The organism is Corynebacterium glaucum, assembly GCF_030408855.1.
In the GTDB taxonomy this organism is placed as follows: Bacteria; Actinomycetota; Actinomycetes; order Mycobacteriales; family Mycobacteriaceae; genus Corynebacterium; species Corynebacterium glaucum.
Genome location: NZ_CP047358.1, coordinates 965001 through 1195686, shown reverse-complemented (window position 1 = coordinate 1195686; position 230686 = coordinate 965001). Strand labels below are relative to the sequence as shown.

207 protein-coding genes and 5 tRNA genes (2 of these 212 only partly in view) are annotated in these 230686 nt (G+C 63.0%); 76 read left to right on the top strand and 136 right to left on the bottom strand.

What is annotated here, in order from left to right; translation table 11 throughout:
* The 5 genes in view from argB to pheS are tightly spaced (at most 54 nt apart) and all read right to left on the bottom strand, a layout consistent with a single transcriptional unit that may run on beyond the window.
* A protein-coding gene (argB, locus tag CGLAUT_RS05825) for an acetylglutamate kinase (protein ID WP_290187049.1) crosses the window boundary here: on the bottom strand, positions 1–392 show its 5' end (the start). The gene continues 556 nt to the left of window position 1, outside the view; the window shows 392 of its 948 coding nt (coding positions 1–392); the start codon lies at positions 390–392; its stop codon lies beyond the left edge, outside the window.
* Between the two features lie 28 nt (positions 393–420).
* The gene (gene argJ / locus CGLAUT_RS05820) at positions 421–1590 is read right to left on the bottom strand and encodes a bifunctional glutamate N-acetyltransferase/amino-acid acetyltransferase ArgJ (protein WP_290186903.1); all 1170 of its coding nucleotides are present in this window, start codon (positions 1588–1590) and stop codon (positions 421–423) included.
* 45 nt (positions 1591–1635) lie between these two features.
* On the bottom strand, positions 1636–2679 hold the full coding sequence (gene argC / locus CGLAUT_RS05815; RefSeq protein WP_290186901.1) for an N-acetyl-gamma-glutamyl-phosphate reductase: 1044 nt from the start codon (positions 2677–2679) through the stop codon (positions 1636–1638).
* 54 nt (positions 2680–2733) lie between these two features.
* Positions 2734–5274, bottom strand: a complete 2541-nt coding sequence (gene pheT / locus CGLAUT_RS05810) for a phenylalanine--tRNA ligase subunit beta (RefSeq protein WP_290186900.1) — start codon at positions 5272–5274, stop codon at positions 2734–2736.
* Between the two features lie 10 nt (positions 5275–5284).
* Positions 5285–6319, bottom strand: coding sequence for a phenylalanine--tRNA ligase subunit alpha (gene pheS, locus CGLAUT_RS05805; protein WP_290187047.1), 1035 nt, complete (start codon positions 6317–6319; stop codon positions 5285–5287).
* Positions 6320–6642: 323 nt separating this feature from the next.
* Here pheS and CGLAUT_RS05800 point away from each other — a divergent pair, with 323 nt between their 5' ends.
* Positions 6643–7695, top strand: a complete 1053-nt coding sequence (locus CGLAUT_RS05800) for a dioxygenase family protein (protein ID WP_290186898.1) — start codon at positions 6643–6645, stop codon at positions 7693–7695.
* A 6-nt stretch (positions 7696–7701) separates the two neighbouring features.
* Here the strand turns inward: CGLAUT_RS05800 and CGLAUT_RS05795 are convergent, their stop codons facing one another.
* The 3 genes from CGLAUT_RS05795 to CGLAUT_RS05785 all read right to left on the bottom strand — a co-directional run bounded on the left by CGLAUT_RS05795 (position 7702) and on the right by CGLAUT_RS05785 (position 10393).
* Positions 7702–8151 carry a MarR family winged helix-turn-helix transcriptional regulator gene (locus CGLAUT_RS05795; protein ID WP_290186896.1) on the bottom strand — a complete coding sequence of 150 codons (450 nt, stop codon included), beginning with the start codon at positions 8149–8151 and terminating at the stop codon, positions 7702–7704.
* A complete protein-coding gene (locus tag CGLAUT_RS05790) occupies positions 8132–8755 on the bottom strand; it encodes a DJ-1/PfpI family protein (protein ID WP_290186894.1) in 624 nt (207 codons plus the stop codon). The genes CGLAUT_RS05795 and CGLAUT_RS05790 overlap by 20 nt, the downstream gene beginning before the upstream one ends.
* Before the next feature lie 120 nt (positions 8756–8875).
* Entirely contained in the window at positions 8876–10393 is a 1518-nt protein-coding gene (locus tag CGLAUT_RS05785; RefSeq protein WP_290186892.1) for a S8 family peptidase, read from the bottom strand.
* A gap of 648 nt (positions 10394–11041) precedes the next feature.
* Here CGLAUT_RS05785 and CGLAUT_RS05780 point away from each other — a divergent pair.
* The gene (locus tag CGLAUT_RS05780; RefSeq protein WP_157731281.1) at positions 11042–11692 is read left to right on the top strand and encodes a hypothetical protein; all 651 of its coding nucleotides are present in this window, start codon (positions 11042–11044) and stop codon (positions 11690–11692) included.
* Here CGLAUT_RS05780 and CGLAUT_RS05775 read toward each other — a convergent pair.
* The 6 genes from CGLAUT_RS05775 to infC all read right to left on the bottom strand — a co-directional run bounded on the left by CGLAUT_RS05775 (position 11689) and on the right by infC (position 15562).
* Positions 11689–12501 (bottom strand): TrmH family RNA methyltransferase, encoded by an 813-nt coding sequence (locus tag CGLAUT_RS05775; RefSeq protein WP_290186889.1) that lies wholly within the window; start codon positions 12499–12501, stop codon positions 11689–11691. The two genes, CGLAUT_RS05780 and CGLAUT_RS05775, sit on opposite strands and share 4 nt — an antisense overlap.
* Before the next feature lie 11 nt (positions 12502–12512).
* Positions 12513–13565, bottom strand: coding sequence for a hypothetical protein (locus CGLAUT_RS05770; protein WP_290186888.1), 1053 nt, complete (start codon positions 13563–13565; stop codon positions 12513–12515).
* 78 nt (positions 13566–13643) lie between these two features.
* Positions 13644–14300 (bottom strand): M23 family metallopeptidase, encoded by a 657-nt coding sequence (locus CGLAUT_RS05765; RefSeq protein ID WP_198305045.1) that lies wholly within the window; start codon positions 14298–14300, stop codon positions 13644–13646.
* A gap of 81 nt (positions 14301–14381) precedes the next feature.
* Positions 14382–14768, bottom strand: a complete 387-nt coding sequence (gene rplT / locus CGLAUT_RS05760) for a 50S ribosomal protein L20 (protein ID WP_095659889.1) — start codon at positions 14766–14768, stop codon at positions 14382–14384.
* Positions 14769–14817: 49 nt separating this feature from the next.
* Positions 14818–15012, bottom strand: coding sequence for a 50S ribosomal protein L35 (gene rpmI / locus CGLAUT_RS05755; protein ID WP_290186887.1), 195 nt, complete (start codon positions 15010–15012; stop codon positions 14818–14820).
* A gap of 28 nt (positions 15013–15040) precedes the next feature.
* Positions 15041–15562 carry a translation initiation factor IF-3 gene (infC, locus tag CGLAUT_RS05750; protein ID WP_095659887.1) on the bottom strand — a complete coding sequence of 174 codons (522 nt, stop codon included), beginning with the start codon at positions 15560–15562 and terminating at the stop codon, positions 15041–15043.
* Between the two features lie 335 nt (positions 15563–15897).
* Here infC and CGLAUT_RS05745 point away from each other — a divergent pair, with 335 nt between their 5' ends.
* Entirely contained in the window at positions 15898–17781 is a 1884-nt protein-coding gene (locus tag CGLAUT_RS05745; protein ID WP_290186886.1) for a DUF2339 domain-containing protein, read from the top strand.
* Here the strand turns inward: CGLAUT_RS05745 and uvrA are convergent.
* Entirely contained in the window at positions 17744–20599 is a 2856-nt protein-coding gene (uvrA, locus tag CGLAUT_RS05740; protein ID WP_290186884.1) for an excinuclease ABC subunit UvrA, read from the bottom strand. The genes CGLAUT_RS05745 and uvrA overlap by 38 nt on opposite strands.
* A gap of 103 nt (positions 20600–20702) precedes the next feature.
* Here uvrA and CGLAUT_RS05735 point away from each other — a divergent pair, with 103 nt between their 5' ends.
* The 3 genes from CGLAUT_RS05735 to CGLAUT_RS05725 all read left to right on the top strand — a co-directional run bounded on the left by CGLAUT_RS05735 (position 20703) and on the right by CGLAUT_RS05725 (position 24859).
* Positions 20703–21314, top strand: coding sequence for an MBL fold metallo-hydrolase (locus tag CGLAUT_RS05735; RefSeq protein WP_290186882.1), 612 nt, complete (start codon positions 20703–20705; stop codon positions 21312–21314).
* Positions 21315–21422: 108 nt separating this feature from the next.
* Positions 21423–22547 (top strand): DoxX family protein, encoded by a 1125-nt coding sequence (locus tag CGLAUT_RS05730; RefSeq protein WP_290186881.1) that lies wholly within the window; start codon positions 21423–21425, stop codon positions 22545–22547.
* A gap of 116 nt (positions 22548–22663) precedes the next feature.
* The gene (locus CGLAUT_RS05725) at positions 22664–24859 is read left to right on the top strand and encodes a HelD family protein (protein ID WP_290186880.1); all 2196 of its coding nucleotides are present in this window, start codon (positions 22664–22666) and stop codon (positions 24857–24859) included.
* Here CGLAUT_RS05725 and CGLAUT_RS05720 read toward each other — a convergent pair.
* The 6 genes from CGLAUT_RS05720 to rpsA all read right to left on the bottom strand — a co-directional run bounded on the left by CGLAUT_RS05720 (position 24849) and on the right by rpsA (position 30599).
* The gene (locus tag CGLAUT_RS05720; protein ID WP_290186878.1) at positions 24849–25295 is read right to left on the bottom strand and encodes a universal stress protein; all 447 of its coding nucleotides are present in this window, start codon (positions 25293–25295) and stop codon (positions 24849–24851) included. The two genes, CGLAUT_RS05725 and CGLAUT_RS05720, sit on opposite strands and share 11 nt — an antisense overlap.
* A 66-nt stretch (positions 25296–25361) precedes the next feature.
* Positions 25362–25820 carry a universal stress protein gene (locus CGLAUT_RS05715; protein WP_095659881.1) on the bottom strand — a complete coding sequence of 153 codons (459 nt, stop codon included), beginning with the start codon at positions 25818–25820 and terminating at the stop codon, positions 25362–25364.
* A gap of 23 nt (positions 25821–25843) precedes the next feature.
* Positions 25844–27949, bottom strand: coding sequence for an excinuclease ABC subunit UvrB (gene uvrB, locus CGLAUT_RS05710; RefSeq protein WP_290186876.1), 2106 nt, complete (start codon positions 27947–27949; stop codon positions 25844–25846).
* A 36-nt stretch (positions 27950–27985) separates the two neighbouring features.
* Positions 27986–28339: a DUF4259 domain-containing protein gene (locus CGLAUT_RS05705; protein ID WP_290186874.1), complete on the bottom strand. Its 354-nt coding sequence runs from the start codon at positions 28337–28339 to the stop codon at positions 27986–27988.
* Between the two features lie 112 nt (positions 28340–28451).
* Positions 28452–29048 carry a dephospho-CoA kinase gene (coaE, locus tag CGLAUT_RS05700; protein ID WP_290186872.1) on the bottom strand — a complete coding sequence of 199 codons (597 nt, stop codon included), beginning with the start codon at positions 29046–29048 and terminating at the stop codon, positions 28452–28454.
* 72 nt (positions 29049–29120) lie between these two features.
* Positions 29121–30599: a 30S ribosomal protein S1 gene (gene rpsA / locus CGLAUT_RS05695; RefSeq protein WP_290186870.1), complete on the bottom strand. Its 1479-nt coding sequence runs from the start codon at positions 30597–30599 to the stop codon at positions 29121–29123.
* Between the two features lie 211 nt (positions 30600–30810).
* On the opposite strand from rpsA, the gene CGLAUT_RS05690 reads away from it, so the two are divergent.
* A complete protein-coding gene (locus tag CGLAUT_RS05690) occupies positions 30811–31566 on the top strand; it encodes a class I SAM-dependent methyltransferase (RefSeq protein ID WP_290186868.1) in 756 nt (251 codons plus the stop codon).
* Between the two features lie 318 nt (positions 31567–31884).
* Here the strand turns inward: CGLAUT_RS05690 and polA are convergent, their stop codons facing one another.
* The 3 genes from polA to CGLAUT_RS05675 form a co-directional block, all read right to left on the bottom strand.
* Positions 31885–34530 (bottom strand): DNA polymerase I, encoded by a 2646-nt coding sequence (gene polA / locus CGLAUT_RS05685; protein ID WP_290186866.1) that lies wholly within the window; start codon positions 34528–34530, stop codon positions 31885–31887.
* Positions 34531–34545: 15 nt separating this feature from the next.
* Complete coding sequence (gene trhA / locus CGLAUT_RS05680; protein ID WP_290186864.1) at positions 34546–35271, bottom strand: PAQR family membrane homeostasis protein TrhA; 726 nt, start codon at positions 35269–35271, stop codon at positions 34546–34548.
* Positions 35272–35361: 90 nt separating this feature from the next.
* Positions 35362–35438: transfer RNA gene (locus CGLAUT_RS05675), tRNA-Leu, on the bottom strand.
* Between the two features lie 209 nt (positions 35439–35647).
* On the opposite strand from CGLAUT_RS05675, the gene CGLAUT_RS05670 reads away from it, so the two are divergent.
* Positions 35648–36127 carry a hypothetical protein gene (locus CGLAUT_RS05670; RefSeq protein ID WP_290186862.1) on the top strand — a complete coding sequence of 160 codons (480 nt, stop codon included), beginning with the start codon at positions 35648–35650 and terminating at the stop codon, positions 36125–36127.
* A gap of 73 nt (positions 36128–36200) precedes the next feature.
* Here the strand turns inward: CGLAUT_RS05670 and CGLAUT_RS05665 are convergent, their stop codons facing one another.
* Positions 36201–37643, bottom strand: a complete 1443-nt coding sequence (locus CGLAUT_RS05665) for an HNH endonuclease signature motif containing protein (RefSeq protein WP_290186860.1) — start codon at positions 37641–37643, stop codon at positions 36201–36203.
* Between the two features lie 243 nt (positions 37644–37886).
* Here CGLAUT_RS05665 and CGLAUT_RS05660 point away from each other — a divergent pair, with 243 nt between their 5' ends.
* From CGLAUT_RS05660 to CGLAUT_RS05650, 3 genes are read left to right on the top strand one after another with little or no spacing between them, the layout of a single operon-like run.
* Positions 37887–38804 (top strand): ABC transporter substrate-binding protein, encoded by a 918-nt coding sequence (locus CGLAUT_RS05660; RefSeq protein ID WP_290186858.1) that lies wholly within the window; start codon positions 37887–37889, stop codon positions 38802–38804.
* Positions 38801–39730: an amino acid ABC transporter permease gene (locus tag CGLAUT_RS05655; protein ID WP_290186856.1), complete on the top strand. Its 930-nt coding sequence runs from the start codon at positions 38801–38803 to the stop codon at positions 39728–39730. Before CGLAUT_RS05660 ends, CGLAUT_RS05655 begins: the two co-directional genes overlap by 4 nt.
* 4 nt (positions 39731–39734) lie before the next feature.
* Positions 39735–40508, top strand: a complete 774-nt coding sequence (locus CGLAUT_RS05650; protein WP_290186854.1) for an amino acid ABC transporter ATP-binding protein — start codon at positions 39735–39737, stop codon at positions 40506–40508.
* Here CGLAUT_RS05650 and CGLAUT_RS05645 read toward each other — a convergent pair whose 3' ends face one another.
* From CGLAUT_RS05645 to CGLAUT_RS05615, 7 genes are read right to left on the bottom strand one after another with little or no spacing between them, the layout of a single operon-like run.
* Positions 40509–41258 (bottom strand): sulfite exporter TauE/SafE family protein, encoded by a 750-nt coding sequence (locus CGLAUT_RS05645; RefSeq protein ID WP_343898697.1) that lies wholly within the window; start codon positions 41256–41258, stop codon positions 40509–40511.
* Entirely contained in the window at positions 41255–41731 is a 477-nt protein-coding gene (coaD, locus tag CGLAUT_RS05640; protein WP_095659867.1) for a pantetheine-phosphate adenylyltransferase, read from the bottom strand. Before coaD ends, CGLAUT_RS05645 begins: the two co-directional genes overlap by 4 nt.
* Positions 41732–42313: a 16S rRNA (guanine(966)-N(2))-methyltransferase RsmD gene (gene rsmD / locus CGLAUT_RS05635; RefSeq protein WP_290187042.1), complete on the bottom strand. Its 582-nt coding sequence runs from the start codon at positions 42311–42313 to the stop codon at positions 41732–41734. It lies immediately after the preceding gene.
* Positions 42314–42336: 23 nt separating this feature from the next.
* A complete protein-coding gene (locus CGLAUT_RS05630) occupies positions 42337–44439 on the bottom strand; it encodes an ATP-dependent DNA helicase RecG (protein ID WP_290186852.1) in 2103 nt (700 codons plus the stop codon).
* Between the two features lie 4 nt (positions 44440–44443).
* A complete protein-coding gene (locus tag CGLAUT_RS05625; protein WP_290186850.1) occupies positions 44444–45997 on the bottom strand; it encodes a DAK2 domain-containing protein in 1554 nt (517 codons plus the stop codon).
* Between the two features lie 11 nt (positions 45998–46008).
* Positions 46009–46653: a uracil-DNA glycosylase gene (locus tag CGLAUT_RS05620; RefSeq protein ID WP_290186849.1), complete on the bottom strand. Its 645-nt coding sequence runs from the start codon at positions 46651–46653 to the stop codon at positions 46009–46011.
* A complete protein-coding gene (locus tag CGLAUT_RS05615; protein WP_290186848.1) occupies positions 46650–47615 on the bottom strand; it encodes a thiamine-phosphate kinase in 966 nt (321 codons plus the stop codon). The genes CGLAUT_RS05620 and CGLAUT_RS05615 overlap by 4 nt, the downstream gene beginning before the upstream one ends.
* A gap of 35 nt (positions 47616–47650) precedes the next feature.
* On the opposite strand from CGLAUT_RS05615, the gene CGLAUT_RS05610 reads away from it, so the two are divergent.
* Entirely contained in the window at positions 47651–48565 is a 915-nt protein-coding gene (locus CGLAUT_RS05610) for a DUF3515 domain-containing protein (protein ID WP_290186846.1), read from the top strand.
* Here the strand turns inward: CGLAUT_RS05610 and CGLAUT_RS05605 are convergent.
* Both CGLAUT_RS05605 and CGLAUT_RS05600 read right to left on the bottom strand, forming a co-directional pair.
* Positions 48537–49601 (bottom strand): D-alanine--D-alanine ligase family protein, encoded by a 1065-nt coding sequence (locus tag CGLAUT_RS05605; RefSeq protein WP_290186845.1) that lies wholly within the window; start codon positions 49599–49601, stop codon positions 48537–48539. The two genes, CGLAUT_RS05610 and CGLAUT_RS05605, sit on opposite strands and share 29 nt — an antisense overlap.
* Positions 49602–49620: 19 nt before the next feature.
* On the bottom strand, positions 49621–50619 hold the full coding sequence (locus CGLAUT_RS05600; protein ID WP_290186844.1) for an NAD(P)H-dependent glycerol-3-phosphate dehydrogenase: 999 nt from the start codon (positions 50617–50619) through the stop codon (positions 49621–49623).
* A gap of 77 nt (positions 50620–50696) precedes the next feature.
* Here CGLAUT_RS05600 and CGLAUT_RS05595 point away from each other — a divergent pair, with 77 nt between their 5' ends.
* The 3 genes from CGLAUT_RS05595 to CGLAUT_RS05585 are packed head-to-tail and all read left to right on the top strand — an operon-like array spanning position 50697 to position 52644.
* Entirely contained in the window at positions 50697–51701 is a 1005-nt protein-coding gene (locus CGLAUT_RS05595) for an NUDIX hydrolase (protein ID WP_290186843.1), read from the top strand.
* A 43-nt stretch (positions 51702–51744) separates the two neighbouring features.
* Positions 51745–52182, top strand: coding sequence for a hypothetical protein (locus tag CGLAUT_RS05590; RefSeq protein ID WP_290186841.1), 438 nt, complete (start codon positions 51745–51747; stop codon positions 52180–52182).
* A 3-nt stretch (positions 52183–52185) separates the two neighbouring features.
* Entirely contained in the window at positions 52186–52644 is a 459-nt protein-coding gene (locus CGLAUT_RS05585) for a hypothetical protein (RefSeq protein WP_290186839.1), read from the top strand.
* Here the strand turns inward: CGLAUT_RS05585 and CGLAUT_RS05580 are convergent.
* The 3 genes from CGLAUT_RS05580 to leuC are packed head-to-tail and all read right to left on the bottom strand — an operon-like array spanning position 52641 to position 55721.
* Positions 52641–53672, bottom strand: coding sequence for a hypothetical protein (locus CGLAUT_RS05580; protein ID WP_290186837.1), 1032 nt, complete (start codon positions 53670–53672; stop codon positions 52641–52643). The genes CGLAUT_RS05585 and CGLAUT_RS05580 overlap by 4 nt on opposite strands.
* A gap of 17 nt (positions 53673–53689) precedes the next feature.
* On the bottom strand, positions 53690–54280 hold the full coding sequence (gene leuD / locus CGLAUT_RS05575) for a 3-isopropylmalate dehydratase small subunit (protein WP_290186836.1): 591 nt from the start codon (positions 54278–54280) through the stop codon (positions 53690–53692).
* A gap of 10 nt (positions 54281–54290) precedes the next feature.
* Positions 54291–55721: a 3-isopropylmalate dehydratase large subunit gene (leuC, locus tag CGLAUT_RS05570; protein ID WP_290186834.1), complete on the bottom strand. Its 1431-nt coding sequence runs from the start codon at positions 55719–55721 to the stop codon at positions 54291–54293.
* 23 nt (positions 55722–55744) lie between these two features.
* On the opposite strand from leuC, the gene CGLAUT_RS05565 reads away from it, so the two are divergent.
* On the top strand, positions 55745–56461 hold the full coding sequence (locus tag CGLAUT_RS05565; protein WP_425551715.1) for an IclR family transcriptional regulator: 717 nt from the start codon (positions 55745–55747) through the stop codon (positions 56459–56461).
* Positions 56462–56479: 18 nt separating this feature from the next.
* On the opposite strand, the gene CGLAUT_RS05560 is transcribed toward CGLAUT_RS05565, so the two are convergent.
* From CGLAUT_RS05560 to CGLAUT_RS05505, 12 genes are all read right to left on the bottom strand, one after another.
* On the bottom strand, positions 56480–59239 hold the full coding sequence (locus tag CGLAUT_RS05560; protein WP_290186830.1) for an FAD/NAD(P)-binding protein: 2760 nt from the start codon (positions 59237–59239) through the stop codon (positions 56480–56482).
* On the bottom strand, positions 59230–60213 hold the full coding sequence (locus CGLAUT_RS05555; protein WP_290186828.1) for a pyridoxal-phosphate dependent enzyme: 984 nt from the start codon (positions 60211–60213) through the stop codon (positions 59230–59232). Before CGLAUT_RS05555 ends, CGLAUT_RS05560 begins: the two co-directional genes overlap by 10 nt.
* Positions 60214–60262: 49 nt before the next feature.
* A tRNA-Glu gene (locus CGLAUT_RS05550) sits at positions 60263–60335 on the bottom strand.
* A gap of 76 nt (positions 60336–60411) precedes the next feature.
* The gene (locus CGLAUT_RS05545) at positions 60412–61455 is read right to left on the bottom strand and encodes an ABC transporter ATP-binding protein (RefSeq protein ID WP_290186827.1); all 1044 of its coding nucleotides are present in this window, start codon (positions 61453–61455) and stop codon (positions 60412–60414) included.
* Entirely contained in the window at positions 61456–63075 is a 1620-nt protein-coding gene (locus CGLAUT_RS05540; RefSeq protein ID WP_290186825.1) for an ABC transporter permease, read from the bottom strand.
* 11 nt (positions 63076–63086) lie between these two features.
* Positions 63087–64172 carry an ABC transporter substrate-binding protein gene (locus CGLAUT_RS05535; RefSeq protein WP_290186823.1) on the bottom strand — a complete coding sequence of 362 codons (1086 nt, stop codon included), beginning with the start codon at positions 64170–64172 and terminating at the stop codon, positions 63087–63089.
* Positions 64173–64299: 127 nt separating this feature from the next.
* Positions 64300–65430, bottom strand: coding sequence for an alpha/beta hydrolase (locus tag CGLAUT_RS05530; protein ID WP_290186821.1), 1131 nt, complete (start codon positions 65428–65430; stop codon positions 64300–64302).
* A gap of 68 nt (positions 65431–65498) precedes the next feature.
* Positions 65499–66857: an alpha/beta hydrolase gene (locus CGLAUT_RS05525; protein WP_290186819.1), complete on the bottom strand. Its 1359-nt coding sequence runs from the start codon at positions 66855–66857 to the stop codon at positions 65499–65501.
* 86 nt (positions 66858–66943) lie between these two features.
* Positions 66944–67016: transfer RNA gene (locus CGLAUT_RS05520), tRNA-Glu, on the bottom strand.
* 34 nt (positions 67017–67050) lie between these two features.
* Positions 67051–67122: transfer RNA gene (locus tag CGLAUT_RS05515), tRNA-Gln, on the bottom strand.
* 133 nt (positions 67123–67255) lie between these two features.
* Positions 67256–68758: a glutamate--tRNA ligase gene (gene gltX / locus CGLAUT_RS05510; RefSeq protein ID WP_290186818.1), complete on the bottom strand. Its 1503-nt coding sequence runs from the start codon at positions 68756–68758 to the stop codon at positions 67256–67258.
* A gap of 58 nt (positions 68759–68816) precedes the next feature.
* Positions 68817–69800 carry a CE1 family esterase gene (locus tag CGLAUT_RS05505; RefSeq protein WP_290186817.1) on the bottom strand — a complete coding sequence of 328 codons (984 nt, stop codon included), beginning with the start codon at positions 69798–69800 and terminating at the stop codon, positions 68817–68819.
* A 144-nt stretch (positions 69801–69944) separates the two neighbouring features.
* Between CGLAUT_RS05505 and CGLAUT_RS05500 the strand changes: the two genes are divergently transcribed.
* Positions 69945–71084 carry an isochorismate synthase gene (locus CGLAUT_RS05500; protein WP_290186815.1) on the top strand — a complete coding sequence of 380 codons (1140 nt, stop codon included), beginning with the start codon at positions 69945–69947 and terminating at the stop codon, positions 71082–71084.
* Positions 71085–71095: 11 nt separating this feature from the next.
* On the opposite strand, the gene CGLAUT_RS05495 is transcribed toward CGLAUT_RS05500, so the two are convergent.
* From CGLAUT_RS05495 to CGLAUT_RS05455, 9 genes are all read right to left on the bottom strand, one after another.
* Positions 71096–71887 carry a fumarylacetoacetate hydrolase family protein gene (locus CGLAUT_RS05495; RefSeq protein ID WP_095661066.1) on the bottom strand — a complete coding sequence of 264 codons (792 nt, stop codon included), beginning with the start codon at positions 71885–71887 and terminating at the stop codon, positions 71096–71098.
* Between the two features lie 45 nt (positions 71888–71932).
* Entirely contained in the window at positions 71933–72514 is a 582-nt protein-coding gene (locus tag CGLAUT_RS05490) for a 3'-5' exonuclease (RefSeq protein WP_290186813.1), read from the bottom strand.
* 1 nt (position 72515) lies between these two features.
* Positions 72516–74375 carry a DUF294 nucleotidyltransferase-like domain-containing protein gene (locus CGLAUT_RS05485; protein WP_290186811.1) on the bottom strand — a complete coding sequence of 620 codons (1860 nt, stop codon included), beginning with the start codon at positions 74373–74375 and terminating at the stop codon, positions 72516–72518.
* 54 nt (positions 74376–74429) lie between these two features.
* Positions 74430–75950, bottom strand: coding sequence for a cell wall-binding repeat-containing protein (locus CGLAUT_RS05480; protein WP_290186809.1), 1521 nt, complete (start codon positions 75948–75950; stop codon positions 74430–74432).
* 44 nt (positions 75951–75994) lie between these two features.
* Positions 75995–77011, bottom strand: a complete 1017-nt coding sequence (locus CGLAUT_RS05475; RefSeq protein ID WP_290186808.1) for a 3-isopropylmalate dehydrogenase — start codon at positions 77009–77011, stop codon at positions 75995–75997.
* A gap of 118 nt (positions 77012–77129) precedes the next feature.
* Positions 77130–78713 carry a phosphoglycerate dehydrogenase gene (gene serA / locus CGLAUT_RS05470; protein WP_290186806.1) on the bottom strand — a complete coding sequence of 528 codons (1584 nt, stop codon included), beginning with the start codon at positions 78711–78713 and terminating at the stop codon, positions 77130–77132.
* Between the two features lie 56 nt (positions 78714–78769).
* The gene (locus tag CGLAUT_RS05465; RefSeq protein WP_290186804.1) at positions 78770–79663 is read right to left on the bottom strand and encodes a hypothetical protein; all 894 of its coding nucleotides are present in this window, start codon (positions 79661–79663) and stop codon (positions 78770–78772) included.
* A 7-nt stretch (positions 79664–79670) separates the two neighbouring features.
* Positions 79671–81551, bottom strand: coding sequence for a DUF262 domain-containing protein (locus CGLAUT_RS05460; RefSeq protein WP_290186802.1), 1881 nt, complete (start codon positions 81549–81551; stop codon positions 79671–79673).
* 16 nt (positions 81552–81567) lie between these two features.
* Positions 81568–82509, bottom strand: a complete 942-nt coding sequence (locus tag CGLAUT_RS05455; RefSeq protein ID WP_425551718.1) for a cation diffusion facilitator family transporter — start codon at positions 82507–82509, stop codon at positions 81568–81570.
* Between the two features lie 228 nt (positions 82510–82737).
* On the opposite strand from CGLAUT_RS05455, the gene CGLAUT_RS05450 reads away from it, so the two are divergent.
* Positions 82738–83223: a hypothetical protein gene (locus tag CGLAUT_RS05450; protein WP_290186799.1), complete on the top strand. Its 486-nt coding sequence runs from the start codon at positions 82738–82740 to the stop codon at positions 83221–83223.
* Positions 83224–83385: 162 nt separating this feature from the next.
* Here CGLAUT_RS05450 and ilvC read toward each other — a convergent pair whose 3' ends face one another.
* The 3 genes from ilvC to CGLAUT_RS05435 form a co-directional block, all read right to left on the bottom strand.
* A complete protein-coding gene (gene ilvC / locus CGLAUT_RS05445) occupies positions 83386–84399 on the bottom strand; it encodes a ketol-acid reductoisomerase (protein WP_290186797.1) in 1014 nt (337 codons plus the stop codon).
* Between the two features lie 80 nt (positions 84400–84479).
* Entirely contained in the window at positions 84480–85007 is a 528-nt protein-coding gene (gene ilvN / locus CGLAUT_RS05440; RefSeq protein WP_290186795.1) for an acetolactate synthase small subunit, read from the bottom strand.
* A gap of 2 nt (positions 85008–85009) precedes the next feature.
* Positions 85010–86896, bottom strand: a complete 1887-nt coding sequence (locus CGLAUT_RS05435; protein ID WP_095659833.1) for an acetolactate synthase large subunit — start codon at positions 86894–86896, stop codon at positions 85010–85012.
* A gap of 265 nt (positions 86897–87161) precedes the next feature.
* On the opposite strand from CGLAUT_RS05435, the gene CGLAUT_RS05430 reads away from it, so the two are divergent.
* Genes CGLAUT_RS05430 through ilvD form a run of 3 tightly spaced genes read left to right on the top strand, consistent with a single transcriptional unit; the run spans position 87162 to position 91115 of the window.
* Positions 87162–88685 (top strand): mechanosensitive ion channel family protein, encoded by a 1524-nt coding sequence (locus CGLAUT_RS05430; RefSeq protein WP_095659832.1) that lies wholly within the window; start codon positions 87162–87164, stop codon positions 88683–88685.
* Between the two features lie 46 nt (positions 88686–88731).
* Entirely contained in the window at positions 88732–89280 is a 549-nt protein-coding gene (locus CGLAUT_RS05425; protein ID WP_095661064.1) for a PH domain-containing protein, read from the top strand.
* Complete coding sequence (ilvD, locus tag CGLAUT_RS05420; RefSeq protein ID WP_095659831.1) at positions 89277–91115, top strand: dihydroxy-acid dehydratase; 1839 nt, start codon at positions 89277–89279, stop codon at positions 91113–91115. Before CGLAUT_RS05425 ends, ilvD begins: the two co-directional genes overlap by 4 nt.
* 51 nt (positions 91116–91166) lie before the next feature.
* Here the strand turns inward: ilvD and CGLAUT_RS05415 are convergent, their stop codons facing one another.
* Positions 91167–92099, bottom strand: coding sequence for a DoxX family protein (locus CGLAUT_RS05415; RefSeq protein WP_095659830.1), 933 nt, complete (start codon positions 92097–92099; stop codon positions 91167–91169).
* A gap of 96 nt (positions 92100–92195) precedes the next feature.
* Positions 92196–92669, bottom strand: coding sequence for a GNAT family N-acetyltransferase (locus CGLAUT_RS05410; protein WP_290186791.1), 474 nt, complete (start codon positions 92667–92669; stop codon positions 92196–92198).
* 45 nt (positions 92670–92714) lie between these two features.
* Between CGLAUT_RS05410 and CGLAUT_RS05405 the strand changes: the two genes are divergently transcribed.
* Positions 92715–93182, top strand: a complete 468-nt coding sequence (locus tag CGLAUT_RS05405) for a MarR family winged helix-turn-helix transcriptional regulator (RefSeq protein ID WP_095659829.1) — start codon at positions 92715–92717, stop codon at positions 93180–93182.
* Between the two features lie 74 nt (positions 93183–93256).
* Positions 93257–94663: a YkvI family membrane protein gene (locus tag CGLAUT_RS05400; RefSeq protein WP_290186789.1), complete on the top strand. Its 1407-nt coding sequence runs from the start codon at positions 93257–93259 to the stop codon at positions 94661–94663.
* 12 nt (positions 94664–94675) lie between these two features.
* Here CGLAUT_RS05400 and gatB read toward each other — a convergent pair whose 3' ends face one another.
* On the bottom strand, positions 94676–96178 hold the full coding sequence (gene gatB / locus CGLAUT_RS05395) for an Asp-tRNA(Asn)/Glu-tRNA(Gln) amidotransferase subunit GatB (protein ID WP_095659827.1): 1503 nt from the start codon (positions 96176–96178) through the stop codon (positions 94676–94678).
* Positions 96179–96183: 5 nt separating this feature from the next.
* Positions 96184–96768 carry a GNAT family N-acetyltransferase gene (locus tag CGLAUT_RS05390; protein WP_095659826.1) on the bottom strand — a complete coding sequence of 195 codons (585 nt, stop codon included), beginning with the start codon at positions 96766–96768 and terminating at the stop codon, positions 96184–96186.
* Positions 96769–96851: 83 nt separating this feature from the next.
* Between CGLAUT_RS05390 and CGLAUT_RS05385 the strand changes: the two genes are divergently transcribed.
* The 5 genes from CGLAUT_RS05385 (at position 96852) to CGLAUT_RS05365 (ending at position 101052) form a co-directional block, all read left to right on the top strand.
* Positions 96852–97373 (top strand): hypothetical protein, encoded by a 522-nt coding sequence (locus CGLAUT_RS05385; protein ID WP_095659825.1) that lies wholly within the window; start codon positions 96852–96854, stop codon positions 97371–97373.
* Positions 97373–98197, top strand: a complete 825-nt coding sequence (locus CGLAUT_RS05380) for a PrsW family intramembrane metalloprotease (RefSeq protein ID WP_157731279.1) — start codon at positions 97373–97375, stop codon at positions 98195–98197. Before CGLAUT_RS05385 ends, CGLAUT_RS05380 begins: the two co-directional genes overlap by 1 nt.
* A gap of 66 nt (positions 98198–98263) precedes the next feature.
* Complete coding sequence (locus CGLAUT_RS05375; RefSeq protein WP_157731278.1) at positions 98264–98845, top strand: hypothetical protein; 582 nt, start codon at positions 98264–98266, stop codon at positions 98843–98845.
* Positions 98835–99671 carry a PrsW family intramembrane metalloprotease gene (locus CGLAUT_RS05370; RefSeq protein ID WP_157731277.1) on the top strand — a complete coding sequence of 279 codons (837 nt, stop codon included), beginning with the start codon at positions 98835–98837 and terminating at the stop codon, positions 99669–99671. Before CGLAUT_RS05375 ends, CGLAUT_RS05370 begins: the two co-directional genes overlap by 11 nt.
* A 319-nt stretch (positions 99672–99990) precedes the next feature.
* Positions 99991–101052: a glycosyltransferase family 4 protein gene (locus CGLAUT_RS05365; protein WP_290186786.1), complete on the top strand. Its 1062-nt coding sequence runs from the start codon at positions 99991–99993 to the stop codon at positions 101050–101052.
* A gap of 5 nt (positions 101053–101057) precedes the next feature.
* Here CGLAUT_RS05365 and CGLAUT_RS05360 read toward each other — a convergent pair whose 3' ends face one another.
* The 9 genes from CGLAUT_RS05360 to gatC all read right to left on the bottom strand — a co-directional run bounded on the left by CGLAUT_RS05360 (position 101058) and on the right by gatC (position 112171).
* Positions 101058–102440 carry a polysaccharide biosynthesis protein gene (locus tag CGLAUT_RS05360; protein WP_157731276.1) on the bottom strand — a complete coding sequence of 461 codons (1383 nt, stop codon included), beginning with the start codon at positions 102438–102440 and terminating at the stop codon, positions 101058–101060.
* 74 nt (positions 102441–102514) lie between these two features.
* Complete coding sequence (locus tag CGLAUT_RS05355) at positions 102515–104455, bottom strand: prolipoprotein diacylglyceryl transferase (protein WP_095659819.1); 1941 nt, start codon at positions 104453–104455, stop codon at positions 102515–102517.
* On the bottom strand, positions 104455–105525 hold the full coding sequence (locus tag CGLAUT_RS05350) for a glycosyltransferase (RefSeq protein WP_095659818.1): 1071 nt from the start codon (positions 105523–105525) through the stop codon (positions 104455–104457). The genes CGLAUT_RS05355 and CGLAUT_RS05350 overlap by 1 nt, the downstream gene beginning before the upstream one ends.
* Positions 105526–105529: 4 nt before the next feature.
* Complete coding sequence (locus CGLAUT_RS05345; protein ID WP_290186782.1) at positions 105530–107122, bottom strand: sugar transferase; 1593 nt, start codon at positions 107120–107122, stop codon at positions 105530–105532.
* A gap of 352 nt (positions 107123–107474) precedes the next feature.
* Positions 107475–107996, bottom strand: a complete 522-nt coding sequence (locus tag CGLAUT_RS05340; protein ID WP_290186780.1) for a mismatch-specific DNA-glycosylase — start codon at positions 107994–107996, stop codon at positions 107475–107477.
* A complete protein-coding gene (locus CGLAUT_RS05335; protein WP_290186778.1) occupies positions 107997–109028 on the bottom strand; it encodes a 6-phosphofructokinase in 1032 nt (343 codons plus the stop codon).
* A 10-nt stretch (positions 109029–109038) separates the two neighbouring features.
* On the bottom strand, positions 109039–110379 hold the full coding sequence (locus tag CGLAUT_RS05330) for an MFS transporter (protein WP_290186776.1): 1341 nt from the start codon (positions 110377–110379) through the stop codon (positions 109039–109041).
* Entirely contained in the window at positions 110369–111865 is a 1497-nt protein-coding gene (gene gatA / locus CGLAUT_RS05325; RefSeq protein ID WP_290186774.1) for an Asp-tRNA(Asn)/Glu-tRNA(Gln) amidotransferase subunit GatA, read from the bottom strand. The genes CGLAUT_RS05330 and gatA overlap by 11 nt, the downstream gene beginning before the upstream one ends.
* 6 nt (positions 111866–111871) lie before the next feature.
* Positions 111872–112171, bottom strand: a complete 300-nt coding sequence (gene gatC / locus CGLAUT_RS05320; RefSeq protein ID WP_290186772.1) for an Asp-tRNA(Asn)/Glu-tRNA(Gln) amidotransferase subunit GatC — start codon at positions 112169–112171, stop codon at positions 111872–111874.
* Positions 112172–112294: 123 nt separating this feature from the next.
* Here gatC and CGLAUT_RS05315 point away from each other — a divergent pair, with 123 nt between their 5' ends.
* Positions 112295–112960 (top strand): ACT domain-containing protein, encoded by a 666-nt coding sequence (locus CGLAUT_RS05315; protein WP_290186770.1) that lies wholly within the window; start codon positions 112295–112297, stop codon positions 112958–112960.
* 17 nt (positions 112961–112977) lie between these two features.
* On the opposite strand, the gene CGLAUT_RS05310 is transcribed toward CGLAUT_RS05315, so the two are convergent.
* A complete protein-coding gene (locus CGLAUT_RS05310; RefSeq protein ID WP_290186768.1) occupies positions 112978–113631 on the bottom strand; it encodes an ABC transporter ATP-binding protein in 654 nt (217 codons plus the stop codon).
* Positions 113631–114611, bottom strand: coding sequence for an ABC transporter permease (locus CGLAUT_RS05305; protein WP_290186767.1), 981 nt, complete (start codon positions 114609–114611; stop codon positions 113631–113633). Before CGLAUT_RS05305 ends, CGLAUT_RS05310 begins: the two co-directional genes overlap by 1 nt.
* Positions 114612–114733: 122 nt before the next feature.
* Between CGLAUT_RS05305 and CGLAUT_RS05300 the strand changes: the two genes are divergently transcribed.
* The 5 genes from CGLAUT_RS05300 to CGLAUT_RS05280 all read left to right on the top strand — a co-directional run bounded on the left by CGLAUT_RS05300 (position 114734) and on the right by CGLAUT_RS05280 (position 119129).
* Positions 114734–115879 (top strand): sensor histidine kinase, encoded by a 1146-nt coding sequence (locus tag CGLAUT_RS05300; protein WP_290186765.1) that lies wholly within the window; start codon positions 114734–114736, stop codon positions 115877–115879.
* A gap of 29 nt (positions 115880–115908) precedes the next feature.
* Positions 115909–116496 carry a response regulator gene (locus CGLAUT_RS05295; RefSeq protein ID WP_290187040.1) on the top strand — a complete coding sequence of 196 codons (588 nt, stop codon included), beginning with the start codon at positions 115909–115911 and terminating at the stop codon, positions 116494–116496.
* 154 nt (positions 116497–116650) lie between these two features.
* Positions 116651–117127 (top strand): ArsR/SmtB family transcription factor, encoded by a 477-nt coding sequence (locus CGLAUT_RS05290; RefSeq protein ID WP_290186763.1) that lies wholly within the window; start codon positions 116651–116653, stop codon positions 117125–117127.
* On the top strand, positions 117127–118098 hold the full coding sequence (locus CGLAUT_RS05285; protein ID WP_290186762.1) for a serine hydrolase domain-containing protein: 972 nt from the start codon (positions 117127–117129) through the stop codon (positions 118096–118098). The genes CGLAUT_RS05290 and CGLAUT_RS05285 overlap by 1 nt, the downstream gene beginning before the upstream one ends.
* Positions 118098–119129 carry a serine hydrolase domain-containing protein gene (locus tag CGLAUT_RS05280; protein ID WP_290186761.1) on the top strand — a complete coding sequence of 344 codons (1032 nt, stop codon included), beginning with the start codon at positions 118098–118100 and terminating at the stop codon, positions 119127–119129. The genes CGLAUT_RS05285 and CGLAUT_RS05280 overlap by 1 nt, the downstream gene beginning before the upstream one ends.
* 243 nt (positions 119130–119372) lie before the next feature.
* On the opposite strand, the gene ligA is transcribed toward CGLAUT_RS05280, so the two are convergent.
* Positions 119373–121412 (bottom strand): NAD-dependent DNA ligase LigA, encoded by a 2040-nt coding sequence (gene ligA / locus CGLAUT_RS05275; RefSeq protein ID WP_290186760.1) that lies wholly within the window; start codon positions 121410–121412, stop codon positions 119373–119375.
* A gap of 23 nt (positions 121413–121435) precedes the next feature.
* Positions 121436–122173: a cyclase family protein gene (locus CGLAUT_RS05270; protein WP_290186758.1), complete on the bottom strand. Its 738-nt coding sequence runs from the start codon at positions 122171–122173 to the stop codon at positions 121436–121438.
* A 134-nt stretch (positions 122174–122307) separates the two neighbouring features.
* Here CGLAUT_RS05270 and CGLAUT_RS05265 point away from each other — a divergent pair, with 134 nt between their 5' ends.
* A complete protein-coding gene (locus CGLAUT_RS05265; protein WP_290186757.1) occupies positions 122308–122991 on the top strand; it encodes a 3'-5' exonuclease in 684 nt (227 codons plus the stop codon).
* A gap of 10 nt (positions 122992–123001) precedes the next feature.
* Here the strand turns inward: CGLAUT_RS05265 and CGLAUT_RS05260 are convergent, their stop codons facing one another.
* Genes CGLAUT_RS05260 through mnmA form a run of 4 tightly spaced genes read right to left on the bottom strand, consistent with a single transcriptional unit; the run spans position 123002 to position 126227 of the window.
* Complete coding sequence (locus tag CGLAUT_RS05260) at positions 123002–123694, bottom strand: excalibur calcium-binding domain-containing protein (RefSeq protein ID WP_425551714.1); 693 nt, start codon at positions 123692–123694, stop codon at positions 123002–123004.
* A 58-nt stretch (positions 123695–123752) separates the two neighbouring features.
* Complete coding sequence (locus CGLAUT_RS05255) at positions 123753–124631, bottom strand: uroporphyrinogen decarboxylase/cobalamine-independent methonine synthase family protein (protein WP_290186754.1); 879 nt, start codon at positions 124629–124631, stop codon at positions 123753–123755.
* A complete protein-coding gene (locus CGLAUT_RS05250; protein WP_290186752.1) occupies positions 124624–125127 on the bottom strand; it encodes a hypothetical protein in 504 nt (167 codons plus the stop codon). Before CGLAUT_RS05250 ends, CGLAUT_RS05255 begins: the two co-directional genes overlap by 8 nt.
* Before the next feature lie 20 nt (positions 125128–125147).
* Complete coding sequence (gene mnmA, locus CGLAUT_RS05245; RefSeq protein WP_290186751.1) at positions 125148–126227, bottom strand: tRNA 2-thiouridine(34) synthase MnmA; 1080 nt, start codon at positions 126225–126227, stop codon at positions 125148–125150.
* Positions 126228–126389: 162 nt separating this feature from the next.
* On the opposite strand from mnmA, the gene CGLAUT_RS05240 reads away from it, so the two are divergent.
* The 8 genes from CGLAUT_RS05240 to CGLAUT_RS05205 all read left to right on the top strand — a co-directional run bounded on the left by CGLAUT_RS05240 (position 126390) and on the right by CGLAUT_RS05205 (position 132441).
* Complete coding sequence (locus CGLAUT_RS05240) at positions 126390–126854, top strand: hypothetical protein (RefSeq protein WP_290186750.1); 465 nt, start codon at positions 126390–126392, stop codon at positions 126852–126854.
* 111 nt (positions 126855–126965) lie between these two features.
* Complete coding sequence (locus tag CGLAUT_RS05235; RefSeq protein ID WP_290186749.1) at positions 126966–127133, top strand: hypothetical protein; 168 nt, start codon at positions 126966–126968, stop codon at positions 127131–127133.
* Between the two features lie 72 nt (positions 127134–127205).
* Positions 127206–128387: a sensor histidine kinase gene (locus CGLAUT_RS05230; RefSeq protein ID WP_290186748.1), complete on the top strand. Its 1182-nt coding sequence runs from the start codon at positions 127206–127208 to the stop codon at positions 128385–128387.
* Positions 128384–129070 (top strand): response regulator transcription factor, encoded by a 687-nt coding sequence (locus tag CGLAUT_RS05225; RefSeq protein WP_290186746.1) that lies wholly within the window; start codon positions 128384–128386, stop codon positions 129068–129070. Before CGLAUT_RS05230 ends, CGLAUT_RS05225 begins: the two co-directional genes overlap by 4 nt.
* An 88-nt stretch (positions 129071–129158) precedes the next feature.
* The gene (locus tag CGLAUT_RS05220; protein ID WP_290186744.1) at positions 129159–130076 is read left to right on the top strand and encodes an ABC transporter ATP-binding protein; all 918 of its coding nucleotides are present in this window, start codon (positions 129159–129161) and stop codon (positions 130074–130076) included.
* Entirely contained in the window at positions 130073–130819 is a 747-nt protein-coding gene (locus CGLAUT_RS05215) for an ABC transporter permease (RefSeq protein WP_290186742.1), read from the top strand. Before CGLAUT_RS05220 ends, CGLAUT_RS05215 begins: the two co-directional genes overlap by 4 nt.
* Positions 130820–130822: 3 nt before the next feature.
* Positions 130823–131572, top strand: coding sequence for an ABC transporter permease (locus CGLAUT_RS05210; protein ID WP_290186740.1), 750 nt, complete (start codon positions 130823–130825; stop codon positions 131570–131572).
* 35 nt (positions 131573–131607) lie between these two features.
* Positions 131608–132441, top strand: coding sequence for a spermidine synthase (locus tag CGLAUT_RS05205; RefSeq protein ID WP_290186738.1), 834 nt, complete (start codon positions 131608–131610; stop codon positions 132439–132441).
* A gap of 32 nt (positions 132442–132473) precedes the next feature.
* On the opposite strand, the gene CGLAUT_RS05200 is transcribed toward CGLAUT_RS05205, so the two are convergent.
* The 5 genes from CGLAUT_RS05200 to CGLAUT_RS05180 form a co-directional block, all read right to left on the bottom strand.
* Entirely contained in the window at positions 132474–133523 is a 1050-nt protein-coding gene (locus CGLAUT_RS05200; RefSeq protein ID WP_290186736.1) for a glycoside hydrolase family 25 protein, read from the bottom strand.
* Between the two features lie 51 nt (positions 133524–133574).
* Positions 133575–134717 carry a cysteine desulfurase family protein gene (locus CGLAUT_RS05195; protein WP_290186734.1) on the bottom strand — a complete coding sequence of 381 codons (1143 nt, stop codon included), beginning with the start codon at positions 134715–134717 and terminating at the stop codon, positions 133575–133577.
* 166 nt (positions 134718–134883) lie between these two features.
* Positions 134884–136068, bottom strand: coding sequence for a THUMP-like domain-containing protein (locus tag CGLAUT_RS05190; protein WP_290187038.1), 1185 nt, complete (start codon positions 136066–136068; stop codon positions 134884–134886).
* A complete protein-coding gene (locus CGLAUT_RS05185; protein WP_290186732.1) occupies positions 136058–136936 on the bottom strand; it encodes an NUDIX hydrolase in 879 nt (292 codons plus the stop codon). Before CGLAUT_RS05185 ends, CGLAUT_RS05190 begins: the two co-directional genes overlap by 11 nt.
* Before the next feature lie 106 nt (positions 136937–137042).
* Positions 137043–137903 (bottom strand): ABC transporter ATP-binding protein, encoded by an 861-nt coding sequence (locus CGLAUT_RS05180; protein WP_290186731.1) that lies wholly within the window; start codon positions 137901–137903, stop codon positions 137043–137045.
* Positions 137904–138048: 145 nt separating this feature from the next.
* On the opposite strand from CGLAUT_RS05180, the gene CGLAUT_RS05175 reads away from it, so the two are divergent.
* The gene (locus CGLAUT_RS05175) at positions 138049–140073 is read left to right on the top strand and encodes a maltotransferase domain-containing protein (protein ID WP_290186730.1); all 2025 of its coding nucleotides are present in this window, start codon (positions 138049–138051) and stop codon (positions 140071–140073) included.
* 59 nt (positions 140074–140132) lie between these two features.
* On the top strand, positions 140133–142337 hold the full coding sequence (glgB, locus tag CGLAUT_RS05170) for a 1,4-alpha-glucan branching protein GlgB (protein WP_290186729.1): 2205 nt from the start codon (positions 140133–140135) through the stop codon (positions 142335–142337).
* A gap of 21 nt (positions 142338–142358) precedes the next feature.
* Here the strand turns inward: glgB and CGLAUT_RS05165 are convergent, their stop codons facing one another.
* The 19 genes from CGLAUT_RS05165 to rho all read right to left on the bottom strand — a co-directional run bounded on the left by CGLAUT_RS05165 (position 142359) and on the right by rho (position 159033).
* On the bottom strand, positions 142359–143243 hold the full coding sequence (locus CGLAUT_RS05165; protein ID WP_290186728.1) for a tetratricopeptide repeat protein: 885 nt from the start codon (positions 143241–143243) through the stop codon (positions 142359–142361).
* Positions 143243–143554, bottom strand: coding sequence for a thiamine-binding protein (locus CGLAUT_RS05160; RefSeq protein WP_290186727.1), 312 nt, complete (start codon positions 143552–143554; stop codon positions 143243–143245). The genes CGLAUT_RS05165 and CGLAUT_RS05160 overlap by 1 nt, the downstream gene beginning before the upstream one ends.
* Positions 143555–143599: 45 nt before the next feature.
* Positions 143600–143887, bottom strand: coding sequence for an Rv1322 family protein (locus CGLAUT_RS05155; RefSeq protein ID WP_290186726.1), 288 nt, complete (start codon positions 143885–143887; stop codon positions 143600–143602).
* 19 nt (positions 143888–143906) lie between these two features.
* Positions 143907–144599: an endonuclease NucS gene (nucS, locus tag CGLAUT_RS05150; RefSeq protein WP_095659781.1), complete on the bottom strand. Its 693-nt coding sequence runs from the start codon at positions 144597–144599 to the stop codon at positions 143907–143909.
* Between the two features lie 62 nt (positions 144600–144661).
* Positions 144662–145120 (bottom strand): DUF2550 domain-containing protein, encoded by a 459-nt coding sequence (locus CGLAUT_RS05145; protein WP_232507250.1) that lies wholly within the window; start codon positions 145118–145120, stop codon positions 144662–144664.
* A 197-nt stretch (positions 145121–145317) separates the two neighbouring features.
* Positions 145318–145686, bottom strand: coding sequence for a F0F1 ATP synthase subunit epsilon (locus tag CGLAUT_RS05140; protein ID WP_095659779.1), 369 nt, complete (start codon positions 145684–145686; stop codon positions 145318–145320).
* A 10-nt stretch (positions 145687–145696) separates the two neighbouring features.
* On the bottom strand, positions 145697–147175 hold the full coding sequence (atpD, locus tag CGLAUT_RS05135; RefSeq protein ID WP_290187036.1) for a F0F1 ATP synthase subunit beta: 1479 nt from the start codon (positions 147173–147175) through the stop codon (positions 145697–145699).
* Between the two features lie 57 nt (positions 147176–147232).
* Entirely contained in the window at positions 147233–148207 is a 975-nt protein-coding gene (locus CGLAUT_RS05130; RefSeq protein WP_290186724.1) for a F0F1 ATP synthase subunit gamma, read from the bottom strand.
* Between the two features lie 52 nt (positions 148208–148259).
* The gene (gene atpA / locus CGLAUT_RS05125; protein WP_290186723.1) at positions 148260–149927 is read right to left on the bottom strand and encodes a F0F1 ATP synthase subunit alpha; all 1668 of its coding nucleotides are present in this window, start codon (positions 149925–149927) and stop codon (positions 148260–148262) included.
* A 6-nt stretch (positions 149928–149933) separates the two neighbouring features.
* Complete coding sequence (locus CGLAUT_RS05120) at positions 149934–150770, bottom strand: F0F1 ATP synthase subunit delta (RefSeq protein ID WP_095659776.1); 837 nt, start codon at positions 150768–150770, stop codon at positions 149934–149936.
* Between the two features lie 5 nt (positions 150771–150775).
* Entirely contained in the window at positions 150776–151357 is a 582-nt protein-coding gene (locus tag CGLAUT_RS05115) for a F0F1 ATP synthase subunit B (protein WP_095659775.1), read from the bottom strand.
* A 51-nt stretch (positions 151358–151408) separates the two neighbouring features.
* Positions 151409–151651 carry an ATP synthase F0 subunit C gene (locus CGLAUT_RS05110; protein ID WP_095659774.1) on the bottom strand — a complete coding sequence of 81 codons (243 nt, stop codon included), beginning with the start codon at positions 151649–151651 and terminating at the stop codon, positions 151409–151411.
* A gap of 107 nt (positions 151652–151758) precedes the next feature.
* Entirely contained in the window at positions 151759–152553 is a 795-nt protein-coding gene (gene atpB, locus CGLAUT_RS05105; RefSeq protein ID WP_095659773.1) for a F0F1 ATP synthase subunit A, read from the bottom strand.
* 344 nt (positions 152554–152897) lie between these two features.
* The gene (locus CGLAUT_RS05100; protein ID WP_232507216.1) at positions 152898–153353 is read right to left on the bottom strand and encodes a Cg1360 family ATP-synthase-associated protein; all 456 of its coding nucleotides are present in this window, start codon (positions 153351–153353) and stop codon (positions 152898–152900) included.
* An 11-nt stretch (positions 153354–153364) separates the two neighbouring features.
* Complete coding sequence (locus CGLAUT_RS05095; protein ID WP_290186721.1) at positions 153365–154531, bottom strand: MraY family glycosyltransferase; 1167 nt, start codon at positions 154529–154531, stop codon at positions 153365–153367.
* Positions 154532–155191, bottom strand: a complete 660-nt coding sequence (locus CGLAUT_RS05090) for an L-threonylcarbamoyladenylate synthase (RefSeq protein WP_095659771.1) — start codon at positions 155189–155191, stop codon at positions 154532–154534.
* Positions 155164–156069 (bottom strand): peptide chain release factor N(5)-glutamine methyltransferase, encoded by a 906-nt coding sequence (gene prmC / locus CGLAUT_RS05085; RefSeq protein WP_232507215.1) that lies wholly within the window; start codon positions 156067–156069, stop codon positions 155164–155166. The genes CGLAUT_RS05090 and prmC overlap by 28 nt, the downstream gene beginning before the upstream one ends.
* A complete protein-coding gene (gene prfA / locus CGLAUT_RS05080) occupies positions 156056–157135 on the bottom strand; it encodes a peptide chain release factor 1 (RefSeq protein ID WP_095659770.1) in 1080 nt (359 codons plus the stop codon). The genes prmC and prfA overlap by 14 nt, the downstream gene beginning before the upstream one ends.
* Positions 157135–159033: a transcription termination factor Rho gene (gene rho, locus CGLAUT_RS05075; RefSeq protein WP_290186719.1), complete on the bottom strand. Its 1899-nt coding sequence runs from the start codon at positions 159031–159033 to the stop codon at positions 157135–157137. The genes prfA and rho overlap by 1 nt, the downstream gene beginning before the upstream one ends.
* 367 nt (positions 159034–159400) lie before the next feature.
* On the opposite strand from rho, the gene CGLAUT_RS05070 reads away from it, so the two are divergent.
* Entirely contained in the window at positions 159401–161131 is a 1731-nt protein-coding gene (locus CGLAUT_RS05070) for a long-chain fatty-acid--CoA ligase (RefSeq protein WP_290186718.1), read from the top strand.
* Here CGLAUT_RS05070 and CGLAUT_RS05065 read toward each other — a convergent pair.
* The 6 genes from CGLAUT_RS05065 to argS form a co-directional block, all read right to left on the bottom strand.
* Positions 161085–162362, bottom strand: a complete 1278-nt coding sequence (locus CGLAUT_RS05065) for a DUF418 domain-containing protein (protein ID WP_290186717.1) — start codon at positions 162360–162362, stop codon at positions 161085–161087. The genes CGLAUT_RS05070 and CGLAUT_RS05065 overlap by 47 nt on opposite strands.
* Positions 162363–162490: 128 nt before the next feature.
* Positions 162491–163813 (bottom strand): DUF418 domain-containing protein, encoded by a 1323-nt coding sequence (locus CGLAUT_RS05060; RefSeq protein ID WP_290186716.1) that lies wholly within the window; start codon positions 163811–163813, stop codon positions 162491–162493.
* Positions 163814–163878: 65 nt separating this feature from the next.
* The gene (thrB, locus tag CGLAUT_RS05055; RefSeq protein ID WP_290186715.1) at positions 163879–164832 is read right to left on the bottom strand and encodes a homoserine kinase; all 954 of its coding nucleotides are present in this window, start codon (positions 164830–164832) and stop codon (positions 163879–163881) included.
* A gap of 10 nt (positions 164833–164842) precedes the next feature.
* Positions 164843–166192, bottom strand: coding sequence for a homoserine dehydrogenase (locus CGLAUT_RS05050; RefSeq protein WP_290186714.1), 1350 nt, complete (start codon positions 166190–166192; stop codon positions 164843–164845).
* A gap of 86 nt (positions 166193–166278) precedes the next feature.
* Complete coding sequence (gene lysA, locus CGLAUT_RS05045) at positions 166279–167637, bottom strand: diaminopimelate decarboxylase (RefSeq protein WP_290186713.1); 1359 nt, start codon at positions 167635–167637, stop codon at positions 166279–166281.
* Between the two features lie 13 nt (positions 167638–167650).
* A complete protein-coding gene (argS, locus tag CGLAUT_RS05040) occupies positions 167651–169303 on the bottom strand; it encodes an arginine--tRNA ligase (protein WP_290186711.1) in 1653 nt (550 codons plus the stop codon).
* A 248-nt stretch (positions 169304–169551) separates the two neighbouring features.
* Here argS and CGLAUT_RS05035 point away from each other — a divergent pair, with 248 nt between their 5' ends.
* The 5 genes from CGLAUT_RS05035 (at position 169552) to CGLAUT_RS05015 (ending at position 174676) form a co-directional block, all read left to right on the top strand.
* Positions 169552–171234: an L-lactate permease gene (locus CGLAUT_RS05035; protein ID WP_290186709.1), complete on the top strand. Its 1683-nt coding sequence runs from the start codon at positions 169552–169554 to the stop codon at positions 171232–171234.
* Positions 171235–171290: 56 nt separating this feature from the next.
* Complete coding sequence (locus CGLAUT_RS05030; protein WP_290186707.1) at positions 171291–172076, top strand: (Fe-S)-binding protein; 786 nt, start codon at positions 171291–171293, stop codon at positions 172074–172076.
* 23 nt (positions 172077–172099) lie between these two features.
* A complete protein-coding gene (locus CGLAUT_RS05025) occupies positions 172100–173641 on the top strand; it encodes a lactate utilization protein B (RefSeq protein ID WP_290187034.1) in 1542 nt (513 codons plus the stop codon).
* A gap of 83 nt (positions 173642–173724) precedes the next feature.
* On the top strand, positions 173725–174330 hold the full coding sequence (locus tag CGLAUT_RS05020) for a LutC/YkgG family protein (protein ID WP_290187032.1): 606 nt from the start codon (positions 173725–173727) through the stop codon (positions 174328–174330).
* Between the two features lie 269 nt (positions 174331–174599).
* A tRNA-Arg gene (locus CGLAUT_RS05015) sits at positions 174600–174676 on the top strand.
* A 557-nt stretch (positions 174677–175233) separates the two neighbouring features.
* Here CGLAUT_RS05015 and CGLAUT_RS05010 read toward each other — a convergent pair.
* Positions 175234–175836, bottom strand: a complete 603-nt coding sequence (locus CGLAUT_RS05010; protein ID WP_290186706.1) for a cadmium resistance transporter — start codon at positions 175834–175836, stop codon at positions 175234–175236.
* Positions 175833–176192 carry a Cd(II)/Pb(II)-sensing metalloregulatory transcriptional regulator CmtR gene (cmtR, locus tag CGLAUT_RS05005; RefSeq protein WP_084082624.1) on the bottom strand — a complete coding sequence of 120 codons (360 nt, stop codon included), beginning with the start codon at positions 176190–176192 and terminating at the stop codon, positions 175833–175835. The genes CGLAUT_RS05010 and cmtR overlap by 4 nt, the downstream gene beginning before the upstream one ends.
* A 707-nt stretch (positions 176193–176899) precedes the next feature.
* Between cmtR and CGLAUT_RS05000 the strand changes: the two genes are divergently transcribed.
* Positions 176900–177304 carry an alpha/beta hydrolase gene (locus tag CGLAUT_RS05000; RefSeq protein ID WP_232507214.1) on the top strand — a complete coding sequence of 135 codons (405 nt, stop codon included), beginning with the start codon at positions 176900–176902 and terminating at the stop codon, positions 177302–177304.
* Positions 177282–177731, top strand: coding sequence for an alpha/beta fold hydrolase (locus CGLAUT_RS04995; RefSeq protein WP_290186702.1), 450 nt, complete (start codon positions 177282–177284; stop codon positions 177729–177731). Before CGLAUT_RS05000 ends, CGLAUT_RS04995 begins: the two co-directional genes overlap by 23 nt.
* Before the next feature lie 22 nt (positions 177732–177753).
* Here the strand turns inward: CGLAUT_RS04995 and CGLAUT_RS04990 are convergent, their stop codons facing one another.
* Positions 177754–178434, bottom strand: coding sequence for a type 1 glutamine amidotransferase domain-containing protein (locus CGLAUT_RS04990; RefSeq protein WP_290186701.1), 681 nt, complete (start codon positions 178432–178434; stop codon positions 177754–177756).
* 9 nt (positions 178435–178443) lie between these two features.
* The gene (locus tag CGLAUT_RS04985) at positions 178444–179277 is read right to left on the bottom strand and encodes an EamA family transporter (protein ID WP_290186699.1); all 834 of its coding nucleotides are present in this window, start codon (positions 179275–179277) and stop codon (positions 178444–178446) included.
* A gap of 130 nt (positions 179278–179407) precedes the next feature.
* Between CGLAUT_RS04985 and CGLAUT_RS04980 the strand changes: the two genes are divergently transcribed.
* On the top strand, positions 179408–181024 hold the full coding sequence (locus CGLAUT_RS04980; protein ID WP_290186697.1) for an alpha/beta fold hydrolase: 1617 nt from the start codon (positions 179408–179410) through the stop codon (positions 181022–181024).
* 58 nt (positions 181025–181082) lie between these two features.
* Here the strand turns inward: CGLAUT_RS04980 and CGLAUT_RS04975 are convergent, their stop codons facing one another.
* Together CGLAUT_RS04975 and CGLAUT_RS04970 are read right to left on the bottom strand one after the other, a co-directional pair.
* Positions 181083–181313 (bottom strand): PspC domain-containing protein, encoded by a 231-nt coding sequence (locus tag CGLAUT_RS04975; RefSeq protein ID WP_198305033.1) that lies wholly within the window; start codon positions 181311–181313, stop codon positions 181083–181085.
* A gap of 107 nt (positions 181314–181420) precedes the next feature.
* Complete coding sequence (locus CGLAUT_RS04970; RefSeq protein ID WP_290186695.1) at positions 181421–181915, bottom strand: MarR family winged helix-turn-helix transcriptional regulator; 495 nt, start codon at positions 181913–181915, stop codon at positions 181421–181423.
* A 284-nt stretch (positions 181916–182199) separates the two neighbouring features.
* Between CGLAUT_RS04970 and CGLAUT_RS04965 the strand changes: the two genes are divergently transcribed.
* A complete protein-coding gene (locus CGLAUT_RS04965; protein WP_290186694.1) occupies positions 182200–182754 on the top strand; it encodes a YceI family protein in 555 nt (184 codons plus the stop codon).
* A 127-nt stretch (positions 182755–182881) separates the two neighbouring features.
* Positions 182882–183418 (top strand): YceI family protein, encoded by a 537-nt coding sequence (locus tag CGLAUT_RS04960; protein ID WP_290186692.1) that lies wholly within the window; start codon positions 182882–182884, stop codon positions 183416–183418.
* On the opposite strand, the gene CGLAUT_RS04955 is transcribed toward CGLAUT_RS04960, so the two are convergent.
* Genes CGLAUT_RS04955 through CGLAUT_RS04940 form a run of 4 tightly spaced genes read right to left on the bottom strand, consistent with a single transcriptional unit; the run spans position 183415 to position 191212 of the window.
* Positions 183415–186066: an AAA family ATPase gene (locus CGLAUT_RS04955; RefSeq protein WP_290186690.1), complete on the bottom strand. Its 2652-nt coding sequence runs from the start codon at positions 186064–186066 to the stop codon at positions 183415–183417. The genes CGLAUT_RS04960 and CGLAUT_RS04955 overlap by 4 nt on opposite strands.
* Positions 186067–186069: 3 nt before the next feature.
* Positions 186070–187230 carry a metallophosphoesterase family protein gene (locus CGLAUT_RS04950; protein WP_290186688.1) on the bottom strand — a complete coding sequence of 387 codons (1161 nt, stop codon included), beginning with the start codon at positions 187228–187230 and terminating at the stop codon, positions 186070–186072.
* A 15-nt stretch (positions 187231–187245) separates the two neighbouring features.
* Positions 187246–188070 carry an SWIM zinc finger family protein gene (locus CGLAUT_RS04945; protein WP_095659741.1) on the bottom strand — a complete coding sequence of 275 codons (825 nt, stop codon included), beginning with the start codon at positions 188068–188070 and terminating at the stop codon, positions 187246–187248.
* Positions 188063–191212: a DEAD/DEAH box helicase gene (locus tag CGLAUT_RS04940; protein WP_290186686.1), complete on the bottom strand. Its 3150-nt coding sequence runs from the start codon at positions 191210–191212 to the stop codon at positions 188063–188065. Before CGLAUT_RS04940 ends, CGLAUT_RS04945 begins: the two co-directional genes overlap by 8 nt.
* 122 nt (positions 191213–191334) lie before the next feature.
* Between CGLAUT_RS04940 and putP the strand changes: the two genes are divergently transcribed.
* The 3 genes from putP to CGLAUT_RS04925 are packed head-to-tail and all read left to right on the top strand — an operon-like array spanning position 191335 to position 194143.
* Positions 191335–192888 (top strand): sodium/proline symporter PutP, encoded by a 1554-nt coding sequence (putP, locus tag CGLAUT_RS04935; protein ID WP_290186685.1) that lies wholly within the window; start codon positions 191335–191337, stop codon positions 192886–192888.
* Between the two features lie 43 nt (positions 192889–192931).
* Entirely contained in the window at positions 192932–193543 is a 612-nt protein-coding gene (locus CGLAUT_RS04930) for an HNH endonuclease family protein (protein ID WP_290186683.1), read from the top strand.
* 33 nt (positions 193544–193576) lie between these two features.
* The gene (locus tag CGLAUT_RS04925) at positions 193577–194143 is read left to right on the top strand and encodes a DUF2269 domain-containing protein (protein ID WP_290186682.1); all 567 of its coding nucleotides are present in this window, start codon (positions 193577–193579) and stop codon (positions 194141–194143) included.
* A 317-nt stretch (positions 194144–194460) separates the two neighbouring features.
* Here CGLAUT_RS04925 and CGLAUT_RS04920 read toward each other — a convergent pair whose 3' ends face one another.
* Positions 194461–196533, bottom strand: a complete 2073-nt coding sequence (locus tag CGLAUT_RS04920; protein ID WP_290186681.1) for a DEAD/DEAH box helicase — start codon at positions 196531–196533, stop codon at positions 194461–194463.
* Positions 196534–197003: 470 nt separating this feature from the next.
* Here CGLAUT_RS04920 and CGLAUT_RS04915 point away from each other — a divergent pair, with 470 nt between their 5' ends.
* The 8 genes from CGLAUT_RS04915 (at position 197004) to CGLAUT_RS04880 (ending at position 205458) form a co-directional block, all read left to right on the top strand.
* Positions 197004–197525, top strand: coding sequence for a hypothetical protein (locus tag CGLAUT_RS04915; RefSeq protein ID WP_290186680.1), 522 nt, complete (start codon positions 197004–197006; stop codon positions 197523–197525).
* A gap of 397 nt (positions 197526–197922) precedes the next feature.
* Positions 197923–198723 (top strand): DUF6414 family protein, encoded by an 801-nt coding sequence (locus CGLAUT_RS04910; protein WP_290186679.1) that lies wholly within the window; start codon positions 197923–197925, stop codon positions 198721–198723.
* 311 nt (positions 198724–199034) lie between these two features.
* Entirely contained in the window at positions 199035–200477 is a 1443-nt protein-coding gene (locus CGLAUT_RS04905) for an amino acid permease (RefSeq protein WP_290186677.1), read from the top strand.
* Positions 200478–200585: 108 nt separating this feature from the next.
* On the top strand, positions 200586–201581 hold the full coding sequence (locus CGLAUT_RS04900; RefSeq protein ID WP_290186676.1) for an L-lactate dehydrogenase: 996 nt from the start codon (positions 200586–200588) through the stop codon (positions 201579–201581).
* A gap of 140 nt (positions 201582–201721) precedes the next feature.
* Positions 201722–201883: a hypothetical protein gene (locus CGLAUT_RS04895; RefSeq protein WP_290186675.1), complete on the top strand. Its 162-nt coding sequence runs from the start codon at positions 201722–201724 to the stop codon at positions 201881–201883.
* Positions 201884–202060: 177 nt separating this feature from the next.
* Positions 202061–203086 (top strand): DNA cytosine methyltransferase, encoded by a 1026-nt coding sequence (locus tag CGLAUT_RS04890; protein ID WP_290186674.1) that lies wholly within the window; start codon positions 202061–202063, stop codon positions 203084–203086.
* A 9-nt stretch (positions 203087–203095) separates the two neighbouring features.
* Positions 203096–203998 (top strand): NaeI family type II restriction endonuclease, encoded by a 903-nt coding sequence (locus CGLAUT_RS04885; RefSeq protein ID WP_290186672.1) that lies wholly within the window; start codon positions 203096–203098, stop codon positions 203996–203998.
* Between the two features lie 74 nt (positions 203999–204072).
* A complete protein-coding gene (locus tag CGLAUT_RS04880; protein WP_290186670.1) occupies positions 204073–205458 on the top strand; it encodes an SIR2 family protein in 1386 nt (461 codons plus the stop codon).
* Here CGLAUT_RS04880 and CGLAUT_RS04875 read toward each other — a convergent pair.
* The 5 genes from CGLAUT_RS04875 to CGLAUT_RS04855 all read right to left on the bottom strand — a co-directional run bounded on the left by CGLAUT_RS04875 (position 205455) and on the right by CGLAUT_RS04855 (position 210541).
* Positions 205455–206654, bottom strand: a complete 1200-nt coding sequence (locus CGLAUT_RS04875) for an ATP-binding cassette domain-containing protein (RefSeq protein WP_290186669.1) — start codon at positions 206652–206654, stop codon at positions 205455–205457. The genes CGLAUT_RS04880 and CGLAUT_RS04875 overlap by 4 nt on opposite strands.
* Positions 206645–207325, bottom strand: coding sequence for an energy-coupling factor transporter transmembrane component T family protein (locus CGLAUT_RS04870; RefSeq protein WP_290186667.1), 681 nt, complete (start codon positions 207323–207325; stop codon positions 206645–206647). Before CGLAUT_RS04870 ends, CGLAUT_RS04875 begins: the two co-directional genes overlap by 10 nt.
* 18 nt (positions 207326–207343) lie before the next feature.
* Positions 207344–208135 (bottom strand): ECF transporter S component, encoded by a 792-nt coding sequence (locus CGLAUT_RS04865; protein ID WP_290187030.1) that lies wholly within the window; start codon positions 208133–208135, stop codon positions 207344–207346.
* A 196-nt stretch (positions 208136–208331) separates the two neighbouring features.
* Positions 208332–209330: a nucleoside hydrolase gene (locus tag CGLAUT_RS04860; RefSeq protein ID WP_290186665.1), complete on the bottom strand. Its 999-nt coding sequence runs from the start codon at positions 209328–209330 to the stop codon at positions 208332–208334.
* On the bottom strand, positions 209327–210541 hold the full coding sequence (locus CGLAUT_RS04855; protein ID WP_290186663.1) for an MFS transporter: 1215 nt from the start codon (positions 210539–210541) through the stop codon (positions 209327–209329). Before CGLAUT_RS04855 ends, CGLAUT_RS04860 begins: the two co-directional genes overlap by 4 nt.
* A 112-nt stretch (positions 210542–210653) precedes the next feature.
* Here CGLAUT_RS04855 and CGLAUT_RS04850 point away from each other — a divergent pair, with 112 nt between their 5' ends.
* Entirely contained in the window at positions 210654–211142 is a 489-nt protein-coding gene (locus CGLAUT_RS04850) for a hypothetical protein (RefSeq protein WP_290186661.1), read from the top strand.
* A 51-nt stretch (positions 211143–211193) separates the two neighbouring features.
* On the opposite strand, the gene CGLAUT_RS04845 is transcribed toward CGLAUT_RS04850, so the two are convergent.
* On the bottom strand, positions 211194–212132 hold the full coding sequence (locus CGLAUT_RS04845) for a hypothetical protein (RefSeq protein ID WP_290186659.1): 939 nt from the start codon (positions 212130–212132) through the stop codon (positions 211194–211196).
* A gap of 113 nt (positions 212133–212245) precedes the next feature.
* Positions 212246–213844, bottom strand: a complete 1599-nt coding sequence (locus CGLAUT_RS04840; RefSeq protein WP_095659728.1) for a carboxylesterase/lipase family protein — start codon at positions 213842–213844, stop codon at positions 212246–212248.
* 125 nt (positions 213845–213969) lie between these two features.
* Here CGLAUT_RS04840 and CGLAUT_RS04835 point away from each other — a divergent pair, with 125 nt between their 5' ends.
* The 4 genes from CGLAUT_RS04835 (at position 213970) to CGLAUT_RS04820 (ending at position 222833) form a co-directional block, all read left to right on the top strand.
* Positions 213970–215010 (top strand): hypothetical protein, encoded by a 1041-nt coding sequence (locus tag CGLAUT_RS04835; RefSeq protein WP_290186658.1) that lies wholly within the window; start codon positions 213970–213972, stop codon positions 215008–215010.
* 20 nt (positions 215011–215030) lie between these two features.
* On the top strand, positions 215031–215219 hold the full coding sequence (locus tag CGLAUT_RS04830; protein WP_290186657.1) for a hypothetical protein: 189 nt from the start codon (positions 215031–215033) through the stop codon (positions 215217–215219).
* 28 nt (positions 215220–215247) lie between these two features.
* The gene (locus tag CGLAUT_RS04825; RefSeq protein ID WP_343898700.1) at positions 215248–218937 is read left to right on the top strand and encodes an ABC transporter ATP-binding protein; all 3690 of its coding nucleotides are present in this window, start codon (positions 215248–215250) and stop codon (positions 218935–218937) included.
* Between the two features lie 128 nt (positions 218938–219065).
* Positions 219066–222833: a multifunctional oxoglutarate decarboxylase/oxoglutarate dehydrogenase thiamine pyrophosphate-binding subunit/dihydrolipoyllysine-residue succinyltransferase subunit gene (locus CGLAUT_RS04820; protein WP_290186655.1), complete on the top strand. Its 3768-nt coding sequence runs from the start codon at positions 219066–219068 to the stop codon at positions 222831–222833.
* Between the two features lie 160 nt (positions 222834–222993).
* Here CGLAUT_RS04820 and CGLAUT_RS04815 read toward each other — a convergent pair whose 3' ends face one another.
* Positions 222994–223752 (bottom strand): type 2 periplasmic-binding domain-containing protein, encoded by a 759-nt coding sequence (locus CGLAUT_RS04815; protein ID WP_290186653.1) that lies wholly within the window; start codon positions 223750–223752, stop codon positions 222994–222996.
* A 71-nt stretch (positions 223753–223823) separates the two neighbouring features.
* Positions 223824–224414 carry a general stress protein gene (locus CGLAUT_RS04810; RefSeq protein WP_290186652.1) on the bottom strand — a complete coding sequence of 197 codons (591 nt, stop codon included), beginning with the start codon at positions 224412–224414 and terminating at the stop codon, positions 223824–223826.
* Between the two features lie 58 nt (positions 224415–224472).
* On the opposite strand from CGLAUT_RS04810, the gene CGLAUT_RS04805 reads away from it, so the two are divergent.
* On the top strand, positions 224473–225621 hold the full coding sequence (locus tag CGLAUT_RS04805) for an Mrp/NBP35 family ATP-binding protein (protein ID WP_290186651.1): 1149 nt from the start codon (positions 224473–224475) through the stop codon (positions 225619–225621).
* A gap of 1 nt (position 225622) precedes the next feature.
* Here CGLAUT_RS04805 and CGLAUT_RS04800 read toward each other — a convergent pair whose 3' ends face one another.
* Genes CGLAUT_RS04800 through sigE form a run of 3 tightly spaced genes read right to left on the bottom strand, consistent with a single transcriptional unit; the run spans position 225623 to position 227223 of the window.
* A complete protein-coding gene (locus tag CGLAUT_RS04800) occupies positions 225623–226102 on the bottom strand; it encodes a twin-arginine translocase TatA/TatE family subunit (RefSeq protein ID WP_290186650.1) in 480 nt (159 codons plus the stop codon).
* 44 nt (positions 226103–226146) lie between these two features.
* Positions 226147–226521 carry an anti-sigma factor gene (locus CGLAUT_RS04795; protein ID WP_290186649.1) on the bottom strand — a complete coding sequence of 125 codons (375 nt, stop codon included), beginning with the start codon at positions 226519–226521 and terminating at the stop codon, positions 226147–226149.
* Between the two features lie 60 nt (positions 226522–226581).
* Positions 226582–227223 carry an RNA polymerase sigma factor SigE gene (gene sigE / locus CGLAUT_RS04790; RefSeq protein ID WP_425551713.1) on the bottom strand — a complete coding sequence of 214 codons (642 nt, stop codon included), beginning with the start codon at positions 227221–227223 and terminating at the stop codon, positions 226582–226584.
* 159 nt (positions 227224–227382) lie between these two features.
* Between sigE and CGLAUT_RS04785 the strand changes: the two genes are divergently transcribed.
* Complete coding sequence (locus CGLAUT_RS04785) at positions 227383–228051, top strand: O-methyltransferase (protein ID WP_425551717.1); 669 nt, start codon at positions 227383–227385, stop codon at positions 228049–228051.
* Positions 228052–228064: 13 nt separating this feature from the next.
* Here CGLAUT_RS04785 and glgC read toward each other — a convergent pair whose 3' ends face one another.
* On the bottom strand, positions 228065–229282 hold the full coding sequence (gene glgC / locus CGLAUT_RS04780) for a glucose-1-phosphate adenylyltransferase (RefSeq protein ID WP_095659719.1): 1218 nt from the start codon (positions 229280–229282) through the stop codon (positions 228065–228067).
* Between the two features lie 179 nt (positions 229283–229461).
* On the opposite strand from glgC, the gene glgA reads away from it, so the two are divergent.
* A complete protein-coding gene (gene glgA, locus CGLAUT_RS04775; RefSeq protein ID WP_095659718.1) occupies positions 229462–230628 on the top strand; it encodes a glycogen synthase in 1167 nt (388 codons plus the stop codon).
* 15 nt (positions 230629–230643) lie between these two features.
* Positions 230644–230686: the start of a GH32 C-terminal domain-containing protein gene (locus tag CGLAUT_RS04770; protein WP_290186647.1), read on the top strand. The gene runs 1373 nt beyond the window's last position; the window shows 43 of its 1416 coding nt (coding positions 1–43); it begins with the start codon at positions 230644–230646; its stop codon lies off the right edge, out of view.

Sequence of the window (230686 nt, the reverse complement as noted above, 5' to 3'; positions counted from 1 at the left end):
GCATCCTCGCCGGAGGTGCCCACCGCGTACGGGCCGTGGGAGTTGATCTTGCCCAGCAGATCCCGGCCCACCTGACCGAAGAGCACCATGCGCACTACGTCGAGGATCTCCGGCGTGGTCACGCGGAAGCCGCCGACGAACTCCCCGCCGTCCAGGTTCAGCCGCTGCATCATCGCCGTGATCTGCGGACCGCCGCCGTGCACCACGACGGGCTTCGCCCCGACGGTGCGCAAGAACACCATGTCGGCGGCGAAAGCTGCCTTCAGGTCCTCATCGACCATGGCGTTGCCGCCGTACTTCACCACCACGATCTTGTCGCGGAAATGTTGCAGCCACGGCAGCGCCTCTGCGAGGACGTGGGCGCGCGCCTCATTGCTCAAGTCCGCACTCATTGCTTCGAAATCCATTGCAAGGCCCTTCCTAGCTGCTGTATGCGGAGTTGATCTCCACGTACGCGTGGCTCAGGTCGGTCGTGCGCACGGTGGCCACACCCGGCCCGCCCGCGCCGAGATCTACGTCGACGTCAATGTCCACACCCGACAGATCCACCTCGCGCGCACCGGGCGCACCGGCGGAATCCACGCACACCGGCTGGCCGTTGAAGCGCACCGAGATCTTCTCCGGGTTCATCTCGGCGTCCGCCATACCGACGGCGGCCAGCACGCGGCCCCAGTTGGGGTCGGAACCGAACATGGCGCACTTGAACAAGTTGTCGCGCCCGATCGTGCGCGCCGCCTCCAGCGCCTGGGCATCATCGGCGGTGCCGCGCACGGAAATGGTCACCCGCTTGGTCACGCCTTCTGCATCAGCCTGCATCTGCTTCGCCAGCGATTCGCAGATGGAAAGCAACGCCTCGTCGACCTCATCCTGGCTCGGGGTGATACCACTCGCCCCGTTCGCCATCACGATCACAGTGTCGTTCGTCGAGGTCGCACCGTCAATATCCAGGGTGTTGAACGTCACCGCGGTCGCCTTGCCCAAGGCTTCCTCCAGGGCTTCATTGCTTATCGACGCATCCGTGGTCACCGCAACCAGCATCGTCGCCAAGCTCGGCGCCATCATGCCCACGCCTTTGCCGATGGCGCCAACTGCCCAGCCGTCGCGCTCCACGAGCGCTTCCTTTGCGACCGTGTCGGTGGTCATGATGGCTTCCGCCGCCGCGGATCCGTGCGCTGCGTCCGAGCCAAGGCCCCGTGCAAGAGTGTCGATGCCCGCGCGCACCTTGTCCATCGGCAGCAGTTCACCGATCAAACCCGTGGAACACACCGCGACATCGTTCGCGTCGAGACCCAGCCGCTCTGCCGCGAGCTCCTGCGCCTCGCGCGCGTCAGCGTCTCCCTGCGCTCCGTTGCAGGCGTTCGCGTTTCCGGAGTTGAACAGCACCGCTTTGCACTGGCCGTCTGCGAGCACTTCGCGGCTAATTTTCACCGGCGAAGCGAACACTTTGTTGCGGGTGAACACCGCGGCAGCGGTGAACTCCGGACCTTCATTGACCACGAGCGCCATGTCCGGGTTGCCCGAAGGCTTGATGCCTGCCGTCGTCGCGGCGGCGCTGAACCCCTTGGGTGTGGTCACTGCTCCTGCAGTCATCGGTTCTCCTTCGATCAGTGGTGTGTGGATGGTTGGGATGTGCATCTAGGGTGCAACGCCCTGGCGCGGAAGCCCTGCGGCTTCTTCCAACCCCAAAGCGAGGTTCATGCACTGGACCGCGGCGCCTGCAGTACCCTTGGTCAAGTTATCGATCGCCGAGGTCATGAGCACCACACCCGCCTCCGCGTCGACCTCGACTTGCACGTGGCACATATTCGACCCAACGACGTGCTGGGTTTGCGGTTGAGTGCCTTCCGGCACCACCCACACAAACGGCTCGGAGGCGTAGAAGTCCTCGTACGCCTGTCGGGCGGACTCGGAGGTGACGCCCTCGACCAAAGGGGCGGTCACGGTGGTGAGAATGCCGCGCGGCAGCGGCGCAAGCACCGGGGTGAAACTGACCGTGACTGGCGCGTCTGTTACCTCAGCGATGTTTTGGGCAATCTCCGGCGTGTGGCGGTGTTTGCCCGCGGTGTTGTAGGCCTTGAGCGAGCCCATCGTCTCCGCGCCGAGCATGGGCACGGCAGCTTTCTTTCCTGCCCCGGAAACACCGGTGATGGAAACTACGCGCAGGTCCGGCTCGCAGATCCCAGCTTTGACCGCGGGTAGCGCCGCCAAGGTCGCCCCCGTCGGGAAGCAACCGGGCACCGCGATGCGCTTGGCCCCCTGGAGCTCCTCACGGTGGCCAGGCATCTCCGGGATACCGTAGGGCCAGTGGCCAGCGTGCTTGGAACCGTAGTAGCGCGCCCAGGCTTCCGCGTCGCGGAGCCGGAAGTCCGCCGCGCAGTCGATCGCCACGGTTTCCTCGGGAAGGTTCGCGCCGATCTCGGCGGAGAACCCGTGCGGCAGGCCCAGGAACACCACGTCGTGGCCGCTGAGGACGGCGATGGAGGTCTCTTCGATCACCCTGCCTGCGAGCTGCGGTAAGTGCGGCATCTGCTCCTCCACCGGCTGGCCGGCATTCGAATTGCCGGTCAGTGCGCCGATCTCCAGCTCCCCCGAAAGGTAGGCGGGGTGGGCAAGCAAGAGGCGAAGGATTTCGCCACCGGCGTACCCGGTGGCACCCGCAACTGCGACAGAGAAGCTCATGCCGTCACAGTAGCGAATTATGCAGTTGGCTGCAAACTATGCGATCGTACCGGCCTAGCCGCGCATCGCCGCACCGTGCTGCTCCTCAGCTGCCTTCGCAGCACGCAAACGTGCCTCGGAAGCCTCGTCCTCAGTCAGGGTGCGGTCCCCCGCCCTGAATACAAGCCCGAACGCCAGCGACTTCTTGCCCTCGCCGAGCTGCTCAGAGCGGTAAACATCGAACAGGCGCACGCTCTCGACGAGCTCGCCCGCGGCCTCCTCAACAGTGCGCCGCACTGATTCCGCCGGTAATTCCTCGTCCACTACCAGCGCGATGTCTTGGTTCACCGCAGGGAACGCAGAGAGCACCGGAGCCGGCAGCACCTCATCCAGCGGCAGCGCGGTGAGGTCGAGCTCCATTGCGCACGTGCGCGCCGGCAGCTCGAGCGCTTCAAGAATCTGCGGGTGTAGCTCGCCCGCATAACCAACAATTCGGCGATCCTGACCGTCGGCGGAGGCGACGGTCAGCGCCGCGCAGCGACCCGGGTGCCACGGCAAGTGCTCCGCGGCCTCCACCTCGAGCACCACACCGGCAGCTGCAGCGGCCACCCGCGCAGCCTGGATCGCATCAGCCCAGGTGTAGTCACGAGCCGCGCCCAGCGGTCCGGCGATCTCCTGCTTGCCCACCGCCACGGTGGCAGCGTGCAGGCGCTGATCCGGCAAGGAATCGACCAGCTCCCGCAAAACGTCTTCATCCGGGCGCGCCGCAACCGACGGCATCGGCGAGACATCCGCACGCTTCACCGAGGTCTGTGCCACCGAGAACACCGCCACGTCGTTGCGCCCGCGCGCCACGTTGCGGCCGATCGCCTCAAGCATGGACGGCAGCAGGGTCGAGCCGAGCACGCCATAGTCGGCGTCCAGCGGGTTCTGCACCTTGACCACGTTTCGGCGCGGATCGTCCGCGTCGAGCCCCCACACGTCAAAGGCATCGTTCTTCATGAACGGGGTCGGGATAATCTCGGCGTAGCCGGAGTACGCCAGCGCGTGCGTCACCGCGCGGCGGCGGCGTTGCAGCGGAGACAGCCCTCGGCCACCGACCGGGGTCGGCAGGATCGACGGCACGTCGTCAAGACCCTCAAGGCGCACGACCTCTTCGATCAGCTCGACAGGCACCGTGAGGTCGCCGCGCCACGTCGGCGGAGTAACAGTCGCCTCATCGCCGTGCACCTCAACGACACAGCCCACTTCTTCCAGCCGCCGCACCACAGTCTCCGGCGCGTACTCCACGCCGATCAGCTCACTCGGGCGACCCAGACCCACGGTGATCGGCTCGCGCGTAGGCACCTCGCCCACGATCGTGCCGCGCTCAGAGATCGTGCCCCCAGCACACTCCACCAACAGCGCGCACGCGATATCCAGCGAGATCTCGATGATCGCCGGATCCACGCCACGCTCGAAACGACGCGAGGCTTCTGAGGACAACTTGTGGTGCCGCGCTGTCTTCGCCACGGTCAGCTCGTCCCAGCTTGCCGCCTCGAAGTACACGTTCACTGTCTCATCGGAAATCTCCGAGGAGGTTCCACCCATCACCGCAGCGAGCGACTGAATCCCGTTGTCGTCCGAAATCACCACGTCCGTCGGCAACAGCGTCCGCTTCGCGTGGTCGAGAGTCTCAAATTCCTCGCCACCCGCCGCGTTGTGCACCCGCAGCCCGCCAGCCACCTTGTCCGCGTCAAACGCGTGCATCGGCTGCCCGGTCAGCAGCATCACAAAGTTGGTCACGTCCGTCGCCGCGTTCACCGAGCGAATCCCCGCCAGCATCAGCTCGCGCTGCATCCAAAACGGTGCCTGCGCGTGCGGGTCAATTCCCTCCACCAGTCGCAGGCCGAATCGCTTCGCCTTCGTCGCAGGCTCCAGGTCGATCTCAATCAGCTTTTCGCTTATCGACGGCACCTTGGACACGTCCACCCCAGCCACAGCCGGATCCTGCGCCACATCCCCGAAGCGCAGATCAAAGGCCGAAGCGATCTCGCGGGTCAGCCCACGCGCGGACAGAGCGTAGCCGCGGTCCGGCGTGATGTTGACCTCAAAGACCGTGTCGGCGAGGCCGACAACCTCGCGCGCGTCCTGGCCCGGGATGAGGTTGAACCGCTCCACGGTGGCGTCGTCAAGCGTGATGATGCCCTCGCTCTTTGCAGTGAGTCCGAGCTCTGCCGCGGAAGCCATCATGCCGTTGGAAATGTGGTCATAGGTCTCGCGCGCGGCGATCTCGAAACCACCGGGCAACACTGCGCCCGGCAGCGACACGACGACCGTGTCCCCTTCCGCGAAATTGCGCGCGCCGCAGATGATGCCCTGCGGCTCGCCGGTGCCGTTGGCGTCACCAACGTCGACCTGGCAGTAGCGAATCGGCTTCTTGAACCCGGTGAGTTCCTCGATTTCGAGGACCTTGCCAATTACGAGCGGCCCGGTGGTTTCCGGAACCGCCTCGTATCCTTCGGTTTCAAAGCCGACCCGGACGAAGCCTGCGTCGAGTTCCTCGTCGGTCGGGTTGAAGCCGTCGTTGCCCGCATTGTCCAGCAGGCGGGTGATCCAGTTCTTGGAAATCAGCATGATCTACTCCTTATGCCTGCACGCCGAACGGGATGGTGAATCGCACGTCGCCTTCGACCATGTCTCGCATGTCGGTCAGGCCGTTGCGGAACTGCAAAGTCCGCTCAAGTCCCATGCCGAATGCGAAGCCGGTGTAGACCTCCGGGTCAATGCCCACCGCGCGCAGCACATTCGGGTTGACCATGCCGCAGCCGCCCCACTCGATCCAGCCGGCACCGCCCTTCTTGTTGGGGAACCAAACGTCCACTTCGGCGGACGGCTCGGTGAACGGGAAGTAGTTGGTGCGCATGCGCGTAGTGGTCTCCGGGCCGAAGAGGCTCTGCGCGAGGTGGTCGAGCGTGCCCTTGAGGTGCGCCATGGTCAGGCCCTTGTCCACCGCGAGCCCCTCCACCTGGTGAAACACCGGGGTGTGCGTGGCATCGAGCTCATCGGTGCGGAACACGCGACCCGGGCAGGCGATGTAGACCGGCACATCACGCTCGAGCAGGGTGCGCACCTGCACCGGCGAGGTGTGGGTGCGCAACACCTGGCGCGAGCCTTCCTCGCCGATGTAGAAGGTGTCCTGCAGGGTGCGTGCAGGGTGATCCGGAATGAAGTTCAGCGCGTCGAAGTTGAAGTACTCCGCTTCGACCTCGGGACCTTCGGCGACTTCCCACCCCATGCCGATGAAAATGTCGGCGATCTGCTCGCTCAGCGTGGTAATCGGGTGCATCGCGCCCGGCTGGGTTCGACCGGTGGCCAGGGTGACGTCGACCTTCTCCTCGCGCAGCTGCTGCTCGCGGTACTCAGCTTCGCGCAACTGATGTACAGCTGCGTAGTGTTTCTCTGCCTTGCCGCGGGCCACGTTGACGAAGCGGCCGGCATCCTTGCGCTGATCCTTCGGCAGCGTGCCAAGCGAACGGCGTGCTAAGGAGATCGGCGACTTCTCACCGAGGTGGGCACGGTATGCCTCTTCCAGTGCCGGCAGATCCGCAGCGGCATCAAAAGCTGCGATCGCATTCTGCGCCGCAGAATCGAGTGCTTCCTCCGTCAGTTCGACGGTCATCGCCGATTCATTGTGAGCGTTCTTGTCTGTGTCAGTCACGTCAAACCTTTACCCAATCGGGTTATTGAACCCCGTCCGGTCAAAACGGTATCTAGCTTACCCACCCCCACGCGATGGTCCTGCGACCTGTCGGACCTCTTACCAATCGCAGCAGATACAGCGGACGTACAGTCACCTTTCAGATTGATAGCTCTCGTTTCCCACGTATTTGGTGGTCTACCAGCATTGATCCATTGGCACATTGATTTACAGTACTTGCTCGCCGGTATCCCGGAAGGGACGAGACATTCCCGGCACCGCCCAAAGACAGAACAGGAAAGATAGTGGGCACTCCTTATAACCAAACATCGAGCAACCGATCCGAACTCAAGTCGTTCGAAGGCCGCATTCTTCCCAATCAAAACGAAGATCCGGAGGATCAGGGACTCACATTCGACCTCACAACAATCGAGAATCGGATCTCCCGCCGCAAGCTACTCGGCATGTTCGGCATCGGCGCGGGCTCTGTCGCGCTCGCTGCGTGCGCCCCGAATGCACCTACCGTGTCCAGTACCGCAAGCTCCTCCCAAGCGAGCTCCGCTGCCCCAGCTTCAAGCTCTACCTCGTCCACTGAGGCGACAAGCAACACACTCGCGGAGATGAACACCGAGACCGCAGGTCCGTACCCGGGCGACGGTTCGAACGGCCCGGACGTTCTCGAGCAAGTCGGGGTTGAACGCAGTGACATCCGTTCCTCAATCGGCGGTGGCGCGACCGCAAGCGGCATACCGCTGAAGCTGAAGATGAACATCATCGACATGGTTAACGGCAATGCACCCATGTCCGGCGCCGCGGTATACATCTGGCACTGCGACGCATCCGGCAGCTACTCCATGTACTCGTCCGGTCTCGAGGACGAGACGTACCTTCGCGGCGTGCAGGTCACCGGCGAGGACGGATCGGTGGAGTTCGCCACGATCATCCCAGGCTGCTACGAAGGTCGTTGGCCACACATCCACTTCGAGGTGTTTTCCTCGGTCGACGACATTACCGATGCCTCGAATGCGATCCTGACCTCACAGATTGCGCTTCCTGCAGCGGTCTGCAGCGAGGTGTACGAGACCGACAACTACGCCGACTCGGTCGTACCGTTCTCGCATATCACGCTCGAGACCGACAACGTTTTCTCGGATGGATGGGAACAGCAAACACCCGAAATGAGTGGAGACATCCTCGCTGGCTACAGTGCGAAGCTCAATGCCCCCATCGACACCACCACATCGAACAGTGGTGGCGGCGCCGCACCGAACATAGGTGGTGGGCCAGGTGAAAGCTCCGGGCCGGGTGGACCGGGCGGTCGTCCGCCAGCCGACATGCCGACTCCTCCGAGTCAGTAACCAGGCTCAGTCTGCTTCGTCGCGGATGGCTTCGGTGAGTTCTTTCACCAGCTGCGAAAGGTGTAGCAGGTCCTGGTCTCCTAGCTTCGCCGCCACCTCATTGGCCCACTGATGCTGACGGGGTCTCAGCGAGGCGAGTTCCGCGTATCCGTGCGAGGTAAGCGCAAGTAGTTGAGAGCGCTTGTGCTCCGGGTTCTCACGCCACTCGGCGATACCCGTCTCAACGGCAACATTCGCCAAACGCTGAACACTCTGCCTCGCGCGGCCGAGGCGTCGGGCAATCACGGCGACCGTCAAGGGCTCGTCGATAAGCAAACCGAGCACCTGCCACATTGCAGGGGTGATCTGTGAGCCCTCAGTGATTGAGCTCGCGGCATTGTCCAGTGCCGCCGCCAGCTCGAAAACGGGCATGACGAGGTTGGTCAGCGCATCACCCTCAGGAGTTCTGCCAGGCATCAAGGGCCTCCATGAGCCGCGGGTATGCGCCTGGATTACCCAGGTAGAGCTCTTCCCACGCGTCCGTGAATTCGTCAGGGAACAGCTCGATCTCCCGCAGTACCGCCGCCGTGAACTGCACCGGAAAGATCCCGGAGGCGGTAATTACCCCCGCGTCGCTGACTGCGGGCGCGTCTTGGTAGAGGTGTTGACCCTGGTAACCTGTGGTCTCGAGCATCTCTGGCGCGTTGGAGGTGTGCTCGTGACAGTCGAGGAGGCCTGCCCGGGCAAGCGCAAGCGTGCCTCCGCAGATCGCCGCTACCGGGATACCTCGCTTTTCGCATTCGCGCACAGTTTCAAGGAGCCTATCGTGGCCCGCGTCATACGTGTCGCCGCCAGGAATGACCAGAATGCTCAGACCCTCCAGCTCCAGATTCTGCAGATCTACATCCGATTCGATGGGCACCCCACCCAAAGTGCGCACGCTTCCCATTGCATCTCCGACAAATTGAAGCTCACAGCTTTCCGGTTTCGCCTGCCGCGCACGTGCTGCGTGGGTGGTCAAGTAAGCGAATTCCCAATCGGCCATTGTGTCAGTCGCGTAAACCGCGATACGTTTCGTCATATTTGACAGTATACTGTCAAATATGACGTCGTAAAGGCCAACCGAGAAAGACAAACGGCCCTCCTGCGGTTCATACAGCGAGAGGGCCGTCAGTGACTTACCGGGGAACGGTAGGCGCAATCATGAATCGCCACGGCCATTCAGCCATGGATCCCCATCATCCCAATCGTCCCAGCCAGGATTTCTCGGCGGCTGTGGAGCTGGAGGCCACAGAGCCGGTGGCTCCTGGTCACCGCTGCGCTCGCCAACGGCCGCGGCAGGGTCAACGATTCCGGTACCGCATCCGTTGCACGAGCCCTCCAGCGGGCGGGCCGTTTCGCGCAAGCGGGCCGCCACCTGATCCGGGTTCATGCCCGGGTTTTCTGCGAGCATCAGCGCAACTACACCGGCAACGTACGGCGAAGCCATGGAAGTACCCTGCAGCGACGAGTAGCTCGGCTGTCCAGGGCCTTTGCTTCCCGAGTTGTAGGTCGCCAGGATTCCGCCGCCCTGGCGGTCGTCACCGCCGGGAGCAGTGACATCCACGGATGCGCCGTAGTTGGAGTAGCTCGACTTTTGGTCGCGCGGGCCGGAGGCCGCCACGGTGATCACACCACGGCAGCTGGCCGGCTGGACGTTTTCAGCGTTCTGGTTTTCGTTACCAGCGGCGACGACAACCACCGTGCCTCGGCTACGTGCCCTATCCACTGCTTCCTGGTAGGAGCGGGAGCACTGGCCCTGACCGCCAAGCGACATGTTGATGATCTTGGCTGGGTTCGGATTCTGGCTGGCACCCCTGACCTGGCCACCGGAGGCCCAGTCCATTGCATCGATAATGTCGGAGCTGTAGCCGCCGCACGGTCCCATAATGCGAACAGGCTGAATCGCCGCGCGTGGCGCGACGCTGGCCACGCCTTCGCCATTATCAGCCACAGCTGCGGAAATTCCGGCTACGTGCGTACCGTGCCAGGATGAGGACCGTCCGTTACCGCCGCACTGGCCAGATTCTTCCCAGTCCCCTTCATCGCGCGGATTCTCATCCCATCCATCGCCATCGCGGCCGGCCTTTTGGTCCGAGATAAAGTCGTATCCTCCTCGGACATTCTGATCCAAGTCTGGGTGCGCGGTGATACCGGTGTCAAGGACCGCAATGGTCTGCCCGTCACCACGCTTCGGAGCATTGGCCCAAGCGGTTTCAATGCTGGGGCCAGCGGAACCATTCAGTGCCCACTGCTGGCTGAACTGCGGATCATTGACCGTCATCGGGTACATGCGAACGTCTTCCTCGATGTACTCGATTCTCCCGCTCGCCTCAGCATCGCGAATGAACTGCTGAATCTCTTCATCGTTCATGCGCTTTTCCGATTCAAAGATACTCGTGCCATCTTCGCGGTCACGGACCTCTGTGGTGTCAGGCAGCGGGTCATCCGCTGCACCATTCAGAATCTGGGTGCGCTCCTCCGCAGTGACGGTGTCGGGGCTGTCGGTGAACTTCACGATGAAGCGGGTCGGGGCATCGTCCTCGACTACCCGCTCATCAATCCTCGGGGCTTTAGCGACTTCGCCATCCTGCGCTGCGGCCACAGGCAACTGCGCAGAAACTGCGAGCGCGAAGCTCACAGGTATGGCCATCATGGCCACTGTTCTTCTGTGTTTCATTGGCCTTCCTTCAGTCGGTTTTTCGGCTTCCACAGCGGCCGATCCCTCATGCACCGCCCGGTGCTAGTTATCGCTTTCACCGCCTACCGCCCGCTTGTAGCGAAACGGTGGCGGAAGCATAAGCAAAAGATCTCGTCAGCATAAGCAAAAGATCTCGTCGGAATTTGATACTCCCAATGTGTTACTTACACGTTCCTGAGTGTTTCATAAGCTTCCGTACCGGACCGGGAGGTCATAGCAATTCGCGATAGATTTTTCGCCTCAAAAATTGGCAGAATCGCGCCAGCACCGTCGTGTTAAGCTCCCACCCGTTTGTGGGCAATGTTGCGCGTTCATCTTGGATGGGAATGGACACTCGCGCGGTAGCTGCGTCCAACACCTCTGAGTCCAGCTAAGCCTGCTCCCTCGAGCTGACCGATGACCCGCCGCACCTCGCGGTCGCGCGCCACCGGAATGTGGAACAGGGAGCTTGCAGTGGAACGCACAACCTTGGGTGCCGACGGATCCACGGTGTCACCGGCGAAGATCACCGCATTGGCCGACAACATACTGTCAGTATGCCGGCCGACGATACCGCTCATCTTCACGTCGGGTATGTGACCTGTATGGTGTGGCCGAACGCTTCAACAGGCAGAAGGAGCATACAAAGTGCCCAAGAACCGTCTTACGGAAGAACAGATGGATGCCATCGACCGTCTGCTCTGCGAGCCAACCTCCCACGCCATTTCCTACGTCCCCCACCGGGTGATGGCGGAGTCGTTCTTGGACCTCGACGCCTACCTGGAAGAGCACTATCTCCCGAGGTTCATCGACCGCTACGCGTTGGTGGTGCTGGTACTCCTGTACACCTGGGCCGATCACGTGCGCATCGCGCCAGGCAAGGGCGGCCGCAATGAATACCCTCCGACGGTTATTGAAGACGACGGCACCCACTCCAGCGACGTCAAGGACATCGACAATCTCGTCCGCCGCACGCTGCTCAACGAGGGGCCGCACACGACAAACCTTTACATCGAAAGCCGCGGCATTCTAATCACGCTGCGCGGCGGCTGCGATGTCCTCTTCTTCGGCCTCGGCCCCGAAGAAGAACGTCTGGCACAGTCGCTTGCCGACGCCAACGGCCTCTTCCTCAAACGCGCCACCGAGGAAAGAACCGTCGAGGACTGCTTGAGCGCGGACTACCCGACCGCCTATCCGCGCTCAGGAAGGACGGTCTCTAGCCACGTCCTTCCCACTCCCAGCGAAGACTTCCCCGACACCGATACCCTCGGAGGGGCCAAGTTCACCCCGGAAGGTTAGCCGTCTCCGAGGGCCTTCGACGATTCCCAGAGGCAGATCGCCGCGGCGGTAGCGAGGTTCAAAGACTCCGCATTGCCGTGGATGGGAATGGACACTCGCGCGGTAGCTGCGTCCAGCACCTCTGGGTCCAGCCCGTGCGCTTCGTTGCCGAAGAGCCACGCCGTCGGCCGCGCCAGCCCATCCCCGGGATCTGCAAGGTTCAACTCGCCGGACATGGTGGTCGCAAGCGTCGCTAAGCCTGCTCCCTCGAGCTGACCGATGACCCGCCGCACCTCGCGGTCGCGCGCAACCGGAATGTGGAACAGGGAGCCCGCAGTGGAACGCACCACCTTGGGTGCCTCCGGATCCACGGTGTCGCCAGCAAAGATCACCGCATCGGCACCCACTGCATCCGCGATGCGAATAATGGTGCCGGCGTTACCGGGATCGCTAGTCTCCACGCACACCGCGACCAACTTCGGCTTGCCTTTCAAAATCGCGGGCACGGTCCACAGCACGGGCCTGCAGACGGCGAAGATGCCGGTATGAGTCACCGCATCCGCGAGGTGCTCGGCTGCCTTGTCTGTGATCGCATGGACGTACACGTCCGTATACCCGGCGGCACGCACGATCTCCTCGTAGCGCTCCGCGGCCTCGGCAGTCACAAACAGGTCCGTCGCCGCCCCCGTAGCCACAGCAGCTTCCACAGCATTCTCACCCTCGGCAAGAAAAGCTTTTGCTTTTCGACGCCCCGCCGAACGCTTTAACTTCGCCGCATTGACCACGCGGGGTGTGCGTTCGGTAAAGGGTTGTGCAAAGTCGAGGGCCATGGCCCCCGAGCCTACATGGTGAGCTGGGGCGACCTTTCGTCGATAAGCCGCAAATCCGGAACCTGGGCGAGGGTGCCTTGTGCGTGGACGTGGGCGATGAAGTCCACTGCGTGCTCGCGCTCAATGGCGATGATGCGGTGTCCGTTGACCTCGGTCTCGACACCGCTGCCGAGGACGAAGCCGTCGGCAATGATCAGCAGGATTAACGCGACCTCGCCATTGCATACCTCGTCGGCCATCGCGGCGAGTGCGGATACGGATGCCTGCCGGTACTCATTGGCGGGGTGGTTCGGGCCCGCGCTGAATCGGCCCTCGTCGTCGAGGCTGAGCGTGCCGGGCCAATGGTGCGTGGCCGCAACAATGACACCGGCTGAGGTGGCCACCATGTGGTCAATAGTGTCGCTGTTTCGGGCGCGGAGCCGTGACGCCAGGGCATCAGCAAACCGGGTGGAGACAGTACTCGTCAACGTGCTCGTCAAAGTCTCGACTGCCTGCTCTTTGGAAGCACGGACGATCTCGGCGCCGCTCTCGGAGACGCAAACCGCCACATCGTGCGCCGTCTGGATCGCGTTAGGCAGATCCGCATCCATCGCGAGACCAACCTGCTGCTTGGCGTAGCACTCGGCTGCGATCGGGCGCGCCTCTGGAATGGAACTGAAGCCAGAGAAGTCGCCGCGCTTTGCGTCGTCGATAAGCTTGCGGACCTTGGATTGTGTCTTGGCTTGTGCCGTATCGCGGTCCTCGCCTGTCGAACTGCTGCGCGGGCGGTCCTCACGGCGGCGGATGATCAACTGCACAGTAGCCAGCGCCACGACGCCAAGAATGAAGGCGATCCACATGATTAACGCGAACTGACCAAGCCAGCTGTTAACGACGACCATGGTGATTGGGAACGTGACGACCAAGATGATCGCCAGGATCACGCTGACGACGGGCAGGCGGGACTGACTTTGCGGGCTCGGAACGGGTTTCTGCTGAGGTTCGGTAATCGCATCCTGCAACGACTCTGCGAGTAAATCCCAGCCGGCCCCCGCCGGAGCTCGCTTGCCATACCGTTGTGCCATATCCGTCCGCCCGTTTCCGCAATTGTTCAGTCCTCTTATGGGAGCTGTGCAGATATTACCTGGCTTTTGGCCTCGCTATTAATTCACGGGGTCTTCCACGTAGAAAACTTCATTCTCTTTCGGCATCCAGGTCGACTCGTCCATACGGGAGCGAAACAGCATCGGCAGCCCAGTGCATTGTTCCCAATCCTGCGAGTCCGTCACCTGCACGTGCACGTGCGGCTGGGTGCTATTGCCGGAGTTGCCGCACTCCCCCACCACGTCCCCAACCCGCACGGTATCTCCCGTCGCCACTCGCACACTGTCCCGCTTCAGATGCACGAGCGCTACAAACGCGGCAGTTGCCGAGCACTGAATCACCACCGCGTTGCCGGTGATCGCGCGCACCCCGCCCTCCCGCAACCGGCGTTGCTGGCCCAGCATGTAGGGCACGAGTTGGAGCTGCGACCTCCGCGCCTCGTGGTCAGCAATCCCGTCCCACGCCTGCACCACTACCCCATCCACCGGGGCAAGGATCTCGCGCCCAAAGGACGGGAACGCAGCCGGGTCCTCCAGACCGAATGCCGTCGACCAACTCCACGGCGCGGTCCGCTTCTCGCCAGACAACCCGATGAAGTCGATCGAATACGTGGTCCCGAGCATGTGCGAGCCGTGGCTAGGCACCCGTCGCGCCGGACTATTGCGGGCACGCCACCAGCCTGTAAACGGAAAGAAAAGCTCTACCGCCTGCGTCACGCCTGCCAGCCTAGCAACGCAAAACGCCCCACCAACCCGGCAAACAACCGGGGCGGCGGGGCGTCGATAAGCAAAAAGCTCTTAGGCGGCAGCGACCGGAGCGTTAACATCCTCCGGAAGCGCGTTCTTTGCAACCTCGCACAGGGCGGAGAACGCAGCGAAGTCGTTCACAGCCAGATCGGCGAGGATCTTGCGGTCCACCTCGACCTCAGCCAGCTTCAAGCCGTGGATGAGACGGTTGTAAGTGATGTCGTTCATGCGGGCAGCGGCGTTGATGCGCTGGATCCACAGCTTGCGGAACTCGCTCTTGCGCTTGCGGCGGTCGCGGTACGCGTAGGTCTCGGAGTGCAGCCACTGCTCCTTGGCCTTGCGGTACAGGCGAGAGCGCTGGCCGCGGTAGCCCTTCGCGGACTTCAGAATCGCGCGGCGCTTCTTCTTGGCGTTGACTGAACGCTTAACACGTGCCATGAGTCATTACTTCCTTTGCTTCAGAGGGGTGAATAGTTCAGGGCAGTGCTTAGGACATGCCGAGGAGGCGCTTTGCGCGCTTGACGTCAGATGCTGCGACGTCGGTGGTGCCGGAGAGCTTACGGCGACGCTTGGAGGACAGCTTCTCGTTGAGGTGGCGCTTACCGGCCTGCTCGCGGCGCAGCTTGCCTTTGCCGTTGACCTTGATGCGCTTTGCGGTGCCCTTGTGGGTCTTCTGCTTCATGGTAAAAGCCCTTCAGTTTGTGTACGTGCTACTTCTTGCCCTTGCGAGCCGGCCCGAAGACCATGGTCATGTTGCGACCGTCCTGCTTCGGACGGGACTCCACTACGCCGAGCTCCCCGATGTCGTCTGCGAGACGCTCAAGGAGGCGGTAGCCAAGCTCCGGACGAGACTGCTCACGGCCGCGGAACATGATCGTGACCTTGACCTTGTTGCCCTTCTCCAGGAAGCGCTCAACATTGGCCTTCTTCGTCTGGTAGTCGTGCTCATCGATCTTGGGGCGGAACTTCTGCTCCTTGACCACGGTCTGCTGTTGGTTCTTGCGGGCCTCGCGGGCCTTCTGATCCTGCTCGTACTTGAATTTGCCGTAATCCATGATCTTGCACACGGGCGGCTTCGCGTTCGGGGCGACCTCGACTAGATCAAGATCTGCTTCGTACGCCAATTTGCGAGCATCGTCCGTGCGGACAATGCCCACCTGCTCGCCGGACGGGCCGACAAGACGAACTTCCGGGACACGGATACGTTCGTTGATCCGAGCTTCAGCGCTGATGAGACACTCCTAAAAGATTCTGAGGGTTGTAGTTGAGCTACCAGGCCACTCACGGTGTCTCACCCCACGAAAAAATCCCGCTCGCGCTATGCGCACGGCGGGAGCTCTCCGAAAAACAGGGGGCTTTTCGCTTGACGACGATTACGCCCCCTACCTTTACCCGTATCCAACCACTCGAACTATGCCGGGTGGCGGCGTGGGGTGGGATGAACTCCACTTGCAGCCCGCACACCTGGAGGAGGTGCACTGGGCGGTAGTGCATTTAAAGGTACCGCACTTGCCTCGCTGAACCAAATCAGCCGACACAATTGGCCGGGGTGCGATTAAATTGCCGTATGGCGGAACGCAATCCCCAGGAAGAGTGGCTCGTCAGTGCTCGGCGCGAGCTGGGTGACTTGCAACGATCCTACAGCGAGCTGCAATCGCGTATCGACGACCTTCGCTACCGCATCTATTTCACCGAACGCTCCCTGCGGGAGGCGGCTCCCCCGCCGCCACCCGGGCCGCGGCCGGCCCAACCGGCCCCCCAGAACATGCAGCCGGTCGCAAAACCACCCGCACGTCCGGAGCAACGCGAGCGCAATGTCCTGCGCACGGTCGCTGTGCTTGGATCCCTCATTACGGTGATCGGTGTCAGCCTCGCAGTCGCTCTTGCCTACCAGTCGGGGCTGCTTGGTCCTGCGGGCATCGCGGTGTTGGGATACATCCTCGCGGTCGGCCTTACCGCGCTCGGCTACTTCGCGTTCCACCGTCAAGCTGCCACCGCCGGCGTGACCGCGCTATACGCAACCGGGTTCATCACCGCTACGATCGTGACCTTCTACGCATCCAATCCACCGCTGGAGTGGTTCGCAGACGACCTAGTCACCGAATTCACAGTTGTGGCGATCTTCGCCACCTTTGCAGGTATCGCCGTCTGGCACCGCATCCCAAACCTGCTCAAGATCATGCTCGTGGTCATCCTGCCCTACCACTGGGCTTTTCTCGGCCCACCCTTGCCCACAGGCATCCTCACTCTCCTCGCGCCGGTCACGGCGGCGTGCCTCACCTGGTTCTTTCCCATCGCCCGCCACCCACGCGACGCCGCGACAATACGTGCGCTCGGTGCGCTGAATATCTGTGTGTACGCGATTGGGTGGACGTTGTTGACCTACTTCGTCGACGACCCGTTCCAGCACCTCCGCGCACTCCTTTTTGTCTTTGCCGCTGCGGCTTTCGTTGTTGGCGAGGCGTTCTACCCTCGTCAAGAGCTGCAAATTTCCAGCTGGGCAAAGGTGTCTTACTGGTTCTGCGGCCTGATCGCTCCGCTCGTCATCGTCGGCGTCTCAATGTCTATCTTCGACGGATGGGCGCGATGGTTTACACCCGCGTGCGTTGCAATACTTTGGGCGGTGTACGAGTGTGCGCCCGCACGCCGCGCCCCGCACGCCGTTGTCGACCCGCTTCGCGCGGTGTGGATGATCGCCCTCGCGCTCAGCATCCTTGATATGCGCCAGACGATGCAGTTCATTGCCGACCAAGCGCTCATTCGGATGCTCTCAATCCTCGCCGCCTATGCGGTTGCTTTCGTCGCCGTCTCCTTCATGCTTAGCCGCCGTCCACGTAACGACGGCATCGTGTTCACGGTGTGGGTGTACGGCACTTTTGTCGCCTCTGCTGGACTCCTCGCTGCATCGACCGGTGCCAACCGTCGATTCCTCGAACACTGGACGTATGCCGTCCAAGCGCTCATCGTCGCAGCAGTTATGGGACTGTGCCTATTGCAGCGGAACCAGATCAAGCGGTTCAACCAACCGCTCACCGTCGCCGCGGCGCTCGCTCTCCTGCCACTTTCCATGATGGTGGTAGTCCCGCTGACCAGCTATACCGCGAGCATCCTTGCTCCCCAGAATCCGGAAGCGGCCACAACCGGGTTCTACGCCGGACACGCCCTGATTTCCATCACGTGGATTGCTCTCGCGGCGTGGATTCTCCTTTCCCACCGCGACTTCTTCGGGGAAAACGGAGATCTCCTTGTCGGCCTCATCTTGGCAATCGCGGCCACGTTGAAGCTCGTCCTCTTCGACCTCTCTACACTCGGCGGCATCCCGCGCGTGCTCGCGTTCATCGTTTCCGGCCTGTTACTTATCGCAGTCTCTGTGCTGCGGGCGCGCAGCCGAGCCACGACGCCGATGCCGCTACCTACCGGGCCAGTACCTCCGCCAGGAATTGGCCGGTAAAGGATCCGTCGACAAGCGAAACTTCCTCTGGGGTGCCCTGCGCCACGACCGTGCCTCCGCCGGATCCACCCTCCGGGCCCATGTCGATGATCCAGTCTGCGGACTTGATTACGTCAAGGTTGTGCTCGATGACCAGCACGGTGTTGCCCTTTTCAACGAGGCCGTTGAGCACGAGCATGAGCTTGCGAATGTCCTCGAAGTGGAGGCCGGTGGTCGGCTCGTCGAGGATGTAGATCGTGCGGCCGTTGGAGCGCTTCTGCAGCTCGGCCGCGAGTTTGACGCGCTGCGCCTCGCCGCCGGACAGCGTCGTTGCGGACTGGCCGAGCCGGACGTAGCCCAAGCCGACGTCGACAAGCGTCTGCAGGTAGCGGTGGATCGAGGTGATCGGCTCGAAGAACTCGGTGGCCTCCGAGATCGGCATCTCCAACACCTCGGCGATGTTCTTGCCCTTGTAGCGCACCTCGAGGGTCTCGCGGTTGTAGCGCGCACCGTGGCACACCTCGCACGGGACGTAAACGTCCGGCAGGAAGTTCATCTCAATCTTGATGGTGCCGTCGCCGCGGCACGCCTCGCAGCGCCCGCCCTTGACGTTGAAGGAGAAGCGCCCGGCCTTGTATCCGCGCACCTTCGCTTCCTGTGTCTCTGCGAAGAGGTTGCGGATCTTGTCGAACACGCCCGTATATGTCGCCGGGTTCGAGCGCGGCGTGCGCCCGATCGGGCTTTGGTCGACCTGCACCAGTTTGTCCAGGTGCTCCAGGCCCTCGATCTTCTTCACGCGGCCCGGCACCTGCCGCGCCCCGTTGAGCTGGTTTTGCAGACTCTTGGCCAGAATCTGGTTCACCAGCGTCGACTTACCGGACCCGGACACTCCGGTCACCGCCACCAGCACACCCAGCGGAATGTCCACGCTCACGTTGTCCAGGTTGTTCTCGCGCGCGCCGACAACACGGAGCTTTCGTTGCTTATCGACGCCGCGTCGTTCCTCAGGAACCTCAATCTTCTTCCGACCCGACAGGTAATCCCCGGTCAGCGAATCCTTCGCCTTCTCGATGCCGGCCGGCTCACCTTGGTAGACCACTTCCCCGCCGTACTCGCCGGCGCGCGGGCCGATGTCGATGAGCCAGTCCGCCTCGCGGATGGTGTCCTCATCGTGTTCAACCACGACGAGGGTGTTGCCCAGGTCTCGGAGCTTCTTCAACGTCGCGATGAGGCGCTGGTTGTCGCGCTGGTGCAAGCCAATCGACGGTTCGTCGAGGACGTAAAGCACGCCCGCCAGGCCGGAACCGATCTGGGTGGCCAGGCGGATGCGCTGCGCCTCGCCGCCGGACAGCGTGCCCGCGGAGCGCGCGAGCGTGAGGTAATTAAGGCCCACGTCGAGGAGGAAGCGCAGGCGCGCCTGAATCTCACGCAGCACCGCGCCGGCGATCATTTCTTCGCGGTAGCCCAACACCAAGTTGTCCAGGTACTCAGAAGCGTCCTCGATCGAGAGCTCCGTCAACCCCGCGATAGACTTCTCGCCGTGCGTGGTGGAATCCAGGCGCACCGCCAGGATCTCCGGCTTCAGACGCGCGCCGTTGCACGTCGGGCACGGGATCTCGCGGGTGTACGCCAGCAGGCGTTCCTTCTGCGCGTCGGATTCGGCCTGCTCCATCTTGCGCTCGAGGTAGCCAATCACGCCCTCGTACGCGGCAGTGAAGGAACGCTGTCGGCCGTAGCGGTTCTTGTAGCGCACGCTCACCTTCGTGTTCGAGCCGTACACGAGGTGCTTCTGCTGCGTCTTGGTCAGCGAGCTGAACGGCGCGTTGGCGTCAAAACCTTCCTCCTTCGCCAGGGCTTCGATGAGCTTGGCAAAGTAGCCCTTGTTCGGGCTGGAGTTCCAGATTTGAAACGCGTCGACTGCCGGCGCGTCCGGATCCGGGATCACAAGGTCGATGTCCACTTCCTTGCGCACGCCGAGCCCGTCGCACGCCGGGCAGGCGCCGAACGGAGAGTTGAATGAGAAGGCGCGCGGCTCGTACTCCTCCACGTCCAACTTGTGGCCGTTCGGGCACGCCATCTTCTCGGAGAAAATCTGCACGCGATCCGGATCATCGGCATCGAGGTCGACAAAATCGAAGCCCACGAGGCCGTCGGCAAGCTTGAGTGCCGTCTCCACGGAATCGGTCAGGCGCTGCTTCTGGCTCGCCTTCACGGTGAGGCGGTCGATCACCACGTCGATATTGTGTTTGACCTGCTTTTCCAACCTCGGCGGTTCGGTGAGCTGGTAGGTCTCACCGTCGACGTTGACACGCGAGTACCCCTGCGCCGCAAGGTCCTTGAACAGGTCGGCGAACTCGCCTTTGCGCTTGCGCACGATCGGCGCGAGCACCTGAAACTTCGTGCGTTCCTCTAGCTCCAGCACCTGATCCACAATCTGCTGCGGCGTTTGACGGTCGATCACCGCGTCGCACACCGGGCAGTGCGGCGTGCCGGCGCGCGAATACAGCAAACGAAGGTAATCGTAGATCTCCGTGATCGTGCCCACCGTCGAGCGCGGGTTGCGGTTCGTCGACTTCTGATCGATCGACACCGCCGGCGACAACCCGTCGATGTAATCCACATCGGGCTTGTCCATCTGGCCGAGAAACATGCGCGCGTACGACGACAGGGACTCAACGTAGCGTCGCTGGCCCTCCGCAAAGATGGTGTCAAATGCCAGGGATGACTTGCCGGAGCCGGACAGGCCCGTGAACACGGCCATTTTGTCGCGAGGCAGGTCAACGTCGATGCCTTTGAGGTTGTGTTGGCGCGCACCGCGCACTGTGAGCCGCTCAGCCACGAAGGTTTACGTCCTTACTTGTCAGTTCATCCCATGTTCGCCCCCAATGAACCTACCAACGTGGCCCGCCCCCGAGGTATTCCGCGTGACTAACGTGGGCTGCATGAAGACCTCTCCCCCCAGCTTCCAGATGGCCCACGTCGCGGTTTCCAGCATGGACAACAACTGCTACCTCCTCATCTCGGGAGAGCAAGGATTGCTTATCGACGCCGCGGACGACGCCCCAGCACTTCTGTCACTCGCGGCCGACAACGGTGTCACCATCACAGACGTCTTGACCACGCATCGCCACCACGACCACACGAGGGCTCTCGAGGAGGTCCTCGCGGCGACCAACGCAACGCACTGGGCATCTCACCTCGACGCACCGGCCCTGCCGGCTCCGGTCGACCACGAGCTCAAGGACGACGATTACATCGCCTTCGCCGGTGAGCGGTTGCCAGTGGCCATCTTGCGGGGCCACACTCCGGGGGGTGCGTGCGTTGCCGCGCTCATCGACGGCGAGCCGAACCTCTTCGTCGGCGACTCGCTGTTTCCGGGTGGGCTCGGCAAGACCTCTTCCGAAGGTGACTTCGTCCGGCTTTTCACTGATGTGAAAGAAAAGTTCTTCGACCGCTTCCCGGACGAAACCGTCGTTCGCCCCGGCCACGGAAAGCCGACCACGATTGGCGCCGAGCGGCCACACCTCGATGAGTGGTGGGAGCGCCGCTGGTAACACATCCCGGCGCAACTCTTCCCACGATGACAGAAGGAAATGTCTACAGTGGACGGCGTAGTGGCTTTTCAAAACTGCCACGTTTCGATGAAAAGGATTGGTTAGAGAATGATTCGCAAGATCGCGCGCCCGATGCTCGCGTCGGTGTTCATCATCGACGGCGTGAGCACGGTGCTCAACCCCGCTGGCCAGAAAGAGAGTGCCGAAAGCGTGCTCACCCAGGTTCGCGCTGCGCTGCCCCGCCAGTACCGCGCCTTCATCCCGAAGGATCCGGAGACCGCGGCGCAGATCATCGGCGGTGTGAAGGCTGGTGCCGGCTCCCTGTTCGCCCTGGGCAAGGCCCCGCGCACCGCGGCAGCGCTGCTCACCGCAACCTCCGTTGCTTCCCTTGCAGGCCGCAACGCCTTCTGGGACACCGATGACGCAGATGAGAAGGCTCGCCGTCAGGCCGGCGCACTGACCGACCTCGCCCTGACCGGTGGCGTGCTGCTGGCAACCGTCGATACCGCTGGTAAGCCGGATATGAAGTGGCGCGCACAGAACGCCGCAAAGGTCGCGCGCAAGAACGTTCAGCAGGCGCTGCCGACCCAGTCCGAGACCGAGAAGGCCCTGTCCAAGGCAGGCGGCTGGTTCTCTGACACCACCGACCAGGTCGGCGAGTACATCGACGACAACAAGGGTGACTGGAAGAAGGCTGCTTCCAAGGCTGGCGGCGCCGCCCAGGACTTCATCGGCGACGCACGCAAGCAGACTTCGAAGTTCCTGTCCAACGCTGGCGACTGGCTCGACGATGCAACGGGTGAGCTGCAGGACTCCTACGACGACCTGAAGCCGAGCAAGCTGGACCAGTTCAAGGCAAAGCGCAAGGCATCCGGTGCAGCCGACGATCTACGCGACTGGGCTTCCGATGCGTGGGACGAGATCACCCCGTCCCGCGTGCAGAAGTTCAAGGCGAAGCGCCAGGTCAACTCCGTCGTGGGCGATCTGCAGGACACCCTCGACGATCTTGGCCCGTCCGGCCTGGACAAGTTCAAGGCGAAGCGCAAGGTGAACAAGGCGACCTCCAAGGTCCAGGGCAACGCACAAGATGCAGTGGATAACCTCCAGCACGCTTGGGACAAGCTCGACGCGTCCCCCAGCTGGTACCAGCGCCGCAAGTGGAAGCGCAAGGTCAACAAGGCTGAGCGCAAGGCCAAGAAGGCAGTGAAGAAGGCACAGAAGAAGCTCGGTTAAGCGCCGGGTTCGCCTCGCGGCACACCGACGGCCTCGCCCCTGGGAATACCCCAGCGGACGGGGCCGTTTCGCATGAGTACGGTGGAATATCCGGCTGACAAAGTAAGGAGCATGAGATGACGAATCCGGTAGAGCAAGAACAGGCCTACGTCGACGTGCTCTTCGATCACCTCCGCGCCGAGGTCGAGTCTGCCCGGGCAAAACTCGCTGCGGTGCAGGCCGACGTAGACCCCGATAACCCCGACGCGGATGCGCTTGTGCGGCGCGAGACGGAGTACCACTCCTTGAACGCGAAACTCGACCAGCTCGGAATTGCCGAGATCGGGCTTGTGTTCGGCCGCGTCGATGTCGCGGATAAGGATCCGTCCAACCCAGTTCCAGACCGGGTCGACCTCGACCGGCGATACGTCGGCCGGATGGGCATCGATGACCGCGCCGACAACTACCGCACCCTACTCCTGGACTGGCGCGCGCCACAGGCTCGCCCGTTCTACCTCGCCACGACCGCGAACCCTGAAGGTGTGGAAACCCGCCGCAACATCCGGATGCGCGGGCGCGCCGTCACTGCGGTCGACGATGAGGTGCTCTCTGGTGACGGTACTGAACCGCTAGAGACCAACGTCGGCTCCGAGGCTGCGCTCCGCCGCGCGATGAACCAGGCTCGCACAGGTCACATGCAATCCATTGTGGAGACTATCCAGCGCGAGCAGGACGAAATCATCCGCGACTCCACCCGCGGCGTGATGGTGGTCCAAGGCGGGCCCGGCACCGGCAAGACTGCGGTCGCCCTGCACCGCGTCGCGTACCTGCTCTACACGTGGCGCGAACAGCTCTCACGCACGGGTGTCCTCATTATCGGCCCCAACGACACGTTCTTGGATTACATTTCCAGGGTTTTGCCTGAACTCGGTGAGACCGGCGTCGTGCTCTCGACACTGGAAAACCTCGTGCCTGGCTTCACCCCGCGCGCGCTGCGGAGCGCGGAGTCCGCCGCCGCCCGCGAGGTGAAGGGGTCTGCGGAGATGGTGACCATTCTCAAGCGCGCCGTGCAGGCGTACCAGACGGTTCCGCAGCACCCAGTGCCCCTCGACATCGACGGCGTCAAAATCGAAGCCACGCCCGCCATGGTCAAGGCCGCCCGCACCCGTACGCGCCGCTCGCGCAAACCGCACAATCCCGCTCGCGCGGTGTTCGCGGAGGAACTCACCCAGCTCTTGGCCGAAGCCCTCGCTGTTCGCATCGGCGAAGACCCGCTTGGCGGCGCAAACCTGCTGTCCGCCGCTGACGTTGACCAGCTGCACGACGACCTAACAGAGCACCCGCAGGTGCAAGTGCTTATCGACGACCACTTCCCACTGCTCTCCCCAACCCAAGTGCTCGATTCGCTACTCACCGATCACGACCGGATCGTCGAGGCCGCGGGTGACTACGACGACTACACGCAAAACGCGCTCTACCGCGCGCCCGGCGAGCCTTTCGCTCCTTCGGACACTGCTCTCATCGATGAGCTCGCGGTGCTCATCGGTATCGACGACGCGGAGGAAACGCGCCGTCGCGAGGAAGAGGAATGGCGCCGTCAGGTCGCCGAGGCGGAGGACGCGCTGGACATTCTCGCGTCCTCAGAAGCAACCGACAACGATGACGACCAGTTCGAGGCCGAGATTCTCTCGGCAGCAGACGTGATCGACGCTGAGACGCTCGCGTCGCGCCAGCGGGTGCGGGACATCCGCTCCACGGCGCAGCGCGCACGCGAAGATCAGACGTGGGCGTACGGTCATGTGATCGTGGACGAGGCCCAAGAACTCTCGCCGATGGAGTGGCGTATGGTCTTCCGGCGCTGCCCGTCGCGCTGGATGACGTTGGTCGGCGACATCGCCCAGACCTCGTCGCCTGCCGGTACCGACGATTGGGGCACCACCCTCGAGCCCTTCGTGGCGCAACGCTACCGGCTCCACGAACTCACGGTGAACTACCGCACCCCCGCGGAGATCATGGAGTACGCCGATGCGGTGCTGGAACAAAGTGGCGCTGCCAAGAGCTCGTCGATAAGCATCCGCTCTACTGGCGTTCCTGTGGCCCACTTCCCCCTTGGAACCGACCCAGAGACGGTGCGTGCGGGCCTGGATGGCCGACTGACCGCGATTATTTCGGCGGAGAATGTCGCGGAAATGAAGGGCCTCGAGTTCGACCATGTGATTGTGGTCGACCCTCAGAAAATCGTTGAGGCCTCGCCACAAGGGTGGCAAGACCTCTACGTTGCAGTCACCCGGGCCACGCAGACCCTGTCGGTGATTGGGGAGCTTACTCCGTAACCGTGTGGACGATCATCACGTCGCAGTCGGACTGACGTGCGACATCGGCCGGCACGGAGCCGAGCAGGCGGCCGGTCAGGGAGTTGATTCCACGGTTACCCACCACGAGCAGCTCAGCGTTGTTGTCGTTCACAATCGCCATAAGCGCCTCGACCGGGGTGCCCGGGCGGGTTGCGGTCTCCACGTCCTTCGCACCAGCGGCGCGGGCGTGGTCAGCAGCGGCCTCGAGGTTCTTCAGCGCCTCGTCATCGCCCAGGATGGTCACGGAGTCCTGTCGCAGGGACTTCGACGCGTCCTCCTCGGAGCGGTAGTACGCGGTGCCGATCACCAGCGTGGCACCAAACGCCTCGGCCATCTTGGCGGCACGCTCGACGGCGAGGAACGAGGACTTGGAGCCGTCCGAACCGACCACGATGGTGTTGTAGTAAGAACCCATGTCGTCAAAGACCTTTCCGGGTAGTGAATATGTACTAAGGACGAATCTGAGTGTAGTCCGTCGGGGTTAGTTGTGTCCCTCCACCCTGGTATCCACCAGCATCACGTCAACCGGGGCTTTCTTGGCCACGTTGCCAGGAACGTTGCCGAACACACGGCCCGCAAGGGAGCGCATGCCCCGGTTACCAACCACCAGCAAGTCAACCTCGTGCTCCGCTACAGATTCCACGAGGACGTTCGCCGGCTGACCAGCCTTCGCATCCAGCTTGATGCTCGGCGCCTGCTCCTGCTCGGCGATCTCCCTCGCGCGGGCCAGAATCTCCCGCGCGCCCGCCTCGGACACGGTGTCAATCTGGGTGATCTCCGCGTTGGTGGAGTTGAGCATCGAGCCAGACGCGGAATAATACGCGCAGATAATGGTCAACGTCGCACCGTAAACCCGCGCTAGGCTTGCCGCCGTCTGCACCGCCACCAGCGAGGTTTCCGAGCCGTCCGTGCCTACGGCGATCGATGTGTAAGAGTGCATGAGAACACCAGCTTTCCTGCGTTTTAGTTGCCAGTTTCTTTCATACCACGCAGTTCCTTGCGCAGGTCCGCGATCTCGTCGCGCAGCCGCCCCGCAAGCTCGAACTTCAGCTCGCGGGCGGCAGCAGCCATCTGGTTAGTCAGGTCGTCGATAAGCTTCTGCACCTCGTCGGAAGCCATGTTCGAAGCGTCTCGCTTTTCGACGATCCGTTCAGCGCCATCTCCCCCAGCCTTGGCGTCGGCTTCGCCACCCTCGAACTCGTAGACCTGGTCCAAGATGTCCGCGATGGCCTTGCGCAGCGGCTGCGGATCGATGCCGTGCTCCTTGTTGTACGCCAGCTGTTTCTCGCGGCGGCGCTCCGTCTCGTCGATCGCTTCCTGCATCGACTCGGTGACGCTGTCGGCGTACATGATGACCTCGCCGGACACGTTACGTGCGGCGCGGCCGATCGTCTGGATCAGCGACTTCGTGGAACGTAGGAAACCTTCCTTGTCCGCGTCGAGGATCGCCACCAGCGAGACCTCCGGCAGGTCGAGGCCCTCGCGGAGCAGGTTGATGCCCACGAGCACGTCGAACTCGCCTAGGCGCAGCTGACGCAGGAGCTCGACGCGCTGGAGGGTATCGATGTCGGAGTGCAGGTAGCGGACCTTGATCCCGTTATCCAAGAAGTAGTCGGTGAGATCCTCGGCCATGCGCTTGGTCAAGGTAGTGACCAGGACGCGCTCGTCGCGCTCCACGCGCTCGCGGATCTCGTGAATCAGGTCGTCGATCTGGCCCTTCGTCGGGCGCACCGTGACCTTCGGGTCCACCAGACCGGTCGGGCGGATCACCTGCTCGACGAACTCGCCTCCGGAGGCCTCGAGCTCGTAGTCACCCGGGGTCGCGGACATGTAGACGGTCTGACCCACGCGCGCCTCGAACTCGTCGAAGGTGAGCGGCCGGTTGTCCACTGCGCTTGGCAGGCGGAAGCCGAACTCGACGAGGTTGCGCTTGCGGGACATATCGCCTTCATACATGCCGCCGATCTGGGGAACCGTCACGTGGGACTCGTCGATAATGGTGAGGAAGTCTTCCGGGAAGTAGTCGATGAGCGTTGCCGGTGCCGAGCCCGCCGGGCGTCCATCCATGTGGCGCGAGTAGTTCTCAATGCCGGAGCAGAAGCCGACCTGCTGGATCATTTCGAGGTCGTACTCGGTGCGCATGCGGAGGCGCTGCGCCTCGAGCAGCTTGCCGCGGTTCTCCAGCTCTTCTAGACGGTCCGCCAGCTCGAGTTTGATGTCTTCGATGGCGCGCTCCATGCGGTCGTCGGTGGCTACGTAGTGCGTCGCCGGGAAGATACGGACCTCATCCTCCTGGCTGATGACGTCGCCCGTCAGCGGGTGGATGTAATACAGGGAATCCACTTCATCGCCGAAGAACTCCACACGCACCGCAACCTCTTCGTACGCGGGAATGATGTCGACGGTGTCGCCTTTGACGCGGAACGCACCGCGTTTGAAGTCGATGTCATTGCGTTCGTACTGGACGTCGACAAGCAAGCGCAAAAACCTGTCCCGCTCAACCTCCTCGCCGACCCGAAGCACAATGGAGCGATCGAGGTAGCTCTGCGGGGTGCCCAGGCCGTAGATGCACGAGACTGAGGCAACCACCACGACATCGCGGCGGCTGAGCAGCGCTGACGTCGCGGAGTGGCGGAGGCGCTCGACGTCGTCGTTAATGCTCGAGTCCTTCTCGATGTAGGTATCGGTCTGCGCGATGTAGGCCTCGGGTTGGTAGTAGTCGTAGTAGCTGACGAAGTACTCGACGGCGTTGTTGGGCAGTAGCTGCCGCAGCTCGTTGGCCAGCTGCGCGGCGAGGGTCTTGTTCGGCGCCATCACCAGGGTCGGGCGCTGTTGTTGCTCGATCAGCCACGCCGCGGTCGCGGACTTACCGGTACCGGTGGCACCCATAAGCACGACATCCTCCTCACCGCGGCGCAAGCGCGCGTCGAGCTCTTTGATGGCCGCCGGCTGGTCCCCCGACGGTTCGTACTCGGAGATGACCTCGAACCGTTTCTCGCGCCGTTCGATCTCGCCGACCGGGCGGAACTCTGAATGCGCGAGCACGGGGTGTTCTGCAGCAAAAGCCATGCAGCTCAGTCTAGGAGAACAACGTGATCAGAAAAACTAGCTGGCGTACTTGCGGGTGGCCTCCAGCCACTCCTCAAGCTCGCCGGCTTCGGCCCACAGCTCGTAGAGCTCAGAGCCGCCCGGGGACGTGACCTTCGCCGCGTGGCGCCGAATCCAGCGGCGGTCGTCGACCGAGAACGGGAAGTCGAGCGCACCGGCCGCATCTTCAGCCGGAATATGGCCATTCAGCACCGCCGCAAGCGCGATGACCGACTCCGCCTCATCTGTGCCCAGCGGACCGCGGCCGCACTCGAATCGGAACTGGTCCATGCGGAACGTGCCGTCTGCAAGCTTTGCGACGGCCTCAGCAGCGGGGTCGTTATCAAACGGTCCGGTGTCCCACGTTCCCATAGGCGGGGACTGTAGAACCCGGAAGTGAATAGAACTTAAAGCTCCGGTAAATGTCGTTGGTCCAAAACAAACACTTCAGGTTGCAAACTATTGTTTGCAATCCAGCTTTTGCTCATTCTGCACGGGCCTGCGCGATCAACGCCTCGACCTGCGGAGCAAGCGCGTCCTTCGGACCGTTGTTGTCGATGACCACGTCCGCGGCGGCGCGCCGCGTGGCGTCGTCGAACTGGCGCGAGATGCGCGCACGTGCGTCCGCCTCGTCGAGTCCGCGAGAAGCAACGAGACGGCGTACGCGTTCTTCCGGATCGACATCTACTACGACGGTGAGATCCATAAGCTCGTGCAGCCCCTGCTCCACCAGCAAGGGCATGTCGTACACCGCTGCCTCATCCCCGCGCGCCTCCGCAGTGACAAACTGCCGCTGCGCTTCCTCCCGGATAGCGGGGTGCGTAATCGAGTTGAGCCGCTGCGTCGCTTCTTCCGACCCGAACGCTCGGCGGGCAAGCTCGGCACGATCTAACACGCCATCGGCGTCAAGCAGGTCGTGGCCGAACTCGTCGGCCACCCGCGCTAGCTCGGGAGACCCCGGGGCCATAATGTCGCGTGCAATCTGGTCCGCATCCACGATGGTGAACCCAGCGTCGGCGAGCATTGCCGCCACCGTCGATTTACCGCTGCCGATGCCGCCCGTGAGTCCGATTCGCTTCATGGCGGCAACGCTAGCAAAGGCAAACGGCCCGTGCCCCACTGCGGGGACCCGGGCCGTCGCTAAGCGAACGCTCTAGTTGCCTGCGAGCTTCTCACGAAGTGCGGCGAGCTGCTCGTCGGATGCGAGAGAACCGCCCTGTGCAGCTTCATTGCCCTCGCCGGATGCCGACGGAGCTGCGGCACCGGTCTCAGAGGAGTACTCGGTCGGCTCTGCTGCACCACCCTGCTCTGCTGCCTCTGCGGCGGCGGCACGGTGACGCTCGATCTGCGCGGTGTGGGCCTGGTGGCGACGCTCTGCCTCGGCGTAGCGTGCTTCCCACTCCTGGCGAGCTTCCTCGAAGCCTTCCATCCACTCGTTGGTCTCCGGGTCGAAGCCCTCCGGGAAGATGTAGTTGCCCTGCTCGTCGTAGGAGTCTGCCATGCCGTAGCGGGACGGATCGAACTCCTCGTTGTAGTCCTCGTCCGCCTGCTTCAGCGACAGGGAGATACGACGACGCTCGAGGTCGATGTCGATGACCTTGACCATGACCTCTTCGTTGACATTGACAACCTGGTCCGGCACCTCAACGTGGCGCTGAGCCAACTCGGAGATGTGGACGAGGCCCTCGATGCCCTCTTCGACGCGCACGAATGCACCGAACGGCACGAGCTTGGTGACCTTGCCCGGCACGATCTGGCCCACAGCGTGGGTGCGTGCGAAGACGCGCCACGGATCCTCCTGGGTCGCCTTCAGCGACAGGGACACACGCTCGCGGTCGAGATCGACGTCGAGCACCTCGACGGTGACCTCGTCGCCAACGGTGACAACCTCGGACGGGTGGTCGATGTGCTTCCAGGACAGCTCGGAAACGTGCACCAGGCCGTCAACACCGCCAAGGTCCACGAAGGCACCGAAGTTGACGATGGAGGACACGACGCCCTTGCGGACCTGGCCCTTCTGCAGCTGGTGCAGGAAGTCGGAGCGGACCGCAGACTGGGTCTCCTCCAGGTAGGCACGGCGGGACAGGACCACGTTGTTGCGGTGCTTGTCCAGTTCGATGATCTTCGCCTCGAGTTCCTGGCCGATGTACGGATCCAGGTCGCGCACGCGGCGCATTTCCACCAGCGATGCCGGCAGGAAGCCGCGCAGGCCGATGTCCAGGATGAGGCCGCCCTTGACAACCTCGATGACGGTACCGGTAACCGGCTGGTCGTTGGCCTGCAGCTCCTCGATGGTGCCCCACGCGCGCTCGTACTGCGCACGCTTCTTGGACAGCATGAGGCGGCCTTCCTTGTCCTCCTTGGTCAGGACAAGTGCGTCGATCTCGTCGCCGACTTCAACGACCTCATCCGGGTCGACGTCGTGCTTGATCGAAAGTTCACGGGTGAGGATGACGCCCTCGGTTTTGTAACCGATGTCGAGCAGCACCTCATCGTGGTCAACCTTGACCACGGTGCCGGTGACGATGTCGCCATCGTTGAAGTACTTGATGGTCTCGTCAACTGCGGCGAGAAATTCCTCAGGGCCACCGATATCGTTGATGGCTACCTGTGGTGCGTTGGATGTGCGCATAAGTGTATGTGCTCCGAAGAAATAGGAGATCGTGATTGACAGAAGCGCATCTTTCGAACCTAAGCTTAACCTCGGGATACGATCTCACGACTGGAACAGCAAAGCCCTCCTATTACGGCTTTAGCCACCCCGACGCATAGATACGCCCCTGAAAGAGTAGTGAATCTTCCCAGCTAAAGCAAAACAAGTTCGAAGGAGTTCCGGCGCGCCGATGTCCGAGCCAAGCAGCAGTTTCGGTCGCTCACCATCCCAGGCGAATCGCGCGTTCTGGGATGCCGATGCCCAGCGCTACCACGCGGAGCATTCAGAGTATCTCAGCAGCTTCTACTGGTCGCCGGAAATGCTCAGCGAGCAGGAGCTCCGCTTGCTTGGCGACGTCTCCTCCGCCGCGGTCCTTGAAATCGGCTGCGGTTCCGCCCCTTGCGCCTCATGGCTCGTTCGAGACGGCGCCGGGTTTGTCGCAGCGTTCGACATTTCGGCCGAGATGCTCCGCCGCGCCGACGCCGGTCCCGCCCTGGTCCAAGCAGATGTTTTGCAGATGCCATTTCGCGACAACGCTTTCGACGTAGCATTCTCGGCGTTCGGTGCGCTGCCCTTCGTTCCGGACATTCACGCACCATTTGCCGAAGTATCGCGTGTACTGCGCCCCGGCGGGCGGTTCGTCTTCTCCGTCACTCACCCAATGCGCTGGATCTTCCCCGATGATCCAACCTCCCTGACCGCCGAGATCAGCTATTTTGACCGCGTCTACGAGGAGCACAATGAGGCGGGCCAGCTCACCTACGCGGAGTACCACCGCACCTTCGGCGACTGGGTGCGCGCGCTCGGCATGGCGGGGTTCTGGCTCGCCGATGTCATCGAACCGCAGTGGCCCGCGGAACTCGCCACAACCTGGGGCCAGTGGTCCCCCGAGCGCGGCGCCCTCTTCCCAGGTACCGCAATTTTCGTAACTTTCAACTCTGGCTAGACCCCCCGATTTTTACCCCCTTCCAACATCACGAAACGATTACGTTAACCCTGCTAATTCATAACTTTTCCGGCGAGCCTAACCCGACCTACATACGGGACATCCTCAGCCTCCGATAGACAGATTCTTATGGTCTCTTTAGCATTCACACTAGCTACGGAACACCGCGCGGATCCGGAGCCGCCTCGGGAGGGAGACCTGAGGGAAAAGTGAATAGGAAGTACCGGGGGTGCGGCATCTGGGTGGGTAGCCGCATTCGAGGCGGGTAGTGCGGGACCGGGTCCGCGGCTACCCGCCTCGAAGCATTTCCCGGCTCAGTTAGTGCGCGGCCTCGTCCCAGTTCGACCCGGTGCCGGCGGACACTTCGAGCGGGACAAGCAGATCGATCGCACCGTCCATTTCGCGCTCTACAATCGCCTGCACTTCATCCAACTCCTCGGGCGCAACCTCCACGACCAACTCGTCGTGCACCTGAAGCAGCACGCGTGATGCATACCCGCGCAGCGCTTGATCGACCCGGATCATCGCCACCTTGATGATGTCCGCCGCCGTGCCCTGAATCGGTGCATTCAACGCCGCGCGCTCCGCGTTCTCGCGTGCGATCCGGTTGTCCGAGGTGAGCTCAGGCAAGTAGCGCCTGCGCCCGAACACCGTCGAGGTGTAGCCGTCGCGGCGCGCCTGCTCCACCACTTCGTCCAGGTAGCGCTTCACTCCACCGAAGCGCTCGAAGTACGCCTCCATAATTTGCTTCGCCTCGCCCGCAGGGATGTTCAGCTGGTTCGACAAACCAAACGCCGACAACCCGTACACCAGGCCGTAGGACATCGCTTTCACGCGACGGCGCAGCTCCGGCGTCACCTGGTCAATCGGCACGTCGAACACACGCGAGCCCACGAAGTTGTGCAGGTCCTCCCCCGCCCGGTAGGCCTCGATCAGCCCCGCGTCTTGGCTCAGGTGCGCCATCACACGCATTTCGATCTGGCTGTAGTCAGCCGTCAGCAGGCACTCGTACCCCTCACCCACCACAAACGCCGAGCGGATCATCCGACCCGCTTCCGTACGCACCGGAATATTCTGCAGGTTCGGCTCAGCGGAGCTCAGACGCCCAGTAGAAGCCACCGTCTGATTGAACGTCGTATGGATGCGCCCATCCGGTTGCACCGTCTTGATCAAGCCCTCAATCGTGGACTTCATCTTCTGATACTCGCGGTGCGCCAGCAAGTGATCCAGGAAGGGGTGCGGGTGCTTTTCCGCCAGCGCCTCGATTTCGCCCGCGGCCGTCGAGTACCCAGTCTTCGTCTTTTTCGTCTTCGGAAGGTCGAGCTTGTCAAACAACACCACCGAGAGCTGTTTGGGGCTGGAGAGGTTCAACGTGGGCTCGTCGACAAGCAAGCGAGCCTCCTCCTCGACCTGCGCGACCTTGTGCACATAGTCCTTGTGCAACCCCTCAAGCACCTCGAGGTTGACTGCGATGCCGGCGTGCTCCATCTCGGCAAGAATGCTGATCAGCGGCAGTTCGAGGTCGGCGTACAGCTCATAGGAGTCGATCTCACGCAGCTGCTCAGCCAACGCCGCCGAAAGCTCCATCACCGCGGCCGCGGCATCAGTCAACGACGTATCACCCAGCAGGCTCAGCTGATCGCCGCCGATGACCAGCTGCTTCTTCAAATGCCGCTGGTACACATCCTCGAGCGCGTACGTGCGCTGCCCCGGCCGCAGCAAATACGCCGCAATCGCCGTGTCGTGCGCAATGCCGTGCAGCGTAATCCCACGTCCCTGCAGCATATGAAACGCCGCCTTCGCCTCATGCAGGAACTTCGGCGCATTCGACTCCGCCCACGCTTTCAGCGCCGCATCCTCGCTCGGAGAAAGGTCGCTCGCATCTCGTTGCAGAGCTTTTCGTTGCTTATCGACGACTGCGAGCGCCACGACATCCCCCTGCCCCGGCGTCGGAGTGCCGGAAAGATACAGAGCGAGTCCTTCGCCCTCCCGGGCGGCGAGCCACTCATCAAGCGGCGCATCCTCGACGACCACGTCCGGCAGCTCGACGGTGTCGGCGTTCTCGGGCACCTCGCCGGTCGTCTCGACGGACGCCAGCACACGCTCACGCAGATTGGTGCCGAATTCGAGGCTGTCGAACGCCTCCGCGACCACACCCACCTCAGCCGGCTTCATCTGCAGCTCGTTCGGCCCCACGGGCAGCTCAACATCCGTCACCATCTGGGTCAGCTCGCGGTTTAAGCGCACCTGGTCAATGCGCTCACGGAAGTTCTCACCAGCCATGCCCTTGATCTCGTCCGCATGCTCGATGAGGCCGTCGAGAGTCCCGTACTGTGTGATCCACTTCGCCGCGGTCTTCTCCCCCACCTTCGGGATGCCGGGCAGGTTATCCGACGGATCCCCGCGCAGCGCGGCGTAATCCGGGTACTGCGCGGGCGTCAGGCCGTACTTCTTTTCAACCTCGTCCGGTGTGAAGCGGGTAAGGGTTGAGACGCCGCGGGTTGGGTAAAGCACGGTGGTCGAGCCGTCGACAAGCTGAAGATAATCCCTGTCTCCGGTGACGATGATGACTTCGAAATCCCCCTCCTGCTTGGCTTCTGTTGTGAGGGTGGCGAGGATGTCGTCGGCTTCGTAGTTTTCCTTGCTGAGCGTGACGATGCCGAGGTTGCCGAGCAGGTCCTCGATAATCGGCACCTGGCCCTTGAACTCCGGCGGTGCGGCCTCACGCTGGGCCTTGTATTCGGGGAACTTCTCTGTGCGGAAGGTCTTGCGCCCAACGTCGAAGGCGACCGCCATATGAGTCGGTTGCTCCTCCGCGAGGATGTTGGCCAGCATGGAAAGGAAGCCGTAAACGGCGTTCGTGTGCTGGCCGCCCGAAGTGGAGAAGTTTTCCACCGGCAGGGCGTAGAAGGCTCGGAAGGCCATTGAGTGGCCGTCGATAAGCAGGAGGCGCTTAGTGGTCATGGCCGACCAGTCTAGCTAGTTGCTTGCCGCGACAACCACCATCCAGATAGCGACAAGGTGCAAGATCGCGGCAACGATGGTCGCGGTATGAAAGTGCTCGTGGTAGCCGTAGTAGCGCGCTTGGCGGCCAGGCCATTTAAAGCCGTAGACCAGCGCGCCGAGGGTATAGATCACCCCGCCGAGGAAGATCAGGGTGACCACCACCGGGCCAGTTCCAGCCCACAGGGTGGGCACGAGCGGCACAATGATCCAGCCGAGGCCAATGTAGACCACGAGGTCGAGCCAGCGCGGGTGATTGATCCACACCAAGTTGAGGATCGCGCCGAGGATCGCACCGCCCCAGGCGACGGCAAGCATGATCCCGGCGGTCCGCGGTTCGAAGGCGATCACACACAGCGGCGTATATGTCGCCGCGATGAAGACGGCGATGGTCGCATGGTCGGTGCGGCGCCACCACTGCACCGTGGATGCTGAACGCCACGGCCAGCGGTGATACATCCCGGAGACCCCGAATAGCGTGATGATGCCCGCGCCGTAGATGGTCACGCCGAGCGCCTCTGGCCACCGTAGCGTCATCCAGGCAAACGTAATCAACACGGTCGAGGCGAGGGCGAACGCGATCGTCGCACCGACGTGGAACCACCCGCGTGTCACCGGACGCTCCCCGCGGTCCGCGACGATGTATGTACGCTCGACCTGCCCAGCTTGCAGCTCGCGGCGATTCGTTTCCGTAACTGTCAAGGCTCCCCGCCTTCCGGTGCTTCTATATCGGGCATCACTCAGCCACGAAAAGTCAACCACGAACAACGCGCGAGCGGTAGGGGAAACTGTTGGTGCCCCAGGTGAGACTCGAACTCACACTGGACGGGTTTTGAATCCGTTGCCTCTGCCAATTGGGCTACTGGGGCAATGGCAAAAGAGTTTAGCGCAGCGCCCGGAACCCGCGTAATCGCCTGCGCGTTCTGGGGTTCGGGGAGGTCAGCACCGCGTACCCCCTGGCGAAAATCCGCGAGGCAGGCACTACGGACCAGCCGTCGTTTAGCAAATGCTCCGAGCAATGGATGCGGGCCGTTGAGGGATTCAGCGATTTCGGACCTAGCCGGATATCATTTCGGCTATGCGTAAATCTTTCGTTTCCAGCATCGTTGCCACGGCACTCATCGCCTCCTCTGTTACCGCCCTGCCAGTGGCTTCGGCGCAGACTAAGGAGGCGTCGTCGTCAAGCGACTTGAAGCTGGATCCGACGAATGATCCGCTTAGCACCAACCCGGAAGGCAACCCACTGCAGGCCGTGAGCAGCTCCGACATGTTCCTCGACCTCGCTAAGGGCATGGAACCGGGTCCAGCTCGCGACGCTGCCATTGCTTGGGCACGCGGGTCGTCGATCCCGAACACGGTCAACCCGATCGAACTGAGCAAACAAGAACTGCAAGGCTCGTCGATGATGTTCAACGGCCTCACCGAAGGCGACTGGGCACAGAGCTCTCGCGGCTCGAGCCAGGCAACCTCGGTCATGCTGACTATCGCAATCGGCTCCATGGTCGTTGGCCAGCTCATCGAGCTGCTCATGCGCGGTTTGCGAACCGTTCAGCGTTAGGCTCCCCCGCTTGGATTCCAATTCCGCCTCGCAGAACTTTTTCTGCCTCGCAGAATTTTCTGCGCCGCGGAAACTACGCGAACGAGGGGTCGTCGCGATGCTCGATGAGTTCGAATGATGCCGATTCGGGCAGGCTCCGATTGGTGGAGATGAACCTGGAGCCGTCAAGAAAGCTGAACTCGAGCACCGGTCCGTTTTCAACGATCCTGGCAATGCCGTGACTCACTTTGGAGTGGCAACTCGAGCACAGCGGAATCAGGTTGCTGATATCAGTTTTGCCGCCTTCCGCCCATTCGCGAATGTGGTGGATCTCGAGGAATCTGGAGTGGGTACACCCCGGCATCGCGCATTGGTGCCCCCATACTGAAAGCAGCGCTTGAATTTGACCGTCACTGGCAAACCGGCGCGAGCGTCCGAAGTGCATGGTCAGGCCCCTGGAGTCCAACAGGTGCCCGCGGACCATCGCATTGGCGACGTAGCTCTGTACCACCTTCGACGGGGCCTGCGGGTTTGACGGCATCCATGCTTTGCCGTCTTCAGTGAGCATGACGGTCACTTGAGCCCCGGGTGCCCGAGTTGCCGGATGCGGGAAGGTGCGGACCATGTTGATCATGGTGACGAACGCGTCATACATATCAGCTTTGACTGGCGGACCGTAACGCGAGGGCAATCCGCGAATTGTGCGAAGTGAGATCTCGCTGGAGCGTTTCGTCTGTTCACCGGGGCAGGCTTCCTCGATTTCTGGGCCAGGGCCCAGGTTTACCTCTTCACTCCAGCTCTCTTGGTCGTCTCCCGCAGCATCTGTTTCGAAGTCATCGAAGCCGATATCAAAACCGCCGGCTTCTTCTGGTTCCTTTTCTGGTTCTTCGCCGTCAGTGTCTGGATCATCGGATTCCGCCCCATTCAATGCGTTAACCAGTTCGGCAATGAAGGCATCACTGTCGATGGCTTCTCCGCTATCAGTGATGCCCTCTGCGGCGAGCTGCGCGATCTTCAACGCGGCAAGCAACGCTTCACCGATTACGGGTGGCAACAGGAAGTCGCCTTCGAGACACCCATCCTTGCGTTTGCGGGCATTGAAGAATGGGGCATCGGGTTTATCTTTGTCGGTTTCCCCTCCGGCGAGCGCCTTCTCGAGTTCCGCGAAGCAGAGAGTTGTGGCGAGTTCGATGAGCTGGTCCTGGTTCTCGTGGTTGACGTAGCGAAGCAGAAACCGCACTGTGGTGTAATCGATCACTCCGGCCCGGAAGAAGTGAAAAAGACCCCGGTAGACCCGTAGTTTTCTGGCAACGGAAACGTACTCGTATGCCGTGGATGTGGGATACCTCAGCTCACGCTCTAGCCAGCTGGCCGTGCTGCTCGCACCGAATGATCTCGCGAGATCCAACTCATCGAAATCGGCGATCAGGTCGAGGAGTTCAGCGCGAACAGTGTTTGATTTCCGGTGGTTGTGCTTGATTTGAGCGACAATCAGGCGTCCACGGGAATCAGGTGGGCTGGCAAGCGTGGTAGTCATGACGGCAAATTTCCCCCAATTGAGTTGAACGTGTCGCCAGCATAGAACTTGACTCCAACAAAGCCATCTAAGCGTTCGAACATATGTGCGTATGTCTGCTCGGCGGGCTGGCAGCGCGCTACAAGGCTGAGGACGAGGTGATTCTGCGACGCGGAATCCGTCGTTAAGCAATGGCGAATTTTCCGACCTCCCGATTGGGGTTTACGATGCAGGAAGACGAATTTATTGACTCGAGAGAAAAATATGCAGTTGACATTTGGAGCACCTCGGCGACGGGTGGCCGCGGTGTGTGTGGCGGCCGCTGCGCTGCTGTCTGGGTGTGTGACCAACGCCGAGGGCGGAAACCCTGAGGGCTGGGAACCAGCCACTCCTGATGCCGTGCCGGAGATCGCCGCGATGGTGCCGCCTGAGGTGGCGGCGAAGGGCACGCTGACGGCGGGGACGAATCCGCCGTTCGCTCCGTTTGAGTTCAAGGACTCGCAGGGTGCTCTGATCGGCCTGGAGATGGATCTGGGGCGCGCTCTGGCGAGCGTGATGGGCTTGGAGTTCCAGCCTTCTGAGATGGATTTTGCGATGATTATGCCAGCCGTGCAGGCGGGCAGCATTGACGCGGGGATGTCAGGGTTCACCGACTCCGAGGAGCGCCGCGAGAGCTTCGACTTTGTCAACTTCCTTTACGCCGGTATCCAGTGGGCCTCGCAACCAGGAAGCGGGGTTGACCCCGAGAATCCGTGCGGGTTGATTGTTGCAGTGCAGCGCACCACTGTCTCGGAAACCGACGATGTCCGCCCGAAGAACGATGAGTGCATCGCGCGCGGCGAGGAGCCGCTCACCGTGTTGTCTTTCGACACGTCTGACAACGCTGCGCTGGCCGCGCTTGTGGGACGCGCCGATGCGTTGAGCGCCGACTCCCCCGCGACGGCGTGGGCTGCGCAGCGCTCCGACGGTGAGCTAGAGCTGGTTGGGGAAATGTTCGATGCCGCACCGTATGGCTTCGCGGTGCAGAAAGACTCCGGCCTCGCCGAAGCGATGGCGGCGGCGATGCAACACCTTATCGACACCGGGGAGTACCAGCGAATCTTGGACCAATGGAACGTAGAAAGCGGCCTCCTCGACGAGGCCATGATCAATGAGCAGCCGTACAGGGAGGCAACGCAATGAGTACCCGCACACGCCCCGAGCGCATCGAGGCTAAGCCGCTGCGCCACCCCGGTCGCTGGATCCTCGCCACAGTGCTGATCGCACTGGCGGTTTGGTTCGTCATCGGCGCCGCCCGAAACGAGGCGTACGGGTGGGACACCTACTTCCAGTACCTGTTTGACACCCGCATCGCAACGGCCGCCGGCCACACGATCGCAATCACCGTTCTCGCGATGATCATTGGTGTGATCGGCGGCGTGATCTTGGCTGTCATGCGGATGAGCCCGAACCCGGTGTTCAAATCCATTGCGTGGATCTTCCTCTGGGTCTTCCGCGGCACACCGGTGTACGTGCAGCTGATGTTCTGGGGTCTGCTCGGCGCGATCTACGACTCGATCAACCTGGGTTTCGCCGAAGTTTCGCTCGAGCCGTTCACGTCGTCGGCGTTCATGCTCGCCGTTGTGGGCCTCGGCCTGAACGAGGCGGCGTACATGGCCGAGATCGTGCGCTCGGGCATCTCGTCGGTGCCGGAAGGCCAGGTAGAGGCGTCGAAGGCACTGGGCATGAGCTGGTCCCAGACCATGCGCCGCACGGTGCTTCCACAGGCGATGCGCATCATCATCCCGCCCACCGGCAACGAGTTCATCTCGCTGCTGAAGACCTCATCGCTTGTCGTCGCCGTGCCATACTCCCTGGAGCTGTACGGCCGCTCCATGGACATCGCCGCCGCACTCTTCGAGCCGGTGCCGATGTTGCTGGTCGCCGCGACCTGGTACCTGGCCATCACCTCGCTCCTGATGGTGGGCCAGCACTACCTAGAACAGCACTTTGAAAAGGGCGCGACTCGCCAGCTCACCAGGCGCCAGCTGGCCAGCCTCGCGGACGCGGAAGGCACGATCCCCCAGAACGTGCAGATTGTCGATGAGCCCCAGCAGAAAGGACGCTAGGAACATGACCGTGAAGCACACTCCCATGGTTCAGGCGGTCGACGTCTGGAAATCCTTCGGCAATCTCGACGTGCTCAAGGGCATCGACCTCGAGGTCATGCCCGGCACAGTGACCTGCATCATCGGCCCGTCCGGTTCCGGTAAGTCCACGTTATTGCGCTGCGTCAATCACCTCGAGAAGGTCACTGCCGGTCGCCTCTACGTCGACGGCGAGCTCATCGGTTATCACGAGCGCGGCGGCATCCTCCACGAGATCAGTGAGAAGGATGCCGCCAAGCAGCGCCGCGACATTGGCATGGTGTTCCAGAATTTCAACCTGTTTGGCCATCGCACGGTGCTGGAGAACATCATCGAAGCCCCCGTGCACGTCAAGGGACAGCCGGTGGCGCAGGCCAAGCAGCGCGCGATGGAGTTGCTGGCCATGGTCGGACTCGAGTCGAAGGCGGATGCGTACCCGATCCAGCTTTCAGGCGGTCAGCAGCAGCGCGTGGCAATCGCTCGTGCGGTTGCCATGGACCCGAAGCTCATGCTTTTCGACGAACCCACGTCCGCCCTCGACCCCGAGCTTGTCGGGGAAGTTCTGCGAGTGATGAAGGACCTCGCAGCTCAGGGCATGACCATGTTGGTGGTCACCCACGAGATGGCGTTCGCCCACGAGGTGGCGGACCACGTGGTGTTCATGGCGGACGGCCACATCGCCGAGCAGGGCGCCCCCGCCGAGGTGCTGGACAACCCGCAGCACGAGCGCACGCAGGCGTTCCTCTCGACCCTGTTCTAACTAGCTAGCCAGCCCGATGACGCCGCGCACCAGCGCGGTAAGCCCGCCGAGGAACGCCAAGCTGAGCGCGATCCGGCGGGCTCGCTCTTTCGGCACCCTCGGAGCCAATTGCTTGCCGACGATTACGCCAACCACAAGGCCAGCGAGGGTACCGACCCAGATGGCGGGGTCGATAGTACCGATATCGGCGGCGCCGGAGATTTCCTTGCCGGCGAAAGACAGCGACCCGGCGACCAAGAAGATCGGCTGCAGCGTCGCCGCGTACATGCGTTGATCCCACCGCGCGGCCTGGGCGTAGACGGTGATCGCGGGCCCGGCCACGCCGGACAGCGTGTTCATGAAACCCCCGACCGCGCCGGCGATCGCCGCGGGCACCACGCCCTCGACGTTGGGCACTTTGCGTTTGCCAAGGGTGACAACGCTGAGCGCGATGATCAGAAGTACACCGATGAGCACCTGGAGTGCGTCGGTGGACACACGTGGGATCACCCAGGTGCCCGGAATCACGCCGAGGATCAAAGCTGCTGCGATCGGTGCGAACTTCTTCCAGTCGATGTCCGCACGCATGCTGCGGGTGTTCAGAGCAGCGTTGATGACGGCGATGACGTTGACCACCAACACTCCGTCAATAGGCCCGAGTAGGAGCGCGAGGATGGGCGCGGCGATGAGCCCCATGCCCATGCCGGAGATGCGTTGCAGTGCGGCGCCGAGCGCGACCGATGCGCCGACACCGGCAAGGGTCAAGCTCACCCGAACTTCTTCGCAATCGCCTCGCGAACGATGTCGGGAACCAGCCCCGTGATGTCCCCGCCGTACTTCGCTACCTCTTTGGTGAGCGAGGACGAAATGTAGCCGTACTTCTCGTCCGTAAGCAGGAAGTACGTGTCCACGCCACTGAGGCGGCGGTTCATCTGCGCCATCGGAAGCTCGTACTCGTAGTCCAACGAGGACCGCAGCCCCTTGACCAGCGCGGTGATGTGGTGCGCTGTGGTGTAATCGACGAGCAGGCCGCCCCAATGGTCAACTCGAACCTTGGGGTTGTCGGCGGTGACTTCGCGGATCAGGTCCACGCGCTCGTCGATAGTGAAAAGCCCCGAGGTTTTGGTGGGATTGCCGGTGACCAGCACGATGACCTCGTCGAAGTGGCGGGTGGCGCGGGTGACGATGTCAAGGTGGCCGTTCGTGATCGGATCGAACGAACCGGGGCACACTGCGGTAGTCACTTAGTCATCTCCTTCATCCGGATCCGAGTAGACGGCCATATCCATCCTGGCGATACCGTACAGCCGCTTCTTCAACTTCTGGCCGGTTGGGGTGAACTCCGGGGGCCAAGCGGTTTCGGGGCTCTCGCGATGGCGTTCGACAACGACCACGGCGCCGTCGACAAGCAATGGCTTGAGTGCTTCGACCATTTCCGCGACTGCCTCGTCCGCGAGGTCGTAGGGTGGGTCGGCGAGCACCATGGAAAAGTGCTTGCGCGGGGCGCGGGCGACGTAGGCGGAGGCCTTGACCGGCTCAATGCGCACGTTCGGGTGGCCGACGACGGAGGCGTTGTGCTCGATGATCTGGACGGCTTTCGGGTCGTTTTCCACGAGGACGATTTCTTCCGCGCCGCGGGAGGCGGCCTCGAGACCGAGCGCGCCCGAACCGGCGAAGAGGTCCAGGACCCGCTGGCCAGCGAAACCGAAACGCACCTGGAGCGAGGAAAAGAGTCCTTCGCGGGCGCGGTCGGAGGTGGGGCGGGTGCCCTCTGGCGGGACCTTGATCTTTCGGCCCCGGGCCTCGCCGGCGATGATGCGGGTCAGTGACATGTCGGTCCCAGTCCTATCTAGCTCTTGTCCAGGTATTCGAAGTCCTCCGGCGCGAAGTTGGCCGTCGCGGCGCGGGCGAACTCGAGGTTATTGGCAACAATATTCGCCGCGTCGTCGTAGGCGCGCTTCACTATCGCGTAATCGTCGACCAGGTTGACTAGGCGCAGCGTGCGGCCAATGCCGGATTGCTCCTTGCCCAGCACGTCGCCTTCGCGGCGGTTGAGTAGGTCGAGTTCCGCCAGCGCAAAGCCGTCGAGTGTGGCGGCGACCTGGCTCACGCGCTCGAAGGCGGGCGTGCCCTCTTCGGCGAAGGTGTGGAACAGGCACAGCGACTGGTTGCCGCCGCGGCCGACGCGCCCGCGCAGCTGGTGCAGCTGGGAGATGCCGAAGTGCTCGGACTCGCGCACCATCATCACCGTCGCGTTCGGGACGTCGACACCGACCTCGATGACGGTCGTGGAGATGAGCACGTCGGCGGCGCCAGCGGCGAAAGCACCCATCACTTCGTCTTTCTCCTCGCCCTTCATGCGTCCGTGGAGGACGGCGATCTCAAGGCCTTGGAGCTCGCCCTGCGCCAGGGCGGCTGCGGTATCAGTGACTCCCCCGTCGCCGTCGATGCGCGGGCACACGATGTAGACCTGATGACCAGCGCCGACCTCTTCGCGGATCTTCTCCCAAGCGCGCGCCACCCACTTCGGCTTGAACTCCGGCACGACCGAAGACTGGATGGGCTTGCGGCCTCCCGGCAGCTCTTTCAGAGTGGATACGGAAAGATCGCCGAAGACGGTGATCGCGATGGTGCGCGGGATCGGCGTCGCCGTCATCACCAGCAGGTGCGGCGTGGTCTCCCCCGCTTTCGCGCGAAGCTGGTCGCGCTGCTCCACGCCGAACCGGTGCTGCTCGTCGACCACCACCATGCCGAGACGGAAGAACTCCACTCCTTCCTGAATCAGGGCATGGGTACCCACCACAATGTCCGCCTCACCCGAGACAATCTTCAACAGGGCTTCTTGCTTTGCGACGGCCCCCATGGACCCGGTCAGAGCCACCACACGCACCGGCACACCGGCGCGCAAGAGCGTGTTGGTCAGCGAGCGCGCGTGCTGCATCACCAACACCTCGGTAGGCGCGAGGAAGGCGCACTGCGCGCCGTTGTCCACCGCTTGCAGCATGGCGAGCAGCGCAACAATCGTCTTCCCGGAGCCGACCTCGCCCTGGAGCAACCGGCTCATCGGCTGCGTGGAACTCATGTCGGCGCTGATTTCTGTGAGCACCTCGTTCTGGCCTTTGGTCAGCGGGAACGGCAGGTGGCGCAGGAGGGTGTCCTGGTCGCGTCCCTCAACCCGTCGCAGCGCCGGGGCGCTGTGGTGCGCGGCGTCCGCGCGGCGGACCCCCATGGCGAGCGCGACCGAGAGCGCCTCGTCGTACTTCAGGCGCTCAAGTGCGGCCTCCGGGCCCTTCGGGCCGGGTTCGTGGATTTGGCGCACTGCGGCGTTGAGCGGAAGGAAGCCGATCGGTGTGAATCCGAGTGGTTCTTCGATTTGCGGCAGTGACTTCAACACCGCGTGCACGGCGCCCATGATGGTCCAGGTGCTCACCATTTTGGTGGCGGGATAGATGGGCAGCCATTCGCGTCCGGAAAGAATTTCCTCCAGGTCGCCGAAGTGTGAGAGTTGGCGGAGCGAGCCGGTCGCGTCGGTGGGGCCGTCGACAAGCACAAAGTCCGGGTGCTGGAGCTGGGCCGCACCGTTGAACCACGAGACCTTACCGGTGAACATGGCGCGGCGACCCTCTTTGAGCACGCGCGACGCGTACGCGGAGCCGAAAAAGGTGGCGGTGAAGGTGGTGCGGCCGTCGAAGATGTCGACCTTGTAGATGGGTCGTTTTGGTTGCTTCCGGTTTGGGATGCTGCGCGAGCCGGTGACGGTGCCCATGACGGTGACGGTGTCGCCGTCTTTGAGCCCGGTGAGGTCTTCGCCGGTGCCGTAGTGCAGGTAGCGGCGTGGGTAGTAGCGCAGGAGTTCGCCGCAGGTCTCGATCTCCAGGTGTTTCGAGATCGCCCTGGCCTGCTTCAGCGGCACCACGAGGTTGAGCGGGCGCGTGTCATCGAACCCGAGCATTGGCCTACTCCACCCCGATCTCCGCGATCGCGCCCAGGTTGTCTGCTGGGTAGGACATGATCGCCACCCCAAGGGTGTCTTCGAGTGCGTCAAGCTCGGCACGGTCGAATTCCTCCGGGTCGAAGAAAATGGCTACTTGCTCGCCGCCGTGGGCGAGGAGGCGCGAGCAAGTGCGCTCGACGGCAGTGATCGGGTCGTCCGCGATGAGCACGGTCTCGCCGTGGGAAGTGACTACAACGTCGCCTTTTGCCACCGGCCCGCCCTGAATCAGACCAGCGCGGGGAGCGCGGTGGGCGACGGCGGTGCGCATCTCGCCGGCAGCCTCGGACATGGTGAATGCGGCGGTAGCGAGCGGCTGGGATGGGTCGTGAACCGTCAGCGCCGCGATGCCGGAGACGAGGCGCACGGTGGGCAGCAGCGTCACGGTCTGCTCGAAGGCGCGCGCTGCCTTCTCGACGGCCGCGAGGTTGCGGCGGTTCAGCAACCCGTTCGGTAAAAGGATGACCTCGCTGGCCTCGGAGCGGCGGATAGTGGCGAGGATCCGCGCGACAACGTCCTCGCCTGGCTGTACCGCGACCGCGCCGGCAAGTTCGTAGAGCCTGGTCAGCGCACCGGGAGGCGTGACGGCCACGATGACGCGCTCGGGAGCGTGGGTGGTGGGATCTGCGGGCAGGATCTCCAGCCGCAGTTCGCTGACCTCGCCGAGGGCGTAGGCACGCTCGATCACCGCGCCAGCGTCGTGGGAGTGGATGTGGACCTTCGCGGAGCCATCGAGGCGCGCGATAACCAGGCTGTCCCCCATCCCGCTGAGCTCGCGCTCCAAAACGTCGACGTCGCCGGCGAACATGAACATCACTTCGAGGTTGCCGGTGGTGCCGTGGGCAACCGGGGCGTCCGGTTCGAGGTCGATGGGTTCGGTGGGTTGCACGGTGGCGTCGTCAAGCAATGCCTCGAGCAAGACCACGAGGCCGGTGCCGCCGGCGTCGACCACCCCTGCCTCGCGCAGCACCTCGAGCTGGGAGGGGGTGCTGGCCAGCGCCACGCGGGCGGCTTCGGTGACGGCCTGGGCGACCTCATCGATACCTGGGTTGGTCGGATCGGCCGCAGAAGTCACGGCCTCAGCGGCTGCGACTGAGGCAGCGCGCAGCACTGTGATGACGGTGCCCTCGACGGGGTCCGCGATCGCGCGGTCGACGAAGGTCACGGCCGCGGCGAGCGAATCCGCAATCACCGCGCCGCCGGGGGTGTCCTCAGAAACGGTTTGAGCAATACCGCGCATGACCTGCGACAACACGACGCCGGAGTTGCCGCGGGCACCTTTGACAGCTCCGACGGCAAGGGCCTCTGCCACCTGTCGCACATCCGCGTCGGTGCCAAGCTGCTCCGCCTCTTCCACAGCTGCTGCCATAGTGTGCGCCATGTTCGATCCAGTGTCCGCATCCGGAACCGGAAAGACGTTGAGCTTGTTGATTTCCATCCGCCGACGGTTCAGCTCGCCAGCTGCGCGACGCGCCCACGCCATGAGCTGCGCACCATCGAAAGCGGAAGGTGTGGCCATGAGGGTGTAGTTTACAACGACCAGTCCACAGCTTCTGCCCCTTGGGCGATCAGCGCCTCATTCGCCTGCGAGAACGGACGCGAGCCGAAGAACCCCCTCGATGCCGACAGCGGCGAGGGGTGCGGCGAGGTGATCACCGGAGTCTTCCCCAAGAACGCCTTGGCGGTCTGCGCGTCGCGGCCCCACAGGATTGCCACCAGCGGTGCCTCCCGTTCCGCGAGCGCCCGGATCGCGGCCTCGGTCACGGCCTCCCATCCTTTGCCGCGGTGTGAACCCGGTGTGCCGGGACGCACCGTAAGCACGCGGTTCAGCAGCAGAATCCCTTGGTTCGACCAAGCCGACAGGTCGCCGTCTTGCCGGGGCGGGATGCCCAGGTCGTCGTGAAGCTCTTTGTAAATATTGACCAACGAGCGCGGCGGCGCGACCCCTGGCTGCGTCGAAAACGCCAGCCCCATGGGGTGCCCCGGCGTGGGGTACGGGTCTTGGCCCACGATGAGCACGCGCACCTCGTCGAAGGGTTGCTGGAACGCGCGCAGGATGTCGTTGCCCCGCGGAAGGTACGCGTCTTGCGCTCGCAGGAAGTCACCCATGTCGTGGATTTGCTTTTCGACGGGCCCGAGCGCGCCCATCCAGGATTCGTGCACCGGCAGACTCATGCGAAGCTCTCCCATCCGCCGGTGTAGGCCGGCTCCTTGCCGTCAACCCGCACGCCCTGCTGGCGGATCACTGTGCCGATGGAGCGGAAACCGACCGGCGCCGAGCCATCGCAGGTGCCGATGAGCGCATGGTCCTCCCCGCCGGTGAGCACCCACTTCCAGGGGTCGATGCCCAGAAGCAGCCCCGCGTCTTCCAACAGCCGGTCCGGTTTGATGGCCACGGAGGACAGATCAATGCCGATGCCGGACATTCGCGCCATTGTGGACAGATCGCAGATTAGGCCGTCCGAGTTGTCGGTCATGGCGGTCGCTCCCGCGGAGCGCGCCACCACGCCTCGGCCCGGGATGATCTCCGGTACTTGGTGGGCTTGCACCAACGGTTCAAGTGAGGCCGGAATGCGCACGCCCGATTGCAGCAGTGCGAGCCCTGCTGCGGAGTATCCCAGGTGGCCGTGCGCCACCACGCGCTGTCCCGGCCGCGCGCGGTCCAGGCGCAGCGCGTCGAGGTTGCCGCCGAGCGAACCGATCGCGGTCACCGAGATCACCAGTTTCTCGCCCGAGGTCACGTCGCCGCCAACCAGCTCGGAGGCCCACTCCTGGGTCATCGAGCCGAGGCCGCGCGCGAGCTCCTCCACCACGGCAACCGGGGTTTCGGGCGGCGCGGAGATGGCGAGCAACGCAGCTAGCGGACGCGCCCCCATCGCCTCGATGTCGGCGTAGTTCTGCACGACCGCCTTGCGCCCGACGAGAAACGGCGTGGTGTAGTCGGCGCTGAAGTGGCGGCCGTCCACCAGCATGTCCGTGCTGGCCACCACTCGCGAGTTCGGCGTGGACGGTGTCAGCACCGCGGCATCGTCGCCGTTAATGGTGGAGGGCGCGGCGGAAAAGATCGCCTGGATCACGCCGGCTTCCCCCACCTCCCCCAAGGTCGGCCCGGTTTCCGGGAATCCGGTGTGAATCACGATCTGACAGGGCCTTTCAAATAGACTGAGCCGCCATGAGCTCCACAGCGCAGGACACGTACAAGATTAACCGGACACCCATCTACATCATCCTGGGGCTCGCCGTCGCGTTGGTCGCGGGCGTCCTGTTCGGCTCGCGGTACTTCTTCAACCAAGTCGCGCTGCAGCCGGTAGCCATGGCGCCAGTTCCCGCACCCATGGCTGATTCGCCGGAGTGCACTCAGCTTATCGACGGCCTCCCGTCCAAGATCGCCACCTATCCCCGAGCAGAGCTGGCGGAGCCGGCTCCATCCGGAAGCGCAGCGTGGCAGAAGTCTTCGACCGAGCGCGTCACCCTGCGCTGTGGCGTCGACCTGCCGTTGCAGTACAACGAGTACGCCGAGGAATTCATGATCACGGAGCTCGACGGGGTGAAATGGCTGCAGGTGAACGACCCGGCGTCCACGATGGCGACCTGGTTCAGCGTCGACCGCTCCCCTGTTCTGGCCGTCACCGCGGACACCGAGCTCGTCGACGAACCGCCGGTGGAGGAGATCGACGCAGCTTCGCTGCCGCAGAGCGACGCGCAGCCGACTCCAGCGCCTACCTCCACGCTTGCCGAAGGCGACACCGCCGCGTGCGGGGACCTGGAGCAGGCAGCGCCTAACGAGATCGCGGACGGCTTTGTCAATGTCCACGTGGACCGTGAGGACACCTTGGTGTGGATCAAGCCCGGCTTCGAACCTGTCGTGCTGCGCTGCGGCGTGGCACTGCCACCCGGCTACGACGCAGGTGCCGCGCTGACCCAGGTCAACGAGATCCCCTGGTTCCAGGACGAGGCGGATGCAACGACCGTGTACTACGCCCTGGGGCGAGCTGCGGATGTGGCGGCGACGTTCCCGATTACCGGGTCGAACGAGATCATCACCAACCTCTCCGACTTCATCGCTGAGGCTGTGCCCGCGCAATAGCGGCAGTGACCAGCACGTTAAGCAACTCTCCGTAGGAGATGCCGCTGGCGAACCAGACCTGAGGATACATCGAGATCGGGGTGAAGCCTGGCATGGTGTTGATCTCGTTGAGCACGGGCCCGGCATCCGTCATGAAGAAGTCCACGCGCGCCAGCGACTTGCAGTTCAGCGCCTGAAACGCGGTGATGGCCATGGATTGCAGGGTGGCCACCGTTGCGGCGTCGTAGGGCGCGGGGATGGTGGCGGTGACGTGGTCGTCCAGGTACTTCGTTTCGAAGCCGTAGAAGCCCTCGTCTGAATCCTCGGTGCCGTTGAGTTTTGCTGGCAACGATGCTTCGAGCCTGCCGTCTGGGTGCTCGAGGACGCCGAGTTCGACTTCGTCGCCGATCAGCGCGCCTTCGACAAGTACCTTCCCGTCCTGCTCGAAGGCGAGTTCGAGTGCGGCGTCCAAGTCCTCCCAGCGCTCGACCTTGGAGACGCCGATGGAGGAGCCACCGTTGGCTGGCTTCACAAATGCCGGCAGTCCGAGGCGCTGCTTGTCCGCCTCGCTGACTGTCGCACCACGCTCGCGCACAATGACACTGCGGGCCACCGGGATGCCCTCCGCGGCGACGAGCTTCTTCGTGTACTCCTTGTCCATTCCGCATGCGGAGGCCAGCACGCCGGGGCCGACGTACGGGATCCCGGAAAGCTCGAACATGCCTTGGATCGTGCCGTCTTCACCGTACTTTCCGTGCAGCACGGGGAAGATCACGTCCACTTCGGCCACCGCCTCGCCGGTTGCGGCATCGGTGAAGGTACCGCGGGTTGAAGGTGCCGTCGATAAGCAAATGGCCCTGCCTGGGGCGACCTCGGGCAATGCTGCTCCCCCAACCGGGTCGAGTGAGCCTTCGACCCAGGTACCGTCGCGGGTGATGCCGACTGGGTAGACCTCGTAGGTGTCTTTGGGGAGCTCGGCGATGATGGCGCCGGCGGAGATGCAGGAAATCGAATGTTCGGTGGACTGGCCACCGTAAATCACGGCAATGCGAATCACACGTCGAGCGTACCCGGGGCTACTCAGCCTTCTTGGAGCGGCCCATGAGCGCGGCGACGGTGTCGCTGACCTTGAAATCTCCGTGGCATACCGCGTGCACGGCTGCGGTGATTGGCATGTCGACGCCCTGCGATTCGGCGAGCTGGAAGATGCTGCGCGAGGACGTTACCCCCTCGGCGACCTGGCCCTTCGTCGAAGCTTTGGCTTCTTCCATCGTGGCGCCCGCGCCGAGTGCCGCGCCGAACGTGCGGTTGCGCGAGAGTGGCGAGGAGCAGGTAGCCACCAAGTCACCCATCCCGGCGAGGCCCGCGAACGTGCGGGCGTCGGCGCCGAGCGAGAGGCCAAGGCGGGTGATTTCGGCGAGGCCGCGGGTGATCAGAGTGGCGAGGGTGTTCTCTCCCAGGCCCTGGCCAGCCGCCATGCCGCAGGCGAGCGCAATGACGTTCTTGGTGGCGCCGCCGATCTCGCAGCCGATGACATCGGTGTTGGTGTACGGCCGCAGGTAGTTCGTCGCGCAGGCGGCTTGGACCAGCTTTGCGCGGTTCTCATCCTCGCAGGCGATGACCGTTGCTGCCGGTTGCTCTTCGGCGATCTCGCGCGCTAGGTTCGGCCCGGAGAGCACCGCAATGCGGCTGGGGTCGGCACCGGTCACCTCGGCGATGATCTCGCTCATGCGCATGTGAGTACCGGTCTCGATGCCTTTGGAAATGGACAGCAGCGTGGTGTCTGAACGCAGCAGCGGCGTCCAGTCGGTGAGGTTCTCACGCATGGTCTGGCTGGGCACAGCGAAGATCGCGATGTCTGCTGGTGTTAGCGCTTGGTGGGCGTCCGAAGTCGGGGTGATCGCCTCCGGCAGCTCAATGCCTGCCAGGTAATCAGGGTTCTCCCGCGTGGTGGCCATGATGTCCGCCAACTCTTGACGGCGTGCCCACAATTGCACTGCGTTGCCGCCGTCGGCGAAGACCTTTGCCAAGGTGGTACCCCATGATCCGGCACCCATGACTGCCACGTTAACCATGCGACAACGCTAACACCTGACTACTGCTGGCGCGTGGGAGGATGCAGTGGGCGAAGCTCTACGACACAATAGATCCCATGGCTACTTCCGAGCTCCACGAGCAAGACAAAGACACGTCCGGCGAGATGTTCATCACCGGCCGGCACCAGGAAGTGCCCGTCAAGCCGCAAAATGAGTTCCCCCGCACCACCCTTGCCGCGGGAGCGGTGTTGTGGCGCGGTGACTTAAGCGCTCCGGAGTCGCTGGAGGTGGCGGTGATCCACCGCCCGCATTACGACGACTGGTCGCTGGCCAAGGGCAAGCTCGATCCGGGCGAGTCGCTCGTGGTGGCTGCTGTGCGCGAAATTGCAGAAGAGACCGGGTACAAGGTCCGCCTGGGCAAGCTGATTGGCAAGACGGTGTATCCGGTGAAGAACACCACGAAGGTGGTCTACTACTGGACGGGTGAGGTGACCGGCGGGGAGTTCACACCCAACGACGAGGTCGACGAGATCCGCTGGCTGCCTATCGACGAGGCCAAAGGGCTGCTCAGCTACGACCTGGACCGCGAGGTGCTGGCGAAGGCACAAAAACGCTTCCACACTCCGGCGGACGCGCGGGTGCTGTACGTGCGCCACGCCCGCGCCCACGACCGCGAGAAGTGGACCGGCGACGATAACCTACGCCCGCTGGACAAGAAGGGCCTGCGCCAGTCCGAGATGCTCGTGCCGATGCTCGCCCCCTTCGCGCCGACGCGCGTGTTTTCAGCGGAGCCGGACCGCTGCCAGGCCACCGTCGCCCCGCTTGCGGACGAGCTGAACTTGGATGTCACCGTCGATGCCCGCTTTGGCGATCACGCCTGGCTGGAGAACATGGTCGATGCCCAGCAGGCGTTCATGGATATCGTTGCCCTCGGCGGGGTGAGCGTGATCTGCGCGCAAGGTGAAATCATCCCCCACATGGTCGCCTGGCTCTCCTCGCAGGGGACCCTCCCGATCGACACCGAAATCAACGCCAAAAAGGGCTCGGTGTGGGTGCTGCACTTCCGCGAGGGCCAACTCACCGGCGCGGACTACATCCCCACTGCACTGCCCGTGCACTAGCCGAGCAAGAGAGCTTTTTCGCTTGACGACGAAAGGACCGACGATGACCCAAACCTTCGCACCAGTCGACCAAGAACGCATCGAGACGGTGTTAGATGAGTTCGACCTGATGTACTTCCGCGGCGAAGACGGCACGACGCGCACCGCGTTTCCGGGCCTTGTGGTGTTCTTCCAGATCGAGGACTTCGGATTCAAGGTTTCCACCCGCTGGCTGGCCACCGCGCGCACTGACAACGACATTGAAACGCTGCGTTATGAGTCCAACACGCTGAACCAGATGATGATGCTGATCCGGCTCCACCCGATTGTGCGCGAGGACGAGACCGCAGTGCTACTCATCGAGGCACCGTTTTTCACCACTGCCGGGGTGACCGATCAGCAGTTGCGCCAGATGCTCAGCTTCTACTTCTCCGGCATCCACTACGTCGCTGAGCAAATGCGTGGGCACCTGCCGCACATTGTGGACGAATTGGAGGCGTAACCCATGAGCACCCCAGAACTGAAACCGATTTCCATCCCGCGCGTGCAGGAACTCTTTGACAAGCACGGATGGCGCTACGACATCCTCGAGGGCGGCAAGACGCTGGCCACCGGGTTCTCCGGCATTGGCATGCAGATTCGTTCGTTTGATCCCGCGCTGGCGATCGTGAGCACCGTGGCGATAGATTCCGTGGGTCTCGACCGCTTTGACGACCTCCTGCTATGGGTGGAGAGCTACAACAACTTCAACGCATACCCCAGTGCTACCGCGCTGGAGGATCCGGAGTACAACCGAGCCATCCTCGGCGTGAATTACTCACTGCCACGGAGCTGGGATTACTCCGACGAGCAGTTCGAGGCACATATCAGCTCCGGAATCGAGGGCGTGGTCAACGCGTCGCGCGATTTCCTCGGCGCGTTCGCCCCGGAGGTCCTTGAACAGATCGACCAGAAGCTCGGTTAATCGCTGAGTAGCCCGTCGCGGCGAAAATCCTCGGTGAGGTCAATAACTACGCGGAACAAGAAGCCGTCCTTGAACTCGCCGTAGATCGGGTGGATGCCACCGTCGATCCCCGCGATGGTCATGCCGTAGTTGGTGTCCACGAACCCGCCTTTGCCGGTGTGTTCGACAGTGTCGAGCGTGGGGATCTCCGCGGTGTCGCTGATGATCACCTCGACATCGGTGCCGACCGCGCCGATCCGGTAGAACCCGTCTGGGTTCTTCTCGTACGGGTTTGCCTCCGGCACTCCCTCGGTGACCGTTTGTGCGATCTCGGCGTTTTCATAGCGTCGAAGCCGCTCGGTGGCCTCTTGGAGTGCTGCCACAAGCGCCCGAACTGATTGTTTTCGCACCCGCTCATCGATAGCGCGCTGCTCCTCCAGTTTGCTGAGCTTTGCAAACCTATCCACGGGCACGGTGACACCGTCGACTCCGTGGGACATGTCTATGAGTAGCCTGATCGCTTGACCGTTGAGCACATGGGCGAGCACCGGGTAGGGGCCTTTCCCTGCGACCGGAGCCCCAGTGAGAGCTTGTGCCGACTCTCCACCGATCATCCCGACGCGGTGGATCGTGTTTGACCGGCCCGCACCAGGCTCCGCGATGCAAGCTTCCTGCCCGGAGACTCGTGCGGCATTCGAGTCCGTGGCAAGCAGGAGAAGTTCGTTTTCAAGCAGGCGCGTCGCTTCCCGAAGCCGTCTCGCTTCGTTGCGGGCGGTTTCTGCTTCCATGCGCTCGGTCTTGAGCTTCGACTCGAGTTCTTCGCGCTCCAGTTGGGGATTGCGGTTTGCTGGTTGGTTGCGCAGCTCAAGTAGTTCACGCCGCAGGTTGGTCATCTCGCGCGTCGCGTTGTTCGCCTGGATGCGGTAGTCCCGCACCTCAGCTTGCAGCCGCTGAATCTCCGCTTGCGCACGGTTCATTGCTTGGTGGTGGCGGACGCGTTCGAGCTGCATCTGCTCCTGAAGTCGCGCGGCGCGCGGATCATCGGCCATACCGCAATGCTAAGCGCTTAAGAAACCGTTGGCTTGAAGGACGGTCGCTGTGCCTCAAACTCAGTGATCGCACCCTCGTCGCGAAGCGTCAGCCCGATATCGTCGAGGCCTTCCATGAGCCGCCAACGGGTGTAGTTGTCGATGTCGAAGGGGAAGAGGTTCTCCCCGACTCGCACGGTGCGATCTTCGAGAGAGACGGTGACTTCCTGGCCTGGTTCCTGCTCGAGGAGCTTCCAGATCAACTCAATGTCGGCCTCGTCCATGATCCCGGCTAGCAGGCCGGCCTTGCCGGAGTTGCCGCGAAAGATGTCTGCGAAGCGGGGGCTGAACACGGCGCGGAAGCCGTAGTCCATGAGCGCCCATACGGCGTGCTCGCGGGAGGAGCCGGTGCCGAAGTCGGTGCCGGCAAACAGCACCGTGCCGTCTTTGAAAGCGTCCTGGTTCAGCACGAACCCGGGTTCAGTTTCGCGCCAATTGGAGAACAGCCCGTCCTCGAAGCCGGTGCGGGAGACGCGCTTCAGGTAGCGCGCGGGGATGATCTGGTCGGTGTCCACGTTCGTGCGGGTCAGCGGCACGCCGACACCGGTGTGGGTGGTGAACTTCTCCATGGTTGCTCCTTTACAGGTCGGCGGGGCTTGCGAGGTGGCCGGTGATTGCGGTCGCGGCGGCGACCAGCGGGGAAACCAAGTGTGTGCGCCCACCCGGTCCCTGGCGGCCTTCAAAGTTGCGGTTGCTTGTGGATGCCGAGCGCTCCCCCGGCGCCAGCTGGTCCGGGTTCATACCGAGGCACATGGAGCAACCCGCAGTGCGCCACTCGGCACCGAATTCGGTGAAGACCTTGTCCAGGCCCTCTTCCTCCGCCTGCTGCTTCACCATGGTGGAGGATGGGACAACCAGCATCCGGGTGCCGTCGGCAATGTGCTTGCCCTTGACCACCTCGGCGGCTGCACGAAGGTCCTCGATGCGGGCGTTGGTGCAGGAGCCGAGGAACACGGTGTCGATCTTGATGTCGCGCAGCGGGGTGCCCGGGGTGAGGTCCATGTACTCGATGGCCTTCTCCGCGGCTTGCTTGGCGGCGGCGTCGGTGAAGTCCTCCGGGTGCGGCACGTTTTCGCTGAGCGGCAGGCCCTGGCCGGGGTTGGTGCCCCAGGTGACAAATGGGGTGAGCGCGGAGCCGTCGATCTCCACGACTGCGTCGAACTGCGCTCCGTCGTCAGTGGGCAGCGTTTTCCAGTAGGCCACCGCGTCGTCCCAATCGGAACCCTTCGGCGCGTACTCGCGGCCCTCCACATAGTCGAAGGTCTTCTGGTCCGGCGCGACCATGCCGGCTCGCGCACCCGCCTCGATGGACATGTTGCAGATGGTCATGCGCGCTTCCATCGAGAGCTTCTCGATGGCCTCGCCGCGGTACTCGATAACGTAACCCTGACCGCCGCCGGTGCCGATCTTGGCGATGATGGCCAGAATCAGGTCCTTCGCAGTCACGCCCGGCTGCAGTTCGCCGGAGACCTCGATGGCCATAGTCTTGAACGGCTTGAGGCTCAGCGTTTGCGTCGCCATGACGTGCTCGACCTCGGAGGTGCCGATGCCGAACGCGATCGAGCCGAACGCGCCGTGCGTTGAGGTGTGGCTGTCGCCGCAGACGATGGTCATACCCGGTTGGGTGATGCCCAGCTGCGGGCCTACGGTGTGCACGATGCCCTGCTTCACATCACCCATTGGATGCAGGCGCACGCCGAACTCCTCGCAGTTCTTGCGCAGGGTTTCCACCTGGGTGCGCGAGGTCGGCTCGGCGATCTCAAGCAGGTTGCCGCCCACTATGCCCGCGGTGGGCACAGTGGGCACGTTGTGGTCTTCGGTTGCCAAGTGCAGCTCTGGGTGGCGCATCGCGCGACCTGCCATGCGCAGCCCGTCGAACGCCTGCGGCGACGTCACCTCGTGGAGGAGCTGGAAGTCGATGTAGATCAGATCCGGCTCGCCGTTCCCGCCTTTGGTGACGACGTGGTCGCGCCACACCTTCTCCGCGAGCGTTAAGGGTTGATCAGCCACCGCAACTCCTCCTTGGTTCCAGAATGCGAGATGATAGTATCCATGCTGTGAGACAGTATAGCGAAGACTCCGGGATCAAGGTCCTCGACCGATCCGTTGCCATCGTGCGTTCCGTTGCCAGGGGCGACAAGTCGCTGGCCAGCCTCAGCCAGGATACCGGTTTGCCGCGCGCCACCACCCATCGCATCGCCACGGCCCTCGAGGTCCACCACATCCTCGCGCGCACCGCCGACGGTGCGTGGACCATCGGCCCGGCACTCGCCCACTTTGCCTCCGGCACTCCGCCGAGGCTCATCACCGCTGCCGGCCCAATCATGCGCCAGCTCGTCGAAACTACCGGCGAATCGGTCCAGCTTTACGAGCTCACCGGCGACACCCGCACCTGCATCGCCTCCGAAGAGCCCGAGTCCGGCCTCACCTACACCGTCCCCGTCGGCTCCCATCTCACCCTCGCCGCAGGCTCCGCCGCTCGGGTTTTCGGGGCATTTTCGCTTATCGACGCCTCCCCCTTCCGCCCCGAAGAACTCGCCGACGTGAAGAAATTCCGCCTCGCAGAATCCGTCGCGGAACGCGAGGTCGGCCTCGCCTCCGCCTCTTCACCGATCTTCGACGCAGACGGACGCGTCGTCGCTGTGCTCTCGGTGTCCGGCCCCGCGGAGCGTCTCGGACCGAGCCCCGCTGCGAAGGTGGGCAAGGCGCTCACGGCCGCCGCCGAGGAGCTGTCCGCAGCACTGGCTTAGCGCCGAATTAGCGCTGGACTAGCGCTGGTCGATCGCGTCGAGTTCGCCCGGCGGGTAGACGACGTTTTTCGCCAGCGGGATCTGGTGCGACGCGCTTTCCAGAATGTGCATGAAGTAGCCGGCCGCGTTCGGGATCGCGATGATGTCGCCCGCCGCCACGCCGCGGGGGAAGCGGATTCTGCGCCGCAGAATCACCTCGTCCTCGATGCAGTACGCGCCGACCAAGAACGCCTCCATCGGCTCCGAATCTGCGCCGCGTTTGAGCAAGATCGGATCGGTGAGGTAGTCGTCCGACGTGGTGCGGCACTGGGTGCGGTTCATCGCCAGCCCAACGAGTGGAAGCCCGTCAGAGCGTGTCTTGACAAAGGCCACCTGGGCGAGGATGACGCCGCAGCCGTCGAGAAGCGAACGGCCCGGCTCGAGATGCAACCGCAAGCCGCGTGCCTGCATGGCCTCCGCGACGCTATCGCCGAGCACCTGCTCGAGCCACGCGCCGCGCGTCGGTTCTTGCCAGTAGGGGTAGGTGTTGCGCAGCGGGTCGGATTTCCAGGTGAACGGCGCGGCGTAACCTTCGCGCTGCGCGTCGATCGCCGCCTGATAGTCACGCCACTGCGACTCGTGCTCCAGGTAGCGCATGGGCACGCCGCCGCCGATGTCGATGAATTCTGGCGCGTGCCCGGCGTCGCGCAGCCGGTCGATCAGCTCCATGCACTCGCGCAGTGCGCTCGAACGGTCGGCCGCAGCGTATCCGTGCAAGTGGGCATGTACCCCAACCACACGCACGCTTGTCGACGGCTCTTGCAAATGCCGATCCCAATCCCGCAGGCGTTCACCGAAGCGCGTCGGCGGCATGGTGCCCGGATCCGGCGCGAGGCGCGGGGCGACCTTGGCCTGCGTGCCGGCTGCTTCGGCGAGGGCGCGGATGCGTTCGTACTCTGCGCGGGTGTCCACCGAGATGACGACGCCGTTGTCGATCGCGAGCTGCAGCATCGGGGCCGGCTTGATCGCGGCGGAGCAGATGATGCGGTGGCCCGGCATGCCATGCTCGAGGACCTGGCGCAGCTCGTTCTCGCTGGCGACGTCAACGCCGTGGTCCGTATCGCGCACGGTGTCTGCGAAGACAAGGGCCTTATTCGCCTTGCGGGCGTAGAAGATCTTCGTCTCCACGCCCATGTTCTCGCCCGCGGCGACGAGCTCGGCGATGTTCGCCTCCATCGGACCCGGGTTGAGCACGTTCACCGGGCTGCCGAAGGCATCGATGAGGCGCTGCGCTTCTTCCGGGTCGGCGAGCAGCGCTTCCGACCAGTCGAAGCTGCGCGGTACGAGCGGGGGCAGGCCGTGAACTCGGTCGGGGTTGTCCATCGCGGCCGCGCTGACGCGATCCGCCCAGCGCTCGATCACGTCGTGCTTGTCGCGGCGCAGTGTGTCGTGGCCGAGGATGAGACCCTCGTTCATGCGGCCGGCCGCTGCGATGCGGGTCTGGCCGACCAGGGTGCCATCGCGCTCGATGTGCAGCGCATCTGTGTCGGCGTAGCGGGTGCCGATGCCGCGCTCGACAAGATCGCCGACCAGCGTGCCTTCGACGACGCCTGCGGGCGCGGTCACCGAGTCGATGACCACGGTCGCGCCGACCTCCTTGGCCAGGGCGGCCAAGTCCTCGTCGCCACGGCTGAAAACGTCGGTGCGGATCCGGCCAGCATCGAGCATCGCGAGCAGATCGCGGGCGGATGCCGGCGGCGGGCCGAACGCGACGCGCTCAAGGGTGCGGGTCAGCGCGTCGAAACGCTGCCCGCCAAGGGTTTCACGCCCACCGAAGGAGACGCGCTCAACGATGGCCGGGTACGTATCGCGGAACGCGAGCGCCACCGCAAGTGCCGGGGTCCACGGCCGCTCACCTTCTGCCGCGGCAAGAGAGGCGCGCAGTTCTGCCACCGGATCGCCGGAGAAGTCCTCGCCGGCAAGCACAGCGCTGATGTCCGACTCGCTGCCCTCGCCGCCCACGATGCTGAGCACCTGGGAGGCGCAGTCCGCGAGAATAGCGACCAGTTCGTCAAAGCTGCCGCTGTCGAGGATCTGCTCGGATGCAGATGCAATCACCGGAGCGAGTTCGCGCGCCACCGCATCATCCGGGTATGCCTTGACCTCCATGAACCGTCCCGTGCGCGTGACCGGGAAGAACACCTTAGCTTTGGCGTAGCGGGTCACGTCGATGAACGTGAGCGCGGCGCCACGGACCAAAGCGATGTCATCTTCCCCCACCGAGTCGAGCTGCGACGCGGGGTACGCCGGCGCAATCACGGGCAGTCCGGCAATCTCTGCACCTGCCAACGACCCGGGCCAGTGTTGCGCGTGGCCGGTGGCCAGCAGGACTTCCTCGAAAGGCTCGCCTTCGAGGAGCACGTGGGCGTCGTCAAGCGAAAGCTCCGTGACCTGCTCTGACCTGAATTCAAGCGAGCAGCGCGGCGGAAGGTGCTGTTCGAGCGCGCGCCACGAGGCCTGGAGGAACCTGCCCACGGTGTTGCGCGGCGGGAAGGAGTCGGTGGCGCCGCGCCAATCGTTGAAGCTGCCGAGCTGGGTCTCGATGACGTGGGCGGGCACGTTGAGCAACCACTCGTCAGGCAGGGATTCCTGGAACGCGCCGTTGCCGGACGCCGTGTCGATGGGGCCGTCGTTGAACACCGCGAGCTCGATGGCGGCGCCGCGTTGGCGCGCGCGTTCCATGAGTGCTTCAGCGGCCCAGAGCCCGCGCGGACCAGCACCGATAATCGCTACACGCATTGCTGCACCCACTCATCGTTGTAGACGGTATCGAGGTACGCGCGGCCGTCGTCGTGGAAAATCGCGGCGATCTCGCGCGCGCCTTCGCGCGCAAGCTTATCGACGGCATGAGCAACCGCCCCGCCCGAAGCCCCCGGCACAAATCCAGTGGAGCGCGCCAAACCGCGCGCGGCTGCGACCGCGTCTTTGGCGGTGACGCGGATCACGCGGTCCGGTTCAACTTCGTTCGAGAGTTCGGGCACCACCCCGGCGCCGTAGCCCGGGAGGATGCGCTCGCCGCGGGTGCCGTCGAAAAGCACTGAGCCCTCCGCATCGACTGCGATGACCTGAGTGTCGTAGTTGTGTTCGCGGATGTGACGTAGGCACCCGCCGACGGTGCCGGTGGTGCTCACCGAAACTACGAGGACTTCCGGGGCGTGGCCGAGCTGGTCGACGATCTCAGCCATCGTGCCGAAATCGTGGGCGTCGAACGCCGCGCGGTTGGAGTACTGGTCCAAGTTCACCGCGCCCAGTTCGTCCTTGAGCTCGGCGACCTTCTTGCGGCGCGCGGCGAGCCAGTCGCCGGTCTCCGGATCCGGTTCGGTGACCGGGTGCAAGGTGGCGCCGAGCGCTTCGATCATGGCGACGGTGGCGCCGTTGGTGCGCTGGTCCACTACACAGTGGAACTCCCACCCACCCGTGACAGCCTCGCGGGCCAGAGCCACACCGAGGTTGCCGCTGCTCGACTCGACGGCGATGGCGCCTGGGTAGAGAATGCCCTTCTCGGTTGCGTCGGCGACCAGTGCGCGCGCAGTGCGATCCTTGGCGCTGCCTCCGGGGTTGAAGGATTCGAGCTTGCCCCACACCTCAACGACGTCGGTGGCGGAATGGTCGAAGCCCGCGGACAAATCCACGAGCGGGGTGTTCCCGATGGCGCTGAGCAACCCACCTGGAAGGTAATCGGGTGACGCGGGAGACTTTTCAGTTAAAGGCATGCAGCCCAGCTTATGTCAAAGCTGGGCTGCACCTATTATTTCCAAGTTGTACCCCGTACGGGATTTGAACCCGTGTTACCGCCGTGAGAGGGCGACGTCCTAGGCCGCTAGACGAACGGGGCGCGTACGCGTTTGCGACTTGGTAATCATAAAAGATTGATCAGCCCAACGACAAATCCCCAGCTGGCGACGACTTCGCTACATCGGGTAGACGAGCGGGCGGGCGATAGAAACCGCCACTGCTTGGCCCACTTCAGGTCGCATCGCGGTCGAGGTGCGGGCGCGGAACACCACGCTGCCAACCTGCACATTGACCGAGTAGCCGGTGACCTCGAAGAGCACAGAGGTAATTTCGCCGCGCCGGGACTGCGGGCCCAACTCCGACCCGACGGTCACTGCCCCCGGCAACACTGCAACGGTGACCTGCGATGTCGGATCTCCGATCATTTCGACTTCGCTGAGATCCCAAGCGAATGCTGGGTCTTCCGTGATCACTTGGCCGTCTTCCACGCGACCGTCGAGAAGCGTGGCATCCGCGATGAACGATGCGACCCAAGGTGTGGCTGGGCGGGTGACAATCGTGTGCGGGGTGTCGAACTGTTCAAGTTGGCCGTCGCGGAGGAGTGCGATGCGGTCGGCGATGGCGATGGCTTCCTTGCGGTCGTGCGTGACGTGCACGGTGGTGAGGTCGGATTCGCGCGTGAGGGTCACCAGCTCCCGGCGCAGCGAATCGCGCAACGGCTCGTCGAGGGCGGACAACGCTTCGTCGAGAAGCAAGACTTTCGGGGTGGAGACGATCGCACGCGCGAGGGCGACGCGCTGGCGCTGGCCGCCGGAAAGCGTCGACGGCCGGCGCTTGCCGTAGCCCGCAAGGCCAACCTGCTCGAGCGTGGCCTCGACTCGCTGTCGCTGCTCCTGCTTCCCCACCCCGCGGCGCTGTAGCGGGTAGGCCACGTTTTGCGCGACGCTCATGTGCGGCCAGACTGCGTGCTGCTGAAACACCATGCCCATGTCGCGCTTCTCCGGCGGGGTTAAGGAGACGTCGGTGCCGTCGAGGGCAATTGAGCCTGACGACGGCTCGATGAAACCAGCTACCGATCGCAAGAGCGTCGTCTTGCCGGACCCCGATGGACCGACGAGGGCAACGAACTCGCCGCTGTTGACGGTGAGGCTCACTTCGTCGAGGCCGACGGTGCCATCGGGGAACACGACGGAGAGGTTGTCGATTGCGATATCGCTCATCTAAGACTCCTTGGAGGGACCCCGAACCGTCAGCGCCAGCGCGACAATGCCGATGATCGCGAACATCAAAGCGAGGGCGGAGGCCTGGTTGTAATTGCCGGATTGCTGCAGGTTGAACAGTTGCACGCCGATAGTTGTGGTGCCAGGTGCGACGAGCAAAATGGAGACAGTGAGCTCGCGCACTGCGGTCACAGCCACTAGCACGGCGCCGGAGAACACAGCAGGCAGAGCCATGCGTCCACTGGTGTCCCAGATCGCGCGCAGCCGGCCAGCGCCTGAGATCTGCGCTGCTTCCTCGACCGCGTCCGGGGTCTTCGCCAGCGGCGCGCGCACGGCCTGCAGCACCATGGCGGTGAATGCGCAGACATAGGCGAGCAAAATCACCCAGCGCGTGTTGTAAATGCCGGTGTAGCGGCCGAAGATGACCCAGCCGACGCCGATGATCAGGCCTGGCAGCGCTGCAGGGAGCAGCGTGAGCAGGGAAAGCGGCGTGTTCATCCGCGAGCGGGTGCGGGTGACCAAGATGCCGATTGCCCATCCGAGTAGTCCGCACAGCAGGGCGGCCCCGCCGGCGAGGATGACGGAGTTGGTGAACCCGTCGACTACCCGGGGGTTACCCAACGTTTTCGAGAAGTTGTCGAAGGAGATGTTTTCGGCATTAAACGGCACTCCAGGAGCGGGAAGGAGTGCGCGGTAGGTTAAGCCGAGCAGCGGCCCGACGGTGATGGCGAGTGCGAGTACCCAAGTCACGATGGTGACTGGGAGTTTGGCAGTACCGAGGGCGAGCTTCATCGTGCCACCGCCGGTCACGGTGGATGTCTCGTGCCGCGAGATAACGTAATCGGCAACGACCGCCGCGACGCCGAGCAGCATGAGCACAGCACCGACGGTGGAGACAACCTGCAGCGGGTTTGAGACGGTCCCGGATTCCATCATCCGGTACACCATGGTGGCCAAGGTTTCGAACCGCACCGGCGAACCGAGAATCGAAGGGATGCCGAAGTCCGCCAGGTTGGACACGGCGGTCAACGTGAACGCACTGAGAAACGCTGGCCCGAGGAGAGGGATGGTGACGGTGCGAAGGGCGGTGCCGCTGGATGCGCCTCCTACCCTTGCGGCGAGCTCCAAATCGGATGGGATTGAACGAAGCGCCGCAGAGACGATGACGTACACGACCGGGTAAGAGTGCAGCGTCATCAGGAAGACGATGCCGTCGGCACCGTAGAGGTCCCAGATCGGGCGGTCGAACACCGCGTTGAGCCCCTGGTTCCGTCCGAAAAGTTGCAACCAGGAGATGGCGCCGACGAACGGCGGAACGAGCAACGGAGAGAGGAGGAAGAGGCGCAGGCCAGTTGTACCGCCCACGTCGGTTCGCTCCAGCAGGATTGCGACCGTCCCGCCAATGATCACGGCGCCGACGGATGACAGCACCGTGGTGTAAATCGAGTTCCAGGTCGCCCTTCCCAGCCCCTGCTCAATAAGCACGGGGAACTGGTTGCCTCCCAGCGCGAGCGAAATGACTAACGCTAGCGGGGCAGCGAACACCCCGATTGCGACAAGCCAGACACCAAGGTGCGCCAAGCGGAGCCCGAAGGTGAGTCCTTCTTTGCCCCGTGCCACTGCCCCGTTACCTACTGCAGCGCGTTCTGGAAGAACTCGACCGAGCGGGTCCGGTCATCGGTCAGCGTCTTCAGGTCAGCTTCCATCAGCTTGATGTCCTTGAGCTCAGGCGCGTCACCCGGGGTGCCGACTCCGTCGATCACCGGGAGGTAGTTCTGCTCGACCGCTAACTCCTGGCCCTTCTGGGACAGGATGAAGTTGATGAAGAGCTCCGCAGCCTTCTGGTTCTGGGAATCCTTGAACACCGCGATCGGCTCAGTGATGTACGGCGATCCCTCGGAGGCGTAGACCTCCTTGATCGGAGAGCCCTTGTCGGCCAAGTCACGCACGAGGTAATCCACGACGATGCCGACCGGGTGACCGCCGCCCGCAATCTCCTGCGAGGTCGGGCCGTTTGAGGCGGCGATCATCGGGTTGTTCTCGCCGAGCGCGGTGATCCACTCCTCGCCGAGCTGAGAGTCGTTCATCCACACGGTCGCGTTGTATGCGGCCGCACCAGACACGGCCGGGTCCGGCAGCACGATCTTGTCCAGGAAGCGTTCGTCCGTGAGGTCCGTCCACGACTGCGGAGCATCTGCCTCGTCGATGACCTGGGTGTTATATGCGATTACTGTCGGGATGAGGCGGGTTCCCACGTAAAAGGAATCCGGGTCAACCGCATCTTCAAGGACATCGTCGGAGTCCACATTCTCAAACTTGGCCAGAAGGTCGTTCGACTTGAACTCCTCGAACGTCGGAGCGTCGGCGGCCCAGATCAAGTCCGCCTCGACCGCGCCGGAGCTGCGCTCGGCCTCAATTCGAGCCTTCAGCTCGCCGGTGCCCGCGCGGTGGACCTGAACATCAATGTCGGGGTGCTCCTCGTTGAAGGCCTTGATGATCTCATCGACCTTTTCCTCCGGCTCGGAGGTGTAAAGGGTCAAAGATGCAGCTTCGCCAGCACCGGCTCTATCGCCTTCGCGAGCTGCGGAGGTGGCGGTGCCGTTGTCTGCCGCAGTGGTTTCGGGAGTTTCTTCTGGCGGTTCCGAGCAACCGGCAAGGGCGATAGCGGTGGCACCCAGAAGGGCAATGACGGGCGAGGTCTTTCGTGCGGTAAACAATGCGTCTCCTTAGCTTCGCTTAAGATCGCGCCAACCATAGCACTGGGAGTTCACCCGCGCCGGGCAACAAAAACACGCGAAGTAAAGACCCTTTATCCGGGGCTTATCCGCAACGCTAGCGGTGTCGTCACTCCACGCCGAGGGCCGGCCCGACAGTTTCCCACGTGAGCGGCAACTGCCGCTTGAACGTGCCCATGTTGTGCGTGCCTTCGGTGAGCTCATACCAGTCGTAGTCGACATCCTTGGCATCCGCGCGCGCCATGAAGTGTCGCGAGCATACGTACGCCACCTGCTCGTCAGGTACGAGGAGGAAGTCGGGAGAGTCGGTCATGCGGTCGTCGTGTTCCGAGTGAATGCCGCGAGACGCAGTGAGGAACAGCTGCTTTCCACGCAGCGCGTCAAGGTTGTTCACCGCAGAGTTCGCTTCCCATCCGGAGCTGAAAGGGCCGCCCCACATCTTGGAGGGATCGCCGTTGTAGAACCGCACGCCGAGTCGCGCGAAGGGCTTCCCCACCAACCCGGATGTCGACGGGCACGACGAATACGTGCCTGCTGCAACGAACCGGTCCGACATCGTCGCGATCATCAGCGCCGGCCCGCCATGTGCTGAGGCGCCGGCGATCGCGTCGCGCCCGGTTCCGTGGAACACCTCGTCGATCACCGGCGGCAGCTCGTGAGACAGATACGTCGCCCACTTCAGCGTGCCGAACTCATCGTGCGGCACATTCCAGTCGGTGACCATGGTGCCGCGCGTGCCCCGCGGCGAGACGACGTTCACGTTCTTATCTGCAAAGAACTCCACCGTCCCGTCGTAATCGGTCCACGGCGTGCCGCCCGCGCCACCGAGCATGTAGTACGTCGGCCGCGGCGTCAGGTTGTCCGGGCCACCGACCGGAGCAATCACCTCATTGACAATCTCTTTGTCCATCGACGGCGAGTACACGGTCACCCGCCACACCGTTGTCGAGATCTGCTCAACGCCGCGCAGCTCACCGATCGGCCCGTCAGTATTGGGAGTCACCGGTTGGGCATTGTTGCTTATCGACGATCCCCCGAACAGCGCCTTGCCCAACACACCGCCCATCAGGCTGCCCATCACCATCGCTGGCCCGGCTGCGATCGGCGAGCTGCTCAAGCTACTCCGCCCGTCGTTAAGCGGGCCCGGAACATCGGGCTCTGCAGTGGCCGATGGTGCAGTGGCAGCACCGAGCGTCAGCGATGTAGCGAATACTGCTCCGGCGATGCGGCGGTTAAGCATGCTCTTCCTCTCAAACTTTCCCCCGAAACGTGAATTCTTGGCGCAAATGCTACCGGGTGGCATGCAGATTAGCGGCTGCTTGCGCTGCTGTTTTCGCGATCCAGCGGCTGCGGGGCCTCAGATGTTGGCGGCTCGGACGTGATCGGAGTTGCGCGGTGATAGGGCTTCACGTTCATCGCTGGGCCGAGGCGGCGCCAGCTTTCGCGCATGGAGTCCTCAAACAGCCCCCAGCTGTGCGTGCCTTCGACAAGCGGGTACCAGCTCACGTCCAGGCCGGCAGCACGCGCGGTATCCACGAAGTATTTCGAGCACGCGTACGACGCGGCCTCGATCATCGCCGGCGGGCCAAGGCGTTCCGAAGAATGCTTGATTCCGTCGATTTCACCGGGGACTCCCTGGGCAGCGGCGATGAACAATTCGGTATCACGCAGCGCGTCGAGGTGTAGGACTGGCGAGTGGGCAGCCCACGCCTCGTCGCCGGGGTAGCCCCACATCCTCACCGGGTCACCGCCGTTCATCTTCACCGCCGAGGAGGTGTAGAGCCCGCCAACCACACCCGTTGTCGAAGGGCACCCCGAGTAGGACGCTGCTGCGACAAAACGATCGGGGTCATAGGAGGCGATAGAGATCGCAGGTCCTCCGGACATAGAGATTCCGGCGATGCCATCGCGTCCGGTGCCCGAGAACATTTCGTCGATAAGCGGAGGGAGCTCCTTGGTCAAGTACGTCAACCATTTGTTCGTACCGGTTGCCGGGTCGTCGATGTACCAATCCGCCTGCATGGACGAGACGGAGCCGATGGGGGTGACTACGTTGACGAGCTTGTCGGCGAAGAATTCTTGGTAGTTGGAGGAGTTGCGCCAGGACCATCCGCCAGCAGCGCCATCTGCGCCCATCATGAGGTAGAAGGTGGGGCGGGGTTCGGTGTTGTCGGGCCCACCGGGCAGGATGATCTCGTTTTTCACCTCACGGCCCATGGCGTGCGACCACACGACGACCTCGTAGATGTCGTTCTCAACGTGCGAGATCCTGCGGAACTCGGCCGGCTGCGCGTCTTCGTCCGGGAACGTGTCTGCCGCATCTGTCCAGCCAGAGCTGAGCGACGCGTTGGAGCTGCCGAGTCGCTGATACATCTGCGAACCCAGCAAACCTCCGCCGAGTGTAGCGAGGATTAGGGCTGGGACTGCAAACAGTGGAAAGTTCGACGACAGGCTGAGTCCTGCAAATGGGATGCTGGAGGCGTCGTACACGCTTGAGCCGGTGTCGGTGGGGTTGCCTGTGAGCAGCGATGACAGCGGGTTCACTGCGGAGAGTGTGTCGGCGACAGAACTCCCGCTGCTGGCACCGGCAGTCACCGGGGCGACGAAGGTGGACGACACTGCGGCGGCGCAGATCGCCGTTGCCAAGACGCGGGGAAATTTCGACATGCAAACAACTTACCCCGCAGGCACCACACCCAGGTGCGGGATGGGAAAAACTCCCAGCTGGTCGGACCAGACTGGGAGCTTCGTTGTACCCCGTACGGGATTTGAACCCGTGTTACCGCCGTGAGAGGGCGACGTCCTAGGCCGCTAGACGAACGGGGCATATAGGACACAGAACTTCAGTAAAGCTCTGCAGCTGGCCTACCAGGACTCGAACCTAGAATGACGGTACCAGAAACCGTAGTGTTGCCAATTACACCATAGGCCATTCGTTTTCCAGGCCCGTGGGGCGCTGAACAACGTTGATTACTATAACCACCGGCCTCGATTCGCACCAAATCGCCAGCTTAAGCGCCAAATTCGGCGAGAGAATCACACTGGTGCGATTCTTCGGAGCGAAGCTACTGAGCTGGCGCAGCCTCGTACGGTGTGACCGCGCGGGCAGCCCGCAAACGCGCCAGCGTGGAATCGCGGCCCAGCAGCTCCATGGACTCGAACAGGGGTGGGGAAATCGCCTCACCGGAGACGCCGACACGAAGCGCGCCGAAGGCGACGCGCGGCTTCAACCCGAGGTCGTCGATAAGCGCCTTGTTCAAAGCGGCTTCAATGTTGGGCGTGGTCCACTCCCCTTCACCGAGCGCTTCAAGCGCGGCGATGCCCGCGTCAAGTGGCTCGACTGCGGCCTCTTTGAGGTTCTTCTTCGCAGCCTTCTCTTCCAACACGAGCTCCTCGTCGGCGGTGACCAGGAACTTCAGCAGCCCGTACGCGTCGGAAAGCACCTTGATGCGCGTCTGCACCAGCTCGGCCGCAACAGCGAACTTCTCCTCCGGGTAGTCGGCCGGGAAGTCGGTGTACACGGTGAGGTAGTCGCGCAGGCGCTGCGTGAAGTCTCCAAGCTCGAGCATGCGGATGTGGTCCGCGTTGATCGCTTCCAGCTTCTTCTGGTCGAAGCGGGCCGGGTTGCCCAGCACGTCGGAGACGTCGAACGCCTTGATGAACTCATCGACGGTGAAGATGTCCTGGTCCGACGACAGCGACCAGCCCAGCAGCGCAAGGTAGTTGATCATGCCCTCTGGGATGATGCCGTTGTCGCGGTGGTTGAACAGGTTCGATTCCGGGTCGCGCTTGGACAGCTTCTTGTTGCCCTGGCCCATCACAAACGGCAGGTGGCCGAACTGCGGGGTGAAGTCGGTGATGCCGATGCGCTTGAGCGCCTCGTACAGCGCCATCTGACGCGGGGTGGAGGACAGTAGATCCTCGCCGCGCAACACGTGGGTAATGCCCATCAACGCGTCGTCGACCGGGTTAACCAGCGTGTACAGCGGCGCGCCGTTGGAACGCGCCACCACGAAGTCCGGCTGTGTCTCCGCCTTGAAGGTCACCTCGCCGCGCACCAGGTCGTTCCAGGTCCAGTCCTGCTCCGGCATGCGCAGACGCCAGACGGGTTTGCGACCTTCCGCCTCGTACGCCTCTATCTGCTCCGGGGTGAGGTCGCGGTCGAAGTTGTCGTAGCCCAGCTGCGGGTCGCGGCCGGCCGCCTTATGGCGTTCAACGACCTCTTCGTTGGTGGAGTACGCCGGGTAGACCTCACCGGCCTCGATGAGCTTGTCCAGCACATCCTTGTAGATGTCCATGCGCTGCGACTGGCGGTACGGCTCGTGCGGCCCACCGGTGACCACTCCCTCGTCCCACGACATGCCCAGCCAGTTCAGCGAATCAATGATCGCCTGGTACGAATCCTCCGAGTCGCGCGCGGCGTCCGTGTCCTCGATGCGAAAGACAAACGTGCCGCCATCGTGCCGCGCTTGCGCCCAGTTGAACAGGGCGGTACGCACCATGCCGACGTGCGGAGTACCGGTCGGAGACGGGCAGAAACGAACGCGCATTTTCGAGGCTTCAGTCATGCGGTTCATGCTACAGGTCGCCCCCTACAGGCCGAGAAGCACGATGCTTATCGACGGCCTATTTGGACTGCTTAGACAAGAAAGCCCATACTTCCTCGGCAGCGTTTGGATACGCGAACCACTCGTGGCCCCCGCCTTCGACCTTGACAACCTGCACTGGCTTGGCGCAGCCGCGGGCAGAGACACGGGAAGCATTGACCGCGGCGGGCGAAACGTCGATGCCGCCGGCGCAGAGGTTGCGGCGTTCGTAAGAGGAGAAGACCTCCTGGAAGTTGAGCACGCGGGCGCCCCTGCGCTCACCGCCGTAGTACGGAATGACCTGATCGTTCATGCCGTGGATCGCATAGAAAGCGATCGGCCGGTTTTGGCAGTTCATGTTCACCGGAGTGTAAAAGGCCCCGGACACGCTGGCGACACCAGCAAAGAGATCGGCCATGTGGCAAGCAGACACTGCTGCCATACCGCCACCGGCGGACATTCCGGTGGCGTAGATGCGGTTTCGGTCGATGTTGTAGTGGCGGCCGAGATCATCGATCATGGCGCGCACGAACGCGATGTCTTCGCCGGGGCCGGTTGCCGCGGTCGCCTGACCCTCCCAAGAGGCTCCGATAGCGCGCGGGTAGACGATGATGGCCTCGCGGCCCGCGGTGGATTCGCGCAGCCGGGAGTAGTTGCGGAAGTCTTCTGTCGAGTTGCCCAAGGCGGAGTATCCCACCACAACAGGCATCGGGCGCGAAGGGTTGTAGTTCGCCGGAACCCAGACCAGGTAAGAACGTCCGTTTATAGAGAGTTCCCTGTTTTGGCCGTTGGCAACTGGGCCGTTGGGTAAGACTGGCAGCGAGGACCCGTTCCCCAGAGACTCGGTTGCCATCCGCACGAAATTGTCCCACTCGGTCGCGGCTTGATCGACGGCGGAGGCAATATCGCGCTGGATCTGCGACGAGAGGTCCTGGGCGCCTGCTTGTGGGCCTACGGCGATCCCTACCGCCACCGCGATCGCCGCTCCGGTGGCCAACACACGGAGCTTCACATGTTTGAACACTGCATTTACCTTCCACAGAATGCGCCGCATGCGTCACTGCGACAACCACAGAAACTAGAACATTAATACGGGGCCAACGTCGGGACAACCAGGGCTTCACTCCCATGATCGCGCCAAATTCGCGGAGCGATACACTGTGTCCCCATGCCATCTTCCCGGCTGCCGTCGCGCCCGTCCTCCGCACCAGACTTCCTGCTGTCGCGTACTTCTGGATCCGTCCGGACGCAGGGCGTAGAGCGCACGTTCACCGATGTGCGCGAAGCGTCCGCCGCGCTCACCCGGGGCGAGGTCGAGATGGTGGTCGGCGCGCTTCCGTTCAACAAAGCAGAGCCAGCGGCGCTCACAGTCCCAGCCTCGATCATCCGGGAACCAGGGATCCTGAACCCGCACCCTTATTACCGCGAGGGCCCCGGTGCAGTTCTCCACGCCCGGGTTGCTGGAGTCGATCCGTCCCCAGAGGAGCATCTGCGCCGCGTTGCTCTTACTGTGGACGAGATCCGCCGCACGGCCCTTGAAAAGGTAGTACTGGCTCGCGCGGTTGATATCGCGTTTGATCCCCCCGTCGATCCCCGGTTGGTTGCCGCCAGACTGATCGACCTGGCTGCTTCAGGCGACGGGTTCATTGCAGACCTCTCACCCGCTGGGCGAGACGGGCACTTCCTCGTGGGGTCTTCCCCTGAGGTGCTGGTCAAGCGCCAGGGTGTGCGCGTGAGTTCCTACCCGCTGGCGGGTTCCGCGGCGCGGAAAATCGACGATCCCGTTGCGGACGCGGCAGCCGGCGAGCGGCTCGCTTCCTCAGCGAAAGACCTCGAAGAGCACCGGTTCGTGGTTGAGCACATCCGCGACATTCTCGCCCCCTTCTGCACCGAGCTCACCGTGCCGGCGCGTCCCATCTTGGAGAAGACGAACGAGATGTGGCACCTCGCCACCCCGATCGCGGGAATCCTGCGAGAATCTCCGACCACGCCAGCGCCGAGCGCGCTTGAGCTCGCAGAGATGCTCTACCCCACTCCCGCAGTGTGCGGAACGCCGCAGGATATTGCGGCGAAAATGATCCTGCAGACGGAATCGGATCGCGGTTTCTACGCGGGCGCGGTTGGATACACCGACGCAAGCGGCGACGGTGAGTACATGGTGGCGATCCGCTGCGCTGAGGTCAATGGCGCAGGAAACCAGGCCCGCGCGTGGGCCGGCGGCGGGCTGGTCGCGAGCTCCGACCCCCGGTCGGAGCTGGATGAGACCACCGCCAAGTTGCGCACGATCTCGCGCGCGCTCAGCCTGTAGTTGAGAGCGAACTACGCACGCTCGACCGGGTTACCCAAGCGGCCGATGCCCGGAATTTCAACCTCGATGTAGTCACCCGGAACCATCGCGGCGGTACCGGCAGGTGAGCCGGTGGCCTGCACGTCGCCGGGCAGCATGGTGAAGGAGGCGGTGACCCACTCGACCATCTCCCCGATGCTCATGATCATCTGGTTGGAGTTGGAGTCTTGCTTCGTCTCCGTCTTGCCGTCGCGCGTGAGGTGCGCCTTGATCGGCAGGTTGGTGAAGTCGAACTTGTCCAGGTCGGTCTCAATCCACGGGCCGAGCGGGCCGAAGCTGTCGATGCCTTTCGCGCGCGCCCACTGGCCGTCGGCAAATTGCAGGTCGCGGGAGGAGACGTCGTTGATAATGGTCACGCCGCGCACGACGGACTTCCACTCGCTTGCTTTAACGTTCTTGCACGGCACGCCGTAGACGATCGCCAGTTCACCCTCGAATTCCACGTTTGTGGCAAAGTCCGGGATCTTGATCGGCGCACCCGGACCGATCACAGCCGTAGACGGCTTGATAAAAATTGTCGGCGGCAGGTGCTCGGAAGATTGCTTGAACACCTCGGCGACGTGGTCGGCGTAGTTGCGGCCCACGGCGACGATCTTGCTGGGCAATGTCGGAGCCAGCAGGCGCACGTCCTCAAGCGCGTATTCCTTGCCGGTGTACTCCGGCTCCGTGAACGGGGTGCCTGCGATAGCTTTCGCGGTGGTGCCTTCGTCGTTGATAACGGCGAAAGTCATGCCCTCAGGTGTTGCAATTCGTCCAAAACGCATGGGCTTGAGCATACATGCGCACACTTTAGACTTGGGGCATTCAGCTCAACGCCGCTGGCTCGCATCGATTGCCAGGTAGAGCTCGGCGCAAGCGATCGCGTCGGTGAGCGCGTTGTGGTTGCCGTAATGCGGCAAATTGTAGCGGTGGCGCACACGGGCAAGCCGAAGATCCTCACCCCGCGGGTAGGTTCCCATGCGCTCCATGTGGCGTCGCTCCATGGTCATGGTGTCCACGACTTCGTCCTCGCGCAGACGCCAGCGCTCGCGGCGCACGTCGGAAAACAGTTGCCCGATGAATCCTGTTTCCATCTGCGCGAAGTGCGCGAGCAATTTCCGACGCTCAAATGCGCGCTCGAACGCCGCGAGGACCTCGGCCGGATTCTTTCCGAAGCGGGCGACATCGTCATCTGTGACACCGTGGATGGTCGCCGAATCCCCGATCTCCACGCCGGCAAGCACGAAATACTCTGCCGCGGACAGGTCAATGACGTTGCTGTTGACCGGCACCCACCCGATGGACACCATCTGATCCACGCCTGGCTTCAAACCGGTGGTTTCGACATCCACGGCTAACAAGGCGCCGTCGTCAAGCGTCCTGCCCTTGGGCCGTAAGATCCGTGTGAACATTTCATACCGCCCGGGTTGGGTACTTGCTGCTCAGCGCGTTTTGGAGCGACTTGATCACGCCGAACGCGTCGCGCAGAGCAGCACGGTCGCGCCCGGGCAGAGACTTCGGGTCGATGTGGTAGTTGGGGCGCTCCCCTGCTCTAACCTGCGCGGCTTGGTGGCGCATGGCCAAATTGGACAGGTACTCGTAGGCGCCGAGGAGATCGCCAGCGCCCTTCTCGGACACCGTCGAGCCGGCCGACTTCTTGAGGCGTGAGATCGTGTCAACCTCGCCCGTACCTGCGGTAATCGAGTACAGGCGCGCCATTTGCACCACCGCCGCGGTGCCGCCACGCTTGATGTCTAAGGTGTCGGCATATTCACCGGAGCGCTCGACGACAAGGCCGCGGAAAAAACCGATCGGGGGTTCGCGGAACGTCGCCAGCGCGGCCAGGTGAGTGTGCAGGCGGCGCGAACCGTGCGCGGAAACCATCGCCGAGTCGTGCACACGGGCGGCCATTTCCTCCCAGCCCTCTCCCCCGCCGAAGATCGGACGGAAGTCGAAGAAGACCTGCGCGTGCAGGAGCGCTTCGCCGTCGGGCGCTGTGACCCAACCGTGGAAAGTGGAATCCCACTGCGATTCCGTCATCCGCCACGCAGCGTTCGAGGCCATCATGTCCCCTGGGCACAACGCCTGGCCTGCGCAAGCAAGGCCCTGGCAGACGAACTCCGCGAGCTCAGCAAAGTACTCTCCGTGCGCGGCCGCGTCGTAGTCGTTTGACAGCACGAGCGCGTTGTCCTGGTCGGAGGCCGGCCCCATCTCACCGCGCGCCTGCGAGCCCACAGCCACAAAAGCAAAAGGCACAGGAGGAGGCCCAAGCTTATCGACGGCCAGGACAAACAGCCTCCTGGCCACCGAGTCCGCAATCATCGTGAGCAGGCGTTGCGTTTCGGCAGCCGAGGCGCCGCGCTCAAAGAACCGCACCCCAACCTGTGCGGCGCGCTTGTAGGCGCCGTCTAGCTCCTCGAGGGTGGCGGTGTCCACCTCTGCGGCAAGGTAGATCGGATCCGCCTGCAATAGGCGCATGATGTCGGAGGAGGTGACCACGCCGGCGATCCCGTTCGGCCCTGCGATGGGCAGGTGGTGGAAGCCGTATTCACTCATCAACAGCATTGCCTCAAACACCATCGCGTCTTGGTCGATTGTGCGCACCGGTGACGTCATCACCTGCGAGACCGGCAAATCTGGGTCGACACGTTTGGCAACCACCCGCGAGCGCAGGTCACGGTCGGTGAGGATGCCAGGCTCTGTTGCGGAGATCACGAGGCAAGTGATCTTGTGCTCATCCATCGTTTGGGCGGCTTGCGCGATGGACGCGTCCGGCTCGCAGGTGACCAACTCCCGGCCCGCCACCAGCTGCGCCAACGGTGTACGCAGCGCATCGGCAGCAGCGGTGTCCTGCACTTCCTCTGCGGCCAGCCGCACGCGCTTGGACGCGGTTTGAAAGAACCGGTCGAGATCTGGGTATTCGGCCAGCAGCGCCTCGAACGCGGACCGCGGCAACAAGTACAACACGCTGTCTTCTACCGCCACCATGTAGTAGCGCGATTCGGGTTCCCCGACAAGGGTGGAGTAGCCAAAGTTCAGGCCGGCTTCGCGCCGGTCCAGCAGCAGATTGTCCTGCCCAACGATGTCAATTGCCCCAGAGCGGATGATGTGGAGAGTGTTGTTGCGCTGTCCAGGCTGGACGATGACTTCGCCGCGACGGACATAGGTGATGCCCATCTGCGCCGGGAGCGCCGCAAGTGTCTCCTCGGGCAGATGTGAGAACGGCTCGTGCGACGCGATGAAGTTGTAGACCTCATCCAATTCAACCGACATAGACACACATTAGCGTGCAGGTCGGCGGTGCCGAGGCGGTTTAGCGCATCCTATTCACTGGTAGCTGACAAACCACGGACGCGGGTTGACGTCCGCATAGGTTTGCTCGGGGGTGAACATCGGCGTGTCCTCGTCGATGAAGTTTTTCCACGCCATGAAGAACTCTGGGTCGAGGTCTTCGCGCAGCACGTTCCATGTGTCGAATTTCTGCTCCGACACACCGTGACCGTCCGCGTGCAGCACCCATGCAAGCTCCGGCTGACCAGTCACGATGTTCTCGCGGTCCGGGTACATCATCGTTTGGAACTGGTGCAGAATCAGCGCCTTCTGTGGCAAGTTGTTGTCCCGCACGAGCGCGGCGAGCCAATTAGCAACCTCGTTGATTTCTGCGGCAGACGCACTCCCGATGCGCGAAAGCGGCGCCTCTCCCGGGTTCAGCTTCCACTCTGCATCAAGGGCAAGACCAACATTCGGTCGCTTCAGCAGTTCCTCGTAAATCTTCACTTGCTCAAGGAAGCTGCCTTGACCGGGCTGGAGATCAAGCACTGCATATCCGCCGGCGTCCAGGATCGCGTCGACGTACGGCACGATATCTTCGGCCGGGGTCTCGTTAGAGTAGTTGTCGTCGTCACCGGGATATTCGGAGGCAACGGTCACAATGACCTCGAAGGCCGGGATAATCGGCTGCTCATCGAGGCCCTCGTACCAGGACGCGTACTCCTGAGCCAGCTTCGCAGCTTCAGCAGGCGGCTGCTCCCCCATCACGCCGAGTTCGGGGCCGTACGGGTGGCCGTACAGCGCAATCATGCGCCGGCCGGGGAACACGAGTCCACCGCCACCGGGCAGCTCACCGTTGCTCGCCAGTGCGACACGGGCACGGTAGTCGTCGTTCGAGCCCCACTGCTGGCCGATCGCCAGCGTGTCCTGTTCGGTCACCAAACGCATGCTTTCCGACGTCTCCCTTGGATCCGCGATCCCCAGCACCTGGACGTCGGCACCCGCCGAGATCGCCGACGCAACCGCGGCGCGAGAGGTCTCACCGGTGGCAAGCACTGGCGGAAGCTGTATCGGGAGGGGTTGCGCAGCTGCTTGACCGGCGATGGCATCGATGTCGCTTTCGCCGTCGGCGGGAGCAATCGGCTCGGTGTCGGCGATCACCTGGATGTCTTCTTCGTCTGTGTCGCCGGGTACTTCGATCACACGGTCCGCACCGAGACGCGCGATCTCTTCATCTACCTCGTCGACAGCCTCCGGGTGCCGCACCAGCATTGGTGCGCCGAGGGAAACTGCCACCGCTGCGGCCTGCATTTGATCAGCTTGGTTCGGTTCCGCCACGACCACGGTCTCGGCGGACTCGAACAGCCGCTTCGAGACGTCGACGCCACTGCCGCTGCCGTCCTGAAGAACCTCCGCCCCATCCATGTCCAACTTCGCCGAGTCCTGAGAATCCGCACCGTCAACGTTGCCACCGCTGCCCGCCTGGCCCACGTCACCGCTCTCGCCACAGGCGGCTAGCGTAAACGTCGCGACCGTAATGATCGCAGCGGCACTAACGGGGAAACGGCGGTAGGTCATAAAACGGGATCCTTCCTAAGGGTTGCTGCACCACCCTACTCGAGCTATTGCAGCGCAGCCGCGATGCGGTCACCAACCTCCGCCGTCTTCACGGCGGTGGCGTCCCGAGACGCGACATCCGCCTCCACAGCGGATTCGATACGCAAAGCATTGTCTTCGTCGCCCAAGAACCGCAGCATCATGGCAACGGACAGAATCATCGCGGTCGGATCGGCGATACCCTGGCCCGCGATATCCGGCGCCGAACCGTGGACCGGTTCAAACATCGACGGCATCTCGCGCGCCGCGTTGATGTTTCCGGAGCACGCCTGGCCGACACCACCGGCGACGGCGCCTGCAAGGTCCGTCAAGATGTCGCCGAAAAGATTATCGGTGACAATCACGTCGTAGCGCTGCGGATCAGTGACCATGTAGATCGTCGCCGCATCGATGTGGTTGTAGTCGACCTCGACCTCAGGAAATTCCGGAGCTATCTCATCCACGACGCGCTGCCACAAGCCGCCTGCATTGACCAGCACGTTTGTTTTGTGCACGAGGGTGAGCTTCTTACGGCGGGTCATGGCCAGTTCGAACGCGTACCGCACGACGCGCTCCACGCCGTAGTAGGTGTTCTGAGAGACCTCGGAAGCAATTTCTTGGTCAGTGCCCTGGCGCAGCACACCACCGTTGCCCGCGTAAAGTCCCTCGGTGCCTTCCCGCACGACCACGAAATCGATGTCACCCGGTTTCGCGAGCGGACTTATCGACGTCGGGTACAGCCGCGATGGGCGGAGGTTCACGTAGTGATCCAGTTTGAAGCGGAGCGGCAGCAGCAGACCACGCTCGAGCACGCCGGCCGGGACACGCTCAGGGTCGCCGACCGCCCCAAGCAGGATTGCGTCGTGCTGCTTGAGGCTGGCCAGATCGTCGTCTGTGAGCAGCTCGCCGTTGCGAAGGTAGCGGCGAGCACCGAGATCGTAATCCGTGGTTTCAACGTCATCACGCACGGCGTGGAGCACTTTGAGCCCCTCTGCCATTACCTCGGTGCCAATGCCGTCACCCGCAATCACTGCAATCTTCATGGTTAGGTCGCCTTTCCTGTCCGGCCAAACTCTCGCTGTTGAGGAGAGATTATCAGCCTCGCCTACCCATTTTCGCTGTCTACTCCCGCTCGTTGATGTAGCCGGTTAGGGCTGAGCTTTAGTCCAGATCAACCTGGAACGACTGCGCGCCAATCGACTCGGCGATCGAAGCTTCCAGCGCTTCCGGAACCTCCGACTCGACGCGCAGAACCAGCACCGCCCCGTCGCCCTTAGCTGCTTGGGTCAGCGCGGCAGCCTCGATGTTGATGCCAGCGTCACCCAGCTGGCCACCGACCTTGCCCAACGCACCCGGAGCATCCGTGTATCGCAGGAAGAGGTTGCGACCAGCCGCGCGCATGTCCATGCCGCGACCGTTGATCCGAACGATCTTTTCCACGGCTTCGAGTCCCGTGAGCGCACCAACCACCGTCGCTGTTGCGCCGTTAGCGGCAACCGCCTTGACCTCAAGCGCGCTGCGGTGCGCACGCGCCTCCGTCTCGGTGGCGACCGAGTAATCCAGCCCGCGTGACTCGGCGATCGACGGCGCGTTGACGAAGGTCACCGGCTCGGACACGATCCCAGAGAACAGGCCGCGAACTGCCGACAACCCCAGCGACTCGACGTTTTCGGTCGATAGCTCCCCGCGAGCGGTGACGTTGAGAGCAACCGGGGCGTCGTCAAGCAACTTGCCCGCAAGAAGCCCAAGCTTGCGAGCAAGGTCGAGCCAACGAGCGACCTCCTCGTCCACTTTGCCACCGGTGATGTTCACGGCGTCCGCGACGAACTCGCCGGCGAGCGCCTTCAGCACGGAGTCGGCGACATCGGTGCCGGCGCGGTCCTGCGCCTCGACCGTCGACGCGCCGAGGTGTGGGGTGACCACGACCTCCTCGAGGCCGAACAGCGGCGAATCGGTGCACGGTTCGGTCGCGTAGACGTCGAAACCGGCGCCGCGGATGCGGCCTTTCTTGATCGCGTCGGCGAGTGCCTGCTCGTCGACCAGGCCACCGCGGGCCGCGTTGATAATGATCTGGCCCTCCTTCGCTTTGGCCAACAGCTCGGCATTGAACATGCCGGCAGTTTCATTGGTCTTCGGAAGGTGGATGGTCACGAAGTCGGCGCGAGCCATGAGCTCTTCAAGCTCGACCAACTCGACGCCGAGCTGCGCGGCGCGGGCCGGGTTGGCGTACGGGTCGTACGCGATGATGGTGGTTTCGAACGCGCTCAGTCGCTGCGCGAACAGTTGGCCGATGTGGCCGAAACCGACAATGCCGACGGTCTTGCCGAAGATTTCGACGCCCTTGAACGCGGAACGCTTCCACTCAGCGTTGCGCAACGTCTGGTCGGCGGCCGGGATCTGGCGGGCGGTAGACAGCAGCAGTGCGATCGCGTGCTCGCATGCGGAGTGGATATTCGAGGTCGGGGCGTTCGCCACCATCACGCCGCGTTCGGTGGCTACCGGGATGTCGACGTTGTCGAGGCCGACGCCGGCGCGGCCGATGATCTTCAGGTTCGGTGCAGCTTCAATGACCTCGCGGTCCACCGTTGTCGCCGAGCGGACCAGCAGTGCATCCGCCTCCGGAACAGCGTCGAGCAGCTCCTCTCGGTTCGGGCCGTCTACCCAGCGCACCTCCACCGAGTCTCCGAGTGCTTCAACTGTGGATTGAGCAAGCTTGTCAGCGATGAGGACGACCGGTTTAGCCACGGGACTTCACTTCTCCTGCAGAACGGGTAAAGGGGTGAACAGTTACCCGGAGTACTTTAGTTCCCCGCCTGTTCAGTGTCGCTCTCAGCAGACCTATAAAATTCTTCCGCTTGCATAATTCTTTCCGCGAGCGTTTCGTCGTCGCCAAACTGCGCGCCGAGTGCGAGCAGGGGTCGCTCAGCCAGACCTGCCATGGTGAAAAGTGTGTATCGCGACTCCCGCGGATCTGGGTTGTCCACCAGGGTGACCGCCGCCCCAAAACTGCGGGCGTTTGCAATTGACGCAATGGACGAATCTTTTGTTGCTACCACCACGGGGGCCATATCGGCGTCTCGTCTCGACGAGATGGGGAACGGTTCCGCTTCCGCTCCAGGCATGACCTTCGGAGTGTCCCACGCGGCGCGCAACAGCACCGGCTCCTTTGCGTCGAGAACGGCGACGACCTCTGCGGCATCCGCAGGATCTGCGATCACTTTCTCGCGGAACTGCACAGAGAGCATCTGACCAATCCCGTCCAGGCCACCGGGGTCGCGGTGAACGTTGACCCGACCCGTAGTGCGTGCCACGTTCACCTCCCCCACGGTCAACACCGTGTGCGTCTTCAACCGCTCAATCTCCTGGGAGATTTCCTGGTGCCTCGCGGAGTCATACACAATCATCGGCGCATGGGCGTAGACGGCAATCGACGCGGCGCGCAACTGGGCCTCGACAGTGGAATCGCTCACCACAAGGATCTCGGACCGAGGAAAGAACAAACGCAGACTTGAAAGGCCCTTGGTGTCGTCAATCACCACCGGGTGCTCTTCGAACGTCTCCGCGACGTGACGTGATTGATTGACCGCGATCACTTGATCCAGCGGGGAGCGGTCGTCGGAGTCAGCACACCCCGCAACCTGCAAGCCCAGCCCAGCCACAACCACCGCCGCGAGCACAGCGTGGCGGATTCTCAATCGGGCGTTAGTCTTCGGAATGGTCAGTGTCCTGGTCAGTGTGTTCGGTGTGCTCGGTGTGTTCAGTGTGCTCGAGAACGTCGACTGGATCCGCCATGGTGGCATGTCCGCGCTGGCTCCCAGTTGGCTGCCCAAGAGCGCCGACGACGTCTCGAATCACCGGTTTGCCCATAGAGTATTCGATGAGCGCGACGAACCTTTCACGGCGGTCCTCAAGGAACGCGTCCCAGTTCGAGCTAAGGAGATGCTGCGGGCTAATCTCGTGGCCTTCGATGACCGCGTCGAACTCGTGGTCGTCGAGAAGCGACTTCGACTGCAGCCTTGGCAGGTACCGTTTCGGCTCGTTTTCTTCGATCACGACTTCGGTGCGTCGTCCCATCGGCGTGCGGTTGAGCACCGAATGTGCAAGCGCGCCCTCGGCACCGATCCCCGCGCAGAACGCCGGCGAGAAGACTGTGTGGAAGCTGGGTTGCAGTTCCTCGAAAGTCTCCCGACTGAACTCTTTTCCGGTGCGCCAGTCGCGCGCCCCGCGAGCCATAAGCAGGCTGAATAGTCCGCGGAATACGCCGCTTTCCTCAGTCGCATTCAGGAGACGAGACTCCTTGAACTCGGCATCTGCGACAGTTCGAGGCTCTTCATCCGTATGTCCGAGCACCCACGGAGTGACCTCCTGCACGTCAAGACCTGCACGAATCGTCGGCGCATGGGCGCCGTAGAGCTCGCCGAACACACCAGACCAGAACCAGCGGTTCAAGCGATCCCGCGCACGGTCCTCGTCCAATGCCCCAGGGTGCTCGGCTAAGCGAGCGAGGATCGTCGCCAGCGGCACGAGCTGGGACGAGTACGGAACTTGGTCAACGGAGAGGATCCGCCGATCCGCCAGGAACTCGGCAGCCTGCAAATACGCGCGCGTCACCTCGTCGGAATGTGCGCGGTAGTCGTCCAAAGAGATTGTCAGAATGTCGCCGCGGTGTCCGGTCGCCTGTCCCTTGCGGGCAGTGATCAACAGCGCGAGCGATCGCAGGTATTCAATGCGCCCAACTCGATCAAGTGCGGGGTACTGCCGAAGTTGCTTTTCGACGCCCGCCCAGTGCTCCGCCAACTTGAAGCCGGGATCCTGGTTCGCGAACATCGCCGTCAACAGCTCGAAGACGTCCATCTGGAGCCCGGCGGAATTCGCGTGCGCGAAAATCTGGCCAACGCCAACCTGGGAAGTGTTGCGATCTACGCGGATCACGGGTACGTCGTAAGCCGGAAGCCAGCGCAGCACCTCATTTTGGAAGCGCTTCACAGCCGCACGCATGCCCTCATCCTCGGTACAGGCGGCCATGTCAATCAGGAGGTCATTTCCCTCTTTCCACATCAACAGGGACACGGGAATCACGCCGTGGCGCAGCATGTCCTCACGGCTGTTGATCCCGCCCTCGATCTCCGGACCGAAGTGGGAGCGCACGTTGCCGTCGAGGTCAACGGAGAACACCGATTCAACTGGCATCGGATCGGAGGCGACCGCGCCGCGGACATCGACGAAGAAGCGGCGTGCGATCGGCTCCCCAAGGTAGTCCACGGTTGGGATGACTCCCTCGCCCTTGAATGCGTGGTACAGGGAGGTCAGTCGCTGTTGGCCGTCGAGAAGCAATAGCCCCGGCTCAACCCCCTCAACCTGCAGCCCTGCAAGCGGCCGTGGGCGAAACCGTACTGGGGAGTTGCGGGTGTCGAGTGCCAAGAATGACCCGATCGGGTATCCGCGCAGTACAGACGTGATGAGTGTGCGAACGCGGTCGGTGTTCCAGATGTATTCGCGCTGAAAATCCGGCAGCTGCAACTCGCCGCGCTCTGCCCGTGTGAAGAGATCGATAAGTGAGTAACTCGGCGTGGTGAACCCCATGCCTTCAAACTGTAGATCAGTTTTCACAAATGCTCTCGTGATGAATGTGCTCGGGCAATTCCACCTGTATCGTCGCGTGGTCGACGCCCAGCGCACGTAGCTCGGCCTGGGCCTCATCGAGCACACGGGAAAAGTCCTGCACGGTCGTGTGTTGGCCGTGCAGGGTCAGATGCGCAGTAGCAAGGACCGACACGCCGTCGAGAGACCAGAGGTGCAAATCGTGCACCTCTGCTACCCCGTCGATCGCTCGCAGCGCCGGAAGGACGCGCTCAACTTCGAAATCCTCCGGCACCTGCTCTAGCAAGACGCGGGTTGAGTTGCGCAGCAGCTGCCACGCTCGCGGAAACACCAAGGCGGCGATGAGCAACGAAGCGACGACATCCGCCACGACCAGGCCCGTGAAGTGGATCACGGCGCCCGCGGCGATAACTGCAAGCGAGCCCAGCATGTCGACGAGTACATGAAGATAAGCGCCGCGAACGTTGATTGAGTCCTCGGAGTGGCGGGATAGCACCCACGCCGAGACGGCATTGGCAACCAGCCCGATGAGGGCGATGAGCATCATCGTGCTGCTCGCAATTTCAGTCGGGCTCTTGAGCCGACTAATCGCCTCGATGCAGATAAAAATGGAAATGGCGAGCACCGTAGCCGCGTTCAGTGCCGCGGCAAGGACCTCGACTCTGCGGTGTCCGAAAGTAGCGCGGTCAGACGCTGCGCGCTGGCCAGCAATGACCGCGAGTGCGGCGATGATTAGCCCCGCGGCGTCGGAGAGCATGTGCATAGCGTCCGCGAGGAGGGCCACCGAGCCGGTGAGCCAACCACCGACAATTTCGGCGAGGAAGACGACCGAGGTAATCGCAAGTGCGGTGAGAAGAGCGCGGATCGGGGCGCTCGTCGGGGCGTGGCTGTGTTTGTGGTGGTGCGTGTGGTTGTGGGTGTCGTTGTGGCCGTGATGCATGTGCACCCGAGAATGCGATGACTGCGAGAAACGACCGTCCATGCGGTGCACTTTAACCAGTCGAGCCCTTAATGACAACTTAATGAAAACGGTTTTGGAGCGGAATTCAGGGCGCCGACCTGCACGGCGTCACGGAAGTGACATTTGGGACTCACAGGGTAATACTTGGCCTTGCCAAGAGTTTTGATAAGGTCGTGAACTGTTGGCTTTTTACGAAAGGACATTCTTATGACGACTCCGAACCCGAACGATCCGAAGAACATCGATCCGAAGAACCGCGACCTGGATCCGGAGAAGCTTACCGACGAGACCACCGCACGCCGCGTCGAGTCCACTGCGGCTGGCGACCACGTGACCGGGGAGCGCGTCTCCACCGAGCGTACCCCGGCCACCTCCGGCTCCACCGCTGTGACCACCGAGGACAACAACGGTGGCGGCGGCTGGTGGAAGTGGCTGCTGGGTATCCTGGTCGCTCTTCTGCTGGCCTGGTTGCTGTGGTCCCTGTTCTCCGGCAACGATGACGAGGCCGACACCCCGAACACTACGACCACCAACGCAACCGAGGTTGTCGAAGAGACCACCACCGTCGAAGACGGCACCGCAACTGAGTCCGCTGACGCAGACGCACCTGCTGACGAAACCGTGACCGAGACCGACGTTGTCGACGCAACCGACGCTCCGGCCGAGGACACCGCCGCTCCGGCAACGAACTAGCATCGCGCGCGTTACGTCGCGTCACGTAACGCATTGCGAAAGCAACGCCTCGTTTCCTACTGGGAGCGGGGCGTTTCCTCATCCCCCCAAACAAAAAAGCATCCGCCTCAGCAGAATTCGTTCTGCCGAGGCGGATGCTTTGGCCTATCGACGGACCGGTGGTTACGCAGTCTCGTTGAGCGGGTTCTTTACCCAGCTCATCATGTCGCGCAGCTGAGCACCGGTCTTTTCGATCGGGTGCTCGTTGATCTTCTGGCGCAGACCCTCAAGCTCCTTGTTGCCACCTTCGACGTTGGCAACGAGGCGCTTAGTGAAGGAGCCGTCCTGGATGTCCTTCAGGATGTCGCGCATGCGGTCCTTTGCGCCCTCGTCGATCACGCGCGGGCCGGAAAGGTAGCCGCCAAACTCCGCAGTGTCCGAGATGGAGTAGTTCATGTTGGCCAGACCACCTTCGTACACCAAGTCAACGATGAGCTTCATCTCGTGCAGGCACTCGAAGTACGCCATCTCCGGCTCGTAGCCGGCCTCGGTCAGCACCTCGAAGCCCTTCATGATCAAGTCCTCGAGGCCACCGCAGAGCACGGCCTGCTCACCAAAGAGGTCGGTGACGGTCTCAGCCTCGAAGGTGGTCGGAATGACACCCGCGCGGGCGCCGCCGATCGCCGCAGCGTAGGACAGAGCGAGGTCACGGCCGTTGCCCTGCGGGTCCTGCTCCACGGCGATCAGGGTCGGCACACCCTTGCCGTCGGTGTACGTGCGGCGCACCAGGTGGCCCGGGCCCTTCGGAGCAACCATGGCCACGGTGATGCTCTCGGCCGGCTCGATGAGCTTGAAGTGGATGTTCAGGCCGTGGCCGAAGAACAGCGCGTCGCCTTCGTTCAGGTTCGGCTCAATGTCGTTCTTGAAGATCTCTGCCTGTGAGGTGTCCGGGGCGAGCAGCATGATGACGTCGGCCCAAGCGGCTGCATCGGCGTTGGACTTGACCTCGAAGCCGGCCTCCTTGGCCTTGGCTGCAGACTTGGAGCCCTCGCGCAGGCCGATGACAACCTCGACGCCGGACTCGCGCAGGTTCTGTGCGTGGGCGTGGCCCTGGGAGCCGTAGCCGATGATGGCGACCTTCTTACCTTGGATGATGGTCAGGTCTGCGTCGTTGTCGTACAGAACTTCAATTGCCATGAGTGGAACACTCACCTTTCCTATATTTTGGGATGATAGTTTCATATTATGACACACCGTGCGGGCGCGTCTGGGCGGAGCTAGCCGTTCTTTTTCGACGGTGCCATGGTCTTCGACCCCCGGGTCAAAGCCACCTGGCCGGAGCGGACTAGCTCACGGATACCGAAGGTTTCGATGACATCGAGGAACGCCTGGAGCTTTTCGGGCGTACCTGTGACCTCGATGACCACGGACTCCGGCGCAACGTCGACCACGCGGGCGCGGAAGATGTTCGCTGTCTCCACCACCTGTGGGCGGTTTTGGTTGGTGGCGTTGACCTTTACCAGCATGAGCGACCGTGCGATGGTCGTGTCGTCTTCAAGCCGAAGCACTTTGATCACCTGGATGAGCTTGTTGAGCTGCTTGGTGATCTGCTCGATGGCGTACTCGGATGCGTCAACCACCACGGTGAGTCGGTTGATACCTTCGGTCTCCGTCTTCGCCGAGACCAGCGACACCAGGTTGTACCCGCGGCGGGTGAACAGTGCGGTTACGCGCGTGATGATGCCGTCGACGTCCTGCACCAGAACGGAGATGATATTGCGGGTTTGCTCGTCTGCGGATGCCATCGCTAGTTCTCCTCTTGGGCGTCGTTGACTGCGTCCATTGTTTCGTTGATCGCCTCCGGGGTTTCACCCGCGGACTCCTCCATGTCGAAGAAGGGGCGCATGCCCAGCGCGTACTGCATGTCGGAGTTTGAAGCGCCAGCGGCAATCATCGGCCACACCTGCGCATCCTCGCCCACAATGAACTCCACCACCACGGGGCGGTCGTTGATTGCGCGGGCACGCTCGATCGCCGGGATGACCTCTTCCTTGGTGGTTACGCGGATCGCCTCCGCGCCCAGCGCCTCGGACAACTTCACGAAGTCCGGAACGTATGCGGTCTCGCCGCCGAGTTTGGTGTGAGAGTAGGTCCCGTCATAGAACAGCGTCTGCCACTGGCGCACCATGCCCAGATTTCCGTTGTTGATCAGAGCCACTTTGAAGGGAAAACCCTCCATCGCCGCGGTGGTGATTTCCTGGTTGGTCATCTGGAAGCAGCCGTCGCCGTCAACCGCCCACACTTCTTTGTCAGGGCACGCGGCTTTTGCACCGAGCGCCGCCGGGATGGCGTAGCCCATCGTGCCCAGGCCACCCGAGTTGAGCCAGTGGCGCGGTTTGTCGAAGTCGAGGAACTGCGCAGACCACATCTGGTGCTGCCCCACGCCAGCGACGTAGATGGCATCCGTTCCAACGGTTTGGGAAAGCGTCTCGATGACAAACTGCGGCGAGAGCGACCCGTCTGATTGCTCGTCGTACCCGCGCGGGAAGCGCTCCTTGAGGCCGCCGAGGCGCCCGATCCACGCATCGATCTCAGGGACAGCATTGCGCTTGGCGTCACGGAATGCATCGGTCAGCTGCGCAAGCACCCGCTTCGCGTCGCCCACAATCGGCACGTCCACCTCGCGGATCTTGCCCACCTCGGCCGGGTCGATATCGGCGTGGATGGTCTTCGCGTGCGGAGCGAACGATGCGGTGTCGCCGGTCACGCGATCGTCGAAACGAGTTCCGATCGCGATCAACAGGTCAGCCTCCTGCAGAGCACCAACCGCGGGCACCGAACCGTGCATGCCCGGCATACCCATGTACAACGGGTGATTCTGCGGGAACACACCAAGTGCCATCAGCGTGTTCACCACCGGGATACCGGTGAGTTCGGCGAACTCGAGGAGCTGCTCGTGTGCATCCGCCTTCACCACGCCACCACCGATGTACAGAACCGGACGCTTGGACTCCGAGATCATCTTCGCGGCCTGGGAAATCTGGCGGTTGTGCGGCTTCGTGTTCGGCTTGTAGCCCGGCAGATCAACGTGCGGCGGCCAGGCGAACTCGAATTCGGCGTTTTGGACGTCCTTCGGAATGTCCACCAGCACGGGCCCGGGACGGCCCGTTGATGCAATGTGGTACGCCGCGTAAAGCGCGCGCGGAATGTCCTCGGCATCGGTGACCATGATGTTGTGCTTGGTAATCGGCATGGTGATGCCTCGGATGTCTGCCTCTTGGAAAGCATCGGTACCAATTAACGGGGAGCCGACCTGACCGGTGATCGCGACAATCGGTACCGAGTCGAGGTACGCATCTGCCAATGCGGTCACTAGATTGGTTGCGCCCGGGCCAGAGGTGGCCAAGCACACACCAACCTCGCCGGAAGCTAAGGCGTAGCCCTCGGCCGCGTGGCCCGCGCCCTGTTCGTGGCGAACCAGCACGTGGCGCAGTTTCGCAGCGTGCGCGAGCGCGTCGTACAGCGGTAGCACCGCACCGCCGGGAAGCCCGAAGACGATATCTACGCCAAGCTCTTCCAAGCTGCGTACGACGGCTGCGGCGCCGGTGAGGATTTCAGGGCCGCCAGCGCGCGGGGCATCGGCGGCGCTGGCTGAATCGGCATCGTTATTCGCGGTCTGTTGTGGGGTAGCCACGATGCAATGCTCCTTATTTCAAGAGGTCAGACGAGGAAAGGTATTGAGAAGGTGACGACCACAAAAACAAAAGCCCCCGAGCGAGCTGTGAGCTCTCGAGGGCGCTTGTTTGAGCGGCTAGACAGAAGTGCTGTCCGCTACGGCAAGCGCCGCACCGGAATTACTACTACAGCTAGTCGCGTCGTGATCATGTGTTGGATCATACACAGTCCCCGGCCACCGCGGGGAAACGGGGATTGAGTTTTATGCACTAGCTTTATGCACTATGCCCTTTGCGTTCATTTTCCAGGAACTGTGGCGCTGGTTCGCCTCCACCGGCATCAACATCGTCCTCTTGCTCATTCTGGCCCTGCTTGTCCCCCGCGCTGGCCGCTTTGCCAAACGCACCTTCGCCCGCAAGGTGCAGGAATCGCGCACCCAGGACGAGGAGAAGAGCCAACTCGCAGTTGCCGGCGTGGTCGTCTACACCGTCCAGGTCATCGCTTTCTTCCTCATTCTCGTCTTCCTTCTTCAACAACTCGGCTTCTCACTCGCTGGCGCGGCGATCCCCGCCACCGTTGTCTCGGCCGCGATTGGTTTTGGCGCCCAAAACATCATCGCGGACTTTCTCGCCGGGTTCTTCATCCTCACTGAAAAGCAGTACGGCGTGGGCGACAACGTTTCCTTCGAAGGCAACGGCGTGAATGTCGCCGGTGACGTCATTCAAATCACCATGCGCGCCACCACGATCCGCACCCTGAATCAGGCTACGGTGACCATTCCGAACTCCGCGGCGCGGATTTACATCAACCAGTCGAACTACTGGGTCAACGCGGTGGTTGTCATACCGGTGCCGCTAGAGGGATCGAATTCGGCCGAGCACGCGATTTCTCGTTCCGAACGGGCGGCTCGTCGCGCTCTTGCGCGACCGGATATCCATGACAAGCTCCGAGGCGAGCTGATGATCCACCCCGCTGTCGATGTCGGCGCACCCACCGCAGCGGGCCAACCGTGGACCGTGGATATGCGGTTCATGGTTCGCGCCGAGCCGTTGACCCAGTGGATGATTGAACGCGCTATCCGTATTGAGGTGCTCGACGAGTTCTGGGACGAGTACGGCAAGACTCCGGAGCTTTTTTCGCTTCACGACGCCTCGTTGCACGCGCCCCACCAGGACCAGCAACGCTCCCCCGCTGAGTTCGACGAACGTGACAAGCTTGATCCGGAGGCCTATCCCCCGACCGAGCACATGGCACCAGTGAGTCCGTTCGACCCCGCCCCAGAAAGCGCGGCGGTCGACCCAGCCGCTGAAGATGCCGCACCCGCGGGCACTGGGGATCTTGCCGCAGATATTGCGGCAGAAGACGACGCCCCGAAGACCGTGCTAAACAACCTGATGCGGGCCAGCACACTGTGGCTGATTGTGGCATTCATCGCCGCGCTGATCATTCGCGGGTTGACGCTCAATCCCGACGGAGATGTCGGTGGCGTACTCGCACCTCCGCCGCGCACGACCGCGTCATCACCCCAACCCCCAGCGGCGGATGAAAACACGCAGGAAACTGTTCCCACCGCCACCACCGGCTCGCCTGAAGTTTCTGACTCCACCGGCTCGCCTGGTGTTTCTGACTCCGCGGGCACCACCGCGGCCCCGACGCAGCAGTCCGCAGAACCTGCCCCGGCCCCCGCGCCTACCGAGCAGTCGGCGGACGCTTCGCCCACAGAGTTGTCTGCCACAGCTGAGGAATCGGCACCCGCGTCCCCGACCGCGGCACCCACGGATGTGGAGGAAGGGGCCGTGGCGGGTTAAAGGGGCCGTCGATAAGCGAAAAGCTCCGGTGACTAGCATGGCACGCATGACTGGTGCCGAGCCGAACGAGCCGAAGGTGTTCCGCCCTTCGCGAGAGCACGTGATCGCGATTGTGATGATGATGGGCATCGCGCTGATCGGTATCGGCTGGGCCCCGAAGTACCTCGCGTGGGTGCTGATTTTCCCGATTCTTGCGCTGGTATGGATCTTTCGGGTGTCCACCACTGTCGGCGACGATGGGATCGCGCTGAACTACCTGTTTCGCAAGAACCAGCGCGTGAGCTGGGATGAGCTGGCCGGTGTCGGCTTCAAGCGGTCACGGGCGCTCGCGACAACAAATGCTGGGCAGGAGTATCCGATGCCCGGTGTGACCTTCAATTCGCTGCCGGACCTGGCCGAGGCGTCACGCGGGCGGATTACCGACGTGATTACCGAGGCCGAGGAAGCCGCCGACGGCAAATACGAGATTATTGATCAGGACGGCTACGGCGTGCTGCTCACCCGCGAGGAATACGATGAGTACCTCAAAGAGCACCCGGACATTCCGGGGCCACGGCCAGCTCAACCAACTAATACTGAGGAGAAACCCCTGTGATCCCGCTTCGTTCACGCGTCACCACTGTCGGCCGCCAGGCGGCCGGAGCCCGCGCACTGTGGCGCGCTACCGGCACCGAAGAGTCGGAGTTTGGCAAGCCGATCGTGGCGATCGTCAACTCCTACACCCAGTTCGTTCCCGGGCACGTGCACCTGAAGAACGTCGGCGACGTCGTGGCCGAGGCAGTGCGTGCAGCAGGTGGCGTGCCGAAGGAGTTCAACACTATTGCGGTGGACGACGGCATCGCCATGGGGCATGCCGGCATGCTGTACTCGCTGCCCAGCCGCGAGATCATCGCCGACTCGGTGGAGTACATGTGCAACGCGCACACCGTTGACGCCATGGTGTGCATCTCCAACTGCGACAAGATCACCCCGGGCATGCTCAACGCGGCGATGCGCTTAAACATTCCGGCCGTGTTTGTTTCCGGCGGTCCGATGGAGGCTGGCAAGGCGATCTCTGCGGGTGGCGTAACCAAGCCGAAGTCCGACCTGATCGACGCAATCGCGCTTTCTGCGAACGACGCGGTATCCGACACGGAACTCGACCAGATTGCCAACAGCGCCTGCCCCACCTGTGGGTCCTGCTCCGGCATGTTCACCGCCAACTCCATGAACTGCCTCACCGAGGCACTCGGGCTGTCGCTGCCGGGCAACGGCACGACCTTGGCCACGCACACGGCGCGCCGCGCGCTCTTCGAGTCGGCCGGCTCCCGGATCGTGGAGCTGTGCAAGCGCTACTACGGCGATGGCGATGAGTCGGTGCTTCCGCGCGCGATTGCCACCGAGCACGCGTTCCGCAACGCGATGGCCCTGGATATGGCTATGGGTGGTTCCACAAACACCATCTTGCACATCCTCGCCGCTGCCCAAGAGGGCGAGGTGGACTTCGATCTCAGCGACATCGACGATCTTTCCCACCAAATCCCCTGCCTGTCCAAGGTGGCACCGAATGGCGAAGCACACGTTGAGGACGTGCACCGTGCTGGCGGCATCCCAGCCATCCTCGGCGAGCTGCACCGGGGCGGATTGCTTCACGACGATGTGCACACGGTCGCATACGACTCACTGGACTCGTGGCTGTCTGACTGGGATATCCGCGGCGGGTCCACGATCGACGAAGCCGTGGAGCTCTACCACGCCGCGCCTGGCGGTCAGCGCACCACCGAGGCGTTCTCCCAGTCTGCCCGCTGGGAGTCGTTGGACACGGATGCGGCCAACGGCGTTATCCACGATGTCGAGCACCCGATCACATCTGACGGCGGCCTCGTCGTGTTGCGCGGCAACCTGGCACCGGACGGGGCGATTTTGAAGACCGCCGGTGTGGAGGAAGGCCTCTGGGAGTTCTCCGGCCCCGCACGGGTCGTCGACTCGCAGGAACAGGCGGTATCGATGATTCTTGCCCGCGAGGTGCTCGAAGGTGAGGTCATTGTGATCCGCTACGAGGGCCCTGCCGGCGGACCGGGCATGCAGGAAATGCTGCACCCCACCTCGTTCCTCAAAGGCGCTGGCCTGGGCAAGAAATGCGCGCTGATTACCGACGGCCGCTTCTCGGGCGGCACCTCCGGCCTCTCGATCGGCCACATCTCCCCCGAAGCAGCGCACGGCGGTCTGATCGGGCTGGTCGAAGACGGAGACACCATCACCATCTCTGTTGCGAATCGCGAACTGACGCTCGATGTCGATGATGAGGTGCTGGCGAAGCGCCGCGCGGAGATGGAGGCGTCGGACCGCCCCTGGACGCCGAACCGCGCTCGCGAGGTGTCGAAAGCGCTGAAGGCCTACGCCAAAATGGCGACCAGCGCCGACAAGGGCGCCGTCCGCCAGGTGGATTAGATCTGGCAGGCTCGGTCCGGCCGGCTGGGGGTCGCGGGTTGGAATGGGGATTTACGAGGTGGTTGGGGTCGGTAGGGACTCTGAGGTGAACGGGTTCAGCTCGGTGCCGAACCACCACATCGCCACGGCTGCGGCAAGGCCGACAAGGAGCCAGATCCAGGATGAGGCGAGCGGGCGACGCGCCCACGTGCGGCCAGCATCGACCCCGTAGAACCCTGGCCCGGTGAACTGCACCGTCAACGCGACTGCGAAGAGCACGATTGGGAGCCAGATAGATGCATCCCAGTACAGCGGGTTCCACCCCAGCCCCGAAGCCGTGATCGTGTGCAGAGCCGTGAACCCGGTGACCGCCACCGCAACCGCTGCAGCCACCGGAGTGATCAGGCCGAGGATAAGGAACACGCCCGCGGCGAGCTCCAAGGTAGGGATAACGATGGCGAGCCCGTTGCCGAACGGGTAGTTGGCGAACTCGGACTCGAGCCCCCCGATGCCGGCCGAGTTGCCGAGGCGGAAGAACGTCATCAACGAGCTCAGCACGAGGTAGCCGCCGAAGACTAGACGCAGCAACAAAAGACCGAAGTCCATGGTGCCGCGTCCAACTGGCGTCGCCGACTCGGCCTCCGCAACCGGCTCAACCGCAGCAACCGGCGCGGAGACCACGGTGGTCTCTTCGTACAGCGGGTCGGCCGGGGCGATGTACGCTGGCTCGCGGTCAATCGCGGCGGTCTCGTGGGAGACCGAACTGTAGGACACGGTCGGCTCGGGGGTGGCGTAAGACGCCTCGGAGATGTGCTCGGTCTGCGCCAGCAGCTCGTCCGGGGCGGGATCTGCCCGCAGGAACTGCTCGGTAGGTTCATTCGGGCTCATCGCGCTCGGGAACGCCTCGGTATTCGCCTCTGCCCTTGAATGGCGGGAGCTGTATGAGGGCACATCGTCAGGGCCGAAGTCGTCGGGGGTCACATCGCGGGTGTTATGGGATGACATGATGCAGAATCTATGCGATGGAACCGCGCAGGTCAGGGAGCTCGGTCGGCGTGGCTGGGAAGAGGTTCAAAGGTGCCGTCGATAAGCAAGAAACTCCTAAGAACCGAGAACCTGGAGGGCTTCGCCGTCGAGCCGCATCGTGGACCAATCCCCCATGTCGTTGGCGCCGAGAGCAGTGTAGAAACCGATCGAAGGCGTGTTCCACTTCAGCACGGACCACTCGACGCGGCGGTAGTCGTTGGCCACCGCGGTGCGGGCGAGCTCTTTGAGCAGTGCCGAACCAAGGCCCTGACCGCGGGCTGCCTCGCGGACGTAGAGGTCCTCGAGCCAAATGCCGTGGCGACCCTGCCACGTGGAATAGTTCAGAAACCACAGCGCCATGCCTTGAACCTCGCCGTCGACCTCTGCGATGTGGGCGAAGACCTTCGGGTTGTCGCCGAAAAGGTGCTCGCGGACGTCCTGCTCGGTGGACGTGACGTCCTGGGGCTGCTTCTCATACTCCGCAAGCTCGTTGATCATGGCGAAGATCTCGGGGACGTCGGTATCGCGGGCGCGGCGAATTATAGTCATAGACCAGAAGCGTAATGCGTGGGCAGAGTGGGTTACAGTTCGGATATGGACCGGTTTCACTGGCTCGACCCGCATGATGCCGACTTGTGGGCCACACTCTGGGCGTTTGTGACATGGGTGCCCGCGAGTTTGGATGAGCACCTTAAGCGCTCCGAGCAGATGTCACTGATTGACTACCTGGCGATGTTGGCAATTGCCCAGGCTAAAGACCAGCAGATCACCATGTCTCAGCTGGCACGGACGACGCGGACGTCGGCATCGCGCCTTTCCCACGTGATGGATCGGCTTGAAGACAAGGGCTTAACCACGCGCACCCGCAGCACAGAGGACCGCCGCTCCACCATCGCTTCTCTGACACCGGAAGGAGCGGACTTTATGGTGAGAGCAACTCCGACGATGATTCACCAGCTACGGGAATCCATCTTTGAGGCTGTCACCGTTGATGAGGCGATTCAGCTGAACGCGATTATGCGCAAGATTCTCGCGAACACCCACGGGTTGCCACGAAGTTAGTTCGGAGCTCACGCTCACGCGGTGTTACCATCGAGCGGTTTGTGTCATGACCATTCGGAAGGAGCGCAACTCGCGTGAGCAAAACACTGAAGGTGGCACTCGCCCTCGTTGGCCTTACGGTCGGCGCTGGCTTTGCCTCCGGCCAAGAAATCCTGCAATACTTTCTCGCCTTTGGGTACTGGGGAGTTATCGGTGCCGCCGTCGCTGGCCTGATCATCGCCGTATTCAGCGGCTGGGTCTACCAGCTTGGGTCCTACTACCTCGCCGATGACCACAGTGCCGTCTTTCGAAGCGTGTCCCGCCCATGGGTGGCCCGCTACATGGACGTGGCAACAATGTTCACGCTGTTCTGCATCGGTTTTGTCATGGTCGCCGGCGCTGGCTCGAATCTGGAGCAGCAGTTCGGCACGGCCACCTGGGTCGGCTCCGCGATCATGACAGTGCTGCTACTGTTGTCCGGTTTCCTAGACATTGACAAGCTCTCCAATGTCATCTCCATGATCACTCCCCTCCTGATCGTCTGCGTTCTCGCTGCGTTTGTGATCACCTTGACGCAGATGCCGAGCAGCTTCGACGGGCTGAACGAACTCGCGCAGACAAACCAGAACGCGTCCGGGACGTTCGACAACTGGCTGGTTACCGCGGTGAACTACGCGACGCTGGTTCTGATCATGGACACCTCCATGATGCTGGTGTTTGCCGGTTCCCACATGAACCCCACCCAGGCGGGCCGGGGCGGCCTTCTCGGCGGCATCATGTTCTCAGTCCTGCTGATGATTTTGGTGTTCATCCTGTTCTGCAACATGGACCACGTCAGCGGCGCGGACTTCCCGCTGCTGATGGTGTTCGATTCCATGCACCCGGCAGTGGGAACTGCGGTTTCCATCGTGATTTATCTGATGATCTACAACACGGCTGTCGGCATGTTCTACGCCCTAGGCCGTCGACTGTCGCACGACAAGGCAGAGAAGTTCCGCCCCTACTACTTCGCCGTGGTGGCGGTCGGATTCGCGCTTTCCTTTATCGGCTTCGCAGACCTGGTTGGCTGGGTCTACCCCGTGCTCGGATACCTCGGCTTGATTCTGGCCGTGGTTATGGGCACCGCTTGGTTCCGTGACCGCCAGAACATCAAGGACGAGACCGAGCGGCGCGAGCGTCTCGCAGAGCTCGCGGAGACGCAACTCAACCCAGATTCTGCCGATCTCACGAAGGCGGAGCGCGCTGAGGTGGAGGAACTGGCGTCCGATTCGAACGTTGCCGATCAGGAATTGTGGCAGTCGGTGCAGGAGGAGGTCGCGGCCGACCTCCACGCGGACGATTCAAGCAATTTCGATCTCAAGGACGTTCCCGCCCTCGACCCGGAATCGAACGCCTACGATGGCGCCCCTGACACCCCGGGCGAGGAGATCCACTGGCACGCCTACGACGAGATGTACAAGACCGGCGAGTTCCCGGCTACTAAGCCGCCGCAGGCAAAGTAGCCGCCCGCTCGCCTAGTCTGCGAGCTTGGCCGCGATGAGCTTGTTGACTTGGCCTGGGTCGGCCTTGCCCTGTGTTGCCTTCATTACAGCACCAACAATGGCGCCGGTGACCTTGGTGTTACCGGCGCGGTATTTCTCCACGATGTCCGGGTTTGCGGCCAGAGCCTCGTCTACGGCAGCCTCAATCGCACCGTCGTCACGCACCACTTCGAGCCCACGCTTGGCGACGACTTCGTCGACGCTGCCATCGCCCTCGATCACACCATCGATAGCTTGGCGCCCAAGCTTGGTGGTCAGTTTGCCGTCCTTGACCAGCTCGACAACGCGGGCAACGTCCTGCGGGGTGACACCAAGCGCGTCGAGATCCTTTCCGGCCTCGTTCGCTTTGCCGTTGATGTAGCTGACCCACCACGCGCGGGCCTCGTCCGGAGTAGCGCCGGCCTCCACCGTGTCCACGATGAGGTCGAGTGCACCGGCGTTGACCAGATCGCGGAACTCCTTCTCCGGCAACTGCCACTCCTCCTGGATGCGGGCGCGACGCACCCACGGCAGTTCCGGCAAAGTCGCGCGGATCTCCTCAACCCACTGCGGTTTGGCGATCACCGGCGGCAGATCCGGGTCGTTGAAGTAGCGGTAGTCGCTCGCCTCCTCCTTGGGGCGGCCTTTGGATGTGGTGCCGTCCTTCTCCTGGTAGTGGCGGGTCTCCTGGATGATTTCCTCGCCGTTGTCTAGCACGGCGGCTTGACGCTGCATCTCGAAACGCACCGCCTGTTCGACCGACTTCAGCGAGTTGATGTTCTTCGTTTCGGTGCGGGTGCCAAACTTTTCCTGGCCAATCGGGCGCAGCGACACGTTGGCGTCGCAGCGCATCGAACCTTGATCCATGCGCGCGTCGGAAACCCCGAGCGCCTTGACCAGCTCGCGAAGCGCGCCGACGTACGCCTTGGCGACCTCGGGCGCGCGCTCGCCCGCGCCCTCGATGGGCTTGGTCACGATCTCAATCAGCGGAATGCCGGCACGGTTGCAGTCCACCAGCGAGGCGGTCGCACCGGTAATGCGCCCGGATGCGGAACCCAGGTGTGTGAGCTTGCCGGTGTCTTCCTCCATGTGCGCGCGCTCGATCTCCACGCGCCACTCAGTGCCATCCTCCAAAACCACGTCCAAGTAGCCGTCGTAAGCGATTGGCTCGTCGTACTGCGAGATCTGGTAGTTCTTCGGCTGGTCCGGGTAGAAGTAGTTTTTCCGAGCGAAGCGGGACGATTCGGCGATCTTGCAGTTCAGTGCAAGGCCGATTTTGATGGCCCACTCCACCCCCTTCGCGTTGACCACGGGCAATGCGCCCGGAAGACCCAGCGAGACGGGGTCGATGTTGGTGTTAGGCTCCGCACCAAAGTGAGCAGAGGAGGTGGAGAACATCTTTGTTTCCGTCGCGAGCTCGACGTGCACCTCAAGACCCATGACCGGGTCGTACTTCTCCAGCACCTCGTCAAAATCCATCAGGTCGTACGCAGTCATGGCGTTCAGTCTAGTCGCGCCTGCAGGCCGGTTTTCACCTCGGGCCACTCAGTGTCAAGGATGGAGTACACGCAGGTATCACGCACGAGGCCGGACTTTAGGATCTTGTGCCGCCGGAGCACTCCGTCAAGCTTCGCGCCGACCTTTTCGATGGCCGCACGCGACTGGCGGTTCATGTAGTGGGTGCGAATTTCTACTCGCAAGCAGCGAAGGTCCTCGAAGGCGCGCTGCAACAAGAGCAACTTCGCTGCGGGATTGAGCGCACCTCCCTGAAAGTCGGCGCCGATCCAGGTGGAGCCGATCTCGAGATTGCGATTTACCGGGTCGAGGTGGAGGTACGTTGTCACCCCGACCGGGGTGCCGTCAGGGTTGACGATCGTCCACGCGACGCGGTTGTCCTCCCCGAGCAGTCGCTCGATGTACTCGGGGACTTCGCTTATCGACGGAATGTGGTCCTGATACCACAATTCGTGAAGGTCACCGACAGCGGCGGCGAGCGCATCCGCGTGCTCGCCGCTAAGTGGCTCGAGGGTGACCCATTCATTTGCCAGCGTCGGGGCTGCGAAAAAGTTCTCGCGATCAATATCCATGGGCAATTACCCTAATTCTTCGGCCGAGGTTTTCACCGTCCGGGCGGCTTGAGAGCGATTGAGCGGTATATCCTATCCTCTTCATGATGAAGTACCCCGACTTTTCTGACAGTGGCACCCGCTCGGGCACACTCGCCATCGTGGCCGTCGGCACACTCATTCTCTCGGCCCCGTTCGTCGCTCAGGCGGTAACGAGCAATGCCGAACCTGAACTCACCGAAGTCTCTGCGGGTGGTGCCACCCTGCGCGACACCAATGGGGCCCCTCTGCAGTGCGCACAGAAATCGGCGAACAGCAGCGATGGCGTGACCGGCCGGTGGAGGTGGGACTGCGATGACACTTCGATCGAGATACGCACCGACTACACAGCAGATGTTGAAGCGGAGCGGACGAAGACCGTCGCGAGGTTCTATTGGCAAATCACCAGCGGGGAGTCCGTCAGCCCCAATGAGCTCGAGCACCCCGCACCTAACGTGTACGAGCTGTACCGCAACGGAGTCTCACTTGCCGCTGTCGAGCGCGGTGACATCACTATCTACGTCGCCGCGGCCGACGACAGAGGCCGCGAGATCGTCAACCAATTCGTGCAAGAGGAGGTGCGCTAGTGCGCAAGCAACTCGTGGCGCAGGCACTTTGCGGGATTGCAATTCTCGGTTTGGCCACCCTGTATGTCTATCGTCTCACGCTGGTGCCCTGGACTTCTGTGTTCGCCGGCATCCTGGCAGGATTCGTCATCGTCGCTGTCACTGTCGTCTCACTTCTGTTGCGCAAGCACCCGGGACGCCCTGGGAATCCGTGGTGGCTGCCCGCCGGCTTTCTTGGTGGGGTGGGGATATCCGTAGCAATTGCACCGGCAAATACCGCTTACCTCCAAGCTGCAGCGAGCCTGCCGGAAGCGGTGATGAGCCTATTTTCCTCCTTTCCAGAGGAAACGGCGAAGTTCCTCGCGGTCTTCGCGTTGATCGCGGCACTCGTCCCAATTCGCCGCCCGATAGAGGCCGCGGTTGTTGGTATGGCAGTCGGTGCCGGCTTCACCGTCGCAGAAGTCGTCAACAATTCGTTGATTGCCGCATCAATGGACCTGCAGTCCGACTATTTCAATGGGGTGGGCACAATGACGGCGCTTTTCGTCTTGGGCCCCTTCTCGCACGCGGTGTATACCGGTTTAGCCGCATGGGGCCTCGGCGTATTCCTCTGCCACACTGACCAGCCACTTGATTGGCGCCTGGCTCATTTCGCCGTCTGGTTTCTCCTCGCCACAGCGCTCCATGGCACGTTCAACGCTTCCCGCGTAATCCCCGGAATCGCCGGCCTTATTGCAATGGTCACAGTGACGGTTGTGGAGTGGATGCTTCTCATCTGGCTCTACCGGCGTTCCCGTGCAATCGGCCGTCGGGACGCGGCAGCGCAGGTCTCGCCAGGTAAGTGATGACCGGTTCTCTCAAACTCGGACCAGGTACGCCCGGGAGATTCGGGGTGGCCTAGCATAACCCGAGTGACTTCACCTATAGATGTTATTGACGCTGATAGAGTTATTCCGGTTGAAGAGCAGCGCTCAACACTCGTTACTTTGGTGGCCGCGGTGCTCCTTGCAGCTGTTGCAATGGGGGCTCCCATACTCGTCGCTCGCAGTCATCCCGGTGACGATGACGTCGCCAGGGAAACGGCAAAGAAACCAGTTTCGCTGGCGGGCATCACGGTGCCGGGACGCGATGGCGGCGACTTGGTGTGCCGCAGCCGCACGAGTTACAACGACTCTGTACAGCGGTGGACATGCGGGGAAACCGTGGTGACGGCGAAGTCCGGAGGAACCACCGACGATCCGGATCTCGCGTTGGCGCGCTACGTACGCATGCAGCTTCTCGACCGCGAACCAGATACCAGCGACGTGGAAGACCTCGGCGGGGACGCACGCCTCAAGCGAGCTGATCGGCCGAAGGGTCGGCTCGTGGCAGTCTCGGTCCCCCAGGAAGAAAGCTCCAGCGTGTATTTCACGTTTGCCGGTGGTGATCCTGACGCGCTGGCGCAACCGCTCATCGACGATATTCGCAGCCAGGAGGATGCCAATGTCCGCTAAGAACCTCGCGCGAATTTTCCTGATTGTCTTCATACCAGTCGGGCTCTTTGTCAGCACTCGGTCGCTGACACATGCGCCGGCAAGCAACGCCGCCTGGGGCATGGCCCTCGCCTGGGCTGCGCTACAGGCGCTCTTCATTTGGCTCGCTGTGCGACGCCATCCTGGTCGTCCAGCAAACCGCTGGTTCTGGTGGGCGGGGCTCATCGCCGGAATGGCCGGCGGGATCGCGATCCCCTCAAACGGGGCAATTTCGTCTTTGCAGTCCGCATTTGATTGGCCCGAGTGGGTAGCTGCGCTTCTGACTCCTTCCGCGGAAGAAACTGCGAAGGGGCTCGCGGTGTTGTTTGTAGCGATCGGGTGTGTCAAGGTCCGCAGGCCGATTGAGGCCACCGTGCTCGGAATTGTTGTCGGTGGCGGATTCTCGATCATGGAAAACATCAGCTACATAACCCAAACCGCACTCCAATCGCTTACTTCGGACGTGGATGGTGCCCTCACGGGTTACCTCGGGCGTGCGTTGGCCTGTCCATTCAGCCACAGCATGTATGCGGGCATCCTGGCATGGGGCATTGGATGTTTTATTTCTCGCACGGATAAAGACCTTGGCTGGCGAGTCAGGAAGCTAGTGACGTGGTTCGCTTTGGGCTATGCCGTTCACGCCGCATACAACGCCCTCCCCGCGTTCGTAGCATCTTTCAACCCAGATGCCCAGGGCCTCGCACTGGTCGGTGCCACGGCGCTTCAATGGATTCTCGTCATCTGGCTGTATATCCGCTCACGCAAGATCGGCCGTCGTCAAGAGCCGGTCGGCACACTTGCCGGCTAGGACACCTCCTTCAGGAAGCTTCAGGGTTCGTGCCGCCGGCGCGTAGTAGTAGTCCGGAGGGCACCGCAAATGTCTACGCAAACGGCACCCCTACGCGTCTAGAATGCGATCCTGTCAATAGAGTTCGCACAAGTCGCGGACTACTTCTCCCAGTCCCCGCGAAGTAAAGGTCCCACCTCCACTAGCCAGGACGAAAGCACTAGACCAAAGACCCCACCCCGACTATGGTGAGTTTTCAACGACTACCTATGATGTTGCCGTGCAGAAATTATCAGATCTCAAGACAACCGCACTTGACGCGAGTTCGAGCACTTGCTGGGTGCATTGGGGAAGGACCGGCGGCGGTCCACGCTTCCTTCTTGAACTGATCGAGGGAGATCTTCTCAACACCGGGGCAACCCTGCTGAGCTACAACCCGGACGCCGAAATCGCACCGCGGCTAGAGACTTTGCCAGTACCTTCCATTGCGATTCCGACATATAACTCCAACCTTGGAGTCATCCTGGGACTCCCCCGCTTGGCGTTCAACGCACTCCGGATGCGTCGCTGGCTCCGTGCACACAACGTCAAGCGCGTCGTGGGCGTGATGGAGAGCGTATACCAGTCCCTGGCACTGCCGCTGCTTGTGCCCCGCTCGGTGGAGTACGTCGCCTGCATCCACGATGGGGAGCACCATCCCGGCGAATCCAACTTTGTGCAGCGCCTGGGACGGATCATTGAACTGAAGTTCGCAGACCGGCTCGCGACTTTCTCTCCCGCAGTGCGAGAGGTACTGAAACAGCAGTCGCAAAAAAAGATCACCGTCGGTTCGCACCCACCGTTTGGCCACCGAACAGATGGGGTTCCTGCTCGCCAGTTCCCCACTGGCAGGCCGTTCATTTTCGGGATGTTTGGCCGGCTGCAGAAGTACAAGGGCGTGGAACTCCTTCTCCAGGCAGCAGAGATCCTTCGCTCAGACCCGCAAGTGCCTGAGTTTCAAGTGCGAATCATCGGGTTCGGCCCAGAAGAACACCTCAAGGTCTCGCCGTTGGGGAACCAGGCTGAATGGGACATCCGTTGGATCCCAGAAGACGAAGTCGACTCGCTGGTCAACAGCTTCGACGCGATGATCCTGCCTTACACCTCGGCGAGCCAGTCTGGACCGATAACCTTGGCAAAAGCGAATGCCATTCCATGCGTGGTTACACCAGTAGGCGCATTGCCAAGCCAAGCGGATGGTTTCGGTGCCGTCGCCACCGAGACCAGCCCCTTGGCTGTCGCTGAAGCGATGCGCAGTGTACTGCAGCCGGAGATTTACGACGGCCTGAGTGCTGCAGCAGTAGAGCAGCTACGCACCTCGCAAACGTGGGCGCAGCTCGCTGAACTCATCCGCGAGGGTTAGTAGGTTCAGTCCCTGCGGTCGCGCCGCTGGTTCTGTGGAGCATTCACCCCGTCGCGTGTGGCAAACGGCGGGAGAGTTCTCTCCCAAACCACTTCTGGCGCTGGTGTAGCCTTCAACGCCGCTGACAAGTTCGTGGGTGCATTCTCGTCACCGTTGCCGTCAGCCCGACTTTGAGTGCCGGCGGGAGGCGCAGTAAGCGCCGAGCCAGAGACTCCGTCGGTGACCTGCTCGGCCGCCTCGTCCTCTTCTTCGGAGACCTGAGCTGCGGCATCAACCTGGGAACGCTTCGGCGGCAAATACGTGATGCCAATCAGCCAAATCGCAAAGATGAGTTGCACCGCGCATACAGCGATGAAAAGCTTCTCGTCGCGCATCGCGAACAGAGGGATGTGGCAGCCAACGCGCAGCAGCGACCACACCAAGATCGTCTTATTCCGGCCCATGAGGAACGGCATCTTCCCGGGCACGGTGGAGGACAAGAACGCTGCCGAATAGAGGCTGCCGCTCACGATGATCAACCAGCTGTACTCGCTACCGTACAGCACGTAGATGAGCAGCGTCTGGAACAACCCGGTTGCCAAAGCGAAACCGATGCCGGCCAACTGGCTGCGTTTCACCCAGACAAATGCTTCATCGAGCTGCGAATTCCGCAAAGCAAAAGAAACCTTCGACTCAAAGACAGGCGCGAGAACCTGTGAGCCGACGGTGGCGAATCCGCCAGCAATGCGAACCACGATTGCCCACATCTCTTGCAGGTGTCCCATCAGCGGGGTGAAGAACCCGTTGATTTGAAAGCCCATCTCGGCCACGACCGTGGAGCCCACGACTGGGGAGCTCTCCTTCACATACGCAATGCCCTCGGGGCCGAAGGCTTGACGCGAATGGCTCCTCACAAAGCCGTGCACTTTGTTATCCGCTCGGCTCAGCATCCACACCCCAATAACTGATGTGAGCACGAAAGCAACGTAGATCAAGCCTGCACGGCTGGGAACGAAGTATACCGCCGCTGCTGTGAGCCCAATGTTCAACACCCCGTATATGAGACGCCCAGTCCCGTACGCGCCGAGCTTGTTCTCCGCAATAAGGATGGTCACCGCCATGAAGTACAGGCCGTGGCTGATGATGAGGAAACTCGCTGCGAGAGCAACGATCGCCCATCTGGAGCTCCACAGCGCAATGACTCCGGCTAACGCCAACATCACAACAGTCGCCCCGACTAGCCCCCAGAAAGAGGTTGCGGTCGCAATCCCCTCCTGCTCTCGCCGAATGCCCAGGTAGCGCACGTTGAAGCAGAGGAACCCAACTTTATGCAAGACCGTAGCTAGCGAGAGTGGAACGAGGAGATACGCAAGCTGGTCGCCGCGCTGCGCGAACACAGGCAGAAGCATCGCGAGGAAATTTAGACCCTGCCCAATCGTCGCGCTGCTCACCGACCGCAGCGATTGCAGGTCCTTCAGCCCCTTCAACGAATCTCGCGTCCTCGGTGGTCTTCCACCGTCTCAACGATGAGCGGCGGCAGGGAGGTAACCCAGCGCACGTCTGGTCGCAGATTCGCCTTCGCAGCACTAATCGCCCGTGCGAGCTGGTTCGAGACCGTCGTGGCGGCACCAGAGACCATGAGACTTTGCCGCACCAACTCAGCCTTTTGCGGTTGCGCCCCGTGGTCGTCGATCGCGATGGCCTCGTCCTCCTCAATGACAGCCTCAACCTCAACTTCTTCGATCGGCTCAGCCACAATCACATCGGCTTCGATGTCAGTCTCTTCATCAGCGGCCTCACTATCCTTAAGTTCGCTTTTCTCGTCAGCAGGCTGAGGGATTATCGACGATCCCCTGCTCTCGACCTCGTCCTCGACAGGCCGCGAGCCAGGTACCTCGGTTGTCTCCTGTACGACAGCGCCACTTGGTTTCTCTGGCGCGGTCGCAGCAGCGTCGTCCGGCTCGATCTTGGAGGATCCACCCTTCGCGGGCTGAGCCTCTCTATCGTCTTGCGCTGCGCCTTCCTGTGCTTTGGTAGCCACCGCAGTAACCAGCACGGGATCCACTTCTGCGGCGGCTTCCGAGTTACCTCTACGTTCCAACTCGGCAAGCCGGATCATGTTCAGCAGTGCCAAAGGCTGCGCAATGCGATCGAGTTCTTCCGTCGTACCCAGCTCGGTACTTGTCGCCGACGGGCCCGCCTCGAGCGCCTTCATTTCGCCTGGCACAATGAAGGACGGCACCGCGAAATCCGTCCCATTGGATTTCAGCTCTCTCGGATTCCCAAAGTTGATCATCCAGAGCGCGAGGATGAGCGGGATGAATGGAGTGAGGTGGCGCAGCGCTGAACCATAGTCAGGCTCGAACAGGCCCTGCGAGACGAGGAAGCCGGACAATAGCGCAATCAACCGGTGTGCGAGCACAGGGCGTTCGAACTTGCGCAAGAACAACCTCAGAAAAGCGAATCCCCACAGTGAAATGAACAGAACCGTGTTAACAAGGTAGTACAAGCTCCCGAGAAGCAGCATCGGAACGGGAAACACCATCGTTAGCATCACCAGCAGGTTGTTCAGCGCACCCGCAAACGGTTCAGCGGAACCGTCCACGAACCGGGTAATCATTGTCCCGGCCTCTGCGGCACCGCGGTCGACATTCACCGAGGTTCGGAAGAAGTCGGGTGATTGGCCGAGCAAGACAAAGATCGCGATCGAGCATGCGAGGTTCCCAGCAATGAGGAGAGCCGGCAAGGTAATCACGGTCAACCGCTTCAGCGGCACTATCCTGAGCGCGATGTAGGCCATCGCCAAGAAAATCCAGTATGGACGGAACGTCCCTGCCACCAACATGATTGAGGCAACGATGAGGAGGTCACCCGACCAGTGACTTGGCGCGGAGAGAAGAACGCAGATCAGGGCGACGATTGAAACAACGATGAGTTCCTTGGTGTACGTTCCGACAAACGCTCCGGATAGCACCAGGTAGCCAAACAGCGCGACAGGCGCAAACACTCCTCTTAGACCTTTTGAGGGAACAAGGGCGAACGCTGCACCGGCGGCAGCGATGAATACGCCAACCAATCCAGCCGCAATCGGCTTCTCTACCAAACCGAGAGCGGTATAGACGTTGGCGATAGTTCTATAGGATCCGCCCTCGTCAGTCTCCATGCGGGCAAACTTGAGGATCAGCTCCGCGTCGTTTCCAAAGTTGCTGCTGAGCAGCCATTCTCGGTTAATGGAGATATATGCTGCGATCGCGGTACCGAAAAGCACCCACAACACCGTGGCCCACAGCGGCCATTGGAATTGTTTGACTTTGAAAAACAGGTGCTTGAACTGCGCCCACCTGGTCGCTGGCTGCTCGTCGGCATGTTTCGCTTGCGGATTCACATCCTCGGGAGCTTTCGTGCCAACGTCTACGAGAGTCATTACCGCTTGCGCCTTCTCCTCGCAGATTCGTAAGCCGACAGAAGCGAATCCCGCTGCTGTTCTTCCGTGTACGTTTGTTCAACCGTTGACCAGTCGACAGATCCCGGGTTCTCTAGCGCGGTGTGAATTGCCTTGACTGCCGATGTGGCGCTGTCAAACCTCGCCTCATCCGGGCACTCGGCTAGAGCTGGAATGTCGGAAACGACGGTGGGGATACCGATCGCACGAAACTCTAGCACACTCATAGGAAAACCATCCCAACGAGAAGTATGGACAGCCACATGTGAAGAAGCAACTCTGTCAAATAGCGCCTCGCGATCAAGCCACCCTAATACCTCGATGCCGCTACTCTCTACCATTTCCCGCAATTCCGGCTCGCCGTCCCCCGCCCAGATGCACCTGATTCCTTCAGGTTCGAGCGCCTCGGCAATTTCACACGCCATCTCCGGGTAGCGAGGCGAAGTAATCCGACCAACAAAACACAGCGTCGGGGTAGACGCTCGCTCGGTATCGGCCCAGCGCGGTAGCTCTGCCACTTTAGCGTCGGGCAAGGCATTTGGAACGACTTGGTTGGGAACGCGCGGATTCAACTCTCTCAGCAAGGAACCCTCATGGGTGGAGCATCCAGCGAAAACGGTAGTCAGTGGTGACAGCGCCCGCTCTGCGGTGTGGAAAACCTTGCGCTTCCACTTGGAGATGTCCTTGCGCTCGGTCGACAAACCGTGCGGAGTGTATACCACCGGGGTGCGGGTCAATGCTGCCGCAAGCCGCCCATAAACCCCTGCAAAGCTCGAGTGTGCGTGTACTACGTCTGGCTCCAATTCACGGATGGTAGCGACCACCGTCTTCAATGCTGCGACATGGCTTTCGGGGAGCGCAGCGGTGTACACAAACAATCCTTCGTCCGGACCGGTGGCCGCGTTGATCTGGCGCCGCTCGTTCCACAACAGATTATGCTCAACCGACATGTCGAGTGCCGCATACCCTTGAATCGCGGTTCGAGCTCCCCCGCCGAACGCCTCGGTGATATGTAGGACGCGGATAACGGAATCAGTGTTCTCTTTCGCCATTTCTTTAGTACGCACCTCGAGAAAGCAGCACTGCGCTGAAGGTCTTGAAGAAAATAGTGAAATCCATCCAGATGGTCCAGTTGTCGACGTAGTAGAGATCCAGGTTTTCTGCCTCCTCTGCACTCAGGTCAGATCGACCGTTGACCTGCCACAGGCCCGTGATACCCGGTTTGACCTCGAGGCGCATGCGCATATCGGGGCTATACATGTCAACTTCGTTCGCCAACGCTGGACGAGGGCCAACGATGCTCATCGTGCCATTGAAAGTGTTGAAGAACTGCGGGAGTTCGTCGATGGAGGTCTTGCGGATGAATTTGCCCACACGGGTGACACGGGGGTCATCTTTCATTTTGAACAAGAAAGCACTCTGCCCCTGCTCTTTCGCCAGTTTCTCGCGAATTTGATCGGCATCGACTCGCATGCTGCGGAACTTCCACATCTGGAACGGCTCGCCGCGAAGACCGACGCGGGTGCTCTTGTAGAAGATCGGGCCGCCGTCATCAAGCTTGATAGCGATCGCGGTAACGAGCAGAATCGGAGAAATCAACGTCAAAATAACTGCCGAGCCGATGATGTCCATTGCGCGCTTGACGAACCCGTTAACGCGGTTGAACCTCGGCTTCCTGAGCTGGATTGCGGTGCGGGTGCCCACACGCTCGTGCTTAACTCGGTGCCCTTCGATGCCGCCGATCATCGGGTCGACGTATACGCGTACGTCGGTCCCCTCCAGCAACCACATCACTCTCCTGATATCCCGGTCGCGCAGATCATCCAGGCTGGCGAGCCAGACAGCATCAAAGTCGTCGTCAAGCACCTTGTCCGCGATATCAACGACGGTGGAGTAGGTCGTGACTGGAACCTCCTTTTCTTCTCGTAGGAGCGGGGCGTTGATCCCGTCTGAGATCATCACGCCTGCGATCTCGTGCAACGGGAAGCGTGCTTCAAGGTCATCACCGAGCACGTGAGAAACACCGGAGGCTGTGCCAACCACAAGAAGCTTGACCGGGTTGCGCTCCAGCACCCGGCGACAAACCGCAGCGGAGATGCCTCGCCCGATCAAAAGGAAGACGACGGCGAGCGAGCTAGCGAGCGGAAGCGTGATGGTCAACAGGTAACCGTGAAACATCACGCCGATGGCGAAAAGAAATGACGCGGCGTACACACACGATCGCACTACAAGACGCGTCGAGCGATGCACATCCAGACGCGTGTGCCAGCGGTAGGACTTGTTGATCCACAGTGCGATCACGTAAAGGGCGACAAAGGGCACCGCCGAGATAATGCTGACCCGCGTTGTTTGCGTTGCGTCGGGCGTGACAACCCAGCTGGGCCAGTAATCACCCAAGATCAATCGAGCCGCAAACCAGGAAACAAGCAAGGCGGTGAGGTCCACCGCTTGCGTTATGTAGAGAGTGAGACGAACGTTGCGTTTAGGGACGGTGCGATGCGCGACCCGGCGGATCTTAGTTGTCGACGTGCCGTAGATTGGCTCCTTTTCGTTTCCGTCACGGTCTGGGCCGACTTCTTGGGGTCCCGAGATGGTTTCATCGTTCTCCATCGAGGAACCCCCCTTCGCGTGGGCATGCACAGAAGTCATGAGTTAGTCCTTGGTCGGATTTCGACGTTCGACCATTGCATACTAACAGAATTTTTATAACGTTCATATCACGATTTGGCAAAGCCGAATGCTGCCACCCAGCCAACCGGGCCACAGAGAACTAAGCGGGCATCCAACCCAATGAATTCAAATTCACCGAAAAGTGAGGCATGCCCCAACCCTCGCTGATTGAGCAACCGCGCAACCGTTCCTTATATGTTTCGAAAATCACGAATACAGAAGAGGATTGCGGATAGCAGGCTGAAAGCCGCCGGAGCGCGAGCGGGCCTAGGCTAACCCGTGACCTTGCCGCTTATCACCGGAAGGGACACACCGGGATCAAGCCAGGTGGTCAATCATCCCCCATTACGGCTTCGTAGACCTCGCGATAACTTGCGGCGAGTGAGTCCACCGTTTCGTGGGCATTCAAGCCACTGGGATTTCCGACGACCCAGACTTCCGCAGATCCGATTGGGTCTGGTTGGAGACCACGGGATGCACGCGGCCGTCGAAAAGCAATCCGAAAAGCTCCAATACCTGCAACCATGAGCCCTGCCGGTTGGAATTGCTCAACCTTGCGGATGAGGGCCTCTCCCCCGCGGCGGAGCTCATCGTTGGACAGCTCGCTCGCCTTCGCGGTAAAACGGTCGGCAAGGTTTGTAAATCCGATGCCTTGAGCTGCGAGCATGTCGGAATCTTCGACAGACAAGCCGTTCCGGGCATCCACAAGATACGGGGTTATGCCCGCTGCGTACATGGCTGGCCAGAAACGGTTGCCGGGGTGTGCAAAGGGGGCATCGACGGCCTCTGAACGCCCGCCCGGGTTGATGCCGACCACCCACAACCGCGCATCCGCGAGATTGCGATCGTGCATTTAGCCGAACATGCTCTTCGCGGTTTGGTAACGGCCCTCCGGGACCTGCTTGAGATGCGCGACGGCCGTTTCGAGCGGGACCAGCTCAATGTCCTCGCCGTGGAGCGCGACGCAAGTGTCGAAGTTGCCCTCGTGCGCGGCGCGTGCGGCGTGGACACCGTAGCGGGTGGCCAGCACGCGGTCGTACGCAGTCGGGGTGCCGCCTCGCTGGATGTGCCCGAGGACGGTGGTTCGCACGTCGTACCCGAGACGAGCCTTGATTTCATCCGCGATGATCTGGCCCATGCCGGTAAACGTCTTGTGACCGAACTCGTCCTCCTCGCCCAAACCAGCATTCATGGTGCCTTCCTTCGGGATCGCGCCCTCAGCCACCACTATGATGCCGTACTTCTCGCCCATCTGGAAGCGGCGCTCCATCGCCTTGCAGATGTCTGCGATGTCGAACGGCTCTTCCGGGATGACTGTGTAGTGCGCACCGCCAGCCATGCCAGCGTGCAGTGCGATCCAGCCCACGTGACGGCCCATGACCTCGACGATCAGGATGCGGTTGTGGGATTCCGCGGTGGTGTGGAGGCGGTCGATGGCGTCAGTGGCAACGGAAACCGCCGTATCAAAACCGAAGGTGTAGTCGGTCGCCGCAACGTCGTTATCGATGGTCTTTGGCACACCGACGACCGGGATCCCGTTGTCAGAGAGCCACTTCGCGCCCTTGAGCGTGCCCTCGCCGCCAATGGCGATCAGCGCGTCGATGCCGGCATCGTCCAGGTTCGCCTTAATCGTGTCAATACCCGCTTTGAACTTGTCCGGGTGGAGGCGACCGGTGCCTAGGATGGTGCCGCCGCGCAGAAGAATGGAGTCGATGTAGGCATCGTCGTAAAGGTCGACTCGGCGGTCCTCCATCAAACCGACCCATCCGTCGAGGTAGCCCACCACTGTGGACGAGAACTCCGTGTTGGCCGTGCGCACGATGCCGCGGATCACAGCATTCAGGCCCGGGCAGTCGCCGCCGGATGTCAAAGTGGCTAATCGCATGGCTGCCAGCCTAGCGCGAAGCCTGAACACTGGCAGTGTGCACAGGATTCCCCACCGTGCGGCTGAGCAACAGCGCGCTGAGTACGCCGACCAGGAACGCGGCGAGTGGCAGTGCCATCGCGGGGGCGGCGGTGCCGGCGATCTCCCCGGTTGCAAGCACGGCGCCGACGAGTGCGACACCAAGCACGCTGCCTACCTGCCGAGAAGTGTTGTACAGGCCCGAGGCTGCCCCCGCATCGGCCTCCGGAATTCCGCGCATGGTCAACGCTGCATTCGGGGCCCACACGAATGCGCTGCCCAAACCGAGGAGCGCGGTCGAGACGCCGAACCACGCCGGCTGTGCGGAGCCAAGGATAAGCGCGATAACAAGCGCTATGGCAATGGCTTGCACGGCGAACCCGGCGACGCAGAGACGGCGCGGGTCGCCCTTGTCCGAGAGATAGCCGGCAATTGGAGTCGCTACAAACGCGACCACCGACATGGGCGCGGTGATGAACCCTGACATCGTTGGGCTTGCGCCTGCGACGGTTTGCAGCCAGTACATCATCGGAATGAACATCGACGCTACAGAGAACCCCATGGCAAAGATGGCGATAGTTCCGAACGCGAACGTGCGATCGCGCAGCAAATACAGCGGCAGGAAGCCGTTGTCTTGACCGTTGCGAGCCGCGAGGACGAGTAGTGCCAAGCAAAGCGCACCGAAGAGAACGCTATACCAGCCACTGTACTGAATTCCGTACACCAACGAGCCGAGGCCGGCAAAGGAGAGAAGTACGCCCAGCACGGGCACGCGAACTTGCGCCTTTGGCAGCTGCGGAACCCAAACGGCGGCAGCAAGCAGTGCGCCGACGCACATCGCAGCCTGGACGAAGAACGCCGCGCGCCAACCCTGCGATTGCGCGATCGCTCCTCCGGCAATCGGCCCAAGGAGCGACGCAACAGAGCCGATGACACCCCAGGCCGCGAACGCTCGCCCTTGCAGGTGCTCAGGAAACACCTTCGGCAGGACCGCGAATGCCTGCGGCAGGAAGAGTGCAACGCCAAGTCCTTGAGCTGCACGGGCCACCACCAGTGCGGCGAAGGACCACGACGAACCTGCGAGGATCAGACCCGCTGCCGTAATAGCAAGCCCGAGAAGGAACATCCGCCTGTGTCCGAAGGCGTCGCCTAACCGCCCTGCGGCGGGCATCGGTGCCACCGAGAACAGCAGAAACATGCTGGTCAGCCATACCGAGTTTGTAACTTCGAATGGCAGCAGCGGGGTGACCACCGGCATGAAGCCTTGGTCGAAAAGGACGAGAAAATACCCCGCGGACAGCGCCGCGAGGGTCGTCCAGTGGTTAGTTCTCACTTGTTGCGAGACCAGCTTCAACCGCTGCGCCAACCCGGTAGATCCGGTCGTCGGCAAACGCCGGCGCAATCAGCTGCAACCCGACCGGCAGACCGGTATCACTTGCCTTGCCCACTGGCACCGACATGCCGGGCAGCCCCGCCAGGTTCAGGGGCAGAGTGAACAGGTCGAAGTTGTACATCGCCAGCGGATCGTCGACCTTCTCGCCGAGCTTGAATGCCGTTGACGGCACGGCGGGACCAGCGATCACGTCGCAAAGCTCAAAAGCCCTCTCAAAATCCTGAGCGACGAGGGTGCGCACGCGCTGCGCCTGCAGGTAGTACGCGTCGTAGTAACCGACCGACAGCGCGTAGGTGCCAAGGATGATGCGACGCTTGACCTCAGAGCCGAAGCCTTCGCCGCGGGTGATCGCCATGACTTCCTCGGCGGAGTGGGTACCGTCGTCGCCGGCGCGCAGGCCGTAGCGCATGCCGTCGAAACGAGCGAGGTTCGAGCTCACTTCGGACATCTGAATGATGTAATACGCACCCATGACATCGTCGAAGCTCGGGCAATCGACCTCGACGATCTCCGCGCCTTGAGCCGCAAGCTGCTCGTACGCCGCGTCGATACGCCCGCGCACACCATCCTGGGTGCCCGGGCGGTCGAACTGCTTGATCCGGCCAATCTTCATCCCGCTCAAATCACCCTTGGCACCCTCTCGCGCGGCATCAGCCAAAGAGGGCAATTGCTTATCGACACTCGTAGCGTCGAACTCGTCGTGCCCGCCGATGATCTCGTGCAACAGTGCGGTGTCGAGCACGGTGTTCGCGCACGGTCCGACCTGGTCGAGCGAGGAGGCGCAGGCGATCACGCCGTAGCGGCTGACGCCACCATACGTGGGCTTGACTCCCACGGTGCCGGTGAGCGACGCCGGCTGGCGAATGGAGCCGCCGGTGTCCGTGCCGATGCCAAGCGGAGCCTGGCCAGCAGCAAGCGCCGCCGCAGTACCGCCGCCGGAACCGCCTGGCACGCGCTCGAGGTCGTGCGGGTTCTTCGTCTTCTTGTATGCGGAGTTCTCCGTCGAGGAACCCATGGCAAACTCGTCCAAGTTCGTCTTGCCCAGGATCGGAATCCCGGCCTCGCGCAGCTTCTTCACCACCGTCGCGTCGTACGGGCTCATGTAGCCCTCGAGCATTTTCGACGCCGCAGTGGTCGGCGCATCGGTGGTCACCAGCAGGTCCTTGAGTGCAAGCGGCACACCTGCAAGCGTGGAGGCGGGTTCCTTACCCTCCCTCACCTGTGCGTCTACGGCGTCGGCAGCCGCAAGAGCCTCATCCGCGCCGACGTGGAGGAACGCACCGATTTCGTCATCGGTCTCTGCAATGCGATCCAGAAATGCCTGGGTTACCTCGCGGGAGGTGACCTCACCGGCCTGAATCATCGCGGCGAGCTCGTGTGCCGGCTTGGAGACCAAGCCCTCAGTTGGCAGCGTGTATGCAGTCATGCTGTGTTACTCCCCCTCGCCAAGAATCTGCGGAACCACGAAGCGGTCATCTTCAACCGCAGGTGCTTGATCCAGTGCTTGTTCCTGAGTCAGCGTGGTGCGCTGAACATCCTCGCGCATCTCCGCCTCCACCGAGTGCGGGTGGCTCATCGGCGTGACGCCGTCGGTATCTACTTGCTGCACCGCGGAAACGGCATCGATGATGGTGTCCAACTGCCCGGCGATCTGGTCAAGCTCCTCGTCGTTCAACGCGATACGCGCCAACCGAGCGATGCGCGACACCTCGTCGCGTGAAATCTCAGCCACTACTGATTCCTTCAAGTCGCGTGGTTTTGCAATCAACGGCTTCATCTTACGGCACCGTCTGTAACGGACGGGCGGCGGTAACCAGCACCCGTGGCGAGTGGGCCGGGTGTTATAAAAGGGAGCATGGCTTACCTCATTCGCGTGTCCATTCCGGACGTCCCCGGCAGCCTCGGCGACCTTGCCGAGGCGTTCGGTTTAGCAGGCGCGAACATCAAGTCCGTCGACATCGTCCACACGAGTCCCGACGGGATGGTCACGGACGACATCGTGGTTGAACTCCCCACCGGGACCATGATTGACACAGTAATTACTGCCTCCGCTGAAGTAGAGGGCGTCGAGGTTGATTCGATCCGCCCGTTCACGGGTCGCGTCGATCGTCGCGGTCAAGTGCAGATGTTGGCCCGCGTTGCACAAGTGTCCAAGAACCGCTCTAACGCGCTCAGTGAGCTCGTGAACCTGATGCCCCGGACCATGACTTCGTCGTGGGCTGTGGTGCTGCAAAATGTCGGCGACGGCATGGAGCGCGTAGCTGCATCGGACGCTGCGCCTAGCGACGATGGTTCTCGGCCTCCAGTGATCGAGCTCGACGGGCCGCGGGTTTTGGACGCCGAATCCGAGCCCTGGGTGCCAGAAGGGTGGGGGCTGCTGGACACGGCGCTTGCAGTTGCACCTTTGACCGGGACCGACCTTGTCCTTGTGGTTGGTCGCGTGGGTGGACCAGATTACCTGGCATCCGAGGTCACCCATGTCGGCGACCTCGGCGCGATCATCGGCGCGATGCTGCGCTAGCTCCTGCAGACTACTGCTTAGACAAGCGCCGCTGCGCGTTGATCCATCTCGAAGACAGCGTCGCGGCCAGTAATCAGCGAGCGGTCGTGGGTGACGAATCCGCAGGCGATTCCTCGGTCTTCCACCAGCCAGCGAAGGAGTGCGACGATCTCCTGGGAACGATCGTGGTCGAGTGCGGCGGTGGGTTCGTCGGCAAGCACAAGCTCCGGCTCTCCCATGAGCGCACGAGCGATGCCCACACGCTGGCGCTGACCGCCGGAAAGTGCCTGCATGTCGCGATCGCCTAAGCTTTCGAGGCCGACTGCGGCAAGAAGCTCATCCGCCCTCTCTTTGCGGGGCTTTACGCCACGCAAGTGGTCAGTAACCAGAAGCTGGTCGCGGACGTTGAGGGCGGAAATGAGGTTGGCCTGCTGGAAGATCATGCCGATCTTCTCGCGACGCACCTCGTGGTCAATCTTCATCCCTCCGAGCGTGGCGGTGCCGGAATCGGGTTGAATCAGCCCGGCGGCGACAGACAGCAACGTGGACTTGCCGGAGCCGGACTCGCCAACGATGAAGGTGAGCTGGCCGGGTTCCGCGGTGAAGTCCAGCTGGTCGAGGACGGTCAGGCGCTCTTCGCCGTCCTGGAACGTGACGGTGACGTTACTGAGTTCGAGATTGGCGTTGGACATTACGCGACACCTCCAAGTGCGCTTTGCGGGTTGATTTTGGTGATGGAGCGAGTTGCTAGAAGTGCGCCGGCCATGCCGAGCACCCACACGGCGACCGGCGGCGCGGCGACCACAGGCGCGGTGAGGGTGAACGGTGCAACACCGGCCATGGCCATGCCAATGCCGAAGGCGCCGAGACCGCCGACTAAGACCCCGATCGCGAGCAGGACTGCGGACTGGCTAAGCGCGTCCTTCATCAGGTACGAGTTCGATGCACCGATGGCCTTAAGGATTGCCAGGTCGCGCGTGCGCTGCATGGTCCACACGGTGAGGAACGCGATGATCACCAGAGCCGCGATGGCGTAGAGGAAGCCCTGGATGAGCATCAGCGATCCGCGCTCGGAGCCGTAGGCAGCCAGCCCCTGGAAGGACTCCTTCAGGCTCACGCTGCCGTCGATATCCGCGTCCCGGGAAAGCAGCACGGTGCCATCCGCGTCGGTGTGGAATACCTGCTGCCAGATCTCGGTGGGCACCCAAATTACCGGCGTGTGCGAGAACTGCAGGTCTCCCGTAACAGCGTCGACGGTCGTCTCAGCCGGGCCGATGCGGACTGACTCACCGGCGGAGAGTCCGATCGACTCCGACGCGACAGCGCCGCTGCCGAGCACCTCTCCGCCGGGCAGCTCGGTGCCACTCGGAAGCGCGAGGACGGCAACGGAGTCTTCTTCGCCGTCGGCGGCCTGCATCAGAGTTTGGCCGGTGCCCAGTGGGACGGTTCCGTCCTTCGCCTGTACGCGAGAAGTGGTAAACGACGGATTCTGCTGGTCCTCAAACACCACCGCTTCCGGCGCGAGCGCCTCCAGCGCCGACGTGTTCTGCTTACCCAGGCCCGAGGTCAGGCCGGTCAGGACAACAACGAGAAGGGTGATCAACGCGACGGTGCCAACGATCAGTCCGAAGCGACCCTTCGCCTTCTTGATTTCTCGAATTCCTACGAACATGGCTTCAATTCTCGCGCTGAGCTGGGCTTTATTACATCGGGAAGCCGGTTGAAATCGGAATCAACCGATCGGTTGATTCGCCGTCCCCCGAGCTGTAGGTGCTGCACGCTAGTGTTGCGCGCATGAGCTCGAACCGGATCCTGGCCACCCTGCGCGTGAGCCTGCACGTGCTCGTCGCCGTCCTGCTGGTGGTGGGACTGATTGGCACGCGCTCGTGGTCTGCGGTGTGCGTTGTCGCCGCGTTCGCCGCCGTGTACTTGTTCGGCACCGTGCACCAGAACCGCGGTCGCGCTTATACGCACGGCCAGGCGGCGGTTTGGCTTACCGCGGTCATCGTGCTCTGGATCATCCTCGTCGCCCTCTCCCCCACCTTCGTGTGGCTGGAATTTCCGCTGGTCATGGTCGCCTGCTTCGTCTTGCCCACCGGCTGGGGCCTCGCCGTCACTGCGGGCCTGTTGGCCTACACACTCACGGTTACCGTTCCAGGAAGTGGCGTCGGCGGCCTCATCGGCCCAACGATTGGCACGATTTTGGCCATCGGCATCGTGCACGCCTACCAGGTGCTTCGCGCAGATGCGGAGCACTACCGCCAGCTCGCCGCGGATCTGCAGGCAGCCCAACTCGAGCTCGCCGCCGCCGAGCACGCGGCCGGAGTCGCCGAGGAGCGCTCGCGCCTCTCCCGCGAGGTCCACGACACCATGGCTCAGGGCTTGAGCTCCATCGTGTTACTCGGCCGAGCTTTAGATAAAGAGCTTTCGCTTATCGACGCCCCCACGTCCACCCACGACACGCTCACCGTCATTCGAGAGACCGCAGCAGATAACCTGGCGGAAGCCCGCCGTTTTGTCTCCGGCAACGCGGCCGGAGCAACAGGTAGCGCGCCCACAACCGAGCCGCTGACCGCGCGTATCGACCGGCTTGCGCGGGGCGCTGAGGCCCGCCAGCTCGCGTTGGGCACCCCGCTGGATGTCCGCGTCAACGCCGTTGACCTACCGGAACCAGCGGCATCGGTCACCGAGCGCATCGTGCGCGAAGGATTGAGCAATATTGTGCGGCACGCGGGGGCAGACGTCGCGGTGGTGACCGTCGATAAGCTTGGTGCCCAAGCAACCGTCGACATCTACGACAATGGCCGCGGCATCACCGGCCCGGAAGGCTTCGGGCTGAAGGGATTGCGCGCACGCGTGGAAGAGGCTGGCGGGGAACTCACGGTTGAGGGCAACGTGCTCGCCGCGACATTGCCGCTCAGTGGGCAACAGGAAGGATGATAGTGCAGGGTTCAGAGAAGTTGCAGGTCATGCTTATCGACGATCATCCTGTCGTACGCGCAGGCTTGCGAGCCGTCCTGAACTCGTTCGGCGACATCGAAGTGGTCGCCGAGGCTGCCGACGGGACCGCCGAAGTGCCCGACGATGTGGACGTGGTGGTCAGCGATATTCAGATGCCGGGGGCTGACGGTATCGCGCTGACCCGTCGCCTCGTGGCGGCCGGCGGCCCACCCGTGCTGATCCTCACCACTTACGACACGCAGGCGGATGTGGTGGCCGCGGTCGAGGCGGGGGCGATGGGCTACCTGCTGAAAGACGCGCCTGAAGACGAGCTTCACGACGCGGTGGTGCGCGCCGCCCGGCGCGAGCGGGCGTTGTCGCCGCAGGTCGCGAACGTGCTGGCGGAGCGCGTAATGCGTCCCGAAGAGGCGCTTTCAGAACGCGAGATTGAGCTGCTGCAGGCGCTGCAGACCGGTGCCTCGAACCGCGAGATAGCGGAGCGGTTGTTCATCTCGCAGGCGACAGTGAAGACGCATTTGATCCACATCTACTCCAAGTTGGGCGTGGATAACCGCACTGCTGCCGTGGATACGGCGAGGCAGCGGCGCATTATCTAGGTTGGCACCCCTCCCCCCTGCGCAAACTTCGGATCATAGATGTCGGATAACCGCCTTAGAAGCCCGAAATTGGGCGGATCCGAAATCCTTGATCCGGGGTTTGATTTTCGGGAATCGGTTGCCCGGTTTCTAGTTTTCTGGAATTCTAGAACTCATGAACTCGACCCCTTCAGAAACCGTAGCGCGCATCGAAGCGCTGGAGGAGCGGGTTGCCGTGCTCGAAGCACACCTTCCCGGCTCTCCCAGCGAAGTGCCCATTGATTACAACGCCACCGCTGACGGCGGCGTGATGCTGCATGGCTATGTCACTCTCGGCACGGGTGATTACGAATACCAATGGGCCCGGCCAACTCACTGGATCACGGACGATCCGTGGGACGGGCAAATCGAACGCCTCGCAGCCCTCGCCCACCCCGTCCGTGGCGAGATGCTGCGCTACTTGCTCAATAAACCAGCCACCGCTGCCGATCTCGTCGAAGCGGAAATCGTGTCCTCCACCGGCACTGCTTACCACCACCTGAAAGAGCTCCAGTCCGCCGGATGGGTAACGAAGACCGCCGGCGCATACGAGATCCCCCCAGCGCGCGTGATTCCGCTGATGACCATCATGATCGCCTCGGAGGCTCACTAATGCGCCCGGTTCTTTCCCACCCAATCGAACTGGCTACTCAGCGCACTGGTGATCCGGAGATTGCAGAAATCCTTGCCACCTGCGCAGAGGATGGCCACCGCGCGCTATGCGCATTCATTTACGAAGCCGGTACGGTCCGCTTCGGCGGTCTCGGTGCAGATGAGCACACTGAGGTTGAGATCGGATCAATCACCAAGACTTTCAACGCTGAACTGGTGCGCCAGCTTGTCAGCGAGGGCGCTCTTGCCCCGCGTACCACAGTGGGCGAGATTATCGACGTGCCCGACGCACCGATTGCTAGCGTCACCCTCGAAGAGCTGCTCGACCACACCTCTGGATTAGGGCCAGTGGGCACCAACGGGTTCTTTCACAACAACGTCGCGCCGTCTCTAGATCTTTTTCGGTATTACTGCCGCCGCACACCCGAGCAGGTGTTTGCGACAGCTGCGCGTGCGCGACTTCGACACCGCCGACAGTTTCTCTATTCCAACTTTGGCCACGCCCTGGTTGGTCAGCTGCTCGCGGTTCATCAGAAAACCAACTACGAGGCGCTGGTCCGCTCCCGAATTTTCGAGCCCGCCGGCATGAGTGACACCTACATCGCGCTGCCAGGCACGACCCGCAACGCTCCACAGGGGTTGGGTTTTAATGGCCGCCCGGTGAAACCGTGGGAAGAGCATGGGTGGGCTCCCGCCGGTGCTGCGCATTCCACTGCAGCCGACATGGCGAAGTACGCGCATTGGGTCGCCTCACATGGAGGCCCTGGCCATGCGTGGCACCAGTGCAACATTGGCGGTGTCGAATGCATTTCAAAAGGCGGCGGCACTGCTGGGTACTCCAACGTTTTGAGCTGGGACACTGCATCCGAATCACCTCGCGCGGCCTACGTAGCCAACTCAAGCGCCGTAGATGTCAATGAGCTGGACATCCAGTTGCTCACACGCCTTGATAACACTCCAGGGCGGCAGTGATGCAAGTACCACGAACACCTGCCCTGCTGACCGGACTCGGTGCCGGGGCTGTTATTTTCGTCCTCCTCATAGCCCTTGGACCGCGCCCTATCGACGTAGCCGCCGAGCGCACCGGGAACGAACGCATCGCATCCTCTTTCGCCGATCACGCGGAGAAAGGTCACCACCAGCTCGCAGGATTCATCTACGACAACGGCGAAGTCGCATTCGGAGGTCTCGGTGCTGACGAGCACACCGAGTTCGAAATCGGCTCTGTCACCAAAACCTTCAACGCAGAGCTAGTCCGCCAGTTCATCGACGAAGGCTCACTCACCTTGGACACCCAAGTGCAGGACATCATCGACGTCGCTTCCGCCCCCATCGCGGATGTCACCTTGGAGGAATTGCTCAACCACACCTCGGGACTTGCTGTGATGGAGAGTTTGAGCTTCGCCGAAATCATGGTTGCGAACTTTCGCGACGGCGGCAACGCCTACCGGCGCGACACCCCACAGGACATCCTCGACGCCGCCAGCGCAGCCGAGCTCACTAACCGGGGCGAGATGCAATATTCCAACTACGGCCACGCCCTGCTCGGCCAATTGCTGGCCACACACGCCGACGTACCGTACGAAGAACTGCTGCGCACGCGAATCTTCGAGCTTGCCGGCATGGACAACACCTACATCGCGCTGGCGCACACCAACGACGGCGCGCCTCGCGGCCTCGACGGTAGCGGCCGATCAGCCGAGCCGTGGGACATGGACGGGTGGGCACCCGCCGGCGCGATCCGCTCCACACCCGCCGACATGGCCAAATATGTCGAATGGGTTACCGCACATGGCTTGCCCGAATATGGGTGGGCGGACCTGACAGGCGAAGACGACCAGAACTACACATTCCATAACGGCGGCACCGGCGGATTCCGCACCATGCTCGTATGGGACCCCGAATCCGGGCAGCCGTCCCCCACCCGCGCCGCATTCGTCGTGGGCAACACCGTCGCTGGTGTGGAAAAACTCGGCATCCACGTATTGGAGGAGACACGATGATCCCGCTCGCCATTATTGCCTATTTGCTCATCATCGACACCGTCCGGACTGTGCGCACCACCAATAAACCGGGGGTAGCCCTAGTGAATACTGTGTTTACCGCAGTTGTGGTGTGGTTCGTCGGGGCCAGCATGAATTGGAACGGCCAGTTCCCGATGTGGCTGTGGTGGATAATCGCGCTGTGGGCCGCTGCACTCGTCGGCATTCGCGCTGCACGACTAATCCGGGAGGCGCCGGCGACCGCTACCCATCCAGCGCCGCAGGGCCGCCCTCAAGCAGCTGCACAAACTGCGCCTCGGTGAGCATCGGGACGCCGAGCTCCTCCGCTTTGGCGGCCTTTGAGCCGGCGTTTTCCCCGACCACGACGTAATCGGTCTTCTTCGACACACTGCCGGCGGCCTTGCCGCCGCGGGACATGATCGCCTCTTTGACCTCGTCGCGGGTAAAGCCCTCGAGCGAGCCGGTGGCAACCACCGTGAGCCCCTCAAGGGTTTGCTCGATCTCTTCACCGGCTTCGTCCTCCATGCGCACGCCCGCCTCGGCCCAACGGCGCACGATCTCGCGGTGCCAGTCCACTTCGAACCACGCTTTGAACGATTCGGCGATGATTTGGCCCACGCCATCGGTGTCGGCAAGCTCGTTGACCGAGGCGTCGACAAGCGCCTCCATGCTCTTGAAGCGAGCCGCAAGCGCGCGTGCTGCCGTCGGACCGACGTGCCTGATGCTGAGGCCGACCAGGACGCGCCAGAGCTCTACCCCTTTTGCCTGCTCGAGGTTGGCAAGGAGCTTCTTGCCGGAGGCGTTGATCTGGCCGTCCTTGCGCGTGTAGGCCTGGGATTTCTGCAGGTCCTCTTCGGTGAGGTCGAAAAGGCAAGCTTCGTCCTCGAGGACGCCGGAAGCGATGAGGTCCTGGGCGCCCTTCTCGCCGAGCGCCTCGATGTCGAACGCGCCGCGCGAGGCGATGTACTCCAGGCGGGCACCGAGCTGCGCGGGGCACGATCGAGTGTTCGGGCAGCGCCAGTCGGCATCGCCTTCCTTTGCCGGGGCGAGTTCCGTGCCGCAAACAGGGCAGTCTTTGGGGAAGACGAACTCGCGTTCCGAGCCGTCGCGGAGATCGGCGACCGGGCCGAGCACCTCGGGGATGATCTCACCGGCTTTGCGGACGACGACGGTGTCGCCGATGAGCACGCCCTTGCGCTTGACCTCGTGCTGGTTGTGAAGGGTGGCCATGGCAACGGTGGAGCCAGAAACGAAGACTGGCTCGAGCACGGCGAACGGCGTGGCGCGGCCAGTGCGACCAATGGAGACCTCGATGTTGTTGAGCTTCGTGGTCACTTCCTCCGGCGGATATTTGTAGGCGATCGCCCAGCGCGGGGCGCGTGAGGTGTTGCCCAGCTGGCGTTGGGTGGCAACGGAGTCGACCTTGATCACGAGGCCATCGATCTCGTGGATCGCGTCGTGGCGGTGTTCGCCCCAGTACTCGACGATGCCGAGGATCTCCTCTGGCTTCTCCGCTTGCTTGGTGTACTCGGAGACGGGTAGGCCCCATTCGGCGAGCTTCTCGTAGGCCTCGAACTGGGTCTGCGGATCGAAACCTTCGCGCGCGCCGAAGCCGTGGCAGATCATGCGGAGTTTGCGCTTCTTCACGTCCTCCGGGTTCTTCTGGCGCAGACCGCCGGCTGCGGTGTTGCGAGGGTTGGCAAACGGTTTGCCGCCTTCCGCGATGCGCTGCTCGTTGAGCTCCGGGAAGTCTTCTGGGCGGATAAACACCTCGCCGCGAACCTCTACCAGCGGCGGGAAGTCGCCGGTGAGCTCGTGTGGGATGTCTGGGATGACGCGTGCGTTGGCGGTGATGTCCTCGCCGACACGGCCGTCGCCACGCGTTGCGGCGCGGGTGAGCTTGCCGTTTTCGTAGACCAGGTCGATGGAGAGCCCGTCGATCTTCAGCTCGGTGACATACGGTCCGGGTGTCTTTTCCAGCCACTCGGTGAGTTCCTCGGGCGAGAACACATTGTCCAAGCTGAGCATGCGCTCGAGGTGGACGACATCGGCGAAGGCGTCGCTCGTTGGCGCGGTGCCGACCTCCATGGTCGGCGAATCCGGTACCGCGAACTCCGGGTGGGCTTCCTCGAACGCTTGGAGTTTGCGGAAGAGCGTGTCGAACTCGGCGTCCGAAATCTCCGGCTGACCGTTGTAGTACAGGTCCCGGTGACGGCGAACTTCCTCAGCCAGCTCATCCCATTGGCGATGGAGGTCCTGGACTTCGGGCGCGGTGTCAGTCATAGCGCCCAAGTCTAGGTCGCCTACTACTCGAACAGCGCGTAGACGCGAGACGTGATCGACGGCGCGCCCTTGATGTTCGCCGGACCGACCACAATCACAGCACCGGTGGCAGGCACCTGGTCCAGGTTGGTCATGACTTCGACCTGGTAGATGTCCTGTTCAAGAATGTAGAGCTCCCCATAAAGGAAACCCTCACGGGCGGCGGTCACACCTGCGTCTGTATCGAGGGTCTCGTGTCCGATCGCGGCGACCCTGCGCTTTTCCACCAGATACTTCAATGCATCGAGTGACCAACCCGGGGTGTGCTGTACGCCATCATCGTCGAGGTTGCGGAACGCCACCGGGTCGTCCCAGCGTTCGTGCCAACCGCTCGAGAAGGCCACGAAGCTGCCCGATGGGATCTCTCCGTACTTTGACTCGAACGCGGTAATTGCTTCTACCGTGACCTCGTAGTCAGGGTTCTTCGCCACCTCGTCTTCCAAGTGCAGCACGTACAGCGGAAGGATGAGCTCTTCAATGCCGATGGCATCAACGAGCCTCTTGCCGTCTGCGAAGTGGCCAGGCGCATCAATGTGCGTTCCGTACGGAGTAGCGAATGTGTACTCCTTTGCCCAGAATCGGTGTTCCGCGATCGTGTTCACGGTGCGCTCGCGCATCGGCTCGAACGCCGGGAAGCGCGGGATCTCCGCGTGCACCTGGTGGCTAAGGTCGATGCGGGTGGCATTCAGGACCCGCTGTTGGAACTCACTTAGATTCGACATGCGTTTGACTATTGATCCCGCCTATCCACCGAGCAACGCTTAAATTCATCGCGAAAGGGATCATGGACGCAGTGGAAAACGTTGCCCCGGAAGACTCGAGCTGGCGCGTCGGGGCGCCCGTTAGAATAATCCGCATGGCAACCCCACCAGGCTTCGATGCGTCGCGGATGCTTTCGTTCGACCTCGAGACAACGTCGGCTAACCCGCGGGAAGCTCGCATTGTCACCAGTGCGCTTGTGCGTATCGACGGCTCCGAGGTCACCGCCACGGAAGCCCTCGCCGACCCTGGTGTGGAAATCCCGGAGGCAGCCGCCGCCGTTCACGGCATCACAACGGAGAAGGCCCGCGCCGAAGGGCGCGACCACGACGAGGTGCTGCGCGAAACGGTTGACGCGATTAAGCAGGCTTGGGCCGACGGCCTCACCTTGATCGTGTTCAACGCGCCCTACGACCTCACCGTCCTGCGCCACCTCACGGGTGATTTCACGGTCACTGGCCCCGTCTTCGATCCACTCGTGATCGACCGCGCCCGGGACCGCTACCGCAAAGGCAGCCGGAACCTGACTGCGCTCTCGGAGTTCTACGGAGTCCGCCTGGACAACGCACACGAGGCCACCTCGGACGCGATGGCCGCGGCGCGCATTGCATGGAAGCAGGTCCGCAAGATCTGGCCCGAGCTCGCCGATATGGACACCGATTCGCTCATGGAGTACCAGGCAGTGGAGTACTACAACTGCCAGGAGAATCTCCGCCGCCATTTCCAGTCGAAAGGTCGTGACACCTCCGACTTTTCGCTAGCCTGGCCGATGAAGGGCTAGTAACTGTAAGTTACTTCGGGCGGCGCTCGCAGCCGACGCCGTCACCGTCGCGGTCAAGGTGCGATCCGTAGCCGGGCTCACCACGACGGATCGGACGCCCGAGGTCATTCCACACCGCCGTGCAGTTCTTGTACTGCTTGGTGGCCGCGGGCCTCGGCGCGGGTGCCGGGGCAGGCTGCGGAGCGGGCGCAGGAGCCGGAGCCGGTGCGGGTGCTGGAGCCGGCTCAGGTGCCGGTGCTGGTGCAGGTTCGGGAGCAGGCGCCGGAGCCGGAGGAGCCGGAGGCGCAGGCGGGTGGCACGGGATGATGCCCGGCAGCGGGTTCGGGATGATCCCCTGCTGCATGGCCCAGCACGCTCCTCCGGCGGCTGCTGCCAGCACGCCGAGGGTGACCACCACGCCACCGACGATCGCGCCGGTCGAGGAGCCATCACGCTCGGTCGGAGCCGGAACCGCAGCGGGAGCCGAAGTCGATGCAGGGGTCGTGGTTGCCGTCGTGCTGGTGGTTGTAGGAGTCTCGCTCGCCGATTCGGAAGCTCCATCGGTGTCGGTCTCACCACCGGTCTCTTCAGCCGGCTCAGCTGATGGGCTTTCCGGCACCCCAGCCTGGGTTGTGGTTTCTTCTTGAACCGAAGGGGTATCGCCTTCAGCAGCATGAGCTGGAACAACAATGGCGCCAGCCGATACAGCCAGGGCCACGATCATAGAATGTGCAGTTTTCTTCATACGACAACTATCGCATACTGCGAACAGATTCGAAGCGTTACCGCAAACCTTCAGCCATCTCCCTCGCGGCGCGGTAATTCTTAGCGGACTCTGTCAAAGTGCTGCCGCCAGCCGCGAACACATCAAGCGCTGTAACCGCCAGGTCGAGTTGTAACTCGTCGAAGTAGCGCCAAAGCCAATCCGGCTCAACGGGCGCAATGGCCAACCGCGCCCCGCTTTCCAACAACTCCGCGACCCGATCGCGCTGCCCAGCCGAGGTCAGCGATTTGAGGTCTGCGGTCTGCCAGGGGGCGTCGATAAGCAATGGTGCATTGAGCAAAAATTCCCCGAAGCCTGCGAGCCGCTCAAACGGCTCTGGGTATGCACGGATCTCCTCGTAATCGGTCGCTCCCTTGAGGTTGCCCGCAGCAATGTCGGCGAGTCGCGGCTCGTCGAGTTGCAAAACGGTTGGAGCAATCCGCTTATCGACGGCACCTTTATGCTGCTCCACCGCTCCGGCGAACGCTTCTGTGATGTCGCGAAGCGCGCCGGGGTCGGTGATCATGCGGTGCCCATTTGCCATTTCGATTTCCGCCGCGAGCGTCCATGGCCCAACGAGTTGCACCTTGACCTGATCGATTTTGCTGGCCCAGAGCTCCTCGAGTACGTCGAGGTCACGCTCCATCTGGTCCCGGAACTGGGTTTGGGTGCGCGGGCGTGGGGCGACGCGCCAGCCGCGAGGTCCGGGTTCGACGGGAATGTCTAGGAGTGCTGCGGTGCGCCCGATTGCATCCGAACCGATGCCGCGATCGGGCAGTTGCGGGATGTGTGGCAGTGGGGTTTCGGAGATGACGATGTCGGCTGCGTTCGCGAGGTCGGTACCGGGTAGCGGGCCGAGACCGAACGCGGTCGGTGCGGGAGGGAGTTGACTAGCCACGGATCCCCCGCCGCTGCTTACGCAGGGATTTCACGAACGTCTCCGCTGCTGGGCCGTTGTCGCCGACGCCGACTTTGATGGTACGACCGTCGCGGGTCTTCAGGACGACTGCGCGGGTGGACGAGTTCGCGTCTACAACACTGACGGTGGTTTTGTCGGGATCGGCGAAGGAGCCGAACGGGCGTTTCACGCGGTGGTGGGCGGGCAGCTCCTCGACTCGCACCTCCTTGATGTGCTGGAGCGGAATGATGTCGTTCGGCCGCGGGAACATCCCGAAGTGCAGACCGTCCGCATCGACCATGAGGAAGGTGCCGATGCGGTGGATGAGGTTAATCAGCACTGCGAACCCGAGCATGGTGGCAATACCGATCCAGGTGTTCAAGCGCTGTGTGGCCATAGCGGCCAGCACGCCGAGGACCGCGAGCACTACGAGCCCGATCAGCCCCCAGCGCCACTTGGGTGCAAGCGGGTTGGTCCAGACGAGATGTTCGTTCACAAATGCTGAGTCTAAGCGGTTTAAGTGGTGCCGCAGATCGTGCCGGAGCCGAGCACAATGTCGCCCTGCCCGTCCGGATCCGGCAGGTACAGCACTGCGGCCTGACCGCGGGCAACACCTTCGAGCGGTTCGTGGAGGGTGAGCGTCATGGACGAGCCGTCGATACGCGCCCTGCACCCGACGACTCCCCCGTGTGCGCGGATCTGAACGTGGGCCTCGAACTCGCCTTCCATTGCGGGGTGGAGGACCTTGAGGCGGTCTGCGGTGATTTCGCTGACCTTCAGCGCGTCGCGCGGGCCGACGGTGACGGTGCCGGTAGCGGCGTCGACATCGGTGACGTAGCGCGGCTTGCCGTCGGCGGCCGGCACGCGGATGTTCAGGCCTTTGCGCTGGCCGATCGTGTACTGGAACGCGCCGTCGTGTTCCTTAAGCTCGTTGCCGTCGGTGTCCTTGATCATGCCTGGGCGCATTCCGATGGAGCGGCCGAGGAAAGCCTGCGTGTTGCCGTCGGGGATGAAGCAGATGTCGTAGGAGTCGGGCTTGCTCGCAGTGGAGAAGCCGTGACGGGCGGCTTCCTCGCGGATCTGCGGCTTCTCGGTGTCGCCGACCGGGAAGATGCAACGGTCGAGCTCGTCTCGGGTAAGCACGCCGAGCACGTACGACTGGTCCTTCAGCGGGTCAGCGGAGCGACGGAGGTTGCCGTCACTGTCGATGATGGCGTAGTGGCCGGTCGCGATTGCGTCGAAGCCGAGTGTGACCGCGCGGTCGAGCAAGGCAGCGAATTTGATCTTCTCGTTACAGCGCAGGCACGGGTTGGGGGTCTCGCCGCGGGCGTAGGAATCGACGAAATCGTCGATGACGTCCTCTTTGAAGCGGTCCGAGAAATCCCACACATAGAACGGGATGCCGAGTTTGTCGCAGACCCGGCGCGCATCGGCGGAATCTTCTAGAGAGCAGCAACCGCGGGCGGACTCGCGTGTCTGTTGCGCATCCTTGCTCAGCGCGAGGTGGACGCCGATAACGTCGTGCCCGGCCTCGACAAGGCGCGCCGCAGCGACAGAGGAGTCCACGCCCCCGCTCATTGCTGCCAGTACTCGCATGGTGCGGGAGTGTAGTCGCGTCGGTTTCTATCACCCAATCAGTGCTGAGCACTACCAAGATGCCGCTCATGTGGGCCTCGAATAAGATTCTCGTCACTAAAGGGGGGAGTTTGAGCAGTGGGTTTTAGAGGAGCCAAGAACGACGGGAACCGATCTATTGAAATGGATGGATTCTTCGCCTCGGGTTTAAAAACGGTGCTCAAGATCGCTTACATTGCGTTTCTTATCAGCGTTATTTGCGCGCTGGTAGTGGGCGCCGTCGCGCTAGTCACATCAATGAGTTATGCCGAAGTGCTGCAAGCGATCTTTACGACGCAACCCAATTTTCTCGCGGCTTTCGTGGGTTTGATAGCTGCTTCTGTCGCAGTGGACACCCTGAACCAGAAGCGTAGATCCGACGACAGGGATTCGTACTTCAAAAGCTTGCAGTGGGCAACAGAACTCACATTTAGTGATGACCCAAGGCAGGTGGCTTTCGGATGGGATCTTCTGAGTCAGTACACCAGACGACCTAGTATGAACGCTTATGATCCCGTTCTGCTTGACGCAGTGAATAACTTTGTCGCTCGGCTGGAGCCGCAGAACGAACCGGACGTGGACGACATCGATGCGGACGGAACTCGATAACGGAGGGATGAGCGCATCGCGTTCTAGCTGCAGAACGTTTAAACTCATCTTCAGCAAGGCGTCAACACGGAACTCACGAAACGATTCCAGCGGAAAGGGAGGGACTCGCAGATGACCACGAAGTTTGAACCATCTCAAGCTGACTTCGATCGAGATCGCGCTACACGCGAGTACACGCAGGAGTCGATCGAGTCGCTGCGCCGCAATCTCGCTGAACGCGAGAAAGCGCGTCCGAAGAACGACTGGCAGCGATTCTGGCACGCGTTCAAATACATGTAGGGCTCAAGGCGCAGAGAACGTCATACCGCAGTACGACGTAGTCGCACACATCCCGAACTAGCCTAGCTCGTTATGGATGTGCAGACGTCGTCGCTTCGCCGGTCCCGATACCGAGACTTGGCTCTCGCCGCAGGGCTCGCGTTCGCATGCCTGCTCGGTGCCTTCCAAACCTCAAGCAACATCGCGCTAGATGTGGTGCTCCTGCTCTGCGCTTTCGCGGCTCCGTTCACTCGCTGGCGGTGGCCGCTACTCACCGTCGCAGCTATCACCGCAGCGCTCGCAATCTGCGCGTTCAGGCCAACGTTGCCCACCGGCTCGGTCGCGCTCGCCCCTTTCGCCGCCTACATCGCCCGCCGCCACCTGCCCTCGCCGCACCGCGACCTGATTACCGTCGCCCTGTTTGTCGGCGACACCGTCGCGCTGACTCTCATTTCACCGACGATCACCGCACTAACACCGGCCGAACGAGCTCCGTATATCGCCTGGAGCGTCACGCTCCTCATCGCGGCCAGCCTCTTCGGCGAGCTGCGCCGCCGCGCCGAGGAGACCGCAGAGAAGGAGCTCCAGGCACGGCTGGAACGTCAGCGGGAAGAATTCGAGCGCGCAGCCGAGGAGCAGCGCGCCCACCTCGCCCGCGAGATTCACGACATTGTCACCCACTCGCTCACCGTTATCGTCGCGCAAGCCGACGGCGCTCTCTACGCCAGCGCACCGGACACCGGCGCTCGCACCGAAACCAAAGACGACGCGCTGCGCACCATCGCCAAAGTCGGCCGCGATTCCCTGAAGCAGATGCGTGGCGTCGTCGGCCTGCTTCGCGGCTCAGAGCAGCGCCCCGTCACCCCACTCGTAGAAACCCTCGACATCGACCAGCTCGTCGCCACCAGCCGCGCCGGCGGACTCGAGGTCGACTACACCGTCCACGGCCAACCACCCGCGGACCTCGCCCCCGCCACCACGCTCGCGGTGCAGCGCATCATCCAAGAATCGCTCACCAACGCGCTCAAACACGGCACCGGCACCGCGCAGCTCACCGTCGACTGGAACGAGGACAACGTCGCAGTCCGCACAACCAACCCGATTCCGCCGCGCGGAACTCTCCCCTCGACCGGCACCGGTCTCCAGGGCATGCAGGAGAGAGCATCGCTTATCGACGGCTTCGTCACCGCCGCCCCTACCGAGACCAACACCTGGGTCACAGAGGCGACAATTCCGCTGCGCAGAACCGATGCTCCGCAGGAGGTGGCCCAGTGAGCGCCCACACCATCGGCCTCGCCGACGACCAGGCCCTGTTCCTCCACGGCATCCGCGGCGTGATCGATTCCCAGCCGGACCTGGACGTCCGGTGGCTCGCGGCCAACGGTGAAGCGGCGCTCACCAACGCCGCGGAACAACCAGTCGACATCGTGCTCATGGACGTGCAGATGCCGGTCCTCGACGGTATTGCCGCGACGCGCCAACTCACCCAGCGCCACCCGGACACCAAGGTGATCATCTTGACCACCTTCGACGACGAGGATTACGTGCTCGGTGGACTGGCAGCCGGCGCGAGCGGGTTCCTCCTCAAAGACGCCGAGCCGGAGGCGCTCCTCGACGCAATTCGCACGGTCGCCGCCGGAGACGCGGTGATTTCTCCCAAGGCGACGAACCGGATCGTCGCAAAGCTCAATGAAGCTCCCGAGCAATCCTTGCCCCTCTCCCCTGCCGACCGGCTCGCGCTGGAAGAGCTGACCGAGCGGGAGCGGGAGGTGCTGGTGGCGATTGGGCGCGGGTGGACGAACACCGAGATCACCGAGCGGATGTTCATCTCGATGCCGACGGTGAAGACGCACGTGGGGCGCGTGCTGGCGAAGACCTCCTCGCGCGACCGGGTGCATGCGGCCCTGTTCGCCTATCGGACCGGGTTAGTGGAGCGGGCCGACTTGCTGGATTCTTAAGCCCGTTCACGTCATACCTGGGTATGACCACAGAAATCGTGCCCTGCGCCGATGTTTCAGGCCCCTGGTCTGCGGAAACCTTGGGGCCATGGACACACAACCAATCATTGCAACGCGGGGTCTGACCAAGACCTACGGCAACACAGCCGTGGTGAACAACCTCAACCTTCAGGTCGCGCCCGGTGTGGTGCACGGTCTGCTCGGGCCCAACGGTTCCGGCAAATCCACCACTATGAAAATGCTGCTCGGCCTCATCGCCCCGACGAGCGGCGAGATCATGATGCTCGGCCAGCCGATGACCGCTGCTACCCGCCCCCAGGTGCTCGCCGGCGTCGGTTCGCTGATCGAGGCACCCTCGGCGTACCCGCACCTCACCGGCGGGGAAAACATGCGCATTGCCACCCGCCTGCTCAAAGCCGATCCCGCGCACGCGCAGCGCGCCATCAAGCTGGTCCGGCTGGAAAGCCAGATGGACAAGCTGGTCAAGAACTACTCGCTGGGTATGAAGCAGCGCCTAGGCATCGCAATGGCGCTCGCGCGCGACCCACAGCTGCTTATCCTCGACGAGCCCACCAACGGCCTCGACCCGGCCGGCATCGAGGAAATCCGCGAGCTCATCGTCAGCCTCGCACGCGAACAGGGCCGCACGGTGCTCGTCTCCAGCCACTTGCTCTCGGAGATTGAAAAGATGGCATCGCACCTCACCATCATCAATCAAGGTCGGTGCGTCTTTCAGGGTTCGCAGCAAGAGCTTTACGACGCCCAGTTGCCCGACGTCTTCATCCAAACCCCAGCCGCCCCCATCGCGGCGGACCTGCTGCGTGGTTTGGGTCCTGCGCCCGCCGACGGCGGATTGGAACTCTCCGGTATGACCGATGAGCAAGTCGCCGAGGTCTGCGCGCAGCTGGTGTCCCACGGTGTCCCGCTGCACCAGGTGGTGCGCAAGCGCCGCAGCCTGGAGGAAGTGTTCATCGGCTTGACCGGACGGGAGGCGTTGAGCGCATGATGATCGAGTTCGCGAAACTCCGCCGCACCAAGACCTTGCTGCTGGGACTGCTGCTTTCGGCAGGGATTGTCCTGTTCGCCAGCATGAACCTCTTCGCCGGCGGACAGATCGAACAGTTCGCGGACGACCCGCACTCGTCTTGGGCTGGCTACCTTGTCGGGTTCTCCATGGCGCAGGCCTTTCTTGCCCCGCTGCAGTTGGCATTGATTGCCAGCCGCGTTGTGGACGCGGAGCACGCGAGCGGCGGCTGGCGCCTCAACGCTGTTGCCGGCACCCGACCGGGTGCGCTGCTTGTTCGCAAGTTCGGCGTCACCGGGCTAATTGTGGCCGTGCTGAAAGCCGTCGAGTTCGCGGGAGTGCTCGCGCTCCCGATTGCGCTTGGCGCTCCAGCGCCGGACGGCGAAATGCTTGGAACGTGGCTGCGTTTCGGCTTTGGCGCGACCGTCACCAGTCTTGCACTGCTTGCCGTGATGCTCTTCCTCGCCGCGATCGTTGACTCGCAGACTGTGGTCCTCGCTGTCGGGGTCGTCGGCGGATTCTTGGGCATCGCTGCGCTGCTCTCGCCAGCCTGGTTGGCCGCGATCAACCCGTTCGGCTACTTCGCAGTGCTCACCCCGTTCAGTTTCGCCGAATCCGGTGTCGAAGCGGTGCAGGTGCACTGGCCGCTGTGGATCGGCTACCTCGTGCTGGTTTCGGCGCTCTTCGGTGCCGGCATCAAAGCGCTGGATCGAAAGGAGATTTAGACCATGGACCTGATCCGCAACGACCTGCTGAAGTTCCGGCGTTCACACATTTGGGCGGTCATCCTGCTGGTCCCGCTCATCGCCGCTGCCATTGGCACAGGAAACTACGCCGCGAACGCGGAGATGCTCAGCTCGGGCTGGGACAGTTATCTCTCCCAGATCATGCTCTTCTACGGTCTGATATTCATGACGGCCGGTGTGTCCATCCTCGCTGCAGCCGCGTGGCGAGTCGAACATCGTGGCCACAACTGGCTCACCATGCTCACCTCGACTCGTTCAGAGGGCAGCCTCGTGGCATCGAAGGTCGCAGCTACGACCATCGCGATCGCGGCAATGCACGGTGTGCTGATCCTTCTCGCGCTCGCGGGCGGGCGGCTGCTGGGCATCCCGGGCGACATCCCGCGAGAGTTCCTTGCATCCGCGTTGCTCGCGCTGGCGCCGGCGTCGGCGGTAGCGGCGTGGCAATCGATGCTATCTATGGTGATCCGCAACTTCGCGGCCCCAATCGCAATCGGCCTGGTCGCCGCCATTGTGTCATTCGGCGCCCTCGCCTCCGGTGCTCCGGGCGTGAAGTTCATGCTCCCTCCCGCTCTGCTCTCGGACACGCTGTGGCTCGGAAGCTCGGCGGTTGCTGACGCAGGTGCTTTGACCGCCGCCACCGTCGTCACCGTTATCGCAGCATCGGCGATAATGGCCTTCGCCGGGTGGCTCGCTTCTGTGGTCTACCTGCGGCGCACCGACGCCCGGCTATAAGCGGGCCGGGCGAGACGGGCGGGTACCCTCGCACCATGGCCGAGAAAAGCGAGTTCTACGAGATCGACACCGGCATCGCCGAGGTGCTCCATGAACCCGACGGCTCCATGGTGCTGCTGGTCAACGGCGTGCCCAGCTCGCACATCGTGCCCGGGGACCCCGAGCGGCTCGACTTCGAGTACATGCGCTGGATGGCCGACTTCATCGACGACGCATACTCCGCCGGCCCCAAGGAAAAAGCCCGGCTCACCCACCTCGGCGGCGCGGCCTGCACCATGCCCCGCTATTTCGCTCACGCCTGGAAAGGCTCACGCAATACGGTCGTTGAAATCGATTCGGAGCTCGCGGTGCTCGCCCGCGAGCTTTTCGACGTCCCCCGCGCCCCCGCGGTCAAGATTCGCGTGGGCGATGCGCGCGAGGAAACTGACGGCTTCAAACCGGCAACGCGCGACGTGATCATCCGCGACGTCTTCACTTCAGCCACAACTCCCCGGAACTTGACCACCGTGGAGTTTTACGGGGCGGCGCGGGCGTCGTTAAGCGAGCGTGGTGTGTACCTGGCGAACTGCGGCTCGCACGCGGACCTGAAGGAAGCGAAGGACGAGCTGGCCGGCATGGTCGAGGTCTGGCCGCACGTCGCGGCGATTGCGGACCCGCCGATGCTGAAAGGCCGTCGTTACGGCAACATCGTGCTAATCGGGGCGAACCTGCCGATTGAGGCAACCCCGGAGCTGACGCGCAACCTGCTCATGGGCGCGGTGCCGGCGCAGTTCAAGGATGACGCGTGGGCTCGGTCGCTGGCTGCGCAGGGGGCTGCTCGCCACGATCCGGAGCAGTTGGATCCGGAAACAGAAGACCCCGGGGTATAGCGCCCCGGGGAGTCGTCGAGAAGCGAATTGCTCTACTTCGCGGCGTTATCGAGAAGGATGAGCAGGTCACCGATCTGGTACTCGCCGGCGACCATTTTGGCCAGATCGTCGAGCGGGAGCTCGCCTTCGTTGGCCAGCTGCTGCACGAGGCCGGCGATGTTGTTTGCGTCGGTGGCGTCGAAGCCCGCGCTGTCTGCGGCTTCGGTGAGCTGGCTGAGACCCACGGCACCACCTGCGAGCGCAAGGATGGCCAGCACGAGTTTGGTGTTGTCCTGCTCGAGCACGCGCAGCTCGTCAGAATCCGGCGCCTGGAACGCCTCCAGCACCCCGCCGCCAGCGCTGTAGTTGCCGCCTGCGAACTGGCCGAGCTGGGAGTTGGTGCCGTTGAACAAGTTCATGTCCACCGGGGTGTTGATGCCAGTGACGCGGCCCGAGTCGCTGCGCTGCCAGAAGCTCAGCTTGTCCCACCCACCGACGGGACGCGGCGGCTGGTTCTGGTACGCCGCGAGCCACAGCGGGTAGTCCGTGAACGCGTCGGTGTTGTTCATGTGCTCGTACCAGAAGTAGCGGTAGGTGTAGATCATCGGCTTGGTGCCCGTCTGGGCCTCAACTTCCTTGAGGAAGCTGCTGGTCCAGGCCGCAAGCTGCAGCGGGCCGAGGCCTTCGTCGACCTCGAGGTCAAGCACCGGCGGCAGCTGGGTCGCCGGGCCGTCGTTGATCACGGAGGCGAAGAAGCGGGCCTGTGCGAGCGGATCGCCTGCGGGGCGCGCGTAGTGGTAGGCGCCGACCTGCATCCCGGCATCGGCTGCTGCTTGGGCGTCTTCGTCGTAGAAGTCGTTCTTCCAGTCGCTGCCCTCGGACGCCTTCACAAACGCGAACTGCTGACCACCTGGCCCAGAGACCTGACGCCAGTTGATCGGCGCACCGCCCGGACGCTGGTGCCCGGCGACATCCACGCCGGAGACCAGACCCGGCAGCGTCTGCGCCTGAGCGGTCGCGGGAGTGAGCAAAGAGGTGAAGGCCATGACCACCGCGAGCACTGCGGCGGTGAGGGCATGGTTGGTTCGACTGCGCGCATACATGGGCGCGAGTGTAACGCCGATTCGCCCCTTTAGTCACAAAAGACACACGATTCACAGCAGTCCCACATCGCGCGCGCATCGCACCACCTCGGGAAGTTCGAGCAAGAGCTTATCGACGTCCCCTTGTACCGTCCCCTCCCCCAGCGTGACGCGAAGGGCACCGCCACCTTCGGCTTCGGTGTAGCCCATCGCCTCGACAACGTGACTAAAACGCGTCACACCTGCGGCACACGCGGAACCGGTGGAGACTTCGATCCCGCGCGAATCCAACAACATGATCATCGCGTCCGCATTCGCGCCTGGGAATAGGAAGTGCGCGTGGCCTGGGAGCGCGGGCTCCTGCGTGGTCAGGACCGCGTCAGGGATCTCGCGGAGAACGCGGTTGGCGAAGTCGTCGCGAAGCATTGCGATTCTGGCGCGTTCCCGCTCCATGTCTTCGGTGGCTTCTGCGAGCGCTGCCGCGGTGGCTGCGGCGGAGGCGACATCGACCGTGCCGGAGCGGATGCCGCGCTCCTGTCCCCCGCCGGCGATGACCGGCTGCGGTGCAGGAGAGCGCTTGGCCAGGAGGATGCCCGTGCCGCGCGGGCCACCGAACTTGTGGGCGCTGGCCGCGAGCGTCGTGGCACCGAGGGCGTGAAAGTCCACGGAGAGCTTGCCAACCACCTGGACTGCGTCGACGTGCAGCGGCGTGGAGTGGGCGGCGGCGCGTTTGGCCGCATCTTGTACCGGCTGGATCGCGCCGGATTCGTTATTCGCCCACATCAGGGTCGCCACCGCCGCCGGGGCGTCTAGCGGGGTGAGGTCGGTGACGTGACCGTCTCGGCCTGCCGATAGCCACGCGACGTCGGCGCCTGCGGCTTCGAGCGCACGCACCGACTCGAGCACTGCGGGGTGCTCGATGGTGCTCGCGACCACGCGGTTTGGTGCAGCGTCGCCGGCGCGCGCTCGGCTGGCGGCGTAGAGCCCGCGCACCCCAATGTTGTTCGCCTCGGTGCCCGAGCCGGTGAAGACAACCTCGACCGGGTCCGCGCCGAGCAGCTCAGCGATCTGCTCGCGGGCCTCTTGGAGCACCGCGTTCGCCTTGCGCCCGGAGGCGTATTGGCTGCCGGGGTTGAGCGCGCCCGCGTGCTCGCGCCAAGCGTCGATCGCGCACTGGCGCATCGGACTCGTCGCCGCGTAGTCGAGGTAGGTCATGGCACCCCAGCCTAGACCTCGCACCTTCCGTCCCACGATCCGTCTGTCAGTGGCCGGCGGCGTCCAACCCCAACGCTTGAGCACCAACTCTTTAGCACCAACTCTTGAGCACCAAGTTGGTGTTTAACTCCGCCAAGAACACCAACTTGGTGCTGAAAAGTTGGGGTTAAGCATGGACGCGGGGGCCGCAGATGTGGGCGACCGCAGAGTCGCCGATGCGCGCGATGACCACCGCCATCGGTGCCGCGCCGCCGCTGAGTTTCGCGCCGCCCTTGCCGGCCTTGCCGCCTTTACCGCCCTTGAGTTTGAGCTTCGCGCGCAGCTGGTCGGGGTCGACGTCGACGCCGCGCACGACAATTTCCGCGCTCGACGCCCCACGCGCGGCGAGCGCGGCGCGCAGCTTCCTCAGCGGCACTGCCTCGATGAACGGAAAGCCTGAGTAGCCAGCCGGGATCGTGTCGCCGGACAAGAACGCGATGTGCTCATCCAACATCCACAGCCCGTGACGCGTCGCCCAGTGCGACACCAGCCCGGCGCGGATCACGGCACCATCTGGCTCGATGATGAACGCGCCGGGAGGTTTGACTGGGGCCGTTGAAGGGGCCGTCGATAAGCATCGTTCTTCGAAGCCTTCCCTGAGCACGACTGCCTCGCGCCCGCGGCCGAAGCCCGGGGTGTACAAGCAGGCTTCTTTGACGCCGCCGTCGACGGAGACGACGCTGACCAGGCCGTCCCACTCGGAGTAGTCGATGCCCGGCGCACATTTCACGGCCAGCTCGCGACCGGCGTGCGCGGCGAGGAGGTCCGGCAGCGGCGGGATGAGCTTGGCGGGGTCGGTGATGCGCTTGCCGTCCGCGCGCCGGGCTGGGTCTGCGACCACCACATCGGCGCGGCTCGCAGGCGCGAGCGCGTCCGCCACGGCGAGCCAGGCCGAGTCTCCGAGGTTGTGACGAGCCATAGCGATCCGAGACCGGTCAAGGTCGGAGCCCAGCCAGGCGACGCCGGCGTCGGCGAACGCGGGCGCCTCGGAACCGACGGAGCAGGTCACGTCGTGGACCAGCGTCGCGCCCGCCTCGCGCACATGTCCGGCACGCACATCGGCCACGGCGCGCGGGGTGGCCTGCTGGGCGGCATCGTAGTCAGTCAGCCAATGCGCAGGAAGCTTGCCGACGGCCGCGCGCTGGGCGTAAATGAGCACACTCACCGCGCGGGCAAAGTCGCCGAATTCGCGGTCGAGTACGGCGCGGTCGGCGAACACGGACTGCTTCGTCAGCGCGATCTCCGGCGCAATAGCCTCAATGCGTGGCGCGTTGGCAGCGAGGAACGCGACCTCTTCATGGCTACAACTCAATGCGCCGCCCGATCCGGTCTTTGGGCGCGCGGTGGAGGAATTCCTGCATGCCCGCGTGGTGGAGGTGCTGCTCATCAACGATCGGGGTGATGGTGGCGTTCTGCTTCGCCGCAAGGACTTCTGCAACGCTTTCGAACTTGGCGAGCTCGAGTAGGTGCATCCAGGTGGAGGGGGCAAAGCGGACGAGGCCGGCGCGCCAGCCGTCGACAAGCAATTGTGGCGGGAACCAGTTCGCGTCGTCGGCCTCGCCTGTGTTGCCGTCGGGCTCTTGGCCTTCCGGGTTCACGGCAAGAAAGGAAAAGGTGTCGAACCAGTTGCCGCGTTCGGATTTGCCGATCCAGCGCGCGTAAGGGGTGAGTAGGTCGCCGTCGACCTGTAGGTCGTTGTGCTGCAGCACGTCGGTAAGCGAGATGGTGTGCTCCTCGAGCGCGTTGCGGTGCTCGTGGAAAATGCTCGCGTCCTCGAGCAGGTTGCCGGAGTGGTCGACCGCGAGGAAGATACCCGTTTCCTCAAAGAGCTCGCGCACAGCTGCGAACATCACCGCGTGCGCCTTGTACTTGGTCAGGCCGAGCTGACGGGCAAGCGAGATCGCAGAGCGTCCAGTCCACAACTCCCCGTCGTCCCAGGAGCGCCCCGGAAAGTCGCGGGTATCTACGCCACCGCCGGGAAACACCGTGATGCCTGGGAAATTCGGCATGCTCAGCACGCGTTCTTGAACCCAAACTTCGAACCCTTCGGCGCGGTCGCGCATCAGGATCACCGTGGCGGACAGGCGCGCGCCTCCGAATCCGCTGGTTTCGGTGACGTCGATGGTGTCACCGGCATCCGTGGACACCGCACCGGTTCGGCGCTTTTTCGCCCTTTCCATCGACCATCACCTCCCTACGCATTCATCCGCGGCTCCATTTGTGGTGCCACCACTACTCATACCGGCTCAGCCGAGCCTGGGTGCCGTGTGCGGCGACGCGCAGCGTTTAAGCGCGGTGCGCGCCCCCGCGGCCTTTGCGCGCCCGGCGCGCGAAGTAGCGGCCATCGTCGTACGTCACCTCGATCGGCTGGTGGTACGCCTTCGAGACATTCTCGGAGGTGAGAACGTCCTCGATTAAGCCTTGGGCGACCACCGACCCTTCGTCGAGAAGCATGGCGTGGGTGAAGCCGTACGGAATTTCCTCGAGGTGGTGGGTGATCATCACAATCGCCGGCGCGTCCGGGTCGAGCGCGAGCTCGCCGAGGTAGCCGATAAGGTCTTCGCGCCCGCCCAAGTCCATGCCGGCCGCCGGCTCGTCCAGGATCAGAAGCTCCGGGTTGGTCATCACTGCGCGCGCGACCAGGACGCGCTTACGCTCGCCGTCCGAAAGCGTCCCCCACGTCCGGTCGATCAGGTGCATCGCACCGACCTGCTCGAGCACCTCAAGCGCCTGTTCGTAGTCCATGCCTTCGTACTCTTCGCGCCAGCGGCCCATGATCGCGTAGCCGGCGGAGACCACTAAGTCGCCGACCTTCTCGTCGTCAGGAACACGCTGGGCGATGGCGGACGAGGTGATGCCGATCGCCGCACGCAGATCGCGCATGTCGGTCTTGCCCAGCTGCTCCCCGAGCACAAAGGCCACGCCCGAGGACGGAAACTCCTGCGCCGATGCCATTCGGATCAGCGTGGTTTTGCCTGCGCCGTTCGGGCCGACGACCACCCAGCGCTCATCCAGCTCGACCTGCCAATCCACCGGTCCCACGAGCGTCTTTCCTCCGCGGACGAAGGAGACGTTCTGGAAGTCGATGAGCAGATCCTCATCCGTGGTGGGTTGCGTCTGAGCTGTTTGCGTCGTTTCCGTACTCACCTGTCCTATTTTGGCCTATTTGGGCGCGGTTGTGTGGAAAGTGGCGCGGGAGTTAACCGGTCAAAACCCTGCTGCTTCGCTACGCTTGGCCTGAACGTGCACGCGCGGAAAACGCAAGCAATAAGCAAGTACGAAGGATAACGCCATGGTCGCCCGCTTCGGTATTGATGATGTCCGCCCCCAGGTTTCAGGTCGCACGCTGCCCGCGAAGGCGGTTGTGGGGGAAGTCGTTCCGGTTTCCGCGCTGGTGTGGCGCGAAGGGCACGATGCCGTCGGCGCTACGCTCCAGCTCACCGCACCGAGCGGCGAGCAGTACTCCGTACCCATGGAGCAGGAGGTTTACCGCCCCGACTACGTTCACGCCATTTTCGTGCCGGATGAGCAGGGGCTGTGGCGCTTCCGCGTCGACGCGTGGAGCGATGTCATGGCCACCTGGCGCAACGCGGTGTCCAAGAAGCTCCTCGCCGGCCAGACCGAGGCAGAAATGGCCAATGACCTCGCTCACGGCATCCTCCTGTTCGACAAAGCGGCAGAGCAGGCAGCCCGCACCGAGCGGGAGGTACTCGAGCGCGCACGCAAGGTGCTTGCCGACGGCACCTTGGACCTGCACACCCGAGTCGAAGCCGGCTTGACCGATGAGGTGCTTGAAGCGCTCGAAGCCTTCCCGCTGCGCGAGCTGATCTCCCACGGCCCGATCTGCGACATCCTGGTGGAGCGCCGCGAAGCTCTGGTGAACTCCTGGTACGAACTCTTCCCCCGATCCACCGGCGGCGTGGACGAGGCCGGCAACCCCGTCCACGGCACCTGGGCCACCACCGCGGCGGCACTCGATCGCGTCGCCGCGATGGGCTTTGACACCGTGTACTTCCCGCCGATCCACCCGATCGGCGAGATAAACCGCAAAGGCCGCAACAACTCGCTGACCCCGGAGGAGCACGACGTGGGTTCGCCGTGGGCGATCGGTTCCAAGGACGGCGGCCACGACGCGTTCCACCCCGCGCTTGGTGGCGAAGCAGAGTTCCTCGAAATGCTCGACCACGCGGCTGACCTGGGTCTGGAGATCGCGCTCGACCTCGCGCTGCAAGCCGCGCCCGACCACCCGTGGGCAAAAGCGCACCCGGAGTTCTTTACCGTGCTCGCGGACGGCACCATCGCCTACGCCGAGAACCCGCCGAAGAAGTACCAGGACATTTACCCGATCAACTTCGACAACGCCCCGGAGACGATCTACGACGAGATCTACCGCGTGGTCATGTACTGGGTGGATTTGGGCATCACCACCTTCCGCGTTGACAACCCGCACACCAAGCCAGTGAATTTCTGGCACTGGCTCATCTCCAAGGTTCATGAGACGGACCCGGACGTGATCTTCCTGGCCGAGGCATTCACCCGTCCTCCGCGCATGTACGGCCTGTCCAAGGCAGGATTCAGCCAGTCCTACACCCACTTCACCTGGAAGACGACGAAGGCGGAGCTCACCGACTTCGCGCAGCTGCTTATCGACGTCGCCGACGTAAGCCGCCCCAACCTCTTCGTCAACACCCCCGACATCCTCCACGAGTCCCTGCAGAAGGGCGGCCCTGCCACGTTCGCGCTGCGCGCCACCCTGGCCGCAACGATGAGCCCGCTGTGGGGCGTGTACTCCGGCTACGAGCTCTACGAGCACGAGCCGGTCGCCGACGGCTCGGAGGAGTACCTGGACAGCGAGAAGTACCAGCTGCGTCCGCGCGACTTCGACGCGGCGCTGAAGCGCGGCGAATCCCTCGAGCCCTACCTCGCGCTGCTCAACCAGATCCGCCGCGACAACCCGGCGCTACAGCAGCTGCGCAACATCCGCTTCCACGACATCGCCAACGACAATGTCATCGCCTACTCAAAGGTCGACGCGGTCACCGGCAACGCCGTGCTCGTGGTGGTGAACCTCGATCCTTACTTCACCCAGGAAGGCACGCTGCGCCTCGATGTGACCGAGCTGGGCCTCAACCCTGGCGAGCCGTTCGAGGTTCACGACATGATCACGGGCGAGACCTACACGTGGGGCACCGAGAACTACGTCCGCCTTGCGCCGCAAGTCAATGTCGCGCACGTGTTCCGGCTCCCACAGGTGCCTAAGAGCCGTCGACAAGCTCTTGCTTATCGACGAATCTCCGACCACGACTACCGCCCGTAAACCGCTACGGTGGGTAACCACCTACCAATGAATAGAATTACCAACATGAAGGACCCCCAATGACTGCCCAGGAGATCGACCCGCAGCTGCTCATCCCGGAAGGTGACCGCGCGCGCCTGCTCGAATGCAAGCACCACGCCCCGCACGATTTTTACGGCTGGCACGCGGCCAAGAGCGGCTCGGTGATTCGCACCCGTCTCCTCGGCGCGGAGGACGTGCAGCTGATCGTGCACAACGAGGAGCTGCCGATGCATCATACCGGCGACGACATCTGGGTCGTGGGCCTGGAAGATGACCGTGCGCCGGACTACCGTTTCAAGGTCACTTACCCGTTCGGCGAAACGCAGATCATAGCCGACCCGTACCACTTCCTGCCCACGCTCGGCTCGCTTGACCTGCACCTCATCTCCGAGGGCCGCCACGAGCGGCTGTGGGAGGTGCTCGGCGCGAACGAGCGCAGCTACACCACCGCGCTCGGCGAGGTCTCCGGCACCTCCTTTGCGGTGTGGGCACCGAACGCGCAAGGCGTGGCGGTTGTCGGCGAGTTCTGCGGCTGGAACCCGAACCAGTACCCGATGCGCACGCTCGGCTCCACCGGCGTGTGGGAGATCTTCATCCCGGGCTTGCGCGCGGGTACGGCGTACAAATTCGCCGTGCAGACCGTTCACGGCGACCGCATCGACAAGGCCGACCCGATGGCGCGCCAGACCCTGGCCCCGCCGGAGACGGTTTCCATCGTCGCGCCGAGCGACTCCTACGAGTGGGGCGACGAGGACTGGATGGCCCGCCGCGTCGGGCTGGACGCCACCAACGCGGCGATGAGCGTCTACGAGTGCCACATTGGCTCCTGGAAGCAGGGCGCGACCTACACCACCATGAAGGAAGAACTGGTCCCCTACCTGGTAGAGAACGGCTTCACACACGTGGAGTTTTTGCCGGTGGCCGAGCACCCCTTCGGCGGCTCCTGGGGCTACCAGGTCACCGGCTACTACGCGCCGACCGCGCGCTGGGGCAGCCCGGACGAGTTCCGCGAATTAGTTGACGCCTGCCACCAAGCCGGCATCGGCGTGATCGTGGACTGGGTCCCCGCGCACTTCCCGAAGGATGCCTGGGCGCTCGCCCGCTTCGACGGCACCGCGCTCTACGAGCACCCGGACTGGCGCCGCGGCGAGCAAAAGGACTGGGGCACCTACGTCTTCGACTTCGGCCGCAACGAGGTGCGCAACTTCCTCGTTGCCAACGCCCTGTACTGGTTCGAGGAGTTCCACCTCGACGGCCTGCGCGTCGATGCTGTGGCCTCCATGCTCTACCTCGACTACTCCCGCGAACCCGGCGAGTGGCTGCCCAACCAGTTCGGCGGCCGTGAGCACTGGGACGCGGTGCAGTTCCTCCAGGAGATGAACGCCACGGTGCACCGCACGCACCCGGGTGTGCTCACCATCGCCGAGGAATCCACTGCCTGGCCGGGCGTGACCGCCCAGACCGAAGTCGATGGCCTGGGCTTCTCGCTGAAGTGGAACATGGGCTGGATGAACGACACCCTCGAGTACTTCTCGCTCGACCCGATTCACCGCTCCTACCACCACAACGAGATCACGTTCTCCCTGGTCTACGCCTTCTCAGAGAAGTACGTCCTGCCGTTCAGCCACGATGAAGTGGTCCACGGCAAGGGGGCGCTCTGGGAGCGCATGCCCGGCGACGATTGGAACAAGGCCGCTGGCCTGCGCGCCCTGTTCGGCTACATGTTCTCCCACCCCGGCAAGCAGCTGCTGTTCATGGGCTGCGAATGGGGCCAAACCACCGAGTGGGACGAAGCGAACTCCATCAACTGGGACAACCTCGCGGAAAGCTGGGGCCACGAGTACCACCGCGGCATCGCCCGCCTCGTGCGCGACCTGAACTTTGTCTACCGCGACAACCCCGCGCTGTTCAGCCAGGACAATTCGCCGATGGGCTTCCAGTGGCTCAAGGGCGACGACGCCGCCCACAACCTCCTCGCCTACGTGCGCTGGGGCGCAGACGGCCAGCCGATCATGGCCGTGGTCAACCTCTCCGGCGCCTCGCATACGGATTACCGCCTGGGCATGCCGGAGGCAGGTACCTGGGAGCTGCTGATCAACACCGACCAGGCCATCTACGGCGGCGCCGGAAACGAGCTACCGGAAGCAATCCACACCGAGGCGGTCGGCTGGGACAACTTCGAGCAGTCGGTTCAGCTCCACGTCCCCGCGCTTAGCGTCCAGTGGTACAAGCTGGTTCGTTAAGAGCTTTTCGCTTATCGACGCCTAGAACAGCGCACTCGCCAACTTCGTACGAGCCTCGATGACCCGCGGGTCCGCTGCGTCGAAGAGGCCAAACAGCTCGAGGAGGCGGGTCTTCGCCTCCGGCTGCGTTTTCACCAGCGCGAGCAGCCGTTCGAACGCGCGCTCCGGCACGCCTGCAACAACCTCTGCGTCGGCGGCATCGAGCTGCTTCTGCAGGTTTTCCGGGTCAGTTTCGGCGTCTTGGATCGGGTCGGTCTCCCGATTCTGCGGATCCAGCCGCTTCAGCACTCCGACCGTCGCCTTGGCCTGGGCGATCTCCTTGTTGGTAGGGTCGTCGGCCAGGATTTCGTCGTAAAGCGCGATGGCTGCGTCGAACGAGCCGACGTTGAGCGCTTCCGTGGCTGCCGCAAGCCGCGGATCCTGCTCTTCCTCCCCTGCCTGCGGCTCTTCGCCGAGTCCCTGGAGCTGGGGGCCGATGTTGCTAACCAGCGAGTCGACCCACTGGGTGAGCTGCTCGCGCGGCTGGTTGCCCTCAAACTCTGCGACCGGGCGGCCGGCGGCAAGCGCGACCACCGTGGGCAGCGCGCGCACGCCGAGCATCTGGGCGACCTCAGGGGTCGCATCGGCATCGACGTAGGCCACAAGAAAGCTGCGCTGACCGGCCGCGAGCTCCTGGAGGGTCGCCTTGAGCGACTCTGAGTCCGGGGAGCGGCTGGTGCCGATCATCAGCACCACCGGGATCTGCAGCGAGCGCTGGAACGCCTGCGCCTCGATGTCGCGCTCAGTGACCGTGATGAACGGCTGGAACGCCGAGCTTTCCATTTCCTTGCGCGCCTCCGCCTGCTGGGCGAGCGCGCCGAGGTCGACGGCGCCGCCGGTGAACTGCGGTTCCTGGAACTCGGCCATTATTGTGCGTCCCCTTCCAAGTGCTGGTTCAGCGAATCCATCTTCTGGTGCAGCATGTCGGTGTAGCCGCGGCGGATGTCCGCCTTGATCACCAACGACACCCGCGGCGAGACCTCCTCGACGGCGGCGGTGGCGCGTTTGATTACGTCCATCACCTCGTCCCACTCCCCCTCTATGGTGGTGAACATCGAGGTGGTCTCGTGCGGCAGCCCGGACTCGCGCACGACGCGCACCGCCCTCGCTACCGCCTTTGACATCTCCCCGTTCGGATTATCCGTCACCGCTGGGGCGACCGAGAAAGCTGCAATCATGCGCCCCACCTTACGCGCCTTGGGCAGTGGCTCTCTGCCTGACAGCTACCGACGATCCCAGCAGTGCCGGTGCCAGTGCCGCCGATCATCCACCCCGCGGCCGGTCTCCTTCGGCCACGCAACCACGTGCGCGACACCGGGTGGGATGTTCTGGTTGCAACCGGGGCAAATATAGAACTTCGTCGCCGCGGCCGAGCCAATCTGGCGCACGCAGTACGGCTCGCCGTGCGTCCAGCTCGGCCCCTCGACCTCCTGGGTGCCGATGAACGTCGAGCCGTCTCTGGGCAGCACGTAGCTGGGGCTTACGTTCATCCTGCGGTTCTTGCGCGGCATGACGCCTACCCTACCTGCGCTAGAAAAGACGCAGCTCGTCGGATTCGATGCCGCGCAGCTCCGCGTAATCCAGGGTCACGCAGCGGAAACCGCGGTCCTCGGCGAGCGTGCGCGCCTGCGGCTTGATCTCCTGCGCGGCGAACACGCCGGTGACCGGCCGCAGCAGCTCGTCGCGGTTCAGCAGCTCCACGTAGCGGGTGAGCTGTTCCACCCCGTCGATCCCGCCGCGGCGCTTCACCTCCACCGCCACGGTCGCCCCATCGCGATCGCGCGCAAGAATGTCCACCGGTCCAATCGCCGTTGGGTACTCGCGGCGCACCAGCGTATAGCCCGAGCCAAGGGTCGTGATGTGTTCCGCAAGCAGCTCTTGCAGATGCGCTTCCACACCATCTTTGACCAAACCCGGATCCTCACCGAGCTCCACGGAAGTATCGGCGATCACCTCGGCGATAGTAATGCGCAGCTGCTCTCCCTTTGGATTCTCCACAATCCACAGTTGCTCGCCGGTGTCTTCGCCGTCGAGGTCCACCACGCGCTCTTCCTTCAACGTGCATGGAGGCGTCATCCAGTTCAGCGGCTTGTACGCGCGGTCGTCGGCGTGGATCGACACCGATCCGTCCGCCTTCACCATGATCAGGCGCAGCGCTTCCGGCAGGTGGGCATCCAGGCGGCCGACGTAGTCCACGGAGCAACGGGCGATGACAAGACGCATGGGTGCTAGCGTACCGGCGGGTCACTAGGAGCTAGAAATTGCTTATCGACGGCTCACGTCCACTACCGACGACCGCGGTTCGCCCGCTGTGCGAGCGCATTCATATCCTCGCGCTGTGCGCGCGAATCGGGCGCAGACTCCACCCAGGAAATCAGCGCCATCTCTGCGTGGCGCTGGCCCGCGAACTCGAACTGCCCCATCGGCCCAGACAACGAAAGCACTTTCTCTACCTGGGGCATGATGTCGCGCTCGTCATCGGTGAGGTCGCGCACCCCATTGAACGTCACGTCGCGGCGGTCAATCGACATGTCGTAGTTGAACGACAAAGACCGCAGCTTGTAGAACCGTGCTTCCTCACCCACGTAGCGCACGACGCCGTGGCGCCAGCCGTGAACCCCGTCGGCAGGCAAAGACCTGATCAGCCCCTGGGCACCCGAATTTCGGAACATCATGAATCGCCAAGCGACGGCGATCGCAGCAAACACGAAGATCAACGCCACGATGTAGCCGAGGATCTCCATACGCACCGAACTTTCCGTGTGTTTTCTTCGCATTCTTTACGTTATTTACAACGTTTCGGACAATCATAGTCCCGCGCGCGAAGCAATCAACCCCTCCACGCCCCGTGTTTTCGAACGCGAAAAACCCGCACCCTCCGCGAGTCTGAACTCGTGGAACGTGCGGGTCTTTTCAGGCGTTGAGGTTGGCGTCTGCCTTCCTACTTGGATGCGCGGCGCACCGCGGCCAGCTCCGCTTCGGAGCGGGCCTTGGTCAGCTCATCTTCATCCTGGAGGCCAGCCTCGGCTTCAGCCGAGTCGACTTCGCTGGAGAAGACCGCGAAGTCCGCGAGGACGGTCACGCGGTCGCGCTGTACGGAGAGGAACCCGCCCTGCACAGCGGCCACAATGCGCTCGCCGTCAACCGGGCTAATGGTCACCACACCGTTGTTCTTGAGCTGCCCCAAGAACGGTTCGTGACCAGGCAGGATGCCGATCTCACCTTCGGTGGTCTGGGCGGTGAGGATGCTTGCCTGGCCCTGCCAGAGCATGCGGTCCACCGCGACCAGTTGAGCGGTAAGTTCAGCCATGTCCAATCCCCTACGCTTCCTGCAGCTTCTTGTACTGCGCCTCGACGTCGTCCAAACCGCCGAGGTTGTTGAACGCCTGCTCCGGGTAGTGGTCGAATTCGCCCTCAGCCAGCTTGTCGAACGCGTCGATGGTCTCTTCCAGCGGCACGTAGGAACCTTCGTCGCCGGTGAACTTCTTCGCAACGAAGAAGTTCTGGCCCAGGAAGCGCTGGATCTTACGTGCGCGCTGCACGGTGATCTTGTCTTCCTCAGAAAGCTCGTCCATACCCAGGATGGCGATGATGTCCTGCAGCTCCTTGTTCTTCTGCAGGATACCGATGACCTTCTGCGCAACGCTGTAGTGGCGCTCGCCGACAATGCCCGGCTCGAGGATGCGGGAGGTCGAGGTCAGCGGGTCCACTGCCGGGTAAATACCCTTCGAAGCGATGGAACGCGAAAGCTCGGTGGTTGCATCCAGGTGAGCGAAGGTGGTTGCCGGAGCCGGGTCGGTGTAGTCATCCGCCGGCACGTAGACGGCCTGCAGAGAGGTAATGGAGCGGCCCTTGGTGGAGGTAATGCGCTCCTGCAGCACGCCCATCTCGTCAGCCAGCGTCGGCTGATAACCCACGGCGGAAGGCATGCGGCCCAAAAGGGTCGACACCTCGGAACCAGCCTGGGTGAAACGGAAGATGTTGTCAATGAACAGCAGCACGTCCTGGTTCTGCACATCGCGGAAGTACTCCGCCATGGTCAGGCCGGACAGCGCCACGCGCATACGAACTCCTGGCGGCTCATCCATCTGGCCGAAGACAAGGGCGGTATCAGGCAACACTCCCATGTCCTCCATCTCGAGGAAGAGGTCCGTACCCTCACGGGTGCGCTCACCGACACCTGCGAAGACGGAGGTACCGGAGAACTCGCGGGCGATACGGGTGATCATCTCCTGGATGAGCACGGTCTTGCCCACACCTGCACCACCGAAGAGGCCGATCTTGCCACCCTTCACGTACGGGGTCAGCAGGTCGATGACCTTAATGCCGGTTTCCAGGATCTCGGTCTTACCCTCGAGGTCCTTGAAGGCAGGCGGCTCGCGGTGGATGCCCCAGCGCTCGCCATCCTTGCCCACCGACGGGTCGTCCAGGCACTCGCCAAGCGCGTTGAACACGTGGCCCTTGACCTGGTCGCCAACCGGCACGGAGATCGGGTTACCGGAATCCTTCACCTGCGCGCCGCGGACGAGGCCGTCCGTCGGCGCCATGGCGATGGTGCGCACGAGGTTGTCGCCCAAGAACTGGGCAACCTCGAGGATGATGTCGCGGGACATCTCACCGAGGTCGATGCTGACCTCGAGTGCGTTGTAGAGCTCAGGCAGCTCGCCGCGTGGGAACTCCACGTCGACGACTGCACCGATCACGCGAACGACGCGGCCGTTCTCAGAACCACGCGGGTTCTGAGTGTGCTCCTCACGAGCTGCCGCACGAGCCTCACCCTGGTCATCACCCAGGGTCATGGCGTCGGCCGCAACCTCGTCGTTGCGCTCATTGAAGCTATGAGCAGTAGTCATGATTTAGTCACTTTCTCCACTACCGGACAGCGCGCCGGCGCCGCCGATAATCTCGGTGATTTCCTGGGTGATTTTTGCCTGGCGGAGCTGGTTTGCCTCACGAGACAGCTGGTTAGCCAGATCCGTCGCGTTGTCGGTCGCGTTCTTCATGGCGGTACGGCGCGAAGCGGACTCCGACGCCGAGGCCTCCAAGAAGATCGAGAACAGCGCACGAGAGACGTACACGGGCAGTAGCTCAGCCATCAGAGTGTCCGGGTCCGGCTCGAACTCCATGTCCGGGCCGACGCCTTCGTTCTCAGCGAGCATGTGCTCGTACTCGTACTTGGACTCGGACAGCACCGGCTCAATCGGGAGCAGCTGGTGCACTGTAGCCTCCTGCGAAAGCATGGAGACAAACTCGGTGTAGACCACGTGCACCTGGTCAAAGCCCCGCACCGGCTCGCCCTCGGCACCGTCGACGCCTTCGCGCCATTTGACGGTGCCTTCGGAGCCGGCCATGAAGCCTTCGACCATGTGGTGACGCACATCGTGGGTTGCGTCCCACGACGGCTGCTGGGACCAACCGGTCCACGCGCCCGCAACGTCCATCCCGCGGAACCGGTAGTGGGTCACGCCCTTGTTACCGGTGACGAAGCGAACCACGTCATAGCCCGCGTCCTTAAGCATGCGCTCAAGCTGCGCTGCTTTCTTGAGAACGTTGTGGTTGTAACCGCCAGCCATGCCGCGGTCAGAGCTGACCACGAGGATCGCTGCGACTCGACCGTTCTCACGCTCGTGGAGCATGGGATGGTCGAGGGAGCTCGCAGCCGCGAGGCGCTCCATGACTTCCTTTAGCTCATCGGCGTAGGGCTTCGCAGCGGCAACGCGCTGCTGGGCCTTGGTGATCTGCGAGGTCGCGATCAGCTCCTGAGCCTTGGTGATCTTCTTCGTAGAGTTGACGGACCGGATGCGGTCACGCAATTCGCGAAGTGTTGCCATGGTGTACTTCCTCCCTTCCTGTAATTAGTAATCCTGCAGTAGCACTTGCTGGCTACTTGGAACGGCTGACGTTGAGCTGATTCTTGGACACCTGCGACGACTCCAGAGCATCGGCCTCGGCCTCGCGCACGATGCGCTCTCCGGAGGAAGCCTGGAAGGTGCGGGCGAACTGCTCGTTGACACGGAGGATGGCCTGCTGGGACTCATCGCTCAGCTGTGCACCGCCGGCAATCTGCTCGTAGACCTCCGGAGCGGATGCACGGATCTGCTCCTGCAGCTCGAACTCGTAGCGACGGACATCCTCGACGGGAACGGGATCGAAGACACCCTGGTTGGCGGCCCAGATCGACACGATCTGGAACTCAACCGGCTGCGGCGAGTTCTCGGACTGCTTCAGCAGCTCAACCAGACGCTGACCGCGCTCGAGCTGCTTCTTGGAAGCGGCGTCGAGGTCGGACGCGAAGGCAGCGAAGGACTCCAAGTCGCGGTATGCAGCGAGGTCCAGACGCAGGTTACCGGCGACCTTCTTCATGCCCTTAGTCTGTGCGGCACCACCGACACGGGAGACGGAGATACCCACGTCGATAGCCGGACGCACACCCTGGTTGAACAGGTCGGACTGGAGGAAGCACTGGCCGTCGGTAATGGAAATGACGTTGGTCGGAATGAACGCGCCGACGTCATTTGCCTTGGTCTCGATGATCGGCAGCGCGGTGAGCGAGCCTGCACCGAGCTCGTCGTTGAGCTTGGCGGCGCGCTCCAGCAGGCGGGAGTGCAGGTAGAACACGTCGCCCGGGTATGCCTCGCGGCCCGGCGGGCGGCGTAGCAGCAGCGAGATGGCGCGGTATGCCTCTGCCTGCTTGGTTAGGTCATCGTAGATCACCAGAACGTGCTTGCCCTGGTACATCCAGTGCTGGCCAAGGGCGGCACCGGTGAACGGCGCGAGCCACTTGAAGCCGGCGGAGTCAGATGCCGGAGCTGCCACGATGGTGGTGTACTCGAGTGCACCAGCCTCCTCGAGGGTCTGGCGCACGCCAGCGATGGTGGAGCCCTTCTGGCCGACCGCGACGTAGATGCAGCGAACCTGCTTCGACGGGTCACCGGTCTCCCAGAACGCCTTCTGGTTCAAGATGGTGTCGATGCAGACCGCGGTCTTACCGGTCTTGCGGTCACCAATGATCAGCTGGCGCTGGCCACGGCCGATCGGGGTCATCGCGTCGATCGCCTTGAGGCCTGTCTGCATCGGCTCCTCGACCGGCTGGCGGTCGAGAACGCCAGCAGCCTGCAGCTCCAGGGCGCGCTCTTCGTTGGACTCGATCGGGCCCAAGCCGTCAATCGGCTGGCCCAGTGGGTTGATCACGCGGCCGAGGAAGTCCTCCCCAACCGGTACGGACAGGACCTCGCCGGTCCTCTGGACTTTGTCGCCCTCGTGGAGGGACTCGAAGTTACCCAGCACCACAACGCCGATCGTGTCGGTGTCAAGGTTCTGTGCGACGCCGATGACGCCGTTGGGGAACTCGAGCAGCTCGTTCGTCATGCAGCCTGGCAGCCCGGAAACCTGGGCAATACCATCTGCAGCCGAAGTCACCACGCCGACCTCCTCACGGGAGGCCTCCGCGGAGTAGCTCGAGGTGTAGTTCGCTATCGCGCTACGGATCTCATCGGAGGAGATCGTCAGCTCCGCCATGTTCTTCCTGCTCTCGGTAGATTCTTCCAGCATGTGTTCTTAGTAAAGGGTCGTGCTCGCTGCGAGGTCGGTACGAAGGCGCGTCAACTTGCCGCGCGTCGAACCGTCAATTTCCTCGTCGCCAACCCGGATGATCATCCCGCCGAGGAGGCTGGGGTCAACCTCGGCATGGACGGCCATCTCGCGACCGTAGATGTTCTCAAGCTTCTGCGCCAAGGCTTCGCGCTGGGTAGAGGAAAGTTCCTCTGCAGCGACGACGCGTGCCACCGACTTGCCCCGCAGTTCGGCAACCTGCTCGGCAAGTGCTGCCAAGTCGTCAACCGGGTTGTGTTCGGAGCGACCGATCACCTGCAGCGCGAGCGCCTCGGTGAACATGGTGACCTTGCCGTAGATCACGCTGGCCATCAGGCCGCGCTTCTGGGCTGGGGTCGCAGTGCGATCGGACAGGAGCTGGGTGAGCTCACTCTCCCTTTCCAGCAGGACGGAGAGCTGGTACAGCTCATCCTCAACCTGCTCGAGCTGGCCCTGAGCCTCAGCGCCGAGCATGAGTGCACGGCGGCCAAAGGCGATCAGCCCAGTGCGGAATTCGCGCGGGGTGGACCATTCCTGCGACGTAGCAGACGTGAGGATCTCTTTGGTGGGCTCCGCGATCTTGTCGCCGAAGACCTCGCTGATGATGCCTTCACGTTGAGACGGCTCGAGCGAGGTGTCCGCGACAGCGACGCGCAGCGAGCGCTCGGCGTCAAGCTGATCCACAATCAGGAAGAGCTCGGTGCCAACCTGTGCGGCAACGGCGACGGCGTTGTCGGAGTTGCGGATCAGCGAATCGAGCTGACCTTCCACGTGCGTCTTTGCTTCGCGACTAGCTGCCTTCATCTCGCCTACTTCCTCGTCGACACGTTGTCGAGCTCAGAGAGGAAGTCATCGATCGTGTTCGAGCGGCGGGTGGAATCCGACAGCTCTGTGCCCAGCAGACGCTCGGCGAGGTTGATCGAGTTCTGGCCCATCTCGTTGCGAAGCTCGGAAACAACCTGCTCGCGGGATGCTTGCAGCTGCTTCTCGCCAGCTTCGACAATGCGACGGGACTCTTCCTCAGCACGCAGACGGGACTCGGCCTCGATCTCCTTGCCGCGCGCACGCGCAGCTTCGCGGATCTCGGCCGCCTCGGCACGTGCCTCAGCGAGTTCAGCGTTGTTCTTCTCCAGAGCAGCCTTGGCTTCCTTCTGGGCGACCTCAGCACGCTCGATGCCGCCCTTGATCCGGTCCTCGCGCTCCGCCAGCACTTCCTGGAACTTCGGAAGCACGTACTTCCAGAAGAGCAGGAACACGATGATGAAGACAACGAGCGACCAGACCACATCGTACGGTGCCGGCAGGAGGATGGACGGCATGTTGTCCGTGTGCTCCAGCGGCAGCGTCTCGGCGCCTTCAGCGGCGACGAGGAATTCGATGACGTTAGTCATTGGGTGCTCCTGATCTAAAAAGTGTTACGGGGTGAAAACGCGTGGTGCTTTTTAGAACAGGAAGCCGGCAACGAGGCCGATGAGGGCGAGCGCCTCAACGAAGGCGATACCCAGGAACATGGTGGTGCGGAGCTGGCCAGCCATCTCCGGCTGACGAGCCATGCCCTCGACGGTCTTGCCCACGAGGATGCCGATGCCGAGGCCCGGGCCGATGGTAGCGAGGCCGTAGCCGATGGTGCCAAGACCGTTGTAGGTCGTAGCGTCTGCTGCCTGAGCAAGGATGATCTCGTTCATGTGAAAGTCGTTCCCTTTCTAGGTGCGCCGCCGCCTTGAGGTGTGACGCGATCGGCGCGAGTGACAATGTGTGGGGTTATTCAGTTTGGCCGGTAGTTCGCGCTTTGTTAGTGCGCATCTGCGTGCAACGACAGCTCGATGTACACCGCCGTCAGAAGGGCGAAGATGTACGCCTGCAGGAAGATAATGATCAACTCGTACAGGGTGAACAGGATCGCTGCGACGATGGTCAGGCCGCTCACTGCCGTCCATGCGTTCAACTGCCAGAAGAAGAAGTTCGTGGCGGAGTACAGCAGGACGAGAATGATGTGGCCGGCTAGGAAGTTCGCCATGAGACGAAGCGCCAGGGTGACCGGTCGCAGAATGAAGGTCGAGAAAATCTCGATGGGCACCACCAGGAGGTGGAGTGCCGGGGGCAACCCCGGAATCACAACCGAGTGCTTGAAGTACGCGGCGCCGTAGCGCTGCACACCCGCGTAGATCATCGCGACGTAAGCCACCAGCGCCAAAACGATCGGCATACCAATGCGCGAGTTAGGCGAGATGTTCAGGCCAGGAATGATCGTGGCGGCATTCATGAACAGGATTGTGAAGAAGATGGAGGCGATCACCGGAAGGAACCGCTTGCCATCCTTCTTACCCAGTGTGTCCTCAGCGATGTTGACGCGAACGAAGTCCACGCCCAACTCGGCGAGGTTCTGCAGGCCTTTGGGAACCAGCTGCGGCTTCCTAAAGGCGATAACAAAGAGAAGCACCAGGATCGCCGCCACAAGCAGACGAACGACCATGATGCGATCCAGCGCGAACCACCCACCGGCGAAATCTTCGCCGACCATGTGGCCGAACTCGTGCCCCGGGAAAAATTCTGGACCAAGTTCGGGTGCGTGGAAGCTGCCCTTCATGGCCAAAGTTGTAACGCTCAGCGTTCTCTCCCGTTCTCGGGCCGCATCCAGGAAGAATGCGGTGCGATGGACGTCTTGAAAGACAACTGATTCCGCGGCGGACTCCGTCGCACATCTGCTACCGCGGAACAGGGGATGGACCTCGAAGGCGTGGCGCAGCCCGGCATGCGGGCCGTCCCCTACCTCAAGCAAACCCAGCGGCTACTCTAACAGGTGGCGAGGGGTTTTCACGTGACAGGGGTGGGCTGCACCCACCATCCCCCACCCCCTTGTGACTCACGTCCCAAATTGAGCTGGGTACAGATAGTTTTCACCTAACTGTTAAGTCAGTCACAGCATGAAAACTACGGGGTGACGTATGCCGTGCGCACCGTGAGCACGCCCCAGGTTTCCGCGACAAGAGCGACCACAAGCGCTGCAATCGTCGTCACGCCGAAAGCCGCCGTGTCGTAAAAGTCGAACCCGCGTAGCCACAGCAAAAGCATCAGCACCACGACGATCTTGATCAGCCACCCGCCGAATATCACCGCGGCCGTCGTTGTGATCGAGGTATTCGCGGTTGCGAGCACACTCGCGGCCGTCGCGAGCACAAAGCCGCCGCCAATCGCCACCCCGAGCAGCACACCCCAAATCCCGGGCAGGTCACGGGTGGCACCCCACGCCATCAGCGAGATCACCGTCAGCACCACCAGGGCCCAGCCACCCGCCTTCAGCGCGCGGATCAGCGGCCGCCGGTGGTCGACAAACTCGTCCGCATCGCGCACGGTCAGGTCAGGTTCGCGGGCTTCGGGAGTACTCACGCGCACTGATCCTACAGAAGGGCAGTTTGCTTATCGACGCTCCGCTGCGGTCCAATCTTGCCCCTAGCCCAAGGCACCAACGTGGCGACAAAGGCCAGCACCAGAGCGATCACGGTGAACGCCGCGGCGTAGCGGACCGGAACGATGGAGAAGCTCACGGCCCCGAACGCGACCGCGGAGACCCACATGTAGAGCACCAGCACTGTGCGCCGGTGCGTGTGCCCAAGGCGCAGCAAGCGGTGGTGAATGTGTCCGGCGTCGGCCTTGAACGGGCTCTCCCCTCGCGCGGTACGCCGCACCACCGCCCACACCAGGTCCAACACCGGCAGCGCGATCGCAGCAATCACGACAATGATCGGGCTAACCAGTGCCACCAAGTCAGCAGCCCCGTACAGCGACATGTTGATCTTGCCCGATGCCGAGACACTGGCTGCGGAGAGCAGCAGCCCAATGAGCATCGAGCCGGAGTCCCCCATGAAGATGCGCGCCGGCTCGAAATTGTGCGGTAAAAACCCCGCGCAGATGCCCACTAGCGCAGCGCAGATGATGGCCGGAGGGTACGCGGAAACCGCCCCGCCTTGGTCATGCAGCACGGTAAGCGCAAACACGAGAATCGCCGACCCCGCGATCATGCCGAGTCCCGCGGCAAGCCCGTCGATGCCGTCGACAAAGTTCACCGCGTTAATCAGCAGCACGGTGAAGATCGCGCTCAAGGCCACACCCTGGACTTGGTCGAGGATGAGCGTGGTGCCGCCGGCAAACGGCACGTAGAACACAGTGAACACGATCCCCATGAACGCCATGAGCAGCGCGGCAAAGAACTGCCCCGCTAGCTTGGCTAATGCGCCGAGTTCGTAAAGGTCGTCGACAATGCCGACGACCACGATCGCGAACGCGCCCGCGATCACCGCCGTCATCTCCGGGGTCACGGGCGCGAACCCGCGGGTCAGGGCCGGCAGCTGCGCGGCAAGCAGCACCGCGCACACGAGGCCAGTGAACATGGCCACGCCACCCACTGAGGGCGTTGGCTGGGTGTGCACGTCGCGCTGGCGAACCTCCGCGACCCGGCCGGTGCGCACCAGTACCGAGCGCACCACCCCGGTGACCAGGTAGGTGATCGCGGTGGCGACAAGCAGCACGAGCCCAAGCTCGCGCAAGGGTACGCCGGCCCCGGTCATCTACTTCCTCCGCATTGATTCTGGGTCAACGCCTAAGACTTCACCGATCCGCTCCGGGGTAATCGCGCCCTCGCGCAAGATCACTGGGTGGCCGGAGGAGATGTCGATGATGGTCGACGGCTCCCCAATCTCAGCCTCTCCCCCGTCCAAATACACCGGAACGGCAGAGCCAAACTGTTGACGCGCCTGGTGGATCTTCGTCGCTGGCGCGTTGCCGGAGATGTTCGCCGATGACACCGCCATCGGCCCCACCTCGCGCAGAAGCTCGAGCGCGAGCGGCTGGTTCGGCATGCGCAGCAGCACGGTGCCGCGGGTATCACCAAGGTTCCACGGCAGGCTCGGCGCCTCGGGCACGATGATGGACAGACCGCCAGGCCAAAACGCCTCCACCAAGGTCGCCGCCGTGTCGGTGAACTCGCGCACCAGCCCCTGAATGGTCAGCCACGAGCCCACGAGCACCGGCACCGGCATATCAGGGCCGCGGCGCTTCGTAGCCAACAGCTTTTCCACGGCCGCGTTGTTGAACGCATCCGCGCCGATGCCGTAGACGGTGTCCGTCGGCAAGACCACAAGGTCGCCGGAGCGGATCGCGTCGGCGGCAGCGGCGACACCCTGGGCGCGCTCGTCGGGGTCTAGGCAGTTGTAGGTGGTGGCGGGCATAGGGGTAGCTTACTCGCCGTGACAAACCGCGCCCGACCGGTCAGGTCCAGCAACCTGCGCGCGTCGGTGAACTGGCCCGATGCCCCCACTACGTCCAGCACCGCCTGCGATGTTGTGTCGTCGTGCTCGATGCCGATCTGGCCGCCAGGTTTCAGCAGCCGCGCGGCCACCGGCACCAGCCCCCGGATTGCATCCATCCCGTCGGCACCAGAAAACACCGCCTCGTGCGGGTCGCGGTAAACCTCGGGGTCAAGCTCCCCAGTCTCCGGCACGTACGGCGGGTTCGCCACAATCAGGTCCACCTGGCCGTCAAGCTCGCACAAAAGCTCACGGTCGGTCATATCGCCAGGCACAATGCTTATCGACGCCCCATTGGTCCCCGCATTCCGCTCCGCGTACCCGCGCGCGACCGGCGACGCTTCCACAGCGATGACGCGGGCGTTCGGGTGCCGCGCAGCGATGTAGATCGCCAGGGCGCCGGAGCCGGTGCCGAAATCGATGACGGTGGGCGCCGAAACGCGACCGTCGTCAAGCAATGAAGCCCCCCACTCGGCGAGGACCTCTGTCTCCGGCCGGGGAATGAAGACTCCTGAGCCGACGGCGAGCTCGTGCGGGCCGAACTGGGCGATGCCCGTGATGTGCTGGAGTGGCTCGCGGGCGGCGCGGCGGGCGATGGCTGCGGCAAACTCGGACTCGAAGCCTTCAGTGGCCTCGGCGAAGGTGAGCTGGAGTGGCCCGATGCCGAGGAGGTGTGCGGCGATGAGGCGCGCGTCGTTGGCTGCGGAGTCGATGCCGGCGTGCGCGAGTGCCCAGGTCGCCTCGCGCACGAGCTCACGCAGGTCCGGGTGGGTTGTGCTCCCCGGACTACTCGGCCTCAAGGCGTTCCTGGCGCTCGTGAGTTTGCAGCGCGGTGATCAGCTCATCCATGTTGCCGTCGAGCACCGAATCAAGGTTGTTGGCCTTGTAGTTGATGCGGTGATCCGAGATGCGGTTCTCCGGCCAGTTGTAGGTGCGGATGCGCTCGGAGCGGTCCATGGTGCGCACCTGGCTGGCGCGGCCCTCAGCCTCGGCGGCCTCGGCCTTCTCGCGCTCGAGCTGGTCCAGGCGGGCTTGGAGCACCTGCATGGCGCGAGCGCGGTTCTGGATCTGGGAGCGCTCGTTCTGGCAGGTCACGACGATGCCAGTCGGCAGGTGGGTGATGCGCACCGCCGAGTCGGTGGTGTTCACGCCCTGGCCGCCCTTGCCGGAGGAACGGTAAACATCGACGCGGATGTCTTTCTCGTCGATGTCCACGCTTTGGACCTCGTCGGCCTCCGGGAAGACGTAGACGCCGGCGGCCGAGGTCTGGATGCGGCCCTGGGACTCGGTCACGGGGATGCGCTGCACACGGTGCACGCCGCCCTCGAACTTCAGCTTGGACCAGGCGCCGTCGCGAGACGGGTTCTTCGCCTTCACAGCCACGGTCATGTCTTTGACACCGCCGAGGTCAGACTCCGCAACGTCGAGAACTTCCCAGGTCAGACCGTTCTTCTCGCAGAACTTCTGGTACATGCGCGCCAGGTCGCCTGCGAACAGCGCGGCTTCTTCGCCGCCGGCACCGGCCTTGAGCTCCATGATGATGTCGTCGCCGTCGTGCTCGTCGCGCGGGGCGAGCAGGTCGGCCAACTCCTCCTCGAGGCGCACGATCTCGCCTTCAAGGCGGGTCGCTTCCTCGGCGAACTCCTTGTCCTCATTGGCCATCTCAAGCGCGGCCTCATGGTCCTCGCGGGCCTGGGTCAGCTCGGTGTTGACCTTGATAATCGGCTGCAGCTCGGCGTAGCGCTTGGACAGTTTGCGGAACTGGTCTTGATCCGCCGCGACATCTGGATCGCCCATCTGGGCCTGGATGCCTTCGTATTCCGAGACGTAGTCGTCGACAAGCGAGACATGCGAATTGCCTGCCATTAGACGTATTCCTCCTCGGTCTGATCCGCTGCCATGGGTGCGGAGTTGGCCACGCCCATGAGGAACTCGCCGTTGGTCTTGGTCTTCTTCAGCTGCTTGATCAGCATGTCGATGGACTGCTGCGGATCCAGCGCGGAGAGGATGCGGCGCAGCTTGTGCATGACGCGGGCCTCGTCCGGAGCCATGAGCAGCTCATCTTTACGGGTGCCGGACGGGTTGACGTCCACCGCCGGGAAGACGCGGCGCTCGGCGATCTTGCGGTCCAGCTTGAGCTCGGCGTTGCCGGTGCCCTTGAACTCCTCGAAGATCACGGTGTCGCCGGCGGAACCCGTCTCCACCATCGCGGTGGCGATGATGGTCAGCGAGCCGCCTTCTTCGATGTTGCGGGCGGCGCCCAGGAAGCGCTTCGGCGGGTAGAGCGCGTTGGAGTCCACGCCACCGGACAGGATGCGGCCCGATGCCGGCGAGGAGTTGTTGTACGCGCGGCCGAGGCGGGTGATCGAGTCGAGCAGCACGACGACGTCCTGGCCCATCTCGACGAGGCGCTTCGCGCGCTCGATGGCCAGCTCGGCCACGGCGGTGTGCTCTGACGGCGGGCGGTCGAAGGTGGAAGCAATGACCTCGCCGCGCACGCTGCGCTGCATGTCGGTGACTTCTTCCGGGCGCTCGTCGACAAGCACAACCATGAGGTAGCACTCCGGGTTGTTCGTGGCGATCGCGTTGGCGATGTTCTGCAGGATCGTCGTTTTACCGGCCTTCGGCGGGGAGACGATCAGCGCGCGCTGGCCCTTGCCGATCGGCATAACCAAGTCGATCACGCGGGTGGTAAGGATGTTCGGCTCCGTCTCCAAGCGCAGGCGCTTGTTTGGGTACAGCGGCGTGAGCTTGTGAAACTCCTTGCGCCCCTTTGCTTCATCCGGGGTCATGCCGTTGATGGAATCGACGCGCACGAGCTGGTTGTAGCGCTGGCGGTTGCGGCCGTTGCCGTGCTGGTGGCCCTGGCCGTTCGCACGCACCTGGCCGATCACGGCGTCACCGGAACGCAGACCGTTCTGGCGTACAAGCTTGTTGTTGATAAACACGTCCGCCTGGTTGTGGCGGTAGCCGGTGGTGCGGATGAATGCGGTGTTGTTGTCAACCACGTCGACGATGCCGGCGACTTCCTGCAGCTCTTCCGGCTCGAAGTGCTGGTTGTTGTCGTGCTGGTTGTCGCGGTTGCCGCCCTGGTTGTTGCCGTTATCGCGGTTGTCACGATTGTCCCGGTTGCGGTTCCGGTTGCGACGTCCTCGGCGCCCGCGGCGGCCGCCGCCGTCGTTGTCGTCGCGGTTTTGGCCCCCGTCGCGGCGGTTGTTGTTGTCGCGGTTGTCGCGGCTATCGCGGTTGTCGCGGTTGTCGCGGTTATCCCGCTGGCGGTTGTTTCCGCCCCGGTCCTCATTGTCACGGCGGTCTTCGTTGCCACCGCGGTCGTTCGAATCGGAATTCTGGCCCGAATTGTTGTCGGCAGTCGCTCCGCTTTCACCGTGCTCGGCCTGCTCGTCGCGGGAGCGGCCGCGGCGCGCACGCCGTGGCGTGGAGCGGGATTCGTGCTGCTCGTCGTCCGAGCCAGCGGTCTCACGTGCCGGACGCTCATCGCGCTCAGTGTGTTCGTTGCGCTCAGTGTGTTCGTCGCGCTCACTGCGCTCGTTGCGGTCACTGCGGTGACCGTCCTGGGTGCCCCCTTGAGCTTGCTCGTTCGCCGTTTTCGCCGGCACTCGGCCGGTAGTGATGGCCTGGATCAGCTCACCTTTTCGCAAACCAGAGATGCCTTTCAAACCCTGCTCAGACGCAATCTTGCGGAGCTCGGGGAGCTTTAGCGAGGCGAGATCTTGGCCTGCAGCCGTATTAACCGATTCGGTCACGGATGTCCTTTCGTCGCATTGCCGGTGGCCTGTGCGTGCGGAGTAGAACGGGACTCTCGCGGACACACCGGGTGCTTTCGTGTGCAAATTATGTCGTTCACATACCGCGCAGCAGCTGCGCGTCAAACCCAGATGACACCGTTGCGCACCGTTGAAAAACCGCACGCGAGCGCCAGGTAGAACTCGTGGGGGCGGATCAAGCCTCACTCTTGCCAATGATGGAAGTGAGGTCGCGTCCCGGGATGCTTGCCAGCTATCCCCGCGGACTCCCGCAACTTCAGGTGCGGCGATCCTTCACGGAAGTATAGCGTATGGCCCGCGATTCCATATCCCGGCTCTCTTTTACACCCAAGCTAAAGTAAAACCCATGCTTTCAACGATGCAGGAGGTGCCGTTTTCCGTCGCTCGCATCCTCGAGTACGGATCCACCTTGCACGGCTCCACCAAATGCACCACGTGGCGGGCGGGCACCGCTGAAGAGACCACCTTCGCCCAAATTGGTGCCCGCGCCGGCGCATTGGCGAACGCTTTGCACGATGACTTGGGCATTGATTCGGATCAGCGCGTGGCGACGCTGCTTTATAACTGCGCGGAGCACCTCGAGGTGATGTTCGCCGTGGCGGCGAAAGGCGCGGTGTTCAACCCGCTCAACATGCAGCTGATGGAAGACCAGATCGCCTACATCATCAACCATTCCGAGGCAGAGGTCATCGTGGCTGACCCGCGTCTCGTGGAGAAACTCGGCCGTATCCTCAAACAGTGCCCGCTGGTACGAGCGGTGGTCTTCACCGGGTTGGAACCCGTCGCTGAGCTAGGCAAGGCGCTACCAGAGGGCGTCGAAAAGCATAGCTACGAGATGCTTCTCGACGGCCGGTCGACCGTATTCAATTGGCCGACCTTGCCCGAGACGACGGCTGCGGCGCTGGTGTACTCGACCGCAACCACCGGTGCGCCGAAGGGTGTGGCGTATTCGCACCGCTCGATTTGGCTGGAGGCGATGAGCCTGCGTGCGACGGACTCGCTCGCGGTGACCCACGGCGAGTCTTTCCTGTGCTGCATTCCGATTTATCACGTGCTGAGCTGGGGGGTTCCGCTCGCCGCGTTTCTGGCCGGCACTCCCCTCGTGCTACCGGACGCGGACGTTTCCGCCCCGACGCTGGCGAAGCTGATCGCAAGCACGCACCCGCGTGTGGCGCACGGCGTGCCCACCCTGTGGATCCAGCTGATGGTGCACTACCTGCACAATCCGCCGGAGCGCATGAGCTTGCAGGAGCTCTACGTCGGAGGCTCTCCTGCCCCGCCGACGCTGATCAAGGTGTGGGAGGAGCGCTACGGCGTTGACGTGGTGCACGTGTGGGGCATGACTGAGACCTCCACCGTGGGCACCGTCGCTCGGCCCCCTTCAGGTGCCGCCGGCGAGGCGCGCTGGGCGTACCGCATCTCGCAGGGCCGCTTCGCGCCGTGGTTGGAGTACCGGGTGGTCAACGACGGGCGCGTCATGCACTCCAACGACCTCACCCAGGGCGAGATCCAGGTGCGCGGCAACCTTGTCGCCGCGAGTTACTACCACTCCCCCTCCCAGGAAGCGGGCCAGCTCGCGTCCGAGTTCCGCGGCGAGCAAGTCACCGATGAGCAGGAGCATTTCACCGCCGACGGCTGGCTTCGCACCGGCGACGTGGGCACCGTGACCAACGACGGGTTTATGAACCTCTACGATCGCGCCCGTGACGTGATTCGCTCCGGCGGCGAGTGGATCTATTCCGCCCAGGTGGAAAATCTAATCATGGAGTCTGAAGAGGTCATCGAGTGCGCGGTGATCGGCATCCCGGATAAGAAGTGGGGCGAGCGCCCGCTGGCTGTGACGGTGTTGCTACCGGAGATTGAACCGACCGCTAAGACTGCGAAACGGCTTCGCAAAGGCCTTGCTGACGTCCTGCCGCGTTGGATGGCACCGGAGTATTGGACCTTCGTCGACTCGATTGACAAGACGTCCGTGGGCAAGTTTGACAAGAAGGACCTGCGAAAACACCTCGCGGGCGACGAGTTCGACATTATCGCGTTGCCGGGACCGGGTAACCGCTCGCGGGAGGCGCAGTAGTCACCAGCCCGCGCTCTTTCCAGGTGGCGCCGTAGGTGAGCCGGCGGTGGATCCACTCGAAAGGTCCGGGGAGACGGGCAAGTTCAAGAAGCGTCGCCAGGGTTAACGTAGTGAGCCAGATGAGGAACGCCAGAAGCAGAAACTGAGGCCGTTCAAGCGCTTCAAGCGTGCTGGTCGGGACTGCTTCGATGATTGTCGCCGTGATGATGTGTTGCACGAGATAGCCGCTCAAGGAGCGCTTGCCCAATGCAACCACCGGTACTAGCCACAATGGGACGCCGGACGAAGCAACAGCGCGTTGCACCGGCTGTACCGCAAGCGTGATCATCGCGAGAATGCCCGGTCCAAGCACAATCGTGAGTGCACCGTCGATGTTGCGGAAAAAGTGGAACCATCCAGCCGAAACGATGCCCGCGGCTTCGAACCCAACCGGAATACCGACGCAGATCATCACTGCCGCGGCGGCGATAGCCCAGTGTGAAAGCATGCCGCGGTGAGCGTCAACATCAGCGAAGACCCCGGCCCTGCCCCACATGAAACCGATCAACATGAGTGGGAGCCAAAACACCGCCACGAGCGGGGTAAGCAAAACTCCCCAAAGGGCCTCTTCCAACCGGAAGCCGAAGTTTTCGATGCTCCAGGGCAGCGCGTGGGAAGGAATGACCTCACCTGAGCCGACCACCAGGGTAGATCTGAACGATCCAATGATCATTGGAAGGAACACCACTCCGGTCAGTGCAACCAGAAGAAAGACCACCTTTCTGAGTGATTTATCGCTCAGGGTGATGAGCCACATCAAGATGAAGGTCATCGATCCGTAGATGAGGATCACGTCGCCTTCGTAAAGCAACGATGCGTGCAGAATCCCAAGCACAATGAGCCAGAAGGAACGGCGTGCAAGAAGCCACCGCACCTGACTCACAGACTTACCGCGAGCCAGCTCCCGTTGAACGATGAAGGCCACCCCTACCCCGAAGAGCGTTATGAACATCGGCAGGCCGCGGTTATGTAGAAACACCGCTTCAAAGACGATGCATGCCTGTTCAAGAGGATCCGGCGTCTCAGAACCTGCGGAATACTTCACCGGCCAGATGTTGAACCAACCGGTCATGGTGTTTGCCATGATGATGCCGAGCAATGCGAGGCCGCGGGCTACATCCGGAGCAAGGTAGCGCGCGCTGACCGATGCCTGGTGGGCAGCGGTTTGTTGGGTCACGCGTGTCTTGGGCACGCGATCATTGAAACTCAGAACCTAGCTTCGCGCGCGACGAGTCTGGGGCTCCACAAGATTCCGCGCGGCGGAATCGGCGTAGCGATTTTCCGCGCGGCAGAATTCCGCGCCGCGGAATGTCAATCCGCCTACTGCGGCCCGGCCGGCTGTGGTGACGTAAGTACCGGAGCTTGCTCTTGCTCGACACCGCGCCTTTGCTTCCGCTTCCGCCTCGGCTCTCTGTAGCTCAAGCGGCGGTGCGCCCATTCGAACGGGCCCGGCAGCCCCGCGAGCTCGAGTAGCGTCGCCAGCACCAGGGTGACCAGCCACACTCCAACACCCAGCAGCATCTTCTCGGCAATGGTCATCCACTCGAGGTAGGAGTACGACACGAACTGGACCACCAGCACGAAGATCACCGACTGCATGATGTAGCCGCTCATCGACCGCTTGCCCAAAGCGTTGAACGGGTAAAGCCACCTGGGGATTCCAGCTTCTGCCACTCGGCGCTGCACAGGCTGCACCAGAAGTGCAATGGCCGCGAGGATACCTGGGCCAGTGAGCACGCCAACCACCTGTACCAGCATGAACAGCGGTTCAGACCACGCGTGCGGCAACACCCCGATGGCTGCGAGACCGACGGGCAAACCGTTCAACAGGATCACCGCGGCCGCAACCCAAACCCACCGCAGCAGCATTCGTCGGTGCGCATCGATGTCGGCGAACACGCCGCTTCGTCCCCACACGAATCCCACCAGAACGATCGGGAGCAGCGATAGCGCAGCGAAGAGCCCACCGGCGATTCCGAACACGGCACCAACCAGGTTTTCCACGAGCTCGTTCCACGACTGCGGCACCCCAGTTTCAACCGGTGGCATCAGCTCGGTCCCGGAGACCGCCGACTTGAAATGTTCGGTAAGAAAGTAGCCAGCCACAAGCATCACTATCGACGCCACGATGTAGACCACCACCGCGGTGACCTTCAAGAACTTGTCACTTCGGGTGATCAACAATCCCATGAGCAGGCCGATAACTCCGTACGTGGTCATGATGTCGCCCCAGAACAGCAGCGCGGCGTGGAGCACACCGAAAACCATGAGCCACGCGTATCGACGCCAAAGCAGCCGCCGAGTCGATTTCACCGACCTGCCCTTAGAGAGCTGGCTGGCAGTAATCATGCCAATCCCCACCCCGAGTAGCGTCGAGAACATCGGTAGCCCGCGCACGTGCACGAACATCGTCTGAAAGACGATGAGCACCTTGTCCAGCGCGCTCGGGTCGCTAATGTCACCACCGTAGTAGTAGGGGAAGTTTGCGTGCCCGGGTAGCCAGGCGGTGACCACATTGGCAAGTGCAATCCCGAGAAGTGCCACACCGCGTGCGACGTCTGGGGCAAGATACCGCACCTTCGCGGATGTGGGCAGGGTGCGCTTCTGCGTGCGGGCGGGAGTGTCAGCGTGCGGTGCGGTCATACCTTTAAGTCAATCTTGGGACATGCAGTTGGACAACGGGGATTGCCCCGATATCGACCCTGATTTCACCCACCTCGGCTGAGCTCGGCGGTCGCCGGTCCCGCTACTTCTAGTTCGTGCACTGTGAGGCCGGCGGCGCGGGCGTCGTTAAGCAAACTGCTCAAAGTCTCGTCGACTTCGCCGGTAAGCAGCACCATCGCGGTCGGGCCGGCGCCAGAAAGGTACGCGGCGTAACCCCGGTTACGCAATCGGTTGACCCACTCAGCAGTGACGGGCAGAACGTCGGAGCGGTACGGCTGGTGTAGGCGGTCGCGGGTGCCTTCCCAGAGCAACTCGGGATGGGACTGCAGCGCTGCGGTCATCACCGCGGTGCGCGAGACGTTGAAGCGTGCGTCGATGTGGGTGACGTGCGAAGGCAGCACCTCGCGCACGGCATCGGTCGAGGCATGAAAGTTCGGCACGAGCGCCACGCCGCGTATCGACGTGTCTACCGGGATCCGCACTGCTCGGTACTGCGGCTTCGAGTGGCCGTCGACCGGAATGTCGGTCCAGGAGACGACTGCCCCGCCCACGACCGAGGCGCCGGCGTTATCCGGATGGCCCTCGAACTCGGAGGAAAGCTGCACCACCGCGTCGTCGTCAAGCGGCGAACCTGCCAGCGTATTTGCGGCGACGACTCCGGCGACTGCTGCGGCGGCCGAGGAGCCGAGGCCGCGGGACTGCGGAATCGTGTTGTGGCACACCACGCGCAAACCTGGCGCGGTCACGCCGGCGGCGTCCAAACCCGAGCGTATGGCGCGCACGACCAGGTGCGACTCGTCGCGCGGCAGGTCGTCGGCGCCTTCGCCGTGGATCTCAATCTCCAAGCCGGAGTCGGTGACCTCCACTTCGACGGTGTCGTAGATCCCCAGCGCCAGGCCGAGGGTGTCAAAGCCGGGGCCGAGGTTCGCGGAGGAACCCGGCACGCGGACGGTAGCTTTCAGGCCGACTTCAAGTGCGGTCTTCTCTAGCGCAGACATCGCCTCTCCCCTAGTCGTGCAGGCGAAGCACGGAGTTCACGGCGATCACGTCGTCGTGATCACTCAAGCGCTGCACGATCTCATGCAAGTTCTTCTCGCGCGCCTTGTGCGTAACCACGATCAGGTGGGCCTCGTTGCCGGATTCCTCCTGGCGGACCGCGGACAGCGACACGTCGGCCTCGGAGAACATTCGCGCCAAGTCAGCGAGCACGCCGACGCGATCGTTGACCGTCATATTCACGTGGTAGCGGGTTTCCACTTCTTCAAATCCCACGACTTCGTAGTTCGCGTACGGGTTTTCCGCTGGTGCGCGGCCACCGTGGATCTTGTTGCGGGCGGCGCCGACCAGGTCGCCGAGCACCGCGGACGCGGTCGGCGCGCCACCGGCACCGTTGCCGTAGAACATGAGGCGCCCGGCGGCCTCGGCCTCGACGAAGATCGCGTTGTAGCTCTTGTCCACGCTCGCCAGCGGGTGCTCGTTGGGCACCAGCGTCGGGTGCACGCGCGCGTTCACGGCACGGGTGGTGCCGTCCTCGTTCACCAGGCGCTCGCAGATCGCCAACAGCTTGATGGTCTGGTTCGCCTTCGCCGCCGCCGCAATGTCCTCGGCTGTAATGCCAGTGATGCCCTCGCAGTAGACATCGTCAAAGGTCACGCGGGTGTGGAAGCCCATGGATGCGAGAATCGCGGCCTTCGACGCCGCGTCGTGGCCCTCTACGTCCGCGGTCGGGTCTGCCTCGGCGTAGCCCAGTCGCGTCGCTTCCGCCAGCGCGTCTTCGTAGCTCGCGCCCGTGGACGCCATCGCATCCAGGATGAAGTTGGTTGTGCCGTTGACAATGCCGGAGATGCGCTGCACCTGGTCACCGGCCAACGAGCGCCGCAGCATGCCCACCACAGGAATCGCCGCCGCCACCGCAGCCTCGTAGTAGAGGTCCACGCCGGCCTCGTTCGCGGCGTCGGCAAGCTCCGAACCGTGCGCGGCCACCAGTGCCTTGTTCGCCGTGACTACGGATTTGCCTGCACGCAGCGCCTTCAGCACCAGCTCACGCGGGTAATCAATGCCACCGATGACCTCGACAACCACGTCAACATCGTCTCGCTCGATCAGCTCGAGCGCGTTGTCAGTCAGGTACAGGCCCGCAGCTTCCGGAGCATCCTTATGCTTATCGACGTTCGATACCGCGACGCCACGGACCTCCAGCGGCCCACCAATGCGTTGTTCGAGGTTGTGCGAGAACTCCGAGAGCAGGCGCAGCACGCCGGTACCCACGGTGCCCTTGCCCAGAATGGCGACACCAACCGGTTCGCCAACGCCCTTGCCTGGGTAATTGCCGTTGCTCTCAGCGCTTACGACGCTCATGCGTGGTGCACTCCTCGTTGTTTTTCAGTGGATCAAGATGGATTAGTCCGGAGTCAGTGTACTGGGTGTTCCGACGCGAAAGGCAGCTAGTATTCGCGGGCCAAAATGTCCTCGACGGTCTCGCGGCGCACCATCGGCTTGACCCGCCCGGCGCGCACCGCGACCACCGCGGGGCGGCCGAAGGCGTTGTAGTTCGAGCTCATGGCGTAGCAGTAGGCGCCGGTGGCCGGCAGTGCGATGAGGTCGCCGCGCGCGATGTCGTCGGGCCACATCGCGTCGTTGATCAGGATGTCGCCCGATTCGCAGTGGGAACCGACGAGTCTGGTCTGGGTGGGCTCGCCTTCCGCGAAGCGGTTGACCACGCGGCCGTCGTAAAGCGATGCGTACAGCGAGGGGCGAATGTTGTCGCTCATGCCGCCGTCGACGGCGATGTAGCGGCGCGTGGTGGTGTAGGAGGTGTGGACGTCCTTGACCACGCCAGCGGCGTAGACCGTGACTGTGGATGGGCCGGCGATTGCGCGGCCCGGCTCGACGACGACGGTCGGCGCGGCGATGCCGAGGTCGTCGGCGACGTCTTGAACCTCGCTGAGCAGATCCGCGGCGACAGCGCGTACGTCCAGCGGCAGCTCCTCGGTGGTGTAGGCGATGCCGTAGCCGCCACCCAGGTCAAGGTAGCCGAGGGCTACTCCAGTCTCTTTGAAGATCTGGGCGTAGAGCGCGAGCACGCGCTGGGCGGCGAGCTTGAAACCTTCGGCGTCGAAGACCTGCGAGCCCACGTGGGCGTGTAGGCCGGTCAGCTCAAGGTGGGGCGAGCGGATCGCATCGACCGCCGCTTTGTACGCGGAACCGGAGGCCAAGGAGAGGCCGAACTTCTGGTCCTCGTGGCTGGTCGCGATGAACTCGTGCGTGTGCGCGTCCACGCCCGGCTTCACGCGGACGAAGACGTCCTGGGTCACACCGGCTTCGCGCGCGAGCGCCTCGAGCTCAGCGAGTTCCTGGTGCGAGTCGATGACCACGTGGCCAACCCGGGAATCTAGGCACAGCTGCAAGAAAGTCGCCGACTTGTTGTTGCCGTGCACCGTGATGCGCTCCGCCGGAAAGTCCGCGGCGAGCGCGATGCGCAGCTCGTTCTCGCTGGCTACGTCCAACGCCAGGCCTTCTTCTTCAACCCAGCGCGCGATGTGGCGGGTCAGAAACGCCTTCGAGGCGTAGTGCACGTTGGCGGGCCCACCGAACGCGTCGGCCATGTCGCGGCAGCGCGAGCGGAAGTCGTCCTCATCCACCACCAGGACCGGCGTGCCGTATTCCTCGGCGATCTCCGTCAGGGGCACGCCCGCGATGGTGACCACCCCGTCTTCCTGGCGGCGGGCGTTGCGCGGCCACACGTGCGCGGGCAGCTCGTTGAACGCGTCAATAGCGGCCTGCGCCGCAAACTGGGTTTCCATGCGGTGGCGCCTCCTACATCCGCTCCGGCGCACTGACACCGAGCATGCCCAGCGCGTTCGCCAGCACCTGCCGGGTCGCCTGCGCCAGCGCGAGGCGCGCGCCGTGGATCGGCTGCGGGTCCTCGCCGGCCTTGGGCAGGATCTGGCACGAGTCGTAGAACTTGTGGAAGGCGCTGGCCAGTTCCTCGGCGTAGCGCGCGATGCGGTGCGGCTCGCGCAGCTCGGCGGCGGCCTTGACCACGGCCGGGAATTCGCCGAGTGTGCGGATCAGGTCGCCTTCTTTCTCGTGCGTGAGCAGCGAGAGATTTGCGCCTTCAACGCTGACGCCCGCTTCAGCGGCCTTGCGGTCGATCGAGCACAGCCGCGCATGGCCGTACTGCACGTAGTACACCGGGTTGTCGCTCGACTGCTTCTGCCACAGATCCAGGTCAATATCCAACGAGGAGTCCACCGAGGAGCGCACGAGCGAGTACCGCGCGCCGTCCACGCCGATCGCCTCCACCAGGTCCTCGAGCGTGATCACGGTGCCCGCACGCTTGGACATCCTCACGGCCTCGCCGTCGCGCACCAGGTTGACCATCTGGCCGATCAGCACCTCGACGTCGTTCGCGTCGTAGCCCAGCGCCTGCGCCGCCGCACGCAGACGCGCGATGTAGCCGTGGTGGTCCGCGCCCAGCATGTAAATCGCCAGCGTGTGGCCGCGGTCAAACTTGTCGGCCACGTACGCAATGTCGCCGGCGATGTACGCGGCATCGCCGTCCGACTTAATCACCACACGGTCCTTGTCATCGCCGAAGTCCGTCGAGCGCAGCCACCACGCGCCCTCCGCCTCATAGAGGTTCCCGTTGTCCTTCAGCGTCTGCACGGCCTTGTCCACCGCACCCGACTCAAACAGCGAGTTCTCGTGGAAGTACACGTCAAAATCCACGCCGAACTCATGCAGCGAGCGCTTGATCTGCGCAAACATCAGCTCCACACCCTCCGCCCGGAAGGTTTCCTGCACCGTCGCGGCATCCCCCTCAAGAGCTTCAGGGTGCTTATCGACGATCACTTGAGCAATGTCTTGGATATACCCACCGCCGTAACCGTCTTCCGGGGTCGGCTCGCCCTTGGCAGCAGCAACCAGGGACCTAGCGAAGCGATCGATCTGCCCGCCGTGGTCGTTGAAGTAGTACTCCCGCGTCACCTTGGCGCCGGATGCCTCGAGCACACGGCCGAGCGAATCGCCGACTGCCGCCCAGCGGGTGCCGCCCAGGTGGATCGGCCCGGTGGGGTTCGCTGAGACAAATTCCAGGTTGATCACCTGGCCGTCGTAAAGCTTTGAGTGCCCGAACTGCTCCCCTGCTTCCAAGATGGTGGCGACGAGCTGGCCCTGCGCGTCGCTGGCCAGGCGGAGGTTGATAAAGCCTGGGCCGGCGATCTCGGCGGTGTCGATGGCCGGGTGGTTGGCCAAGACGCCGGCCAGCAACTGCGCGAGCTCGCGCGGGTTCATGCCCACCTTTTTGGCTACCTGCAGCGCAACGTTGGTGGCGTAGTCGCCGTGCTCGGGGTTGCGGGGGCGCTCGACGGTGACCGCTTCGGGGACGGCGGTGGTGTCAAGGTCGCGCTCGCGCAGCACATCGACGGTGACTTGCCTGACAGTTGTTGCAAGATCTGCTGGGGTCATGTGGTGAAAGTGTAGCGCCCACGACATACACGCGTACTACCCCCTCTCCGCCTTCCGGATTACCCCCGGTGGCGGCACCAGACGGTGGCTGTACAGCGACAACTGTCCGATGGGTGCGCGATAGGAGATTCAGCACACCCATCATGCACGAATTCTATGCTCTAGGTGCAATAATTCGCTTCGATTGCACGTTGCGCGATCTCGTGCAACCGGTCACTACCGCACACCTAACAAGTAGGAGTTTGTACATGGACCAATTCCAGGTGTACACCGACGCGGTCGGAGGCAGCGTCGGGCTCTCAGCACTGGTCTCTACCTTGCCGCTGATCACGTTCTTCATCATGCTGCTGGGCCTCAAAGCCCGCGCGCACACCTCCGCACTCGTCGCGCTGATTGTGGCCATTCTGGTTGCAATTCTCGGCTTCAACATGCCCACGGCCATGGCCTTGTCCTCCGCGCTGCGCGGAGGCCTCTACGGCCTCTTCCCCATCGTCTTCACCATCCTCAGTGCGATCTGGTTCTACCAGATCACCGTGGCCTCCGGCCGCTTCGAAGACCTGCGTTTGGTCTTTGACAAGATGGGCAACGGTGACGTGCGCATCCAGGCGATGCTGATCGCGTTCTGCTTCGGCGGCCTGCTTGAGGCGCTTGCCGGCTTCGGCGCACCGGTGGCAATTACCGCCACCATGATTCTCACCCTGGGCATCCCGCCACTGAAGGCCGCAACCATCGTGCTGTTGGCCAACACCGCACCGGTGGCCTTCGGTGCCGTGGCGATTCCGATCACCACCGCGGGCGAAGTCGGCGGCCGCAGCCTCGAGCAGACCGAGAACATCGCCGCTATCGTCGGCCACCAGACCCCGTTCCTGGCCTTCTTCGTGCCGTTCATCATCGCGTTCCTTGTCGACGGCTGGCGCGGCGTCAAGGAGACCGCCCCGGCGGCCTTCGTCATCGGCCTTTCCTTCGGCATCGCCCAGTGGTGGACCTCGAACTTCTTCCAGTACCAGCTCACCGACGTGGTGGCCTGCATCGTCGCCCTCGGCGCGGCCTTTGTGCTGCTGCGGTTCTGGACCCCGAAGGGCGTGCCGGAACTGCGCGAGCGCCTCGGCCTCGAAGTTGACGGCCACTCTGCCGAAGAGATCAACCTGCCGGCCAACCGCGTGTGGATGGCGCTGCTACCCTACGCCATCGTCGTGGTCATCTTCGGCCTCGCGAACCTGGGCACCACCATCCCGAACTGGCTGAAGAGCTTCCAGATCAAATTCGCCTGGCCGGGCATCGAGACCGGCAAGCTGCTCAACGCCACCGGCGGCGAGGTCAAGACCGACTACTCGTTTGCCTACATCAACAACCCGGGCACCCTGCTGATCATCTCCGGCCTGATCGTGGCCGTGATTTACATGATCTGGGACGAGGACGGCCGCTACCCGCTTACCTGGGGCCAGGTGGGCAAGGAGTTCGGCGACACCGCCTACCGCATGCGCTGGTCTGCAGCGACGATCTTCCTCGTCCTCGCGCTCGCGTTCGTGATGAACTACTCCGGCCAGACCGTGACTATCGGCGAGTTCTTCGCCAACCTCGGCCCGGCATTCGCGTTCTTCGCCCCGGTTCTTGGCTGGGTCGGCGTGGCCGTCACCGGCTCCGACACCTCCGCCAACGCGCTGTTTGCCAACCTGCAGGTCACCGCAGCAGACCGCCTGAACCTCAACCCGGACCTCATGCTCGCGGCCAACACCACCGGTGGTGTCGTGGGCAAGATGATCTCCCCGCAGTCGCTCGCCATCGCCGCAACCTCGGTGAACATGGAGGGCAAGGAGTCCGAGATCTTCAAGAAGGTCGTTCCGTGGTCCTTCGCGTTCCTGCTTGCCGTCTGCGTGATGGTCTTCCTGCAGACCAACATTCTCACCGCACTTGCGCCGGTCGTGCCGTAACAGAGTACGGTCGAGCCTGTGCCCCACATTAAAACCACCATTCAAGGAGTCCATACATGCGAGTAGCGCTGTTTTCTACTTGTATCGGTGATGCCCTCTTCCCCGACGCACACAAAGCTTCCGCGCTTGTGCTCTCGCGTCTTGGTTACGAGGTTGTCTTCCCCGAAGGCCAAACTTGCTGCGGCCAGATGCATGTCAACACCGGCTACCAAGAGCAGGCCGTGCCGATCATCGAGTCCTACGTCGACGCGTTCTCCGATCCCTCGATCGACTACGTGATCGTCCCCTCCGGTTCGTGCACGGGTGCGGTTCGCGAGCAGCACGTGCGCATCGCGGATCGTTACGGGAGCAAGGCGCTTGCCGACGGCGCGGAGCAGACCGCCAAGAAGACCTACGATCTGTCCGAATTCATCGTGGACGTCGCCGGCACCTACGACGTGGGAGCCTTCTTCCCGCACCGCGTGACCTACCACTCCTCCTGCCACTCCCGCCGCTTTATCAAGGTCGGCGAGCGCCCGAAGGACCTGCTGCGCGCAGTCGAGGGCCTCGAGCTGGTGGATCTTCCCAACGAGGAAGAGTGCTGCGGCTTCGGCGGCACCTTCGCGGTGAAGATGAGCGAAGTTTCCGCGGCGATGGTGTCCGACAAGGCTCGCCACATCAAGGAAACTAAGGCCGAGTACGTCACCGCCGGTGACTCCTCCTGCCTGATGAACATTGCGGGTGCCATGAGCCGCCAGCACAATGGTGTTCGCGCGCTGCACATGGCTGAGATCCTGGCGTCGACCAAGGAAAACCCGTGGACGCCGACGAAGGCCGCGTACTCGAAGGAGAAAATGCTGTGAAAGTTGCACTGGGCAAACCCACGATGCCGCCGCATGCAGTCGGCCCGAACCACCTGCGTGGCACCGAGAAGTTCCAGAAGGCCGCGCACAACGAGCTCGACAACGTCACCAAGCGCCGCAACCTGAACTACGCCACCACGACCATTCGCGTGAAGCGTCAGGGCGCAGTCGACGAGCTGGATGACTGGCAGGATCTGCGCACCGCAGGCTCCACCATCAAGCAGGATGTCGCAGCCCGCATGCCGGAGCTGCTCGAGGAGTTCGAGCGCAACGTCACCGCTCGCGGCGGCCACGTCCACTGGGCACGTGACTCCAAGGAAGCCAACGAGATCATCGCCCGCCTGGTCGAGGAGACCGGCGAGAAGAACGTGGTCAAGATCAAGTCGATGGCCACCCAGGAAATCGCGCTGAACGAGGAGCTGGAGAAGCGCGGCATCCACGCGCAGGAGACCGACCTGGCGGAGCTCATCGTGCAGCTCGGCGAGGACTTCCCCTCCCACATTCTCGTGCCGGCCATTCACCGCAACCGCTCCGAAATCCGCGATATCTTCGTGGCGAAGATGCCGAACACGGATGACACGCTGACCGACGACCCGCAGGAGCTCGCCGAGGCCGCACGCGTGTACCTGCGCGAGCAGTTCATGAAGGCCAAGGTCGCCATCTCCGGCGTGAACTTCGGTGTCGCAGAGACAGGCACCGTCTCCATCGTGGAGTCCGAGGGCAACGGCCGTATGTGCCTGACCCTGCCGGAGACCCTAATCACCGTCATGGGCATTGAGAAGCTGCTGCCGAAGTACGAAGACTTCGGTGTCTTCCTGCAGCTGCTGCCGCGTTCCTCTACCGCGGAGCGCATGAACCCGTACACCTCGCTGTGGACCGGTGTGAGCGAGGGCGACGGCCCGAAGAACTTCCACATCGTGCTCCTGGACAACGGCCGCACCGCCGCGATGAGCAACGAGATCGGCCGCGAGGCGCTCAAGTGCATCCGCTGCTCCGCGTGCCTGAACGTCTGCCCGGTCTACGAGCGCGCAGGCGGCCACTCCTACGGCTCGACCTACCCGGGCCCGATCGGCGCGATTCTCACCCCGCAGCTCACCGGTATCGAGTCCGGCGAGGACCCGAACGGCACCCTGCCGTTCGCGTCCTCGCTGTGCGGCCGTTGTGACGAGGTGTGCCCGGTGCGCATCCCGATCACCGACATTCTCCTCGAGCTGCGCCACCAAAAGGTCAAGAACGAGACCCCGTTCCTGGAGTCCAAGGCGTTCGGCACAATCAGCCTCCTGTGGGGCAAGCCGAAACTGTGGAACCGCGCTGTGCGCATGGTCGCGCTCGGCCGCGTGCTTGGCGGTTTCAACGGTGAGATCGAAACCATGCCGCCACCGATTTCTGGCTGGACCGAGTACCGCGATGTCGCGGTGCCGCCGAAGAAGTCCTTCCGCCAGTGGTGGGACACCGATGAGGCGCAGGAGCTGCTGGCAAAGGCGCGCGAGGAGGGTATCCCGAGCCGCGAGGGCACCCCTGACGTCGACGACTACCTGACCACCCCGGAGGAGTTCGAGAAGTAATGACGAGCAAAGTTACTACTAGCACCCCATCCAAGGGCGGTTTCGGCGACGACGAGCGCCGCAATGCTGACGCGAAGCAGGAGATGCTCACCCGCATCCGTAACGCGCAGAAGCTGTCGGACGCCCCGTCGAGCGTCGAGGTGATCCGCGAGTACCGCACGACTTCCGACTTGGGCACCGAGGAGCTGCGCGAGCTGCTCATCGACCGCCTCGTCGACTACGGCGCGACCGTCGTGGAGACCACCGAGGCCGACCTTGGCAAGGACATCGCCAAGATCCTCGCCGAGCGCGGCTCCAAGGAGATCGTCTACGCTCCGGAGCTCGACTCGAAGCTTTTCGACGACTTCGATGGCACCGCCCGTGCCGACGACCCGGCGAGCGACCCGCGTGAGCTCGGTGACGTCGTCGCCGTAACCGACTCGCACGTCACCTGCGCACAGACCGGCACCATCGTGCTCGAGGCAGATGGTGTTTGCGGCCGCCGTTCGCTGTCGCTAGTCCCCGACCGCCACGTCGTGTTCGTACGCCCGGACTCGGTTGTCTACGGCGTGCCCGAGATGATTGCCCGTCTGGACCCGCTGAAGCCCGCCACGATGATCTCCGGCGGCTCTGCAACCTCCGACATTGAGCTGGTGCGCGTGGAAGGTGTCCACGGCCCACGCGACCTGATCGTCATGATCATCAAGTAACACCCCAAACAACACGAAACGGCCGGCCCTCCTTGCGGAGGATCCGGCCGTTTCGCTGTCATTGTTTCCCGTGCCACGATTTTCATCGCGCAAGAAACAGTATGGCAGAGCACTGTTTGTAATTGAATTGTTATTTCCTGCAAGTTCCTCATGCATTTCTTAGAAACCGCCTGGAACCCGTTACGCGCTGAGGGGTGCAGGCGATTTCAATGGCCAATGCGGGCGGTGCTAGGCTTGCTCAGTCAGCGCAGTTGATGCGCAGACCAGCTGTCTCCGTAGCTCAGTGGATTAGAGCATTGGTTTCCGGTACCAAAGGTCGCAGGTTCGAATCCTGTCGGGGACACCATGTGTTGTTGTAAATGGGGCTTTCAGCAAACCTCTTAAGGTTATTCACGAAACCTCCCGCCGGCCAAAGAAAACTGGCCGAGAACGTAAAAATGACCCGCTCCGCTCGTTCGGAGGGGTCATTTTTCTCTTCTAAAACGCCGTTCCCGCTCGGGTTGTCGCGCCGGATTGTTTATGAGCGCGGACCCAGCCGCGGAAGAGTTTCCGTACTCGTTCCGAACGCGCCGGCGATGCAGGATATCGCACCGCGAGACGTGTGAGGGTCAGCTTGCCCGTGCTGCACCAGTTCGATGGCGCGCTGCTTCAACTCAGGGGTGTACTTCGAGGGCGTATGTAGGGTTACTTTTCCAAATTTCCACCCTCCACTAAACCCGTGGCGAACCAGTATGGGCGCGTGCACTCAGAGGCTGTGGCTTCGTTCAACTGGTGGCGCGGTTTTTGCAGCGCTCCATGGCGGTCTTGTTGCTGCGATCACGCAGGACTGGCTGCGGGTAGTTGTTGGGGCCTGAACCGAGAGGGGTGCGCCCGGTCGGGGCCGTTTGGAACACTGCCGCTACGTCAGAGCCCGAAGGCTCCGCCGCTGACGAGGATCACGATGCCGAGGCCGATGAGAACGATGGGGAAGAGGATGTTCTCAAAGCGTTCGAGCACTTCCGCGATCGGGGGGCGGGTGGCGACGAACTTTGCCAGGGCCACCAAGACCGCAACGAGCGCGAGGAAGATAACGCAGTAGGCGACTACTGCGAGAGGTTCCACGCTGAGGAAGACAGGGGTGTAGACACCGATGTTGTCGCCGCCATTGGCAAAAGTGACGCCTGCGACTGTCCCTACGCCGACCTTCTTGCCGGCAACCTTGGCCTCGTCGTCATCGTCGTCATCGTCTCCGCGCCAGGCCTCCCATGCGGCCCAGAGGCCGATGCCCAGAGGGATGAGACCAAAGTATGGAATGGCTGCCGGGGGCAGAAATGCTCCGGCGCCGATGGTCACAAGGATCGCGGCGACGAGGATGCCGGCAAATCCGAGGTACTGGCCGGCCAAAATACGGGCGGTGGTGCCGCCCTGGCCTGCCCCTCGCGCGAAGAAGAGGGAGAGCACGATGATGTCGTCGATGTTGGTAGCTGCGAACAGGCCTATCGCCTGCAAGACCGTGGTGAGGATCATGCGCCCACCCCAGCTACGTTGCATCCGGGAAGCGAGCAGGCGGGATCGATACACGGGGCGTCTTCGTCTACTGCCAAGGTGGCATCGACCAATGTCGTCAGCGCCTGCGCCAAGTGCGGATCGGCGATCTCGTATCGTGTCCGACGACCCTCGGGCTCGGAGACGACGATCCCACAATCGCGCAGGCATGCCAGGTGGTTGGACACATTCGAGCGTGTCAGGTCCAGAGCTCGAGCCAGTTCTGCCGGGTAAGCGGGATGGTCGAGCAGAGTCAAGATGATTCGGGATCGAGTGGGGTCGGCCAGTGCACGACCCAGGCGGTTCATCACGTCGAGACGCGAAGCAATAGTCAGCATGCACTGAACTATACAGCGAGTGCTGAACACGTCAAGTCTGATGTAGTGACGTAGCCGTTTGTGCTGCTCAGGAGACAGTGGAAGTGGCAGAGATTCCGGCAAAGTTGCGAAACAGCGTCCCCAGCTCGAGATCCAAGTTGTGCGCGAGCCTGGCATAGTTGGCGAGGTCCGTTTTCAGGCGCGAAGAAGAGACCCGAACGACCGAAACTCGATGACGTCGTCGTCTTGAACCGGGAAGGGTTGACGATGGCGTTTTCGCATGCATCGTCGCCGACCAGAGCGGACTGCAATAGCTATAAGACGAAGACCCCGGGCGATCCAGACTCTCGTAGAAACCGAGACCTCGGCAGCTGAGATCAAGGAACTGAATTATCGTCGCGTTGTCGTTGACACTATGCAGTTATGGCTTGACGACGAGGCGTTTAGACGAACTTGTCGAGCAGGCACGGAATTTTCCGACACCGCGTTCTAAGAGGCTCCTGTTCACGGTGCCCAATCGACTAAGGTCGCGTAACCGGAGGCGAAACCCGGTGTAACTGGGGTGTAGCCGTGGACCTGATATAACTGGCCAAAAAGTTTCACAAAAGCCCCGACCAGGCATTTCCCGCTTTATTGGTGCCGCTTCACTCCCCTAAGGCTGCTAATGTCAAGCCCATCGGTACTCATTCGACCGGCACTTTTAGTGTGTGGGTTTCTGGGACGGCAACATGGAAAGTTCTGGGACTGGCAGCTTCACACGCAGCGACGAGTGGTTTGAGTCCGAAGGGCTGCGCTGCGCCGCCACAGTATTCCGCCCCGAGGGTGCGCCGGGTGAGATTCCCGCAGTCGTCATGGCCCACGGCTTCGGCACCCCGCGAGCGGTTGCCCTCTACGTGTATGCCGAAGAATTCGCCCGCAATGGCTATGCGGTTGTGGTTTTCGACTACCGGCACTTCGGGGAAAGCAAAGGCGAGCCGCGCCAGCTGTTGGACACCGCTAAGCAACTCGACGATTGGCGCCGCGCGCTGGCTTACGCACGCTCGCTTGACGGGACTAACCCGGACCGAATCATCGCGTGGGGCACGTCGTTCGCTCCGCACTGCGCTCAGAGTGGCGCCACGGGCCGCGAGTGATCTCATCCGCTCCTTCACGCGACGGCCACCGCGCTACATCGACTCCGTCGGCTACCCGGGCGATACCGCCGTCATGACAGCGTCCGGATCGATGGAGGGGCTGGACAAGATGCTCGAAACTTCGGGTCTGGAGCACGGCGAATATCCGGAGACTGTCGCTGCCCGGATCCTCGCGTGGATCGGCTTCTACTCCCCCGGTCGAAAAGCCGCGAACATTTCCTGCCCGGTGCTGTTCCACATCATGTCGGACGATGCCGTCACCCCCACGGATGTGGCCCTGAGGGTCGCGGCAAATGTTCCCGATGCCACCGTGCACGTGCACGAGGGAGGGCACTTCGACCCCTATGTGCAGCCCCTGTTCAGCCGCATTATCGAGGAACAGGTCGCGTTTCTGCGCGAAAAGGTGCCGCCGCGCGGGGTCAACTGACTACGCCGACGGCAAGTAGATATCAGCCCAGCAGCTCGAGCACTGCCTCGCCAACACCCGTCGCGCTCGTCGGGTTCTGGCCGGTGACCAGGTTGCCGTCCACAACCACGTGCTTCGTCATCGGCACCGCGGCGGTCGTGTACTCCCCCGCCTCCGCGCTGAGCTTCTCCTCAAGGCTGAACGGAACCTCGTCGGTGCGCCGAGCCAGTTTCTCCTCGGACCACGAGTAACCGGTGACACGTCGGCCGTCGAGAAGCGAATTGCCATCAGCGAGGGTGACCTCGAGCAACCCGACCGGTCCGTGGCACACACCGGAAACGATCTTGCCAGCATCGGCGAAGTGCGCGACGGCTGCCTTCACGGTCTCGTTGGTGAAGTCAAACATCGTGCCATGGCCGCCGATCAGGTAGATGCCGGCATAAGAGTCAAGGTCCACATCGCTTATCGACGGAGTGTTGTCCAGCAGCGACATGAATTCCGGGTCCTCATAACGCTTGTTCGTGCCCCCCATCTGGATGACGGGGGTTTTGAGGCTGACCGGGTCGATCGGGATGGTGCCGCCCGCGACGCTGGCGAGTTCGACCTCGTGGCCGGCTTCGGTGAGCACGTCGTAAAAATGGGTGAATTCGCCGAGCCACATGCCGGTGCGAATGCCGGAGGTCTCGTAACGGTGAGCGCTGGTTGAAAGTGCGAGAAACTTCATGCCACCGTTTTACTCTCTTGCGGAACTCCAGGTGATCACTGCGCCGGCGATGGTCACCATGGCGATGCCCGCGACCATGCGTGCGGTGAGCGCATCGCCCGCAAACAGCCAGCCCAGCAGCGAGCCCACCACCGGGTCAAGAGCAAAGAGCGTGCCGACGACCTGCGCGGAGGAATACTTGGCCGCCAAGGTGTCAGCAATGTACGGGATGACCACACCCACGACCGCGGCGAGGGTGAGTACGAGCCAGGCGTTCATGGTGACCTGGGTCAGCTTCGGCGCGGCGAGCGGCATGGTGACAATGGCGGCAACGCCGACGGAGATCGCGAGGTCGCCGAGGCCGCCCTCCGCCTTGCCGACCCGCTCGGCGAAGACGGTGTAGGTGGCGAAGAATGCGCCGGCGAGCAGACCGAACGCGATGCCGACTGGGTCGAGACCGGACGATGGGCCGGCGATGAGCATGACGCCGGCGAATCCCACGAGCGCCCAGATGCGCCCGCGCCAGTGCTTGATGCCGAAGAACGAAACCAGGCAGGGCCCGAGGAAGTCGAGCGTGACCGCGACACCCAGCGGGAGGCGTTCGACGGCTGCGAAGAAGAACTGGTTCATTGCAGCCATGGCGATGCCGTAGACGGCGGCGTTGATCCAGCGCTCGCGGGTCATGGCTCGCAGCGAGGGCCGGAAGACGGCAAAGAGCAGCAGCGCCGCAACCGCGAGGCGGAAGGTGGAGACAGCGACGGTGCCGAGCTCCGCGAACAGCGTCGAGGAAATGACGGCCGAAGATTGGATGCCCAGCGAGCCGATCAACACGAACAGCACGGGGCGAAATGCCGAAACGTTCATCAGCGGAAGGATGTTAGCAGGGGCGTCGATAAGCAAAAGCTCTTGCTCTCACCGCAACAAGTGCGCGCGCACAGCTAGTATGTATGCGGAGTTTAAGAATTTGTACCGTTAGCTGAAGAGGTGTTGCTCGATGTCCCAGGTTAAACCGGCAAAGTCGATCCGAAAGGCGGTGAGCGCAACCGCCGCGGGCATCGCGATCGCGGCGGCTGCCCTGACCACCCCGACGGCGAACGCCCAGCAAGCGCCGGAGATCACCTGGGAGCAGTGCCCGGTGCACGTTAGCGCTCCGAACACCCAGTGCGGTCGTATCGAGGTACCGATGCGCTACGACGACCCGGACGGGCAGAAGATTTCCGTCGGTTTCCTGAAGCGCTCGGCGGCAAACCCGGCGGCGCGCCGCGGAACCATCTTTGGCAACCCGGGCGGTCCTGGTGGCGACACCTACATGTACTTCGGCACCGCCCTCGAGTGGCCGGAAGAGATCACCAACGAGTGGGATCTTGTGACCGTGCAGTCGCGCGGCCTGCCGCACTCCACTCCGCTTGAGTGCGAGGTGGAGACCCCGCAGAACCCGATTGATGCGGCGAAGATGCAGGTGGACGCCAACCTCTCGCACGGCGGTTTCATGCGCTCCATCTGCCAGGGCGACAAGCCGGGCTATCCGGAAACCATCACCACCGAGAACCACGCGCGTGACTGGGAGATGGTGCGCCAGGCACTTGGCCAAGAGCGCATCTCCATCATCGGCCTGTCTTACGGCACCTACCTCGGCTCCGCGTACGCCACGATGTATCCGCAGCACACCGACCGCGTGGTGTTGGACTCTGCGATGGACCCGAACTCCCAATGGCAGCAGCTCCTCGGCGATCAGATCGGCGGCTTCGAGCGCGCACTGCACGACTATTTCGCATGGGTTGCAGCAAACGAGGCGACCTTCGGCATGGGTGACACCCCGCTGAAGGCGTACCAGCATTGGTACAACGCGGTCGCTGCGGAAGCTGGCACCAACCCGACGGTGACTCCCCCACCGGCGCGCATCGGCGATCTGCCTCCGGGGCTGGAGTTCACCGGCCAGGCTGGCGCGGATGCAATGACCGCAACCGGCAAGGCGCGTGTTGAGGGCGAGGGCATCATCTCCCGCACCCTGAACCCGGGTTCAAACCAGATCAACTCACCGCTTCTGCATAACACCATTGGCATGCTGCCCCGTCCGGAGATGTGGGGTGTCATCGCGGGTCTGACCAACGGTACTGTCTCCCCCGAGGATTTGAATGGCGACAGGGAGCTCACCCCGGCGGAGATCGAGGAAGCACAGGCGCAGATGCAGGGTATTGAGCTCCTGCAGCGTGCTCAGCTGTGCAACGAAAACGTGGCCCCGCCGGTGTACACCCTGCTTCCGGAGCTGTTCTGGTCGCAGGCCACCGGCAACCGGTTCACCCTGCCGTACTCCTTCATCGCATCCGGCGCATACTGCTCCGGCGCAGGCCCGGTCGCGGGTGTGGCACCGATGGACGGTTCCCAGCTGCAGACCCGTCCGCTGCAGTTCAACGGCACCGGTGACCCACAGACCGTCTACGCGGGCCGCCACACCATTGCCAACGCAATGAACTCGCACCTGGTCACCGTCCACGGCCCGGGCCACGGCCACGTCGCGTTCGGCAACGATGCAGTTGACCGCCAGGTGGTCAACTACCTGCGCACCGGCGAGCTTGGCCCGGTCGACCAGCCCGGATACTTCGACCAGTAAAGCGCGCGCAGAATCGCCCTCTCACACAGTGTGTGGGAGGGCGTTTTTGGCGACGAGATTAAAACTCCGGCGGGATCACCATCCACGAGATGATGTAGGCGAGCACGCCCGGGAAGATGCCTGCGAGGAACAGGAAGACGAAGACCAGGCGGACCAGCGTCGGATCAACGTTGAGGTACTCGGCCAGGCCGGCGCACACGCCGCCGATCATCTTGTGGGTGACAGAACGGGTAAGGCGCTTCGGCTCCTGAGGGTCCATGTACGGGGAGTTGATGTACGGGGAAGTCATCTTCGGGTCCTTTCAACGGAGAAGTTGTTGCTAGCTCCCAATTGAACTCGCGCCTGCGACCCCTGGCAACGGGGATTGCCCTGAGTTTTACCCTGATCTCGCTCCACTTAATCGCCGGCCGCGTCAGCCACCTCAGACTGAGCAGATGCCTCGCGCACGGCGATGATGCCGGAGAAGAACTCTTCAAGCACTGGCGCGCTGGACGGCTTCATATGGTCGAACACCATGCGCCGCACTACCTCGACGTGCTCTGGCACCGCCGCTTCGAGGCGGCTAAATCCCTCATCGGTAAGGGTAACCAGGACGCCGCGGCCGTCTCCCGGGCTCGGCTCTTTGGTAACCAGCCCGCGTTTTTCCATGCGCGTTACTTGGTGCGAAGCCCTGGAGCGATCCCATTCAAGATGCATGCACAGATCGCGCAACCGAAGCGTGCGGTTCTCCGCCTCCGAAAGCTCGACCAGGACTCCGAACTCCGAATACGACAGGTTCGAAGTCTGCTGCACCGACTCTTCGATAGCGCGTGACAGCTTCCACTGCGATGACAGCAACAGCCTCCACAGGTGCTGTTCATCGTCGTTTAACCATCGGGTCGGCGAACTCATAAGACGCAGCCTACTTGGCGGACTCATCAAAGGTTTGTAATGGGTAGCGAAACCCTATTAAACGACATGTGCCAACAAGATCTTGCAAACGTTGCATTCTTCCTAGACCTACGCGGGACCTACGCTGATCCACGCTGACCTACGCCGACCTAAGCTGCGACAGATCGCCCCCTCTTGGGGCTTCGAGGGCAACACTTGGCCCAAAGGTGTCGTAAAGCTTTGCGTTTTCAGATACCTTTATCAGGTTCCACCTAATACTTGACTCCAACGATTAGAGGCTCGCGATGACCGAACTGTCCGGTACATGGACCCTTGACCCCACCCATTCCAGCGTTAACTTCATCGCTCGGCACGCGATGGTGACCAGGATCCGCGGATCGTTCCAAGATTTCAACGCAACCCTGCATATCAACCAGGACGCACCCGAAACATCCTCCGTCGAGGCGTTGATCCAAATCGCCTCGGTGAACACGGGTAACGCAGACCGCGACACCCACCTGCGCAAAAACGACTTCTTCGAGGCCGATAGGTACCCCGAGGCACGCTTCGTCTCAACCATGTTCCACGTCGATGAGAAGGGCAACGGCACCGTTGAGGGCGACATGACCATCAAAGGCATCACCAAGCCGATCATCCTCATCGTCGCAACCTTTGGCATTCAACCCGACCCGATGGGCAACACCCGTTTGGGATTTGAAGCCGCGACGACGTTTAACCGTCACGCTTTCGGCCTGGATTTCGATGCGCCCATTGAAACCGGCGGTGTGCTCATCTCCAACGAGATCAAGGTGGAAATTGAAGGCTCGGCAATCCGAACCGGGGATAGCGCAGCGGGATAAGACGAGCAGCTACTGCTGGGCCAGCGTCAGCGCGAAGGCCCCATTACCATGTGCAGTGGCAGTGACCCTGCCTCTTTAACACCCGCGACCCCAGAAGATTGACCCCAGAAAATTGAGGAATCCAACCATGTCTCAGCTCTCCGGTACCTGGAACCTCGACCCCACATTCTCAAGCGTCGATTTCGTCCTTCGCTACGCAATGGTGAACAAGTTCCGCGGCAAGTTCACCGACTACAGCGCCACGATCGAGTTTGATCAGGAACACCCCGAGAACTCCCGCGCGCAGGCCGCAATCAAAATGGCATCGCTCAATACGCTGCACTCCGAGCGCGACGCGCACGTGCGCAACGCCGACTTCTTCGACATCGAGAACTACCCCGAGGCGACTTTCGCTTCCACCGCATTCAACGTCGACGAGCACGGCACCGGCACCGTCGACGGCGAACTCACGCTGAAGGGCACGGCCCAGCCAGTCACCTTCGAAGTCAAGACCTTCGGCATCGAAGAGGACGCATACGGTGCGGTCCGCTTGGGTTTCCAGGCAACCACCACCATCGACCGCGCGGCCTTCGGCATCGACTTCAACATGCCGCTGAAGACCGGCGGTGTCATGATTTCGAACGAGATCGATATCGAAATCAACGGTTCCGCAATCCGGGCTTAAGCACTCCCCGCGCTGCGGAGCTTCAACTCGTCCATGCTTAGCCGCTTGGCGGCGTTAACGCGGTCGAAGCGCTGTGGGAAGCAGGTGAGCACCAGCACCTGTGCCTTCTGCCCCACTTGCTCGAAGAGCACATTCATCAGCCCGAGGCGATAGGGGTCGGTGGCGCCGAGCGCATCATCGACCACCACTGGAACGGGCGCGGTTTCACCGCTTCCGGTCACCAGATCCGCGATCGCGAAACGGGTCAGCAACGCGAGCTGCTCCTTGGTACCACCTGATAGGTCCGTGAGCGGCACTGTCACCCCATCGACGGTGCGAGCAGTGACCTCGAGCTGATCACCAAAGTTGAAGTCCACAGTCGGCCCGAAAATCACACTTGCATGCTTGCGCACCGCGTCGTTGAACGGCGCGGTGTAGCGCGCACGCGCCGCATCGCGATGAGCCACCATGGTCTCTCGAAGCAGGCGTGCGGCATCTGCGCGGCGGGTAGCGCGTTCAAGATCGCTTTCCGCCTTCTCCAGCTCAGCCTCGGCGCGGTCTAACCGCTCCGCAGCGCCCTCGGCCATCTCGATGCGCCCGCCAAGCTCGATCAGACGGTTCTGCGCTTGCGTGCGACGGTCCCGCAGCGTCGCCACCCGGTTCTCCGCACCCCGCGCAAGCTGCTCGGCAATGTCGGGATTCGCGGCCGCCGCATCTGCTGCGAGGCTATCGGCAACTACCTTCGCCTCCTCCACCGCGGCGCGAGCCGTCTCGAGCGCCTGGGTCAGCGCCTCAGTGGGCTGCTTCTCCTCTGCGGCCGCGCGTTCAGCGCGCACCGCTTCGAGCTCGTGTTCCTTGGCCTCCGCCTTCGTTTCCAGCGCAACCAGTGCCGCGTGGGCAGGGCGCTCCGCAAACGGCTTGAGCTTCGCCTCGGCCGCATCGGCCGCGGCTTCAGCCTGCGACACCGCGGTGTCGCCGTCGGCGACGGCTAGGGCGGCCACGGACTCGTCGTCAAGCGAGAGCTCTGTTGAAGTGTGCGCGGTGAGCTGCTCGACTCGCTGGGCCAACGCGGTGCGCTCGGCGAGCAGGGTTGCGAGGTCGCTGCCGGAAAGCAGGTCTTCACGACGCCTCGTGGCAGCGGCGAGTTCCGTCGCGTGGTCCCTGTGAGCGTCGCGGGCGGCGCGCGCCTCGGCGACCGTGCCGCAGCCCACCGCCTCGAGCAACTCCTGGAGCGCGCGTTCCGCTCTCTCCACCGCCTCGTGGGGGTCGGTCGTGCCCCGAGCCGCGCGGTAAACCACGTGAAAGTCACCGAGTTGGAGTTCGGTGCCTTCGAAGACGTTGACCGCGGTGGTGCCGCTGATGTCCAACGGCGAGCCGTCGACAGTGATCGCCGCGCGATCGGCGGTGATGTCCAGCTTGGCGGCGGCGGTGTCGCGCAGCGTGCGCTGGAGCTTCAACTCGCTCTCGGCCGCGTCGAGGGCGTTGATGTCGCTGTCCGCAACCACACGCGACGGGGCGGATTCCACCAGCGCGGTGTATGCCGCGTCAGCCTCCTCGACGCGGGCGAGCAGCTCGTCGCGCTCGCGTAGTTGGCGGCGTGCGCGAATCAGCTCCAGCGCCTTCGCGGCTGCTTTGGCGCGCTCGCGTGCGTTGGCCAGCGTCTGTTTCGCGGCGTCGCGCTCTTCGGTGAGCTGGGCAACCTTCGCCTGCTCAGCATCGCCGGCCTCCCGCGCCTGCTCGGCATCCGCGCGCAGCGCCTCCGCCTCGGCCTCGGTGGCCGAAACCCGCGCCACCAGCGCCTCCCGCGCCTCAAGGTCGCTTTCCGCCCGATCGCAGTTCACCCGCGCCTGCGCGAGCTGCTGCCCCGCCTGCTGCGCCTTGTCCCGCAACTGCGCGGCCTCACCCGCCGCCCGGGCGAGCTCTACGGCCTCTTCCTCCGCTCCCGGCAGCTCAGCGTCCACCCGGCGGATCTCCTCCTGCCTGCGGGCATGCTCATCGACGTACCCAGCCAACGCGTCGACCTGCTGCTTCGCACCCTCAGCCGCCTCGCGCGCGGACTCGACAGCGGCGAACAACGCTTGGTAGTCCGCCTTCGGTTTGCCGGTCTTTGGCTGGAAGTAGCGCCTGTACTCCTTCTCCACCGCGGCCATGAGTTCGGTGTCCTCCTCACCCACCGCCTCCGCTCCAGACGCCGCCTGCAGCGCCGCCGAAATCGAGCTCACACCAGCCGCCTGCGCGCCCGCCTCCAGCTCGCCCTGGCGCAAGAACAGCAGCTCCGCCAGCTCTCGGTCGAGGTTCGCGCTCAAGATCGCCTCAAGCTGCGCCTCCGCTTCCTCACCGGTGTACTGCGCGCGCGTCGGCGCAGTCACGGACAACTCGGACACAGGCTTTTTCAACCACCGCTTCCGAATCCGAAATGTCGTCTGCCCCACCGTCGCCGTCAGCGCGACCTCCGGACCTTCGTCGCGACCAGCCGGCGCGCACGCCTTGACCTCCTGGCGCTTACTCTTCGCCGGCCACCGCAACACCAGAGTGATCGCGTCGAGGATCGTGGACTTGCCCGCCTCATTGTTGCCCTCGATGATGATCACGCCCGTCTCGGGCAGATCATCCATCTCCAGGTGCTCAATTGCGCGGAAGTTGTCAATCACCACCGAATGAATCCGCATCGCCTACTCCGCCTCCTTCGACAGCCGGAACAGCAAGTTCACCGCATCACGCGCCGTCGGATCGCCCGCCGCATCGCCGTTGCTTGCTGCCTGCGCCACCAACTCATGCATCGCGTCGCGCGCAAAACCCGCTAGCGACAGCTGCTCCAGCTCCGCATCACTCGGCGCCAAGTGCAGGCTGGTCAGCCGCTCGCGCGGGTACAGCGCCGCGAACACCGGCTCCAGCTCAGCCAGCTCGCGCTCGAGCTTCTGCGTCGCCTCCAACCCCAGCGTGCCGGCAATCGCGTACTTAATCACCGTCCGGTCCTTATCCGGGTACGCCTTCAGCTCCGCCAACAGCCGGTCCACATCAGCCTCGTCAGCCACTTCCCAGCTCAGGGCCTCAAAGGTCCACGCCCCCGTCGGCACTCGCTCCACCTGTACGGTCGAAACAAGCTTTTGCTTATCGACGCTCACGACCAACGCATTGCCCGAATCCACCTCTCCCCCCTTCGAACCGGGAGAACGGTCGTGGTAATCGGTGGTTTCTGGCGATCCCGAGAACCAGACTCGCTCGCTCGAGCCAAGCGCTTGGGTGGAGTGCGTGTCGCCGAGGGCGACGTAGTCCAAGGTGCCGTCGATAAGCGCAAGCTCCAGCTTGCCCAAGTCGATGAGTGCCTCGGTGTCCTCGTCGCCGTAGCCTTCGACCTGGCCGTGGCCGACCAGGATCCGGACGTTCTCCGTGGGCCCGAGGTCGCGGATGGCCCGCGCGCAGAGGTCCTCGTTGGCGTGCTTGGTCACCAGCGGGGCGGCGACGATCTCGACGCCTTCGCGGACCGTGAACGGCCCCGCGCAGTCGAGCACCGTGACGTTGTCGATGTCTTTGGTGCGGGCGAAGATCGAGTCGGCGACCAGCGGGTCGTGGTTGCCTGGCAGCAGGTAGACCGGCACCGGCAGTTTGCGCAGCGTCTCCAGCGCGCGGCCGAGCGTTTCCTTCGACAGCGAGTTGTGCTCGAAGACATCGCCGGCGACCACGATGAACTCCGCGCCATGCTCGGTCGCGAGCTCACCGAGCTTTTCGACGGCCCGGAGCCGCGCGTCACTGAACCGCGACTGCGCCTCGGCGCTCAAAAACTTGCGCGTCATGCCGATCTGGAAATCGGAGGTGTGGATGAACGTGACCATGGTTGTGCTCCTCTCCTATTCCTCGACCAGCATGTCGTAGAGGTCTTCGATGTCGGAGACGGCGTGTAAGAGGTCGATGTTGGTGAACGACACGGTTTCCATCGCGTGGCGCAGCAGGTCCGAGTCTGAATCATCGATCATCGGGGCGATCTTCGGCGTGGGCAGCGCCGGCAGTTCGCGCCCGGACCAGAAGTACTCCGAACCCGCGCTCGCGTTTTCCTGCGCGGTGGTGTGCGCCGAGTCGCGCACAGAGTCCTCGAACACCGCCATGGACAGGCTCCGGATCGCGAACACGGTGCCCGGGTCGGCGTCGATCTGCTTGGCCGCCTCCTCCGCGAGCGCCACGGCGTGCTTGCACACGTCGGCGCTGTCCGGGCAGTCGCAGAAGAACTTGAACTCTTCCGGCGTGGCCGCGAGCAGCACATCGAGCACGGAGTCGGGGAATTCGCCGGCCCGGGCCCGCTTGCTGGCGCTGGCGCTGCGCGCCATCTCGCTCATCGCGCGGCGCAGTTCCTGCGGCGTGCGCATGGGCAGGGTGAACCCGGTGTAGAACGGCTCGTTCTGGCTGCCCACCACCGAGGCTTCCATCCCGCCGGGGCGCACCCGCAAGTCGGTGACGTGGCGCTGCTGCGCATACTGGTGGCCCCGCTTGGCGCGGCCGATATCGGTGCGGCGCACCGCGGCGTTGAGCACCCGCATCGCGGCCTGGGACTTGCTCACCGTCGGCGGCACCGTCTGCGGCCCGCCGGTCTCTGCGGCGGTGGCCACGCGCTTGCGCGCGCCGAAGTTGGCGTAGATGACGTTGTCTTCGCTGGGGCGTTTTGGTCGCTGGCTACTCATCCTGCCCCCTGTAACTGATCAAACGCGCGAGATCTTCCTTGTCCAGCTCGGTGATCCACCCTTCGCCCTCGCCGACAACGGTGCCGGCAAGGTGCATCTTGCCGTCGAGCACATCCTGAATGCGCTCCTCCATCGTGCCGCGGGTGATCATCTTGTACACCGTGACGTCTTTGTCCTGGCCGATGCGGAACGCGCGATCCGTTGCCTGATTTTCCACCGCCGGGTTCCACCAGCGGTCCATATGCACCACGATCGATGCCGCGGTGAGGTTCAACCCGGTGCCCCCGGCTTTGAGGCTGAGCAGCATCGCGGGCGGGCCGTCGTCACGCTGGAAGCGCTCCACCATCGCATCGCGCGCGGATTTGCCCACCCCGCCGTGCAGGAACGGGATCTGCTCGCCGTAGCGTTGGCTCAGGTACGGCTGCAAAATGTCGCCGAACGCCTTGTACTGCGTGAAGATGAGCACGCGGCGCTCCGTCGCAATCGCCTGGTCGAGGATCTCTACGAGCTTTTCCACCTTGCCGGAACGGTGCACGCCGTTGACGGTCACCGGCGACGCATCGCCGAGAAAGTGCGCGGGGTGGTTGCACACCTGCTTGATGCGCGTGATCATCGCCAAAATCAGCCCCTTGCGCGCCATGCCTTGGCGGCGCTCCAGCTCGCCCTCGGTCTCCTTCACCAGCGCGGTGTAGAGCGCCGCCTGCTCCGGCGTCATGTCGACGGCGACGACGTGCTCGGCCTTGTCCGGCAAATCGTCGATAATCGCCGGATCCGACTTCAACCTGCGCAGAATAAATGGCGAGGTGAGACGCTGCAGGCGCTCACTCATCTCCACCGCCAACGCATCCTGGCCGCCGCGCTCAATCGCCTTGGCAAAGTGGTTGCGGAAAAACGCCTGCGTGCCCAGCATCCCCGGGTTCACAAAGTCCAGCAGGCTGCGCAGCTCAGACAGCTTGTTCTCAATCGGGGTGCCGGTCAGCGCAATGCGGTGGCGGGCCGGTAGGGCTCGCACGCTTTTCGACGACTGCGTGCCAACGTTCTTAATCGCCTGCGCCTCATCCAGCACCACATGGTCCCAGCGCACGTGGGCTAAGTCTTTATGGTCGCGGTTGATGATGCCGTAGGACGTGACCACCAGGTCCGCCTCCTCGCAGGACTGCATGAGCTCGAACCCGTGCAGGCGGCCTGGGCCGTGGTGCACGACGACCTGCATGTTTGGGGTGAACCGACCAGCCTCGCGCGCCCAGTTGCCCACCACCGAGGTCGGCGCGACCACCAAAGTCGGGCCGGTGCGCACACCCTGCTCCGCCTCGACGGCCAGCAGGGTGAGCAGCTGCAGCGTCTTGCCCAGGCCCATGTCATCGGCGAGCACCGCGCCGAGGTTGTTGCGGGACATGAAAAACAGCCAGTCCACGCCGCGGCGCTGGTACTCGCGCAGATCCGCCTGCACCGTGTTCGGAATGTCCACGCGTTCCGGGGCGGGCCGGTCGGTGCCGCCGACCAGCGAGGTGAACCACGTGGAACCCGTGAACTCGATGGGGGCGGCATCGGTGGTTTCAGATTCCAGGGCAAGCTGGCGCAGCTCGTCTGCCGTGACGGCGCCGGTAACACCTGCGGCGCCCGCCAGTTCGTCGTCAAGCAATTGCTCATATGCCTCGCGCAACTCCTTGGCCTTGGCTGCAAGCACTGGGGCGTCATCGCTGCCGGCGGCCTCGGCGAGCGCGGCGCGCGATTCGGCCGCCTCAACGTCGCGCTTGGCTGTCTCCAGCGACTTCTCCTGGAGTTTCTGCATGTATTTGCGCGTGCGGGCGAGCTGCGTGGTGTCGGCGAGCACCCACTCGTCGCGTAGCTTGACCAGGCCCGTCTTGGAGTTGACCAACTGCTCCATCTCGGCGTCGGTGAGCTCGATGTCGCCGACGGAGAGGCGCCAGTTGTACTCCAGGAGCGTGCCGAAACCGAGGTGCGTGACGGTCGAGGAGTCGTACGGGTTGGAGTGCTCGGCGACGGCCAGCTTCGCGGTGGTTTCGGCGTGCGACCAGGCGCGCGGCAGCATCACCGCGAAACCGGCGCTGCGCAGGCGGGCAGCCTCGGTGTCGGCGAAGCGCACGATCTCTTCGGTGGTGAGGTACAGGTCCCAGTCACCTTCATCGAACGGGCGGGGCACGGAGCTTGGGCGCGGGTGTCGCGAGGGGTCGGCAAGCGAAGTCGCGTTGATGGCGCGGAACAGCTCCTCGCGCAGCTTCTGCGCCGTCTGGCCGTCGTAGTCGTGCTGGCGCACCGGGCGCGGGGCATCGGAACCGGAGCGGACGCTGACGCGTACCGGCCAGATCGCCGCGTCTTCGTCGACCGGGGCGTCGCTGCCCTGGTCAGCCGACGCTTCGGGGTCGGCGGGCTCGTCGGCGATAAAGACCAGTTGCAGGTTCACCGCGGTGATGGAGCCGTTCCAATCCGCCACCCGGCGCGACAGCGAGGCGTTGCCGCGGCGCAGCGGTTCTCCGTTGACCAGCGAGTTGATGAAGTCGTGGCGCCCGTAGGGCCGCGAGGTATCGGCCGCGCCGGCGTTTCGGAGGCGATAGGAGGTGATCCAGTGAACCAGCGTCTTCGCCATATCCTCGCTCAAGCCCGGGTTGTTGGCCACGAGCACGCCGGGCGCGGCGGCGGTCATTTCAGCGAGCCAGCCGCGCTCTTCTACCCCGGTGCCCAGCTGCCACTGCGCGTACCACTGGTGGTCCCGCATCGGCACGTGAATGGTCACACGTCCCGCCTTAACGAACCGGCCAAGGCCTTGGAACATGCGCAGCAGCCACTTCAAATCCGGCGCGATCGCGTCGCGCTGCTCCTGGGTCGCCGCCGGGATGGGCGCGTCGATGGACGCGAGCGACGAAAGGAACTGCACTGTTTCATCCGGTGCGAGCGCCGCCGTGGGCGCGGTGAGTTGCACCGATTTCCCTTTCGGAGTCTGGAGCGTGATGCGGCTGCGGTGGCGGAAACGTGAGCCGTCGATAAGCGAATGGACGACCGGTGGAAAGGTCCCCTCCGGAACCTTCTCCAATGTGAGAATCCGGTGGCCTTCGACCTGCTCAACCCACAGGTTGAGGCCGGACTCTGGCAACCAGAGGCCGTGCAGCAGGTAATTAGGCATACCCCTCCTTATACCACCCACCCCCGACATGATCGTGTTCAAAGTCCAAACGCACGTTCACAGCCAGCGCGTAGTTTACAGTGTGGCCAGATGGATATCTGCGCAAGTAGAAGGAGGAAAAGATGTCCGAGAACTTTTGGCTCGTGCTGGCCATTGTGCTGTACTTCGGCGTCATGGTCGCAATCGGGTTCTACTCCTGGTTGCAAACGAAGAAGTACGACGATTACGTGTTGGCCGACCGCGGCCTGCACCCCATGGTGGCCGGGTTGTCTGCCGGCGCCTCGGACATGTCCGGCTGGCTGCTGATGGGTCTGCCCGGCGCGCTGTTCGTCTCCGGCATGAGCGAGCTGTGGATTGTTGTCGGCCTGTTCATCGGCACCTGGGCGAACTGGAAATTGGTCGCCCCGCGCCTGCGCGCGTACACCGAGGTGGCCAACGACTCGATTACGCTGCCGAGCTTCTTTGAAAACCGCACCCACGACACCTCGCGTGTGCTGCGCGTAGCAGCCGCGGTGATCATCATCTTCTTCTTCACCTTCTACGTTTCCTCCGGCATGGTCTCCGGCGGGCGCTACTACGAATCCACCTTCGGCGGCGACTACCTGACCGGCATGCTCATTGTCGGTTCGATCACGGTGCTCTACACCTTCATCGGCGGGTTCCTCGCTGTGTCCTACACCGACGTGGTGCAAGGTGCGCTGATGTTCCTCGCGCTGATCATTGTGCCCGTCATGGCGCTATTCGCGGTCGACGACCCCGGTTCGCTGTTCTCCTACGCCACCTCGAACCCGTACGGACCGTGGCCGGAGGGCAACCCGTCCTACTTCAACATGGTCGCCGGGGTGTCGGTGGCCACCATCATCGGTAACCTGGCATGGGGTCTAGGCTACTTCGGTCAGCCGCACATTGTCACCCGTTTCATGGCGCTGCGCTCCCCCGCCGAGGCGAAAGCTGGCCGCCGTACCGGAATGATCTGGGTGGCGATTTGCTACCTTGGCGGGATCTTTACCGCGCTGGTGTCCACCGTGTACTTCGGCACCACGCAGGCGAGCGTGACCGACCAAACCGGCTTTGAAACCATCTTCCTCGACCTGTCGCGCCTGCTGTTCCACCCGCTGATCGCCGGCATCATCCTCACCGCCGTACTGGCTGCGATCATGTCCACTATGTCGTCGCAGCTGCTGATCACCTCGACGGCGCTGATTGAGGACCTCTACCGCATCTTCAACAAGACCCCGAGCCAGACCACCCTGCTGGTGCTCTCGCGCACCATGGTCGTGGTCGTTGCGGTGGTGGCCATGCTCATGGCTTTCAACCCGTCTGACACCATCCTGGGCCTGGTCGGCTTCGCGTGGGCAGGGTTCGGCGCGGCCTTCGGCCCGGTGGTACTTGCCGCACTTTACTGGCGGCGCCTCACCGCCCCCGGCGCCATCGCCGGCATGATCGTCGGAGCCGTGACCGTCTTTATCTGGGGCACCTTCTACGGCGACATCATCTACGAGCTCGTGCCGGGCTTCGTCCTGGCCACCATCGCGATGGTGGCGGTCTCGCTGATGACGAAGCCGAAGCCGGGGGTAGAGGCCGAGTTCGACCGCGCTGTGGCCGTCACCGACTACGCCATGGCACACCCGGAGGCGACGTTCGCGCAATCGATGGAGCAGGCCGAAAAGTCATAGCTCATCGACGGAACCCGCACCGCGCTTTCGGAGTCAAATCTGCATGGATTGGTTCCGCCTCTACCTCGCGGTGCTCACGGTCGCCACAGTTGCCATCGCCCCATTCCCCTTGGGGCTTTTGCTTATCGACGCCCCCTTGCAACCCACTCGGTTCACCGTGACCGGCTACGACCGGGAGGCGCATTTTGGCACGTGGGTACCAGTCGCTGGTACGCAATGCACCTCGCGCGATCTTGCGATGGCCGATGCCTGGAGCGCCCAGTGCGATATGCCCTACGCACACTGGAACGCCGCCCCGATCTCGGATCCCTATACCGGGGATCCGCTGCTGCCCGCTGATGTTGAGCTGGACCACCTCTACCCGCTCCGCGCCGCGTGGGATATGGGCGCGCACTCGTGGAACCAAGAAAAGCGAGTGGCGTTTGCCAACGACCCGCTGAACCTAATTGTGACCTCGTCGAAGGCGAATCAGGCGAAGTCCGACATGCTTCCCGCCGAGTGGATGCCTCCGGCCTGGCGGGCGCACTGTGCCTATTCGCGCAGACTCGGTGCGGTGGCGGAGAAGTACGCACTGCCACTCACGCGCGACGACTACCGAGTCATGCGCCGGTCCTGCTCAGGCGCGCGGGGGCTGGTCTCGGCGCGTGAACTCTGAGGTTCACACACATGTCACGTACAGTGATGTCACATGAACACAATCTTCATCTTCCTCCACGTCGCGGCGGCGATTGTCCTGCTCGGCCCGGTCGTTGTTGCCACTTCGATGTTCCCGGCCGAGGCGGATAAGTCCCGCGTCGGCGGCGAGGAGGCCACCGGTCGCGCATCGGTGCTGCACCGCATCACCAAGACCTACGGCATGCTCTCCGCGCTCGTGCCGCTGCTCGGCGGCGTGGTCATGGCGTTTGACTGGGACCTCTACAGCAGCAACTACTGGCTGCACACCGCAATCATCCTGTCCGTGATCGCCTGGGCGATCCTGTTCTTCATGGTCATCCCGCAGCAGCGCAAGATGATGGGCTCCCTCGGCGCGCTCGATCCGGCCGACGCCGACCCGGCTGACAGGACCGGCAACTTCGAGAAGTCCAAGGCGAAGGCCGCTGCCGGCGCGGGCATCTTCAACCTGATGTGGTTCCTCACCCTGATCCTGATGTTCTTGCCAAGCCCGGATGCAGGCGCATCTTCGGATTCGACCACTTCGGCGACCACCGCGTCTGAGATCGTTTCCACCACCGCAGCTACTACCGCTACCCAGTAGCGCTCCCGCGATTCCGCTCCGCGGAAATTCTGCGACGCGGAATCGGCTCGCCGTCGCAAGAAACGCTCCCCTCCTACGCACTTAGCGTTGGAAGGGAGCGTTTGTGTTTTCGCACCCACGAGCTTCGGTACCCGCGTCAAGTGAACCCGAGCTACTTGGCCAAGCAGCGGGCCGAAATGTAGACCTCAAGAAGATCGTCTCGGAAAACCCCAGTTCAGCTGTGACTCATGAGACGGTTGTGATCGAGCCGCCGCTGAGGTCTACATTTTGAGGTCTACAACCCCCAGTTGAGGTCTACAAGCCGGGGGCTAGGCGGCTTAGTCGCGGTCCCAGCGGCTACCTCGGCCGCCGCGGTCCCCGCCCCGGCCGCCACGATCACGGTCACGATCACGGTCGCGGTTGTAGCCGCCGCGGCCACCACGATCGTCGCGGTCGCGTCCACCTCGGAACCCGCCACGATCACCGCGTCCACGTCCGCCCCGATCGCGCGGCGGCGCACCGTGGTCGCGCTGAATGTTGATCAGCTGACCGGAAATGCGGGTGTCCTCGAGGCGGTTCAGCACGCCCTTGTCCAGCCCCTTCGGCAGTTCCACCAAGGTGAAGTCGCTGCCGATGGTGATGCGGCCGAAGTCTTTCGCGCTCAAACCACCTTCGTTGGCAATCGCACCGACAATGGCACCCGGGCGCACGTGCTGGCGCTTGCCCACGTCAAGGCGGTAGGTGTCAAAGTTTTCGTTGTCGCTGTGCTCGAAGCGTCCACGACCGCCGCGATCATCACGGTCACGTCTGCGCCCGCCACGGTCCTCGCGGTCGAAGCGGTCACGCCCGCGTCCACCACGATCACGGTCGCGTCGATCGCGCTTGTCCTTCGGCGGCTCCTTCATGAAGAACTCGTCGCCGGACTGCGCCTGGATCGCCAGCGCGGCTGCGATGTCGTCCATCGCCACGTTGTTGGCCGCAGAGTAATCGCGCACCATCTGCTTGAACACGTCCAGCTGGGACGCCTCAAGTGAACCCGTAATCGAGTCCATGAACTTGCCCTTGCGCGCCTCGTTGACCTCATCGACGGTCGGCAGATCCATCTCTTCGATCTTCGCGTTGGTCACGCGCTCAATAGAGCGCAGCATGCGACGCTCACGCGGGGTGACAAACAGAATCGCCTCACCAGTACGACCCGCGCGACCGGTGCGCCCAATGCGGTGCACATAAGACTCGGTGTCGTTCGGAATGTCGTAGTTCAGCACGTGGCTGATGCGCTCCACATCCAAACCACGCGCGGCAACGTCGGTAGCTACCAAGATGTCCAACCGGCCGTCGCGAAGCTGATCCACTGTGCGCTCACGCTGCGCCTGCGGAATATCGCCGTTGATCGCGGCGGCAGAGAACCCGCGGTCGCGCAGCTGCTCCGCAACTTCTTCCGTCTCGTGCTTGGTGCGCACGAACACGATCATTGCCTCGAAGTCGGTGACTTCAAGGATGCGCGTGATCGCGTCCAGCTTGTTGCGGTGCGCCGTGTACAGGTAACGCTGCGTGATGTTGGTGTTGGTGCGGGTCTCGCTCTTCACCGTCACCTCAACCGGGTCGTTGAGGTAGTCGCGCGAGATGCGGCGGATCGCGTTCGGCATCGTCGCCGAGAACAGCGCCACCTGCTTCTCATCAGGCGTGTCCTCGAGAATGCGCTCCACGTCCTCCTGGAAGCCCATGTTCAGCATCTCGTCGGCTTCGTCCAGCACAAGGAAGCGCAGGTTGGAAATGTCCAGCGAGCCCTTCTCCAGGTGGTCGATCACGCGCCCCGGCGTACCCACGATCACCTGCGCGCCGCGGCGCAGACCAGAAAGCTGTATCCCGTACGCCTGGCCACCGTAGATCGGCAGGATCGACACCCCGCCCAGGTGGTCGGCAAAGGACTGGAAAGAATCAGACACCTGCAGCGCCAGCTCACGAGTCGGCGCCAGCACCAGCGCCTGCGGGTGGCGCGCACTGGTGTCGATTTGCGAGAGCACCGGCAACGCAAACGCCGCCGTCTTACCCGTACCCGTCTGCGCAAGGCCAACCACGTCGCGGCCTTCCATCAGGTGCGGAATCGTCTGCGCCTGAATCGGCGACGGCTTCTCAAAGCCCACTTGCTTCACCGCATCCACCACGCGCTCGGGCAGGCCCAGCTCGGCGAACGGGTACACAGCCTCAGTTTCAGCTGCTGCTTCAGTCTCAGTCTCGGTGGCCGCGGTTTCTACTTCCTCCGCAGCGCCGGTCTCATCAGCATCTCCCGCATCCCTGGTGTCCTCACTTGCGGCCGATTCGGCCACGACATCCTGCGGGGTTTCCTGATTTTCCGACAAGTTCACGTCCGGCTCGTTCTCGCCGCCGGTGGCGTTTTCGGAAATGTTCATTGCCCACCAACCCTACGTGAACATCGCTTCAACCTGTTAAAAGGAGCTTTTCGCTTATCGACGGCCCGCCCAACGCCCCACCAACCCCCACCGCCCCCAATTTGCCGCGTAGGTCAGGCGCTGTGTACGAGTAGTCGCCGTATTGCTGCAGCCGTTGAGTGTCTGTGGACCCGACACGTCGGACTCAGACGCAGTCAAGTCCTTCACCACCATCACCACCACGGCCACCGAGAGCGTTCAGCCCGACCCGCCATCGGAACGAACTGCAGAGACCTCTGCTGAGGAAAGTTCCCCTGCGAATTGAGCTCCTGCTAAGGATGAAGAAGGATTTATTGTCGGCGCACTGACGGTTTGGGAAGAAGTCCAAGGCGTCGATGGCGGCTCAGTGGAAGTTGTGGCAGTGCAAGACAACACGAGTTGCCTCGTCGACGTTGAGACGTATTAATGAGGGCGGTGTGGAAGGTACCGCGATGACGTGGCAGTCAGAGGATGGTTGGTACTGCTTCCGCGATCAGGATGATCCGATTTGCAACTCAACAGACCTCACCGGAGTCCCGGCGTTGCGCGGGCCAGAGGTTGTAATGGCCACGCGGCCGGCAAATTGGACCGTCGGCTGGGCATCGTCTGTGATTGGCCCCTCTCCTAATGAGATCTGGAACCATCTGCTGCCTGCGGAAGGTGTGGCTGTGGTGATGGTGTTCCTGGTGCTCGAGCAGATCGCCCTGTCGCTGATCGCCGTGCTGTCGGAGGCGGTGGCCCCGTACATCCACTTCATTGTCGGTGTGCTGGGTGTGCCGATGGATCTGGCGAACTCGACCGATGCCTACACTTCTCAGTGCTGCCGATTGTCAAGAAACCACCGCCGCGTTCGGCGTGTCAGGCATGGGCAAGGGCTGCGCGATGATTATCGGCAACGTGATCGGCATCTCTGGGAGCCCTTTATCGCGAGCACTGTGGCTGGGCATCGGTCTAACGGGCGCGAACATGGGTAATTACATCCAAATGGCACTCCCGATCTGCTGGGGCTTCTCGATTACTCGCGTACTCGACGCGGGGAGCGTCGGCCTGTTGGAGTAGGCCAGGCGCTATTACAGATATCTCTGTGTCCAAGGTTACTGATGGCGCACTGAGACACCGTGGTCGATCTGCACGACAGGAATACAGACCGCGCGTTTCCATGACACCGAATTCCGAATCAAACATCAAGCAGTCTAGCTAGGGCAAGACACCGCCGTGACTAAGCTGTACAAAACCATTTCAAATGGAATTTGTTGCTTCAAATTAAGCGTCTGCATCATTGGGGACTTCGCCTAACAAAGCAGAATTTAGAACCGCTAAAGCAGAACGCTTTGGATGACGGGCAAGACACAATTGCTTTACTGTTAATGAATGCTCATCAAGCACGATTACCTCAATACCGTCGCCCTCGACGGCTATATCTCCGTCATCGAGGGTGGTCTCCGTGAATCGAGCTCTTCTCGGATCGTCCAGGGGCGAGATCGTGGCGGCGGGATGGATTTTTCCGTCATCAAGGCTGATATCGGGGATAACTCTGCAACGGAGAGCGTGATTAGCCAGGGAGACCACTCTGCTTCAAAATTGAGTCGGCTAATCGACGCGGGGAATAGTAATCCTGAGACTACCGGCTGGGTGCGGGTGTTTGAACCGGAATTGGACTTCGCTGACATTGGAACCGGCGCTCTCATTGAATGGGAGTGTGAGATATTTATCCCCGATTTCATTTCATATCTCTCGAACGGTAAAGAGCTGGCCGAAACACTTCGAACGTTCGGCTCGCTCCGGAACACCGCTAGCTCGATAGGCTTAGATACTACAGGTCTGCCCGAAACACAATCGCTCGAAGGAATGAGCAGCTTTTTCGAATCATTTGACGTAGCTCCTGTGGTGGTGGGGGAAGACGATGACACTGAATGGAAAGTTCTAGGAACTCTCGACAAAAAGTGGATCGCGCCGGGCGCCAAGTTCGATGGCCCTTACCGAATAATCGGTAAGGTAACGAAGGTAATCCCCCCAGGTCAGTGGTATCTGATTGCCTCGCTCCCCGGCTTAAACCTTCTAGACCGTAAACGTCGCCGACAACTCGAAAAGGAAGGTCCTACTGAGTCGAATCAGGATCAATTTATCGCTGGCCCGGCTGTTGTACTCGATGTCCTCTCCATCTTCCGCTAAACCGTTGGGACATCGGTTTGCTTCACCGAGGTGGGCAATATCCTAACCTGAAGCTTTATTCATTCAATCGCAGGTAGCTAAGACTTTCCCGCTGCGCGCGGCTTTGGGAGTGGCACGATGTCCGGCAGTTCGTATAGCTAGGTTTGTTTCCAGGCGGGTTAGTGACGTTGCGAAATAGCCACCACACGGTTTCCCGCCCCGCAGAATGCGCCGGCGTGCACTGATATACACCTGTCACGAAGCTGGAACGGCCCCAGCTATGCTCAGGGTGTCACAGCTGATTCACACACCATAAAGGTCTTCACAATCCGATGCCTCAACCTCAGCAGCCAACCGGATCCTTTCCAGGCAATACCGCCGGAACGCACACCGGGAACCGCGCACCGGTAACGAAGCGGGGGCTGTCCCACCGACATATTCACTTCATCGCGCTGGGGTCGGCGATTGGTACCGGTCTGTTCTACGGGTCCGCCGGGGCGATTCAAGCAGCTGGCCCGTCCGTTTTGCTGGTGTACCTGTTCGGCGGCGCGGTCGTGTACTTCATGCTCCGCGCACTGGGCGAGATGTCGGTGCGCCACCCCGTGCGGGGCTCATTCGCGGTGTACTGCCGAGAGCACCTCGGAGGTCTGGGCGGCTACATCACCGGCTGGATGTTCGCCTTCGAGATGATGATTGTCTGTCTCGCTGACCTCACCGCCATTGGCATCTACATGAAGTTCTGGTTTCCCACCACGCCGGCGTGGGTCTGGATCTCCGTGACACTGCTCATCATCGGCGCAGCCAACCTCGCTTCGGTGCGGTGGTTCGGTGAGCTCGAGTTCGCCTTCACCCTGATCAAGGTCGCAGCCGTTGTCGGCATGATTGTCGGCGGCGCAGCAATCCTTGCGTTCAACCTCGGCGAGAACCCCGAGTTGACGGGCATCAGCAACCTGTGGAGCCACGGCGGATTCTTCCCCAATGGCTTCGAGGGCATGATCGCGTCGTTCATCCTCGTACTCTTCGCATTCGGCGGCACCGAGATCATCGGCGTTGCCGGCACGGAAGCCGACAACCCGGACAGCTCGATCCCCCGCGCGGTGAACACCGTGCCTGCACGAATCCTCATCTTCTACGTGCTGGCCATCCTCATCATCCTTATGCTCAACCCGTGGCCCACCATCGACGGCGAAGAGAGCCCCTTCGTCCAGATCTTCAGCACGCTCGGCGTGAGCTGGGCGGCGGGTTTGCTCAACGTCGTCGTCATCACAGCGGCACTGTCCGCGATCAACGCCGACCTCTTCGGCACCGGGCGCGTGCTCACGGGCCTGGCCAAGGAAGGTCTCGCACCGAAGGCGATGGCCAAGACCGTCCGCGACATCCCGGTGATGACCACGATCAGTTTGCTCGTCGTGCTCATCGTTGGGGTCGTGCTCAACGCGATCTTCCCAAACGTCTTTGAGACCATCGCAGCCTTGGCCACCTTCGCTACAGTCTTCGTCTGGCTAATGATCCTCCTCGCGCACGTCGCCTCCCGCCGCCACATGACCCCCAACGAGGTACAGGCCCTGCGTTTTCCCGTGCCCTTCTGGCCCTACGGGCAGTACTTCGCTATCGCATTCATCCTCTTCACCTTCGGCATCATGGTCTGGCAACCGCGCTACCACCTCGCGTTGGCTGTCGGTGTCGGATTCTTGACCGTGATGACGGTGCTCTACTACGCGTCAGGGCGTCCTCAAGCAATTGCTTCAGCCCACTCCCCCTACGACCGCAAGTAACCTCGATCACGAACCACCCGGCTACCCGGCGAAGGTATGACCAAAGTGGGACAATGGGTGGTGTCAGAAGCCATCGAGCGCTATTGGAAACGCAGAAGGGATCTCGCCATGCCAGGCATCGACGCAAATCCGAACAACCTCCCAGTCACCCCCGGCACCAAGGTCGTCCTCATCGGCGCAGGTGCTGTCGGCATCGCGTACGCGTACGCTCTGCTGAACCAGGGCCTGACCGATCACCTGGCGATCATCGACCTGAACGAGGAGCTCACCTGGGCGCAGGCTGAGGACCTCTCCCACTCCGTGCCGTACTCCGGCCACAACATCGATGTCACCGTTGGCACCTACGAAGACTGCCGCGATGCCGCAATGGTGGTCAACTGCGCCGGTGTTGCGCAGCGCGAGGGCGAGACCCGCCTCGACCTTGTGGCACGCAATGTGAAGATCTTCGAGTCCATCAACAACGAGGTCATGGCCAACGGCTTCAACGGCATCTACCTCGTGGCCACCAACCCGGTTGACGTGCTCACCTACGTCACCTGGAAGCAGACCGGTCTGCCGTCGAGCCAGGTCATCGGCTCCGGCACCGTGCTGGATACCGCGCGCTGGCGCCACAACCTGGGCAAGTACTTCGACCTCGCTCCGTCGGCCGTGCACAACTACATCATCGGCGAGCACGGCGACTCTGAGCTCCCGGTCATCTCTACCGGCACCGTCGCCGGCGTACCGCTGCACGCGATGCTGGAGAAGGAAGCCGAGACCAACCCGGGCATCTACGACGAAATCGACGAGATGTTCGTGAAGACCCGCGACGCCGCCTACGACATCATCAAGCGCAAGGGCAACACCTCCTTCGGCATCGGCTCCGCACTCGCCCGCATCACCAAGGCGATCCTGCGCAACGAGGATGTCGCACTGCCGATCTCCGCGCTGCTCCAGGGCGAGTACGCGCGCGAGGACATTTACATCGGCACCCCGACCATCCTCAACCGCAACGGCGTGCGCAACGTTGTCGAGCTGCGCCTGTCCGAGGACGAGTTCGCAAAGTTCGACAAGTCCGCCCAGACTCTGCGCGAGGTCATCGAGAGCACTGGTCTGACGGACTAACGGGGATTTGCCTCACGACGGCCCCTTGACTGGCCCTCAAACCGATTTCCGTGTGTGACGTTCAAGTCTTCGCCGCTCAGCGAGGCTCCAGAAAGGCAATAGAGGGCATGTGGGGGCTCCCGGCGGCAGGATCGAGCCGGGTGAAGCTCCCGAGGAGACCCCAGTTCGCGAACTGCGCAGATAACTCGGAAATCGGCGCCCGCCACGGCGATCACCTCACCACCATCTGCCAGGAGTACTACTTCGGTGTGGCTAACTTCGCCACCTCTTCTGTGATCTCGTTTCTGGCGCTCCGAGTCTGAACGAGCACAGTGAAACTCTTTGGGTGCCGGCTGCTGCCTCTGCGCCCTCTACTGACACCCGCGGATATCCCCGCCGTCGAATGCCTAATCGCACACTTTTTCTACTCTGCTCCAGACGTGTAGAGTTCGGGATTATATTTTTTGGCAGATAAGCCAAGAACTAAGACTGGAGCTATCATGCCTCGATTGACCTCTCTCGAAATCTGCGCTGGCGCGGGTGGGCAGGCCCTCGGTTTAGAGCGTGCGGGGTTTGCTCATAAAGCAATGGTTGAAATCGATTCGTGGGCTGCTGAAACCCTGCGCGCAAACCGTTCTAAGCTAGGCGGAAAGCGTGTCGAAGTTCTTGAAATGGACGTGCATGATCTCGATGGCACTCGATGGAATGGCGAGATCGATCTTTTAGCCGGTGGTGTCCCCTGCCCCCCATTTTCAATAGCGGGCCAGCAACTTGGCGCTGACGATGAAAGAGATTTGTTCCCCCAGGCTCTCCGGCTGGTGAAGGAAATTGAACCCAGAGCCGTGATGCTTGAGAATGTGAAGGGGTTAGCACAGAGGCGGTTCGAGTCATACCGGGCGCAGGTCATCAAGCGACTCAATGATCTGGGATACACGGTGTTCTGGGATCTCCTCCAAGCTGCCGACTACGGAGTTCCCCAACTCAGACCGCGGTTCATTCTGGTTGCTCTTCAAGAAGAAATCGCACCTCACTTCAGTTGGCCTGGACCCATGGAGCACCGGATCACTGTTGGGGATGCACTGCGAGACATGATGGCCGAAAATGGCTGGCCAGGGGCGGACGCTTGGGCCGATCAGGCTACCGCCGTAGCCCCTACCCTTGTAGGCGGTTCGAAAAAGCATGGCGGACCAGACGTCGGTCCGACCCGCGCGAAGGAAGCCTGGCGAGCGATGGGGATCAAGGGTTCTTCGATTGCAGAAGAGCCACCCGGGCCTGACTTCCCAGTCGGCGATCCCGAGAATCTTCCTCGTCTCACTGTGCCAATGGGAGGTATCCTCCAGGGCTTCCCTGCAGATTGGCGGTGGCAAGGAGGCAAGACCGCCCAATGGAGGCAAGTAGGCAACGCATTTCCTCCTCCAGTGGCTGAAGCTATTGGCAGGTCTATATACTCCGCAATCAGTACGTACGCTGCCCTGAATAGGGGTTTTGATCCAATTAAGCAGAAACTGGATATCCGCGTTTCGTAATCTGTATTGGTGTTTGATCAAGTCACCGCACAAGAACTCGCTCAACACTTTCGGGTGGAAATTCCTCAAGGCGAGGAGATGGGCCGCGTTTTTCGACAGACCTTTGACCAGGCCTATGACGGACAGCACACCGGTAGGTTCGATCCTGACCAGCTAAGCAAGACTGAACTCGCCCACATCGGATCCCTTCTTGAGATCAACATTCGCCGCACGTTCGACAGGGTCATCCAAGACGGGCTTTTAATGGATTTTCAGATCCTGGGGGTCGAAGTTGACTGTAAGTACTCTAAGCAACCTTTCGGCTGGATGCTCCCAGACGAAGCAGTGGGTCATTATGCGATGCTCTGTCACGCAAGTGAGCGACTGTCTACTTTCCGTGTCGGGTTCCTACGAATCGTCCCAGAGCTCTTGAATCGCGGTGCCAATCGCGACAGAAAGCGCACGCTCAACCTAGCCGGGAGAGAATCCATTTCATGGGCTTGGTTTGATCAGTCTTACCCCAAGAATATTCTCCTGCACCTCGATGCAGCGTCGCAGGAGGCAATAATGGAGCCTACTTCTGGGCAAACGCGAGTCGACAACCTCTTCAGGCTGGTTCAGTCCGAGCTCATCCCTCGGGGCGTTATTTACACTGTCGCTCAACAGAAGGATCCTATGAAACGAATCCGTTATAACGGAGGCTCTCGATCAAGGCTCCAGTCCGAGGGGATACTGATCTTAGGCGACTACGATCGCCACCAACGGATCGCTCGCGACTTAGAACTGCCTATTTCTCGACATGGGGATAGTCTGGCCGTAAGGGTGTTTCCGGCGGAGGCGACGTTTACTGGACCAACTACAACAATTGGCAACACCCGGTGGAGAGTGGCAACTTCAAGCGACCCCGTGGTGCCCGCACCCGCTGTTCCTTGATGAAATTCCGCGAACGATTGAGTTCTGAAAGAGAGGCCTCAATCTTCGGCCCTAGCCTGAGAGGAAGGACTTAAATGAGCGAAAGTTGCGATGATCACCTCTGCACCATTTGCGGCCCTGATCATGATTTCGATCTGCCACCTAAGATCGTAGAGGCAGCTAAAAAGAGGAAGCTCATTCTCTTTATTGGCGCAGGCGTCAGCACCGAGAATCCCGAGGTAACGCCATCCGGATCCTTTTATCAGATAATTTTGGATGAACTCGGCGAACGAGCTCAGGGAAACGAAGACTTTCCGGACCTTATGACCCTGTACGAGGAAACCTACTCTCGAACGGAACTCATCCAGCAGATATACGAGCGGCTTAGAAACGCCGAACGATTCCGGAACTCTCGATTCCATTCGCAAAGATTTTTTGCCGAGCTCGCCACGATGCCTTATATCGACAAGGTTCTTACAACCAATTGGGACACCAACGTAGAGGACCTTTGCGGTGCGACCCCCTTTATTACGGGCGAGGATGTCGCGCTATGGGATGTCGCTGATCGAAAAGTGTTAAAGATCCATGGTTCAATCTCCAATTTAGGCACAATTATCGCCACTAGCGACGATTACGAGCGTAATTTCGAAACCCTTTCAAAAGGGGTGATGGGCGCCCAGCTCAAGACCTCATTTGCTACCGATACGGTTGTTTTCGTTGGCTACTCTCTGCGAGACTGGAACATTTTGCAGCTTTACTCCGATTTAATCGCAGACCTAGGTATGGCGGCTCCACGATCATTCAAAGTGTCGCCCAGCGCGGCGCCGGACCCGAATTTGCCTTCCGTGGAACCTATACGGACGAGTGGCATTCACTTTCTGCGCACGCTCAAGAAGAAAATGCTCAATGAAGGTTACTTGGACGACAGGATTTACGATCGCGCCGACGAGCTTTACGCTGCCTCTTGCGACTTGGACCCGCGGGAGTGCCGAGAGATCGACCCGCACGAGTTTCCAGAAGTGATCTATGCATGGTTCTACAATGACGGGATTCGAGATGCGTTAGATCGAATCTCGCGATTCCGGCCCACGGGGATGTACTCAGACAAGAAGATCGTTCTTGACCGCCTTTACTCCTACGATGTGATAATTTCGCGTGCAATAGAACAGGGAAAGTTCGGTGACGCCGCTTACTTAACCGGCTACTCGGATGGGTTGGCCGTTCTCATTGAAGCCTCGCAGCAATACTGCTCTGAATGCTCAGGGGAGGTGAAGGAGGAGGAGGAGCCGCTGGTACCTATATTCCAATACGATTCAGGCCAGCAAATCCAAAACCTCCAGGAATTGGCAGGTTACCTAAGGGAGGGCTCTGACAAGAATTCAGAATCCTACAAATGGGCCGAATCACGAGTTGAGCATCTACCCAAGGGCTTCGTACTAAGCCACACCGGCGAACTAACTACTGACTTCGATCTCGATTAGGCTTCTACCAAGGTAGAGGCCGCGACGTGGGTGTACACGCCAACCTCCGCGGCGAAGGTCTCGTCGTGGCAGGTCATGATGATCGCTTGGCCGTTTGCGAGTGCGTCGGCGATGAGGGCGTGGGCGCGCTCGCGGCCGGGGGCGTCGAGGCCGACGTTGGGCTCATCGAGGAGTACGAGCTGGCGGCCTTGCGCAAAAACTTGGGCGAGCTGTGCGAGGCGCAGGTGCGCAGCCGGGAGGTCGAGTGGGTGGGATTCCGGGTCGAGGACGATGCCGGGCAGCGAGCCAACCGGTTCTGCGAGAAGCGCTAGCGCTTCGTCTGAATCGACGAAAGCACACACCGTTGATTCCGCAAGTTGGTCGGCGGCGCGCTGGAGCGCGAGCGACACGGTGATGCCGTGGGTCTTCTCCAAGCCCGGATTGTCGTCGAGCCCAGCGAGCGCGCGAAGCAGGGTTGTCTTGCCGGCACCGTTCGCACCGCGGAGCCAAACGACCTCGCCCGGGCGCGCGACCAGGTGGATCGGGCCTGCAGTGAAGACCGGTTCTTCCGCGCCGCGGAATTGCCACCACTTCCGCTTCTTACCGCCGCGGGTCGCGGCCACCTCCCCGAGGTCGAGCGCGGGAAGATCCGGCGGCGTGACTTTAGCGGGCAAGACCGGTGCGGTTGGGGGTTGGGTATGGGGTTGTAACGAGGCGTCGATAAGCGTGAACTGCTCCCCTGCCATGCGGGGGCGGGTGCCGAGCAGGACGAGCTTGGAAGGTAGCGACCTGAGGAGTGTGGCGATGCGGGCGGCGGAGTCGGGATCGAGGCCGGCGAAGGGGTCGTCGAGCACGAGGATTTCGGGTTCGAGGATGGCGACGGCGGCGATGGCGAGGCGGCGGGTTTGGCCGCCGGAGAGTTTGGTGGGGTTGTGCTCCGTGAGCTCGGCAAGGCCGGCGGCGGCGAGGATAGCTTCGCAACGTGCCTGCATATCCTCGCGGGGGACGCCGTGTTGCTCGAGGCCGATGGCGACCTCTTCGATGACGGTGTCGCGCAGGAAGGTGATGTGGGCGATGGGGTCTTGGCCGACGACGGCGGCGTGGGGCCAGGACTCGTGAATCTGGTTGGCCAGGGTGGTCAGGCCGGAACCGGAATTGCCGATGATCTCGACGATGTCGTGGCGCTCGAGGGCTTCGATGAGCGGAGTCAGATCCATACGACCACCGCGATGCAGATGAGTGGGAGCAGCCAGCGGATGGCGCGCTGGAGCTGGGAATCGTGCACGGGACGCAACACGGTGCGGCGGCCCTCGAGGTTGTAGCCTGCTGTCTCCAGTGCGCGGCCGCGGGATGCGGCCTGGGTGAGCAGCTCGGTGAGCACCGGCATAGCCAGGTTGGGCACGACCGTTTTGAAGGTGATCGGGCGGGCTTTGAGGGCGTTCGCGTCGCTGGTGATGCTGACCCGCTGCGCGCCTTGGGGGAACAATTGCAGCGTGGAACCGGCTAGGTAGCTCAAGCGGTTTCCGCCGCGCAGAATTTGCAGGGCTTTGGCTAGCTCGGTGATGCAGATGAACGTGCCAGCGGCGAGGACGCAGGACATTAGCGCGATGAAGCGGAGCGCGAGCTCGCCGGCGACGAGCAAACCGTCTGCGGTGACCAGCGGTACGATCCGCTGCTCGCCGTAGGGGGCGTGGATAAGCACCATCGACAGGGCTACCGGAACCGCGAGCGCAGCGACAGCGACGATGAGGGAGACGTTGCGGGTCTTAGCGGTGCCAAGGATCAACGAGGCAATAATGATTGCCGCCGAGGCCACCGGGGTAGTGATCCCCATTGTGAGGATCCAGCCGGAGGCCGCGACGGCGAGGGCGGTGAGCGGGTTGACCACGGGCGATTGTTCGAGGACTTAAACGGTGGCGGCGACGGCGCCCTTCGAGCCCAAACCTTCGCGCGGTGCGAAGGCGTCGACTGTTTTCTTCGGCAGTGCCTTCACAGTGAAGTAGCCGATGAGCATCACGATGACCTTGTCAATCGGGTCAGAGATGAACGCCTGCGTGGTTACAGACGCGATCAGGGACTGGCCCATTTCGCGGAACAGGCTCACCAGCGCACCCGTACCCACACCGGCGGTACCGCCGTACACAAACGCGGCGACCGGTGCCGCAACAGCGCCACCGATTAAACCCAGGATCAGGCCGTAAAAGATCACGGTGCCGATGTTCTTGAACGCGTGGAACTTGTGGATGAACAGCCCGGACAGGTACCCAACCAGCGCCGCACCCGCGGCGAACGGCAGCGCCGCCGGGGTGAGCAGGCCCCACACGACGTTGTTCAACGCGCCGGTGGTCATGCCTGCGACCGGGCCGGCAAGCGCAGCGACGATCACGGTGCCAATGGTGTCCAGGTACAGCGGCAAGCCGATCGATCCGACAATCTGGCCGATGAGTGAGTTGATGATCATCGCAATCGGGATCAGACCCAGCGTGCGCGCGGGCAGCACCGGAATGGTCGCGATAAGCAGCAGCACGGTGCCGATGCCATAGCCGGCCAGGGTGATGATGCCCTGGGTCGAATCAGTGACGTTCTCCCACTCGGTCGGGCGGGCGAGCACCACGTAGAGCCAGGTAGCGGCGATGACGGCGGCACCGGCGATGACGAGCGCACGGCGAACGGGGGTCCATTCGGCGCCGGGGCGCATGGGCATGCCGGCAGGCTGGCCGGCGGCACCCGCAGCGCCGGCAGGGGTGGAAATGTGTGACATGAAAACTCCGTAGCGAAGAGTCGGAACGACAGCAACGCGCCCACGCGCCTATGTCACCTCGGTCGCGCGGGCGTACTGATCTGGCAGTGTATCAGCGACAACGCCAGCAGCGCGAACGAAAGCAGCGCGAACCCTAGTCCTCCGCCTTGCGGTGGTAGCCGGCAGCCAACCCGGCATCGCCGGCGGCGAACTGCGCGTGGATCTCGCAGGCGCGCTCGAACTCCGCCCACGCCCCCGCCACGTCGGCCTGCTCAACCACGCGCGCGTTGGGTTCGCGCTCCCACATCCTCCGCAAGTCGGCGGCCACGGTGCCTCGCAGGAGTGCGGAGGTGGGCTCGACGTCGAGCGTCGTTAAGCAAACTGTGCTCTCAACCTTGCCCAGTGCGATGAGCACGGTGAGCAAGTCGTGGATCTGCGCGCGGTAGCCCTCCCCTACCTCCTGGTGAAACTCGAAGTAGAACCGGGTGATTTCCGCAAGGTTCGCGGCAATCGGAGCTTGCCCAAGCTTATCGACGACCCCTTGCAACCGCCCCGGCTCAAGCAACATCTGTTCCGTGGCGTTGAGCGGGCAAAGGGTGATCGGGGTGCGCGCGGTGCTAAAGACCTCGGCGGCGGCGTGGGGATCGACCCAGAAGTTCCACTCCGCGGTGGGCGTGGTGTTACCGGGATAGTTCACCGCCCCGCCCATGACCGTGATGTGCCGCAGCGCGTGGAAGTGCTGCGGGTGCAGGCGGGCGAAGGCGGCGAGGTTGGTCATGGGCCCGGTGACGATGAGGTGGAGGTCCTCCGTGCCGCGCTCGATGGCGTCGATCCAGAGCAGGTCCCAGTCGGTATCGACGTGGCGCTGCGGCGCGGTGATGTAGCCCAGGCCCGTCTCTCCGTGGGTTTCGGGCGTGGTGGTCAGCTCGACCTCGAGCGGACCCGGCACACCGGCAGCGATCGGCACCGTGGTCAGGCCGCATTGGGCCAGCACGAAGGCGGCGTTTTGCGCGCACTGCTCCGCCTCGACGTTGCCGGCGGTGGTAGTAACGCAATCCAGCTCGAGCTCGCCCGCGTGGTTGGCGGCGGCGAGGTAGATCAGGGCGTAGGTGTCGTCGATGCCGGGGTCGCAGTCAAAGATGACGCGGGTCATTTCGCTCCTTTGGTCGAGTTGGTCGCGGTCTCTTTGCCCAGGATGGCGAAGGTGACAAGCGAGATGCCGAGCAGCGCGCCGCAGAGACCAAAGGCGGCGCCGAAGCCAGCGACCTCGGCGACCCAGCCCACCAGGATCGGGGCGAGGATTTGGCCCGCGTCTTGCGTCATTTGGAAGGTGGAGAGCACCTTGCCACCGGAGCGCTCGTTGCCGATGATGTCCGCCAGCGCCGCCTGCGTGGACGGTGCCATCAGCCCGGAGCCGACACCCGCGATCATCGATAGGATCATCAGCGGCCAGAAGCTCGTGGCCATGCCGAACACCCCGGTCGCCGCGGCGCAGACGATAAGCCCGATGAGGATCATCGGGCGGCGGCCGTGCTGATCGGACAGCCGGCCGGAAAACTGCAGCATGATGGCCATGCCGAGGGCGAACGCCGTGAGCGCAAGCCCGGACTCGGCCGCACCGTGCTCAAAAATCGCGGCGGCGAACAGCGGCAGGACGGCCACTCGCGTACCCATGTTTACAAACCCATTGCTAAACGACGTCGCGAGCAAGGCCTTGTACGTGGGCTGCCGCCACGCGGCGGCGAGCTGCATTGGCGGTTTGTTCGGCGGCAGTGTCTTGCCGCTGTGGCGGCTGTGGGTAAACAGCCACACCACAAACGCCGCGAGCCCCACGCCGATGCCGTAGACGGCAAACGGGATGCGGTACCCCAGAAAGGACAGCGCCGCGCCGATGATGGGGCCGAAGATGTTGCCCAACAGGAAGGATGTGGCGTAGAGGGCGTTCGCACGCCCGCGTATCGACGGATGCGTAACGCGCACGATCAGTGCCTGCGCCGACAGGGTGAACATGGTGGAGCCAAACCCGGCGATGAAGCGCAGGAGCAAAATGTGCCAATAGGCCTGAGCAAACGCCACGAAGAAGGTGGCCACCGCGACGATGAAGAGGCCGGTGAGATAGACCGGGCGCGAGCCGAGTTTGTCGATGAGAATGCCCGCGCCCGGCGCACCGAGCAGGCGCGCAAGTGCGAACGCGGAAATGACCGCGCCGGCAGCGGCCATGGACACGTTGAAGCTGGAGGCGAACTGCGGGAGTACCGGGGCGATAAGGCCGTATCCCAGCGCAATGATGAACGCCGCAGCCACCAAAACCCAGATCGCGCGGGGGATCTCGGGCTTGGCGGCGAGCGCAGGTGCAGTTGTCATATCGCAGTTCACAGTAGTCCCAACTGGGACGAACGTCCGATTCGAGCAGCATTAGAACACGTGTTCTATATTTTGCACCACCTTGTCGAACCTGCGTTCTAGCATGCAGAGCATGTTCAACACTTCAGCAACCACTCCAATCACCACGCCCACCGCTCTTGCCGACGACATTTTGACCCGCTCCCCCGAAACCGTCGACGCACTGCACGCGATCATGCACCACCCGCGCTCGCTGTCCCGCCCTTCAGCCACCTGGCGCCCGCCGGTGAAGACGCTCCCCCGCACCGGCGGAAGCGAACAGCTCACCGCCGCGGTGACGCGCCGGCGAGTTGGACCTCGGGCACGCGCCCGCATACGCGGATACGGGCAAACGCAGGTGCCCGCCTACCTGATTGAGCTGCGCATCACCGACCCATCAGGGCTTCCGGTCGATCGCCGGGTCGCCGAGGCGTGGGTGCGCGCACTGGTGCCGGATGAGGCGATTGAAGCCGTGCACGAGCTGCCGGCGACACGAGCCGCCAACTATGTGTGGCTGGTGGACGGGCAGTTCAATCCAATCGAGTCGCCGTCGTCAATGTTCGAGGGACTCGTCGCCGCGTAGCCCTGTTGCTGCGTAGCCCTGTTGAGGCTTAGCGCAGTTAAACCTCGTCTACTAAACCTCGTCTTCGTTATCGATGGCGTCGTCCGGGTCAATGCCTGTTGGCCCGTCAACACCGTCGGCGCTTGCTTCTTCGGAATCCGTGATTACGCGGCTGCCAGCGCCGTGTGCGTCGTCAGCGTCGGCGTCGGGGGCGGTGACGGTTTCGGGGTCGTCATCCTCGCTATCGTCCTCGTAATCGTCTTCGTCGTCATCGTCATCGCGACCGAAGATGTCGTAGACGTCGGGCTCGTCGAAGTCGTCATCGATCGGGAGGAGCTGCGATTCCCAATCCTCCGCCTGATCCGCGGCGAGCGAGAGCACCTCGAAGAGGCGGTCAAAGTCCGTGAACTGACCAAGGTCCAGCACCTCGGAATCATCCACCACTTCGTTGTGGATGGCCTGGAACAGGCGGACACGGTCCTCGTCGGTCAGCTCGGCGTCGCCGTCGGACTCCCACAGCTCGCCGATCGCCTCATCCATCATGTCCTCGTAGGAGTCAGACAGAGCGACGAACTCGACCTTCGCGCACGGCACGCCATCGACAACCTCCACGAGCACCTGCAGCTCCGCGTTCTCGCCGATTTCGGCACGCACCATCTGCGGGTTGACGCTGTCCTGGAAGAACTCGAGATCAACAATGCGCTCGTCGGTGCCCTCGAGGAGGTCGCGCAGGACGGTGAGCACCTGGTCGGTTGCCATGTGGTCAGCGACTGTCTGGACCGCATCCTCTGCGGAAAAGACCACAGAGACCAAAACAGCCTCGAACTCGTCGTCATCTTCATCAACATCAGCCGCCGCGACGTAGACGTTGGCCGCGGGAAGATGCGGGTCGATCTCAACAAACTGGATCTCCACGTCGGCCGTGATCGGAACGAACATGGTCTCGTCATGCACGCGCGATTCAATACCCTCGCGGTCCAGGGCGGCGGCGATGTCCTCAAAGAAGCTCATGATTGTCTGCCCTGCCTTCCTTCCTCGGCTTACCCACGAACTTTACGTCAGGCTTGAACTAGCCTAGCCAGGAAACCTGCGACAGGTGTGCCAACTGGAAAAATGCTCAACGCTTAATCGCCGACTCGGTCGCCTGTCAACGTTTCCAGCACGTCAAAGCCGAAAAACTCGGCAAGCGGCTCCATGAGATCGGCGCGATTGTTGCCCCACTCCCGCATGTCGAATCCTTCCCAAGCGCGCCGCTGATCCGCCTTTGGGTCCAGCTCCACGTACGGCTCGCTGTCGAAGACGACGGTGGCTCGCCCAGGCCGCTCCTCGTCGCGGAACCCGTAGGCTGGCCACCCCTCTCCCGGTTGACCGGAGTGGAAGAACGAGCCCCAGTGATACTGCATTATCCGGCTGACTTCCTCGAAGCCCTCCTTCGACCCGAACCGATCGATCTTGGACGCGCGGGTGGAGTTCGGATCACCGAACACTGCGACCAAATCGGAGGTGTGCATCGCGCCAAGGCCGAGCTTGCGCATCGTGGCAGACGCATATTCAAAGCGGTACATCCAGGTCGGCGCGACGCGGCGGTGAGAGGTTGCCAGCATCACCGACGGCGCCCAGAACACCGCATCGGCGATCAGGTCAGCGAAGTCCGCGCGGCCACCCACATAGCCGTATGCCTCAAGCACTTGGTGAGCATTGTCGGGGTCGTATACGTCCAGTGCCCGGCGCGCGGCGCGCTGACGCTGACCTGTGGTTTGATACATCGTCTTGGCAAAGCTGGCTTCGTCCGAGTTGGTGCCGATGATCAGCGGCACCGGCGCCTGATCGCCGTTCTCGAAGATGTCGATCGGATGCTGCGGCAGCGTCACACTATCCACGGTCGGCATGAAGCTTGTGTTGAACTGCACCAGCTCTTTGCCGTTGAGCAGCATTGACTGCCCCGTGCGCACGAGGTCCTCTGCATCGGCGGCACGCAGGTCCTCCAGGGTGGAAAGCCGAGACATCCCCATACCGTCGAGAAGCTGGCGCACCCACATCGATGCCTGGACGCGCGAGTGCACCGACGCGCTCGGCGGCGATTGCGCGATGCCGCCGTGGAATAACCCGCGCGCGGCCGGGGCGCACATGAGGTGGGTCACCGCTGCGCCACCAGCAGATTCACCCATGATGGTCACCCGGTTCGGATCACCACCGAAGTTGGCGATGTTGTCGCGCACCCACTCGAGCGACTGGATCTGATCCCAGATCGCAGGGTTTGCCACGCAGTCGTCGCCGATCGAGCGGAAATCGAGATAGCCCAGTACGCCGAGGCGGAAGTTCACCGAAACGTAAACAATGTCGGTCGCCTGCGCCAGAAAGTGCCCGCGAAGCACCTTCTCATTGCTTGCGCCGGTGACAAACGTGCCGCCGTGGAAGTACACCACCACCGGAAGTTCGTCGTCAGTGTCGGGGCGCACAATGTCCAAGGTGAGGCAGTCTTCCGTGCCGTAGACGGCGTCGCGCCAACTGAACACGCCCTGCATCGCGGGCGGAGCGAACCTGGATGCGTCACGCACTCCCTGCCACGGTTCCGCCGGACGCGGAACGCGAAAGCGGTGCTCCCCCGCCGTCGTTGCGCCGTACGGCACACCACGCCACGTACGGACCCCGGTGCGAGAATGGATGATGCCGCCGACGGTGCCCGCGGTGGTGGGCACTTCGAGGTGGGGGGCATCAGACATGCCCTATAGCGTAGCTCTAAAGATTACAATTCAATCTCTGCTGCAATGGGGCGGACTGTGCATCCGCTGAGGAGTTCGCGATGCCCCGTACACTGATGCCACCCCATCTAAGGAGAAATCTGCACATGTTTGGACGCTCCAAAGGCGACACCAATAGCGACCACGCTGCACTCGATACCCGCGAGGAAACGCCGCAGGAAATCATCACAGACGTTTTGTCTTCCGATCCTGCACGTTTGCAGGAAGAAGCGGGCATGATCGGCCGGGCGTTTATCAGTGCCGTCGATACTGCAGTGCATCTGCAGACTGGCACGATCCGGGCTTACGTGAACTGGCTCCGCCGCCAGAACCCGGATGCTTCGCCCGAGGAGATCCAGCAGATCATGGCGAAGCACTTCCGTAACACCGTCACCGGAACCGGCGCTGGTGCGGGCGCCGCGGCCGCAGTGCCAGGCGTCGGCATTGTCACCGGCTCCATGGCAATCGCCGGCGAGTCGGTGCTGTTTCTCGACCTCGCCGCGTTCTACACCGTCGCCTCCGCGTACCTGCGCGGCATCGACGTCAAGGATTCTGAACAGCGCCGCGCGATTGTGCTCACCACACTCATGGGCACGCAGGGCTTGGCCATCGTTGAAACATTGCTTGGAGACGAAGCCTCGGACGCGCCCTCCCGCAGCATGCTGGCGAGGTTTTCTGGCCCGACGCTGCAAGAAGCGAACAGCATCCTGACGCGATTCGCCATGCGCTCCATGGGCCGGGGTCTGCGCCGCGCCTGGTTTGGCAAGCTGCTGCCACTGGGCATCGGAGCAATCGCCGGCACCGCGGCGAACCGCAAGCTTGCAGACATCGTGCTCTCCAACACCGCCGACACCCTCGGGCCAGCACCTGCCCGGTTCATTGAGCCGCTGCCCACCAAGGAAGAGGAATCTGCCGAGGAGCAAGAGGTCGAGGCAAAGCTCTCCACCAACCCGCGCGAGTTCGCTGCCTGGATCATGCAGGTGTTCAACCGCGACACCGATGACACCGATGACACCGATGACGCCGACAACAGCGACACCGACACCGACACCGCCGAAGGCAACTCGAGGCGGCGGGGAATACTCGGCCTCGGCAAGCGCTCCGCTGGTACAAACGAGGACAAGTCAAACCGTCGCAACGAGAAGTAGCGGACTGAAGGAGATGCATCATGGCCACCGAGAAGAACTCCGGCCTCGACCCTGAGCTCGAGCGCGAGATCGCAGAGAAGGAAAAGTCGATGGACACCGACACCTTCGACAGCGACGAGGAAGAACGCAGCAAGATGCGCCGCATCTTTGCCAACAGCAAGGCCGACAGCAAGGCGAGGGCGAAAGAAAACGACACCGACACCGAGTAATCCGCCTACCCGGCGGGGTCCGCGCACACTGCTCTCCCGTGCACTGAGAGCCAATGCGGGCCCCGCCGTCGCCGCGTTTGCGGCCGCGGGCTTAAGCGCCATCCTGCAAACGTCCATGCCGGCGCTCACCGGCCGCGCGATCGACATCGCCACCGGCGAATCCGCAGGCGATGTCACCCACATCGTGTGGCTCATAGTTGCCGTCGCTTTGGCCACGTACGCGTTCAACTTTGTCCGGCGCTTCACCTCCGGCCGTCTCGCATCCAATTCGCAGTACTGGCTGCGCGTCGAGTTACTGCGCACCCTCCACCACCTCGATGGCCCCGCGCAGGACACCATCGTCGCCGGCCAAATCGTCTCGCGCTCAATCACAGACCTCAACCAGTTCCACATGGTGCTTGGGTCGGCACCGATGCTGTTCACGCGCGCGCTTCAACTCGGCCTCACTCTCGCGGTCATGTTCGCCATGGACATCCCGCTCACGTTGATGTCGCTGGCGCTGCTGCCGCTGATCCTCTTCGAGGCCAACCGTTCGCGCCGCTTCCTTTACGCCGCCACCTGGGTCAACCAGCAAACGGCCGCGGATCTCACCCAGCACGTTGAAGAAACCGTCTCCGGTGTCCGCGTTGTCAAAGCCTTCGGCCAGGAACAGCGCGAGATCGACACCCTCGACCGCCTCGGCCGTGACCTCTACACGGTGAAAATGCGCACGGCGAAACTCACCGCCCGCTTCCAGCCGCTCCTCGCGCAGCTGCCCAAAGTCGCCCTCGTTGTCACCATCGTCGCCGGCGGCATCACCGCCATCCAAGGCGGCATCAGCATCGGCGCGTTCGTCGCGTTCACCGCGTACCTCACGTCGATGACGTCCCAGCTCGCAATGCTCACCAATCAGTACGTGCGCATCCACATGGGCATGAGCTCCATCGACCGCCTCGACGACGTCCTCCGCCTCACTCCACAAGACTCCCCCGCCACCGACACCGCACCCACCGGCCCTACCGGCATCGCCTTCGACTTCGTCGACTTCACCACCGACGGCCACCAAGTCCTCGACAACTTCAGCCTCAGCGTCGCCCCCGGCGAATCCGTCGCCATCGTCGGCCCGCCCGGCGCAGGCAAAACCATGGCAGTCCAGCTCGCCGGAGGCTTCTACAGCCCGGATCGCGGGAGCATTTCGCTTATCGACGCCTCGTCCAACCGCATTCCCTACCCCGATCTGCCACTCGCCGACATCCGCGGCAAGGTCACGTGCGTCTTCGACGAGGCGTTCCTCTTCTCCGCCTCCGTCTTCGACAACATCGCGCTCGGCGCCGACCCCGAGCTCACCGGAGACGCGCTCGATGCCGCCGTGCGCGAAGCGGCGCGCCTCGCCTGCGCGGACGAGTTCATCGACCGCCTGCCCGACGGCTACGCCACCGAGGTTGGCGAACGCGGACTGACACTTTCCGGCGGCCAGCGCCAACGCCTCGCCCTCGCCCGCGCACTCATCTCGCAGCCCGCGGTGCTCGTGCTCGACGACGCGACCTCAGCCATCGACGCTGAAACCGAAGCCGTCATCCTCGCAAACCTCCGCTCCCATCTCGACGGCGTCACCGTGATCGCGGTGGCGCACCGCCAGTCCACGGTCGACCTCGCCGACCGGGTCGTGGTCATGGACGCCGGCCGCGTCATGGCGGACGGGCCTCGCGACACCATCGTCGAATCGCCCGCGTACACCGACCTCATGGACCCGGGCGCGACCCCGCACATCAGAACCAGCTCAGGTGTGCAACCGGCCCCCACCCATGAGGCTCTCTGGCCCGCCATCGAGCCCACCGCAACCCATCACGTCCTCGCACCCCAGGGCCACGGCGGCGGTGGCGGCGGTGGCGGCGGCCACAACGCCCCGATCAGCGCTACACCGGAACTGCTTGCCCGCGTCGATGCCCTGCCCAACGCCACCGAGCGCCCCGACCTCGCCGAAGCTACCCTCACCCGTCTGCGCACCCCGTCGAGCGAATTCCAGGTGTCCAGCCTCTTCAAGGCGGTGCGCGGCCTCATCGCCGCCACGGTCGCGCTGCTCATCGTCGGCGTCGTCGCCGACCTCGCATTCCCCACCCTCATCCGCGCCGCCATTGACGGCGGCATCGAGCCGCGCAACTCCGACGCCCTTATCACCGTGGGCGCGATCGCGCTCGCAGTGGTGCTCGTCGCCTGGGCGGCCGAAGCGGCGATGACCGTCCTGTCCGCCCGCGCCGGCGAGCGCCTCCTCTACGGCCTGCGTCTGCGCAGCTACGCCCACCTGCAGCAACTGGGCCTGAGCTACTTCGAATCGCGCCTCAGCGGCAAGATCATCACGCGCATGACCACGGACATCGACACGCTGTCGTCGTTTCTCCAAACCGGCCTCGCCCAAGCCATCGTCGCCGCGGGCAGCCTCGTCGGCGTCACCGTGATGCTCGTCGCCACCGACACGCAGCTCACCCTCGTTGCGCTCATCGCGGTGCCGGTCATCATCGCCGCAACCGCGATCTTCCGACGCTTCTCCAAACGCTTCTACACTGAAGCACGCCAGCAGATCTCCATCGTCAACGGCGAGTTCGCCGAACTCATCGGCGGCATCCGCGTCACCCAGATGCACCGCGCCGAAGCCCCGGCAGAGGCCCGCTTCGACGAGATGTCCGACACCTACCGCCGCTTACGCATGCGCACCGTGACGCTGATGGGACTCTACTTCCCCGGCATGCAAGCGATCAGCCAGATCATGACGGCCGCCGTTATCGGCGTCGGCGCGGGCCGCGTCGCCAACGGCGACCTCTCGGTCGGCGTGCTCGTGGCGTTCACCATGTACCTCGGCCAGCTCTACGGCCCAATCCAGCAGCTCGGCCAGATCTTCGACTCGTGGCAGCAAGCCCAGGTCAGCTTCGAGCGCATCACGGAACTGCTCGCAGAGCGCACCACAGTCCCGGATACAGGCACGAAGCCGCAGGCACGGCAGGCAGCCAAGGGAGCTCTTTCGCTTGACGACGTCAGCTTCGCCTACCGCACAGACGGCACCCGCACCGAGAACGTGATTGAGGACATGCGCGTACTCCTCGCGCCCGGCGAGACGGTTGCGCTGGTGGGTCCCACCGGGGCGGGTAAATCGACCGTCGTCAAGCTTCTTGCGAGGTTCTACGACCCGACCGATGGTGAGGTGACTGCCTCGGGGACGAGTGTGGCTGGGTTTCCTTTAGCCGAGTGGCGCCGGGCGCTGGCGCAGGTGCCGCAAGAGTCCTACCTGTTCGAGGGCACGGTGGCTGAGAACATTGCGTACGGGGTGCCGGGGGCGAGCAAGACCGAGATTGAGGCCGCGGTGGCGCGCATAGGGGCCTTGGATGTGATCGCCGCGATTCCCGGCGGGTTCAACGCGCGCGTCGGCGGGCGGGGCCGGGGCTTGAGCTCCGGGCAGCGGCAGATCATCGCGTTGGCGCGCGCGGAGATGCTGGAGCCGGATGTGGTGTTGCTGGATGAGGCGACGGCTACCCTCGACCCGGCGACCGAGGCCGCCGTGCTCAACGCCGCCGATTCCGCCACCGCCGGGCGCACTTCAGTCATCGTTGCGCACCGCTTAGCGACGGCTGCGCGAGCGGACCGCATCGTGGTCATTGACAACGGGCGTATCGTGGAGGACGGCACCCACGAGCAGCTGAAGAATGCGGGCGGAAGGTACGCCGCAATGTGGGCTGCACACCGCTAACCACCATCATCGGGGGTAGCCACAACCCCTCATCGTGAGTTATTGCTACCTATCGTCCCGTTGTCGTGGTTGTTTCACTACCATTGAAACGACGAACGTTCATAGATCAAGGAAGGCGATCACCTGCCGTGAGCAGCGATAACACATTCGGCCAAAACAGCTGGCTGGTCGACGAGATGTTCCAGCAATTCCAGAAGGATCCGAGCTCCGTGGACCAGGAGTGGCGCGAACTTTTTGAGAAGCAGGGCGCACCGAGTACGGCGAAGGGTGGTCCCGCTAGCCCCAAGGCTGAGCAGGTAGCTGCTTCCGACACCGGTACCGGCAAGACCGCCGCTGCGAAGACCGACGAAAAGGTTGCTCGCACCACCGCAGCACCGAGCCAGGACGGCCGCGAAACCAAGGTCGACTCCGCAGCCAAGGCGACCGCGAAGCAGAAGCCTTCAGTACTGCCGAAGCCGAAGAAGTCGCCGCTGGACAACATCGCCAACGTCTCCTACGAGCCGGGCGAGACCCAGCTCAGGGGCGCATTCAAGGCGATTGCGAAGAACATGAACGAGTCGCTTGAGGTGCCGACGGCGACCACCGTGCGCGACATGCCGGTCAAGCTCATGTTTGAAAACCGCGCGCTGGTCAACGACCACCTCAAGCGCACCCGCGGCGGAAAAATCTCGTTTACCCACATCATCGGTTACGCCATTGTCCAGGCCACCAAGCTGCACCCGGACATGAATAAGAATTACCGCGAGGAGGAGAAGAAGTCTTTCGCTGTCCAGCCGGAGCACATTAACCTCGGCCTGGCGATTGACCTGCCGCAAAAAGACGGCTCCCGCTCGCTGGTTGTCGCAGCCATCAAGGAATGCGAGACCCTTAACTTCGAGCAGTTTGTCCGCGCCTACGAAGACATTGTGGACCGCGCCCGCGACGGCAAGCTCACCATGGATGACTTCTCCGGCGTGACCATTCAGCTGACTAACCCGGGCGGCATCGGCACCCGCCACTCCATCCCGCGCCTGACCAAGGGCCAGGGCACCATCGTCGGTGTCGGCGCGATGGACTACCCGGCAGAGTTCGCCGGCGCCTCCGAAGACCGCCTCGCCGAGCTCGGTGTGGGCAAGCTGGTCACCCTCACCTCCACCTACGACCACCGCGTCATCCAGGGCGCAGAGTCCGGTGAGTTCCTGCGCGACATCTCCCAGTTGCTTATCGACGACAAGTTCTGGGACGAGATCTTCGAAGCAATGGAGATCCCCTACGCACCGCTTCGCTGGGCGCAGGACCTGCCGAACACGGGCGTGAACAAAGACACCCGCGTGATGCAGCTTATTCAGGCTTACCGCTCCCGCGGCCACCTGATTGCGGACACCAACCCGCTGAAGTGGCACCAGCCAGGTTTGCCGAAGCCGGACTCGCGTGACCTGCTCATTGAGACCCACGGTTTGACCATCTGGGATCTCGACCGCACCTTCCACGTCGGTGGTTTCGGCGGCAAGGAGCAGATGACGCTGCGCGAGGTGCTCACCCGCCTGCGCGCTGCGTACACCTTGAAGGTGGGTGCGGAGTTCACCCACATCATGGACCGCGACGAGCGCGAGTGGCTGCTCGACCGCATCGAGGCCGGCATGCCGAAGCCGACCCACGCCGAGCAGAAGTACATCCTGCAGAAGCTCAACGCTGCTGAAGCCTTCGAGAACTTCTTGCAGACGAAGTACCTGGGCCAGAAGCGCTTCTCGCTTGAGGGCGCTGAGACCTTGATCCCGCTCATGGATGCCGTGATCGACACCGCCGCAGGCCAAGGCCTCGACGAGGTTGTCATCGGCATGCCGCACCGCGGGCGCCTGAACGTGCTGTTCAACATCGTGGGCAAGCCGGTTGCCACCATCTTCAACGAGTTCGAGGGCAACTTCAAGGCCGCTCAGCAGGGTGGCTCCGGCGACGTGAAGTACCACCTCGGTTTCGAGGGCCAGCACATTCAGATGTTCGGCGACGGCGAGATCAAGGTCTCCCTGGCCGCCAACCCGTCCCACCTCGAGGCCGTCGACCCGGTTCTGGTGGGCATGGCGCGCGCAAAGACCGACCTGCTCAAGCACGAGCAAGGCCGCGAGGACTACCCGGTTGTGCCGATCATGCTGCACGGTGACGCGTCGTTCACCGGCCTGGGCGTGGTTCAGGAGACCCTGAACCTGTCGCGCCTGCCGGGCTACGCTGTCGGCGGCACCGTCCACGTCGTGGTGAACAACCAGATCGGTTTCACCACCACCCCGGACTCCGGCCGTTCCTCCTTCTACGCCACCGATCTGGCGAAGGGTTTCGACTGCCCGGTCTTCCACGTCAACGGCGACGACCCGGAGGCCGCTGCATGGGTTGCCCAGCTGGCCACCGAGTACCGCCGCGAGTTTGGCAAGGACGTCTTCATCGACCTGATCTGCTACCGCCTGCGCGGCCACAACGAGGCTGACGACCCGACGGTGACCCAGCCGATCATGTACGACCGCATTGAGTCGCACCCGTCCGTGCGTACCCGTTACACCAACGACCTCATCGGCCGCGGCGACATCACCGAGGAAGAAGCAGAGATCGCAGCACAGGATTTCCTGGACCAGCTGGACTCGGTCTTCTCCGATGTGAAGTCCACCGAGGGTAAGCCGAGCGAGCAGACCGGCATCACCGAGGCGCAGGAGCTCACCCGCGGCCTGGATACCTCCATCAGCGAGGAGCAGTTCAAGCGCCTGGCGGAGACCTACGCCAACCTGCCGGAGGACTTCACTCCGAACAAGCGCCTCAAGAACGTGCTGAAGAACCGCGGCGGGTCGCTGGAGAACGGCGGCATCGACTGGGGCTGGGGCGAGCTGCTCGCCTACGGCTCCCTGGCCGAGGAGGGCAAGTACGTCCGCCTCATCGGCGAGGACTCCCAGCGCGGTACCTTCACCCAGCGCCACGCGGTGCTCTACAACCCGGACAACGGCGAGGCGTTCAATCCGCTGGATCACAACGCAGTTGAGGCCGACAACGGCGGCCGCTTCGAGGTCTACAACTCCGCCCTGACCGAGTTCGCAGGCCTGGGCTTCGAGTACGGCTACACCATTGCCAACCGCGATGCCGTAGTGGCCTGGGAGGCACAGTTCGGCGACTTCGCCAACGGTGCGCAAACCATCATCGACGAGTACATCTCCTCCGGCGAGACCAAGTGGGGCGAGCTTTCGAGCCTGACCATGCTGCTGCCGCACGGTTACGAGGGACAGGGACCCGACCACTCGTCGGCACGCATTGAGCGCTACCTCCAGCTTGTGGCTGAGGGCTCGATGACCATTGCCCAGCCGTCGACCCCGGCGAACCACTTCCACCTTCTGCGCCGCCAGGCGCTCGGTGAGATGCGTCGCCCGCTGATCGTCTTCACTCCGAAGTCGATGCTGCGCAACAAGGCCGCGGTTTCCCAGCCGGCCGACTTCATCGAGACAGACCGCTTCGAGTCCGTTATTGATGACCCGAATTTTGTATCCCGCGGCAACAAGAAGGTCGACGGCGCGGACTTTGACAAGGTGGAGACCATCCTGCTGTGCTCCGGCAAGATCTACTACGAGCTTGCAAAGCGCAAGGAGAAGGACGGCCGCGACGACGTGGCGATCATCCGCATCGAGATGCTCCACCCGATCCCGTTCAACCGCCTGCGCGACGCGTTCGCGAACTACCCGAACGCGAAGCAGATCCGTTTCGTGCAGGACGAGCCGGCGAACCAGGGTCCGTGGCCGTTCTACAACGAACACCTGCGCGACCTCATCGAGGACATGCCGGAGATGGTGCGCGTGTCCCGCCGCGCGCAGTCCACCACCGCTACCGGTGTGGCCAAGGTGCACCAGCAAGAGGAGCAGGCGCTTGTCGACGAGGCGTTTGCCAAGTAAGCGTTCCCGCCCAGCTCTAGGCGCGTAGCCGTCTAGGCAAAGAACCGGCCCGCAGGAAGATGATCCCCGCGGGCCGGTTGCGTGTTTGCGCGCAGTCGCGCTGTTGTGCAGTCGCGCAGACGCGCTGTTGCGCGGACAGGCTGCGAAACAGGCGGTGCAGCTAGTTTTCGGGAGCGAGTCCGATCGTGATGTTTGCGTACTCCATGAGCCACTCGGACACGGCTGCGCGCACCGGTTCACCGCTTTCGACCCGCTCAGCGGCCTCGGCGATATCTTCGGTGGACATCACGCGGGTGATGAAGTTGATTCGCTGCACCGTACGACGGTCAAACTTCGAGTCGGTGAAGATCGGGACGATGTTCTGCGGCAGCTGCGGCTTTCCCGCCGGCGCGGTGCCCGGCTGGGCAGCTGGCGCAGTGCCCGGCTGGGTCGCCGGCTGAGGCTGAGTTGCCGAGAATCCTGCGCCGCAGCCTTGGGCCGGCGACGGATCAACCGTGCGGATGTCCGCCGGGAACGTGCCTTGCATGGCATCGTACGTAGCCACGGACAGCGCCTCCCCGGTTTCACCGGAGGCCGCAAGTGCGCGTGCGGCGGCGTGATCCTGCGCGTCCAGCAACGTCCCGGTGCAACTGATGACCAGGTCGACCTCCTGAGTGCGTAGCAGCTGCACAGCGTCGCGCTCCGCGAAATCGGACAGGCTGATCACTCCCACGGCGTAACCCATGGAGTTGAAGATCTCACTGTAGATCTCCCCCAGCACGACCTGCTCGGCGGAATCGGGATCAATCCCGATCGACACCGGCCGAGTGTCGCTGAACGCGGCTAACGCGTTGTCTGCAGTTGAGCACCCAACAAGAAGCGCCGACGCCGCGGCAAGTGCCGCTGCGCCGGCGATCGAGCGTTTCGGGTTGACTCCCATGGTTAAGCCCTCCCTTGCTCTCGGCGGGGAATCGTGAATCTGGTCTACGACTCTACCGCGCCGATGACGCGCTACTGCGCGTTGCCCGGGCCACCCGGGTTGTCGGAGTGCGGAGCATTGTTCGGCTGCTCCGGCTGTGCCGGCCGCTCCGGCTGTGCCGGCTGCTCCGGCGGCCGCTGTCCCCGGGCGCCCGCGGCGATCAAGTCGCGCGCCTGCGGCGCCATGTCCGCCTCGCACAGCACGTCGTAGTGGCCGGCAACAATGGCCGTCGCCGAGGAAAAGTCACGCCGGCCGCCGGAGAACGCGTAAGCAATCGCGGCGAAAACCAAGCCGAACACGGCACCGATCAGCAGGGACCAAACAAGTACTGACCACCCGGTGCCCGGCATGGCGAAAAGCGCGAAGATCAAGCCGATGAACATGCCCATCCACAGCCCGGACAGCGCACCGCCGCCCAGCACCCGGCCCCAAGTCAGACGGCCAGTGATGTTTTCCACCTGCATGAGGTCCACACCCACGATGGTGAGCTTCTCAACGGGAAACTCACGATCCGACAGGCTGTCGACGGCCTCCTGCGCTTCGGCGTAGGTGTCAAACGAGCCGACCGGCCATCCGGACGGCACTTCACGGATTTGGAGCTGACGACGATTGGGATTGGTCATAGTGAAGAAGTATACAGATGACCTTGCATTTCCCCGGGGCCTATACTTGCCTTTTGATATGGCTACAGCACTTTCAGAATCCCAAGTCCGCGATGCGCTTGCGCGGGTTGATGACCCCGAGATCGGCAAACCCATCACCGAACTCGGCATGGTCGAGTCGATCCAGCTCTCCCCCGCCGACTCCGTCGGCCTCACCGACGTTCATGCCGGCATCTACCTCACCATCGCTGGCTGCCCGATGCGCGACACCATCGAATCCAACGTCCGCGCAGTCCTCGAGGAACTCGACGGCGTCGGCACCGTCACCGTCACTCTCCACACAATGAGCGACGAGCAGCGCCGCGCCCTCTCAGAGAAGCTCCGCGGCGAACAGACCGGGCCGGTCATCCCGTTCGCCGACCCGGATTCGCGCACTCGCGTATTCGCGGTCGCCTCCGGCAAGGGCGGTGTCGGCAAATCCTCAATGACCGTCAACCTCGCCACCGCCATGGCCGCCCAGGGCCTCACGGTGGGCGTCATCGACGCCGACATCTACGGCCACTCCATCCCAGGCCTCATGGGGTCGCAGGACAAGGGTCCCACGGTTGTCGACGACATGATCATGCCGCCGATCAGCCACAACGTCCGCCACATCTCCATCGGCCAGTTCGTGGAAGGCAACGCGCCCATCGTCTGGCGCGGGCCCATGCTCACCCGCGCCATCCAGCAGTTCCTCGCCGACGTCTACTGGGGCGACCTCGATGTCCTCTTCCTCGACCTCCCGCCTGGCACCGGCGACGTCGCCATCACGGTCGCGCAGCTTGTGCCCACCGCCGAGCTCATCATCGTCACCACCCCGCAGGCCGCCGCGGCCGAAGTCGCCGAGCGCGCCGGCACCATCTCGCAACAGACAGATCAGCCCATTGCGGGAGTCATCGAAAATATGGCAGGGCTGTTGCTTGACGACGGCTCCGTTGTCAACGTCTTCGGAGAAGGCGGCGGCCAGCAGGTGGCAGACCGCCTCACGGCGCTCACCGATTCCGACGTGCCACTGCTCGGCTCGATCCCGCTCGACCCTGCCCTGCGCGCAAATGGCGACATCGGCACCCCTGTCGTGCTCTCAGACCCGGATGCTCCGGCAGCCAAGGCGGTGCAGGGGATCGTCGAGAAGCTTAAAGTGCGACGAAACTCGCTGGCGGGCAAGAACCTCAACCCGACGGTGAAGTAGCCTAAACCACGTCCTCCCAGGAGAATCCCGCGGTGCGCTTCGGCTCACCAGGCTGCTCCGGCGCCGGTGGCGGCGTCTGGTTTTGCGGGCTGGGGCGGGGCCCGGAGTTGACCTGCTTGGGCTGTGCTGGTTGCGCTGGTTGCGCTGGATGCTCCGGCTGTTGTGGCTCGTTGTCGGCGAGCGCGCGGCGCGGATCGAACTCGTCTAAGTACTCCTCGTCGCCCTCGAAGAGCAGCGACGACACCGCGCGGCGCGGGCCCATGGCGGCGTACTTGGACACGGTGTTAATCGGCTCGCGGAACTCCTCGAAGCCTTCCAACTCGCCATTGAGCTCACGCTTCGCGTTCGCGATGCCTTTGCGCGCGGCGTAGATGGCGGCTCGGACGTCTTCGACAACGCTGGGCAGGCGCTCCGGGCCGATCACGATCAGCCCGATGATCAGCAGGAAGAAGAACTCAGTCCATCCGAAGTTCGATAACACCTCTCACACCCTACCCTCGTGCGAATCTTCTTCAGCGCTTCGACTTAGTGCTTGCGTTTGACTGCGCGCAGCACGCTGACCACCCGGTTAAGCAGATTCTGCGCAAAGCTACGCGGGGAGCGCGGGACGTGCTCATCCGTCGCTCCTACTCCTGCGGCGATGTCTGCTTCGGACAAGCGGGCCAGGCGCTCGACGAGGAAGTCCGGGGCCCGCACCCCGTCAGCGCCGCAGCTGCGCACGCGTTCCGCCGCCCCGCGCTGGGCGACTATCTCCTCGTGGCACTCCTGGCACTGCGCGATGTGGTCCATCGCCCGACGGCGCGCGGAGTGACCAAGCTCGTTGTCAACGAACGCGGCAACTGCCTCGGCGCTTAGATGATCGGTGGAAGAAAAGCGGGGCTTATCTGCGCGTTTGACCATGGTCACCGCTCTCCTTTCCGATTGCCATTCAAAGGGTACTCGCGAAGCGGAGCACACGGCTTAGCGGGTGCGCAGCAGCTCCTTCGTGGCGGTGTCGTGCACTGCCTGAGCCTCTAGGGATTCGCGCAACTGTGTACGGCCGCGGTGAATGCGGGAGCGAACGGTGCCCATCTTCACGCCGAGGGTTTCGGCGATTTCCTCATAGCTCATGCCCACGACATCACAGAGCACTACTGCGACGCGGAAGTCCGGACCCAACTCATCCAGCGCCCGCTGCAGTGCCGGGTCGAGGTTGGTGGCGGAGTACGCCTGCTCCGGGGTCAACGCGGTGCCGGGCACGCGCTCGTAGTCGTCCGGTAGCTCTTCCATCCGGATCTTCGAGCGGTGGCGCACCATGTCCAGAAACAGGTTGGTGGTGATTCGGTGCAGCCAACCTTCGAAGGTGCCCGGCTGGTAGTTCTTCAGGTTGCGGAACACGCGCATGAACGTCTCTTGTGTGAGGTCTTCCGCGTCATGCTGGTTACCGGAGAGACGAAACGCCAGACGGTAGACGCTGTCCGCGTGCTCGGCGACCAGCTCCGACCAGCTCGGCATCTCCCCGTGGCCAGCGTCGAACGCGGCGGTCCCGGTCAGCGGCTGCGTCATCTCAGCGTCGCTAGCGGTTTCAAGGTGCGCGGCAGGATCGGAAGTCACGAGTGCCATTGTGTCAGAGTGTCGCCGGTTACACCCAGGGAACGAACTGACAAAACGCTGTGCAAATCGGCTGTGCGAATCAGCTGCGCAAATCTCACCGCACAATGCCCGGGCCGCTCCCACCCGCCGTCTATGATGAATCCCGTGAGTGAGACAGCGTTTACCCAGATGACCGCCTACATCAACGCGCAAGCCAGCGCCAACGGCGAAGGCGGCGAAGGCGGCGAGGGCAACGACGCGCTTCGCGAAGCCCTCGACCACGCGTACACCGAGGCGGAGGAAAACGGCGTGCGCGCGCCGAGTGCCGTTGTGGGTTCGCTCCTGGCGACGCTCGCGGCCGGGGCCGGCACGGCCGGCCAAGGCGCCGTCGCTGTCACCCCCGCTGCCGGCGTTGTCGGTCTCCACATTCTGCGCGGACTGCCGGACAAGGCAACGCTGACCTGCATCGAACCGGAGGCAGCGCTGCAAGCCGGCGCGAAGGAAGCGTTCCGCCTCGGCGGCCACTCCCCTTCGCGCGCGCGTTTCCTCACCGCTCGCCCGCTCGACGTTATGGGGCGCCTAGCCACCGACGCCTACCAGCTCATCTACGCCGATGTCGCGCCCCTGGAGATGGCACCGCTCATCGACAACGCCTGGCCACTGCTCACCCAGGGCGGAACCCTCATCATCGCCGATTCGCTTCTCGACGGCACACTGTCCGACCCATCACGGCGCGATCGCGAGACAGAAGCCGCCCGACAGGCTGACGCTCATGCAGCTGCGCTTGGGGTGGATAACGCAGCCGTCGTCACGCGCTTGCCCCTTGATGGGGGCCTGACGCTGATCACGAAACGTTAGGCCGGGCCTTCCTTTAAACCACTTCACTCTTGCCGACGACCACGACGTCGCTGTCAGAGACGGTGTAACGGGAACGGTCGCGCTCCAAGTCGACGCCGATGATCTCACCGTCGGAGACGTAGACGTTCTTGTCCAAGATCGCGCGGCGCACGACAGCACCCTTGCCGATGCGCACGCCCGGAAGCAGCACGGAGCCCTCGACCGTCGCACCCTCCTCCACGCGGACATCGGTGGAGATCACCGAGTTGCGCACCGTCGCACCGGAGATGATCGAGCCGGATGCCACCATCGACTCCTGCGCAATACCGCCCATGACGAACTTCGCCGGCGGGAGGTTCGAATCCTCCGTCGAGTGGATCGGCCACGCCTTGTTGTAGAGGTTGAAGATCGGGTGCGAGGAGATCAAGTCCATGTGCGCGTCGTAGAACGAGTCGATGGTGCCGACGTCGCGCCAATAGCCCTTGTCGCGATCGGTCGCGCCCGGAACTTCGTTGGAGGAAAAGTCGTAGACGTTGGCCTGCCCCTGGGACACGAAGTACGGGATGATGTCGCCGCCCATGTCGTGGGAGGAATCCTCGTTCTGCTCATCCTCCAGCAGCGCCTTGATCAGCGGCTCGGTGGTGAACACGTAGTTGCCCATCGACGCGTAGGTCATCTCCGGGTCGTCCGGGGTGCCCGGCGGGTCGGCCGGCTTCTCCAGGAACTCGGTGATAGTGCCGTCCTCGGTGGACTGGATGCAGCCAAAGGCCGTCGCCTCTGCGCGCGGGACGCGGATGCCCGCTACCGTGGCGTCCTTGCCGGACGCAATGTGGTCTTCCACCATTTGCGACGGATCCATGCGATAGACGTGGTCCGCACCGAAGACCAGGACGTAGTCCGGCATATCGTCATAAATCAGGTTCAGCGACTGCACAATCGCGTCCGCGGAACCGGTGTACCAACGCTTGCCGCGGCGCTGCTGCGCAGGCACCGACGCGATGTACTGCGGGGTCGGGCCGGAAACGTTCCACGCGGTGGCCACGTGGCGGTCAAGCGAGTGCGACTTGTATTGGGTCAGGACCGCGATACGCATGTAGCCGGCGTTGACGAGGTTCGACAAAACGAAGTCGATCAGACGGTAGGTCCCGGCAAAGGGAACAGCGGGTTTTGCACGGTCGGCGGTTAGCGGGAACAGGCGTTTTCCCTCACCGCCAGCGAGGACGATGGCGAGGACTCTTGGCTGGCTCTTCATATTGTTTAGGGTATTGAAACTGCCCGAATCGCGCAGGACATTGACGACGATTCGGGCACCGCATCCCGCCCCACGGGGGTAGCCCGCGACGCGGCGGGCGAGTTGGGCGGCGTGGCCGTCGGCGCGAGCCAAGCTGACGTCCGTGCAGCACGTTTTAAACGCAACTAAGCTCGGCGGGCATGAGAGTCGGAATGATGACCAGAGAGTATCCGCCGGAGATTTACGGCGGTGCAGGCGTCCACGTCACCGAACTGACCCGTTTCATGCGCGACATTGTCGATGTCGACGTGCATTGCATGGGAGCTCCCCGCGACGAGAAGGACGTCTACGTCCACGGGGTTGACCCTGAACTGGAAGATGCCAACGGCGCAATCAAAACGTTGTCCACCGGCCTTCGCATGGCGGATGCAGTGGGCAAGGTCAACGGCGGGCTAGATGTCGTGCACTCCCATACCTGGTACTCCGGCCTCGGCGGCCACCTCGCCGGCCTGCTCAACGACATTCCGCACGTGGTCACCGCCCACTCACTGGAGCCGGACCGCCCTTGGAAGCGCGAGCAACTCGGCGGCGGCTACGACATCTCCTCTTGGAGCGAAAAGAACGCCATGGAGTACGCAGACGCCGTAATTGGTGTCTCCGCCGGCATGAAAGACGCGATCCTGCGCGCCTACCCGCGCATCGACGAGTCCAAGGTTCACGTCGTGCTCAACGGCATCGACCCGGAGAAATGGTTCCCAGAGAAAGGCACTATTGCCGACGAGTTGGGCGTGGACACCTCCCGCCCAATCGTCTCTTTCGTCGGGCGCATCACCCGGCAAAAAGGTGTGCCCCACCTGCTGAAGGCGGCGCAGCACTTCGATGAGGACGTGCAGCTCATCCTCTGTGCAGGCGCGCCGGATACTCCCGAGATCGCTGAGGAGACAAACGCTCTCGTCGAAAAGCTTCGTGCAGAGCGCGACGGGGTGTTCTGGGTGCAGGAGATGCTGCCGTCGGAGCGCATCCGCGAGGTGTACTCGACCTCCGATGTGTTCGTGTGCCCCTCAATCTATGAGCCGCTGGGCATTGTGAACCTGGAGGCAATGGCCTGCGGAACCGCCGTCGTCGCATCGCGTGTGGGCGGCATTCCCGAGGTGGTCGTGGACGGCGAGACCGGCACGCTGGTGGATTACGACGAGTCCGATCCGGAGACCTTCGAGCGTGGGCTGGCGGAGGCCGTCAACGCAGTCGCTGGCAACACCGACAAGGCTGCGCAGATGGGCGAGGCGGGCCGCCAGCGCGCCGTGGCGGACTTCTCGTGGGCGACCATTGCGCAAGAAACCGTGGACATTTACAAGCAACTGATCTAGGAAAACTCCAGGCTAATGACTGTTTACCGACCAGAACTGCACGTCACCGCGGACAGCG

Coding starts and splice junctions, on each gene's coding strand:
- argJ (WP_290186903.1), bottom strand. CDS start 1,590: ATGACTGCAGGAGCAGTGACCACACCCAAGGGGTTCAGCGCCGCCGCG.
- argC (WP_290186901.1), bottom strand. CDS start 2,679: ATGAGCTTCTCTGTCGCAGTTGCGGGTGCCACCGGGTACGCCGGTGGC.
- pheT (WP_290186900.1), bottom strand. CDS start 5,274: ATGCTGATTTCCAAGAACTGGATCACCCGCCTGCTGGACAATGCGGGC.
- pheS (WP_290187047.1), bottom strand. CDS start 6,319: ATGACCGTCGAACTGACGGAGGAAGCACTCGATTCTGCGGCGCAGAAT.
- CGLAUT_RS05795 (WP_290186896.1), bottom strand. CDS start 8,151: ATGCCTGGCAGAACTCCTGAGGGTGATGCGCTGACCAACCTCGTCATG.
- CGLAUT_RS05790 (WP_290186894.1), bottom strand. CDS start 8,755: ATGACGAAACGTATCGCGGTTTACGCGACTGACACAATGGCCGATTGG.
- CGLAUT_RS05785 (WP_290186892.1), bottom strand. CDS start 10,393: ATGAAACACAGAAGAACAGTGGCCATGATGGCCATACCTGTGAGCTTC.
- CGLAUT_RS05775 (WP_290186889.1), bottom strand. CDS start 12,501: ATGGCCCTCGACTTTGCACAACCCTTTACCGAACGCACACCCCGCGTG.
- CGLAUT_RS05770 (WP_290186888.1), bottom strand. CDS start 13,565: ATGGCACAACGGTATGGCAAGCGAGCTCCGGCGGGGGCCGGCTGGGAT.
- rplT (WP_095659889.1), bottom strand. CDS start 14,768: ATGGCACGTGTTAAGCGTTCAGTCAACGCCAAGAAGAAGCGCCGCGCG.
- rpmI (WP_290186887.1), bottom strand. CDS start 15,012: ATGAAGCAGAAGACCCACAAGGGCACCGCAAAGCGCATCAAGGTCAAC.
- CGLAUT_RS05745 (WP_290186886.1), top strand. CDS start 15,898: ATGGCGGAACGCAATCCCCAGGAAGAGTGGCTCGTCAGTGCTCGGCGC.
- CGLAUT_RS05735 (WP_290186882.1), top strand. CDS start 20,703: ATGAAGACCTCTCCCCCCAGCTTCCAGATGGCCCACGTCGCGGTTTCC.
- CGLAUT_RS05730 (WP_290186881.1), top strand. CDS start 21,423: ATGATTCGCAAGATCGCGCGCCCGATGCTCGCGTCGGTGTTCATCATC.
- CGLAUT_RS05725 (WP_290186880.1), top strand. CDS start 22,664: ATGACGAATCCGGTAGAGCAAGAACAGGCCTACGTCGACGTGCTCTTC.
- CGLAUT_RS05720 (WP_290186878.1), bottom strand. CDS start 25,295: ATGGGTTCTTACTACAACACCATCGTGGTCGGTTCGGACGGCTCCAAG.
- CGLAUT_RS05715 (WP_095659881.1), bottom strand. CDS start 25,820: ATGCACTCTTACACATCGATCGCCGTAGGCACGGACGGCTCGGAAACC.
- uvrB (WP_290186876.1), bottom strand. CDS start 27,949: ATGGCTTTTGCTGCAGAACACCCCGTGCTCGCGCATTCAGAGTTCCGC.
- CGLAUT_RS05705 (WP_290186874.1), bottom strand. CDS start 28,339: ATGGGAACGTGGGACACCGGACCGTTTGATAACGACCCCGCTGCTGAG.
- coaE (WP_290186872.1), bottom strand. CDS start 29,048: ATGAAGCGAATCGGACTCACGGGCGGCATCGGCAGCGGTAAATCGACG.
- rpsA (WP_290186870.1), bottom strand. CDS start 30,599: ATGCGCACATCCAACGCACCACAGGTAGCCATCAACGATATCGGTGGC.
- CGLAUT_RS05690 (WP_290186868.1), top strand. CDS start 30,811: ATGTCCGAGCCAAGCAGCAGTTTCGGTCGCTCACCATCCCAGGCGAAT.
- polA (WP_290186866.1), bottom strand. CDS start 34,530: ATGACCACTAAGCGCCTCCTGCTTATCGACGGCCACTCAATGGCCTTC.
- CGLAUT_RS05670 (WP_290186862.1), top strand. CDS start 35,648: ATGCGTAAATCTTTCGTTTCCAGCATCGTTGCCACGGCACTCATCGCC.
- CGLAUT_RS05665 (WP_290186860.1), bottom strand. CDS start 37,643: ATGACTACCACGCTTGCCAGCCCACCTGATTCCCGTGGACGCCTGATT.
- CGLAUT_RS05660 (WP_290186858.1), top strand. CDS start 37,887: ATGCAGTTGACATTTGGAGCACCTCGGCGACGGGTGGCCGCGGTGTGT.
- CGLAUT_RS05655 (WP_290186856.1), top strand. CDS start 38,801: ATGAGTACCCGCACACGCCCCGAGCGCATCGAGGCTAAGCCGCTGCGC.
- CGLAUT_RS05650 (WP_290186854.1), top strand. CDS start 39,735: ATGACCGTGAAGCACACTCCCATGGTTCAGGCGGTCGACGTCTGGAAA.
- CGLAUT_RS05630 (WP_290186852.1), bottom strand. CDS start 44,439: ATGCTCGGGTTCGATGACACGCGCCCGCTCAACCTCGTGGTGCCGCTG.
- CGLAUT_RS05625 (WP_290186850.1), bottom strand. CDS start 45,997: ATGGCCACACCTTCCGCTTTCGATGGTGCGCAGCTCATGGCGTGGGCG.
- CGLAUT_RS05620 (WP_290186849.1), bottom strand. CDS start 46,653: ATGAGTCTGCCGGTGCACGAATCCTGGATGGGCGCGCTCGGGCCCGTC.
- CGLAUT_RS05610 (WP_290186846.1), top strand. CDS start 47,651: ATGAGCTCCACAGCGCAGGACACGTACAAGATTAACCGGACACCCATC.
- CGLAUT_RS05600 (WP_290186844.1), bottom strand. CDS start 50,619: ATGGTTAACGTGGCAGTCATGGGTGCCGGATCATGGGGTACCACCTTG.
- CGLAUT_RS05595 (WP_290186843.1), top strand. CDS start 50,697: ATGGCTACTTCCGAGCTCCACGAGCAAGACAAAGACACGTCCGGCGAG.
- CGLAUT_RS05590 (WP_290186841.1), top strand. CDS start 51,745: ATGACCCAAACCTTCGCACCAGTCGACCAAGAACGCATCGAGACGGTG.
- CGLAUT_RS05585 (WP_290186839.1), top strand. CDS start 52,186: ATGAGCACCCCAGAACTGAAACCGATTTCCATCCCGCGCGTGCAGGAA.
- CGLAUT_RS05580 (WP_290186837.1), bottom strand. CDS start 53,672: ATGGCCGATGATCCGCGCGCCGCGCGACTTCAGGAGCAGATGCAGCTC.
- leuD (WP_290186836.1), bottom strand. CDS start 54,280: ATGGAGAAGTTCACCACCCACACCGGTGTCGGCGTGCCGCTGACCCGC.
- CGLAUT_RS05565 (WP_425551715.1), top strand. CDS start 55,745: ATGCGAGATGATAGTATCCATGCTGTGAGACAGTATAGCGAAGACTCC.
- CGLAUT_RS05560 (WP_290186830.1), bottom strand. CDS start 59,239: ATGCGTGTAGCGATTATCGGTGCTGGTCCGCGCGGGCTCTGGGCCGCT.
- CGLAUT_RS05555 (WP_290186828.1), bottom strand. CDS start 60,213: ATGCCTTTAACTGAAAAGTCTCCCGCGTCACCCGATTACCTTCCAGGT.
- CGLAUT_RS05545 (WP_290186827.1), bottom strand. CDS start 61,455: ATGAGCGATATCGCAATCGACAACCTCTCCGTCGTGTTCCCCGATGGC.
- CGLAUT_RS05530 (WP_290186821.1), bottom strand. CDS start 65,430: ATGCTTAACCGCCGCATCGCCGGAGCAGTATTCGCTACATCGCTGACG.
- CGLAUT_RS05525 (WP_290186819.1), bottom strand. CDS start 66,857: ATGTCGAAATTTCCCCGCGTCTTGGCAACGGCGATCTGCGCCGCCGCA.
- gltX (WP_290186818.1), bottom strand. CDS start 68,758: ATGACTGAAGCCTCGAAAATGCGCGTTCGTTTCTGCCCGTCTCCGACC.
- CGLAUT_RS05500 (WP_290186815.1), top strand. CDS start 69,945: ATGCCATCTTCCCGGCTGCCGTCGCGCCCGTCCTCCGCACCAGACTTC.
- CGLAUT_RS05495 (WP_095661066.1), bottom strand. CDS start 71,887: ATGCGTTTTGGACGAATTGCAACACCTGAGGGCATGACTTTCGCCGTT.
- CGLAUT_RS05490 (WP_290186813.1), bottom strand. CDS start 72,514: ATGTTCACACGGATCTTACGGCCCAAGGGCAGGACGCTTGACGACGGC.
- CGLAUT_RS05485 (WP_290186811.1), bottom strand. CDS start 74,375: ATGTCGGTTGAATTGGATGAGGTCTACAACTTCATCGCGTCGCACGAG.
- CGLAUT_RS05480 (WP_290186809.1), bottom strand. CDS start 75,950: ATGACCTACCGCCGTTTCCCCGTTAGTGCCGCTGCGATCATTACGGTC.
- CGLAUT_RS05475 (WP_290186808.1), bottom strand. CDS start 77,011: ATGAAGATTGCAGTGATTGCGGGTGACGGCATTGGCACCGAGGTAATG.
- CGLAUT_RS05460 (WP_290186802.1), bottom strand. CDS start 81,551: ATGGGGTTCACCACGCCGAGTTACTCACTTATCGATCTCTTCACACGG.
- CGLAUT_RS05455 (WP_425551718.1), bottom strand. CDS start 82,509: ATGCATCACGGCCACAACGACACCCACAACCACACGCACCACCACAAA.
- CGLAUT_RS05450 (WP_290186799.1), top strand. CDS start 82,738: ATGACGACTCCGAACCCGAACGATCCGAAGAACATCGATCCGAAGAAC.
- ilvC (WP_290186797.1), bottom strand. CDS start 84,399: ATGGCAATTGAAGTTCTGTACGACAACGACGCAGACCTGACCATCATC.
- ilvN (WP_290186795.1), bottom strand. CDS start 85,007: ATGGCATCCGCAGACGAGCAAACCCGCAATATCATCTCCGTTCTGGTG.
- CGLAUT_RS05430 (WP_095659832.1), top strand. CDS start 87,162: ATGCCCTTTGCGTTCATTTTCCAGGAACTGTGGCGCTGGTTCGCCTCC.
- CGLAUT_RS05425 (WP_095661064.1), top strand. CDS start 88,732: ATGACTGGTGCCGAGCCGAACGAGCCGAAGGTGTTCCGCCCTTCGCGA.
- CGLAUT_RS05415 (WP_095659830.1), bottom strand. CDS start 92,099: ATGTCATCCCATAACACCCGCGATGTGACCCCCGACGACTTCGGCCCT.
- CGLAUT_RS05410 (WP_290186791.1), bottom strand. CDS start 92,669: ATGACTATAATTCGCCGCGCCCGCGATACCGACGTCCCCGAGATCTTC.
- CGLAUT_RS05405 (WP_095659829.1), top strand. CDS start 92,715: ATGGACCGGTTTCACTGGCTCGACCCGCATGATGCCGACTTGTGGGCC.
- gatB (WP_095659827.1), bottom strand. CDS start 96,178: ATGACTGCGTACGACCTGATGGATTTTGACGAGGTGCTGGAGAAGTAC.
- CGLAUT_RS05390 (WP_095659826.1), bottom strand. CDS start 96,768: ATGGATATTGATCGCGAGAACTTTTTCGCAGCCCCGACGCTGGCAAAT.
- CGLAUT_RS05385 (WP_095659825.1), top strand. CDS start 96,852: ATGATGAAGTACCCCGACTTTTCTGACAGTGGCACCCGCTCGGGCACA.
- CGLAUT_RS05370 (WP_157731277.1), top strand. CDS start 98,835: ATGTCCGCTAAGAACCTCGCGCGAATTTTCCTGATTGTCTTCATACCA.
- CGLAUT_RS05360 (WP_157731276.1), bottom strand. CDS start 102,440: ATGCTTCTGCCTGTGTTCGCGCAGCGCGGCGACCAGCTTGCGTATCTC.
- CGLAUT_RS05355 (WP_095659819.1), bottom strand. CDS start 104,455: ATGACTCTCGTAGACGTTGGCACGAAAGCTCCCGAGGATGTGAATCCG.
- CGLAUT_RS05350 (WP_095659818.1), bottom strand. CDS start 105,525: ATGGCGAAAGAGAACACTGATTCCGTTATCCGCGTCCTACATATCACC.
- CGLAUT_RS05345 (WP_290186782.1), bottom strand. CDS start 107,122: ATGACTTCTGTGCATGCCCACGCGAAGGGGGGTTCCTCGATGGAGAAC.
- CGLAUT_RS05340 (WP_290186780.1), bottom strand. CDS start 107,996: ATGCACGATCGCAATCTCGCGGATGCGCGGTTGTGGGTGGTCGGCATC.
- CGLAUT_RS05335 (WP_290186778.1), bottom strand. CDS start 109,028: ATGCGATTAGCCACTTTGACATCCGGCGGCGACTGCCCGGGCCTGAAT.
- gatA (WP_290186774.1), bottom strand. CDS start 111,865: ATGACTGCATACACGCTGCCAACTGAGGGCTTGGTCTCCAAGCCGGCA.
- CGLAUT_RS05315 (WP_290186770.1), top strand. CDS start 112,295: ATGGCTTACCTCATTCGCGTGTCCATTCCGGACGTCCCCGGCAGCCTC.
- CGLAUT_RS05310 (WP_290186768.1), bottom strand. CDS start 113,631: ATGTCCAACGCCAATCTCGAACTCAGTAACGTCACCGTCACGTTCCAG.
- CGLAUT_RS05305 (WP_290186767.1), bottom strand. CDS start 114,611: ATGTTCGTAGGAATTCGAGAAATCAAGAAGGCGAAGGGTCGCTTCGGA.
- CGLAUT_RS05300 (WP_290186765.1), top strand. CDS start 114,734: ATGAGCTCGAACCGGATCCTGGCCACCCTGCGCGTGAGCCTGCACGTG.
- CGLAUT_RS05295 (WP_290187040.1), top strand. CDS start 115,909: ATGCTTATCGACGATCATCCTGTCGTACGCGCAGGCTTGCGAGCCGTC.
- CGLAUT_RS05290 (WP_290186763.1), top strand. CDS start 116,651: ATGAACTCGACCCCTTCAGAAACCGTAGCGCGCATCGAAGCGCTGGAG.
- CGLAUT_RS05285 (WP_290186762.1), top strand. CDS start 117,127: ATGCGCCCGGTTCTTTCCCACCCAATCGAACTGGCTACTCAGCGCACT.
- CGLAUT_RS05280 (WP_290186761.1), top strand. CDS start 118,098: ATGCAAGTACCACGAACACCTGCCCTGCTGACCGGACTCGGTGCCGGG.
- ligA (WP_290186760.1), bottom strand. CDS start 121,412: ATGACTGACACCGCGCCCGAAGTCCAGGACCTCCATCGCCAATGGGAT.
- CGLAUT_RS05270 (WP_290186758.1), bottom strand. CDS start 122,173: ATGTCGAATCTAAGTGAGTTCCAACAGCGGGTCCTGAATGCCACCCGC.
- CGLAUT_RS05265 (WP_290186757.1), top strand. CDS start 122,308: ATGGCAACCCCACCAGGCTTCGATGCGTCGCGGATGCTTTCGTTCGAC.
- CGLAUT_RS05260 (WP_425551714.1), bottom strand. CDS start 123,694: ATGATCGTGGCCCTGGCTGTATCGGCTGGCGCCATTGTTGTTCCAGCT.
- mnmA (WP_290186751.1), bottom strand. CDS start 126,227: ATGCGAGTACTGGCAGCAATGAGCGGGGGCGTGGACTCCTCTGTCGCT.
- CGLAUT_RS05240 (WP_290186750.1), top strand. CDS start 126,390: ATGGATGGATTCTTCGCCTCGGGTTTAAAAACGGTGCTCAAGATCGCT.
- CGLAUT_RS05235 (WP_290186749.1), top strand. CDS start 126,966: ATGACCACGAAGTTTGAACCATCTCAAGCTGACTTCGATCGAGATCGC.
- CGLAUT_RS05230 (WP_290186748.1), top strand. CDS start 127,206: ATGGATGTGCAGACGTCGTCGCTTCGCCGGTCCCGATACCGAGACTTG.
- CGLAUT_RS05220 (WP_290186744.1), top strand. CDS start 129,159: ATGGACACACAACCAATCATTGCAACGCGGGGTCTGACCAAGACCTAC.
- CGLAUT_RS05215 (WP_290186742.1), top strand. CDS start 130,073: ATGATGATCGAGTTCGCGAAACTCCGCCGCACCAAGACCTTGCTGCTG.
- CGLAUT_RS05210 (WP_290186740.1), top strand. CDS start 130,823: ATGGACCTGATCCGCAACGACCTGCTGAAGTTCCGGCGTTCACACATT.
- CGLAUT_RS05205 (WP_290186738.1), top strand. CDS start 131,608: ATGGCCGAGAAAAGCGAGTTCTACGAGATCGACACCGGCATCGCCGAG.
- CGLAUT_RS05200 (WP_290186736.1), bottom strand. CDS start 133,523: ATGTATGCGCGCAGTCGAACCAACCATGCCCTCACCGCCGCAGTGCTC.
- CGLAUT_RS05195 (WP_290186734.1), bottom strand. CDS start 134,717: ATGACCTACCTCGACTACGCGGCGACGAGTCCGATGCGCCAGTGCGCG.
- CGLAUT_RS05185 (WP_290186732.1), bottom strand. CDS start 136,936: ATGGAAAGGGCGAAAAAGCGCCGAACCGGTGCGGTGTCCACGGATGCC.
- CGLAUT_RS05175 (WP_290186730.1), top strand. CDS start 138,049: ATGGTCGCCCGCTTCGGTATTGATGATGTCCGCCCCCAGGTTTCAGGT.
- glgB (WP_290186729.1), top strand. CDS start 140,133: ATGACTGCCCAGGAGATCGACCCGCAGCTGCTCATCCCGGAAGGTGAC.
- CGLAUT_RS05165 (WP_290186728.1), bottom strand. CDS start 143,243: ATGGCCGAGTTCCAGGAACCGCAGTTCACCGGCGGCGCCGTCGACCTC.
- CGLAUT_RS05160 (WP_290186727.1), bottom strand. CDS start 143,554: ATGATTGCAGCTTTCTCGGTCGCCCCAGCGGTGACGGATAATCCGAAC.
- CGLAUT_RS05155 (WP_290186726.1), bottom strand. CDS start 143,887: ATGCCGCGCAAGAACCGCAGGATGAACGTAAGCCCCAGCTACGTGCTG.
- nucS (WP_095659781.1), bottom strand. CDS start 144,599: ATGCGTCTTGTCATCGCCCGTTGCTCCGTGGACTACGTCGGCCGCCTG.
- CGLAUT_RS05145 (WP_232507250.1), bottom strand. CDS start 145,120: ATGGAGATCCTCGGCTACATCGTGGCGTTGATCTTCGTGTTTGCTGCG.
- CGLAUT_RS05140 (WP_095659779.1), bottom strand. CDS start 145,686: ATGGCTGAACTTACCGCTCAACTGGTCGCGGTGGACCGCATGCTCTGG.
- atpD (WP_290187036.1), bottom strand. CDS start 147,175: ATGACCCTGGGTGATGACCAGGGTGAGGCTCGTGCGGCAGCTCGTGAG.
- CGLAUT_RS05130 (WP_290186724.1), bottom strand. CDS start 148,207: ATGGCAACACTTCGCGAATTGCGTGACCGCATCCGGTCCGTCAACTCT.
- atpA (WP_290186723.1), bottom strand. CDS start 149,927: ATGCTGGAAGAATCTACCGAGAGCAGGAAGAACATGGCGGAGCTGACG.
- CGLAUT_RS05120 (WP_095659776.1), bottom strand. CDS start 150,770: ATGAAGGCAGCTAGTCGCGAAGCAAAGACGCACGTGGAAGGTCAGCTC.
- CGLAUT_RS05115 (WP_095659775.1), bottom strand. CDS start 151,357: ATGACTAACGTCATCGAATTCCTCGTCGCCGCTGAAGGCGCCGAGACG.
- CGLAUT_RS05110 (WP_095659774.1), bottom strand. CDS start 151,651: ATGAACGAGATCATCCTTGCTCAGGCAGCAGACGCTACGACCTACAAC.
- atpB (WP_095659773.1), bottom strand. CDS start 152,553: ATGAAGGGCAGCTTCCACGCACCCGAACTTGGTCCAGAATTTTTCCCG.
- CGLAUT_RS05095 (WP_290186721.1), bottom strand. CDS start 154,531: ATGACCGGGGCCGGCGTACCCTTGCGCGAGCTTGGGCTCGTGCTGCTT.
- CGLAUT_RS05090 (WP_095659771.1), bottom strand. CDS start 155,191: ATGCCCGCCACCACCTACAACTGCCTAGACCCCGACGAGCGCGCCCAG.
- prfA (WP_095659770.1), bottom strand. CDS start 157,135: ATGGCAGGCAATTCGCATGTCTCGCTTGTCGACGACTACGTCTCGGAA.
- CGLAUT_RS05070 (WP_290186718.1), top strand. CDS start 159,401: ATGCTTTCAACGATGCAGGAGGTGCCGTTTTCCGTCGCTCGCATCCTC.
- CGLAUT_RS05060 (WP_290186716.1), bottom strand. CDS start 163,813: ATGACCGCACCGCACGCTGACACTCCCGCCCGCACGCAGAAGCGCACC.
- thrB (WP_290186715.1), bottom strand. CDS start 164,832: ATGTCTGCGCTAGAGAAGACCGCACTTGAAGTCGGCCTGAAAGCTACC.
- CGLAUT_RS05050 (WP_290186714.1), bottom strand. CDS start 166,192: ATGAGCGTCGTAAGCGCTGAGAGCAACGGCAATTACCCAGGCAAGGGC.
- lysA (WP_290186713.1), bottom strand. CDS start 167,637: ATGGAAACCCAGTTTGCGGCGCAGGCCGCTATTGACGCGTTCAACGAG.
- argS (WP_290186711.1), bottom strand. CDS start 169,303: ATGACCCCAGCAGATCTTGCAACAACTGTCAGGCAAGTCACCGTCGAT.
- CGLAUT_RS05035 (WP_290186709.1), top strand. CDS start 169,552: ATGGACCAATTCCAGGTGTACACCGACGCGGTCGGAGGCAGCGTCGGG.
- CGLAUT_RS05030 (WP_290186707.1), top strand. CDS start 171,291: ATGCGAGTAGCGCTGTTTTCTACTTGTATCGGTGATGCCCTCTTCCCC.
- CGLAUT_RS05025 (WP_290187034.1), top strand. CDS start 172,100: ATGCCGCCGCATGCAGTCGGCCCGAACCACCTGCGTGGCACCGAGAAG.
- CGLAUT_RS05020 (WP_290187032.1), top strand. CDS start 173,725: ATGCTCACCCGCATCCGTAACGCGCAGAAGCTGTCGGACGCCCCGTCG.
- CGLAUT_RS05010 (WP_290186706.1), bottom strand. CDS start 175,836: ATGATCCTCACCACGGTCTTGCAGGCGATAGGCCTGTTCGCAGCTACC.
- cmtR (WP_084082624.1), bottom strand. CDS start 176,192: ATGCTGACTATTGCTTCGCGTCTCGACGTGATGAACCGCCTGGGTCGT.
- CGLAUT_RS05000 (WP_232507214.1), top strand. CDS start 176,900: ATGGAAAGTTCTGGGACTGGCAGCTTCACACGCAGCGACGAGTGGTTT.
- CGLAUT_RS04990 (WP_290186701.1), bottom strand. CDS start 178,434: ATGAAGTTTCTCGCACTTTCAACCAGCGCTCACCGTTACGAGACCTCC.
- CGLAUT_RS04985 (WP_290186699.1), bottom strand. CDS start 179,277: ATGAACGTTTCGGCATTTCGCCCCGTGCTGTTCGTGTTGATCGGCTCG.
- CGLAUT_RS04980 (WP_290186697.1), top strand. CDS start 179,408: ATGTCCCAGGTTAAACCGGCAAAGTCGATCCGAAAGGCGGTGAGCGCA.
- CGLAUT_RS04975 (WP_198305033.1), bottom strand. CDS start 181,313: ATGACTTCCCCGTACATCAACTCCCCGTACATGGACCCTCAGGAGCCG.
- CGLAUT_RS04970 (WP_290186695.1), bottom strand. CDS start 181,915: ATGAGTTCGCCGACCCGATGGTTAAACGACGATGAACAGCACCTGTGG.
- CGLAUT_RS04965 (WP_290186694.1), top strand. CDS start 182,200: ATGACCGAACTGTCCGGTACATGGACCCTTGACCCCACCCATTCCAGC.
- CGLAUT_RS04960 (WP_290186692.1), top strand. CDS start 182,882: ATGTCTCAGCTCTCCGGTACCTGGAACCTCGACCCCACATTCTCAAGC.
- CGLAUT_RS04955 (WP_290186690.1), bottom strand. CDS start 186,066: ATGCGGATTCATTCGGTGGTGATTGACAACTTCCGCGCAATTGAGCAC.
- CGLAUT_RS04950 (WP_290186688.1), bottom strand. CDS start 187,230: ATGGTCACGTTCATCCACACCTCCGATTTCCAGATCGGCATGACGCGC.
- CGLAUT_RS04945 (WP_095659741.1), bottom strand. CDS start 188,070: ATGAGTAGCCAGCGACCAAAACGCCCCAGCGAAGACAACGTCATCTAC.
- CGLAUT_RS04940 (WP_290186686.1), bottom strand. CDS start 191,212: ATGCCTAATTACCTGCTGCACGGCCTCTGGTTGCCAGAGTCCGGCCTC.
- putP (WP_290186685.1), top strand. CDS start 191,335: ATGTCCGAGAACTTTTGGCTCGTGCTGGCCATTGTGCTGTACTTCGGC.
- CGLAUT_RS04930 (WP_290186683.1), top strand. CDS start 192,932: ATGGATTGGTTCCGCCTCTACCTCGCGGTGCTCACGGTCGCCACAGTT.
- CGLAUT_RS04925 (WP_290186682.1), top strand. CDS start 193,577: ATGAACACAATCTTCATCTTCCTCCACGTCGCGGCGGCGATTGTCCTG.
- CGLAUT_RS04920 (WP_290186681.1), bottom strand. CDS start 196,533: ATGAACATTTCCGAAAACGCCACCGGCGGCGAGAACGAGCCGGACGTG.
- CGLAUT_RS04915 (WP_290186680.1), top strand. CDS start 197,004: ATGACGTGGCAGTCAGAGGATGGTTGGTACTGCTTCCGCGATCAGGAT.
- CGLAUT_RS04910 (WP_290186679.1), top strand. CDS start 197,923: ATGCTCATCAAGCACGATTACCTCAATACCGTCGCCCTCGACGGCTAT.
- CGLAUT_RS04905 (WP_290186677.1), top strand. CDS start 199,035: ATGCCTCAACCTCAGCAGCCAACCGGATCCTTTCCAGGCAATACCGCC.
- CGLAUT_RS04900 (WP_290186676.1), top strand. CDS start 200,586: ATGCCAGGCATCGACGCAAATCCGAACAACCTCCCAGTCACCCCCGGC.
- CGLAUT_RS04890 (WP_290186674.1), top strand. CDS start 202,061: ATGCCTCGATTGACCTCTCTCGAAATCTGCGCTGGCGCGGGTGGGCAG.
- CGLAUT_RS04880 (WP_290186670.1), top strand. CDS start 204,073: ATGAGCGAAAGTTGCGATGATCACCTCTGCACCATTTGCGGCCCTGAT.
- CGLAUT_RS04875 (WP_290186669.1), bottom strand. CDS start 206,654: ATGGATCTGACTCCGCTCATCGAAGCCCTCGAGCGCCACGACATCGTC.
- CGLAUT_RS04865 (WP_290187030.1), bottom strand. CDS start 208,135: ATGCGCCCCGGCGCCGAATGGACCCCCGTTCGCCGTGCGCTCGTCATC.
- CGLAUT_RS04860 (WP_290186665.1), bottom strand. CDS start 209,330: ATGACCCGCGTCATCTTTGACTGCGACCCCGGCATCGACGACACCTAC.
- CGLAUT_RS04855 (WP_290186663.1), bottom strand. CDS start 210,541: ATGACAACTGCACCTGCGCTCGCCGCCAAGCCCGAGATCCCCCGCGCG.
- CGLAUT_RS04850 (WP_290186661.1), top strand. CDS start 210,654: ATGTTCAACACTTCAGCAACCACTCCAATCACCACGCCCACCGCTCTT.
- CGLAUT_RS04845 (WP_290186659.1), bottom strand. CDS start 212,132: ATGAGCTTCTTTGAGGACATCGCCGCCGCCCTGGACCGCGAGGGTATT.
- CGLAUT_RS04840 (WP_095659728.1), bottom strand. CDS start 213,844: ATGTCTGATGCCCCCCACCTCGAAGTGCCCACCACCGCGGGCACCGTC.
- CGLAUT_RS04835 (WP_290186658.1), top strand. CDS start 213,970: ATGTTTGGACGCTCCAAAGGCGACACCAATAGCGACCACGCTGCACTC.
- CGLAUT_RS04830 (WP_290186657.1), top strand. CDS start 215,031: ATGGCCACCGAGAAGAACTCCGGCCTCGACCCTGAGCTCGAGCGCGAG.
- CGLAUT_RS04815 (WP_290186653.1), bottom strand. CDS start 223,752: ATGGGAGTCAACCCGAAACGCTCGATCGCCGGCGCAGCGGCACTTGCC.
- CGLAUT_RS04810 (WP_290186652.1), bottom strand. CDS start 224,414: ATGACCAATCCCAATCGTCGTCAGCTCCAAATCCGTGAAGTGCCGTCC.
- CGLAUT_RS04805 (WP_290186651.1), top strand. CDS start 224,473: ATGGCTACAGCACTTTCAGAATCCCAAGTCCGCGATGCGCTTGCGCGG.
- CGLAUT_RS04795 (WP_290186649.1), bottom strand. CDS start 226,521: ATGGTCAAACGCGCAGATAAGCCCCGCTTTTCTTCCACCGATCATCTA.
- sigE (WP_425551713.1), bottom strand. CDS start 227,223: ATGGCACTCGTGACTTCCGATCCTGCCGCGCACCTTGAAACCGCTAGC.
- CGLAUT_RS04785 (WP_425551717.1), top strand. CDS start 227,383: ATGACCGCCTACATCAACGCGCAAGCCAGCGCCAACGGCGAAGGCGGC.
- glgC (WP_095659719.1), bottom strand. CDS start 229,282: ATGAAGAGCCAGCCAAGAGTCCTCGCCATCGTCCTCGCTGGCGGTGAG.
- glgA (WP_095659718.1), top strand. CDS start 229,462: ATGAGAGTCGGAATGATGACCAGAGAGTATCCGCCGGAGATTTACGGC.